The organism is Streptomyces mauvecolor (assembly GCF_039532965.1).
Taxonomy (GTDB): Bacteria; Actinomycetota; Actinomycetes; order Streptomycetales; family Streptomycetaceae; genus Streptomyces; species Streptomyces violascens.
The window spans coordinates 1-230,686 of record NZ_BAAASQ010000014.1 but is presented as its reverse complement, the minus strand read 5'-3'; the positions used below and the strand labels follow the sequence as shown (position 1 = coordinate 230,686).

Below are 230,686 nucleotides of genomic sequence, written 5' to 3'. Positions count from 1 at the left end.
ACGCCCTGGACCGGAGCGAGGTGCGGGTCGCGGTTGAGCAGCTCCAGATAGCGGGTCAGCTGCTCCACGCCGTCGATCTCGCCGCGCCGCTTGATCTCGATCGCGACGGTCCTGCCGTCACCGTCCCGACACAGGATGTCCACCGGCCCGATGGCCGTGGGGTATTCGCGGCGGATCAGGGTGTATCCCTCACCGAGGGTCTCGATCCGATCGGCGAGCAGCTCCTGGAGGTGCGCTTCCACGCCGTCCTTGATCAGGCCAGGGTCGACGCCGAGTTCGTGGGAGGAGTCGTGGATGACCTCCTCCATCGTGATGATGAGCTTCTCGCCCGCCTTGTTGATGACGGTCCAGACGCCCTCGTCGTCCCCCGAGCCCTCCTTGAGGGTGCACGGCGGAGACATCCAGTTGAGGGGCTTGTAGGCCCGGTCGTCAGCGTGGATGGAGACGCTGCCGTCCGCCTTCACGAGGATGAGACGGGGGGCGGAGGGCAGGTGGGCGGTGAGGCGGCCCGCATAGTCGACGGAGCAGCGGGCGATGACGAGACGCATGGTGGGCAACGCTACTCGACTCCCCCCGCCGAACGCGATTCGCCCAGGAGTGCACTGTTCGTTATTGGCCGGTTATGTGCCAAGTACCTGCCGCGGGCCGGACATCGCGCCTACCGTGGAAGCGGGAGGTTGTCGGCCGCGCACGCTGCGTTGTCGGGAGAGACGGCCGTCATGCTCCCTTTCCCTGCCCGTAAGGCCCCGCTCCCCGGGGTCGCGAGAGGAGAAACCATGTCGCTCGACGTCTCACCGGCCCTACTCGAACAGGCCGAGCGAGGCGAGGTCGACGAAGCCGCCTTCGTCGACTGCGTCCGGACCTCCCTGCCCTACGCGTGGGAGATGATCAGCTCTCTGGTGGCCCAGCTGAAGGTCGACGGCGGAGAGTTCGCCGACAACCAGACGCCACCGCCGGACGAGCAGGCGCGCGGCCAGCTGCTGCGTGCCCTTGCGAGTGACGCCATTCGCGGTGCGCTCCAGCGGCACTTCGGTGTCCGTCTGGCGTTCCAGAACTGCCACCGTGTCGCGGTGTTCCCTCTGGACCCCTCGTCCGATGAGCGGCTCGCCCGCTTCACCTCGATCAGGGGTCAGCTGCTCAACCAGTCCCCGCAGCTTCGGGACTGCTGACGTCTTCGCTGCCGCTCCGCGTCGCGGGAGGTGCAACTGACGCGGGGCGGTGGCTACTTGGGCCACGGTGCCCGGCATGCGCTAGCTCAGCATCGGCAGCACCTCCGCGCCGAGGCGCCGTACGTTCTCCTCCGTCGCCGCCAGGTCGCCCGAGCCCTCCACCAGGAGGGCGAAGCGGGTGATGCCCGTGCGCTCGGAGGTGGCGGCCAGGCGGTCCGCGGCCAGGCGCGGTGTGCCGACCGGGTGCAGACCGCAGAGGAGTTCGGTGTACGCCACCGGGTCGCGCATCGCGCGATGGCGGCCGTCGACCGTCACATGGGCGTCAAGCCCCTGCTTCAGCCAGCCCGGCATCGACTTGAGGAGCGTCTCCGCGGCCTCGGCGCGGCGGTCGGCGATCTGGGCGACGCCGGCCGACACATGGCCCGCCGTCGCCACCTTCTCCGCCGTGTGGCCCGCCGCCCGCGCCTCCCGGCGCCACAGCGCGACCATCTCGGCCTTCTCCTCGTCGCCGCAGTGCATCCCGAGCAGCATCGGCAGCCCGCGGTCCGCGGCCAGCTTCACGCTCTTCGGTGACGTACAGGCCACGATCACCTCGGGGCAGGCGTCGTCCGGACCGCCGTCCAGGATCTCGTCGGGGCGCGGCACGACCGGGACCTCCCGGAAGGTGAATCGTTCCCCCAGACCGGCCACGCGGGGCTCGCGCAGCCAGCGCAGGAGCAGATCGAGCGACTCCGGGAAGCCCTCCTCGTACGCCCTGAGGCCCGAGCCGAACACCTCCAGGTCGACCCAGGGCCCGCCGCGCCCGACGCCGAGCGTGAACCGCCCGCCGGAGGTGAGGTGCAGCAGGGCGGCCTGTTCGCCGAGCGCCACCGGGTGTGCGGTCGGCAGCACGGTGACCGCGGTGCCGACCCTGATCCGTTTCGTACGCCCGAGCAATAACGCCGCCAGCGTCACAGCCGACGGGCACACGCCGTACGGTACGAAGTGATGTTCGGCCAGCCACACCGAGTCAAGGCCGGATTCCTCGGCCACCTCGGCGGACCGGACCGCACGATGGAGCGTTTCTCCCTGCCCCTGGCCCGGGAACTGGGCTGCCAGTACAAAAGTTCCCACACGCATGGCCTTCTGCCTCCTTGCGGCCGACGCAGCTCTCCCCCTCTTACTGGCAAGAACGTCTGACAAGTGCCAAAGGCACGGTCTGGCGCCAACTTCTTGCGATTGTCGGCTAAGAGTCCCTCTAACGGGTGACTCTGGCACGCCCTACCCGGGCGGGTACCCGTCGTGCGTGGGCCTAGGCTGGAGAGAACCGTCCGACCCGCCCCGTGAGGTGTCTACGTGTCCCCGCGCCGCAACCGCCCCAAGGGCGGCGAGAAGCCGACCGAGTCCGAGAACCGGACGGAGGGCGGCGACCGTTTCGGGCTGCAGGGCACCGAGTTCTGGCAGGGCGAGGAGTGGTCGGTCCGGCATGTGGCGGGGGCCAGTGCCGCCGGCAAGCGGTACCGCTGCCCCGGCTGCGACCAGGAGATCCCCTCCGGCGCGCCGCACTTGGTCGCCTGGCCCGATTACGCGGGCGTCGACGAGCGCCGGCACTGGCACAAGGCCTGCTGGAACGCGAAGGACCGCCGCACCACGCGGGTGCAGCGGTCCAGGAACGCGCCTCGGTACTGAACGCCCTCGGTGGAGGGAAGAACGCCCCGATACGTCCTTATACGTCGCGGGAGTTGAGCGACAGGAACGCGCCGCCCAGGGCGACCGCGGTGACCCCCGTGATGATCCACAGCGGGTCCCAGCCGGTCGGCCCGGAGTTCGAGATCGATTCCCCGTAGAAGGCGCTCAGCTGGCTCGGGATCGAGTACTCCAGGAGGAAGTTCCGCACGCCCTCCAGGGACGGGGTGAACATGAACAGGGCGAGCACCAGCGGGAGCAGCACCAGCCCGATCATGATCGTGATCGAGCCCGCGGAGTGCCGGATGAGCGCGCCCACCGCGAGAGACAGCAGCCCGAGCATCGCGACGTAGAGGCCGACGCCGACGGTGGCGCGCAGCCACTCGCCGCCGCTCGGCGTCGCCGCGTCCGGCAGCAGGGCGCTCTGGATTGCCCCGACCAGCGTCGTCATGGCCGTCACGATCACGAACGCGAGCAGGAAGAAGACGACCGACTTGGCGGCCAGGATCCGGCCCCGGCTCGGGCAGGCCGTCAGGGTCGTACGGATCATGCCGGTGCCGTACTCGGACGCGATGGTCAGCACGCCGAGGGTGATCACGCAGATCGTGCCGAGCAGCACTCCGTAGAAGCCGAGCAGCAGGACCGAGTTGTCGCCCATGTGCGCGTCGCTGGACCGCACGACGATGCCGGTGAGCAGCCCGAGGCCGAGGAGGAGCACGATCAGCACGCCCAGTGTCCACATGGTGGAACGCACCGACCGGATCTTGGTCCATTCGGAGGCGAGCGCGTCACCGAAGGTGGCCCGCCGCACGGCGATCGGCGAGGTGTAGGTGCCGAGCGGCCCGCCCGGCGCCTGCTGGGGGTGCGGCTGCTGCTGGTAGGGGGTGGTCATCGGGCGTCCTCGGGCTTGGTCGGGGCGGCAGGCGCGGCCGGGGCCTGCGGAACCGGGGGAGCGGCGGGCGGCTGGGGCGGGGGTGCCTGCTGGACGGGTGCCTGCTGGGCCGGCTGCTGCTGCGCCGGGGCCTGCTGGGGCGCGGCCGCGTACGGGTTCTGGCCGGGCGGCGGCGGGGCGTACCAGCCCTGCTGCGGCACCTCGGGGATGACCGGCGGCGGGGCGTACCCGGGTGGCATGGCCGGCTGCAGGCCCGCCTTCTGATCGGCCGTGGAGCGGTAGTCGACCACGCTCTGCGTCATCCGCATGTACGCCTCCTCCAGCGAGGCCTGGTGCGGGGACAGCTCCCACAGGCGGACGTCCGCCTCATGGGCGACGTCGCTGATGCGGGGCAGGGCGAGGCCGGTCACGCGCAGCGCGCCGTCCGGCTCGGGCAGCACCTGGCCGCCCGCCTCGGTCAGCGCGGAGGTCAGCTTCTCGCGCTGGGCGGGGTCCGTGCCGGGGGTGCGCACCCGGGCGAAGTCGGCGGAGTTGTGCGAGATGAAGTCGGTGATCCGCATGTCCGCGAGCAGCTGGCCGCGGCCGATCACGATGAGGTGGTCCGCGGTCAGCGCCATCTCGCTCATCAGGTGCGAGGACACGAACACGGTGCGGCCCTCGGCGGCGAGCTGCTTCATCAGGTTGCGCACCCAGAGGATGCCCTCGGGGTCGAGGCCGTTGACCGGCTCGTCGAAGAGCAGCACCTGCGGGTCGCCGAGCAGGGCCGCCGCGATGCCGAGCCGCTGGCCCATGCCGAGCGAGAACCCCTTGGATCGGCGCTTCGCGACCTCCTGGAGGCCGACCACGCCGAGCACCTCGTCGACCCGGCGGGCTGGGATGCCGGAGAGCTGGGCGAGCGAGAGCAGGTGGTTGCGGGCGCTGCGGCCCCCGTGCACCGCCTTCGCGTCGAGCAGTGCGCCGACCTGGCGCGGGGCGTTCGGGAGGTTGCGGAAGGGGTGGCCGCCGATGGTCACATGGCCGGCGGTCGGCTGGTCCAGGCCGAGGATCATGCGCATGGTCGTGGACTTGCCGGAGCCGTTGGGCCCCAGGAATCCGGTGACCGCGCCGGGTCGCACCTGAAAGGAAAGGTTGTGCACGGCCGTCTTGGCGCCGTAGCGCTTCGTCAGGCCGACTGCCTCGATCATTCTCCAGCCCCATCGACGGTTTGGGTCGTCGGGGCGGTGTCCGGCCTGCGGCCGGCATGCCCCCGTATGAGTGAGGAGCTTATCCAGGCCTTGACGGTTCCGGCTAAGTCGTCGCGTCTGCGCAGGCCGGTCACGCGTCCCGTTCGCGCAGGACGAGATAGCCGCCGGCCAGTGCCGCGATCACCCACAGCACCATGATGCCCAGGCCGCCCCAGGGCCCGTACGGCGCCGGATCGCTGTTCATCGCGTCCGGGACCACCTGCATGATCTTCGAGCCGGCCTGGTCGGGGAAGTAGCGGGCCACGTTCTTGGCGCCCGGCACGGCCGAGAGGATCTGCGAGATCAGGAAGAAGAACGGCATCAGGATGCCGAGCGACAGCATCGAGCTGCGCAGCATCGTGGCGACGCCCATCGAGAACAGCGCGATCAGCGCCATGTAGAGCCCGGCGCCGACGACCGCCCGCAGCACATTGGGCTCGTCGATCGTCGTCCGGTGCGGCCCGAGCAGCGCCTGGCCGAGGAAGAACGACAGGAAGCTGGTCGCCATGCCCACGACCAGTGCCAGCATCGTCGCCACGGTCAGCTTGGCGAACAGGAAGGTGCCCCGGCGGGGCACGGCCGCCAGCGAGGAGCGGATCATGCCCGAGCTGTACTCGGTGCCGACCACCAGGACGCCGAAGACGACCATCGCCAGCTGACCGAGGATCATCCCGGAGAAGCTGATGAACGTCGGGTCGAAGGTCAGCTTCTCGGCCGGCTTGAGGTCGTCGAACTGCGACTTCATCAGCGCGCACAGCGCGGCGCTGATGGCGACCGTGACGATCAGCGCGCAGGCCAGCGTCCAGGTCGTCGACGAGACCGTACGGATCTTGGTCCACTCGGACTTGAGGACCGCGGGTACCGATGCCATGCCTCAGACCCCCCGGCCCTGATCGCGCGCGACCCAGTTCGGCGCCCGCCGCCCGGCGCCCCGGTCGGGTGGCGGGGGCCCGCCGGGCGTGGTGGCGCCATGTGCGTGGTACTCCACCGAACCCGCCGTCATCTGCATGAACGCCTCTTCGAGGGAGGCCTGCTGGCTCGACAGTTCATGCAGGACGAGCTGGTGCCGGGCGGCTAGTTCGCCGAGCGCCTGGATCCTGCCGTTGTCGATTTCGATGGCTCCGTCGCCGGTCTGGAGGAAGGGGACGCTGTTCTGGTTCAGCACGTCGAGGAGGCGTTCCCACTGCGGTGAACGCAGTCTGACGAAACTCCGCGAGTTCTGCCGGATGAAATCGGCCATCGATGTATCGGCGAGCAGTCGGCCCTGCCCGATAACGATCAAGTGATCTGCGGTGAGCGCCATTTCGCTCATCAGGTGAGACGAAACGAAGATCGTTCTCCCTTCGCCCGCGAGCTGCTTCATGAGATTGCGGATCCAGTGAATTCCCTCGGGGTCCAGACCATTGACGGGTTCGTCGAACATCAGGATCTCGGGATCACCGAGCAGCGCGGAGGCGATTCCCAGGCGCTGACCCATACCCAGTGAGAAGCCCTTCGCCTTCTTCTTCGCCACCGCGGAGAGCCCGACCGTGTCGAGCACCTCCGAGACCCGCGCGGCCGGAATCCGGTTGGACTCGGCAAGGCACAGCAGGTTGTTGTACGCCGTGCGGCCGCCGTGCATCGCCTTGGCATCCAGCAGCGCCCCGATGTACTTCAGCGGCTCGGCCAGCTCCCGGTAGTGTCTGCCGTCGATGCGTACGGTCCCACTGGTCGGATTGTCCAGATCGAGCAGCATGCGCATGGTCGTCGACTTGCCGGCCCCGTTGGGCCCCAGGAATCCGGTCACCACACCGGGTCTGACCTGGAAGGACAGGTGATCGACGGCGACCTTGCTGCCATAGCGCTTGGTGAGGCCCTCTAGCTCGATCATGCGACCACGCTAAAGGTGCGCAAAGCCCCCTGCCACCGGAGTGGCAGGGGGCTTCACGACCCTCGACCGCAGCCCACGGGGGAAGGGCTGCGGGGACTAGCGGGACTGCTGCGCCGGGACGCCGCGCGAGACGGGCTCGTCGTCGACCGGGGAGCCGGCGGCGGCCACGGCCGCACCGGTCAGCGTCGCCAGCATCTCGCGGACGTTGGTCAGCTGCGCGTTGATCGAGTCGCGGCGGTTGGTGAGCGCCGCCAGCTCGCGCTCGGATTCCGAACGGATCCGGTCCGCCTTGGCGTTGGCGTCGGCCACGATGTCCTCGGCCTGGCGCTGGGCGGTCTCCACCGTCTGGCGCGCCCGACGCTCCGCGTCCGTACGCAGCTTCTCGGCCTCCAGGCGGAGCTGCTCCGCGCGGTGCTCGATCTCCGCGAGGCGCTTCTCGGCCTTGGCCTGACGCGACGCCAGGTCGCGCTCGGACTGCTCGCGGCGCTTGGCGAGGTTCGTCTCGAAGTCCGCGGCGGCCTGGGCGGCCTTGGCGCGGGTCTCCTCGAAGAGCGCGTCCGCCTCCTCGCGCTTGGACTGCGCGTCCTTCTGCGCCTCGGAACGGAGCTGAGAGGCGTCACCCTTCGCCTTCTCGACGATCCGTACGCCCTCGTCCTCGGCCTTCGCCTTGCGCTCGGAGGCGAACGACTCGGCGTCGTTGCGCACCTGCTGGGCGGCCGACTCGGCGAGCTCACGGTGCTGTTCGGCGGCCCGGCGGGCCTCCTCGCGCAGGTCCTTCGCCTCTTCCTCGGCGAGCCGCAGGATCTTTTCGACACGCGCACCCAGACCCGCGTACGACGGCTCCGCGTCGTTCACCTGGGCCTGGGCGTTCTGCGTTTCGAGGTGGAGCTCCTCGATGCGCTTTTCCAGAGAAGTGATCCGTGCCAGAGCACTGTCACGGTCGGCGACGAGCTTGGTAATGCGGTCATCCACCTGACCGCGGTCGTAACCACGCCGCACGAGCTCGAAGCCGAAGGGGGAGGAAGTGTCGCTCATGGGGTTCCTGTCGAATGAGACCGGTGAGGTGATAGGGGGAATCCTAGGGGCCCAAGCGGCGTGTCATCGAGCGGATGCCCGTTTGATCTGGAGAATGTCCAGCCTTTTGAGTGGCTACCCCTCGGAGGACTTGCCACTCGAACGTGTTGCTCCAGCAGCGGCACCCGCCTTCACACCTGCGGAGGAACCGCCGCCCGAGGCGGACTTGCCGCCCCCGCCCGGCGCCTCGAACGACTCCAGAGCCTCAAGTACATCCTGGACGCGGGAGATCTCGGCATTGATGTCCGCGCGCCGCCGTACCAGGACGTCGAGTTCGCGCTTGCCCTCCTCAACCGTGCGGCGCGCCTCGGCGGCCGCCTCGTCCCGCAGCGCGGTGGCCTCGCGGATCAGCTCCGCCTTCTTGGTCTCGGCCTCCTTGAGCAGCGCCTCCGCCTTCTTCACGGCGGCGATACGCACCTTGCCCGCCTCGGAGTTGGCGTCGGAGACCAGCTCCTTGGCCTTGGCCTCCGCCTCGGCGGCCTGCTCGGTGGCGGCCTTCACCAGCTTGTCGACGCGCTCGCCCGCCGACTTCATCTGCTCGGCGCTCTCGCGGCGGGCCCGCTCGTGCAACTCCTCGATCTCCGCCTCGGTGCGCGAACGCACCTCTTCGGTGCGCTCCCTTATGGCGGTCGCGTCCGCGCGCGCACCGGCGAGCAGCTCGTCGGCGTCCGTACGGGCCTTCTCCACCAGGGAGTTGCCCTCGACCGTCGACTCCGCGACGATCCGCTCGGCCTCCTTGCGGGCCGCGCCGACCATCGTGTCGGCCTGCTCCTCGGCCTCGGTGGCGGCGCGCAGCGCCTCCTCCTGGGCCTTGTTGATGAGCTGGTCGGCCTGCTCGGCCGCGTCCGCACGCCGCTTGGCCGCGGCCGTGCGAGCCTCGTCGAGCAGCCGGTCCGCCTCCTCGCGGGCCTCGGTACGCGTCTTCTCCGCGGCCTCCTCGGTACGGGCCTTGTTCTTCTCGGCCTCGGCCCGGATCCGCTCGGCGGCCTGCTGGGCGGAGCCCACCGTGTCGGCGGCCTCGGCGCGCAGGCGCTCGGCCTCGCCGCTCGCCTCCGCGATGAGCTGGTCGGCCTGGGCGGCCGCGTCCGCGCGCCGCTTGTCGGCGGCCCGGCGCGCCTCGTCGAGGACCCGGTCGGCCTCGGCGCGGGCCTCGTTTATGGTCTGCTCGGCCTCGGCACTGGCCGCGCCCAGCGTGGAACCCGCGTCCGCGCGCGCCTCGGTGGTGACCAACTCGGCATACGCGTTCGCCTCGTTGGTGGTGCGCTCGGCGTCCGCCTCGGCCTTGCTGGTGACGCGCTCGGCCTGCTCGCGGGCGGCCGTCGTGACCTGCTCGGCCTCGGTGAGGGCCGCGGAGGTGACCCGGTCGGCCTCCTCGCGGGCCTCGGCGCGCAGCGCGTCGGCCTCGGCCTGGCCCTCGACCCGCACCTGCTGGGCCTCGGTGGTGAGGCGCTCGGCCTCGGCGGTCGACTCGGCGGCGAGCCGCTCGGCCTCCGCCGTCGCCTCGGTGACCAGGCGGTCGGCCTGGCTCGCGGCGTCGGAGCGGATGCGGTTGGCGTCCTCGCGGGCCTCGGCCCGCGTGCGGGCCGCGTCCTGCTCGGAGGAGGCGAGCGCGTCGGAGGCCTCGGTGCGCATGCGCTGCGCGTACTCGGAGGCGTCCGAACGGGCCTTCTCCGCCTCGGCCATGGCGTCCGCGACGGTCCGCTCGGCCAGCGCCTTGGCCGCCTCGGTCTCCTCCTGGGCACGGGCCCGGACCCGGCTCGCGTCCTCGCCCGCGCGCTCCCGCTCGGCGTGCGCGTCGGCGCGGACCCGGTCCGCCTCCTCCTGCGCCTCGGTCGTCGTGCGCTCCGCCGCGTGCTCGGCCGCGCTGCGCAGACCGGCGATCTCCTGCTCGGCCTCCTCGCGGAGCCCGGACACCGAATCCCGTACGTCCTTGGCGGTCTGCTCGGCCGCCGACACCAGCTCCGTGGCGCGCCGGTCGGCCTCCTCGCCGAGCCGCTGCGCCTCGGCCTGCGCCTCCTCGACCCGCTTGCGGGCGGAGGCGAGCAGGTCCTCGCTCTGCTCGCGGGCCTGGGCGCGCTCCGAATCTGCTTCCGCGCGCGCCGAGTTGAGCGTTTCTTCGGCCTCGCGGCGGCGCCGGGCGGACTCCTCCTGGGCGGCGGCCAGCGCCTCGGCGGCCTCGGCGCCGACGCGCTCGGCGGCTGCCGCGGCCTCCGCGCGCACCCGGTCGGCGGTCTCCTGCGCCTCGGACTTGAGCCGCTCCGCCTCCGCGGACGCCTCGGCGCGCAGCCGGGACGCCGCGTTCTCCGCCTCGGAACGGGCGGTCGACGCGTCGGACGCGGCCTCGGTGCGCAGCCGCTCGGCCTCCTGCTCGGCCTGCGCCTGGAGCGTACGGATGCGCTCGGCGGCCTCGGTGCGGATCCGCTCGGTCTCCTCGGCGGCCTCGCGCCGGATCCGCTCGCCCTCGGCGCGGGCGTCGGTGAGGGCCTGCTCGGCGGCGGCGTGACGCTGCTCGGCCTCGGTGTGCAGCCGGGTCAGTTCCTCGGCGGCCTCGGCCTGACGGGCCGCTATGGCCCGCTCGGTCTCCGCGCGGAGCTCGACTGCCGCCTGCTCGGCGCCCGTTGTGGTCTGCTCGGCCTGCTCCTCGGCCTCCGCGCGCATCCGCTCGGCCTCGGCGCGGGTGCGCTCAAGGGTCTCCTCGGCCTGCTTGCGCAGCGTGTTGGCCCGCTCGACCGCTTCATTGCGTACGCGCTCGGACTCGTTGCCCGCGGTCGTCCGCAGCTCGTCGGCGTCGGCCTTCGCCTTGGCGAGGAGCTCCTCGGCGGTCTTGGCCGCCTCCTCGATCTGCTGGACGGCCTCGCGCCGCGCCTCGCCCCGGATGCGCTCGCCCTCGGCGACCGCCTCGGCGCGGAGCTGCTCGGCCTCGCCGCGCAGCCGGCGGGCCTCCTCCTGGAGCTCGACCGTCTTGGCCCGGTACTCCTTGGTGTCGTCCTTGGCCGCGCCCTTGAGCTCGTCGGCCTGCTCGGCCGCCTCGCCGCGCAGCCGCTCCGCCTCGGCCTCCGCCTCGTGGCGAATCCGCTCGGCCTCCTCGGACGCCTTGCGGGTTGTCTCCCGGGCGTCCTCGGACGCCTTGGTCAGCACCTCCTCGGCCGTACGCGCGGCCTTGGCGAGCTGGGCCGCGGTGTCCTCGGCGGCGCTGGTGCGCGCCGACTCGGCGGCCTCCGTGCGCAGCCGCTCGGCCTCCGCCTTCGCGTCCTCCAGCGCCTGCTCGGCCTCGGCCTTGAGGGTCTCGGACTCCTTGGTGGCCTCCGCGACGAGCCGGGCGATCTCGGTCTTCGCGGTCCTGGTGCGCTGCTCGTTGGCGGACTCGGCGCTCGCGAGCTGCTTGGCCGCGGCCTCCTTGGCCTCGGTGACGGCCCGTTCGGCCTCGGTGCGCGCCTCGCGCAGCGCGGCCTCGGCCTCCTGCATCCGCTGCTCCGCGGCCCGGCTCAGCTCGGCCGCCTGCTGGCGCGCCTGGTCGGCCTCGGCGGTGGTGGTCGTACGCAGCTGCTCGGCGTGGGAGGTGGCCTCCTGGGCCTGCGTGGAGGCCGCGTTCAGGAGCCGCTCGGCGTCCTTGCGGGCGCGCAGCAGCGTGGCCTCGGCCTCGGCGCGGGCCGACTCGGCCTCGGCGCCGAGCCGTTGGCGGGCCTCCTCGGCGATGCGCGTCGCCTCGGCGCGGGCCGCGGCGAGCGACTGCTCGGCCTCGGCGCGGGACTCTTCCATGAGCCGGCGGGCCTGCGACTCGGTGCGGGCGCGCAGCTGTTCGGCCCACGCCACGTTCTCGTTGACGTGCGACTCGACGGTGGCCCGGCGCTCGGCCAGCTCCTGGTCCAGGCGCTGGCGGCGGTTGACGGCCTCGGCGTGCAGCTCGGCCTGGAGGCGCGCCTGGTGCTCGGCGTGCTCCTGGAGGATCCGCTGGGTCTGGGCACGGGCGTCGCGCAGCTCGCGCTCGGCGTCGGTGCGCAGTTGCTCGGCCTGCATCTGGGCGTTGCGGAGCAGCTGTTCGGCCTGGTAGCCGACGTTCGCCGTGTCGTAGGCGGGACGGGTCGCGAGATTGCGGCGCGCCTCGTGGAGCTTGGCGCGCAGCACTTCGACCTGGTAGCCGAGATCCTCGGCGTGCTGAACGGCCTTCTCCCGCTCGGTCTTCAGCCGCTCCATCTCGGCCTCGAACCGCGAGAGGTGGTCGTCAGGCCGGTGGCTCTGGCTCTCCTGGCGTTCGTAGCCCCGCACTGCGCGGTCCCATCCGTCCCCTGGTCGCGAACACTGCCCGTACGAGCGCCGTCCGACCGCGAGTAACAGCGGACGGGCCCCCGGTGAATGGTGTCAGATCAAAACAGGGGCGTGGGTCCCAGGCCCCGACCCGACCCCGGCCCGGAACCGCCCACTGTACCGGGCCGAGTATCCGGAGGTCCGGCCTCCACCGTGCGGGCTCAGTGGGCGGTGGTGCCTTCCGGGGCGGAAGTGACGAGTTCGGTGAGCACGCCGTGGCAGTCCTTGGGGTGCAGGAAGGTGATAGACGAGCCCATCGAACCGATGCGCGGCTGGTCGTACAGGACCCGTACGCCCTTGCCGCGGATGGCCTCGGAGTCGGCGGCGACGTCCCCGGTGCCGAAGGCGATGTGGTGGACGCCCTCCCCGTTCTTGGCCAGCCACTTGCCGACCGCGGAGTCCTCGCGGGTCGGCTCCAGGAGCTGGAGGTAGGAGGCCCCGCCGTCGGAGGTCTCGTTGATCTTGAGCATGGCCTCGCGCACGCCCTGTTCCTCGTTGACCTCGGTGTGGAACACCTCGAATCCGTAGGTGGCACGGTAGAACTCGACGGTCTTGTCGAGGTCGAAACAGGCGATCCCGATGTGGTCGATTCGCGTCAGCATGGGTCCAGTGCAGCGCCCGCAGGGGTGGTTACGCAACGTGCGCGCGATCACACCGGCTGCCCGGTGACGTGGGGCAGTACCGCTCAGTACATTCGAAGTGCACCTTCGTGACTGGGGGTATCCCCCCAGACCCCCTCTCGTTCACCCTCACCTCCCAAGGGGCCGTGCCTCATGTCTGGAACGACCGGTACCACCTCAGTGATCGTCGCGGGCGCCCGTACGCCCATGGGCCGACTGCTCGGCTCCCTCAAGTCCTTCTCCGGCGCCGACCTCGGGGGGTTCGCCATCAAGGCGGCCCTGGACCGGGCCGGCATCGGCGGCGACCAGGTGCAGTACGTGATCATGGGCCAGGTGCTCCAGGCCGGGGCCGGTCAGATCCCCGCGCGCCAGGCGGCCGTCAAGGCCGGCATCCCGATGAACGTCCCCGCGCTCACCATCAACAAGGTGTGCCTGTCGGGTCTGGACGCGATCGCGCTGGCCGACCAGCTGATCCGCGCCGGTGAGTTCGACATCGTGGTCGCCGGCGGCCAGGAGTCGATGACCAACGCCCCGCACCTGCTGCCCAAGTCCCGCGAGGGCTACAAGTACGGCGCGATCGAGATGCTCGACGCGATGGCGTACGACGGTCTCACCGACTCCTTCGAGAACATCCCCATGGGCGAGTCCACGGAGAAGCACAACACCCGGCTGGGCATCGCCCGCCCCGAGCAGGACGCGATCGCGGCGGCCTCGCACCAGCGCGCCGCGGCCGCCCAGAAGAACGGCATCTTCGAGGCCGAGATCACCCCGGTCGAGATTCCGCAGCGCAAGGGCGACCCGGTCCTGTTCGCCAAGGACGAGGGCGTGCGCGCCGACACCACCGTCGAGTCCCTCGGCAAGCTGCGCCCCGCCTTCGCCAAGGACGGCACGATCACGGCCGGCACCTCCTCGCAGATCTCGGACGGCGCGGCCGCGGTCGTCGTCATGTCCAAGGCCAAGGCGGAGGAGCTGGGCCTGGAGTGGATCGCCGAGATCGGCGCCCACGGCAACGTGGCGGGCCCCGACAACTCGCTCCAGTCGCAGCCCTCGAACGCGATCAGGCACGCGGTCGGCAAGGAGGGGATCACGGTCGAGGACCTCGACCTGATCGAGATCAACGAGGCCTTCGCCGCGGTCGCCGTGCAGTCAATGAAGGACCTCGGAGTTTCGCCGGAAAAGGTGAATGTCAACGGCGGCGCGATCGCCCTGGGGCACCCGATCGGCATGTCCGGCGCCCGCGTCGTGCTGCACCTCGCCCTCGAACTGAAGCGTCGCGGCGGCGGCGTCGGCGCGGCGGCCCTGTGCGGCGGCGGCGGTCAGGGCGACGCGCTGATCGTTCGCGTCCCGGGCAAGTAACACCCGCGAGCAACTCCCTGATCCCTGCGGTGCGTACGCGACTGAACGGAGCGGCAATGGTGGACGTCCCCGAACTGGTGGCCCAGGCCCGGGAAGGCCGGCCCAGGGCCGTCGCCCGGCTGATCTCGCTGGTCGAGGGGGCGTCCCCGCAGCTGCGCGAGGTCATGGCGGCCCTTGCCCCGCTCGCGGGCAACGCGTACGTCGTGGGGCTCACGGGCTCGCCCGGTGTCGGCAAGTCGACGTCCACCTCGGCGCTCGTCACCGCGTACCGCAGGGCCGGCAAGCGGGTCGGCGTGCTCGCCGTCGACCCGTCCTCGCCCTTCTCGGGCGGGGCCCTGCTCGGGGACCGGGTGCGGATGTCCGAGCACGCCTCCGACCCGGGCGTCTACATCCGCTCGATGGCGACCCGGGGCCACCTGGGCGGCCTGGCGTGGGCCGCGCCGCAGGCGATCCGGGTGCTGGACGCGGCGGGCTGCGAGGTGATCCTGGTCGAGACGGTGGGCGTCGGCCAGTCCGAGGTCGAGATCGCCTCGCAGGCCGACACCTCGGTGGTGCTGCTCGCGCCCGGCATGGGCGACGGCATCCAGGCGGCCAAGGCCGGAATCCTGGAGATCGGCGACCTGTACGTCGTCAACAAGGCGGACCGGGACGGCGCGGACGCGACGGCCCGCGAGCTCAACCACATGCTGGGACTCGGCGAATCACGCGGCCCGGGGGACTGGCGCCCGCCCATCGTCAAGACGGTGGCGGCACGCGGCGAGGGCATCGACGAGGTCGTGGAGGCCCTGGAGAAGCACCACGCGTGGATGGCCGAGCACGGCGTCCTCGCCGAACGGCGCCGGGCCCGCGCGGCCCGCGAGGTCGAGACCATCGCGGTCACCGCCCTGCGCGAGCGCATCGGCTCCCTGCACGGCGACCGCCGCCTGGACACGCTGGCGCAGCGCATCGTGGACGGCGAACTCGACCCGTACGCGGCGGCCGACGAGCTGGTGGCCGGGCTGACCGGAGCCTAGGCGGGCCGGAACCCGGGTCCGACCAGGTCCGGGGTCTGACCGGATCCCAAGGTCTGACTGTGCGTCAGATCTTGCCGCGGTGGCCCCGCAGGTGCTCCGCGATCGGGGCGAGTGACTCGCGTAGATCCGCGAGCGCCTCGCCCGACAGCAGATCGATGAAGTGGCGCCGCACGGAGGCCACATGGTGGGGGGCGACCTTCTCCATGGTCTCCGTGCCGTGCTCGGTCAGGACGGCGAACAGGCCGCGCCGGTCCGACTCGCAGTTCTCGCGCCGGACCAGGCCCGCGTTCTCCATGCGGGTGATCTGGTGCGAGAGACGGCTCTTGGACTGGAGGGTGGCGGCCGCGAGGTCGCTCATCCGCATCCGCCTGTCGGCCGACTCCGAGAGGTTCACCAGGATCTCGTAGTCGTTGTTGGTCAGGCCGAACGGCTGGAGATCCTTCTCCATCTGGTACGTCAGCATCCTGTTGACGTCCAGATAGGTGCGCCAGGCGCACTGCTCGTCGTCGCTCAGCCAGTTCGTGGCCGTCTCGGTCTCCATATGTGGATTCTACCTAAGAAGTTGAATTCTGAACCAAGTGTGGGAGTGTGACGCCCGGCACGTGATGCGATCGCGCCACTCGCGCGGGCCCCGCCGAGCCCCGAAGGGCTCACGCGTTCGACGTCACACTCCGCAGACTACCGCTCACAGGCCGAAGCGACGCTGGAGGTCCCCCAGCTGGCCGGGAAGACGCGGTCCCGCGCCCTGCTGGCCGTGCCCGCCCTGGCCGCCGCCGGGTACCCCGGGCTCGTTGGTGACCTGCCCGGTCGCCTGCTCCGCCATGAGCACCTCGGTGGACTGGAGCAGTACCGTACCGGCCCCCACGAACTCGAACTGGTGCTCCTCGCCGGACGTTCCGCCGAGCCCGGTGAGTGACCGGATTCCGCCCAGGATGCCCGTCATGTAGCCGTGGTCGTAGTGGTGGCAGGGCGAAGGGCAGTCCGCCCAGCCGACAAGCGCCTGCGGGTCAACCCGGATCGGCGGCTCCATGAAGACGACCGGGCCGTTGGACGCGGCCACGAACTTGCCCGTGCCGATCAGCGTCAGGAACCCCGGCACGATCGACTGCTTGAGCGCTAGCGAGGGCTCGTACGCGAGGAGGTTGCCCGACCGGATCGTGAGGTTGCCCTCGTCCAGGTCGTAGCTGTTCACGTCGAAGGCGCGGTCCGCGAGCAGCATTTTGCCGCTGCCGTTGGCCACCACCCAGTCGCTGGCGTGCAGCGGAGAGTGGAAGCTCGTACGAAGCAGCCGGTCGAGCCGGCCGTGGCCGATGCCGTTGAACTCGATCTGCCCGTAGTAGGCGATCATCTTGCCCTTCTGCAGGAACCACTGGCTCGACTTGAGCTCCACGCAGAAGGTGTACTTGTTGACGTTGTCGTCGGTCGGCAGCGAGTAGGGATCGAAGATCACCGGGGCGGTCACAGCTTCTCCTCCGAGGCCTGCACGTACACCGAGCCATTGCCGGACAGTTCGAGCTGGAAGGCCTCGCCGGAGCCCCGGCCCACCATGTCGCGCCAGCCGAGCGCGGTCGAGAGCTTGTTGCGTACGTCGCCGTGGTGGGCCACATAGGCCTGCGGGTCGACGTGCACCGGGCGCTGCGGGGTGATCGGCAGCTCGATCACGCCGCCGTGCGCCATCACGGCGACGGCCCCGTGGCCCTTGAGCGTGGTGGTGAACAGGCCCTGGCCGGTCACCTGGCCGCGCACCATGCCCATGACCCCGCCCTGCGAGCCCATGAACATCGTGCCCTGCTGGAGGGTGCCGTCGAAGGCGAGCAGCCGGTCCGCCTCCACGTACAGGGTGTCGCCCTGGAGGTTGATGACCTGGATGTGGTGGCCGCCGTGGCCGAACATCACCGTGCCGCTGCCCTCCACCGTCATCAGCGGGGTCGCCTCGTTGGCGACCCGGCGGCCGATCATCGACATGATGCCGCCCTGGCCGCCCTGGATGTTGGGCGTGAAGGACACCTCGCCCTTGTAGGCGAGCATCGCGCCGCGCTGGCTGAACATTTTCTGGCCGGGGCTCACCGTCGCCTCGACCATCTTCGAGTTGATCTCGCGGAAGGGCATCAGACGTCCCCGCCGATCGTGTTGCGCTCGCTGGGCTGCACGTACACCAGGCCCTCGCCCTCGAACCGGATCTGGAAGGCCTCGCCCGAGCCCTCGCCCAGGAAGGTGCGGAAGGTCACCCCGGACTGGAAGCGCTGCTGGAGATTGCCCTGGTGCGCGATGTACGCCCCCGGGTCGACGGACAGCGGGTACTGGGCGCTGACCCTGAGAACCACGGCCGGTCCGTCCGACATGATCGCGGCCTGGCCGTGGCCCTCGATCGTCGTGGTGAACAGGCCGTTGCCCTGGCTCGCGCCGCGCAGGCCGGTGAATGTGGTGCCGGTCCGCAGTCCGGCATCGGTGGCGAGCAGGTTGCTCGCCTCGACGAAGAGCTTGTCGCCGGTCAGGCTCACTAGGTTGATCTCGCTCGCGCGGTCGGCGAAGTAGCACGTGCCGTGCCCCTTCACCTCCATCACGGTCATCTGTTCGCCGGTGAGGCGGCGGGTCACCATGCCGCGCAGACCCTCACCGCCGCCGGACATCTTCTTGAACGCCATCTGGCCGTCGTAGGCGACCATCGAGCCGTTCTTCGCTTTGACGGCGTCGCCTGTCATGTCGACGGCGAGCACTTTGCTGCCCTGGAGTCGGAACGTTGCCACGGGCCGACGTTAGCGGGCCGGGGACCCGCCCCGACAGGGGCAAGGGCGCGATGTCAGAATGGGGATCGTTTGTGCATGCATTCACAAAGATCACGCCAAACGATCACTGCCGCCCGCTCCCTCCCAGCGAAGGTGCCCCACACGTGGACATCAAGACAGCCTCCGCCCTGCACCGCCTCCGACTGATCTCGCTCCCCGAGGCCATCTCGTTCCCGATCCTGCTGGTGTGCTCCGTGCTCAAGCGCACCACCTCGTTCGACGGGGTCATGGTCATGGGCATGGTCCACGGCATCCTGTTCACGCTGTACGTGCTCTTCTGGCTGGACGCCTGGAACCGCACCAAGTGGTCCGCGAAGACCGGCGCGCTCTACTTCGTGCTCGCCGTGCTGCCCTTCGGCGGCTTCTTCGCCGAGCGCAAGATCCGCCGCGAGCTGGACGATGCGGTGATCGCGACCCGGGCCCGCAAGGAAGGCGTGGTCAACGCATGATCGTCGCCTTCTCGGTCAGCCCGCTCGGCGTCGGCGAGGACGTGGGGGAGTACGTGGCCGACGCGGTGCGCGTGGTCCGCGAGTCCGGCCTGCCCAACCGTACCGACGCGATGTTCACCAGCATCGAGGGCGAGTGGGACGAGGTCATGGACGTCGTCAAGCGCGCCGTCGCCGCCGTCGAGGCCCGCTCGAACCGGGTCTCGCTCGTACTCAAGGCGGACATCCGCCCCGGTGTCACGGACGGCCTGACGTCCAAGGTCGAGACGGTGGAGCGCCATCTGTCCGAGTAACCGGCCTTCAGCGAAGAGCCCCCGGCCACCGCGGCCGGGGGCTTTCGCGTATCTCCGGGCCGCACCTACCGCGCGCGAAAGCGGTTCAATCCAGAACCGCTCACTCGGAGTAACTCCAGTCGACACGCCGGGCATTCTCCACTTTTGTGGGGATATAACCCAGTTCGTGACCCTGCTCGACGATCAGCTGGAGGGCACCGTGCGCCCGGAGGGCTACGCCTACGACACCTACAGCCGACTGGCCGGACCGCTCACGGAGCCGGGCGCCAAGCCCTACCAGGTGCAATACCGCAGCCTGCTCTCCCGGGAGCCGCACCGCATACGCGCCGTCCTGCTGATGGCCCTGGCGCCGATACTCACCGGCCTGCTGCTCGTCTACCTCGTCTGGCCCACCCACTGGGTAGAACGCGAGGGCGGCGACCGCTGGCTCGTCGGCCTCGACATCGCGATGTTGGTCTCGATCGGCCTGATCGAGCTCTTCATGGTCACCAATGTCGCCTCCGTCGCCCACGCCACGATGGTCGCCCGCGACCCCGTCCCCGTCACCGCCGAATACGGCACGCGGGTCGCCTTCCTCACCACGTACGTGCCCGGCAAGGAACCCATATCCATGGTGCGTAACACCCTGGAGGCGGCCGTCCGGCTCACGCACACCGGGCCGCTCGACATCTGGCTCCTGGACGAGGGCGACGACGAACAGGCCAGGGCCCTGTGCGCCGAACTGGGCGTGCGCCACTTCTCCCGCAAGGGCGTCCCCGAGTGGAACCGCAAGAAGGGCGCCCACAAGGCCCGCACCAAGCACGGCAACTACAACGCGTGGATCGCGATGCACGGCCGCGACTACGACTTCTTCGCCTCCGTCGACACCGACCACGCCCCGCTCCCCAACTTCCTGGAGCGGATGATGGGTTACTTCCGCGACCCCGACGTCGCCTTCGTCGTCGGGCCGCAGGTGTACGGGAACTACACCTCACCGGTCACCAAGGCCGCCGAATCCCAGCAGTTCCTCTTCCACGCGCTGATCCAGCGGGCCGGCAACCGCTACCGGGCGCCCATGTTCGTCGGCACCAACAACGTCGTACGGATCGCGGCCCTGCGGCAGATCGGCGGCCTGTACGACTCGATCACCGAGGACATGGCCACCGGCTTCGAACTGCACCGGCACAAGAACCCGAGGACCGGCCGCCACTGGCGCTCCGTGTACACCCCGGACGTGCTGGCCGTCGGCGAGGGCCCGGCCTCCTGGACCGACTTCTTCACCCAGCAGATGCGCTGGTCGCGCGGCACCTACGAGACGCTGTTCAAGCAGTACTGGAAGGCGCCCTTCAGCATGCCGCCCGGCCGGCTGCTCTCGTACACCCTGATGCTCGTCTACTACCCGATGACGGCCGTCAACTGGCTTCTGGGGATCGTCAGTTGCCTGCTGTTCCTGTGGTTCGGGGCGTCCGGCACCCAGGTCAGCGCCTCGGTCTGGCTGATGCTCTACAGCGACGCGGCGGCCCTCCAGATCGGGCTCTACCTCTGGAACCGGCGACACAACGTCTCGCCCCACGAACCCGAGGGCTCGGGCGGGCTCGCCGGGATGGGGATGTCCGCGCTCTCGGCGCCCATCTACCTCAAGTCGCTCGGCTCGGCCGTCCTGCGCACCCCCGGCCGGTTCGTCGTCACGCCCAAGGGCGGCCAGGCCAGCCCCGACCGGCTGTGGACCTTCCGCATCCACCTGTTCTGGGCGGCCGTCCTGGCCTGCTCGCTGATCGCCTCCGTGCACTACCGCCACACCCACGCCGCCATGCGCACCTGGGCCCTGCTCGCTCTGTGCATCGCGCTGGCCCCGGCGGCGATCTGGGCCTGGACGACGCGGCGCGAGCGCGCGGTGGCCCGCAGCGCGGCCGCGGTCGCCACCCGGAAGAAGAAGGCCACGGGCGAGGCGGAACCCGCCGTGGCCACGACGACCGGAGGGAACTGAGCCATGGCCCACCGGCCCTCGAAGCGGACGAGGAAGACGCTGCTCGGCGGCGGCGCCGTCGTGCTCCTCGCCGGTCTCAACGCTCCCGCCGCGCTCTCCTTCGCCACCGAGCAGTACCACGCATGGGAGATAGCCCAGCCCGACTACATGGCGCGGTACGGCGCCTGGCACGGCGTCGACATCCCCAAGGAGTACCGCACCAACGCCATTCACGCGGCGCTGCTGCACACCGGCAAGGTGCTGATCATCGCGGGCTCGGGCAACAAGCAGGACCACTTCGACGCCGGCACCTTCGACACCGTGCTGTGGAACCCGAAGGACAACTCCTTCAAGAAGATCCCCACCCCCGAGGACTTCTTCTGCGGCGGCCACGCCCAACTCCCCGACGGCAAGCTCCTGGTGGCCGGCGGAACCGCCCGCTACGAGCTCCTGGACGGCGAGGTCAAGCGGGCCGGCGGCGGCATGCGGATCAAGAACGAGAGCCCGGACAAGACCGTCACCGTCAAGAAGGGCACCAAGTTCCGTTCGCCGTCGGGAGTCGAGTACATATCGAAGTTCACCGTCACGGTGCCGCGCGCCAAGCGCGAGTTCGAGGTCTCGTACTACGACACCGGGCAGATGAAGCCCTGGGGGACCAAGACCACCGCCGGCGAGGCGCGGGTCTTCGTCGAGGCGGTCGCCGAGGGCCCCCAGTCGGTCGCCACCGACCGGGCGCAGTACGAGATCGTGGGCCTGACCGGCAAGGACGCCGACAACCTGTACGGGATCGCCGAGAAGATCACCCTGGACAAGCAGGACTTCCAGGGGATCAGGGCGGCGTACGAATTCGACCCCAGGGCCGAGAAGTACATCCCGGTCACCCCGATGAAGGAGGCCCGCTGGTACCCGACGCTCACCACGCTCCAGGACGGCCGGGTGCTCGCCGTCTCCGGGCTCGACGACGTGGGCGCCATCCTCGCGGGCGACAACGAGATCTACGACCCGAAGACCAAGCAGTGGTCCAAGGGCCCCTTCCGCTACTTCCCGACCTACCCCTCGCTGTTCCTGACCAAGAGCGGCAAGCTCTTCTACTCAGGCGCCAACGCCGGGTACGGGCCCGCCGACAAGGGGCGCGAGCCCGGCCTGTGGGACGTCGAGAAGAACACCTTCACCAAGATCGGCGGTCTGAGCGCCACCGACCAGCTGGAGACGGCCAGTTCACTCCTGCTGCCCCCCGCGCAGGACCAGCGCTTCATGCTGCTCGGCGGCGGCGGGGTCGGCGAGTCCAAGAAGGCGACGCCGCGCACCGCCGTGGTGGACCTCAAGCAGCAGAACCCCCTCTTCAGGTCCGGTCCCGAACTCCCGCAGGGCACCCGCTACCTGAACAGCGTGATCATGCCGGACGACTCGGTGTTCACGACCGGCGGCTCCTCGGACTACCGCGGCCGGGGCGGCTCCAACATCTTCAAGGCCCAGTTCTACGACCCCAGGGAGAACGCGTTCCGCGAGGCGGCCGACCCCATCATCGGCCGCAACTACCACTCCGAGGCGCTGCTGCTGCCCGACGGCCGGGTCGCCACCTTCGGCTCCGACTCGCTCTTCGGCGACAAGGACAACACCAAACTCGGCAAATTCGAGCAGCGCATGGAGGTCTACACCCCGCCCTACCTCTACCGCGACAAGGACAGGCGCCCCGCCCTCGGCGACGGCCCCGAGGCCGTGGCGGGCGACGGCCGGGCGACCTTCAGGACGGACCACCCCGAGCGCGTCGTCAAGGCCCGGCTGATGCGGCCGAGCGCGGTCACCCACACCACGGACGTCGAGCAGCGCTCGATCGAACTCGGCCTGACCAAGGACAGGAACTCGGTCACGATCACCGTCCCGAAGGACCGGGCGCTGGTCCCGCCCGGCTGGTACATGGTCTTCGTGACCGACCAGGAGGGCACGCCGTCCGAGGCGAAGTGGATACGCGTGGACTGAGCGCCCTATACCTGGCGGTTCGTCAGAATCGGGCGCGTTTGGCGAGCCCGAGGGCGTACTCCGGCCACCAGGTCCCGGCGGACGGTCCGCCGCGGCAGGGCCCGTCCGAGTCGCCCGGCCGCTTGATCCACAAGAAGGCGTCGACGAGCGGATCCCCGGTACTGACCGACGGCGGAGTTCCCAGGGACCGGCCCGGGGGATTGCACCAGGCCTGGTCGCGGTCGCCGGGCAGAGGGCCCTCGCCGTTGCGGCTGGTGTCCATGACGAAGTGCTTGCCGTCGAGCGCCTGGGACACCTTCATCCCGTACGCCCGCACCGTCGCGTCGGTCTGGAAGTTGGAGACGTTCAGCGCGAACCCGTCGGCCTTCTCGATGCCGGCCCGCCGCAGCGGCTCGATGAGGGTGTAGGGGTCCGGGATCCACGCGGGATTCCCGGCATCGAGATAGACCTTGGTGTTGGGCAGTTTCTTCAGATGCTCGACGGCCTCGTTGAGGAGCTGATACCGCTCGGCGTGATGGTCGGGCGTCGTGCACCCGTCGACCATGTGGGCGACCGCGTCCGGCTCCAGGACGACGACCGCCGGGGCCGGGCCGATGGCCTCGGCGAACATCCCGTACCAGGCGCGATAGCCGTCGACCCCGTTCGCCCCGCCCGCCGAGTACTTGCCGCAGTCGCGGTGCGGAATGTTGTACGCCACGAACAGCGCGGTCCGCTTCTCCTTGGCGGCGCCCTCCACGGCCTTGCGGATGCCGGGCTGCGGGTTGTCCCCCGACGGCCAGGTGGCCACCGGCCGCTCCGCGATCCGCCGGAGCGCCTGGGCGTCGGAGGTGCGCCCCTGCACCTGCCAGATCCTCACCTGCCGGGCCGCGTCGCTCTCCGGGTCCACCCAGAAGGGAGAGCCCGGCGTGGGCGCGGGGGCGGCCTCGGCCTGGGTGCGGGCCTGGGCCGCGGGAGCCTCGTCCGCGCCGTCGGCGGAGCAGCCGGCGCCGCCGGCGAGCAGGGCCGCGGCGAGCAGGATTCTGTACGAGAGGGTTCTGTACCGGGACATCGTTCCCCTGGGGGTGACAAGGGTCTGGACGGGACCGTCTGCACGGCTGCATGATCCATACGATCTACAGTTAACCGGGCAATAGTGACATAGCGGTCACTCTGGGTGCGGGACCGCCATGCCGGGCGGCCGGTACCGAACTTCGAGACGGGGCTGACCGGCATGTGACCAGTGGGTAAGGTCGACGGGTGCCCAAGCCGCTCAGCCTTCCCTTCGATCCCATCGCCCGAGCCGACGAACTCTGGCAGCAGCGCTGGGGCCCCGTGCCCTCGATGGGGGCGATCACCTCGATCATGCGGGCGCACCAGATCCTGCTCTCGGAGGTCGACGCGGTGGTGAAGCCCTACGGGCTGACCTTCGCGCGGTACGAGGCGCTGGTGCTGCTGACCTTCTCCAAGGAGGGGGAGCTGCCGATGTCGAAAATCGGCGAGCGCCTGATGGTCCACCCGACCTCGGTCACCAACACGGTGGACCGCCTCGTGAAGTCGGGCCTCGTGGACAAGCGCCCCAACCCGAACGACGGCCGCGGCACGCTGGCGTCCATCACGGGCAAGGGCCGCGAGGTGGTGGAGCAGGCCACGCGCGACCTGATGGCGATGGAGTTCGGCCTCGGCGTCTACGACGCGGAGGAATGCGCCGAAATCTTCGCGATGCTGCGCCCCCTGCGAGTGGCGGCCAACGACTTCGAGGAGTAGCTCCTCACCCCGCCCCTTCCCGCTGTGCCACTCTGCGGCTCGGGGGAGTTCGAGGACGAGCGCCCTTGAGGTGCGAGCGGGGTCTGGGGCGGAGCCCCAGGGTGCGGGACCCGGGGGAAGATCGCCCCGTGTGTCCGGTTACGCTCGACCGCATGAAAAAGAGCGTGCTGACCCGCTACCGAGTGATGGCGTACGTCACCGGCGTGCTACTGGTCCTGCTGACCCTCGGCGTGATCGCCAAGTACATCCTCGACATGAACGGCGCCGCGGACTTCACGAAGGTCGTCGGCATCGCCCACGGCTGGCTGTACGTGATCTACCTCGTCTTCGCCTTCGACCTGGGCTCCAAGGCGAAGTGGCCGGTCGGCAAGCAGCTGTGGGTGCTGATCGCCGGCACGATCCCCACCGCCGCCTTCTTCGTCGAGCGCAAGGTCTCCAAGGAACTGGAGTCCAAGGTCGCGGGCGGCGTCCCCGCGGGCGCCCGCGCCTGACGGCAGAGCCCGGCCCACCGCCGCGTGAGCAACTGCGCGGCGGTCGGCCATCGACATTTACTAGGACGTCCAAGTAAATTTGAGTCATGGACGCTGACGCCATCGAAGAAGGCCGCCGTCGCTGGCAGGCCCGTTACGACAAGGCCCGCAAGCGCGACGCGGACTTCACCACGCTCTCCGGGGATCCCGTGGACCCGGCGTACGGGCCCCGGCCCGGCGACACCTACGACGGGTTCGAGCGGATCGGCTGGCCCGGGGAGTACCCCTTCACCCGTGGCCTGTACCCGACCGGATACCGGGGGCGTACGTGGACGATCCGGCAGTTCGCCGGGTTCGGCAACGCCGAGCAGACCAATGAGCGCTACAAGATGATCCTGGCCGCCGGCGGCGGCGGGCTGAGCGTCGCCTTCGACATGCCCACCCTCATGGGCCGCGACTCCGACGACCCCCGCTCGCTCGGCGAGGTCGGCCACTGCGGCGTCGCCATCGACTCGGCCGCCGACATGGAGGTCCTGTTCAAGGACATCCCGCTCGGCGACGTCACGACATCCATGACGATCAGCGGGCCCGCGGTGCCCGCCTTCTGTATGTACCTGGTCGCCGCCGAGCGGCAGGGCGTGGACCCGGCGGTGCTCAACGGCACGCTCCAGACGGACATCTTCAAGGAGTACATCGCGCAGAAGGAGTGGCTCTTCCAGCCCGAGCCCCATCTGCGCCTCATCGGCGACCTGATGGAGCACTGCGCGCAGGGCATCCCCGCGTACAAGCCGCTCTCGGTCTCCGGCTACCACATCCGCGAGGCGGGGGCGACGGCCGCGCAGGAGCTGGCGTACACCCTGGCCGACGGCTTCGGCTACGTGGAACTGGGCCTCAGCCGAGGCCTGGACGTGGACGTCTTCGCCCCGGGCCTGTCCTTCTTCTTCGACGCGCACGTGGACTTCTTCGAGGAGATCGCCAAGTTCCGTGCGGCGCGCCGCATCTGGGCCCGCTGGATGAAGGAGGTGTACGGCGCGAAGTCGGACAAGGCGCAGTGGCTGCGCTTCCACACCCAGACCGCCGGGGTCTCGCTGACCGCGCAGCAGCCGTACAACAATGTCGTACGCACCGCCGTGGAGGCCCTCGCGGCCGTGCTCGGCGGCACCAACTCGCTGCACACCAACGCCCTTGACGAGACCCTCGCGCTGCCCAGCGAGCAGGCCGCCGAGATCGCGCTGCGCACGCAGCAGGTGCTGATGGAGGAGACCGGCGTCGCGAACGTCGCCGACCCGCTGGGCGGCTCCTGGTACGTGGAGCAGCTCACCGACCGCATCGAGGCGGACGCGGAGAAGATCTTCGAGCAGATAAGGGAGCGGGGCCTGCGGGCGCACCCCGACGGGCAGCACCCGATCGGCCCGATCACCTCCGGCATCCTGCGCGGCATCGAGGACGGCTGGTTCACCGGGGAGATCGCGGAGTCGGCCTTCCGCTACCAGCAGTCCCTGGAGAAGGGCGACAAGCGGGTGGTGGGCGTCAACTGCCACCACGGTTCGGTCACCGGTGACCTGGAGATTCTGCGGGTCAGCCATGAGGTGGAGCGCGAGCAGGTACGGGTCCTGGCCGACCGCAAGTCGCGCCGCGACGACGGGGCGGTGCGGGCCGCGCTGGACGCGATGCTGGCCGCGGCCCGTGACGGCTCCAACATGATCGTGCCGATGCTGGACGCGGTGCGGGCGGAGGCGACCCTGGGTGAGATCTGCGGGGTCCTCCGCGACGAGTGGGGCACGTACACGGAGCCCCCGGGCTTCTGAACCCCGGCCTTCCCGAAACCCGCCAGGGGTGAGGTTCGGCTGCGGACCGCGCGTGGCTGGTCGCGCAGTTCCCCGCGCCCCTGGCGGCGTCGGGTGCGGGCATACCCAGCCCGTCATGGGGGTCCCCCCTGGCCGTTAAGGCCTTGGGGGAGTTTGAGGACGAGCGCCCTCAAGGCGCGAACGGGGTCTGGGGCGGAGCCCCAGGAAACGCGGCTTCACTCTCACTCCAACCCCCGGAGGGTCTCGGGAAGGGGTGGAGTGGGGCATCTCGGGGTCTGGGGCGGAGCCCCAGCAGTTAGGCGGGCTGGCCGCCCCCGCCCCCGCCCCCGCCCCCAAGCGTCAGCCGGAACAGGGCTCCGCCGCCCGGGGCCTGATGAGCCGTCAGGTCGGCGCCATGGGCCCGCGCGATCTGGCGGGCCATCGCCAGGCCGAGCCCCGACCCCGGCAACGCCCGCGCCTGCTCCGCCCGGTAGAACCGGTCGAAGACATGAGGGAGATCGGCCGGTGCGATACCCGGCCCATGGTCCCGTACCGTCAACTCCCCCGCCAGCAGCACCACTTCCACCGGCGCACCCGGCGGACTGAACTTCGCCGCGTTGTCCAGAAGGTTGGAGATGAGCCGGGCAAGCCGGGCCGGTACCCCCGGCAGCGTCGCCGACGCGTCGGACAGGTCCAGTTGGAAGGGCGTCGCCGGCCAGTGCGTCCGGGCCGTGTCCACCGTGTGCGCGAGCAGCGGGGCCAGCCGGACCTCCTCCAGGAGCGGCGTGGGCTCCTGGTCCCTGGCCAGGTCGATGAGGTCGTTGACCAGGACGGACACCTCTCGGATCTGGCGGCCGAGGGCGGCCGAGGCCCGGTCCCGCTGGGCCGGGGTCAGGCGGTCGGCCCGGGCGAGGAGCTCGGCGTTCGTGCGGAGCGCCGTCAGGGGCGTGCGCAGTTCGTGGGACGCGTCCGCGACCAGGCGGCGCTGGGCCGTCACGGACTGCTCCAGCTCGCCCAGCATCGTGTTGAAGGACGCCGCGAGCCGGGTCACCTCGTCCTCCTTGTCCGACGGGCCGGGCGGCAGCTCGATGCGGTGGCTCGGGTCGCGGGTGGCCGCGATGTGCTCGGCCGTCGCGGTGAGCCGGGCCACGGGGGCCAGACCCGTGCGGGACACCCAGTAGCCGAGCGCGGCCGCGAGCAGCACGCCCGCCGCCCCCACCCCGCTCAGGAGCCCGGCCGCCTGGCCCACCCCCTTGCGTACCGCGTCCGAACGCAGCGCCACCTGCAGCGCCTTGTCGCCGCCGAAGGGCGTGGTGAGCATCCGGGCGGGTTTGCCGTCGGCCAGCGTGATGTTGGTGAAGTACCCGTTGCGGGCCCCGGAGGCGACCGCCCGCACGGGCGGGCTCACCGGCAGGAGGTAGGGGCGGGAGGGATCCTTGGCCGGGTCGGCAGGGACGACCTGGGCGCAGGCCGGGGCGGACAGGAACCGGCACTCGCCCGCGAGCACGCCTGGTGCGGTGTCCCGGTGCTGCTGGATGGTGAGGGTCGCCGACTGGGTCAGGTTCAGGTCGAGCTGGTGGTAGAGCTCGTAGCGGATCACGAAGAACGCGGCGGTGCACACCCCGACCGCGACCAGCGCGACCGCGGCGGACGCGGCCATCGCGAGCCGGGTGCGCAGCGGGCGGTGGCGGCGCCAGCGGGCGCCCAGGCGCCGCCGGGAACTCACGAGGCGTCCAGGCGGTAGCCGACGCCGTGCACGGTGTGGACGAGCCTGGACTCGCCCTCCGCCTCCAGTTTGCGGCGCAGGTAGCCCACGTACACAGCAAGGGAGTTGGAGTCCGGGCCGAAGTCGCGGCCCCAGACGAGCTCGTGGATCAGCTCCCTCGGAAGGACCTGCCCCGGGTTGCGCATCAGGAGTTCGAGCAGGGCGAACTCGGTACGCGTGAAGTCGATCGGGCGCTCGCCCCGGCGGGCGGTGTGCGCGACCGGGTCCACCACCAGATCCGCGTACCGCAGCTCCTGCTGCTCGGCGGGGTCGGGCGCCGCCCGGCGCAGCAACGCCCGTACCCGGGCGACGAGTTCGTCCAGGGCGAAGGGCTTGACCAGGTAGTCGTCCGCGCCCGCCTCCAGGCCGTCCACCCGCTCGCTCACCGAATCCAGCGCGGTGAGGACCAGGACCGGGGTGCGGTCGCCCATCGCGCGCAGCTGGCGGCACACCCCGAGGCCGTCGAGGACCGGCATCATCACGTCCAGGACGATCGCGTCCGGCCGCCAGGCGGCAACCTCGGAGAGCGCCGCGAGCCCGTCCGGGGCGCCCTTCACCTCGTACCCCTCCACCGCGAGGCCGTCCTCGACGGCCGCCCGTACCTCCGGCTCGTCGTCGACGACGAGAATTCTGACCGCGCGCGTGGTGCTCATGGGCAAAGCCTGCCAAACGCGGCTCTTAGAACCCTCTTAGGGCGCCCCGTGAACCTCGGTGCCATGCGCACACCATTGTCAGTAGTGATCGGGGCGGGCGGGACCGGCGGGCACATCTACCCCGGACTCGCACTCGCCGAGGCACTGCGGCGGGCCGTCCCCGACGCGGTGATCTCCTTCGTCGGCACGACCCGGGGCCTGGAGGGCAAGCTCATACCGGGCGCCGGCTACCACCTGCACACCGTCGACATGATCCCCTTCGACCCCTCGCTCGGCGCCAAGCGGTATCTGCTGCCCGCCGCGCTGCTGAAGTCGGGCGCGCAGTGCCGGGCCATCCTCAAGACCCAGCGCGCCCAGGTCGCCGTCGGCATGGGCGGCTACCCGAGCGCGCCGGTCATCGTCGGCGCGCGGATGGCCGGGCTGCCCAGCCTCATCCACGAGTCCAACGCGGTGCCGGGCCGGGCCAACCAGTTCGCGGCCCGCCTCACCTCCAACATCGCGGTCGCCTTCGACCGCAGCCGCGCCCACCTCGCGGGCGGCCAGGACGCCATCACCACCGGCATGCCCATCGCCGCCTCGCTCGCCTCCCTCGACCGCACGGCGCTGCGCACCGAGGCCCGGCGGGCGCTCGGGGTGCCGCCCGGGGCGCGGCTCGTCCTCGTCAACGGCGGCAGCCTGGGCGCGGCCCGGCTCACCGCGGCGGCGATCGGCCTGGCCGGACGCTGGCGGGAGCGGGCCGACGTCCACCTCCTCATCAAGACGGGACCGGCCCAACTGGAGGACACCCAGCGGCAGTTGGCCCACCTTCCGGGCGCGCGGGCGGTGCCCTACCTCGACCGGATGGACCTCGCGTACGCGGCCGCCGACCTCGTCGTGTGCCGGGCCGGCTCGGCGACCGTCGCCGAACTCGCCGCGACCGGGGTGCCCGCCGTCCTCGTGCCCTACCCGCACGCGCCGGGCGACCACCAGACCCACAACGCGCGGGTCCTCTCCGACGCGGGCGCGGGCCTGCTCGTGCCGGACGCCGAGACCACCGCCTTCCGCCTGGCCGCCCTCATCGAACCCCTCCTGGCCGACCCGGCCCGGCTCGCCGCGATGAGCGGCGCCGCCGACCCCGGCAACCACGCCCGGGCCGCCGACCTGCTGGCCGCCAGGGTCCTCGAACTCGCCTCCTACCCCACCTCGTACACCAGGGAGTACGCAGCATGAGCACCATCACCGCATGGCAGAACCGCACCGTTCTCGTCACCGGCGCCGAGGGCTTCATCGGCTCGACGCTCGTCGACCTGCTCGTCGGACTCGGCGCGAACGTGCGGGCGTTCGTGCACTACAAGCCGTACGCCGAGAAGGGCTTCCTCGCCCACCTCATCGGCCACCCCCAGGTGGAGATGGTCTCCGGGGACGTCCGCGACGCGGGCCGGGTCTCGGACGCGGTCGCCGGCTGCGACACCGTCTTCCACCTCGCCGCGCTCATCGGCATCCCGTACAGCTACGACTCCCCGGGCGCCTACGTCCAGACGAACGTCGTCGGCACCGAGAACATCGCCGAGGCCTGCCGCCGCCACTCGGTGCGCCGCCTCGTCCACACCTCCACCAGCGAGGTGTACGGCACCGCCCTGACCGCCCCGATCAGCGAGCAGCACCCGCTCCAGCCGCAGTCGCCGTACTCGGCGTCCAAGATCGGCGCCGACATGATGGCGCTGTCGCACTGGCACGCCTTCGAGCTGCCGGTGACCGTGGTGCGCCCCTTCAACACCTACGGCCCGCGCCAGTCCGCCCGCGCCGTGATCCCGACCATCCTGGCCCAACTGCACGCGGGCGCCCGGGAGATCAAGCTCGGCTCGCTGACGCCGACCCGCGACTTCACGTACGTCACCGACACCGCGCGGGGCTTCCTCGCGGTCGCCGAGTGCGACCGGGCGCTCGGCGAGGTCGTGAACCTGGGCACGGGCCGCGAGATAGCGATCGGCGACCTCGCCGAGGCGCTCATCGCCGCGTCGGGCCGCGAGGCCTCGGTCGTCGTCGACCCGGCGCGCCTTCGCCCGTCGGGCAGCGAGGTGGAGCGACTGCTTTCCGACAACACGCGGGCCCGCGAGTGGGCGGGCTGGGAGCCGGAAGTGAGCCTGGAGGAAGGCCTGAAGCAGACGTCGAGCTGGGTCGAGGAGAACCTGGCCCTGTTCGCGCCGACGCGCTATCAGGTCTGAGCCTCAGGCGAGCCACGGCGTGTGGGTGAGGTCCCACACAACCCAGGCCATCAGGCCGAAGAAGAACAGCAGGACGCAGACCAGGCAACAGGCCACCTCATGCCCCGGTTCGCGCTCCTGGTAGACGCCGTCACGCTCGTCGGGCCATCCCGGTGTCCGTCCCATCCCGTGAGCCTCGCAGGCGAGGGGTACGGGGCGGACCCGGCGGGGTCACGGTCCGGCCACGCCCCTTCGCCCTCAGGCCGTCGCGGCAAGACCCGAGCAGATCAGCAGGGTGAAGTCGCGGGCCCACTCCTCGTCCACCGGTTCCGCGCTGACCAGTGCGCGGTGGACGACCGCGCCCGCCACCACGTCGAAGATGAGGTCGGTGTGGCGGGCGGAGACGGCCGGGTCGGCCTCGTAGGGGAGTTCGCCGCGGGCCTGGGCGCGTTCGCGGCCGACCAGAACCAGCCGCTTCTGGCGGTCCACGATGGCCGAGCGGATCCGCCCGCGCAGCGCGTCGTCCCGGGTGGATTCGGCCACCACGGCCATCAGCGCGGTCTTCGTCTCGGGGCGCTCCAGGAGGGCCGCGAACTGGAGGACGACGCCCTCCACATCGGCCACAAGGCTGCCCAGGTCCGGGAGTTCGAGCTCGTCGAAGAGGACCGCGACCGCGTCCACGACGAGCTCGTTCTTGCCCGCCCAGCGGCGGTAGAGCGTCGTCTTGGCGACCCCGGCCCGCGTCGCCACGTCCCCCATCGTGAGCTTCGACCAGCCGAGGTCGACCAGCGCCTCCCGGGTCGCCAGCAGGATCGCGGCGTCGGCCTCGGCGCTGCGAGGCCGACCCGTACGACCCGTGCAGGACGGTCTCGCGGCTCGGGATGAAGAAGGCATGACGGCGACCATACCGGCCGGTAGCAATCACGCCAGAGGTCATGCGGTGTGCGCGAGATCACCCCGCGCGCCGGGGCCGCACCAGTTACGCTACGGCTCGTAGCGAAAGCCATGAGCGGCCTTCCGCGACAACCACATGTCACACGGCGCCGGGGTGGGGACCCAGGTGCCATCAGGAATGATCCGCGGTCCGTCCGTGAGCCTCGCAATCCGGCGGGAGGCATCGGATGGGCCCCGGATCCTGCCACCGGATCACCACGCACCGTCGCGGAAGGGGGAGGATGTACGCATGCAGCCTAGGAACATGTCCATGAGCGGCGTCGTCGACCTCGCCGCGGTGAAGGCGGCCGGTGAGGCCAAGAGCAAGGCGGAGCAGGCGCGAGCCGAGGCAGCCCGCCAGGGCGGGGTCCCGGCGGTCGCGCCGTCCGCCCTCGTCATCGATGTCGACGAGGCCTCCTTCGAACGCGATGTCCTGACGCGCTCCTCCGAGGTGCCGGTCGTCATCGACTTCTGGGCCGAGTGGTGCGAGCCCTGCAAGCAGCTCGGCCCGCTGTTGGAGCGTCTCGCCGTCGAGTACAACGGCCGCTTCCTCCTTGCCAAGATCGACGTCGACGCCAACCAGATGCTGATGCAGCAGTTCGGGATCCAGGGGATCCCGGCCGTCTTCGCGGTCGTCGCCGGCCAGGCGCTGCCCCTCTTCCAGGGCGCGGCCCCCGAGGCCCAGATCCGCGAGACCCTCGACCAGCTGGTGCAGGTCGCCGAGGAGCGCTTCGGCCTGACCGGCATCGAGGTCGACCCGAACGCGGCGGCGGCCCCCGCGGCCGAGGCGCAGGCCCCCGCGGGCCCGTACGACGCGCTGCTCGAAGCCGCCGTGCGGGCCCTCGACTCGGGCGATCTGGCCGGCGCGGTCCAGGCGTACCGGAACGTCCTGAGCGACGACCCGCGCAACCCGGAGGCCAAGCTCGGCCTGGCCCAGGCCGAACTGCTCCGGCGCGTGCAGTCGCTCGACCCCCAGCAGGTCCGCAAGGACGCCGCCGAGAAGCCCGCCGACGTGGCGGCGCAGATCGCGGCGGCCGACCTCGATCTGGTCGGCGGTCATGTCGAGGACGCCTTCGGGCGGCTCGTCGAGACCGTGCGGCGCACGTTCGGTGACGACCGCGACGCGGCCCGGGTCCGGCTCCTCGAACTCTTCGAGGTGATCGGAGGGGACGACCCGCGCGTCACGGCGGCGCGAACCGCGCTGGCGAGGGTGCTCTTCTGACGCACCGATGGATGCCTCCGGGCGTTCACCGACCTGTCACCTAATGAGTGCCGAGCGCGGTACGCGACGGACGATTTGGCGACAGAGAGACAAGGGGCGACCGCGTTTTACCAAAACTTGGTAAACGCGGTCGCTGTTACTTGCAGTAAGTTGAGCCGCTTCTTACGTCCGCATTTCAGCGGCGATTTCCCCTTCTGTCCGGTCACTCGGCGGCACCCTGCGTGCCTGCGCGATGCCGACCGGTCGCGCTTCGGTTATCCGGCCGTTACTGGCTAGTAATGACCCCCCTTGTGCCCCGGCCCCGAATGCACCACGATCGGCCACGCTCGGTCCAATAACGCACCAGCCCGACAGCCACTCGGCGCTGCCGCCCATTTGGGTCCCCACCGGGCCGGCCGGTGGCAGTGGCACCGGTCGTGGACAGGGGGGTCTCTGCTCTCCGGCAGGGCCTGTCCAGCAGGTTGCGCGAACGCGTGGCCAGTGGTTGTCGCTCGGGGGTGATCGCCGGTGTCGGACGAAGTGCGCGAGTCGTACGCGGTCGACCTCCCGTGCGCTCCCCTTCCCGAGGACGTAGCACTTCTCCCATCCCGTGACAGCCCTTGAGGGTCCGTCCCGGAGATGTACGTCCGAGAAGGAGGAAAGTCATGGAGTCCCAAGTACGTGGCGGGACCAGATGGAAGCGGTTCGCGCTGGTCATGGTGCCGAGCGTGGCCGCCACGGCCGCGATAGGCGTCGGCCTGGCACAGGGTGCGCTCGCCGCGTCGTTCAGCGTGTCCGGCCAGGAGTTCAAGGTCCGCGCGGACAAGCTCGTCGGTCACAACCTGATCCAGTACGGATCGATCGCGACCGGCAAGGACCTGAAGGGCAATGACGCCGCGCACCCCGTCGTGGTGTCCGGCTTCAGTGACGCGACGATCAGCAACATGTGCCAGTCGGTCGTCACCCCGGACGTGCCGTTCTTCGGCAGCATCACGCTGCAGCTGAACGCCGGTACGCAGGCCGACAAGCCCGTCGAGGCGACGAACCTCTACCTCGATGTCGCCGAGCTCGACACCGACGCCGAGTTCAAGAACATCGACATCGGCGTGGCCGCCGGAGACCCGTCCAACAAGACGGGCATCCAGCCGAACGCCAAGCCCCAGGTGAACCCGTACGGATTCGCGCAGCGCGCGGAAACCGCGACGCTCACGGGCGTGAAGCAGAAGGCGTGGGCGACCACCGCCGGCACCTTCAAGCTCAGCGGTCTGAGCCTGCGGCTCTACCAGGGCAGCAAGGAGTGCTACTAAGCACTCCGCCTGACGGCCGGGGGTGCCCCACGCACTCCCCGGCCGCCGGGACCCTCTCCTTTTTCACAGCAACAGCGGTTCCAGGGAGCTGTTTTCCATGAGCGCCGAGACCACGGGTTCCCGCGACTTCCGATACTGGCGGCTCCGTTTCCGGGCCTGGCGGGGCAGCCGCCCGTTCTGGGCGGGCCTGTTCACCATGGCGGGCGGCGTGCCGATCGCGTACTTCCCGTACGCCAACATGCACCTCGGCAACATCACGCTGGCCATGTCCACGACCGCCGGTGCGGGCTCGCTGATCATCGGCGTGCTGCTGGTCACGCTCGGTCTCACGATGTGGTTCCACAGTGTGGTGCGGACGTTCGCGGGTGTCGCGGCCATTCTGCTCGCGCTGATCTCCCTGCCCGTGGCCAATATCGGCGGCTTTGTCATCGGCTTCCTGCTCGCGATGCTCGGCGGTGCGCTCTCCGTGGCGTGGGTGCCCAGCAAGGCCAAGGGGCGGGCCGTGCCGGCCGCCGGTGCGGCGCCCGAGGGCCCCGCGCCCTCCGCGGGCGACGAGACCGTGCCCGGCCCGAGTGAAGCACAGCCGGGAACCGCCGCGACCGGTACGACAGTTGACGCCAACGGCGGGAGGAACAGTGCGGGGTGACGAGACGCAGCTGGACTCGACCGGAGGCGGCGACCCGCGGGAAAGAAGAGGGCCGCGCCACGCGGCCCCGAGGAAGTCGCTCCTGACCAAGTGGCAGATGCCCGCGGGCAAGGCGATGGCGCTCGCCGCCATGCCCACGGCCGTCCTGGTCGGCATGAGCCTCACGCCCAAGCTCGCGATGGCCGACGACAAGACGAACATCCCGTTCGCCCCCGGCCCCTGTGTGACCCGCTCGGACAGCCCCTCGGGCTCGCCGAGCCCGTCCAGCAGCGCGTCGGGCAAGGCGTCGCCGAGCCCGTCGGCGTCGTCGAAGCCGGACGGGTCGAAGCCGGACGACGAGGCGTCGAAGCCGAAGACGCCCACGCCGACGGCATCGGGTTCGGCCTCGGACACCGTCGACAAGCTCCTGAAGCCGGCCCAGCCCGCCACCAAGCCGTCCACGGCCGACGCTCCGGCGAAGTCCGCCGTGACCCCGCCGCCCGCCCAGACGACCAACCCGCTGGACCCGCTGGGCCTGGGTGACGCGCTCAAGGGTCTGTTCGGCATTCACAGCACGCCGAGCCCGACGCCCACGCAGAGCACGTCGACGGCGGCGCCCGCGCCGAAGCCCTCGGCGAGCACGGCCGCGCCCAAGCCGTCGACGAAGGCGTCCAAGCCCGCCACCACCGGGACCAAGCCGGCCGACAAGCCGGTCGACAAGACGGCGGACGCGATCAAGAAGGCGGCCGACGAGGCGGGCCAGAAGGTCGCCGAACTCCCGGACGCGGCAAAGGGGTTGGACCCCAAGAAGGACACCGCGATCCCCGACGGCGCCAAGCCCCCCTTCCCGTGCCCGACCGCCGACCCGAAGGCGCTCGCCGCGGCCAAGCAGGACAGCGGCGTCCCGACGCTGCCGACCCAGCCCTGGATCCTCAAGAGCTCGATGCTCACCCTGAGCGGTCTGAACTACGAGGGCATCGTCGAGGTCAAGGCCGGCGACACCACCAAGAAGGTCCTCAAGTTCACGGCCTCCTCCGTGGACATCAAGGACCTGGACCAGCAGGTCTACGGGCCCGAGGTGGGCGGCTCGCCCACCACCGCCCACGTCGTGGCCCGCTCCGGCTCGACCTCGACGATCCGCAACGGCACGGTGACGATGTACACGGAGGAGCTGAAGGGCAACCTCTTCGGCCTCATCCCGATCACCTTCAGCCCGGCCACCCCGCCGCCGCTGAACGTCCCGTTCGCCTTCTTCACCAATGTGACGGTCCGCCAGGCAGGCCAGTTCGGCGGCACCCTGACCGTCCCGGGCCTCCACAACTACGTCACGAACGGCAACCCGTCGTAGCCCTGGCCACCCCACATACCCATCCGGGAGCCGCAGTTGAGCCGTGGCCCGCACCCCTTGGGGGCGCGGGCCACGGCTGTGTCATCGTTCGCCCAGCCGGTCCATTGCCTCCACGTGGAGATTGATTGGGGTTCCCTTTACCTCTCGCTCCTAGGGTCGGGAAGGTTCGGGCGGGCAGCGGGGAAAGCGGGGAGTGCCGATGGGCGACGACGGCAAGGTTCTGGACATCAAGATCGCGGATGTGAAACTCACCGCGCCGGTCTTCCATGAGCAGGCCACGAACCTGAGCACGGCGCTGACCAACCTCGTTCACGCCCTGGACGGATTCGGCGCGCCGTGGGGCGACGACGACCAGGGCAAGGCGTTCCACGACGCGTACGCGCCCCAACAGAAGGTCATCGAGCGGGCGGCGGGCACCCTGGTGCTGGGCCTGGTCAGCATCCATGAGGCGATGGTCGACATGTCCGACGGACACGTGGACAACGACCAGTTGATCGCAGGGATCTTCACGAAGATCAAGAAGCCGGTCGACGCCACGGACGGCGATGATTCCGAGTGAGTGTCGAGGACGAGGCCAAGAAGATCCTGCTCAAGCTGGGGATGTGGTGGCCGGACGCCAATTCCGGCACCCTGCGGCACGCCGCCGACGCCTGGCGCACCTTCGCCGACGCGGTCGACGACGTACGGACGCCTGTGAACAACGCGGCGTCCGCTCTCATCCACAACAACAAGGGTGAGGCGATCGATGCGTTTGAGATCTTCTGGGGTCGGTACGCCAAGGACGGCAACGCGGGGTGGCTGAGCGACCTCGCCAAGTCGGCTCGCAAGATGGCGGAGGCGCTGGACGCGTTCGCCGACGCCGTCGATCACGCCATCCACAAGCTCTGGATTCAGATCGGGATCGATGCGGCCGTGATCGCGGGCGGCGTCGCCGTGGCCTTCCTCACTGCGGGCCTGGCCTCGGGGGCAGCGGCCGCTGCCGCCGATGCCATCATCGAACTCGGCAGCACTCTTGGTGTCGCGGTCTCCGCCACCGTCGCCGAAATCGCGGCAGGGACCCTGGTGGCCGCCGCCTTCGGTGGAATCGAATCGGTCACCGTCGACCTCGCGGTCGCCCAGCCCCTGAAGATCGCCACGGGCCAGCAGAAGGGACTGAGCCTGGACGAGATCAACCAGGCCGCCAAGGATGGCACGGTCTACGGCGGCGCGCTCGGCGCGGGCAGCGGCGTCCTGAAGGCCGGAGTCGAGGGAGCCTTCAGCAACCCCACCCCCTTCATGCTGCGCCCGCCTTCACTCCGTCCCGACCTGGTCGAACTGGGGCCCGCAGCCCGGCAGGCAGACCGCACCCCGTGCGTCGGCGAGCCCATCGACGTCGCCACCGGCGCGATGCTGATGACCCAGACCGACCTGAGCCTGCCCGGCGCGCTGCCCCTTGTCTTCACTCGCACCCACCTGTCCTCGTACCGAGCGGGTACGTGCTTCGGCCCGACGTGGATATCAAGCCTCGATGAGTGCCTTCAGATCGACGGCGAGGGAGTGGTGTTCGCCGCCGCCGACGGTATGCGCCTGGTGTACCCGGTGCCGAAGGCGGCCGAGCCCGTGCTGCCGGCCAAGGGCGCCCGCTGGCCGCTGGAATGGGACGGCAAGCCCGACGGTGTCATGACGGTGACCGACCCCGACACAGGGGTGGTCCGCAGCTTCGGCACACCGCTGCCCACCGACACCTTCGGAGTCTTCCGGCTGCCGGTGGACAGCTGGGAAGACCGTAACGGCGCGCGCATCGACATCGAACGCTCCGGGGAGGGCATACCCGTCGGCCTGCGCCACGGCGGAGGCTACTACCTCGCCGTGGACACGCGTGGTCGCCGCATCACGGCCCTGCGCCTCTTGGACGAAGCGCCGTCCGCCTACGAGGTACGGGACGTGCTGTCGGATGCCGGAACGGTGGTGATGACCTACGGCTACGACGAGGGGGGCAACCTCACCGAGGTAATCAACTCTTCGGGCGAGCCGCTGAAGTACGCGTACGACGACCAAGGCCGGATCACCAAATGGACGGATCGCAACGGGACTTGGTTCTCGTACGTCTACGACCAACGCGGCCGAGTCGTGCGCACCGAGGGTGTTGACGGCATTCTGTCGGGCTCGCTGACGTACGACGAGACTGCCCGTACCACGACCTACACGGACTCTTTGGGCCGCCGCTCGACCCACCGCTACAACGCGGAGGGCCTGGTCGTCGAGGAGACCAGCCCGCTCGGCCACACCACCCGCACCGACTGGGACGAGCGCGGCGACAAGCCGCTGACGATCACGGACGCGCTGGGACGGACCACGCGTTACGTCTACGACGAGTCCGGCGCCCTCATCGGACTCACCCTGCCCGACCGGTCTGTCGCGCAGGCCTCCTACAACGCCTACGGAAAGCCGGTCGAGGTCGTCGACCCAGGGGGCGCCACTTGGCGCCACACGTATGACACCGCCGGAAACCTGCTCACGACGACGGACCCGCTCGGCGCCGAAACCCGTTGCACCTACGACGAGTCCGGGCATCTGGTCGCCGTGACCGATGCCCTTGGCCACACCCGGACGGTCATACCGAACGCGGCCGGACTCCCGCTGTCGGTGACCGACGAGCTGGGCCACACTACAGCCGTGCGCCGTGACGCCTGGGGCCGGGTCGTGGAGGCTACCGACCCGATGGGCCACGTGGTCCGAATGGGCTGGACGGTCGAGGGCAAGCCGGAGTGGTACGAACACGCCGACGGCAGCCGGGAGTCGTGGACGTGGGACGGCGAAGGCAACCTCCTCACCCACACCGACGCAGTGGGTAACCTGACCAGCCACGAGGTGGGCCCCTTCGACGTACCGGCTACCCGCACCGACCCCGACGGCACGACCTACGCCTTCGCCTACGACACCGAGCTCCGCCTGACCGAAGTGACGAACCCGCAGGGCCTGACCTGGTCGTACACCTATGACGAGGCGGGTCGGCTGGTCGCCGAGAGGGATTTCAACGGCCGCAGCTTGTCCTACGCGCACGATGCGGCGGGAGCCCTGGTGTCCCGCACGAACGGGGCGGGGGAGGCGCTGCGGTTCAGCCGGGACGCGATGGGACGCGTCACGGAGCAGCGGTCGGACGCGGGCGAGGTGACCTCGTACGAGTACGACGCGACGGGTGAGCTCGTCCGCGCGGTCAACGCGGACGCCGATGTAGTCACCCGGCGCGATGCGCTCGGCCGTGAACTCACCGAGACCGTCAACGGCCGAACGACGGCTTTCGCATATGACCCGCTGGGGCGGCGGGTCCGCCGAGTCACCCCCTCGGGCTTGGTGTCCGAGTGGACCTACGATGCCGCTGGACGCCCCGCGCAACTGCACTCGAAGCACGGCGAGTTGTCTTTTGCTTACGACCCCTCGGGACGCGAGAACGAACGCCGCATAGGCGGCGATGTGGTCCTCCACCAGACCTGGGATGCGACCGACCGGCTCACAGTCCAGTCGCTGCAGACGGGAGGCGTCGAGGCCGACCGTCTCCTCCAACACCGTGCGTACACCTACCGTGCGGACGGCTACCTGACCGAGATCCGCGAACTCACCGCGGGAACCCGGAAGCTCGACGTGGACGCCATGGGGCGAGTCACAGGCGTCCGGGCCCATGGATGGGCCGAGACGTACGCGTACGACACGATGGGCAACCTGTCGCACGCAACAGCTCCCGCCCACGAGTCCGCCGGCGGCCGTGAGTTCGACGGCACCCTCATACGCCGGGCCGGCCGCACGACGTACGAGCATGACGCACAGGGCCGCCTGATCCGCAGGACCCGCAAGCTCCTCAACGGACAGCAGCGGACCTGGACGTACGCCTGGAACGCCGAGGACCGCATGACGGAGGCCTTCACGCCCGGCGGCGCACGTTGGCGGTACATGTACGACCCTCTCGGACGCCGCATCTCGAAGCACCGGGTGGCAGAGGACGGCTCGACCGTCGAGCGCACGCAGTTCGCCTGGGACGACACTCGGCTCGCCGAACAGAGCACGCCCGACGGCAGGTTCACCACCTGGGACTATGAGCCGGGCACTCACCGCCCTCTCACCCAGACCGACCACAAGCCGACAGTCCGAGAGGCAGGAGTGTCCTTTCTCTCGACGCTGGCCGATGACTCGTCGGTGGGCTGTGCGACCCGATTCCACGCGATCATTACCGACGCTGTCGGCACTCCGGCTGAATTGGTGTCGCCTGAGGGTGGGCTGTCCTGGCAGCGCCGCACGAGTGTGTGGGGAACGCATATTCCGTCTCCTGCGGATGCGGCTGAGATCGACTGCCCCCTGCGCTTTCCCGGGCAGTTCGACGACCCTGAAACGGGCCTGAGCTACAACTATTTCAGGTATTACGACCCCGAAACCGCTCGGTACGCCAGCCCGGATCCGCTCGGTTTGGAGCCGGCCCCCAATCACCATGCCTATGTGGCGGACCCGCTCGGTTGGAGCGACCCGCTCGGACTTGCTGCACGGGGTCCGAAGGATCCTCTGGACCTCGGGGCGGGATACCGCGGCCGGTTGGACATGTGGCAGGAGGGCACGAAGGGAACTGATTTCGAAGTCCACGTATACGATAAATCGGGTCGCGAGGTCGGTATTTTCGGCAGCGACGGATGGTTCAACAAGCACGGTACGACGGCGGCAGATGTCCAGGTGCCGGCCAGTGTGGAGAATGCGCTCAAGGGGCGAGCCATCGACACTCTGAGAAAGACCGGTCGAATCGGGCCGAAGGGCACCGAGGACATCAGTGGAGATAAATGGCAGAGGCCTCGCCTCGCAGCAGAAGGATGCAAATGAAATTCGTGAAGGCTGATTGGGATCCCGAACTGAATGGTTTCTTTCTGGATTCGACTGCCTACTTGGCCGAGTTGCCCCGGATCCAGGAGGAGTTGCCTCCAGGTGCCAGGGCGTTCGCGTCCGACGCCGGGCACTACAGCATGGGGAGCAGCCGTTGTGTGAAGGATCTGGAACTGGCTGGCATCCATGTGGCGACGGACAAGAGCGGCACGCTCACCCTCGAATTCACCGGCAATCAGTGGAAGCATGAAGCGGGTCTTAGTATTCGGTACGCGAAGGTTTCTCACTTCTCGATCGACTACGAGCATTCGGTCGACTGGATGCAGGCGGATACTGTCCTGCTCGATGAAATCCTCCCGGACAATGGCGGATGTATCCATGAAATCGCATTGACCGATGCGGCGATCACTGTCCGATGTGAGGATTTGGACGCTGTTTGGGGTGCCGACGGCGACAGGGGGGCGTCGTGATCCAGGGAGCCACCCTTTCCCTGGGGGGAAACGGGTCGTCGTCCGTGGGCATCGGGATTCTTGTGGTCGGCGGGATCGCCGCGCTGTGGTGTGGGGTGAGTTGGGCGTTCAATGTACGAGGGATTACGGTGCGGCGGGCCGAGGAAATTCGGCAGCGGCATGCCGTGCAGCTTGGCGGGGTGTCCTCGGGGACGATGTGGGCCCGGCCTTGGTATCACCGCCTCCTCGGTGCTGTCCTCGCCGTTGCCGGGTTGGTCCTCGTGATTGCCGGTTATGCGCTGTGGCACCTCGGTTGAGGATGCGTGCCCATAGAAGGCCGTGACGGCGGCAGTTTGTTCCTGACCCCATCCGGGGACGGCAAGCGGCCACCCGACCCTCGGCCGGGCCCAATTCCTCGCGGGAGCCGAAGCCTCCCGGCACTCCAAGTTGGGAACCTTCGGCGGGGTGGCCGGGGATCCGGAGGGGGAGACACGCGGGAGCAGGAACGGGTGGTGTCCGGGACCGCGCTCGATGCCGTGCTCGCGCGCAGGCTCCAGCTCGGCGACCCCGGCGGGCACATGCGGCGGGCGCTCGCTCCCTTCCCCGTGCCCGAGGCGGTCGCGTACGTGCTCGACCGGTACTTCGTCGAGGGCGGGATCGCCTCCGGCGAGCGGATGCGGGCCACGGCCCGGCTGCGGGCCGACCGGGACGAGATCGCCGAACTCCTCGCTGTGCTCGGCAAGTTCGTCGAGGCCTGGCTCGCCAAGGAGCGGCACGACGGGCCCGTCGGGGTCAACTGCCTCGCGAAGATCCCGCTCGCCACCTCGCCCGCCCTGTTCGGCGCGATCCTCGACGGGGTCGACCACGTCCTGGTCGGCGCCGGGATCCCCGGGCAGATCCCCGCCCTCGCCTCGCGACTCGCCCGCGCGGAGCCCGTCACCACCCTGGTCGGTGTGGGGAGGGGGACGAGGAAGCGCTTCCGTATACCTGCGATCCGCGGAGTGGGCTCTGGCCCAACTGCCTGATCAGGCGAGCCAGTTGAGGCGACCTGATGTGCTTGCCATCGTCTCGCTGCCCGTCCCCACGTCCTACCTCGTACGGGATCCGGTGACCCGGCCCGACGGGTTCGTCATCGAGACGCACCGGGCCGGCGGGCACAGTGCCCCGCCGCGCGGGAAGCTCTCGCCGGATGCGGGGGGCGAGCCCGTGTACGGGCAGCCCAGGTCGCGGTCCTCGGCATTCCGTTCTGGGTGCCGGTACCCCGGCTCAGATCACCGCGCCGGTCTGGGACTTCGCCTTCTTGCGGCGGGTCAGTACGAGGACGCCCGCGCCGCCCGCCACGACCACCGCCGCGCCGATGCCGGTCCAGCCGAGCGTGCCCAGGCCCGAGTCGGACGAGCCGGCCGCGGCGCCCGTCGCGGCGCCTGCCTTGCCGTCGCCTGAGGCGGGCGGCGCGGCCGGGTCGAGGGTGCCGACCGGGGTGGCCCTGCCGACCGCGGTGAAGCCCCAGTCCAGCAGCTGGCGCATCTCGGTGTAGACCTTGTCGCGCTTGTTCTCCTGGGGGTTCATCACCGTCACCACCAGCGTGTGGCCGTCCCGCTGGGCCGCCTCGGCCAGGGTGTTGCCCGCGTTCGTGGTGTAGCCGTTCTTGCCGCCGATCAGACCGGGGTACTTGGAGACGCCCTCGATGCCGGACAGCAGGCGGTTGGTGTTGGAGATCCCGAACGGCTTGCCCTTGGTGTTGGGGCCGCCGGGGAACTCGGCCGAGGCCGTGCCGCAGTACTCCTTGAAGTCCTTGTTCTTCAGGCCCGAGCGCAGGAACAGGGCCAGGTCGTACGCCGAGGACACCTGGCCGGGCGCGTCGTAGCCGTCCGGGCTCAGTACGTGGGTGTCCTTGGCGCCGAGGCTCTCGGCCTTCTTCTGCATGTCGGCGACGGTCTTGTCGACGCCGCCGTTCATCGCCGCGAGCACGTGCACCGCGTCGTTGCCCGAGCGCAGGAACACCCCGCGCCACAGATCGGGCGCCTTGTACGTCTGGCCGGGCACGATGCCGACCGCGCTGCTGCCGTCGCCCATGCCCTTGAGGTCCTCGTCGCCGACCTTGCGGCTCGCGTCGTGCGGAACGCCGGGCAGCACGGTGTCCGCGAAGAGCATCTTCAGGGTGCTGGCCGGGGGGAGCGGCCAGTGCGCGTTCCGCGCCGCGAGCACCTGGCCGGTGTCGGCGTCCGCCACGACCCAGGAGAGCGCGGAGAGTCCCGGGGGCAAGGCCGGTGCGCCCGCGCCCACTTGATCGCCGGGCTTGCCCAACTGCGCGCCGCCCGCCTGCGACATGCCCGCAGGCGGCTCCTTCTTCGCCTCGCCGCCGGGTGCCCCCGGCGTCGCCGACTTGGGCGGCTTCGCGGGGTGACCGCTCGCCACGGCCGGGCCGACGGCGGTGCCCGCGGTGACCGCGGTGGCGGTGAGCGCCACGAGTGCGCGTCGGACCTGCGGCGATATGGGAAGACGCATGAATGTGAACGTACCCCAGGAGGTGTCACGGAATTGACTCGTCCGCCCGTGGAATTTGCCACGCCTTGTTCATGGAACGGACAAGCGTGCCATCCCGTCCGGTCCCCGGATGCGCCGGAGGGCGGCACCCGTACGCAACGGGATGCCGCCCTCCGAGGACGTACGGCCGACGGCTATTCCTTCTCGCCGCCGCCCAGGTGGTGCACCCGGACCATGTTGGTGGTGCCGGGGATGCCGGGGGGCGAACCGGCCGTGATGACCATGGTGTCGCCCTCGTTGTAGCGGTTGAGCTTGAGCAGCTCGGCGTCGACCAGGTCGACCATCGCGTCGGTGTTGTCCACGTGCGGGACGACGAAGGACTCGACGCCCCAGCTCAGCGCCAGCTGGTTGCGGGTGCTGGCGTCCGTGGTGAAGGCCAGGATCGGCTGGGCCGCGCGGTAGCGGGACAGACGGCGGGCCGTGTCGCCGGACTTGGTGAACGCGACCAGCGCCTTGCCGTTGAGGAAGTCCGCGATCTCGCAGGCGGCTCGGGCCACCGAACCGCCCTGCGTGCGCGGCTTCTTGCCCGGCACCAGCGGCTGGAGGCCCTTGGACAGGAGCTCCTCCTCGGCCGCCTCGACGATCTTCGACATCGTCTTGACCGTCTCGATCGGGTACGCGCCGACCGAGGACTCGGCGGACAGCATGACCGCGTCCGCGCCGTCCAGGATCGCGTTGGCGACGTCGGACGCCTCGGCGCGGGTCGGCCGCGAGTTGGTGATCATCGACTCCATCATCTGGGTCGCGACGATCACCGGCTTGGCGTTGCGGCGGCACAGCTCCACGAGGCGCTTCTGCACCATCGGGACCTTCTCCAGGGGGTACTCGACCGCGAGGTCGCCACGGGCCACCATCACACCGTCGAAGGCGGCGACGACGCCTTCCATGTTGGCGACCGCCTGCGGCTTCTCGACCTTGGCGATGACCGGCACGCGGCGGCCGACCTCGTCCATGACCTTGTGGACGTCCTTGACGTCGTCGGCGTCGCGCACGAAGGAGAGCGCGACCAGGTCGCAGCCCATCCGCAGGGCGAACCGCAGGTCCTCGATGTCCTTCTCGGACAGCGCCGGGACGTTGACCGCCGCACCGGGCAGGTTGATGCCCTTGTGGTCGGAGATGACACCGCCCTCGATGACGATGGTCTTCACCCGGGGGCCGTCGACCGCGACGACCTTGAGCTCGACGTTGCCGTCGTTGATCAGGATCGGGTCGCCCTTGGCGACGTCGCCCGGCAGGCCCTTGTAGGTGGTGCCGCAGATCGACTTGTCGCCCGGGACGTCCTCGGCGGTGATGGTGAACTCGTCACCCCGGACCAATTCGACCGGACCCTCGGCGAACTTCGCGAGGCGGATCTTGGGGCCCTGGAGGTCGGCGAGCACGCCCACCGCGCGGCCCGTCTCCTCGGCGGCCTTGCGGACCCGGTCGTAACGGGCCTGGTGCTCGGCCTGGGAGCCGTGGCTGAAGTTGAAGCGGGCCACGCTCATGCCGGCCTCGATCAGAGCGACGAGCTGCTCGTGAGAGTCGACGGCGGGGCCCAGTGTGCAGACGATTTTGGAACGGCGCATAAGGCGGATCCTATCGGTTTGTTTCGCTAGGGAATATTCCGTCTGGTGGAATGTACAAATGGGCGGGATGACGCTCAGGTGTCGTCCAGGCAAACCGGAAATCCGCTCAGGAATTCAGCGCCGGCGTCACCAGGTCATACGTCTGCCGGGCGATTTCCAGCTCCTCGTCCGTCGGCACCACGGCCACCGCGACCCGGGCGTACTCGGGTGAGATCAGCCGCGGGCTTTCGGAGCGTACGGCGTTGAGCTCGCCGTCCACCGCCAGGCCCAGCTCCTCCAGACCGGTGACCGCGGCCTCGCGGACCGGGGCGGCGTTCTCGCCGACACCCGCCGTGAACGCGATCGCGTCGACCTTGCCGAGCACGGCGTAATAGGCGCCTATGTACTTCTTCAGCCGGTGAATGTAGATGTCGAAGGCGAGTTGTGCCTTCTCGTCGCCCTCGTCGCAGCGGCGGCGGATCTCCCGCATGTCATTGTCGCCGCACAGGCCCACCAGGCCGCTCTTCTTGTTGAGCAGCGCATCGACGTCGTCCACCGACATTCCGGCATTGCGCACGAGATGGAAGGTGACCGCCGGGTCGATGTCACCGGACCGGGTGCCCATGACCAGGCCTTCGAGGGGGGTGAGCCCCATCGAGGTGTCGACGCACCGGCCGCCGCGGACCGCGGACGCGGAGGCGCCGTTGCCCAGGTGCAGCACGATCACGTTCACGTCCTCGGGCGCCTTGCCGAGCAACTTCGCCGTCTCGCGCGACACATACGCGTGCGAGGTGCCGTGGAAGCCGTAGCGGCGGATGCGGTGTTCGTCCGCCGTCGCCACGTCGATCGCGTACCGGGCCGCGGACTCCGGCATCGTCGTGTGGAAGGCGGTGTCGAAGACGGCGACCTGCGGCAGGTCCGGGCGAAGCGCCTGCGCGGTACGGATGCCGGTGATGTTCGCCGGGTTGTGCAGCGGGGCCACCGGCACCAGGCGCTCGATCTCCGCGAGCACCTCGTCCGTGATCACGGTCGGCGCGCTGAACTTCAGCCCGCCGTGCACCACGCGGTGGCCGATGGCCGCCAACTCCGGGGAATCCAGGCCAAGGCCGTCCGCCGCCAGCTCCGCGGCGACCGCCTTGAGCGCGGCCGCGTGATCGGCGATCGGGCCGTTCTGCTCACGTGAGGCCCCGCCCGTGGCCAGCGGGGTGTGCTTCAGCCGCGAGGTCTGCTCGCCGATCCGCTCGACCAGGCCGACGGCCAGGCGCGAGGAGTCGGCCATGTCGAGGAGCTGGTACTTCACCGACGAGGACCCGGAGTTGAGCACGAGGACGCGGGTGCCCTGGTTGGCGGTGGTCATGCGGAGGCCTCCTGCCCCTGCGCCTGGGCCTGGATGGCCGTGATGGCGACGGTGTTGACGATGTCCTGGACGAGGGCGCCGCGCGACAGGTCGTTGACCGGCTTGCGCAGACCCTGGAGCACCGGGCCCACGGCCACGGCGCCGGCCGAGCGCTGCACGGCCTTGTAGGTGTTGTTGCCGGTGTTGAGGTCCGGGAAGATCAGCACGGTGGCCTGCCCGGCCACCTCCGACTCCGGCAGCTTGGTCGCGGCGACCGACGGCTCCACGGCCGCGTCGTACTGGATCGGGCCCTCGATCTTCAGCTCGGGCTGCGCCTCGCGCACCAGCTTGGTCGCCTCGCGCACCTTGTCCACGTCGGCGCCCGAGCCCGAGGTGCCCGTCGAGTACGACAGCATCGCGATCCGCGGGTCCACCCCGAACTGCTCGGCGGTGGCGGCCGCCTGCACCGCGATGTCCGCGAGCTGCTCGGCGTTCGGGTCCGGGTTGACCGCGCAGTCGCCGTACACGAGCACCTTGTCGGCGAGGCACATGAAGAAGACGGACGAGACGATCGAGGCGTCCGGCTTCGCCCTCCCGTCTCCCGCCACCGCCCTGCCTGACGCGCTACGCGCGGCTGTTCTTGTCTTGATGATCTCGAAGGCGGGGCGGATGGTCGCGGCGGTGGAGTGCACCGAGCCCGACACCATGCCGTCGGCCAGGCCCTCCTGGACCATCAGCGTGCCGAAGTAGTTCACGTCCGCGACCACGTCGTACGCCAGCTCCACGGTGACGCCCTTGTGGGCGCGCAGCTGGGCGTAGCGCTCGGCGAAGCCCTGGCGCAGCTCGGAGGTCGCCGGGTCGATGATCTGGCACTTGCCGATGTCGATGCCGAGGTCGGCGGCCTTCTTGCGGATCGCCTCGATGTCGCCGAGCAGGGTCAGCTCGCACACGTCCCGGCGAAGGAGTACGTCGGCCGCGCGCAGCACCCGGTCCTCGCTGCCCTCGGGCAGCACGACCCGGCGGCGGTTCGAGCGGGCCTGCTCCAGGAGCTCGTGCTCGAACATCATCGGGGTGACCCGGCCGCTGCGGGCCACCGAGACCCGGCGCAGCAGATCGGCGGTGTCCACGTGCCGCTCGAAGAGGCCGAGCGCGGTCTCCGCCTTGCGGGGGGTCGCCGCGTTCAACTTCCCTTCCAGGGCGAAGAGTTCCTGCGCGGTGGGGAAGGATCCGTGGCTGACCGCGACCACCGGGGTGCCCGGCGCGAGCCGGTCGGCGAGCGTCAGGATCGCCTCGCCGGGCCGCTCGTCGAGGGTGAGGAGCACGCCCGCGATGGGCGGCGTACCGGCGCTGTGCGCGGCCAGCGAGCCGACGACCAGGTCCGCGCGGTCGCCCGGGGTCACGACCAGGCAGCCCGGGGTCAGCGCGTTGAGGAAGTTCGGCAGCATGGCGCCGCCGAAGACGAAGTCGAGGGCGTCGCGCGCGAGCCCGGAGTCGTCGCCGAGCAGCACCGTGCCGTCCAGGGCCGCGGCGATCTGGGCGACGGTCGGCGCCGAGAGCGCGGGCTCGTCCGGCAGCACGTAGCAGGGCACGGGAAGGCGGGCCTTCAGGCGCTCCTCGATCTCGTGGCGGTCGGCCGGGGCGACCCGGTTCACCACCATCGCGAGCACGTCGCAGCCGAGCCCGTCGTAGGCCCGGTGGGCGTTGCGGGCCTCGGCCCGTACGGACTCGGCGGTCTGGCCCTTGCCGCCGACCACCGGTATCACGGAGGCGCCGAACTCGTTGGCGAGCCGGGCGTTGAGCGCCAGCTCGTCGGGGAGCTGGGTGTCCGCGAAGTCGGTGCCGAGGACCAGGACGACCTCGTAGTCGCGGGCCACCTTGTGGAAGCGGTCGACGAGCCGCGAGACGAGTTCGTCGGTACCCTGCTCCGCCTGGAGCGCGGACGCCTCGTGGTAGTCCATGCCGTACACCGTGGCCGCGTCCTGCGCCAGCCGGTAGCGGGCGCGGAGCAGGTCGAACAGGCGGTCCGGTCCGTCGTGGACGAGGGGGCGGAAGACGCCCACCCGGTCCACCTGACGGGTCAGGAGCTCCATGACTCCCAGCTCGATGACCTGGCGGCCGTCACCCCGGTCGATCCCGGTCACGTACACGCTGCGCGTCACGCGTGCTCTCCTGTTCTGCGTTGCAGGAAATTGTCCATATAGGGCGGTCTTGCCCCCTTGACAATACCTCTGCGGATGGATAGGGCGCCCGCCGGACGAAAGGCCTGGCGGGAGGGTCGGAAGACCCTCCGGTCCATCATGGTCGGAGTAGCTGGATGGGCGGGTGGCCCATGGTGCGTGGGACAATCTGAATTGCTCACGTTACGGGGGATTCGGGCGTGACATCCCTGAACCAGCGAAGCAGGAGATTCACCACGATGCGCATCGGAGTTCTCACCGCAGGCGGCGACTGCCCCGGCCTGAACGCAGTGATCCGGTCGGTCGTGCACCGAGCCGTGGTCGGCCACGGCGACGAAGTCATCGGTTTCGAGGACGGGTTCAAGGGTCTGCTCGACGGTCACTTCCGCCCGCTCGACCTCAACGCGGTGAGCGGCATCCTGGCCCGCGGTGGCACCATTCTCGGCTCGGCCCGCCTGGAGCGGGACCGGCTGCGCGAAGCGTCCGAGAACTGCGCCGAGTTGGCGAAGCGTTACGGCATCGACGCGCTCATCCCGATCGGCGGCGAGGGCACGCTGACCGCGGCCCGCCTGCTGTCCGACGCGGGGATGCCCGTCGTCGGCGTGCCCAAGACCATCGACAACGACATCTCCGCCACCGACCGCACCTTCGGCTTCGACACCGCCGTGGGTGTGGCGACCGAGGCCATCGACCGCCTCAAGACCACCGCCGAATCCCACCAGCGCGTCATGGTGGTCGAGGTCATGGGCCGGCACGCGGGCTGGATCGCCCTGGAGTCCGGCATGGCCGGCGGCGCCCACGGCATCTGCCTGCCCGAGCGGCTCTTCGAGGTCGACGACCTGGTCAAGATGGTCGAGGAGCGCTTCGCGCGGGGCAAGAAGTTCGCCGTCATCTGCGTCGCCGAGGGCGCGCACCCCGCCGAGGGCTCGATGCCGTACGAGAAGGGCGAGATCGACCAGTACGGCCACGAGCGCTTCGCCGGCATCGGCAACCGGCTCGCCGTCGAGCTGGAGCGACGCCTGGGCAAGGAGGCCCGCCCGGTCATCCTCGGCCACGTCCAGCGCGGTGGTGTGCCGACCGCGTACGACCGCGTGCTCGCTACGCGGTTCGGCTGGCATGCGGTGGAGGCGGTGCACCGCGGTGACTTCGGCAACATGACGGCTCTGCGGGGTACGGACATCGTCATGGCCCCGCTGGCCCATGCCGTGACCACGCTCAAGACGGTCCCGGACAACCGGATGTACGAGGCCGAGTCGGTCTTCTGACCCCGCTCGGGCCGGGGGACCTAAGCCCTTGATTGCCGGGGCCGAAGGCCCCCGGGCCCCCTTGGTGCGAGACCCTCGCTGTCCTTTCGAGTGCGGTCCGGTGGGGCTGTTTGCGCAGTTCCCCGCGCCCCCACCGGACCCGCAGCCGGAGGCGAGGGGCTCTCAGCTGTGGGCGAGTTCCCAGAAGCGGTCCACGATGCGGTCGAGGAAGGCTCGGCCCGCGTCGCCCGTGTCACTGTCCGAGCCCCAGTTCAGCGTGCTCACCATCTTTTCCTGGTACTCCGCGTGCAACGCGCCCAGCACCTGCTCAAGATGCTGCTTGGAGAGCGGCAGCAGCTTCGCCGTCGGCTTGACGTACGCCTGCCAGCGCGTGGTGACCGCGCTGCGCAGGAGCTCCGAGAGGTCCGCGTTCTGGCCGGTGGCCGTCACGTAGTCGCGCAGGGGCAGCTGGAGCAGATCGGCAAGCGCCGCGGACTGGCGCTCGTTGCCGCGCCAGCGCCCCGCGTCCTCCATGCGCCGGTACGCCGCGGCGTCGAGCCCGACGCGGCGGGCCATGTCGTCGATGGACAGCCCGCGCGCGAGGCGGTGCTCGCGCAGGGTCGAGGCGGCCGACATGAGGTCGCCGGGGGAGCACCACAGGACGCCGGCGAGCGCGGTCAGCTCCCGCGCCTCGGGCGCCGCGAGCCCCCGTTCCCACGCCATCACGGTGTCCGGGGAGATCACGAGGCCGTACTGGGCGCGCATGCCGTAGGCGACGTGGCCGGGGGCCATGCCCAGGGCTTCCCGCAGTCGGCGGGCCGCGAGGGCATTGAAGGGTGGGGTGGGGTGCACGCGCACACCGTAGGACGGTAAGTGACATCTGCCTACGGTGTGTTCCACCAAAGAAGGTGAATTGTAGGAAAGTACGGTTTTGGTGGCGTCCGGGTTACTTAAGGGTTGGGTAAGCGTGTGCTCGGCAACGCTAACCCTTCACCGCGCCGGCCAGCGCGAAACCTCCTCCGAGCCGCCGCGCGATCAGGACGTACAGCAGCAGCACCGGCGTCGAGTACAGGATCGAGAAGGCGGCGAGCTGGCCGTAGACCACCGAGCCGTAGTTCCCGAAGAACGTGAAGATGGAGACCGAGGCCGGGAGCCGGTCGGGGGAGAGCAGCAGCATGAAGGGGACGAAGAAGTTCCCCCACAGCATGATGAAGGTGTAGATCGTCACGACGGTCACGCCGGGACCCATCAGCGGCAGCACCACCCGCGCCAGCGTCTGCGGCATCGACGCCCCGTCCGTCCAGGCGGCCTCCTCCAGGGCGATCGGCACCCCGTCCATGAAGTTCTTCATCAGCCAGATGGCGAACGGGAGCTGGGAGGTGGCGAGGAAGAGCGCCGTGCCGTACATCGTGTCGATGAGGTTCACCTGCACGAAGAGCCCGTACACCGGAACCATGATCGCCGTGATCGGCAGGCACGTCGTGAACAGGATGGTCAGGAGGTACGGGCGGGCGAGCCGCGAGCGGTAGCGCGAGAGCGGGTACGCCGCGAGTGCCGCGCACGCGACCGTGAGCACCGTGGAACTCCCGCACAGCAGAAGGCTGTTGAGCATCGGCGTGAAGGTGATGTCCGGGGTCAGGACGGCCGAGAAATTGTCCAGGGTGGCCGGGCCCGGGACCCGTACGCGCAGATCGGCCTGGGTGTCGACGGAGGCGAGCAGCAGCCAGAGCAGCGGCACCGCGAAGGCCGCCGCCAGTGCGAGCAGGGCCGCGTCCGCGGCGAGCCGCTGCCGGGTCCGCCGGCGCACCCGGCCCGTCCTTGTGCGTCCACCCTCGTCAGCTCCCGCCCCCGTACGCCCACCCCCATCAGCCCCCGCCCTCATACGTCCACCTTCATCAGCCGCAGGTAGACCACCGAGAACAGCGAGCCCACCAGGAGCAGGAGCAGGGCGACCGCCGTGCCGTAGCCGATCAGGCTCTTCAGGAACGCCTGGTCGTACATGAACACGGGCAGCGTCTGGCTGCGGTCGCCCGGGCCGCCGCGGGTCATCGCCCAGATCAGGCCGAACACGGAGAGGGTCTGGAGGGTGTTGAGCATGAGGTTGGTGCCGATCGAGCGGCGGATCATCGGCAGCGTGATGTGCCAGAACCGGCGCGCCCCGCTCGCCCCGTCGACCTCCGCGGCCTCCTCGATGTCCTGCGGGATCTCGGCGAGCGCGGCCGAGTAGATCAGCATCGAGAACGCGGTGCCGCGCCACACGTTCGCGAACGACACCGCGAGGACCGGCAGCGTGAACAGCCAGTTCTGGGTGGGCAGATGGAGCCAGTCGAGGATCGCGTTCAGCGTGCCCTCGCGCCGGAAGAAGGCGTACAGGAGGAAGGCCGCCACGATCTCCGGCAGCACCCAGGCAGTGATCACCAGCGCCCCGGTGACCGTCCGTACCGGGCGCGAGGCCCGCCGCATCAGCGCGGCGAGCGCCAGGCCCAGCGTGTTCTGGCCGACCAGGGAGGACAGGACGGTGAAGACGAGGGTGAGCCAGACCGCGTTGCGGAACGCGGGGTCGGCGAACGCCCGCCGGAAGTTCGCGAAGCCGACGAAGTCGACCGCCGACGAGCCGGTCAGCTGCATGTCCGTGAACGCGATGTACACGCAGTAGCCGATCGGCCCCGCCAGGAACAGCAGCAGGAGCAGGGTCGCGGGCGCGATCGGCAGCCAGCGCACCGCACGGGTCCGCCGCCTGCCCGCAGCGGCCGGGGCGCTCGACCGGCTCACCGCGCAATCGACCTGAGCTGATCGTCGTACGCCTTCGCGGCCGAGGCCGCCGAGCCGCCGGTCGTCACCGACTCCATCGCCTCGCCGATCGCCGTCGACACCTGCGGATAGACGGGCAGCGCGGGTCGGTAGTGCGTGAACGGGACCAGGCCCGTGAAGAAGGTGATGCCGGGCATGGACTTCAGATAGGTCGGGTCGGCCGCGACGTCCTTGCGGACGGCGATCTGGGCGTCCGCCACGTCCCACTTCACCGCGTTCTCCTTCGTCTGCATCGTCTTGACGAAGTCGAAGGCGAGGCCGGGGTTGCCCGCCTTCGCCGGGATCGCCCAGGTCCAGCCGCCCGACATGGAGACCTTGCCCGGCGCCTGGCCGTTCTGCGTCGGCATCGGCGCCTGGCCCAGAACGGTCGACCAGGCGGGCCACTCCTTGGGGCCCTTGTTGATCCAGTTCTGGCCCAGCCAGGAGCCGTCGAGGGCGATCGCCAGCTTGCCGTTCGGCATCCAGTCCGTCGCCAGGTGCGTGCCCACATTGGGGTCGAGGGCGTCCGAGGGATCGGGGCCGAGCTTCTCCGCGTACACCGTCCGTACGAAGCCGAGGGCGTCCTCGAAGCCCTGCGAGCCCGACACCCACTTCTTGCCCGCCGGGTCGTACAGGGGGTTCTCGCCGGTCCCGTAAAGCAGCATCTCGAAGCCCTGCATGGCCGCCGCCTCGCCGGCCGCCTTGCCCGTGTAGACGTTGAGCGGGATGACGCCGGGGACCCTCTGCTTTACGGTGCGTGCCGCGTCGAGGACCTCCGCCCAGTTCTTGGGCTGCCAGTTCGCCGGCAGGCCCGCCTTCGCGAAGATCTCCTTGTTGAACCACAGGCCCCGGGTGTCCGTGCCGTCCGGCACCCCGTACGTCTTGCCGTCCTCGGCCCGGGCCGCCGCCTTCGCGGTGTCGACGAACTGGCCCCACATGTCCCACTGGGACAGGTAGTCGTCGAGCGGGCGCAGATAGCCCGCGCCGATGTCGGAGTTGATGCGGAACGTGTCCTCGTACACCAGGTCAGGGGCGGTCTTCGGGGAGCGCATCATCTGCTGGACCTTGGCCGCGTAGTCGTTGTCGGCGGCCTGGATCGGCACCAGCTTGACCTTCTTGCCGGGGTGCGCCTGCTCGAACTGCTTCTTGACGTCCTCCAGGAACGCGTCCTTGAAGCGGATCTTGTTGTCGGTGGAGCGGTTGTACGCGATCTGCACGGTGTTCGCGTCGCTGCCCGAGCCGCTGCCGCAACCGGCGAGCGCTCCGGCGGCGAGGGCGGCGGCGAGGATCAGGGAGAGCCGGTGTCGGGTTCTGGATGCGGAGTCTGTGGCGGGGGCGGTGGGGCGCACGGGCACGACCTCCTCTGGCCAGGCGTGCGGCCATGGCCACGGCCGCACTTGGCTGCCCGGTGAACGTAAGGGCGCCCGCGGACAAGGTCAACCCCGCGTCCGCCCCCGCCCGACAGCCTTGTCAACTGCCGTGACCCGACGAGGAGTTGAGCCAGCGGTACTGCAGCTCGGGGCGGCCGATCTGCCCGTACTGCGGGGTGCGCTCGGCGCGGCCGGTGGTGACCAGGTGCTCCAGGTAGCGGCGTGCGGTGATCCGCGAGATGCCGACCGCCAGGCCGGTCTCCGCCGCCGTCACTCCCTCGGGCGCCTCGCGCAGGGTCCGCGTGACGGCCTGGAGGGTGGGCGCGCTCAGGCCCTTGGGGAGGGTGGACGGCTGCGGGGCGCGCAGCGCGGCGAGCGCCCGGTCGACCTCCTCCTGCCCGCTCGCCTCCCCGGCCGTCGCGCGGAACTCGGCGTACCGCACGAGCCGGTCGCGCAGCGTGGGGAACGTGAACGGCTTCAGTACGTACTGGACGACCCCGAGCGAGACGCCCTCGCGCACCATCGTCAGATCCCGGGCCGAGGTCACCGCGACGACATCGGCGCTGTGCCCGGCCGCCCTCAGCGACCGTACGAGCTGGAGGCCGTGGCCGTCCGGCAGGTACAGATCGAGCAGCAGCAGGTCCACCTCGGTCCGCTCCAGGGCGCGCAGCGCCTCGGCCCGCGAGTGCGCCACCGCGACCGCGGTGAAGCCCGGCACCCGGCCGACATAGAGCCGGTGCGCCTCGGCGGCGACGGGATCGTCCTCGACGACCAGCACCCTGATCATGCGCGCACTCCCTGCTCTATGGGCAGCCGTACGGTGAACTCGGCGCCTCCGTAAGGACCTTGGGCCAGCGCGATGGTGCCGCTGTGCCGGGCCGCCGTGAGCCGCACGAGCGCGAGGCCGAGGCCGCGCCCCGGACTCTTCGTCGACCACCCCCGCTCGAACACGGCCTCGGCGGCGGCCGGGTCGATGCCGGGCCCGCTGTCCGCGACCCGCACCAGGAGCTGCCCGTCCTCGGTGGTGAGCGTGACGGCGACCTCGGCGGCGGCGCTGCCCTGCGCCGCGTCCACCGCGTTGTCGAGCAGGTTGCCGAGGACGGTGACCAGGTCGCGGGCGGGCAGCGTGGCCGGCAGGAGGCCGTCGCCGATGGCGCTGCCCTCGGTGAGGACCAGCTCCACGCCGTGCTCGTTGGCCTGCGCCGCCTTGCCGAGCAGCAGCGCCGCCAGGACCGGCTCGCCGACCGCCGTGACCACCTGGTCGGTGAGTGCCTGGGCGAGCTCCAGCTCGGCGGTCGCGAACTCGACGGCGTCCTCGACGCGGCCCAGCTCGATGAGTGAGACCACCGTGTGCAGCCGGTTCGCGGCCTCGTGGGCCTGCGCCCGCAGGGCCTGGGTGAAACCGCGCTCGGAGTCCAACTCGCCCGAGAGTGCCTGGAGTTCGGTGTGGTCGCGCAGGGTCACCACGGTGCCGCGCCGTCCTCCCGAGGACACCGGCTGGGTGTTGAGGACCACGATCCGGTCGGCCGTCATGTGCACCTCGTCCACCCTCGGCTCCGGGGCGAGCAGCGCCCCGGCGAGCGATGCGGGCAGGCCGAGCCCGGCCACCGGGCGGCCCACCGCGTCCTCGCCGAGCCCGAGCAGCTCGCGCCCGCCGTCGTTGATCAGCGCGATCCGCCGCTCGCCGTCGAGCATGAGCAGCCCCTCGCGCACGGCGTGCAAAGTGGCCTGGTGGTAGTCGTGCATGCGGCTCAGCTCGGCGGCGTTCATGCCGTGCGTGTGGCGGCGCAGGCGCGCGTTGATCACGTATGTGCCGAGGCCGCCGAGCGCGAGCGCGCCGCACGCCATGACGACCAGCGCCACCAGCTGCTTCTGCACCTGCTCGCTGATCCGGTCGACGGTGATGCCCGCGCTGACGAGCGCGGTGATCCGGCCATGATCATTCGGGTCGGTGACCGGCGCCACGACCCGCACGGAAAGCCCGAGCACCCCCATGTGCGTCTCGGTGAACGTCTTCCCGCGCAGCGCCGGAGCGGTGTCGCCGAGGTACTTCTTGCCGATCTCGCCCGGTACGGGATGCGTCCAGCGGGTCCCGTCCGGGGCCATGACCACGACGAAGTCCACGCCGGTCGTGGTGCGCAGCGTCTCCGCGTACGGCTGGAGGGCGGGCGTGGGGTTCTTGGCGCGGGCCGCCTCGACGACCGCGGGGGACGCGGCGACGGAGGTCGCGGTCGCGATCGCCTGACGCCGCGCGGTCTCCTCGGCCTGGTGCCGGTCGGTGACGTACGAGAAGAGCGCGCACCCCGCCACGATCGCGGCGACCAGGACCACCTGCATGGCGAAGAGCTGGCCGGCGAGGGAGCGGGGTCCTGGGAGACGCATCCGGTAAGTGTGCTGGCTGGATCTGCATGAACGAAATGCACGCAAGGGTGACCGGCGTCACAGTGTGCTGGATAGTCGCGGGGATCGCTGAATCGGCCATCGGGACATGGCCGCAGCCGCAGCTGCTATCTAGGAGGACCCCCGTGGCAGAGCCAGCCGCCCGCCGGGAACGCACCCACTATCTCTACCTGGCCGTGATCGGCGCGGTAGTGCTCGGCATCGTCGTGGGCTTCGCGGCGCCGGGGGTCGCCGTCGAGCTGAAGCCGATCGGCACCGGGTTCGTGAACCTGATCAAGATGATGATCTCGCCCATCATCTTCTGCACGATCGTGCTCGGCGTCGGCTCGGTACGGAAGGCGGCCAAGGTGGGTGCGGTGGGCGGCCTCGCCCTCGGCTACTTCCTGGTCATGTCGACGGTGGCGCTCGCCATCGGCCTCCTGGTCGGCAACATCCTGGAGCCCGGCTCCGGTCTGCACCTGACCGAGGCGGCGCGGCACGCGGGAGCCAAGCAGGCCGCGGGCGCCAGCGAGTCGACCGCGGACTTCCTGCTCGGGATCATCCCGAAGACCATGGTGTCCGCCTTCACCGAGGGCCAAGTGCTGCAGACTCTCCTGATCGCCCTGCTCGCGGGCTTCGCCCTCCAGGCGCTCGGCTCGGCGGGACAGCCCGTACTGCGCGGCATCGAACACATCCAGCGCCTCGTCTTCCGCATCCTGGCGATGATCATGTGGGTCGCGCCCGTCGGCGCGTTCGGCGCGATCGCGGGGGTGGTCGGCGAGACCGGCCTGGACGCCCTGAAGGCCCTGGCGGTCATCATGATCGGCTTCTACGTCACCTGCGCCCTGTTCGTGTTCCTGGTGCTTGGCGCGATCCTGAAGCTGATGACCGGCGTGAACATCTTCAGCCTCCTGAAGTACCTGGCCAGGGAGTTCCTGCTGATCCTCTCCACGTCCTCCTCGGAGTCGGCGCTGCCGCGGCTCATCGCGAAGATGGAGCACCTGGGAGTCAGCCGCTCGGTGGCCGGCATCACGGTGCCGACGGGCTACTCGTTCAACCTGGACGGCACCGCCATCTACCTGACGATGTCCTCGCTGTTCATCGCGAACGCGATGGGCAAGCCGCTGGGCGCGAGCGAGCAGATCTCGCTGCTCCTCTTCATGATCATCGCCTCGAAGGGTGCGGCGGGTGTCACGGGGGCGGGCCTCGCCACGCTGGCGGGCGGCCTCCAGTCGCACCGCCCCGAACTGGTCGACGGAGTGGGCCTGATCGTCGGCATCGACCGCTTCATGAGCGAGGCGCGGGCCCTGACCAACTTCGCGGGCAACGCGGTGGCGTGTGTCCTTGTCGGCACGTGGACGAAGGAGATCGACAAGGCCCGGGTCGGAGAGGTCCTGGCGGGCCGGCTGCCGTTCGACGAGCGGATGCTGACGGCGGGGGATGAGCCTGTGCCGGAGCAGCGCGAGGAGGGCAAGTCGCCTTCGCCGGTGGCCGGTTGAGAAGGGCGCCCGCCTACTTGAGAATGTTCACCGCGCGAGCGACCACGAGCACCACGGTCAGCAGCGAAACGGCCGACTGCAGCATCATCAGCATCTTGGCCCACCGGTTGAGCGGCATGACGTCGGTCGGGCTGAACGCGGTGGCGTTGGTGAACGACAGGTACAGGTAGTCCGGGAAGGCCGGTTCCCAGTGGGGCGGGGCCAGTTCGGGGCTCTGCATCTGCGGGAAGAGGAAGTCGGGGAAGGTGCGGGTCGCCTGCATCCGGGCGACCGGACCGCCTCGGTCCCACTCCCAGTACCAGAGCGCGAACACGATCACATTGGTCAGCCAGATGCCGCCGCCCGTCACCAGCAGGGCGGCGGCATCGGCGCCTTCCTGCCCCCGCACGAGCCCGACGACGAGCCGCACCGCGGACCACCCGTTGGCGGCACTGATGCACGCGATCAGCACGAGCCCGGCAAGCCGGTAGAGCCGTGAGGCGCGCTCGATGCGTACGGGGTTGCCCGCGATCAGGGCGACCATGAGCGCGATCTCCAGGGCGGGCAGCAGCCATTCGGGATGGATGCTCAGCCGCGCGGGCAGCGCCCATTGCAGTCCGACGGCGGTGAGCACGGCGAGGGTCGAGGCCCACCGGGTCTCGCCCTGGGTGACCCGCAGCCAGGCGGGCAGCGGCCGGTGCTCGGGGTGGTGTTCGGGCTCGTCGTGGGGTGCGTGTGTCACGGGGGCCATGCTGCCGGGCCGGGGCGGGTGTCGCACGCGCCGGGGTCGGCCCGGACCGGGATCAGCCGATCCGGCTCTCGTAGCGCAGGCGCTGCAACCGGGCGGGCATCGTCATCAGGTCGAACTGGATGGCCCGGTCGTACGAGTCCATGGTGGTGCGGGCGATCCGCAGGACCGGTTCGGTGGGGCCGAGCCGCAGAGCCTCCCGTGTGCCGCCGTCGGGCAGTTCGGCGGAGACGTCCTCGCGCACCCGGACGCCCCGATGGCCGAGCTCGCGGAGCAGCGTCACCGCGCCGCCGGGGATCTTGCCGACCTCGGCCAGGCGTGTACCCCGGGCGATTTCCACGGGGTAGTACGTGTCGGTCGACTCGCAGGGCAGCTCGTCGATGTACATCACCCGGCGCCGCACCACGACCGCGGCCCCCTCGGCCAGACCGAAGACGTCCGCGACCTCGCCGGGCGCGGCCACCTCCCCGGCCCGGACGATGCGCTGCCGCCCGGTGCCGCCGCGGGCCGCGGCCTCGCTGCGCCAGGCGTCGGCTGCGGAGGTGTCCTGCGGAGCCAGATACGGCATCGAGGTGCTGACCCACTTGCCGATGCCCATGGCTTTCTCCTATGGATGACTGCGGTCTACGTGTCGGTGGCGTTGCCGCTGTCTACGGTAGGGCGACTGCTTCCGTGGGCCGGACCGGACGGGAGGCCCCGCTCCCCGAGCCCCGGCGGCCGCGTGCTCCGAAGGGCGGCGACGGCGGGCTGAACGCCGGACGTCCGGGCCGCCATGAGGCGGCCCGGACGGGGTGGGTGTGCGCACAGCGAGAGGGAATCAGCTGCCGAGGTTTTTCACTGCTTCGTAGTACGTCCACGCCGTCGCGTTGCACGACGTCTTCTTCGCGCCGCTGTACGCGGCGCAGACGCGCTTCAGGTCCTCGTACAGGGCGCTGTCGATACGGGCCTTGTTGGCGGGGAACTGGCCCGCCGCCTTGTAGTTGCGGTGACCGAAGTCATGGCGTGCACATGACAGCTTAAAAGGGAAGCCGAAGGGGTTGTCGGGGGAATCCGAGCAGTAGTCCGTCGACCAGTCGAAGCCGTACGCGGACCAGCGGGACTGGTCGTTGCGGGCGGCCTGGAAGGCGTCCGAGCTGGTCGCGCTGGTCTGTGTGAAGGAGGCGAGCACCTGCGCCTTGTCGGCCGGGGCGGCCTGGGCCGGGGCGGCGGCCAGGGCGGCGAGCGTGAGCGCCGCGGCGGCGGTCATGCTCAGAGTGGTACGACGGCGCATTCTGAACCTCCGTGAGGGGAGCGGCAATTGACCTGCCGTCACTCTGACCTCACGGGCTACGCGGGCGCTACAGATTCAGTGGAGCCTGAAAGACGGTGGAGCGGTGCGGCCGCTCGCCCTCGTCGACACCGACGCCGCAGCCGGAAAACGCCCGCTGCCCCATGCCCTTCCCGGGCCGGGGCCGCCCCTTCGAGGGGGCGTGGTCACCGCCTGAGCGCCGCCGCCACTACCTCCGCCGTGCGTCCCGCCGGGACCCCCGCCGAGAGCAGCAGGGTCGTCGCCGCCGAGCGGCCCGCTTCCGAGGCGGGCAGGGCGCCCTCGTTGACCGCCTCCATCAGCCCGAACAGGGACTGCTCGTGCACATAGGCAAGGGCGGCCGGGGGGAGGGGGGAGGTGAACACGCCTTCACGCAGGCCCAGTTGGAGCAGGTCCACGCACTCCTTGCGCACCGGGGCCAGGCGCTGCTTGATGCCCGCCATCGTGACGCTGCGCTGGGCAAGGGCCACCAGGAGCCGGTAGCGGTCGGCGATCGCCCACACCGCGAGGGTGGCCCGGGCCAGCGCCTCGGCCGGGTCGGTGACGCCCTCGCGGCCCTCGCGGTGCGCGTCCGCGACGGTCTCCGCCGCCTCGTCCACCAGTGCCGCGATCAGCGCGTCCCGGCTGGGGAAGTGCCCGTACACCGTGCGCCGTACGACACCGGCCGCCCGGGCGATCTGGTCCATCGACGCGTCCGGGTCACGGACCAGCTCGGCGAAGGCCACCTCCATGATGCGGCGGCGGTTCGCGTCGGCGCGGCCCCCGGAGGGGGCGGCAGGGGTAGTGGTCACGCCCCCATTTTGCACAGCGGCGTGCAGCGGCGTAAATTGCACACCAGTGTGTAGTTGCACAGCAGTGTGCAAGTAGATCTGCCCCTGTGGGGCCCGGGGGGACACCAGACCTCCCGGGGAAGCAAGACCGAGGAAGGGTGAGACGTCGTGGGTCTCGTCATCAAGGAGCCCGTCGAGAAGATGGGGGCGCCCTACCGGCGGCGCTGGTGGGCGCTGCTCGTGCTCTGCCTCAGCCTGCTGATCATCGTGATGGCGAACACCGCCCTCACCGTGGCCGCGCCCGACATGACCAAGGACCTCGGGCTCAGCAGCTCCGACCTCCAGTGGGTCATCGACGGCTACACCGTCCCGTACGCCGCGCTGATGCTGCTGCTCGGCGCGATCGGCGACAAGTACAGCCGGCGCGGCGCGCTCGTGCTCGGACTGCTCGTCTTCGCGGGCGCGTCCGTGGCCGGATCGCTCGTGGACAGCTCCACCGGCGTCATCGCGTCCCGCGCCGTCATGGGTGTCGGTGCCGCGCTGATCATGCCGGCGACGCTGTCGCTGCTCGCCTCGACGTTCCCGCGCGCGGAGCGCGCCAAGGCGATTCTGCTGTGGACCGCGACCGCCGGTATTGCCATCGCTGCCGGTCCGCTGGTCGCCGGGGCGCTTCTGGAGAACCACGGCTGGGCCTCCACGTTCCTGATCAACGTGCCGATCGCGCTGCTCGCGGTCGTGGGCGCGTTCGTCCTCGTACCGCCGTCGAAGGCCGCCCACCACGACCGCATCGACTACGTCGGCGGGCTGCTCTCCGTCGTCTCCGTCGGCGCGCTCGTCTACATGATCATCCAGGGCCCGCACTTCGGCTGGGACGCCAAGGCGATATCCGGCGCCGTCGTCGCCGGGCTCGGCTTCGTGCTCTTCGTGCTGTGGGAGCTGCGCCACCCGCGGCCCGTCCTGGACGTACGCCGCTTCGCGCACCGCATGTTCTCCGGCTCGCTGCTCGCCGTCGCGCTCTTCTTCCTCGCGGTGTTCGGCGCCTTCTACTACCTCACCCAGCACCTCCAGTTCGTGCTCGGCTACACCCCCCTGGAGACCGGCATCCGCATGCTGCCGCTGGCCGGCGCGGTCTTCGTGGGCTCCGCGCTCACCGGGTTCCTCACCCCGCGGCTCGGCATGAAGGTCACGGTCACCGCCGGCATGGTCGCCGGAACCGTCGCCCTCGCGCTGCTCACCCGGGTCGACGCCGGTTCCGGGTACGGCGACTTCCTCGCCCCGCTGATCATCCTCGGTGTCGCCATCGGGCTCGCCCTGTCGCCCTGCACCGACGCGATCATGGGCGCCTTCCCGGAGGCCGAGCTCGGTGTCGGCGGCGCCGTCAACGACACCTCGCTCGAACTCGGCGGATCCCTCGGCATCGCCATCCTCGGCTCGGTGCTCGCGAGCTCGTACTCCTCGCACCTCGCGGACGCGACCGCCGGCTCCAAGCTGCCCGCCTCCGCCCTCGCCACCGCGCAGGACTCGGTGGGCGCCGGATACGCCGTCGCCCAGGGCATCGGCGAACAGGCCAAGCAGCTCGGCGCCCAGGCCCTGCACGCCACAACCCCGCAGCAGGCCGCCCAGCTGAAGGCCCAGGCCGAGCAACTCGGCGCGGGTGCCCAGCAGATGAGCCACGCGGTCGGCTCCGCCTTCTCCGACGCGGTCGCCCACACCAGCCTCATCGGCGCGGTGATCCTGGGCGTGGGAACCGTCCTGGTCGCCTTCCTGCTGCCGCGCCGCGGCAAGGGCGACGCCCAGCAGGACGGCGAGGCTGCGCAGCAGCAGGAGCGCGAGGCCCTGTCGGTCTGACCGCTCAGGGCAGCAGCGCCAGCTCCTCCCCGGTCAGTACGAGATCGGCCGCCCCCGCCGAATCCCGTATCGACGCGGGGCGGCTGGCCCCCGGGATCGGGATCAGCGTCGGCGACAGCGTCAACAGCCAGGCCAGCGCCACCTGTTGAGGGCTGACGCCCCGCGCTTCGGCCACCGTATGGAACGCCGACCGGGCCTCCGGACCGCCCGGACCGTCAAGGGCGCTGCGCGAGATCCCGCCCAGCGGGCTCCACGGCAGATAGGCGAGCCCGAGCTCGGCGCAGAGCCGCAGCTCGGGCTCGCCGTCGCGTACGGCGGGCGAGTAGCGGTTCTGTACGGAGACGAGCAGGTCGCCCAGAATCGACCGAGCCTCCCGGATCTGGCCGGTGTCCGCGTTCGAGATGCCGACCGCGCGGACCTTGCCCTCCTCGGCCAACTCCCGCAGTGCGCCCAGGGATTCGGCGAACGGGACGTCCGGGTCCGGCTTGTGCAGCTGGAAGAGGCCGAGCGCCTCGACGCCGAGCCGCTTCAGCGAGCCCTCGGCGGCCCGCCGCAGATGCCCCGGGTCGCCGTTCACCGTCCAGCCGCCGTCGCCGGTGCGACCCCGGCCGCCCTTGGTCGCGACCAGGACGTGGTCGGTGGCCCCGCCGTACGAGGCCAGGGCGCGGGCGACGAGGAGCTCGTTGTGGCCCGGCTCGCCGCCGGGCGCGTAGTAGGAGTCGGCGGTGTCGATGAGCGTGACGCCCGCGTCGAGGGCGGCGTGCACGGTGGCGACGGCCCGCGCCCCGTCGGGCCGCCCCTCGATCGACAGCGGCATCGCGCCGTAGCCGACCGCGCCGACCTCGTACGGTCCAAGTGTGCGTGTCCGCATGTCAGTTGGCTCCCATGGTCTCGGCCACCGCGCGCGGCAGCCAGCTCTCGGTGTGCGAGAAAGCGAAGCCGAGCGACTCGGCTCGGGCGGTGTCCATTCCGTACGAGCGGGCGAAGGAGAACGGCGAGACCGCGCCGACCTCCACCGGCCGGTACCGCACGGCCCGGTGGTCGCCGCCCAGTGCGGCCGCGACCGCCGCCACGATGTCCTCGGTGGTCAGCGGCCCGTGCGAGGCGGCGTTCACGGGCCCGGTGAAGTCCTGCCGGGTCACCCAGAACAGGAACTCCGCGATCTCCTCGACGTCGATGTACGTCGCCGGACGGTTCGTCGCCGGCACCGCGACCGGCTCGCCGCTGCGGATCCGGTCCGCGTAGTGGGCGAGCCGCCCGGTGAAGTCGTCGGCTCCGCCCAGCACATGCGCCACCCGCACCGCGACGTACGGGAAGTCCGGGCCCGCGGCGAACACCGCCTCGGCCTGCCGCTTGCCCTCGCCGTAGTGCTCGGCGACGAACTCCGGCTCATGCCAGGGGAGTTGGGGCGTCACGATGACCGTGGCGGGGTCCAGGACATCCTCGCCGACCGGATCCGCGGAGTCCTCGTACTCGTACACCTCGACCGTCGACGTCATGACGTAGCGCGCGGTGCGGCCGGTGAAGACGCGGCGGGCGATCGCCGCCTGGCGCGGGGTGTAGCAGACCTGGTCGACCACCACGTCGAAGGTGCGCCCGCCGAGCGCGGCCGCAAGGGACGCTTCGTCGTCGCGGTCGGCGATCAACTGGAGTGCGCCCGGTGGGGGTGGCGCCGAGCCCCGGTTCAGGACCGTCACCCGGTCGCCGGCCGAGAGCAGCCGCGCGATGAGCCGCTTCCCGAAGTAGCGGTTGCCCCCGATGACCAGTACCTCGCGCATGTCCTCAAGCTCCTTCCCACCTGCGGTTTTCCCGGGTACCAGTGTTACGTTGACGGCCCGGGGACTGAAGGGGGAAACATGGGAGATCTCGCGGCCGTACCGAAAGAACCACGGCATTCGCGCGCCGTCGCCAACGATTCGTCAGGGGGCTTCGATCAGGTCGACCGGCAGCTCCTCGAAGTGGTCCAGCGGGAGGGCCGGATCAAGCTCAGCGAGCTGGGCCGACGGGTCCGGCTGAGCCCGGCCGCGGTCACCGAGCGGCTGCGCAGGCTGGAGGCGAGCGGGGCGATCACCGGGTACGGGGCGCGGGTCGACCCGGCCCGGCTCGGCTACGGCATCCAGGCCTTCATCCGGGTCAGCCCGCACGGCGGCTACAACCTCAAGCACCCCAGGACCCTGGAGCTGATGGAGCGGCCCGAGGTCATCGAGGTGCACCACGTGGTCGGGGAGGACTGCTGGATCATCAAGGTCGCCGTCGCCGACACGATCCACCTGGAGCAGATCCTGGAGCAGACCTCCGCCCTCGGCCGCACGACCACGTCGATCGTCCTTTCGTCACCGGTGGGCGGCCGCGAGGGCAAGCCGCTGCTGCCACCGGTACGGGACTGAGCCGCCCCGGGAGGACCGGCCCTCGGTACGGGGCCGAGTCGCCCCCGGCTCCTCGTTGCTCCCCTTGCCTTGACGCCGACGTCAAGGCTTACGTTCGTTGTCATGCGCATCGGCGAACTTGCGGCACGGGCGGGCACGACGACCCGCACGCTCCGGTACTACGAGTCGCGCGGCCTGCTCGCCGCGCGGCGCACCGACAACGGCTACCGGTCGTACGACGAGGCCGACCTGCGGCTGCTCCAGCAGATCAGAACCCTCCAGGACTTCGGGTTCGAGCTGGAGGAGACCCGTCCGTTCGTGGACTGCCTGCGGGCCGGCCATCCGGCGGGGGACACCTGTCCGGCGTCGCTCGCGGTGTACCGCCGCAAGCTGGCCGAGCTCGACGCGCTGATCGGCGAGCTCGGTGCCGTGCGCGCGCAGGTCGGCGCGGAGCTGGCGCGGGCCGAGGTGATGGCGGCGGCGGAGACTCCGGGCGGTCCGGAGCCGCGCTGCGAGTTGAGCGCGGACAAGGCGATCGAAGGGACGATGTCATGATCAAGGCGGAAGGTGTGGACGAGGTCACGGACGAGACCTTCGCCGACGCGGTGATGGGGGCCGCGCTTCCGGTTCTGGTGGAGTTCACGGCGGACTGGTGCCCGCCGTGCCGGCAGATCGCCCCCGTGCTGAGTGCGCTGGCGGCCGAGGAGGCGGACCGGCTGAAGATCGTCCAGCTCGATGTGGACACGAACCCGGAGACGACGACGAAGTACGGAGTCCTGTCGATGCCCACGCTCATGGTCTTCGTCGACGGGGAGCCGGTGAAGTCGATGGTGGGCGCGCGGCCCAAGCGGCGGCTGCTGCAGGAGCTCGAAGACGTGATCTGACGCGCGCCGACGCCGACGACGTGGTCAAAGAAAATGCCCCGGGTGAATTGACACCCGGGGCATTTCCTTGCGTATATTAGGTGTTTCGCGATTTCGCATAATGAAGTCACGAAGAAGCCTTATGGAAGCACTGTATCGCGTCAGGAGTGGAATTGTCAACCGAGGAATTTCGGAAGGAACAGCAATTCATCACCGACCTCTACGCCCGACTCGACGAGCTGCGGGACCAGGCCGAGGTCGCGGTGCAGTCGGCGTTGTCGCAGGTCGGTACGGGTCTTCAGGCCCGGCTCGAACGGGATGTGATGGTCGCCGAGCAGTCCGGGCTGCTCGGCGCGCTCAACGCGGGCGAGAACGGGCTGTGCTTCGGGAGGCTGGATTTCCAGGACGGCAGGGCGCATCACGTCGGACGTATCGGAATCCGCAGGAATGACCGGGAGCGCACTCCGCTGGTGATCGACTGGCGCGCCGAAGTGGCCCGCCCGTTCTACCTCGCCACCGGGCATTCACCGATGGGATTGCGGCGCAGGCGGCACATCACCACCGAGGGCCGCACCGTCACCGCGCTGCACGACGAACTCCTGGACCTGACGGACGCGGAGCGCACCGGGCACGAGGGCGCCAACGCCGACGAGGTGCTGCTCGCCGCCCTTGACGCCGCCCGCACCGGCCGGATGCACGACATCGTGCAGACCATCCAGGCCGAGCAGGACCGCATCATCCGGGCCCCGCACCGCGGGGTGCTCGTCGTCGAGGGCGGCCCCGGCACCGGCAAGACCGTGGTCGCGCTGCACCGGGCGGCGTATCTCCTGTACGAATACCGGGAGTTGCTCGCCCGGAGGGCCGTGCTCATCGTGGGGCCCAACCCGGCCTTCCTCGGCTACATCGGCGACGTGCTGCCCTCGCTCGGCGAGACCGGGGTGCTCCTGTCGACGATGTCCGAGCTGTTCCCCGGCGTCCACGCGACCGGCACCGACACCCCCGAGGCGGCCGAGGTCAAGGGCCGCGCCGCCATGGCCGAGGTGCTCGCCGCGGCCGTACGCGACCGCCAGACCGTGCCCGAGTGGGCCATCGAGATCGAGCACGAGGGATACGGCACGATCCAGCTCGACCGGGCGATGGCCGAGGACGCGAGGTGGCGGGCGCGCGAGAGCGGGCTTCCGCACAACCTGGCGCGGCCGCACTTCGCGTTCCACATCATCGACGCGCTCACGGCGCAACTGGTCGAGCGGATCGGCGCGGACCCGTTCGGTGGCCCGAACCTGCTCGGCCCCGACGACGCGGCCCAGATGGGCAAGGAGATCGCGACGAGCCGCGAGGTGCACGCGGCGATAGAGGAGCTGTGGCCGAAACTGACGCCGCAGGATTTCGTGGCGGACTTCCTCCGCGACCCGTCCCATCTCCCGGACGCGGATGCCAAGTTGATCCGGCGGGAGGGCGGCGAGTGGACACCGGGTGATGTGCCGCTGCTCGACGAGGCGGCCGAAATCCTGGGCGAGGACGACAGCGCGGCGCGAGCCGCCGCCGAGGCCGAGCGCCAGGAGCGGATCGCCTACGCGCAGGGCGTGCTCGACCTCTCGGCGGGCTCGGAGTCGTACGAGTTCGAGGACGAGGAGTCCGAGGTGCTCGCGGCGCACAACATCATCGACGCCGAGCGGATGGCGGAGCGGCACGAGGAGGCCGACCACCGCAGTGCGGCCGAGCGGGCCGCGGCGGACCGCACGTGGGCGTTCGGCCACATCATCGTCGACGAGGCGCAGGAGCTGTCGGCGATGGCCTGGCGGCTGCTGATGCGACGCTGCCCGATCCGTTCGATGACGCTGGTCGGCGACCCGGCGCAGACCGCGGACGCGGCAGGCGTGGGCTCGTGGGAGCGGATCCTCTCGCCGTACGTCGCGGAGGGGAACTGGGAGCACGTACGGCTCGGCGTCAACTACCGCACCCCGTCCGAGATCATGGCGGTCGCGGCCGAGGTGCTGCGGGACGCCGACCCCTCCTTCGTCCCGCCGAGCTCCGTCCGCTCCACCGGGGTACGCCCCTGGGCCCGGCGCGTCACCCCCGACGCGCTGGCCCCGGCGGTGGCGGAGGCCGTGTCGTCCTCCCGGGGCACGGGCCGCCTGGCGGTCATCGCCCCGGCCCCGCTGCATGCCGCACTCCGCGAAGCCCTGCCCGACGCGCCCTTCGGCCCCGTCCCCGACCTGACGAGCGAGGTCGTCCTCCTGGACCCCCGCCAGGCGAAGGGCCTGGAGTTCGACGCGGTGCTGGTCGTGGAGCCGGGGGAGTACGGCCTGAGCGACCTGTATGTCGCACTGACCCGGGCGACGCAGCGGCTGGGAGTGCTGCACACGGGCGAACTGCCGTACGCACTCCGCGTGTTGGAGCCCTAGCCGGAAAAATGCCCCGCCGCTCCGAAGGCCTGGAGCGGCGGGGCTCAGTGCGCGCGGGCGCGGCTAGGCGCCGGCACGCTTGGTGAACTCTATGAGCGCGGTGAAGGCCGCCACGGAGAGGGTGAGTGTCGGTCCGTCCGGGCTCTTGCTGTCCCGGACGGGAACCACGCCGTGCGAGCCGGCGAGGTTGGCGGCGACCTCGACGCACTGGCCGCCGTTGCTGCTGTAAGAGGATGTGAACCACTGAGGGGTGTTGGTCGTCACGGTGTGCCCTTTCGTGCCTCTTCGATCACGGCCACGGATGCCGCCTGCGACAGTGCTTCAGCCTGCATCTGATGGTAGGCCGTCAACAGGGGCTGTACGAACCGCATATCGCGCTCCAGACGGCCCTGTTGAGCGGACTCCGCGTACGCGACATGGGCCCGGTCCGGCAGGGTCAGCAGTGTTACAGGCAGGTCGAAGGCACGCCGTTCGCCAAGGTCGTAAGGAGCCACCTGCAATACGGTCGAGGGCAGTTCGGCGAACTCGATGAGCCTCTCCAGTTGAGCTCTCATGACGCGGGGTCCGCCCACCGTGCGCCGTACGCAGCTTTCGTCGAGCACCACGTACACCAGGGGAGCGGGAGACCGGTCCAGGGACGCCTGCCTCCGAGCCAGGAGCGACAGCCGTTCTCTGGCCTGATGTTCTGTGATCGCCCCGCGCCGCACGGCGCCCGTGGTGATGGCGGCGGCGTACTCGGGTGTCTGGAGCAGCCCCGGGATGATTCCCAACTCGAAGAGGCGCATCTCAGCCGCACGCACCTCTTGGGCGACGTACTCCGGGAACCCTTCCAGGATCGCGGTGTGCCACACGGCCCGGCCCTGTCGTTCGAGCTGATCACCGGTACCCAGCGCTTTGTCAGCGCTTGCCGCGAAGCGAGGAGTTGGCGGCCGACGATTGGTTTCGACGGCGGAAATGTGAGTTCCGGAGAACCCCATGCGCTCGCCCAACTCATCCTGTGTCCAGCCGCGTTCGTCCCGTAAGGCGCGTAGGCGCTGGCCGAAGCGCGCGCCGGGTGACCGATCGGGGTCCAACTCCCTGCGATTCACCATCGGGGCTCCCAACTCTCCGAGCAAACCACGCAAGTTGAAGACTGCCCCACTCTAGGCCACGCTCACTCCCGTCGGTAGTCGATTCGCTACGGAGGGGAGTCATCGGTGTTCACGAACCGGGGAGCTCACGAGGCGCCCAGTCCAGACGTGCTCAGGGCCGTACTGGCCGGATTGCAAGGGGGGTTGGGGCCTGGAGGGTCGCCCGTGCCGTCGCCCGAAGCGCTGCCCGTGCCGGGGTGCGACATCTGCCGGGCGGCCAGCGGCGCGCGGGCCGGTGCGCACATGACGGGGAGCCCCGTCGCCGTGCGCCAGGCGACCCACATCATCCGCGGCCACCCGCACGGCGCGGGCACCGGTCTGAATCTGGAGGCCGGGGAGCTCGCGGAGTTCACGCGGCCGCGGCCGGGGGCGGTCGATCCCGGGGCATGCGCCGAGTGCGCGCTGATCAAGCTGCTGGCCGTGGAGGTCGTCGCGGCGGACAGCCGGGTGCTGGCCGCGCGCTGGGTGGAACTCGCCTACCGCCACGCGGAGTTGGGGCATCCGTGGGACCGGCGGCTGGCGCGGGACCGAGGGGTGGGCCCGAACTCCTAGGCGGGAGGCGCGCCCGTGCTTTCGCGGGGCTGGAGGCGCGGCAGCGGGTCCTGCACCTGCCGAGCCGCACCCCCGTCCAGCAGGGCCAGCAGCTCGGACGCCGCCCGCTCTCCGAACGCGTCCGCCTTCCGTACCAGCGCGGTGAGTTGGGGGTGCAGCGTGTGGCAGATCACCGAGTCCTCCCAGGACACCACCGACACGTCCCGCGGGATGTGCAGGCCCCGCTCGGCGGCGACGCTGACCGCCGCCACCGCCATCACCTCGTTGTCGCAGATGAGGGCGGTGGGCGGGGCCGGGGCCGAGAACAGCCGCCGCGCCGCCTTCGCCCCCTGGCGGTCCGTGAAGTCCGTCGTCACCGACACCGCCTGTTCCAGGCCCAGCCGTCGCCCCGCCGCCCGCAGCGACGCGATCCTGCGGGCCGTATGGGCGAAGCCCGGCGTGCCCGCGATGTGGCCGATGCGGCGGTGGCCCAGTGCGTACAGGTGCCGGACGATCAGGTCCATCGCGCCCGAGTCGTCGGCCCAGATGTTGGAAAGCCGTGCCTGGCGCGGGAGTTGGGGCGCACCTGGGTTCCCCGGCGCCTCCATCCCGCCGATGATCACGGCCGGCAGGCCGAGTACCGCCAGGGTCTCGGGGCGCGGGTCCGACACCCGGGGGTCGACCACGATCACCCCGTCGACCCGCCGCTGCGCCCACCAGCGCCGGTACAGCTCGCACTCCGCCTGGACGTCGTCCACCATCTGGAACACCAGCGCCTGGTCGCGCGGCGCGAGGCTCGCCTGGATGCCCGAGACGAGCTGGAGGAAGAACGACTCCCCGCCCAGGCTGTCCGCCGGGCGGGCCAGGACCAGCCCGATCGCGCCCGCGTTCTCGCCGGAGAGCGCACGCGCGGCGGAGCTCGGCCGCCAGCCGAGCCGGTCCGCGACCCGTATGACCCGGCGGCGGGTCGAATCGGACACCCCGGGGCGGTTGTTGAGCGCGAAGGAGACCGCGCTGGTGGAGACGCCGGCCTCTCTGGCCACGTCTTTCATGGTCGGACGGCGGGGCGGCGGCGCATCGCTTTCGGTCTCGCTCATGGGCCGATGGTAGCCGTAGCAACGCGCAAGTAACACGGTTTAGTTGATCGCTTCTAAACCGCGTTAGTGGGCGCCAAATATTCGGGACTTTAGTCCTTTTTAGCTCTGCTGACCTGTTGGTTTAGCAAATCGGCTCACTTATTCGCCATTGACGTCCAATTAATGCGCGCTGCATGGTGTGCGGCAACGTCATCGGGACGAGGCGAAGGAGTCAGCCACTCATGTCCATTCATCGCAGTGTCGCGATCCGGACGGCCGTCGGGCTCGGCGCGGCCCTCTCGCTCACCGTGCTCACCGCGTGCGGGGGCGGCGGGAGCGGCAAGGGTTCGGCCACCGACGGGAAGGTCGAGGGCGAGATCAAGTTCCAGACCTGGAACCTCCGCGCCAACTTCAAGGACTACTTCGAAGGCGTCATCAAGGACTTCGAGAAGGCGAACCCCGGCACCAAGGTCAAGTGGGTCGACCAGCCCGCCGACAACTACGCCGACAAGCTGAGCGCCGACGCCACCGCCGGCACCCTCCCCGATGTCGTGAACCTCTCCCCGGACCTCGCCTATCCCCTCGCGAAGGTGGGCACCCTGCTCAACCTGGACAAGGACAAGGTCGCCGCCAAGTTCAGGCCCGAGTACCTGGACGGCGCCTGGCAGGGCTTCGACATGCCGGGGCTCGACGGCTCGTACGCCTTCCCCTGGTACCTCAACACCGGCCCGCTCTTCTACAACAAGACCATGTTCAAGGACGCCGGCCTCGACCCCGACAAGGCGCCGAAGACCTTCGACGAACTCTTCGCGGACGCCGCCCAGTTGGCGAAGAAGGGCAAGGCCACCCTCGCTCAGCCGCCGACCGTCGAGGACTTCGGGCGCTACGGCGTCGACATCATGAGCAAGGACGGGGCGAAGTTCACCTTCAACGACGCCAAGGGCGTCGAGTTCCTGACCAAGTACCAGGAGATGTTCAAGGAGGGCGGGCTGCACAAGCAGGCGCTGACGCTCACCGCCGAGACGGCCGGGCAGAAGTTCCTTCAGCAGGAGGTCGCCATGAACCCGGGCAGCGCCCACGACCTGGAGACCTTCAAGAAGAACGCCCCGACGCTCTACGACAGCCTCGGCATCACCGACGTACCGACCAACACCGGCAAGCAGAACATGTACCTGCAGGGTCTCTCGGTCAACTCGCAGAGCAAGAACGCCGCGACCGCCCTCGCCTTCGCGCACTTCGTCACCGACCAGAAGAACCAGGAGGACTTCGGCCACAGGGTCGCCGTCTTCCCCAGCACCAAGGGCTCGCTCGAAAAGGACTACTGGACCAGGGCCGACAGTACGGAGGAGGGCAAGATCCGGGTCGCCTCGGCCAGGATGCTGCCGACCGCCGTCAACTACACGCCGGTGCTGTTCAGCGACGAGATGAAGACGATCCTGCGCAACGAGATCGCCAAGTGCCTCCAGGGCAAGGAGTCCCCGAAGGAGGCCCTGGACAGCGCGGCGAACCAGATGACCAAGCTGATCCAGCAGAAGTGACCCGGCGGACCGAGACAATGAACCACTCCTCGGTGCCGGCGACGAGCACCTCCCCACGGACCCGGCGGTGCACGGCATGAGCACCTCGACCACCACCGTCGCCGCGAAGGGGGCCGCGGGCCGCCCGCGCACCGCCGCCCCCGGCCGGCGCGCGGGCCGCACCACGGCCCGTACCCACAAGGCCTTCAGCCCCTGGCTGTTCCTGGCGCCCGGGCTCCTGATCACCCTCGCCTTCAACCTCTACCCGTTCCTCGCCACGGTGTGGAAGTCGTTCACCGACGCGCGCACCCTGACCACCGGCAGCTTCGTCGGCTTCGACAACTTCACGGCGCTCGTCCACGACGACCAGTTCTGGGTCGCCCTGCGCAACAGCGCGCTGTACGTGGTCCTGGTCGTGCCCTGCCTGGTCTTCCTGCCGCTGCTGCTCGCGCTCCTCGTGCAGCGGCACATCCCCGGCATCGCCTTCTTCCGGTCCGCGTACTACACGCCGGTCGTGGCGTCCGTCGTGGTCGTCGCCCTGATGTGGGTGTGGATGCTGGACGACCGCGGCTTCATCAACGGCGTCCTGCGCATGGTGGGCGTCGACCCGGTGCCGTTCCTGTCCAACGAGTGGCTGCTGCTGCTCAGTTCCATGGCCCTGACCGTGTGGAAGGGCCTCGGCTACTACATGATCATTTATTTGGCCGCGCTCGCGAACGTACCCAGGGAACTGCACGAGGCCGCCGAGGTCGACGGGGCCGGGCCGATCCGCCGCTTCCTCTCCATCACCATGCCCTCCGTGCGCTCCACGATGGTCCTGGTCGGCGCGCTCTCCTCGGTCTCCGCCTTCAAGGTCTTCACCGAGGTCTTCATGATCGCGGGACCGACCGGCGGCCCCGGCGGCGCCGACACCACCCTCGTCATGCTCATCCAGCGGGCCGGCACCGGCCTCCAGGGCCGCACCGGCTACGCCTCCGCCATGTCGATCGTGCTCTTCCTGCTGACCCTGGTCCTGATGCTCCTCGTCCTGCGGGCCGACCGTAAGGACAAGGACTGATGGCCGACCGGAAGGACACTCACTGATGGCCGCCGTCGCCCAAGCCCCCGCACCCGCCGATTCCCGCACCGCCGCCGGACCCCGCCGCACCCGCGCCCCCCGCTGGCGCACGGCCCTGCGGTACGCGGCCCTCGTCATCGTGCTGCTGATCATGATCGGGCCGTTCCTCTGGCAGCTGTCCACCTCGCTCAAGGGCACCACCGAGGACATCTACACCTCGCCGCCCCGGCTGCTGCCCGAGCACCCCACCTTCGCCAACTACCGGGGCGTCGCGGACATCATCCCGGTCTGGGACTTCATCCTGAACTCCGTGAAGGTGGCGCTCAGCAACGTCCTGACCAACGTGGTCGGCGCCGCGATGGCCGGGTACGCGCTCTCCCGGCTCCGCTTCAAGGGCCGCGGCGCCGCCGGGATCGTCTTCGTACTCGCCCTCCTGGTGCCGATGGAAGCGATCATGCTGGCCCAGTTCGCGACGATGCGCTCGCTCGAACTCAACAACACCCTGGTCGCCGTGGTGCTGCCCGGCTGCATCGGCGCGATGAACGTGCTGCTCATGCGCAACGCCTTCGACAACATCCCGTACGAGATCGAAGAGGCGGCCGTCGTCGACGGCGCCAATGTGTGGCAGCGCTTCACCCGGATCGCGCTGCCCGCCGTGAAGGGAACGCTCGCGGTCGTCGCGATCTTCTCCTTCATGGGCGCCTGGGACGACTTCCTGTGGCCGCTGATCGTGCTCTCCGACTCCGACCACTTCACGCTGACCGTCGGCCTGAACTTCCTGCACGGCACGTTCTCCAACAACCAGCGCGTCGTCGCGGCGGGCACCATCATCGCCGTCGCCCCGCTGATCGTGATGTTCGCCTGCCTCCAGCGGTTCTTCTTCCGCGGGGTCGGCGAGGGCGCGGTCAAGGGCTGAACCCTTCGGTATGCCGACAACTCCCTTTCCGTAGAACTACCTTGGAGCTCACCCCATGGCAGCCCCGCGCTTCGGCGTCAACTACACGCCCAGCCAAGGCTGGTTCCACCACTGGCTCGACTACGACCCGGACGCGGTGCGGGCCGACCTCGACTCGATCGCCGCGCTCGGCCTCGACCACGTACGGGTCTTCCCGCTCTGGCCCTACTTCCAGCCCAACCGCACCCTGATCAGGCCCCGCGCCGTCGAGCACCTGGTCGACCTCGCGGACGCCGCCGCCGAACGCGGCCTGGACGTCAACGTCGACGGCCTGCAAGGGCACCTGTCGAGTTTCGACTTCCTGCCCGCCTGGACCCGCACCTGGCACCGCCGCAACCTGTTCACCGACCCCGAGGTCGCCGACGGGCAGGCTGCCTACCTGCGCACTCTGGCCGCGGCGCTGGCCGACCGGGCCAACTTCATCGGCATGACGCTGGGCAACGAGGTCAATCAGTTCTCCGCGGGCCCGCACCCCGATCCCGACCGGGCCACCCGGGCCGAGGTCGACGTCTGGCTGGAGCGGATGCTGGCGGCCTGCGAAGAGGGGGCGCCCGGAAAGCTTCATCTGCATGCCGAGTACGACGCGTGCTGGTACCAGGACGACATGCCGTTCACCCCGGCCCAGGCGGCCCGGCGCGGCGCGCTGACCGCCGTGCACTCCTGGGTCTTCAACGGCACCGCGCAACGGCACGGCCGGATCTCCGTACCGACCGAGCACCACGCCGCCTACCTCGTCGAGCTGTCCAAGGCGTGGGCGGACGACCCGCACCGCCCGGTCTGGCTCCAGGAGGTCGGCGCCCCCGCCCCGCTCGTGCCGCCCGTGCACGCCGCAGCCTTCACCGAGGCCACGGTCGAGAACGCCCTGGACTGCCCCGACCTGTGGGGCATCACCTGGTGGTGCTCCCACGACGTCTCGCGCGACCTCGCCGACTTTCCCGAACTCGAATACGGCCTCGGCCTGTTGACCAACGACCGGCGTCCCAAGGACACCGCCCAGGTCCTGGCCCGGACCGCCGCCGCCTTCCGTGACGGCGTACGCACCTACGCCCCCGCACCCCGTACGGCGGCGCTCGTGGTCCCCGGCGACCCGGCCGCCCGCTCGGTGTGCGCCCCCGGCGGCGCCGTCTTCGAGGCGTTCTTCCGGCTCACCGCCGACGGCGCCCGCCCCACCACCGTCCTCGCCACCCGGGCCGACGACAAGGCGCACCTCGCCGCGCGCGGCATCACCGAAGTCGTCACCCCCGACCAGGTCCGGTAACGCTCCCGCCAGGAGGCACCCCGTGAACCCTCACCCCACCAGACGCGCCGTGGTTCTGGCCGGCGCGGCAGCAGCCCTCGCCCCGGCACTGCCCGCCTACGCCTCAACTCCGTCGAACGACAAGCCGGTTCAGCCGTACGCCTCCTACTGGTACCCCGATTCGCTGCCGTCCGGCAGCCCCGGCGAGGGCATCACATGGCGCAGCCTGAAGTCCTGGCGGAAGTCCACCGACGCCGACCTGGCGTTCAACGCGGCCACCGTCCCGCTCGCCCGGCGCTTCACCCCCACCCCGGCGAACCCGACCGCCCGCGCGGGCGAGGCCCGTATCCAGTCCCTGGTCTCCTTCGGCCCCACCGCGTCCAACCCCTCGCAGGGCGCGCCCACCGCCGACTACTACGCGCTGACGCACTGGGCGTACATCGACGAGCTGGTCTTCTGGGGCGGCTCGTCGGGCGAGGGCCTGATCCTCGCGCCGAACGCGCCGGTGGTGGACGCCGCCCACCGGCACGGCGTACGCGTCCTGGGCAATGTCTTCCTGCCTCCGGCCGCGTACGGCGGGCAGCTCCAGTGGACGCGCGACCTGGTTCAGAAGGACGCCTCGGGCCGCTACCCGCTGGCCGACCGGCTTGTCGCGGTGGCTGCCGCGTACGGCTTCGACGGGTGGTTCATCAACGCCGAGACCGACGGCGGGAACACCGCGCTCGCCACCGACATGCTCGGCTTCGTGAAGGAGCTCAAGGCGCTCGGCTCGGCCAGGGGGCAGCGCGTCACCTGGTACGACGCGATGACCGCGAACGGCTCGGTGAGCTGGCAGGGCGCGCTGAACAGCCGAAACCAGGCGTTCTTCGAGGCCGCCGACACCCTGTTCCTGGACTTCCGCTGGACGGCCGGAACCCTGGCGTCGTCCGGCGCGAGGGCCGAGCAACTTGTCCGCAGCCGCTACGCGTTGTGGGCCGGAGTGGACGTGGAGTCCAACGGCTGGGACTCGCCGGTGGACTGGGACGCGATCGTCCCGGCGGCGGGGCGGCATGTCGTGTCGTACGGCTTCTACCGCCCGGAGTGGACCCGCGGCCACCTCCCCGCGAACCGCACTCCCGGCGACTTCCACGCGGCGGACGACCGCTTCTGGACCGGCTCGTCGCTCGACCCGTCGCGCCCCGAAGCCGGGTCCGACTGGCGTGCTCCGGCCGTGGCGGTGGCCGACCGTTCGACGGTGGGCGCACTGCCCTTCGCCACGACCTTCAACACGGGCCACGGACTGCGCTGGTACGAGTCCGGCAAGGTGACGTCGCCCGCCGAGTGGAACCATCTCGGCCTCCAGGACCGGCTGCCGTCCCGGCGCTGGGTCACCCGCACATCCGGCCAACACCCCACCGTCGCCTTCGACTTCGCGGACGCGTGGCGCGGCGGCAGCAGCGTGCTCGTCTCGGGAAGTCCGGGCGCGCCGGTCACCCTGGACCTGTACGCGACGCGCCTGCCGCTGTCGAAACGTACGGTCGTGGAACTCACCCACCGGGCCGACGCGGACGTCACCGTCGAGCTGGCCGTGGCGACCGCCGAACCGGCGAAGCCGGGCGCCCCTCACCCGTACCGCTACCTACCGGCCGGCACGCTGAAGGCGGGCGGATGGACCACGACCCGCCTGCACCTGACCGGCGTGTCCGGCACGGCGAGGGCGATAGGGGTACGTCTTGCGGCGCCCGGTGCGCTGGCCTACCGACTCGGCGCGCTCGCCGTGCACGATGGTCCTCAAGTACCCGTATCTCCCAGGGAGTTGAAGGTGACCGCAGGGTCGGACGGCATGCGTTTCACCTGGCTCGCCGCGCCCGGCCCGCTACGTCACTACGAACTGCACCGGCTCCTCCCCGACGGCACCCGGCGCTTCCTCGGCGGCACGTGTCAGAGCGCCTACTACGTGCCGGGCCTGGTGCGCGAGCAGGGCGAGAAGGCGGCGCGCTTCGAGGTGCGGGCGGTGGGCGAGCTGTACGCCGCGTCCGGCCCGGCCCCGGCCGTCCACACCTGGTAGACCCATCCCACCCCGAAACGGAGTCCCCTCATGCATGACGACCGCGGCCTGGTCGAAGCCCGCCTCAAGCGCGTTCTGGACGAGCGCATCCGCCCCGCCGTGTACCCGGAGTCGGTGCCGCTCGATGTCGCCGTCTGGAACGCGCCGGGTGAGCCCGTGCCGGTGGAGGAGGGCCTGGCCGCTCCGGTGACGCCGGTCGCGGTCGGCGACATGTGGGGGCCGGCCTGGGGGACCAGCTGGTTCCGGGTGACCGGGACCGTACCGCGGGAGTGGGCGGGCAGGTCGGTGGAGGCGATCCTGGACCTCGGCTTCGACGAGAACATGCCGGGCTTCCAGTGCGAGGGCCTGGTCTACCGCCCCGACGGCACCCCGGTGAAGGGCCTCAACCCGCGCAACCAGTGGGTGCGCGTCGGAGCCCCGGTGGACGGCGGCGAAGAGGTGCGCCTGCACATCGAGGCGGCCTCGAACCCGGTGCTGCTCGACTACCACCCCTTCCTGCCGACGCAGCTGGGCGACATCGAGACGTCGCACCGGGACCCGCTCTACAAGCTGACCCGGATGGACCTCGCGGTCTTCGACGAGACGGTGTGGCGGCTGGTCATCGACCTGGAGGTGCTCGGCGAGCTGATGGAGGAGCTGCCCGTCGAGTCGGCGCGGCGCTGGGACATCCTGCGCGCGGTGGACCGGGCGCTGGACACCCTCGACCTCCAGGACGTGAACGGCACGGCGGGGGCGGCCCGTTCGGAGTTGACCGGGGTCCTGTCCTCTCCCGCCGAGCCGTCGGCGCACCGGATCAGCGCGGTGGGCCATGCGCACATCGACTCGGCGTGGCTGTGGCCGTTGCGCGAGACGGTACGCAAGGTGGCGCGTACGACGTCCAACATGACGGCCCTCCTCGACGACGAGCCCGAGTTCATCTTCTCGATGTCGCAGGCCCAGCAGTGGGCGTGGATCAAGGAGCACCGGCCGGAGGTGTGGGCGAAGGTGGTCAAGGCGGTGGCGGACGGCCGGTTCGTCCCGGCGGGCGGCATGTGGGTGGAGGCGGACACGAACATGCCGGGTTCGGAGGCGATGGCCCGGCAGTTCGTGCACGGAAAGCGATTCTTCATCGACGAGTTCGGCGTCGAGAACGACGAGGCATGGCTGCCCGACACCTTCGGGTTCGCGGCCGGACTGCCGCAGATCATCAAGGCGGCGGGCTCGAAGTGGCTCCTCACCCAGAAGATCTCCTGGTCGCAGACCAACAAGTTCCCGCACCACACCTTCCAGTGGGAGGGCATCGACGGCACCCGGATCTTCACCCACTTCCCGCCGGTCGACACGTACAACTGCGCCATGAAGGGCAGCGAGATCGCCCACGCGGCCAAGAACTTCAAGGACAAGGGGGTGGCCAGGCACTCGCTCGCGCCGACGGGCTGGGGCGACGGGGGCGGCGGCACCACCCGCGAGATGATCGCGAAGGCGGCGAGGCTGAGGAGCCTGGAGGGCAGCGCGCAGGTGGTCTGGGAGACCCCGGCGGAGTTCTTCGAGAAGGCGGAGGCGGAGTACGCGAACCCGCCCGTGTGGGTGGGCGAGCTGTACCTGGAACTGCACCGGGCGACCCTGACGAGCCAGGCGAAGACGAAGCAGGGCAACCGCAGGAGCGAGCATCTGCTGCGCGAGGCCGAGCTGTGGTCGGCGACGGCGGCGGTGCGGTCCGGGGAATTCACCTATCCCTACGCGGACTTGGAACGCATCTGGAAGACGGTACTGCTGCACCAGTTCCACGACATCCTGCCGGGGTCGTCGATCGCGTGGGTGCACAGGGAGGCGGAGAAGACGTACGCGGCGGTGGCCGCGGAACTGACGGCGATCACCGAAAGGGCCCAGCGCGCATTGGCGGGCGAGGGCGCGGAGCCCCTGGTCTTCAACGCGGCCCCGCATGCACGGCATGGGGTGGCGGCGGGCGGGGCGTCCAGCCCGGTCGCAGACGCCCCTTCCGAACGGTCCGCCCGCCCGGGCGGCGGCTTCGTGCTGTCCAACGGTCTGCTCCGAGTGGAGATCGACGAGCGGGGTCTGCTGGTCTCGGCGTACGACATGCTCGCCGGCCGGGAGGCGATCGCGCCGGACAGCCCGGCGAACCTGCTGCAGATCCACCCGGACTTCCCGAACATGTGGGACGCGTGGGACGTGGACGCGTTCTACCGCAACACGGTGACGGATCTGGTGGAGGCGGAGGAGGTGGCGCCGGGGGAGGAGGGCGCGTCGGTGCGGGTGGTGAGGACGTTCGGTTCGTCGAGGGTCACCCAGACCCTGACCCTGGCACCGGGCTCCGCCCGCCTGGACATCGACACAGAGGTGGACTGGCACGAGACGGAGAAGTTCCTGAAGCTGGCGTTCCCGCTGGATGTGCACGCGGAGCGGTACGCGTCGGAGACGCAGTTCGGCCACTTCTACCGGGCGACGCACACCAACACGAGCTGGGAGGCGGCGAAGTTCGAGGCGTGCAACCACCGCTTCGTCCACCTGGAGGAGCCGGGCTGGGGTGTGGCCGTGGTGACGGATGCGACGTACGGCCACGATGTGACGCGCACGGTGCGCGCCGGTGACTCGGGCACGACGACGACCCTGCGGGTCTCGCTGCTGCGGGCACCGCGCTTCCCGGACCCGGAAACCGACCAGGGCCTGCACCGCTTCCGCCATGCGCTGGTACCGGGCGCGACGATCGGGGACGCGGTGAGGGAGGGGTACGGGGTGAACCTCCCGGAGCGCACCCTGCCCGGCGCGGGCCCGGTCGAGCCCCTGGTGGTGGTCGACAACGACGCGGTCGTGGTGACGGCGGTGAAGCTGGCGGACGACGGGAGCGGGGACGTGGTGGTCCGCTTCCACGAGGCGTACGGGGGCCGCGCGAGGGCGAGTCTGACGCTGGGCTTCTCGACGGAGGGCGTGGTGGCAACGGACCTCCTCGAACGCCCGCTGGCGGAGCCGGAGCCGACGGAGGGACTGGTGGAGGTGACCCTGCGGCCGTTCGAACTGCGGACGCTGCGTTTCAAGCGGTCGTAGCGGGCGCGGACCGCCCGGCGGCGGGCTCGGGCCCGCCGCCGGGCTCGGGCCCGCCGCCGGGGGGGGCTATCGGGTCTGGCTGGGCTCGGCGAGCAGGTCGTCGACGAGCTGGAGCCGGGTCTCGGGGAACCGCTCGGCGATGGCGTCGCTCATCATGGCGGCCCCCTCAGGATCAGGCATCGCACACCGCTCACGGCTCGCGGCATCGGGCCAGCGCGCGTACGCGACCCACGTACCGTCGTCCGCCCGGTGGAGCCGCGACCCATAACTCCCGCACCGCGCGTGGATCGCCTCGGTCACCCGGTGCCAGCCGTCGGCGAACTGCTGCTCCTTGTCCGGCTTGATGCTCCATCGGTAGATCACGGCGAACATCTCTGGCTTCCCCCTCGTTCGTTCGTGGCCGGTTCGGGTGAACAGTAAATGATGTTGCTCGGGCGGCCCCGACCGCCTGTGAGCCGGGCGACCGACTTCGCGGTCTGACGGCCGCCCCCTCACGACCCCGCCCCTGCCGCGAACGGCCGGGCGGGGTTCGTCATGGGAGCCCGGGCCCCCGCCCTCAGACCCCCCGCAACCAAACCGTCCCCAACGGCGGCAGCGTCAAGCAGAGAGACACCGGCCGGCCATGTGACGGCACCGGCTCCGGCTTCAGGGGGTCCGGGTTGCCCACCCCGCTGCCGCCGTACCGCAGCTCGTCCGTGTTGAGGACCTCCCCCCACGTTCCCACCGACTCCGGCACCCCGAGGCGGTACTCCGCGCGCACCACCGGGGAGAAGTTGGACACCGAGAGCAGAGGGGTGCCCGCCGCGTCGTGGCGGAGGAAGGCGAAGACGTTGTCCTCCGCCGCGTCGCCCGCCACCCACGTGAAGCCCGACGGGTCCGTGTCCCGCTCCCACAGGGACGGTTCCGCCGCGTACACCGCGTTCAGGTCGCGGACCAGGTCGCGTACGCCCCTGTGGTCCGATTCCGCGCTGTACGACGGGTCCAGGAGCCACCAGTCCGGGCCGTGGCCCTCCGACCACTCCGCTCCCTGGGCGAACTCCTGGCCCATGAAGAGGAGCTGCTTGCCGGGGTGGGCCCACATGAAGCCCAGGTAGGCGCGGTGGGTGGCGCGCTGCTGCCACCAGTCGCCGGGCATCTTCGAGACCAGGGCGCGCTTGCCGTGGACCACCTCGTCGTGCGAGATCGGCAGTACGTAGTTCTCGCTGTACGCGTACACCATCGAGAACGTCATCTCGCTGTGGTGGTACTTGCGGTGCACCGGCTCGTGCTGGACGTAGCCCAGCGAATCGTGCATCCAGCCCATGTTCCACTTCAGACCGAAGCCCAGGCCCCCGTGATCGGTGGGCCGCGTCACGCCGTCCCACGCCGTGGATTCCTCCGCGACGGTCACGACGCCGGGGCAGCGCCGGTACACCGTCGCGTTCATCTCCTGGAGGAAGGCGACCGCGTCCAGGTTCTCCCGGCCGCCGTGCTCGTTGGGGGTCCACTCGCCGTGCTCGCGGGAGTAGTCCAGGTACAGCATCGAGGCCACCGCGTCCACGCGGAGGCCGTCCACGTGGAACTCCTCGCACCAGTACGTCGCGTTGGCGACCAGGAAGTTGCGGACCTCCTTGCGGCCGTAGTCGAATTCGAGGGTGCCCCAGTCGGGGTGCTCGGCGCGGGCCGGGTCCTCGTGCTCGTAGAGCGTCCGGCCGTCGAACTCCGCGAGCGCCCAGTCGTCCTTCGGGAAGTGCGCCGGCACCCAGTCCACCAGCACCCCGATGCCCGCCTCGTGCAGCGCGTCGATGAGGAAGCGGAAGTCGTCCGGGGTGCCCATGCGCGACGTCGGGGCGTAGAAGCCTGTCACCTGGTAGCCCCACGAGCCGCCGAAGGGGTGCTCCGCCACGGGCAGGAACTCCACGTGGGTGAAGCCCAAGTCCTTTACGTAGGCGGGTAGTTGGTCCGCCAGTTGACGATACGTCAGGCGTGGGCGCCAGGATGCCAGGTGGACCTCGTACACCGAGAACGGGGCCTCGTGCACCGGGCGCTCGGCCCGCCGGGCCATCCAGTCCGCGTCCCGCCACACGTGGTGCGACTCGGTGACGATCGAGGCGTTGGCCGGGGGCACCTCGGTGCGCCGGGCCATCGGGTCGGCGCGCACGGTGTGGCTGCCGTCCGGGCGCATGATGTCGAACTTGTAGAGGGCCCCGTCTCCCACCCCGGGCAGGAACAGCTCCCACACCCCGGTCGAGCCGAGCGAGCGCATGGGGTGCGCGGTGCCGTCCCAGTAGGTGAAGTCGCCCGTGACCCTGACCCCTTGCGCGTTCGGCGCCCACACCGTGAAGCGGGTGCCGGTCACGCCCTGATGGGCCATCGGGCGGGCGCCGAGCGCCGTCCACAGCTCCTCGTGCCGGCCCTCGCCGATCAGATGCAGGTCGAGGTCGCCGAGCGAGGGCAGGAAGCGGTACGGGTCCTGCACCTCGATCTCGGTGTCCTCGTAGGTGACGAGCAGGGTGTAGTCCGGGATGTCACGCAGCGGAAGGACCCCGGAGAACAGCCCGTCGCCGTCGTCGTGCAGCTCGGCCCGCAGCCCCTTGCCGAGCACCGTCACCGCCTGCGCGTACGGGCGCAGGGCCCGGAACGCCACCCCGCCGCGCACCGGATGCGCGCCGAGCAGGGCGTGCGGATCGTGGTGCCCGCCCGCGAGCAGGCGCCCCCGGTCGGCGGCGGCCAGGGCGGGCGCGGGCCGGACGCCGCGCCTCGCGGCCCGGCGCGGCGCGGGCGGCGCTTTGGCCGGCTTCGCCGCCGGGGCCGGCTCGATGGTGCGCGGGGCGGATTCGGAGGAGCTGCGGGCGGGGCGGGGGGTCACGGGGTCTGCCTCCTCAAGGGGCGTCATGTGCAGGCGAGTTCACAGCTTCAGTCCCTGGCCAGGCGGCGGATGGCCGCCATCGGCACGGGCAGCCAGTCGGGGCGGTGCCGGGCCTCGTAGAGCACCTCGTACACCGCCTTGTCGGTCTCGTACGCGCGCAGCAGCTCGGGCGACTCGCGCGGGTCCGAGCCGGAGCATGCCGCATAGCCCGCGCAGTAGGCGGCCCGGCAGTCCGCGGCCCAGCGCGGGTTCGGCGGGCGCGCCGAGCAGGACGCGTAGTCGAACGAGCGCAGCATGCCCGCGACATCGCGGACCGGGGGCTGTGGGCGGCGGCGCTCGGCGAGCGGGCGGGCCGGCTCTCCCTCGAAGTCGATCACCGACCAGGGCCCGTCCGCGGGGCACAGGGCCTGACCCAGGTGCAGATCGCCGTGGACGCGCTGGGCCGTGCCCGCCGAGTCGAGGGCTGCGACCGCCTCGAACGCGGCCCGCAGGCCCGGAACGTACGGTGCGAGCGCGGGCACCGCCTGGGCGGTGGCGTCCAGGCGCTCGGCCATCGCGGCGGCGATCAGCGCCGTCTGCGGGCGGCCGAGGGTGACCGGGGTGAACGCGTCGGCGAGGGCGAGGTGCACCTCGGCGGTGGCCCGCCCGAGTTCGTACGCCTCCCGTGTGAAGGCGCGACCCGCCGCGAGCGAGGCGAGCGCCAGGGTCCAGCCGTCGTCGGCGCCGCGCAGGAACGGCTGGAGCACGCCGAGCGTCGCGTCCTGGGGCTGGGAGGTGCGGAACCAGGCCGCCGGGGCGGGCACCCGCGCACAGCCCTGGCGGGCCAGCGCCCACGGCAGTTCCAGGTCGGGATTGACACCCGGCTGCACCCGGCGGAACACCTTCAGGATGAACGTATCTCCGTACACCAGCGAGGAGTTGGACTGCTCGACGCCGAGCAGGCGCGGTGCCAGACCCGGCGGAACCTTCACCTCCGGGTCGAGTTCGAAGGACAGCGGGCCCACCGTGCCCGGGGTGCGCAGGCGCTCCAGGAGCAGGGCCGCGGACTGCGGGTCCTGGAGGGCGTCGTACACGGTGTGCCCGGCCAGCGGGCCCTTGTCCGCCCGGCCGATCAGGGCGGGGGCGAGCCGGGGCGGCAACTGGTCGCGCACCCCGATCAGGAGCTGGTAGCAGTCGGCGGGCACCGGCGCGGCGTCGGCGGGGAGCGGCAGCGGGGCGTGTTCGGTGCGCACCAGCAGGTGCAGGAAGCCGGGCAGCAGCTCGGTCGCGGTGAGCAGGACGAAGTCCGTGACGGGCCGCCCCTTGCCGGCGAACCAGCGCTGCCGGGGCAGCCATTCGTGCAGGAGCGGGGCGAGCGAGGTCAGCAGCCGGGCGAGTGGGAGGCCGGTGGAACGGGGCGGTGCGGCCTTCGGCATGACGGCGCATCCTTTCCCCGGGCACACATCGAGTTGCGCAGAGTGTCCCGGATTGCAACAGAAGCTGTCCGGCGGCGCGCGGGGTTCGGGGTTCAGAGTGCCCCGGGCGGAGCGGCCAAAACCGCTCCGCCCGGGGCTACGGGTCAAGTGACGGCGGGGTCCTTCCGCAGCCGGAACCAGTAGAAGCCGTGGCCGGCCAGGGTGAGCAGATACGGCCACTCGCCGATCGCCGGGAAGCGCACCCCGCCGATCAGCTCCACCGGATGCATCCCGTTGAACGCCCTCAGATCGAGCTCGGTGGGCTGCGGGAAGCGCGAGAAGTTGTGCACGCACAGCACCAGGTCGTCGCCGGACTCGCGCAGGAAGGCGAGGACGGCCGGGTTCGACGACATCAGCTCGGTGTACGAGCCGAGCCCGAAGGCGTGGTTCTGCTTGCGGATCTCGATCATCCGCCGGGTCCAGTGCAGGAGCGAGGACGGCGAGGCCATGGCCGCCTCGACGTTCGTCACCTGGTAGCCGTAGACCGGATCCATGATCGTGGGCAGATAGAGCCGGCCCGGGTCGCAGGAGGAGAAGCCCGCGTTGCGGTCCGGGGTCCACTGCATCGGGGTGCGCACCGCGTCGCGGTCGCCGAGCCAGATGTTGTCGCCCATGCCGATCTCGTCGCCGTAGTACAGGATCGGCGAGCCGGGCAGCGAGAGCAGCAGCGCGGTGAACAGCTCGATCTGGTTGCGGTCGTTGTCGAGCAGCGGGGCGAGCCGGCGCCGGATGCCGATGTTGGCGCGCATCCGGGGATCCTTGGCGTACTCGGCGTACATGTAGTCGCGCTCTTCGTCCGTGACCATTTCGAGGGTGAGCTCGTCGTGGTTGCGCAGGAAGATGCCCCACTGGGCGTTGCGCGGGATGGCCGGGGTCTTGGCCAGGATTTCCGAGACCGGGTAGCGGGACTCGCGGCGCACCGCCATGAAGATGCGCGGCATCACCGGGAAGTGGAAGGCCATGTGGCACTCGTCGCCGCCCTTGGCGAAGTCGCCGAAGTAGTCGACGACGTCCTCGGGCCACTGGTTGGCCTCGGCGAGCAGCACCGTGTCGGGATAGCTCGCGTCGATCTCGGCCCGTACCCGCTTGAGGAACTCATGCGTTGCCGGAAGGTTTTCGCAGTTGGTTCCCTCCTGCTGGTACAGGTAGGGCACCGCGTCGAGGCGGAACCCGTCGATGCCGAGGTCGAGCCAGAAGCGCAGGGCGGAGACGATCTCCTCCTGCACGGCCGGGTTCTCGTAGTTGAGGTCCGGCTGGTGGGAGAAGAAGCGGTGCCAGTAGTACTGCTTGCGGACCGGGTCGAAGGTCCAGTTCGACGTCTCGGTGTCGACGAAGATGATCCGGGCGTCCTGGAACTGCTTGTCGTCGTCGGCCCAGACGTAGTAGTCGCCGTAGGGGCCCTGCGGGTCCTTGCGCGACTCCTGGAACCACGGATGCTGGTCGCTGGTGTGGTTCATGACAAAGTCGATGATCACGCGCATGCCGCGCTGGTGGGCGGCGTCCACGAATTCCACGAAGTCGGCGAGATCGCCGAACTCGGGCAGGACCGCGGTGTAGTCCGAGACGTCATAGCCGCCGTCACGCAGCGGGGATTTGAAGAACGGCGGCAGCCAGAGGCAGTCGACGCCCAGCCATTGGAGATAGTCCAGCTTGGCGGTGATGCCCTTGAGATCCCCGACGCCGTCGCCGTTGCTGTCCTGGAAGGACCGCACGAGCACCTCGTAGAACACCGCTCGCTTGAACCACTCGGGGTCGCGGTCCTTGGCGGGGGTGTCCTCGAAGGTGTCGTGGACGGGCTCGTTGACGATCATGGTGTGGGTGACCCTCCGATCGGCGGGGACGGTCGCAGGACCAGGATGTGCGCGGGTGCCCGGCCCGGCTCCAGACGCACGTAGTTGGCCCTGCCCCAGTGATAGGTCTCACCGGTGAGCTCGTCGCGCACCGGGAAGGACTCGTCCCATGCGAGGCCGAGTTCCGGCATGTCCAACGAGACCGTGGCCTCCTGGGTGTGGTGGGGGTCGAGGTTGGCGACCACTAGTACGGTGTTCGGCCCCGCGCGCTTGCTGTACGCGATCAGCGCGTCGTTGCCGGTGTCGTGGAAGTGGACCGAGCGCAGCTGACGCAGCGCCGGGTGGCGGCGCCTGATGCGGTTCAGCGAGGTGATGAGCGGGGCGATGGAGCGGCCCTCGCGCTCGGCCGACTCCCAGTCACGGGGCCTCAGTTGGTACTTCTCGGAGTTCAGGTACTCCTCGCTCCCGGGCTTGGCCGGGGTGTTCTCGCACAGTTCGTATCCGGCGTAGACGCCCCAGGTGGGGGAGAGCGTCGCGGCGAGCACGGCCCGCACCTCGAAGGCGGGACGGCCGCCCTCCTGGAGGTAGCCGTGCAGGATGTCCGGGGTGTTCACGAAGAAATTGGGCCGCATGTAGGGCGCGGTCTCGCTCGCCAGCTCGGTGACGTATTCCGTGAGTTCGTGCCGGGTGTTGCGCCATGTGAAGTAGGTGTACGACTGCTGGAAGCCGATCTTGGCGAGGGTGCGCATCATCGCGGGCCGGGTGAACGCCTCGGCCAGGAAGATCACGTCAGGGTCGGTGCCGTTGATCTCGGCGATGACCTTCTCCCAGAAGACCACCGGCTTGGTGTGCGGATTGTCGACCCGGAAGATCCGTACGCCGTGCCCCATCCAGAACCGCAGCAGCCGCACCGTCTCCTCGATGAGGCCCGGCATGTCCTGCTCGAAGGAGATCGGGTAGATGTCCTGGTACTTCTTCGGCGGGTTCTCGGCGTACGCGATCGTGCCGTCCACCCGGTGGTGGAACCACTCGGGGTGTTTGTCGACCCACGGGTGGTCGGGGGAGCACTGGAGGGCGAAGTCGAGGGCCACCTCCAGGCGCAGGTCGCGGGCGGTGGCCACGAAGTCGTCGAAGTCGTCGAGGGTGCCGAGGTCGGGGTGGACGGCGTCGTGCCCGCCGTCGGCCGAGCCGATCGCCCAGGGCACACCGACGTCCTGATGCCCGGCCTTCAGACTGTTGTTGGGGCCCTTGCGGTGCGTGGAGCCAATGGGATGGATGGGCGGCAGATAGACGACGTCGAAGCCCATCGCGGCGACCGCGGGAAGCCGCTCGGCCGCGGTGCGGAAGGTGCCGGACACCGGCGGGCCGCCCTGGGGGACCACCGCCCCCTCCGAGCGCGGGAACAGCTCGTACCAGGACCCGAACAGGGCGCGCTCGCGCTCGACGAGCAGGGGCATGGGCGCCGAGGAGGTGACGAGCTCGCGCAGCGGGTGCGCCGCGAGGGCGGCCACCGCGGCCGGGGCGAGGGCGGCCGCGAGCCGTTTCCTCGGCGTACGGCTCGTGTCGCGCAGGGCGTCCACCGCGGCGAGCACCGCCTCGCGGCCCTTGGCCTTGGGCACCCCGGCCGCGGCCCGCTCGTACAGCGCGGCGCCCTCCGCGAGGACGAGCTCGGTGTCCTGGCGGGCCGGGATCTTGATGGCGGCGTGGTGGCGCCAGGTCGCGACCGGATCGCTCCAGGCCTCGACGGTGTACGTCCAGCGGCCCTCGGCGGCCGGGGTGATCTCGGCGCCCCAGCGGTCGGTGCCGGGGGCGAGCTCTCGCATCGGGGTCCAGGGGCCCGGCCTTCCTCCCGGGTCTCTCAGGACGACATTGGCGGCGACGGCGTCATGGCCCTCGCGGAAGACGGTGGCGGTGACCTGGAAGCTCTCCCCTGCCACCGCCTTCGCGGGCCTTGTGCCGCACTCGACGGCAGGGTGTACGTCGAGCACGGGGATGCGGCCGATTGACGGGTTCGGGTTCACGGGCTCACCTGCGGGTGATTGGTAGGGTTTGCCGCGTTTGCGGGAATCTGTCCTTTTTATCTGCTCCGTTGACGGCTGACCGGCTGCGGGCATGGCCGCTCCTGTCCGCGTTCACTCGAATGGCGTGCGGGAGAGACTGCGGGAATGCGTTACCGGGGGAGCCTTCCACGGCGTACGGGTGGGCATTCCGGCAGTTTGTTAACTACCTGCGCGTAACGGTTCAGACAAGGAAAGCGCCGCGGCTTTCGTCGGCAACGGCCCAAACTTTGCCTACCCGTAGGTCATGTGATGCTCCGTCAGGCAGTGGTCGAAATCGGTGGGCCCGGGCCGCGAGGCGCTGTGGTTGACGAGGGCGCACCGGCACTACCTTCGGGTGTGAAGGAGGGGCGCACATCGCGGTGTGCCCACCCCGGTACGTAGGTCCCCTGCAAAGGTGGAAGCGTGAAGGCAATCCGTCGATTCACCGTGCGCCCTGTCCTGCCCGACGCCCTCCGGCCGCTCAGCGACCTCGCGCGCAATCTGCGCTGGTCCTGGCACACCGAGACCAGAGAACTCTTCCAGTCCGTGGACCCCGACGGCTGGCGGGAGGCGGGTGAGGACCCGGTGCGGCTGCTCGGCGCCGTCAGCGCCGCCCGCCTCGACTCGCTCGCCCAGGACCGCCGCTTCCTGCGCAGACTCACCGCCGCCGCCGACGACCTCGACGACTATCTGCACGGCCGCCGCTGGTACCAGGAGCAGAGCGGCGAACTCCCCTGCGCCATCGGCTACTTCTCTCCCGAATTCGGCATCACCGCGGCCCTGCCGCAGTACTCCGGCGGCCTCGGCATCCTCGCCGGCGACCACCTCAAATCCGCCAGCGACCTCGGCGTGCCGCTCATCGGCGTCGGCCTGCTCTACCGGCACGGCTACTTCCGCCAGTCGCTCTCGCGCGAGGGCTGGCAGCAGGAGCACTACCCCCTGCTCGACCCCAATGAGCTGCCCGTCTCGCTGCTGCGCGAGGAGGACGGCACCCCGGCCAGGGTCTCCCTCGCGCTGCCCGGCGGCCGCGCCCTGCACGCCACCATCTGGCAGGCCCGGGTCGGCCGGGTGCCGCTGCTCATGCTCGACTCGGACGTCGAGGAGAACGCACCCGGCGAACGCGACGTCACCGACCGGCTCTACGGCGGCGGCAGCGAGCACCGGCTGCTCCAGGAGATGCTGCTCGGCATCGGCGGGGTGCGCGCGGTGCGGACGTACTGCCGGCTCACCGGGCACCCCGCGCCCGAGGTGTTCCACACCAACGAGGGCCACGCCGGCTTCCTCGGGCTCGAACGCATCCGTGAGCTCGCGGGCGAAGGGCTGGAATTCGACGCCGCGCTCGAATCGGTGCGGTCCGGGACCGTGTTCACCACCCACACCCCGGTGCCGGCCGGAATCGACCGGTTCGACCGCGAGCTGGTCGCCCGCCACCTCGGCGACGACGGCGAGCTGCCCGGGGTGCCCGTCGAGCAGATCCTCCAGCTCGGCATGGAGACCTACCCCGGCGGCGAGCCCAACCTCTTCAACATGGCCGTCATGGGCCTTCGGCTCGCGCAGCGCGCCAACGGGGTCTCGACCCTGCACGGCGCGGTCAGCCGCGAGATGTTCGCGGGCCTGTGGCCGGGGTTCGACGCGCAGGAGGTGCCGATCACCTCCGTCACCAACGGCGTGCACGCCCCGACCTGGGTCGCGCCCGAGGTCTTCCGGCTCGGCGCCCGCCAGATCGGCGCGGGCCGCACCGAGGACGCGCTGACCGTCGGCGGCTCCGAGCGCTGGGACGCGGTCGCCGACATCCCGGACTCCGAGATCTGGGAGCTGCGCAGGGAACTGCGCGAACAGCTCGTCGTCGAGGCCCGCGAGCGGCTGCGGGCCTCCTGGCGCCAGCGCGGCGCGGGCTCGGCCGAGCTCGGCTGGATCGACGGGGTGCTGAACCCCGACGTGCTCACCATCGGCTTCGCCCGGCGCGTCCCCTCGTACAAGCGGCTCACGCTGATGCTGCGCGACCGGGACCGTCTGATGGAGCTGCTGCTGCATCCGACGCGGCCGGTGCAGATCGTCGTCGCCGGAAAGGCGCATCCCGCGGACGACGGCGGCAAGCGGCTCGTGCAGGAGTTGGTGAAGTTCGCCGACGACCCGAGGGTGCGGCACCGGATCGTGTTCCTGCCCGACTACGGCATGGGCATGGCGAAGAAGCTCTACCCGGGCTGCGACGTATGGCTCAACAACCCGCTGCGGCCCCTGGAGGCCTGCGGGACGAGTGGCATGAAGGCGGCCCTCAACGGCTGCCTCAACCTGTCCGTCCTGGACGGCTGGTGGGACGAGTGGTTCGAGCCCGACTTCGGCTGGGCCATCCCGACCGCCGACGGCGCGTCCACCGACGAGGACCGGCGCGACGAGCTGGAGGCCAACGCGCTGTACGACCTCATCGAGGACCGGGTCGCCCCGCGCTTCTACGACCGGGGCCCGGCGGGGCTGCCCGACCGCTGGATCGAAATGGTCCGCCAGACCCTCACCACCCTGGGCCCCAAGGTGCTCGCCGGGCGGATGGTGCGCGAGTACGTGACCCGTCTGTACGCGCCCGCCGCCGCGGCCCACCGGGCCCTGGATCCCGCCACGGCAAGGGAGCTGGCGCACTGGAAGGGGCGGGTGCGGGGCGCCTGGCCGCGGGTCGCGGTCGACCACGTCGAGGCCCTGGCCCCGGCGGCAGCGGCCCCCAACGGCACCGCGGAGCTCGGCTCCACCCTCGCGCTGCGGGTCCGCGTCGCACTCGGCGAGCTCGGGCCCGACGACGTCGACGTGCAGGCGGTGGCAGGCCGGGTGGACGCGGCCGACACCATCGCGGACGCGGCGACCTTCCCGCTGAAACCGGCGGGCGGCCCGGACCTGGAGGGCCGCTGGATGTACGAGGGCCCCCTCGCGCTCGACCGCACGGGCCCGTTCGGCTACACGGTCCGTGTGCTGCCCGCCCACCGCCACCTGGCCACCCACGCGGAGCTCGGCCTGATGGCGGGCCCGACGGAGGCGACCGGGGAGGGCGCGGGCGTGCTCATGCGCTGAGCCGCGTATCCCTGCGTGTCCCAAAGTGTCCCTGCGGACATGGGCGGTGCCCGGAGCCTCGTGGGCTCCGGGCACCTTCACTTTCCGGCCAGCCGCCTGGTCAGAAGGTGAGCTTCCAGAGGATGAACCTCACCGGTTCCGGCGGGAGTTCAGAAGGAGAGCTTGAAGTCGGTGATGGTGCCGACGTCCTGCCGCGCCTTGTCCTGGACCTTCAGCTTCCACACGCCGTTCGCCGCGACGCTGGAGGCGTTCACGGTGTACGTCTTGTCGAGGTTCCGCGTCGAGTCCGAGGAAGAGCTCTGCAGACGGAACGAGGTGCCGTTCGGGGCCACCAGGTCGATCTGGAGGTCACCGATGTAGGTGTGGGTGATCTTCACGCCGACCTTGAGGGCGGACGGCGCGTTGCCGGTGATGCCCGAGACGGTGACCGGGTCGGTGACCGCAGCGCCCGGGTAGTCCGGGATGGCCACGCTCGCGGTGGACTCGAAGACCTTGCCGCCGGGGTCGCCGCCGCCGGCGCGGGCGCCGACGTTGATGGCCGCCCAGGCGTTGGTGATGTTGGTGACCTCGGCGCTGTTCGCGCCGTACAGCTCGGTCGCCGCGGCGATGGTGCCCGCGCGGGCGCCCGCGTAGTCCGTGCTGGAGTTGAACTTCGTGGTCAGCGCCTTGTACCAGATGAGCTGGGCCTTGTCGCGGCCGATGCCGGTGACCGGCAGGCCGTCGGAGGTCGGCGAGTCGTAGCTCACGCCGTTGATGACCTTGGCGCCGCTGCCCTCGGAGGCCAGGTAGAACCAGTGGTTCGCGGGGCCCGAGGAGTAGTGGACGTCGAGGTTGCCGACGCCGGAGTACCAGCTGTCCGCGGAGCCGCCGTCCTTGCTCGGCTTGTCCATGTAGCGCAGCGGGGTGCCGTCACCGTTGATGTTGATCTTCTCGCCGATGAGGTAGTCACCCGGGTCCGAGGCGTTGTTCGCGTAGAACTCCACCGACGTGCCCATGATGTCGGAGGTGGCCTCGTTGAGGCCGCCCGACTCGTCGGCGTAGTTCAGGCCCGCGGTGGCGGCGGTGACGCCGTGCGTCATCTCGTGGCCGGCCACGTCCAGCGAGGTCAGCGGGTCGTTGTTGCCCGAGCCGTCGCCGTACGTCATGCAGAAGCAGCTGTCGTCCCAGAACGCGTTCACGTAGGCGTTGCCGTAGTGGACGCGGGAGTACGCGCCGACGCCGTCGCCGCGGATGCCGCTGCGGCCGAAGACGTTCTTGTAGAAGTCCCAGGTCTCGCCGGCGCCGTAGGCGGCGTCCGCACCCGCCGTCGCGGCGTTGGAGTTGGTGCCGTCGCCCCAGGTGTCGTTGGTCTGGGTGAACAGCGAGCCCGTACCGGACGAACCGTGGTTCAGGTTGTACGTCTTGTGCCCGCCGCGCCCGGCGTCGGTCAGGGTGTAGTTCGACCCGGACTGCGAGGTGCCGAGCGTGACCTGGCCGCTGTAGTGGGTGTTGCCGACACCCGTCTCGATGCCCTGCCACTGGTGCAGCTTGGCGCCCGTCTTGGCGTCCGTGATGACGTGCAGCTGGTTCGGGGTGCCGTCGTCCTGCAGCCCGCCCACGACCGTCTCGTACGCGAGGGTCGGCGCGCCCTTGACCATCCAGATGACCTTGCGGGCGCTGTCGGCCTTGTCCGCCTTCGAGCCGGCGGCCTTGGCGGCCTTGACGGCCAGGCCCTCGGCGGTGGCCGGGGCGTTGGCGGGGGCAGCGGTGGATATGCCCTTCAGAGCCGCGTTGTTCGCCTTGAGGACGTCCTTGGTCTTGCCGGCCGCGGTGTCGACCATCAGGTCGCCGCCGAGGACGGGCAGACCGTCGTAGGTGCGCTCGTAGCGGGTGTGCGTGGTGCCGTCCTGGTCCTTGGACACATCGTGGACGACGAGCTTCTCCTGCGCGCTGAGCCCGAGTTCCTTGGCCGTGGCCGCCGTGGTGGCCGTGGCCTGGCGTATGAGCTCGGCGCGCTGGGAGGGGCTGAGGCTTGCGGGCAGGGCGCCCGGGTTGCGTACCGCCTGGGCCTTGAGGGCCGCGGTGGCCGCGGAGTCGTCGGGGCGTGCGCTGGCGCTACCTGCCTGGACGCCGACACTGAGCATGGCGGCTGCGGCGATCAGGGCGCCGGTGGCGGTGGCACGACGACGGTGCGTGGATCTCACGCGAACTCCTTCTGCGAGGGGGTTCCGGTCGACTGGGTGGGGTCGGCCGGGCAGAGCTGTGCGGAGCGAGTGCGGCAACAAAGTGTTGTGCGTGAAAACTTTGTGCGTGGAACGGGGAGAGAGTGCCAGCAGATGAGAACTAATGTCAGGAGCGCGTCAACAAGTTGGCCGAAAAACGTCCGTTGTCCGAAGGTCGCCGTTCGTTAACCGGACGTTTCGGCAATGATGACGGCGATGCCGTCGAGGAGTCGGTCGAGCCCGAAACCAAAGAGCGAGTCCAAGTCCAGCTCGAACGGTTCGTGTTCGAAGATGGAGGTCAGGACGGGGTAGCCGCCGCCCGACACGATGGCCGCAAACCGCCCCCCGTTCCGGTCCATCCATTCGTCGTTGGAGACGCCGGTGTCCTGGAGCGCGTGCCCCTCCAGCTCCATGGCCACGCCCAGACCCTGGACGAAGGCGATCAGGGTCAGATGCGCGTGCATGACCTGGTGCACACCCAGGCTGGTGCCGCGCAGGGCCCGCAGGATCCACTCCGTGTACTTCATCGCCTCGGGCATGGGATCGGGCCGGATGAACGACGCCATCGCCCGTGCCATCCACGGGTGCCTGCGGTAAGCCGCCCACAACTGCCGTGCCGCGTGCGCGAGTTGGGCCCGCCAGTCCCCGACCGGCCGCCCCGGGTGCGCCTCCTTGAACCCCACGTCCGTCATCAGCCGTACGAGCTCGCCCTTGTTCGGCACGTGCCGGTACAGCGCCATCGTGGACGTCCCGAGGTCGCCGGCCACCCGCCGCATCGAGAGCCCGGCCAGGCCCTCGGCGTCCGCGATCCGGACGGCGGTGGCCACCACGGCCTCGCGGCTCAAAGGCGCCGCTTCGTCCTGGGCGCGCGCCGGGCGCGCCTCGGCGACCACCGTGCCGACCCCCGGCACCGCCCGCACCAGGCCCTCGCGCGCGAGGGCGGCGAGCGCCTTGGTCGCGGTCGCCATCGCGACCCCCGACTCGCGCACGATGGCCCGCGTGGACGGCACCCGGTCGCCGGGCACGAGCTCCCCGGAAGCGATGCGGCGCCGGATGCCGGCGGCGATGGCGAGGTAGGGCGGCTGCTCGGTCACGGCGGGCAGTGTACTAGTGCGCAGGACGGCGTAATGCCCAGTGAATACAAGGGAGTTCCGGGGGTGCACTAGCCCGCCGATGGCGCCGTACGCGCGAGGCTGTTTCGCTACCCGGCATGGACACTACGACCGGCCCCCTCGCGGGCCGTACGGACCCGGCCGCGCGGCGCGCCGGGCGCAGGGAATGGACGGCGCTCGCCGTCCTCATGCTGCCGCTGCTCCTCGTCTCGATGGACGTCTCCGTCCTCTACTTCGCCATCCCCTTCATCAGCGAGGACCTGGCGCCCAGTTCCACCCAGCAGCTGTGGATCCTCGACATGTACGGCTTCGTGCTCGCGGGGCTGCTCATCACGATGGGCGCGCTGGGTGACCGCATCGGCCGCCGCAGGCTGGTGCTCGCCGGAGCGGGCGTGTTCGGCCTCGCCTCGGTGGCGGCCGCCTATGCCGACTCGCCCCAACTTCTCATCGCGGTAAGGGCGTTGCTCGGTGTCGGCGGCGCGGCGCTCATGCCCTCCACGCTCGCCCTGATCCGCAACCTCTTCCACGACGAGAAGCAGCGCGCCACGGCGGTCACCGCCTGGACCGGCGTCATGACGGCCGGCATCTCCTTCGGCCCGGTCGTCAGCGGGGCCCTGCTCGAACGCTTCTGGTGGGGCTCGGTGTTCCTCATCAACCTGCCCGCGATGCTTCTGCTGCTGATCCTGGCGCCGCTGCTGCTGCCGGAGGTGAAACAGCCGTCGTCCGGCCGCTTCGACTGGCCGAGCGCGGTGCTGTCCCTGGCCGGGCTGCTCCCCGTGATCCAGGGGGTCAAGGAACTGGCCCGCGATGGGGTTGAGTTGCCACCCATCCTGATGATCATGGCCGGATCTGGCCTCCTGTACGTGTTCATCCGGCGCCAGTCGAGGCTCGCCCATCCCCTGGTCGACCTGGAACTGCTGAGGAGGCGCAGCTACGGCGGCGCGGTGCTCGCCAATCTCTTCGCCATCGCGGCGACCATCGGCATGGCGGTGTTCCTCACCCAGTACCTCCAGTCGGTACTGGGCAAGAGCCCGTTCGAGGCGGCGCTGTGGAGTCTGGTCCCGGCGACCGGGGCATTCGTGGGGGCGCCGGCGGGGGCGGTGCTGGCCCGGCGCTTCGACCGGGGGACGGTCATGGCGTGCGGGTTCGGGGTCTCCGCGTGCGGCTTCGGGGCCCTGGCATGGGTGCGTACGGACTCACCGCTCTGGTTCACCCTCGCCGCCTGCGCCGTCTACACCTCGGGCCTGGTGGCGGCCATGGCCCTGGCCAACGAACTCGCCCTGGGCGCGGCCCCGCCCGAGCGGGCCGGGTCCGCGGCGGCCGTCCTGGAATCCGGGCAGGAGCTGGGCGGCGCGCTGGGGATGGCGGTCCTCGGCTCGGTGGGGGCCACGGTCTACCGCCACGGCATGGCGGACGCGCCGGCCGCGGCGCGCGAGACGCTGGGCGGGGCGGTGGCGAGCGTCCACGGGGATGCTCTGGACGCGGCCTTCACGGCGTTCACGCGGGGCCTGGACTACGCGGCGCTGGGCGCGGCCCTGCTGATGGCGGGCGCGGCGGCCCTGGCCCTGACGCTGCTGAGGGCTCGGCGGGGCGGGGGTTCTGCTCCCTCGGGGAGGTGAGGGTGGGGGTGGGTGCTTTGGCTGCGGCCCGGCCGGTCGGCGCCGGCCGGGCCGCAGGCGAACGCATCCGCTCCCTCAGGCCCGCGGGTCGATCCACAGCGACGTCGCCACCGCGCAGAGGTCGCCCGAAGCCGAGGCCAGGGCCACGCCCATGTGGTGTTTGCGGCCTTCCTCGGAGCGTATCCAGGCGTACGAGATGAGCTGCTCGCCGACCTTCACCGGGCGGAGCAGGGTCGCCGTGAGGGAGGCCGTCACCGCGCCGGGGCGCTGGGTGCCGAGGAGGCGGCCCGCCGCGTTGCCCGGGCAGTCGAGTGCGCCCCACACCAGGGCGGGAGGCAACAGGCCCTCCGGGTCGGCGAGCTGGGGACCGGGGGCCCAGGCCGTGGCCACCAGATCGCGGCCCGGGACCCGCCCGCAGTGCTGGCGCAGGCCCGTGTCGGGCGTGCGGTCCAGGCCGCAGCCGAAGCAGTCGACGCTGCCGGACGGGGGCGCGGCCCGGTAGGCGTCGCCGGCCGCGGACGCCTCGGCCCATGACGGCGCCCCGGGCGCCTCGACGCTCTGCTCGGCCGGGACGGCGAGAGCAAGCACCACCTCCCGGGAGGTCAGCTCGGCGCCGCCGTCCGCCGTCTCGGCGAGCCGCACCGGCACACCCGTCGGCACAGGCCGCCGGAAGTCCACCCGTACCGTCTTGGCCGCCGCCCGCCCGGCGAGCACGCCCGCCACATAGCCGCCGAAGGCCACCCCCGGATACCCCTGGAGGTGGGCCGGAACCGTGATCGTCTCCATCGCTGTCATGCTGGCCACCTCATCACACCGCGAGGAGCGACACCCATGACCGACCACCGCATAGGACCGCCCCACTTCGGCAGCGAGCGCGAGATGCTGCGCGCCTTCCTCGACTACCACCGGGCGACGCTGGCCATGAAGTGCGAGGGACTCGGCGACGAGGAACTGCGCAGCCGGTCGATGCCGCCGTCCACGCTCTCGCTGCTCGGCCTCGTACGGCACATGGCCGAGGTCGAACGGACCTGGTTCCGGCGGGTCTTCGAGGACCAGGACATCCCGATGGTGTGGTCGGACAAGATCGACTTTCAGGCGGCGTACGACGCGAGCGGGTCCACCAGGGCCGAGGCGTTCGGCGCCTGGGAGGCCGAGGTCGAGCACTCCCGGCGGATCGAGCGCGAGGCCGAGTCCCTCGACCTCGCGGGCCACCAGCCGCGCTGGGGCGAGGACGTGTCGCTGCGCATGGTGATGCTGCACCTGATCCACGAGTACGCCCGCCACAACGGCCACGCCGACCTCCTGCGCGAGGGCGTCGACGGAACCGTGGGGGCCTGAAGGCCGGGCTCAGCGCCAGGGGATGTTCCGCCAGGGGCTGGCCTCGTGCTCGGTCAGGATCCGGTGCGCGTCGACGTTCTGCTGGTAGTAGCGGCCGTACGACTCCTCGTCGAAGCGCAGCACCCGGCCGAGTGCGTACCCCGCGGAGAAGTCCTCCCACGAGCGGTACGCCGACCTGCTGAGCGCGCCCGCGTGCACGATCGCCTGCTCCGCCTCGTGCGGGGTGCAGAACCGGGCCGAGAGCCCCCAGCGTGCCAGGTTCACGGCCCGCCCGTAGTCGTAGGCGACGGTGGTGGTGACCCGGCCGTCCGGCGCGAGCAGCCCGTCCGCGCGGAACCGGGCCTCGTACCGGACGATGCGCCGCACCAGCTCCTCGATGTCCTTGACGGCGCCATGGCCGACGCCGATGTCCTGGGCGTGCCCGGCGGCCGTCTCGCGCCACAGATCGACGGGCGGCGCCTCGTCGAGACCGGCCCGCAGCTCCTCGCGCACGCGGAGTACGAAGTCGGGCTCGGCCGGGCTGTTGCGCGCGTCGAGCAGGAAGTCCAACTGCCGCTGCCAGCCCGCCCGGTCGGTGATGTCCCAGGACTCGCGGAGCACCCGCAGCTGCCGGGTGTACTCCTGGTAGACGGAGCCCACCTCGTTCCACGGCACGTCGTTGCCGACCGCCAGGTGCGCGCCGCAGGCGAGGCCGTACGCGAGCGGTCCGCGCAGCGCGCCGTGCCGCAGGCCGATCAGCCTCTCGGGGCGCTCGGCCTCCTCGTGGAGCCTGCGCCACAGGGCCAGGTGGTCGGCGGCGGCGGGCAGGAACAGCTGGGCCGGGGTACCCGCGTTGACCGCGAGCAGCGTCTTCCCGTCCAGGAGGCCCGAGTCGGCGATCCACTGGAGCGAGACGCCGTGGAACACCCAGTCCGGATGCCACGGCGGCAGCATCCCCCGGGTCAGCACCGGCTTGCACAGCCAGCCCGACGCGTCCCGGTAGGAGGGCCAGCGGATCAGGTCGGGCCGCGCGTCGACCTCGGCCTTGGGCGCGGCGATGTAGAGCTCCTCGCGGGCGAGCACCCGCAACTGGGCCATCACGTCGCCGCGCAGCCCCGCCGAGTGCAGCAGCCACTCCGTCTCCGTAGGCGCCGCCCAGTTGGTACCCGTCCCCGTTGCCACGCCCCGATCCTACGAACTCCCTTCCGGCCGTTACGCGGCAGGTACCGGGAAACCCGCAGGTCGGGGCGTGATCCTCAGGCCAGGCTGTCCCGCCAGGCGCGGTGCAGGTCGGCGAAGCGGCCGGTGCCCGCGATCAGGTCGGCGGGGGAGCCGTCCTCGACCACGCGGCCCTGTTCCATCACCAGGACCCGGTCCGCGATCTCGACCGTGGACAGCCGGTGCGCGATCACCACCGCCGTACGCCCGTTGAGGACGGTGTGCATGGCGCGCTGCACCGCCCGCTCGCCCGGGATGTCGAGCGAACTGGTCGCCTCGTCGAGGATCAGCACGGCGGGGTCGGCGAGCAACGCCCGTGCGAAGGCCACCAGTTGGCGCTGCCCGGCCGAGATGCGGCCGCCCCGCTTGCGTACGTCGGTGTCGTAGCCGTCGGGCAGGCCCGCGATGAAGTCGTGCGCGCCGATCGCCTTCGCGGCCTGCTCGATCTCGTCCCGGGTGGCGTCCGGTCGGCCGATCGCGATGTTCTCGGCGACGGTGCCGGAGAACAGGAACGCCTCCTGGGTGACCATGACGACCCCGCGCCGCAGATCCCGTACGGACAGCTCGCGCAGATCCGTGCCGTCGAGCAGGACGCGGCCCGCCGTCGGATCGTAGAAGCGGGCCAGGAGCTTGGCGAGGGTGGACTTGCCCGCGCCCGTCGATCCGACCACGGCGACGGTCTGGCCCGCCGGGATGGTCAGGTCGAAGCGGGGCAGCACCTCGCCGCCGGTCCGGTAGCCGAAGCCGACCTGCTCGAACTCGACGCGGCGGCCCGGGAGTCCGGCCGCGCGCTCCGGCAGCGCGGTCGGCTGCGCGGGCTCCGGGACGGACGGGGTCTGGGCCAGCAGCCCGGCGACCTTCTCCAGGGAGGCCGCGGCCGACTGGTAGGAGTTGAGGAACATGCCGAGCCGGTCGATCGGGTCGTACAGGCGGCGCAGATACAGCACCGCGGCCGCGAGCACACCCAGCTCCAGGCCGCCGTCCGCGACCCGGGTCGCACCCCACAGCACCATCGCCGCGACCGCCGTGTTGGCGACCAGCCGGGAGCCGACCACGTAGCGCGCCATCTCCAGCATCGCGTCGCCGTTCGTCCGCTGGTGACGGCGGTTCAGCTCCTGGAACTCGGCGTCGTTGGCCCGCTCGCGCCGGAAGGCCTGCACCGGCCGAATACCGTTCAGGGTCTCCGCGAACTTGACGATCACCGCGGCGATCGCGGTGGACCTGGCGGTGAACACGGCTCCCGCCCGGCGCTGGTAGAGCCGGATCAGGAAGTGCAGCGGAACGTAGGAGGCGACCGCGAGCGCGCCGATGCCCCAGTCCAGCCACAGCAGCATCGCGCAGATGTAGACCGAGGAGAGGATCACCCCGATCAGCTCCTGCAGGCCCTCGCTGAGCAGCTCCCGCAGCGACTCGACGTCCGTGGTGGACCGCGAGATCAGCCGTCCCGAGGTGTACCGCTCGTGGAAGTCCACGCTCAGCGCCTGCGCGTGCCGGAAGATCCGCCCGCGCAGATCGAGCAGCACGTCCTGGTTGACCCGGGCGGAGGTCTGGATGAACGCGTACTGGAAGAACCCGGAGGCCAGCGCGGACACCAGATACCCGACGCCCACCGCGATCAGCGGCCCGTAGTCGTGCGCGCGGAACGCCGGTACGCCCCGGTCGATGGCGTACGCGACGAGCAGCGGGCCCGCCTGAGCCGCGGCCTGCTGCACGACGAGCATCAGCGTCGCGATCACCACGCGCCTGCGCAGCGGCCGCAGCAGGGCCCTGAGCAGCGCGCCGGTCGCCCCCGGCGGCGCGGGCAACTCGTCGCGGTCGAAGGGATCGCCGGCAGCGGGTGCCTCGTCCTCCCCGGTGGCGGTCTCCTCCCCGACAGTCGTCGTCATCGCCCGTCCTCCCCCTTGCCGTCATGACGTTCTTCGGCGCCCGACATCAGCCAGGCGTATTCGGCGTTGCCGCGCAGCAGCTCCTGGTGCGTACCGACGGCGCTGATCCGTCCGCCCGACAGCAGGGCGACCCGGTCGGCGAGCATCACGGTGGACGGGCGGTGCGCGACCACCAGCGCCGTGGTGTCCTGCAGCACCCGTCGCAGCGCCGCCTCGACCAGCGCCTCGGTGTGTACGTCCAGGGCCGACAGCGGGTCGTCGAGGATCAGGAACCTCGGCCTCCCCACGACCGCCCGAGCCAGCGCGAGCCGCTGCCGCTGCCCGCCGGACAGGCTGAGCCCCTGCTCCCCGACCTGCGTGTCCACGCCCTGCGGCAGCCGCCGTACGAACTGGGCCTGCGCGATGTCCAGCGCCCGCTCCAGATCGTCCGGACTCCCGCCGCCCATCAGGACGTTGTCCCCCACGGAGGCCGAGAAGAGGGTGGGCTCCTCGAACGCGACGGAGACCAGACCGCGCAGCCGCTCCCGCGGCATGAGCGTGATGTCCTCACCGTCGAGAGTGATCCGCCCCCCACTGGCCTCGTGCAGCCGCGGCACGAGCGCGGTGAGCGTGGTCTTCCCTGACCCGGTCCCCCCGACAAGGGCCATGGTCTCGCCGGCCCGTATGTGCAGATCGATCCGGGAGAGGACCGGTGGGGTTCCGGGGGCCGCGTCGGGATAGCGGAACACGACCTCCTCGAAACGGATGCCGAGGTGGTCCGGGGCCAGAGCCTCCGGCGCACGGTCCGCGGACGAAAGAGGAACGGGGTCCGGGGCGCAGAGGGGGCCGGGGGAGGCGGCGCCCTCGGCCTCCTCCTCCGCGTCCATGGCCTCGAAGAACCGCACCGTCGCCGTCGCGGACTCCTGGCTCATCGCCAGCAGGAACCCGATCGACTCCACCGGCCACCGCAGGGCCAGCGCCGTGGACAGGAACGCCACCAGCGTTCCCGCCGACAGCTCCCCGTCGGCCACCTGCACCGTGCCGAGCACCAGCGCCGCGCCGATGGCGAGTTCGGGAATCGTGGTGATCAGGCCCCAGAGCCCGGCGAGCAGCCGCGCCTTGGCGAGCTCGGTGCCGCGCAGCCGACGGGAGAGTTCACGGAAGGCCAGCGCCTGACTGCGGTGCTGCCCGAACCCCTTGATGATCCGGATGCCGAGCACGCTCTCCTCGACCACCGTCGTCAGGTCGCCCACCTGGTCCTGCGCCCGCCGGGCGACCAGCGAGTACCGGGTCTCGAAGACCGAGCAGAGGGCCACCAGCGGGATCACCGGGACCAGCAGCACGAGCCCGAGGCTCCACTGCTGCGACAGCAGGATCGCGAACCCGGCCAGGATCGTCACCCCGTTGACGACGAGGAACGTCAGCGGGAAGGCCAGGAACATCCGCAGCAGCATGAGATCCGTGGTGCCGCGCGACAGGAGCTGGCCCGATGCCCACCGGTCGTGGAAGGAGACCGGAAGCCGCTGCACATGCCGGTACAGATCGGCCCGCATGTCCGCCTCGACGCTCGCCAGCGGCCGCGCCACCAGCCACCGCCGGAACCCGAACAGCGCCGCCTCCGCCACCCCGAGCAGCAGCAGGTACAGCGCGCCGAGCCACACCCCGCCGGGGTCGTGGTCGGCCACCGGCCCGTCGACGATCCACTTCAGTACGAGCGGGATCACCAGACCGAGACAGGAGGCGACGATCGCCACAAATGCCGCACTGAACAAGCGAGTTCGTACGGGGCGTACATACGGCCAGAGCCTCAGGAGCGAGCGCGTGGCCGACGGGTCCTTGGTAGCTGCATGTGTATCGGGCATCGTTGCCGAGCCTACGGACGGCCACTGACAGTGCCCACCGAGTTTCGGACGGGCCTCACTGGTCCGCTGGTCCTAGGACCGGTCGGGCGGCTCAGGGGGAGCCGTTCCGGGAGCGGGCGCGCAGGAGGTCGTACCGCCGATCAACCGATCGGTTGATGCGGGGTCGAGCGCGATGGGCGATGTGGCGGACCCCCGACGAACGGGATTCTCAAGGCATGCCAATCATCGAAGTCACCGGAGTGCGCAAGACATACGGCCGCAGGCCCGCCGTCGACGGCGTCAGCTTTGCCGTCGAAGAAGGCGAGATCTTCGGCATCCTCGGCCCCAACGGAGCCGGCAAGACCACCACCGTCGAGTGCATCGAGGGGCTCCGCGTCCCGGACGCCGGGGTGATCCGGGTGGCCGGCCACGACCCGGTCGCCGACCACGACGAGGTGACCCGCATCCTCGGCGCCCAGCTCCAGGAGAGCGAGCTCCAGCCCAAGCTCACCGTCCGCGAGTCCCTTGAGCTGTACGCCGCCTTCTACCCGGACCCGGCCGACTGGCGCCCGCTCGCCGAACGCCTCGGCCTCGGCGAGAAGCTGGACACCCGCTTCGCCAAGCTGTCCGGCGGACAGAAGCAGCGCCTGTTCATCGCGCTCGCCCTCATCGGCAACCCGCGCGTCGTGGTGCTCGACGAGCTCACCACCGGCCTCGACCCGCGCGCCCGCCGCGACACCTGGGCGCTGATCGAGGACGTGCGCCGCAGCGGAGTGACCGTCCTGCTGGTCACCCACTTCATGGAGGAGGCCCAGCGCCTCTGCGACCGGGTCGCCGTGATCGACAAGGGGCGGATCGCCGCCCTGGACACCCCCTCCGGACTGATCCGGCGGGCGGCCGGCTCCACCGTCATCTCCTTCACCCCCTCCGCCCCGCTCGACGACTTCGCCCTCACCGAGCTGCCGCAGGCCGCCGCCGTGGAGGAGAAGCACGGCCGGGTGACCATCCATGGCACCGACGAGACCGTCAACGCCGTGATCACCCTGCTCGCCCGGCACCACATCACCGCCCACCAACTCCGCGTCTCCGAGGCGACCCTCGACGACGCGTTCCTGGATCTGACGGAGGCCTCGGCATGACCACCACCCTCACCCCGCCGCGCCCGGCCCGGGCCGCCCGCACCTCCCGTACGGCCGCCGTCGCCGTACTGAAGACCGAGACCAGGCTGTTCCGGCGCGAGCCCGCCGGACTCTTCTGGATCATGGTGTTCCCGACCGTCCTGCTTGTCGTGCTCGGCTCGATCCCCGGCTTCCGCGACCCCGACAAGGCGCTCGGCGGCATCCGCTTCGTCGACGCCTACGTCCCCGTCGCCGTACTCCTCTCCATGATCATGGCGGGCCTCCAGGCCATGCCGCCGGTCATCACCGGATACCGCGAGCGCGGCATCCTGCGCCGCATGTCGGCCACCCCCGTCCGCCCGTCCGCCCTGCTCGGCGCCCAGATGGGGCTGCACGGCGTGGCCGCCCTGATCTCCGCCGTCCTCTCCCTCACGGTGGGCCGCCTCGCCTTCCACGTGGCGCTGCCGCACCAGCTCTTCGGATACGCCCTCGCCCTGCTGCTCGCCGTCCTGAGCGCGCTCGCCCTCGGCGCCCTGGTCTCCGCCCTCTCCCGTACCTCGAAGGTCGCCAACGCCATCGGCTCGGCGGTGTTCTTCCCGATGATGTTCAGCGCGGGTGTCTGGCTGCCCGTCCAGGCCATGCCCGACACGCTGGGCCGCATCGTCGAACTGCTGCCCTTCGGCGCCGCCGCCCAGGCCCTCAACGAGGCCGCGGCCGGCAGCTGGCCCGGCTGGGACCACCTCGGCATCCTCGCCCTGTGGACCGTGCTCCTCTCGGCGGCCGCGACCCGCTGGTTCCGGTGGGAATGACAGCCGTGTCCTTCTGGGGCGCTTGCGGCGACGGCCTCGGCGTGGACGAGACTGGGGCCATGAGCGACGGGGCGAGCACGACGAAGCCGGATCTGGTGGAGGAGCGCTGGGAGGCGTTCCACCGCTGGGGCCCCTATGGACTCCTCTTCATCGGCTGCCTCGCCGCCGCGGCCACCGCCGACCTGCTGATGAGCACCGCCGACCGCTGGGCCACCGCCGCCCTGGTCGGCGGCGCCCTGCTGCTCCAGCTCTGCTGGGGCCATCTGCGTCGCACCCGGCCGGGACCGAGCTTCGCGGGCGCCGTCTACTACTTCGTGCGCTGGGCCTTCGCCTTCGCGCTCACCTGGCTCAACCCGTTCTTCGCGTTCTTCGCCGTCGTCGGCTACTTCGGCGCCCAGGCGGTGCTGCCCCGGCGCCTGGTGAGGGTCGGCCTGTTCGCGACCGCGGTGATCATGGCCGGCTCCCAGTCCGGCGGCCTTCCGCCCAAGGGCTCCATGGGGTGGGTGGTGTTCGGCGCCGTCCTCGCCATCAACTGCGTACTCCTCACCGTGTTCAGCCATCTCGCCGCCCAGGAGGACGAGCGGGCCCGGGTGCAGATCGCGACCATCGACGAGCTGGAGACCACCAACGCCCGGCTCCAGCAGGCCCTCGACGAGAACGCCGCCCTGCACGCCCAACTCCTGCTCCAGGCAAGGGAAGCGGGCGTCGCCGACGAACGCCGCAGGCTCGCCGCCGAGATCCACGACACCATCGCCCAGGGCCTGGCCGGCATCATCGCCCAGCTCCAGGTGGTCACCAGCAGCACCGACCCCGACCTCGTGCGCGAGCACCTCGCCAGCGCCCAGTCGCTCGCCCGGCACAGCCTCGGCGAGGCCCGCCGCTCGGTGCAGAACCTCAGCCCCCTCGACCTCGAACACGACGCCCTGCACAAGGCGTTGAAGAAGACCGTCGCCGCATGGGGCACCCGGCACGGGATCCGCGCCGACTGCACCGTGACCGGCACCGCCGTACAGCTCCACGACGAGATCGAGGCCACCCTGCTCCGCATCGCCCAGGAGGCCCTCGCCAACGCGAGCCGCCACGCCCACGCCTCCCGTGTCGGCGTCACCCTCTCCTTCATGGGCGACGAGGTCTCCCTCGACGTCCGCGACGACGGCCGGGGCTTCGATCCGCTGAGCCTGCCGGCCCGCTCCGGCACCGGCGGCTTCGGCCTCGACGGCATGCGCGCCCGGGCCGAACGCATCGCCGGCACGGTCACCGTGGAAACGGAGCCCGGCCATGGCACCGCGGTCTGTGCCCGCGTACCGTTGGTCCCCCATGACCACTGATGCCACCATCACCCTCCTGATCTGCGACGACCACCCCGTAGTGCGGGACGGTCTGCGCGGCATGTTCGCCTCGGCCGACGGCTTCGAGGTCCTCGGCGAAGCCTCCGACGGAGTCGAGGGCGTCGACCTCGCCGAGCAACTCGACCCGGACGTCGTCCTGATGGACCTGCGGATGCCCGGTGGCGGGGGAGTGGCCGCGATCGCGGAACTCACCCGGCGCGGGCTGCGCTCCAAGGTCCTCGTCCTCACCACGTACGACACCGACTCGGACACCCTCCCCGCGATCGAGGCGGGCGCCACCGGCTACCTCCTCAAGGACGCCCCGCGCGAGGAGCTGTTCACCGCCGTGCGGGCCGCTGCCGCAGGCCGCACGGTGCTCTCCCCGGCGGTCGCCTCCCGCCTGGTCACGGCGGTCCGCACGCCCGCCGTCCCCGCCGGTGAACCCCTCTCGGGCCGTGAGCGCGAAGTCCTCGCCCTCGTCTCCAAGGGCACCTCCAACCGGGAGATCGCGCGGGCCCTGTTCATCAGCGAGGCCACGGTGAAGACCCATCTGACGCACATCTACGGCAAGTTGGGCGTCAAGGACCGGGCCGCCGCGGTGGCGGTGGCGTACGACCGGAAGATCCTCGGCTGACCGGAGCCTCTCGCGCCGCCCCCGCCGGAGCCCTCACCAGACCCCGGGTATCAGCCGGGGTCTGGTGGCCGCGTATTCCGTGTACGCGGTGCCCAGTGCCTCGGAGAGGAGCTTCTCCTCCACGTGGATGCGGTAGCCGAGCGCCAGGGCGCCGCCCGCCGCGAACACCAGGAGCGCCGCCGCGTTGTCGTACGTCACCCCGAGGGCGAGCCCGGCCAGCGCGATGCCGCTGTACGCGGGATGGCGCACCCAGCGGTACGGGCCGGAGCGCACCACCTGGTGGTCCCGCTGGACGTGGACCGTGCCACGGAAGAAGCGGCCCAGGGCGACGATGGCCCAAAGCCGCAGGGCTATCCCGGCCCAAGCGACGATCAGCACCGCCAGGCGGGCCCCCGTCGAGGCCGTCGAATAGTCCAGAGCGGGAGTGGCGCGGGCGACCGGACGGGCCGCCCAGCCTGCCGCGCCCAGCGCCACGACGAAGAGCAGCAGGCTGCGCCACTCGGTGCGCTCGGTGGGCGCGCTGCTCATCAACTGGCGTACCTGGAGGGCCAGTTCGCAGGCCAGCCACGCATACAGGGTGATCCGCAGAGTCAGCTCGATGTCGTTGTACATGCCGCACCACTCCCTCGTCGCCCGCCGATGGCTCCGGCACGTTCGACGATCGCACCCGGGGCGGGTGGAGCGGATCGGCCCGCGGGTGGACCGCCGGGTGGAGATTTCGACCGCCGCCCACCGGGCCGTCTCCACCCTGTCTCCACCCGCCCCGGCCCCTCCGCCCGGCAGGACCCGCCCTACCCCGCCACCTTCAGCACAAGGACCGACCGGGCCGGCAGCGTCACCGTCTCGCCGCCCCGGTGCACCCGCCCCGGCGCCTCGGCCTGTTCCTCCTCCGAGGTGTCCACGACCAGCTCGTACGAGGCGGCCCACGGCGGCCCCGGCAGCACGCAGCCCTCAGGGCGGTCCGCCGAGTGCAGCAGGATCAGGAAGCTGTCGTCGGTCACCGGCGCACCCCGCGCGTCGCGCCCCGGGATGTCGCGGCCGGACAGGTACAGGCCCAGCGTCGCGGTGGGGGCGTACCAGTCCTGCTCCGTCATCTCCTCGCCCCGCGCGGTGAACCACGCCAGGTCCCGCAGCCCGTCCGCGCCCTGCGCCCGGCCGGAGAAGAAGGCGCGGCGGCGCAGCACCGGATGGCGGTGCCTCAGCTCGACGAGCCGGGTGGCCAGTTCGAGCAGCCCGCGCGGTCCGGGCTTCTCCAGGAGCGACCAGTCGACCCAGCTCACCTCGCCGTCCTGGCAGTACGCGTTGTTGTTGCCGCCCTGGGTGCGGCCCATCTCGTCGCCCGCGACCAGCATCGGCACGCCTGTCGACACCAGGAGCGTGGTCAGCAGGTTCCGCAGCTGGCGTCGCCGCAGCGCGTTGATCCGGGGGTCGTCGGTCTCGCCCTCCACCCCGCAGTTCCAGGCCCGGTTGTCGTTGGTGCCGTCCCGGTTGCCCTCCCCGTTCGCCTCGTTGTGCTTGCGCTCGTACGACACCAGGTCGCGCAGCGTGAAACCGTCGTGCGCGGTCACGAAGTTGATCGAGGCGTACGGGCGCCGGCCGCCCCAGGCGTACAGGTCGCTGGAGCCCGAGAGGCGGTAGCCGAGGTCGCGCACGTCCGGCAGCGCGCCCCGCCAGAAGTCGCGTACGGCGTCGCGGTAGCGGTCGTTCCACTCGGTCCACAGCGGCGGGAAGGAGCCCACCTGGTAGCCGCCGTTGCCCACGTCCCACGGTTCGGCGATCAGTTTCACGCGGCGCAGCACCGGGTCCTGGGCGATCACCGCGAGAAAGGGCGACAGCATGTCGACGTCGTGCATCGAGCGGGCCAGGGCCGCGGCCAGGTCGAACCGGAAGCCGTCCACGCCCATCTCGGTCACCCAGTAGCGCAGCGAGTCCGTGATCAGGCGCAGGACATGGGGCTGGACCACATGGAGGGTGTTGCCGCAGCCCGTGTAGTCGGCATACCGGCGGGCGTCGGACTGGAGGCGGTAGTAGCCGCGGTTGTCGATGCCGCGCAGGGACAGCGTCGGCCCCAGTTCCCCGGCCTCCGCCGTGTGGTTGTAGACCACGTCGAGGATGACCTCGATGCCGGCCGCGTGCAGGGCCCGCACCATCCGCTTGAACTCGCCGACCTGCTGTCCCGCGGTCCCGGTCGCCGAGTAGCCGGCGTGCGGGGCGAAGTACCCGATCGAGTTGTAGCCCCAGTAGTTCCGAAGGCCGCGCCGCAGCAGATGGTCCTCGTGCGCGAACTGGTGCACCGGAAGCAGTTCGACCGCCGTCACGCCGAGCCGCACCAGATGGCCGATCGCCGCCGGGTGCGCGAGCCCCGCGTACGTGCCGCGCAGCGGCTCGGGGATCTCCGGGTGCAGCCGGGTGAAGCCGCGTACGTGCAGCTCGTAGATGACCGAGTCGGACCAGGGCGTCTTGGGGCGGCGGTCGTCCGCCCAGTCGTCGTCGTCCTGCACCACCACGCCCTTGGGGACGTGCGGCGCCGAGTCGCGGTCGTCGCGCACGGTGTCGGCGACCTGCTGCTGCGGCCAGTCCCGGACGTGCCCGTACACCTCGGGAGGCAGCACGAAGTCGCCGTCCACGGCCCGCGCGTACGGGTCGAGCAGCAGCTTCGCCGGGTTCCAGCGGGCCCCCGTCCACGGGTCCCAGCGCCCGTGCACCCGGAACCCGTAGCGCTGCCCGGGGCGTACGCCCGGCACGAAGCCGTGCCAGATCTCATGGGTCAGTTCGGTCAGCGCGAGCCGGGTCTCGGTGCCCGCCGCGTCGAACAGGCACAGCTCGACCGACTCGGCGCCGCCCGCCCACAGCGCGAAATTGGTGCCCGCGACGCCGTCGGGGCCGACCCGGAAGCGGGCGCCGAGCGGGGTCGGCGAGCCAGGCCAGACAGGGGGGCGCAGGGCCCCCGGTTCACCCCGGTGGCCGTTCACGACGGGGTGAAGGGGGCGTTGCCCCTCCGTGCCGGGCGCACCGCCCACGGCACCCCGCACTGCCCTCTGCTCGGCTGCGCTCGACACCTGACGGCCTCCCGCGGCTCGGCGCAGGGCAGCACGCGGCGTCCCGGCCGCGGCTCCCCTTGCGTGTCCCTGCACCTGTTCTTCCCGCAACAGCCCTCGTACTCACGTTTCCCCCGGCGGGGGGCGGTCGTTGGGCGGGGCGTGAGAGACGTACTGAAGCGGGCAGGGGCGGGCACGGCCGCCGCCCTGGCATGGGCAGGACTGACGGCGGTCCTGGTGACCGCGCTGACCGGGTGCTCGGGCGGCACCCTGGACATCGGCGACATCGGGGGCAAGCCGTTGACGCCGAAGGAGGCCATTCTGGTGACTCCGGACGACGGGGCCAAGGCGGTCACGGCGGACCAGAAGGTGGAGGTGCGGGTGCCGGCCGGGCGCCTGGAGCGGGTCAAGATGATGAAGACGGAGGACGCGCAGCCCGAGGAGGTGCCGGGGAAGGTCTCCGCGGACGGGATGACGTGGACGCCGAGCGGCGGTGCGCTCCAGCTGGCCGCGCTGTACACGGTGGACACGGTGGCGCTCGACGGCCACGGCCACCGCCAGGCCCGCCACACCACCTTCACGACGTTCGTCCCGGAGCACCGGTTCATCGGCTACTTCAAGCCCGAGAACCGCTCCACGGTGGGCGTCGGCATGATCGTGTCGTTCAACTTCAACCAGGCGATCAAGGACCGGGCGGCCGTCGAGCGCGCCATCAGGATCACCTCGCAGCCTCCGGTGGAGGTGCGGGGCCACTGGTTCGGCAAGGACCGGATCGACTTCCGGCCCGAGAGGTACTGGGCGCCCGGCACCAAGGTCACCATCGACATGAAGCTGCGCGACGTGGTCGCGGCGCCCGGCGTCTACGGCATCCAGGACAAGACGGTCGCCTTCACCGTCGGGCGCGACCAGGAATCCCTCGTGGACGCAGAGGCACACACCATGGAGGTGCGGCGCGGCGGCGAACTCGTCTCCACCCTGCCGATCTCCGCGGGGTCGCCGAAGAACACCACGTACAACGGGAAGATGGTCGTCACGGAGATGTACGACGTGACGCGGATGAACAGTCAGACCGTCGGCTTCGGGGGCGAGTACGACATTCCCGACGTTCCGCACGCCATCCGGCTGACCAACACCGGCACCTTCCTGCACGGCAACTACTGGGCCCCGTCCAGGACCTTCGGCAATTCCAACACCAGCCACGGATGCGTCGGTCTGCGCGACGTGAAGGGCGGCAGCTCGGACACCCCGGCGGGCTGGTTCTTCGACCGCACCCTCATCGGCGACATCGTCGAGGTCGTCAACTCCCACGACCACCAGGTCGCTCCCGACAACGGGCTCAGTGGCTGGAACCTGGACTGGGCGAAGTGGAAGGCGGGCTCCGCGATCTCCTGAATTCCCCTCACCCCTCGAACGCACGGCCCCTGACCGTTCCCGGTTAACCCACCGGGAACGGTTTCTGTGTTTCACCTGAGAGTTCCAGGACAAGTTGGCACTGAATGGTGACATAGGAGGGGAGGTCGGGGCCCGTCCGGTGTGATTATCTATCGCCGTGCGTGCGCGAGGACGTGCGCGGGGGTGAGTGAGTACGGGCGGTGGCGGGGCCACGCCGTGCGAGGGGAGAAAAAGTCTTGAACGGGCAGCCTATTTCGGGGGCGTCGGCCGCGGCCGGACGGCGCGGTCGCCAGGGCAGCGCACTGCTGGCCCTCCTCTTCGGGGCGATGCTGCTCCTCGTCACCGCCTGTGGCGGGGGCGACGGTTCCAGCTCGAAGGCCAAGGCGGGCGGCGGAAGCGCCGCCGAGGACACCAAGGCCTCCGAGGCCGTGGTCACCATCGTGCCGGCGGACAACGCCAAGGACGTGGCCACCAGCGGCGCGCTGAAGATATCCGCCGACAAGGGCAGGCTGTCCGCCGTCACGGTGGCCGACAGCAAGGGCAACGCGGTCGCCGGGAAGATATCCGCGGACGGCCTCGGCTGGGCCCCGGACCAGCACCTCGCCTCCGCGACGCAGTACAAGGTCCACGCGGTCGCCAAGGACGACAAGGGTCGCGAGTCCGCCAAGGACACCACCTTCACCACCCTCGTGCCGACCAACACCTTCGTCGGCCAGTACGTGCCCGAGGACGGTTCCACCGTCGGCGTCGGCATGCCGGTCTCCGTCAACTTCAGCCGCGGCATCACCAACCCGGACGCGGTCGAGAAGGCGATCACCGTGACGGCCGAGCCGTCCGTCCCGGTCGAGGGCCACTGGTTCGGCAACGACCGGCTCGACTTCCGTCCCGAGAAGTACTGGGCGCCCGGCACCAAGGTCACCGTCAAGTTCAACCTCGACGGCGTCGAGGGCCGTCCCGGCGTCTACGGCAAGCAGACCCGCACCATCCACTTCACCATCGGCCGCTCGCAGGTCTCCACCGTGGACGCGGGCGCCCACACCATGAAGGTGGAGCGCGACGGCAAGCCCCTGAAGACCATCCCGATCAGCGCGGGCTCCCCGGCGAACACCACGTACAACGGGCAGATGGTCATCAGTGAGAAGTACGAGGTGACCCGGATGAACGGCGCCACCGTCGGCTTCGGCGGCGAGTACGACATCAAGGACGTGCCGCACGCGATGCGCCTGTCGAGCTCCGGCACCTTCATCCACGGCAACTACTGGGGCGACCCGTCGGTGTTCGGCTCGGCCAACACCAGCCACGGCTGCGTCGGCCTGCGGGACGCGCGCGGTGCGGGCGACCCGTCCACGCCGGCCGCCTGGTTCTACAACAACTCCCTGATCGGCGACGTGGTCGTCGTGAAGAACTCCAAGGACAAGGTCATCCAGCCCGACAACGGCCTCAACGGCTGGAACCTCTCCTGGGCGGACTGGACCAAGTAGCCCGGCAGGGCAACTGCGCAACGGACCCGGTGCTGTGAGGCTGTGAATTCGGGGGGCCGGCCCCCCAAACCTCCCACGCGCCGGGTCCGTTGTCGTTAGTGACCGTTAACCTGCCTCCATGACTGTGAACCTCGAAGTTTCCGAAGGCGTCGGCACCATCCGCCTGGACCGCCCCCCGATGAACGCCCTCGACATCGCGAGCCAGGACAGGCTGCGCGAGCTCGCCGAGGAGGCGGCCCGGCGCGCGGACGTGCGGGCTGTGGTCCTGTACGGCGGCGAGAAGCTGTTCGCGGCGGGCGCGGACATCAAGGAAATGCAGGCCATGGACCACGCGGCGATGGTCGTGCGCGGCCGGGCGCTGCAGGACTGCTTCACCGCCGTCGCCAAGATCCCCAAGCCGGTCGTCGCGGCCGTCACCGGCTACGCGCTCGGCGGCGGCTGCGAGTTGGCGCTGTGTGCCGACTTCCGCATCGCCGGTGACAACGCGAAGCTCGGCCAGCCCGAGATCCTGCTCGGCCTCATCCCCGGCGCCGGTGGCACCCAGCGCCTCGCGCGCCTGGTGGGTCCGTCCAAGGCCAAGGACCTCATCTTCACCGGCCGCCAGGTGAAGGCGGACGAGGCGCTCGCCATGGGCCTGGTCGACCAGGTGGTGCCGGCCGCCGAGGTGTACGAGCGGGCCGTCGCCTGGGCCGCGCGGCTCGCGCAGGGCCCGGCCATCGCACTGCGCGCGGCCAAGGAGTCCATCGACGCGGGTCTGGAGACGGACATCGACACCGGCCTGGCCGTCGAACGCAACTGGTTCGCGGGCCTGTTCGCGACCGAGGACCGCGAGCGGGGGATGCGCAGCTTCGTCGAGGAGGGCCCGGGCAAGGCCAAGTTCCTCTGAGAGCAGGGGAGTTGAGGGGGGCGGGGTCAACCGCGGCTGTACATGTGAGGGCAGTGTGTACACCCTGTGGGGGGATTAGCACAGCCTTAAGCGCACCTTAAGGAAAACCCCTCCGGAACGCTTGGTGATCAAGCGAATGCATCACGTCATCGCAGGTCAGAGTGGATGCATTGCGCCATCGACTGCCCCCGTCATATGCCAGAACGGGCCTCCGGAACCTCAGGTTCCGGAGGCCCGATTCCTTCGGAACGGCCCCGGAGGCCGCCCCGGGCCGCCATGATGGTGCCATGGCGGGGCTGGAGGGTGTGGAACAACCGGCGCAGCGCGTGAGTGCGACCGCGGCACGGTGGATGCCGTCCGCCGACGACGAAGTGGCGCTGAAGGCGCTGGAGTTGTTCGGGAATCCGACGGAGGAGGAAGTCCGGCTGCCCTCACGTCCGGAGTCGGCCGCCACGGCCCGCCGGATCACGCAGTCCGTGGTGCTGCGCCAGTGGGCGCTCTCGCCGACGCTCGCCGAGCACGCGGTGCTCCTCGTCTCCGAACTCGTCGGCAACGCGGTACGGCACACCGGGGCCCGCGTCTTCGGGCTGCGCATGCTGCGCCGCCGGGGCTGGATCCGGATCGAGGTCCGCGACCCCTCGCGCGGGCTGCCCTGCCTGATGCCGGTGCACGAGCTCGACATCAGCGGCCGGGGCCTCTTCCTCGTCGACAAGCTCTCCGACCGCTGGGGCGTGGACCTGCTGCCGCGCGGCAAGACCACCTGGTTCGAGATGCGGGTCGCGGACCGCTGAGTCACCGAAGGCCTCGCTGCATCACAGAAGCCCCCTGGCTGCCGGATGCGGCGCCGCGGGGGCTTCTGTGGAGCGCCGTGGATCTGGGGGGGTGTGATCCACGGCGACTGAAGACGACCTGGCCCGGGTCAATGGGGGTCGTGGCTCCGACTATGACAGATGGGCGGCCCATCATCAAAAGTCCCTAGTCGGACATAGCGCCACTAACTATGACAGTTTAGCTGTGAATCGTAGGTGAGCTTGAGCACGCACCTTCTAAAGCATGAATAACTATCGAAGGCGATGAGTGAATCAGCGACTTGGACACCTTCGATCGGCTTCGGTCGGGCGCGACCCGCAGAGGTCCTGAAATGGGTCAATCGTTACCAACCGCCCCTCGCCCCACTTAAATGTCCATGTGCCGAATCCATCACCCCATGCGGTCGACCGCCGCAGCGCCCTGCGGGCCGGGGCGGGCGCGGCCATCGTGGGGGCGTTCACGGCAGGCTGTTCGGAGGACAAGGCCGGCGAGCAGCCGGCCGACTCGCCGAAGCCCCAGCCGTCCGCCTCCGCGGCGGTCGCCGCCCCCGCCCGCCCCGAAGCTCCCCGCCCCGCACCGGCCCCCCGCGCCTTTCCGGGGCAGCCGGTCCAGATCAGCAGCGGACCCCGGGCCCGCCCGCAGGTCGCGCTCACCTTCCACGGCCAGGGTGATCCCAAGATCGCCACGACTCTGCTCGGCGAGGCCGAGAAGGCCGGTGCCAGAATCACCGTCCTCGCCGTCGGCAGCTGGCTCGACGAGCAGCCCGCGATGGCCCGCCGCATCCTCGACGGAGGCCACGAGCTGGGCAACCACACCCAGCGTCACATCGACATCGGCGCCCTGGACGAGACGGAGGCGTACGCCGAGATCACCGGCTGCGCGGACCGGCTGCGCCGGCTCACCGGCTCCATCGGGACGTGGTTCAGGCCCTCCCGTGCCCAGTACGCGACACCGCTCGTTCAGAGACTGGCCCGGAAGGCGGGGTACCCGCACGTCCTGTCGTACGACGTCGACTCGCTCGACTTCACCTCGCCCGGCGCCTCGGCCGTGACCCGCAACGTCACCGGGCAGATCCGCAACGGATCGGTGGTGAGCCTGCACTTCGGCTATGCGGACACGGTCGCCGCGCTGCCCGCCCTACTCGCCGAACTGGAACGCCGCCGACTGCGCGCGGTCACGACCACGGAGCTGCTGACCTGATGCCGACCGCAACGAAGGCCGTAACGAAGAGGATCACCGCGCTGCTCTCGGCAGCCCTGCTCGCGGCGCTGGCCGGCTGCGGATCGGGTGCCGACCACAAGGACGAGGCGATCGGCACCAAGGCGGCGGTCCCGCCCCCGGTCGTCAAGAAGGCCGTGCCGCAGGGGCTGCCCGGGATGCCGCCCGTCCTGGACCCGAAGGACGCCTACGCCGCGGACCGGCCGAACGCCCTCCAGCCGGCCGTCAAGAACTTCCTGCCGCGCGTGTACGTGCCCAACACCAACTCCAACACGGTGTCCGTGATCGACCCGGCCACGTACAAGGTCATCGAGACGATTCCGGTCGGCCACCAGCCGCAGCACGTCGTGCCGTCCTGGGACATGAAGACGCTCTGGGTCAACAACGACCTCGGCGACTCGCTCACCGCCATCGACCCGGCGACCGGCAGGACCGGGCGCACCGTCCAGGTCTCGGACCCGTACAACCTCTACTTCACGCCGAACGGCAAGTACGCCGTCGTGATGGCCTCGAAGGACCGCGAGCTCGTCTTCCGCGACCCGGTCACCATGAACCGGGTCAAGACCGTCCCGGTGACCTGTGCGGGCGTCAACCACGCCGACTTCTCCATCGACGGGCGGTATTTCATCGTCTCCTGCGAGTTCTCCGGAGAGCTGCTCAAGGTCGACACGGAGAAGATGGAGGTCATCGCCCACCAGAAGCTGCCCTTCGACGGGGCGATGCCGCAGGACGTGAAGATGTCCCCGGACGGCAAGACCTTCTACATCGCCGACATGATGGCGCACGGCATGTGGGTCCTGGACGGCGACAGGTTCACCACGCCGACCCTGCTGCCCACCGGCAAGGGCTGCCACGGCCTCTACATCAGCCGCGACTCCAAGGAGATGTACATCTCCAACCGCGGCGAGGGCACCATCTCCATCTTCGACTTCACCAAGAACAAGCTCACCAAGAAATGGGAGCTGCCGGACGGCGGCAGCCCCGACATGGGCGGCGTCTCCGCCGACGGCAAGGTGCTCTGGCTGTCCGGCCGCTACAACTCCGAGGTGTACGCCATCGACACCGCCACCGGCAAGGAGCTGGCCCGCATCCCGGTCGGCTCGGGCCCGCACGGCCTCGCCGTCTATCCGCAGCCCGGCCGGTACTCGCTCGGCCACACCGGCATCTTCCGCTGAGCACGAGCACGAGCACGAGCGGGGGCGGTGCCCCGGGGTCCGCCGGCCCCGGGGCACCGCCGTGTCACCACAGCGCGGGCAGCCGCTCCGGCAGGCGCTTGATGAAGCCCGTACGCCACACCAGGTGTTCGGCCGGCACCGCGAGGCGCAGCCCCGGCATCCGGTCCACCAGGACCGAGAGCGCCGTCTCGGCGTGCAGCCGGCCGAGCCCCGTGGCCGGGCAGGAGTGCCGCCCGGCGCCGAAGGACAGATGCGGGTTGTGTTCCCGGCCGAGATCGAGGCGCTGGGGGTCGGTGAAGACCTCCGGGTCGAAGTTGGCGCCCTCGACCAGGACGAGCACCAACTCGCCCTTGCGGACGAGGACGTCACCCACCTGTACGTCCTCCAGGGCGAGCCGGGGCAGCCCGTCGCCGATCGACAGGTTCCAGCGCAGGAGCTCGTCCACGGCCCGGCCCATGCGCTCGGGATGCTCGCGCAGGTAGCCGATCAGCTCGGGGTGCTGGAGCAGGGCCAGGATTGCGAGGGTCAGGAACGCGGAGGTGGAGACCGCGCCCGTGCCGAACAGGGACACCGCGACCGCGGCCAGCATCTCGTCGGTGAGGTGCGCGGACTCCGGGTCCTCGCGCAGCGCCGCGAGCCGGCCGAGCAGGCTGTCGGGGTCCAGGCCGGGCGCGTCGAGGCGCTCCACCATGTAGCCGAGGTCCTTGTACCAGTTGAGCCCGGCGCCCTCGAAGGTGTGCGCGCCGGTCATGTAGGCGGTGTCCAGACCCGACATGAGCCGGCGCCAGTCCGCGAAGGGCACCCCGGTCACCTGGCAGTGCAGCGCCGCCGAGAAGGGGTCGGCGAACCCCGCCCGGAGGTCGGCCGGCGGGCCCTCGGCGAGCAGTGCGTCGATGAACTCGCCTGCCCGCAGCCGGAGTTGATCGGCGAGCCCGTCGGCGCCCGGGTCGAGGGACTTCATCACGGCGGTGCACAGGCCGGGGGTCTGGATGTCGCCCATGTTGTTGACGACCTCGGGCGGGATCGTCGGCGCGTACTGCCGCGGCACCCCGGGGTTCGCGGTGTCCCTGAGGCTGAACCGCGCGTCCTCCAGGACCTGTTTCGCCAGCGCGTGACTGCTCACCAGCCAGGCGTGGTCGCCGGTGAGCGTGCGCACCCGGGCCACCGGCTGCTTCTCGCGCAGCCAGGCGCACTCCTCGGGGAGCACGTCGCCGCGGCGCGAGAGCGGGAAGTCGAGTACGGGCTCGGAGGTCATGCGGCGACTCCTTCCGGGCGCACCACGGCGTAGGCCTGATCGCGGGAGGCGCGCGAGCCGCCGCCCTTCGTGGAGAGGGTGTCGTGGCAACTTCGCAGGAAGGGCCGCACGGTGAATGCTTCAGTTGTGATGGTCACAGCTGTAACGCCCCAGCGCCGCTAGTCCCTGGGTGCCCTGTGCTCCCGGTGTGGCGGCGACAGCATGAAGTTATCCACCAGGTGCGGAGAGTGAGGAAGCGGCGACGTGAAGTTGGCGCGAACTTCTCTTTGTGGGGCGGAAAACCGCCCTTTTGACGGTTCGAACAGCCAGCGCCGTGAGCCGCCCGCTCAGTGTGCGACGAGCAGCGCCTCCGAGCCGACCGGCCGGAAACCCGCAGCCTGGAAGGTGCGTACGCTGCGCGCGTTGCCCGGCGACTGCTGCGCCCAGAGCACCGGTTCGGGCACCAGGTGACGTGCGGCCAGGGCGAGTTGGACACCGAGACCCAGGCCGCGCGCGGACTCGTCGACCTCGACAGCGGCCTCCCAGCGTCCCGCGACACCCCGGCCGAGTATCAGGACGCCGCCGTCCGCCGCCCAGACCCGTACGTCGTCCCGGTACTTCAGGGCCCGCTCCACCCTCGGGTGCTCCGGGTCCTCGATCTCGGTCAGCGCCAGCGGCGGCCCGCCCGGCAGGGCGGGGGCGCAGGTCAGCAGGTCGACGCAGTTCATCGAGCGGCCGGTGCGGGCCATCAGGGCGGCCAGGAACCCGGGGTTCATGGACGCGCCGAGCGGGTCGGCGTCCGTCGCGGCCAGCGTGGCCCGGAGCCAGTCCTCGTCCTCGTCCAGGAAGATCACCGAGTGCGCGGTGAACGCCAGCACACCCGCGTCGCGCGGCCCCGGCTGCGCCACCACTGTCGTACCGCCGTCGGGCGGCGGGAACCGCCCCGCCGCCGCGGCCGCCAGAATGTCGCCGAGCGTGCCATCCATGAGATTCCCCGTTCCTTTCCGTCCAGAGGCCTTGAGTCTCCACCCACTGGAAACCGGACACTCGACTACATGATCGACGACGGCCCGGAAACCTTCACCATCGGGCAGCTCGCCCGCCGTACCGGACTGCCCGTGCGCACCATCCGGTACTGGTCCGACACCGGCGCCCTGCCGCCCGTCGGCCGCTCCCACGGCGGCTACCGGCTGTACGACGCCGGGTGCGTGGCCCGCCTCGAGCTGGTGCGCACCCTGCGCGAACTGGGGCTCTCCCTGGACGACGTACGCCGTGTGCTCGCCCGTGAGGTCACGGTCGCCGAGGTCGCCGCGGCCCATGTGGCGGCGCTCGACGCCCAGATCCGGGCGCTCCGGGTCAGCCGGGCCGTTCTGTCGACCATCGCCCGACGGCAGTCCGACACCCAGGAGACGACCCTCATGAACAAGCTGGCCAGGCTCTCCGCGCGCGAGCGCAAGCAGATCATCGACGACTTCACCGACGAGGTGTTCGCCGGCCTCGGCGACACCAACCCGCACTTCCACGCCCGGGTCCGCGGGGTGGCCGCCGAACTGCCCGACGACCCCACCCCGCTCCAGGTCGACGCCTGGATCGAGCTGGCCGAACTCGTCGAGGACGAGGCCTTCCGGGCGCTGATGCGGCGGGTCGCCGAGACCAACTCCGCGAGCTTCCGGGAGCGTTCGCGCGAACCAGCGGCCTACCTCGCCTTCGCGAAGAAGGTCGCCCTGCTCGCGGGCGGGGCCCAGGAGCGCGGGGTGGCCCCCGAAAGCCCCGAGGCCGACGCCCTCCTCACCGAGCTCCTCGGCGCGGGCGCGGACCGGGCCACCCTCCTGGAGCGGGTCGGCGTCGGCCCGGACCTGCGCGTCGAGCGCTATTTCCAGCTGCTCGCCGTCATCAACGGGTACGAGCAGCCGCCGAGCGCGGCCGCCGCCTTCCAATGGCTGGCCGCCGCACTGCGCGCCCACGTCGGCAGCTAATCTGACCCGCGTCAGAAACGCATCAAGCAGTAGGCACCAACAAAGGGGTGGACCCAGTGGCGGACATCGAAGAGGCGCGCAAGGCGTTCGCGAAGCTCGACATCGACGGCGACGGACGCGTCACCGCGAGCGAGTACAAGGCGGTCATGGCGCAGCTGGGCGACTTCCACGTCACCGAGACGGTGGCCCAGGCCATCATCAAGGCCAAGGACGCCAACGGCGACGGCAAGCTCTCCTTCGAGGAGTTCTGGGCCTCGCTGAACAAGTGACGCCGATCGGCCCCGGTGGCGTACTCCCGCTCGCGCGGTACGCCGTCGGGGCCGGCCCGGAATAACTCCCCGGGCCCGCAAGTTCACGGAGCGTGCCAACGCGGCACCATCTCCGGAAGGCCAGCTCATGAAGATCGGCATCATCGGCGCGGGCAACATCGGCGGCAACCTGACCCGCCGCCTCACCGCGCTCGGCCACGAGGTTTTTGTCGCCAACTCCCGCGGCCCGCACACCCTTTCCGCCCTCGCCGAGGAGACCGGCGCGACCCCGGTCACCGTCGCCGAGGCCGCCAAGGGCGCACAGGTCGTCGTGGTCACCATCCCGCTCAAGCGCGTCCCCGAGCTGCCCAAGGGCTTCCTCGACGGCGCGGCCGACGGCCTCGCCGTCATCGACACCGGGAACTACTACCCGAAGGAGCGCGACGGCCGGATCGACGCGATCGAGGACGGCCTGACCGAGAGCCGCTGGACCGAGCAGCACATCGGCCACCCGGTGATCAAGGCCTTCAACGGCACGTACGCACAGGATCTGCTCGAGCGGCCGCGACCGCAGGGCGACCCCGAGCGGATCGCCCTGCCGGTGGCCGGCGACGACGCGGCCGCCAAGCAACTGGTCCGCGAGCTCGTCGACGAGCTGGGCTTCGACACCGTGGACGCGGGCGGCATCGACGACTCCTGGCGCCAGCAGCCCGCGACCCCGGTCTACGGACTGCGGGGCAACGTCGCGGAGGTCACCGAGGCCCTGGCGGCGGCGCCCAGGGAGCGCCCGGCCGCCCACAGCTTCTAGGCGCTCGGCTTGTAGAAACTCAGCACTCGATGATGTTGACGGCGAGGCCGCCGCGGGCCGTCTCCTTGTACTTGACGCTCATGTCGGCCCCCGTCTCCTTCATCGTCTTGATGACCTTGTCCAGGGACACCTTGTGGCTGCCGTCGCCGCGCATCGCCATCTTGGCGGCGGTGACGGCCTTCACGGCGGCCATGCCGTTGCGCTCGATGCACGGGATCTGGACCAGGCCGCCGACCGGGTCGCAGGTCAGACCCAGGTTGTGCTCCATGCCGATCTCGGCCGCGTTCTCGACCTGCTCGGGGGTGCCGCCGAGAACCTCGGCGAGCGCGCCCGCCGCCATCGAGCAGGCGGAGCCGACCTCGCCCTGGCAGCCGACCTCGGCGCCGGAGATCGAGGCGTTCTCCTTGAACAGCATGCCGATCGCACCGGCGGCCAGCAGGAAGCGGACGATGCCGTCCTCGTCCGCGCCGGGCACGAAGTTCATGTAGTAGTGCAGGACCGCCGGGATGATGCCCGCGGCGCCGTTGGTGGGCGCGGTCACGACCCGGCCGCCCGCCGCGTTCTCCTCGTTGACGGCCATCGCGTACAGCGTCGCCCACTCCATGGCGTGCGCCTCGGGGTTGCCCTCGGCGCGCAGCTGGCGGGCGGTGGTGGCGGCGCGGCGGCGGACCTTGAGGCCGCCGGGCAGGATGCCCTCGCGGGACATGCCGCGCGAGACGCAGGCCTGCATGACCCGCCAGATGTCGAGGAGCCCGGAGCGGATCTCGTCCTCGGTGCGCCAGGCCTTCTCGTTCTCCAGCATCAGCGCGGAGATCGAAAGACCGGTGTCCTGGGCGAGCCGCAGCAGCTCGTCGCCGGTGCGGAAGGGGTGCTTGAGGACGGTGTCGTCCGGCACGATCGGGTTCTCGCCCGCGACAGCGTCCTCGTCGACCACGAAGCCGCCGCCGACCGAGTAGTACGTCTTCTCCAGGATGAGCGCGCCGTCGATGTCGTACGCGAAGACCGTCATGCCGTTGGCGTGGTACGGGAGTGCCTTGCGGCGGTGCAGGATCAGGTCGTCGTCGTAGGCGAAGTCGATCTCGTGCATGCCGAGCACATTGAGCCGCCCCGAGTCCTTGATCCGCTCCACCTGGTCGTCGGCGGTCTCGACGTCGACCGTGCGCGGGGAGGCGCCCTCCAGGCCGAGCAGCACCGCCTTCGGGGTGCCGTGGCCGTGGCCGGTGGCGCCGAGCGAGCCGTACAGCTCGGCCCGTATCCGCACGGTGTGGGCGATCAGGCCCTCGTTCTTCAGGCGCGCGGCGAACATCCGGGCAGCCCGCATCGGGCCGACGGTGTGGGAGCTGGACGGGCCGATGCCGATCGAGAACAGGTCGAAGACCGAGATGGCCACGGGGGACTCCTTGAGGGGTTGGTAGACGCCGTTGTCTGCCGGGTGGTGCAGAGCAAAGCTGGCACAGCATGGGATGGGGCACCGCGCTCACTACCAGTGTGCGCGNTGGGGCACCGCGCTCACTACCAGTGTGCGCGGTGCCCCGGAGCTTCGTCCCGAAATGAACCGGGAACTAAAGCGTACGAAACTACTTCAGGCCGGGGTACAGCGGGTGCTTCGCGGCCAGAGCGGACACCCGGGCAGCCAGGGCGTCCTTGTCGAAGTCCGGCTTCAGGGCCTCGGCGATGATGTCGGCGACCTCGCGGAAGTCGTCGTCACCGAAGCCGCGGGTGGCGAGCGCCGGGGTGCCGATCCGCAGACCCGAGGTGACCATCGGCGGCCGCGGGTCGTTCGGGATGGCGTTCCGGTTGACCGTGATGCCGACCTCGTGGAGGCGGTCCTCGGCCTGCTGGCCGTCCAGCTCCGAGTTGCGCAGGTCCACCAGGACCAGGTGCACATCGGTGCCGCCGGTCAGGACGTCGACGCCGACGGCCTTCACGTCGTCCTGGACCAGGCGCTCGGCCAGGATCCGGGCGCCGTCCAGGGTGCGCTGCTGGCGCTCCTTGAACTCCGGCGATGCCGCGACCTTGAACGAGACCGCCTTGGCCGCGATCACGTGCTCCAGGGGGCCGCCCTGCTGGCCCGGGAAGACCGCCGAGTTGATCTTCTTGGCGAGCTCCTGCGTCGACAGGATGACACCGCCGCGCGGACCGCCGAGGGTCTTGTGCGTGGTGGTGGTCACGACGTGGGCGTGCGGCACCGGGTTGGGGTGCAGACCCGCGGCGACCAGGCCCGCGAAGTGGGCCATGTCGACCATCAGGTACGCGCCGACCTCGTCCGCGATGCGGCGGAAGGCGGCGAAGTCCAGCTGGCGCGGGTAGGCGGACCAGCCGGCCACGATCAGCTGCGGCTTCGACTCCTTGGCCAGGCGCTCGACCTCGGCCATGTCGACCTCGCCGGTCTCGTCGACGTGGTACGGGACCACGTTGTAGAGCTTGCCGGAGAAGTTGATCTTCATGCCGTGGGTCAGGTGGCCGCCGTGGGCCAGGTTCAGACCCATGATCGTGTCGCCCGGCTTGAGCAGCGCGAACATCGCGGCCGCGTTGGCCTGGGCGCCCGAGTGCGGCTGCACGTTGGCGGCCTCGGCGCCGAAGAGCGCCTTGATGCGGTCGATCGCGATCTGCTCGACCACGTCGACGTGCTCACAGCCGCCGTAGTAACGGCGGCCCGGGTAGCCCTCGGCGTACTTGTTGGTGAGGACCGAGCCCTGGGCCTCCATGACGGCGACCGGAGCGAAGTTCTCCGACGCGATCATTTCGAGGGTGGACTGCTGACGGTGGAGCTCGGCGTCGACGGCGGCGGCGACGTCCGGGTCCAGCTCATGGAGGGGCTGGTTCAGAAGCGACATCAGACGATCCCTGTATCCCTGTGGTCTAGGTGTCAGCTGGCGAAGTCGGTGTACTCGTCGGCGGAGAGCAGGTCGCCCGGCTCGTCCGTGACCTTCACCTTGAACAGCCAGCCGCCTTCGAACGGAGCGGAGTTCACCAGGGCCGGGTCGTCCACGACGTCCTGGTTGGCGGCGACGACCTCGCCGGTGACCGGGGAGTACAGGTCGCTGACCGACTTGGTGGACTCCAGTTCGCCGCAGGTCTCGCCCGCGGTCACCGTGTCACCCACCTCCGGAAGCTGTACGTACACGACGTCACCGAGCGCGTTGGCCGCGTGCTCCGTGATGCCGACCGTCGAGACGCCGTCCTCGGCGTTCGACAGCCACTCGTGCTCCTTGCTGTAGCGCAGCTGCTGCGGGTTGCTCATGACCTGAATTCTCCTGTACGCGGGGGAGTGCTGGTGACGGGGTCTCGAAGAGTGTCTCGGACAGCGAGACGAGAAGGGTGGTACCGCAGGGAGGCGGGTGTCACTTCTCGCGCTTGTAGAAGGGCAGCGCGACGACCTCGTACGCCTCGTGCGTCCCGCGGATGTCGATGCCGACGCCGGCGGTGCCGGGCGCGGCGTGCGCGGCGTCCACGTACGCGATGGCGATCGGCTTGCCGAGCGTCGGAGACGGGGCGCCCGAGGTGACCTCGCCGATGACCTCGCCGTCCGCCACCACGGAGAACCCGGCGCGGGGCACCCGGCGGCCCTCGGCGATCAGTCCGACCAGCTTGCGCGGCGGGTTCGCGGCGGCCTTCTCGGCGGCGGCCTCCAGAGCCGTACGGCCCACGAAGTCGCCGTCCTTCTCGAACTTCACGACCCGGCCGAGCCCGGCGTCGAAGGGGGTGAGCGCGGTGGTCAGCTCGTGCCCGTACAGCGGCATGCCCGCCTCAAGGCGCAGCGTGTCGCGGCAGGACAGGCCGCACGGCACGAGGCCCGCGTCCTGCCCTGCGTCGGTCAGCGCGCGCCACAGCTGCTCGGCGTGCTCAGGGGCGACGAACAGCTCGAAGCCGTCCTCGCCGGTGTAGCCGGTGCGGGCGATCAGCGCGGGCACACCGGCGACGGTGCCGGGCAGGCCCGCGTAGTACTTCAGGCCGTCCAGGTCGGCGTCCGTGACGGACTTCAGGATGCCGGGGGACTCGGGGCCCTGCACGGCGATCAGCGCGTACGCGTCGCGGTCGTCGCGGACCTCGGCGTCGAAGCCGGCAGCGCGCTCGGTGATCGCGTCGAGCACGATCTGCGCGTTGCCCGCGTTCGCGACGACCATGTATTCCGTCTCACCCAGGCGGTAGACGATCAGGTCGTCGACGATGCCGCCGTCCTCCTGGCAGATCATCGTGTACCGGGCGCGGCCGGGGCCGATGGTGGCGATGTTGCCGACCAGGGCGTAGTTCAGCGCCTTCATGGCCTCGGGGCCGGTGACGGTGATCTCGCCCATGTGGGACAGGTCGAAGAGCCCGGCGCGGGTCCGTACGGCGTTGTGCTCGTCGCGCTCGCTCCCGTACCGCAGCGGCATGTCCCAGCCCGCGAAGTCGGTCATCGTGGCGCCCAGCGAACGATGCAGGGCATCGAGGGCGGTGAGGCGGGGGGCGTTGCTCATGGATGTGGCTCCAAGGTCCCGGGGCATGTCGGTCGAGGACATCCTCCCCATCTGTCATCGGAACCTGAGAGGTTCACCGGCACGCGCTGCGCGTCACGGCTTGCACCTTGGGTGGGGCCGCCCGGCAGAGGACGGCCCGCTTTTCAGATCTGCCTCGTCCGCGCGGTACGGGGCCTGAGAGATTCAAGGGAGGAACTTGCTCCTTCGGCGCCCCAGCTCACAGCTGCTGAGGACTCTCCCGCGCGGATTCGAACGGCCGGTATGCAGTTGGCGCGCACATCATTGCACGCATCCCGGAAGCGGCATATCACTGGTGACCTATTACCGTCTCTTTACACTTCGTGGGCAGGGGTCGCGGGACCCGAACAGGGGGGAGTGCCATGACGGTTGGACGGAACACGGACCGGGTGCGGGAGGCGGCCGCGCCGGTGCGCCACGAGCGGCCGGTCGGCGAGGCGGTGCGGGACCTGCGCGGGCGCCCCGAGCACACCCCGGCGGAGCTGCTCTTCGACGCGGGCGACGTCGTGGTGGTGTCGGGCCTGCCCGGCAGCGGCAAGACGACACTGATGCGCCGCACCGTCACGGACCGCCGCATCGACTCCCAGGACACCCGCCTCGCTTGGCAGCGCCGTCTTCCCGGGATTCCGTACGCCCTGTACCGCCCGCTGACCCGGACCGCGCACTTCGCCAGGACCTGGTGGGCCCTTCGCTCGGGCGACAGCCTCGTCGTGCACGACTGCGGTACGCAGGCATGGGTGCGGCACTGGCTGGGCCGCGGAGCCCGGCGCAGGGGCCGGGCGCTGCGGCTCGTCGTGCTCGACGTGCCGCCCGGCGTCGCCCTGGAGGGCCAGGCGATCCGCGGCCGCTGGGTGTCGAAGTACGCCTTCGCCCGGCACCGCGGCGCGGCCCGCCGCCTCATAGCCCAGGTGGAAGCCGGACGGCTGCCGACCGGCTGCGCCGGCGCCGTCCTGCTCGACCGCGCGTCGGCGACGGTGCTGCGCCGGATCGGCTTCTCCGCATAGCACCCCCGACGCACAGCACCCCCGACAGCGCGCCCCGGCGCGCGCCGGGCCCTTTCCCGGCACCCTTTCCCCCGGCCGCGTGCTCGGCGCTAGGGTCGTGGGGCACGACAGCAGTCGGGGGAGAAGGACGGCACATGAACTTTCCGGAGCAGGCGTTCGCGCACCCGCACGGCGGCGGAGGCTGGCCGGGCAACGAGCTCGAAGAGGCGCTGGCGGCCGCGCTCGGCCATGCCGACGCGGGGCCCCGCCTCATAGAGGTGCTCGGCCGCAGCGTCGTCTGGGTGCCGCTGCCCAACGGCGGCAGCCAGGAGAGCGCCGACCTCGACCTGCCCACCATGCAGCTCGACGGCGCCCCCTACGTCCCCGTCTACAGCTCCGAGCAGCAGTTCCTGCAGTGTGTCGGCTCCCACATGTCGTTCGCGGTGGCGCCCGCCGTCGAGTTCGCCCGCGGGCTTCCGCCGCAGCTCGGCGTCGTGGTCAACCCCGAGGGCGCGGTCGGGATGCCGCTGCCGCCGCCGGCCGTGGCCGAGCTGTGCCGTACCGGGCGTACCGCGCTCGACGGACCGGCGTCCGGCGCCCGGGTACGCCTCTTCGAGCCGGACTGGCAGGACGACCCGGTGGACTTCCTGAGCGCGGCCTCCGAGGAGTTCGAGGCGACCGGTGTGGTGCTCAGCGCCCGCCGCGCGCTCGCCTCCATCGAGGGCGAGTCGCCCACGCTCTTCATCGGCGTGGAGTTCTCCACCTGGGACGGAGCGGGCAGGGGCGCCCCCATGGAGGCGCTGGGCCGCGCACTCGGCCGGGTTCCGGTCGGCTGGCCGGTCAACCTGGTCCTGCTCGATGTGACCCAGGATCCGGTCGCCACCTGGATGCGCGAGCGGGTGCGACCGTTCTACGCGCGGGCCCAGTAGCAACCGCCGGGTACGCCGCGACAGGTCCCCGCCGGGTCGCGGCGGTGTCTGTACGGCGGCTTAACCTGGTTTCATGACCCTTGCACCCCCGCAGCCGCACGCGTGTGCCCGGGGCTGCGGGGCGGCGCAGGCGTCGGCACGGTGGATCGAAGAGGGGCGGGACCCAGGGTGAGCGCGTCAGGCACCGCGGCGGCCGGGCAGGTCGAGCACATGCTGCGCCAGGTGACGCCCGGGCGCTACGACGTGTACGAGGCGCTGCTCCACGCCCTCGCCGACCCCGCGTCCGGCCGGCTCTGGATGCTGCTGTGGAACGGCAGGCCGGGCTCCCCGGACGCGCAGTACGGAAACATGGAGGTCGACGGCGTCGCGTACGCCCCCTGTGTCACCTCCGCGCAGGAGCTCTCCGCCAGCGGCTGGAATCGGGCACACGAAGTGACCGGCGCCCTCGAAGTCGCCCGCGCCCTCTATCCCGACCGGTACGGGATCTGGCTCAATCCGCACGCCCCCGGCGGCGGCGTCGGCATCCCCTGGACGGATCTGCGGCGGATCGCCACGGGCCTGGACCGGATGCCCGCCGGGCCGCTCAGGCTCTCCGAGCCGGCCGTCGAGATCCCGCAGTTCTACGCCCTGCTCGCGCAGAACGCACACCGCACCCCGGCGGTCCGCGCGCTGCGTCGCGCCTGGGTGCAGCCCGCGCTCGGCACGCCGTATCTCGCGATCGGGCTCGACCTCTACAACACGAGCCCGCAGTCGGTCGACGCGGTGCGGGCGATGATGCAGCAGTCCGTCGCCGCCGTGCCGGACGGGCTCGCGGTGTCCACGGTCGCGATGTCCGACGAGTACGACCCGGTCGGCATGTGGCTGAAAGCCAACGCCCGGCCGTTCTACGACCGCGAGGCGCACGCCGCCCCGGCCCCCGGGATCTCCGGCTACGGCTACCCGCCGGCCGCCCCGCGCACGTACTGAATCCGTCCGTAGCCGGCGCACCAACCGGGACAGACCGCGGCAACCTCCCCCGCATGTAAGGGGAATGTCCGTTCTGATGGGGCGAAGACCGCAATAGCCCCGGGCGCCACATGCGCCCCAACTTCCCCATGTCCGCCCCTGGTTCACACGCGTCCGGATAACGGAAACCCCCTTTCCGCATCACGTTTACGCATACATTCGCCGTCAGGTCTGGCGGGTGATCGCGAGGCCATTGAAGACTCCCGGCATGCAGGGCCGTTCGGGCCCTTGTGCGAGCAGCTCGACCCGCTGCTTGGTGTCGCCCCCCGCTCGCACTGCTGATGGGAACGCGCCGCTACAGCGGCAAGTGCGGGCCGGTCACCGCCGGTTGAGAGGGGTCCTTGCCACGATGACGGCACCATTGCACGACACACCCGCCGACGCGGACCCGACCGCGGACATCAGTGTCACGCCCAGCGGCGAGACCAGAGCGGTCGAGGGACGGTCGCTCGGCCGTATCGCCTGGAACCGGCTGAAGAAGGACAAGCTCGCCCTCACCGGTGGCATCGTTGTCGTGTTCCTGGTCCTCGTCGCGATCTTCGCGCCACTGATCGTCGACGCCTTCGGGCATCCGCCGGACGACTTCCACGAGGACCAGATCGACCCGCTGCTCTCGACTCCGATCGGCAGCTGGGGTGGCATCAACTCGCACTTCCTGCTGGGAGTTGAGCCGGTCAACGGCCGCGACGTGTTCAGCCGGATCGTCTACGGCGCGCGGATCTCGCTGCTCGTGGGCTTCCTCGCGGCCGTCTTCGCGGTGCTCGTCGGCACCGTGCTCGGCGTGATCGCCGGCTACTTCGGCGGCTGGCTCGACGCGATCATCAGCCGCGTGATGGACATGCTGCTCTCCTTCCCGCAGCTGCTCTTCATCATCGCGCTGATCTCCGTGGTCCCCTCCCAGCTCTTCGGGCTCAGCGGCACCGGGGTCCGGCTGCTCGTGATGATCCTGGTCATCGGCTTCTTCGGCTGGCCGTACGTCGGACGCATCGTGCGCGGCCAGACGCTGTCGCTGCGCGAGCGCGAGTACGTCGAGGCGGCTCGCAGCCTCGGCGCGGGGCGCGGCTACATCCTGTTCAAGGAGCTGCTGCCCAACCTGATCGCGCCGATCACCGTCTACATGACGCTGATGATCCCGACGAACATCCTCACCGAGGCGGCGCTCAGCTTCCTGGGGGCGGGCGTCAAACCGCCCACGGCCTCCTGGGGGCAGATGCTGTCGACGGCGATCGCGACCTATCAGTCCGATCCGATGTTCATGATCATCCCGGGTCTGGCGATCTTCATCACCGTGATGGCGTTCAACCTCTTCGGCGACGGCGTCCGCGACGCCTTCGACCCGAAGGGCACCCGCTGATGCGGGAATTCGAAGACTCCGGCCCGGCGCACCGCACGGGCCGCGACACCCAAGACGCCCACTACGGAGGAAGCGAGATCGTGACAACCCCAGGTTCATCAAGGCGAAAGACGGTCGCCGGCGCGGCCATCGTCGTTGCGGCTCTGCTGTCCACCGCGGCCTGCGGCGGGGGCGGCGGCAGCACCGGCAAGGGCAAGGGCCCCGGCTTCAACGCCGCCAACAGCAAGCTCGCGAACGCGTCCACGAAGAAGGGCGGCGAGCTCAAGTTCGTCGGCACCCAGGACGCGGACTCGTGGGACCCGCAGCGCGGTTACTACGGCTTCATGTGGGACTACGCGCGCTACTACACGCGCACGCTGATCACCTACAAGCCCGCACCGGGCAAGGAGAGCGAGACGCTCGTCCCGGACATCGCGACCGGTCTCGCGGACGTCTCGGCGGACAAGAAGACGTACACGTACCACCTGAAGGACGGCGTCAAGTGGGAGGACGGCAAGCCCGTCACCTCCAAGGACGTCAAGTACGGCATCGAGCGCATCTGGGCGCAGGACGTCATCTCCGGCGGCCCCGTCTACCTGAAGGACGTCCTCGACCCCAAGGGCGACTACAAGGGTCCCTACAAGGACACCTCGGCCGACAAGCTCGGCCTGTCGGCGATCGAGACGCCGGACGACAAGACCATCGTCTTCAAGCTGCCGGCGCCCAACGTCGACTTCCAGCAGATGCTGGCCATGCCGTCGGGCTCGCCGGTCCGCCAGGACAAGGACACCCAGTCGAAGTACGGCCTGAAGCCGTTCTCGCTCGGCCCGTACAAGTGGGAGTCCTACGAGCCGAACAAGTCCATGGTCCTGGTCCGCAACCCCAACTGGGACCAGAAGACGGACGACGTCCGCAAGGCCCTGCCGGACAAGATCAGCCTCACCCTGCTGACCAGCGCCGACGACATGGACAGCCGTCTCATCAACGGTGACTACGACGTCGACCTCAACGGCACCGGCCTCAGCCCGGCCGGCCGCACCAAGGCGCTCCAGCAGTACAAGGGCAACGTCGACAACCCGGACACCGGCTACATCCGTTACGCGGTCTTCCCGCAGACGGTGGCGCCGATGGACAACGAGCACTGCCGCAAGGCCGTCATCTACGGTTCCGACCACAAGTCGCTGCAGACCGCCCGCGGCGGCCCGCAGGCCGGCGGCGACATCGCCACCAACATGCTGCCGCCCATCATCAGCGGCTCGGACCCGAAGTACGACCCGTACGGCGTGACGCAGAACGACGGTGCGGCGAACGCCGCCAAGGCCAAGGAAGAGCTCGCGGCCTGCGGCAAGCCCGGCGGCTTCTCGACCACCATCGCGGTCCGCAACAACAAGCCGTCCGAGGTCGCCACCGCCCAGTCGATGCAGGCCGCGCTGGCCAAGGTCAACATCAAGGCCGACATCGACCAGTACGACGGCTCGCAGACGACCGGCATCATCGGCAACCCCGAGGTCGTCAAGAAGAAGAACTACGGAATCATCATCATGGGCTGGGGCCCGGACTTCGCGTCCGGCCAGGGCTTCCTGCTCCCGCTGGTCGACTCCAAGTTCATCCTGTCGAACGGCAACAACAACTACTCGATGCTGAAGGACCCGGCCATCGACACCCTCTTCGACCAGGCCATCGCGGCCAACACCCCCGAAGAGGCCGCCGGGCTCTACAAGCAGATCAACCAGAAGGTCTCCGAGCACGCCGTCTACCTGCCGTTCGTCTTCGAGAAGAACGTCAAGTGGCGCAGCTCCCGGCTCACGAACGTCTACACGACGACCAACAACAACGGTTTCTACGACTACGCCTCGCTCGGCGTCGAGAAGTGACCGTCGTCCAATCGCTCCGCCGGCGCACCCGCCGCTAGGCACGAAGGGCAGGTGAAGGCCGTCGTGTGACGGGTCGGGGGTACCGCAATCCGGTGCCCCCGGCCCGCCGCCGGGCCGAGAGCAGTGCTCGCATATCTCATCAGGCGGCTGTTCGCCGCCATCGTGATGCTGCTGATCGTCATGCTGGTGACGTTCGGCATCTTCTTCCTGATCCCCAAGTGGACGGGCGTCGACCCGGCCACGATGTACGTCGGCAAGCAGTCCGACTCCGCCGCGCTCGAAGCGGTCCGCGAGAAGCTGGGTCTCGGCGACCCGATCTTCGTGCAGCTCTTCGACTTCGTGAAGGGCATCCTGGCCGGCCGCGACTACACCGGCGGCGGCTCGACGATCCACTGCGACGCGCCGTGCTTCGGCTACTCCTTCCGCAACGAGCAGGCCATCTGGCCGGTGCTCAAGGAGCGCTTCCCGGTCACGCTGTCGCTGGTCATCGGCGCGGCCATCCTGTGGGTCGTCTTCGGCGTGCTCACCGGTGTGGTCTCGGCCCTCAAGCGCGGCTCGCTGTGGGACCGGTTCTCCATGACCGTGGCCCTGGCCGGCGTCTCGCTGCCGATCTACTTCACCGGTCTGCTCTCGCTGGCGATCTTCACCTACGGCCTGCACTGGATCGACGGTCAGTACGTACCCTTCAGCGACTCACCGGGCGGGTGGTTCAGCGGCCTGATCCTGCCCTGGATCACGCTCGCCTTCCTCCAGGCGGCGATGTACGCCCGCCTCACCAGAGCGACCATGCTCGAAGTGATGGGCGAGGACTACGTCAGAACCGCCCGGGCCAAGGGCCTGAGCGAACCGGCCGTCATCGGCAAGCACGCCATGCGCTCCACCATGGCGCCGATCCTGACGGTGCTCGGCATGGACATCGGCGCCCTCATCGGCGGCGCCATCCTCACCGAGACCACTTACAGCATCCCGGGCCTGGGCCAGGCGGTGCTCCGCGCGATCGGCGAGCGCGACCTTCCGGTGATCCTCGGCGTCACGCTGATCACCTCGGCGGCGGTGATCTTCGCGAACCTCGTCGTGGACCTCCTGTACGCCGTGATCGACCCCCGAGTGAGGCTCGCATGACCGACCTGAACAAGACCGGCGCCGCGGTCGGCGAGCCGGTCGCGGGTGAGCGCCCCTCGGACGCGTTCCTCGACGTACGCGACCTGAAGGTCCACTTCCCGACCGACGACGGCCTGGTCAAGTCCGTCGACGGGCTCAGCTTCTCCCTTGAGAAGGGCAAGACCCTCGGCATCGTGGGCGAGTCCGGCTCCGGCAAGTCCGTCACCTCGATGGGCATCATGGGCCTGCACACGGCCGGCCAGTACGGCAAGCGCAAGGCGCAGATCTCCGGCGAAATCTGGCTCAACGGCAAGGAGTTGCTCTCCGCCGACCCCGATGACGTACGCAAGCTGCGCGGCCGCGACATGGCGATGATCTTCCAGGACCCGCTGTCCGCGCTGCACCCGTACTTCACCATCGGCAAGCAGATCATCGAGGCGTACCGGGTCCACCACGACGTCGACAAGAAGACGGCGCGCACCCGGGCGATCGAGATGCTCGACCGGGTCGGCATCCCCCAGCCCGACAAGCGCGTCGACTCCTACCCGCACGAGTTCTCGGGCGGCATGCGCCAGCGCGCGATGATCGCGATGTCCCTGGTGAACAACCCCGACCTGCTGATCGCGGACGAGCCGACGACCGCCCTGGACGTCACCGTCCAGGCGCAGATCCTGGACCTGATCCGGGATCTGCAGAAGGAGTTCGGCTCCGCGGTCATCATCATCACCCACGACCTGGGCGTGGTCGCCGAGCTCGCCGACGACATCCTGGTGATGTACGGCGGCCGGTGCGTGGAGCGCGGGCCCGCCGAGAAGGTCTTCTACGAGCCCCGCCACCCCTACACCTGGGGCCTGCTCGGCTCGATGCCGCGCATCGACCGGGAGGAGACCGAGCGTCTCATCCCGGTGAAGGGCTCCCCGCCGTCCCTGATCAACATCCCGTCGGGCTGCGCCTTCAACCCGCGCTGCCCGTATGCCGATGTGCCCAAGGACAACATCACCCGGACCGTACGCCCCGAGCTGGCCGACGGCGGCAGCGGCCACTGGACCGCCTGCCACATGACGCCGGACGAGCGGGAGCGCATCTGGACCGAAGAGATTGCGCCCAAGCTGTGAGCGAGGACAAAGGCGTGACGGACAACGACGTGACGATTCCCGCGCAGAGCAAGAGCGCGGTCCTGACCAAGGAGGCGGCTCCCGGTGAGGTGCTGCTCAAGGTCAGCGGCCTGCAGAAGCACTTCCCAATCCGCAGCGGTCTGCTGAAGCGGCAGACCGGCTCGGTCAAGGCTGTCGACGGCATCGACTTCGACGTGCGCTCCGGCGAGACGCTGGGCGTGGTCGGCGAGTCCGGCTGCGGCAAGTCGACGATGGGCCGACTGATCACGCGGCTGCTCGAACCGACCGGCGGCACGGTCGAGTTCGAGGGCCGGGACATCACCCACCTCGGGGTGCGCGGCATGCGGCCGATGCGCCGCGACGTCCAGATGATCTTCCAGGACCCGTACTCCTCGCTGAACCCGCGGCACACGGTGGGCGGCATCATCTCCGCCCCCTTCAAGCTGCAGGGCGTCACCCCGGAGGGCGGGATCAAGAAGGAGGTCCAGCGCCTGCTCTCGGTCGTGGGCCTCAACCCCGAGCACTACAACCGGTATCCGCACGAGTTCTCCGGCGGCCAGCGCCAGCGCATCGGCATCGCCCGCGCGCTCGCGCTCAACCCGAAGCTGGTCGTCGCGGACGAGCCGGTCTCGGCGCTCGACGTGTCCATCCAGGCGCAGGTGGTCAATCTCCTCGACGACCTGCAGCAGGAGCTCGGCCTCACGTACGTGATCATCGCGCACGACCTGTCGGTCATCCGGCACGTGTCGGACCGGATCGCGGTCATGTACCTCGGCAAGATCGTCGAGTTGGCCGACCGCAAGTCGCTGTACGCGGCGCCGATGCACCCGTACACCAAGGCGCTGATGTCCGCGGTGCCGGTGCCCGACCCCAAGCGGCGCGGCATGAAGAGCGAGCGGATCCTGCTGAAGGGCGACGTCCCCTCGCCGATCTCGCCGCCGAGCGGCTGCCGGTTCCACACCCGGTGCTGGAAGGCGACGGAGGTCTGCAAGACGCAGGAGCCGGTACTCGTGGAGCTCAAGCCCGGCCAGCAGGTGGCCTGCCACCACCCGGAGAACGCGCCGGACCAGGCGCCGGGCGAGGCGGTGCTTCCCGAGGCCAGGGAGTCGATCGAGGTCGTGACGATCGGCGAGACGGTGACGGCGGAGGCGCCTGCCGCCTCCGAGGCGGCCGAGGAGCCTGCCGTGGCAGAGGCGGCTGAGGCGGCAGAGACGTCCGAGGCGTCCGAGGCGTCCGAGGCGGCAACGGCATCCGAGGCGTCCTCCGAGGCGACGAGTGGCGAGGGTGAATCCGGACCGGACGGCACCGTTCAGGAGTCAACCGACAAGTAGGGCATGACAGTTCGGCAAAGTCATGTTCATGCCGAAGCGGGAGAGTGCAGAGTCTGCGTGTCCGTACCAACGGCATGCGTACGAAGGGCAGACTCATGGCACTCTCCCGTTCAGCACGTCGTACCTCCTCCCGGCTGCTCGCCCTCGCCACCGCGGTGGCCGCCGGGTTGACCATCGCCGCCGCGCCCGCCGCCTCACCCGGCGCCCCGGGCATCGGTGATCCGTACTTCCCCAATCTGGGCAACGGTGGTTTCGACGCCCTCCATTACGACCTCGGGGTGAGCTACAACCCCGATTCCGGGCGCCTGGACGGGCGCACCACCCTGACCGCCCGGGCCACCCAGAACCTCTCCAGCTTCGACCTCGACCTCCAGAAGCTCACCGTCGACTCGATCCGGGTGAACGGCAAGCCCGCCGACTTCAGCAGAACCGGCGACGAGATCGTCATCACGCCGCGCCACCGGCTGCGCAAGGGCGAGGAGTTCGAGGTGACGGTCGCCTACGGCGGGGTACCGCAGGCGCTGAACGGCCCCATCGTCTTCGGTTCCGACTACGGGTGGATGAAGACCAAGGACGGCGTGTTCGTGGCGTGCGAGCCGAACGCCGCCTCCACCTGGTTCCCGTCCAGCGACCACCCCGGCGACAAGGCGACGTACGACATCCGTATCGACGCGCCCAAGGGTCTGACGGGCGTGTCCAACGGGCGCCTGGTGGACTCCCACGACAAGGGCGGCCGTTCGTACTTCCACTGGCGCGAGACCAAGCCGATGGCTACGTATCTGGCGACCGCGTCCATAGGCAAGTTCGACGTGAAGACCGGCAAGACGCCTGCGGGCACGCCCATTTACGTCGCCATCGACCCGGTCCTGGCCAACCAGAACAAGGTCGACGTGTACGCGGTGACAGCCGAGGCCACCGACTACTGGTCCAAGCTGTTCGGCCCGTACCCGTTCGAGGAGACGGGCGCGGTCGTCGACGACATGCCCGAGGCCGGGTTCTCGCTGGAGACCCAGTCCAAGCCGAGCTATTCGGCGGTACGTTCCGAGTCGACCATCGTCCACGAGCTCGCCCACCAGTGGTTCGGCGACTCGGTGTCGGTCGCGCACTGGGACGACATCTGGCTCAACGAGGGCTTCGCGACGTACGCGCAGTGGCTGTGGGCCGAACACCGCGGGACGGCGACGGCTCACCAGTCCTTCCTCAACACCTACAACTCGATCCCGGCGTCCTCGGACTTCTGGAAGATCGAGGTGGCCGACCCGCAGCGCGACACGATGTTCGCCTCCGCGGTCTACCAGCGCGGCGCGATGATGCTTCAGGAACTGCGCGAACGCATCGGTGACCAGGCCTTCTTCAAGCTCCTCCCGGCCTGGACGAAGCTGCACCGCTACCAGAACGCCGACACCGAGGACTTCATCGACCTGGCCGAGCACATCTCGGGCCAGTCGCTCGACGGCCTGTTCCAGAAGTGGATCTACGACACCGGCAAGCCCGCGCTCTAGGCCCGGCGTGTGCTCGGGGGCACCTCCGCATGAGTAAAAATGCGGGGTGCTTCACGAACTGTTCAGTCCCTCCGTCCAGCATGCGCTGGACCTCGTCGGAATCTTCGTCTTCGCGATCTCCGGCGCCCTGCTCGCCGTGCGCAAGAACTTCGACGTGTTCGGCATCGCGGTGCTCGCCGAGGTCACCGCACTGGGCGGAGGGCTGTTCCGCGACCTCATCATCGGAGCGGTCCCGCCGGCCGCCTTCTCGGACCTCGGGTACTTCGTGACCCCGCTGCTGGCCGCGGTGCTCGTCTTCTTCCTCCACCCCGAGGTGGAGCGAACCCAGACCGCGGTCAACGTCTTCGACGCGGCGGGCCTCGGCCTCTTCTGCGTGACGGGCACGACCAAGGCGTACGACTACGGGCTCGGCCTCACCTCCTCGGCGGCCCTGGGCCTCGCGACGGCGGTGGGCGGCGGCGTACTGCGCGACGTGCTGGCCAACGAGGTCCCCTCGCTGCTCCGCTGGGACCGCGACCTGTACGCGGTCCCCGCGATCGTCGGCTCCACCATGATCGTGCTCTTCATCCGCTTCGACCTCCTGAACGCGACGACGAGCGGCCTGGCCGTGGTCACGGCGTTCCTGCTCCGCATTGCGGCCCTGAAGTACCACTGGCGGGCACCGCGGGCCTGGAACCGGCGGAGTTCCACGCTGGAGGAGGCGTGAGCGCTCTGAGGGGTCGGGCCGGGGTCGCGCTCGGCCGGGCAGAAAAAGCTACCGCTCAGTAATTTATCGGTGTACGGTGCTGCGCATGGCACAGGCATCGTCACAGGTATTCCCCGCCGCGATCGGGGACAGCGAGTTCGACCGCGACACCGCCGTCACCCTGCGCGAAGCAGGGGTCTATGACGCGGAACTCTCTGCGGGCTGGACCATCATCCACGCCGTCAACGGCGGCTATCTGCTCGCCCTGCTCGGCCGTGCGCTCGGCGACGCCCTGCCGCACCCGGACCCGTTCACGGTCTCCGCGCACTACCTCACGCCGTCCGTGCCCGGGCCCGCGGTCGTCCGCACCCAGGTGGTGCGCACCGGCCGCACCCTCTCCACCGGCCAGGCCTCGCTCTTCCAGTACGACGAGAGCGGCGCGGAGGTCGAACGCATCCGGGTCCTCGCCTCGTACGGGGACCTCTCCGCGCTGAGCGGCGACGTGCGCACCACGGCCAAGCCGCCCGCGATCCCGCCGCTCTCGCACTGCATCGGCGCGACGGACGCCCCCGACGGCAGCCGGCCGCCCATCCCCGGCAGCTCCGCGATCACCGACCGGCTGATGCTCAAGCTCGACCCGACCACGCTCGGCTGGGCGGTGGGCGCGCCCTCCGGCAAGGGTGAGATGCGGGCGTGGTTCGGGCTCGCCGACGGGCGCGACGCCGACCCCATCTCGCTGCTGCTCACCGTCGACGCGCTGCCGCCGACCTCCTTCGAGCTGGGCCTGAAGGGCTGGACCCCGACGGTCGAGCTCACCACGCACATCCGCTGCCGTCCGGCGCCGGGGCCGCTGCGGGTGTCCATCACCACGCGGAACCTGGCAGGGGGATTCCTGGAGGAGGACGCGGAGGTCTGGGACTCGGCGGACCGGCTGGTCGCCCAGTCCCGGCAACTGGCGCGAGCGCCACGGGACTGAGGGGGACGGGTTTGCCCACCCCGCCGGCCCCGTGGCGGGCGCTGGGCAGACTGAGCCCCTGGGGCTCCGCCCCAGACCCCCGGGGGGCTTCGCCCCCAGACCCCCACAAGCGCCCTGCCCCTCCGCACCCTGACCCTCGCGGAAGCCCCGCCCCTGAGCCGTCAGTGGCATCTCGCAGTACCGGCCCGAGGGGGAGCGGGCTCCGCCCTTGCCCCCTCCGCGGGCTCCGCCCCCGCCCCCTCTCGGGGGCTCCAGGCCCCGGCTCCCTCGCTTCTCGCGGGATGGCTTCGGCTCGGGGGCTGTTCGGGGTCTCGGAGCTGGGTCCGCCCTTCCCGGTGTCGAATCCCAGCCCCTCCGGCGGCATTTGAGGAGCGGGGTCGGGGGCGGCGACCCCAGTAGCACCCATCCGGGCGCGGCCGAGGGTGGCATCAACCCCCGGAGGGTCTCGGGAAGGGGTGGGGTGGGGGACTCCAGGGGGGCCGGGGCGGAACCCCTAGTCCAGCCAGTGCCGGCGGCCCAGCGTCACCAGGCGGAGCTGCGCGCGGGCGGTCGTGAGGATCGACTCCTCGTCGGACTCGTCGCCCTCCAGCAGAGCCGACGCCGTCATCACCATGTGATCGACGTACACCCCCGCCAGCATCCGCAGATCCGCCGAAGTCCACCCCGCCGACTGCGGATCCGCGCCGAGCGCCTCGGCCACCTCGTCGGCGAAGCGCCGCAGCTGGACGCCGATGGCCTCGCGGACCGGGGCCACCCCGCCGTGCCGTTCGCGGGCGATGAAGCGGACGTGCGCCGGGTGCGTGCGTACCTGCGCGGCGATCAGGGCCACCGCCCGGTGGATGCGTTCCTCGCTCGCCCCGGTCGTCACGATCGCCGCCCGGATCGTGTCGTGGAGGCTGCCCAGCGCCTGCTCGACCAGGGCCACCCCGAGGTCGGCCGTGTCCGTGAAGTGGCGGTAGAACGCGGCCGGCGCGACTCCCACGGCCCGGGTGACCTCGCGGAGCCCGAGGCTGCTCAGGCTCTGGTGCTCCAGGAGCTGGAGCGCCGAGTCCATGAGGGCCTGCCGGGTCTTCTGCTTCTGGGCCTGCCGGATTCCGAGAGTGTGGCTCATACCACTCAGTAAACAGCTGTTTGCTGAAGTTGGGAAGACTAGACTCAGTAGTCAGTGAACAGTCGTACTCCCAAGGGTCGTTGGGGGCCGTCCGGTCCCGTCGCCCCGCCGCACACAGAAAGGGATCTCATGCTTTTCCTCGTCGCAGCCCTCCTCCTGCTGGGGGTCGTGCTGGGCTCAGCGGCGCACCTTCCGCTCCCGGTCACCCTCGCCGTCGCCGGCGTCATAGGCGTCTGGCTCATCGTCTTCGCCGCCCGCGAACGCCTCTCGCACCGGAAGGGCTGACCAATGGAACTCGCAGCGATCCGACGCCGCACACTTCCCCAAGCTCCCAAGGGGCAGGGGGGACCCCCGTCCCGTGACGCCGACGGGATGGCCATCGCGGCCTTCGTTCTCGGCCTGCTCGGGCTGCTCGTCATGAACCTCGTCCTCGGCCCCATCGCCATCGTCCTGGCCTCGCTCTCCCTCCTGTACGGGACCAAGCGCCGCGGCCGCGCCCTGCTCGGGCTCGCCCTGGGCGTGGCCGACCTCGCGGTCCTGCTCAGCCTGGTCCTCGCCGACCACACCGTCTCCTGGGGCCTCGGCGGCTGAACCCCGCCTGGGCCCTGGCCGGAACTGCGGCACGGCCCGCCCGGCGCGGCTCGTAGAATCGGGCCCACCATGGCTTACCTCGACCACGCCGCGACCACTCCGATGCTCCCGGAGGCGGTCCAGGCGATGACCGCCCAGCTGACCGCCACCGGCAACGCGTCCTCGCTGCACGCCGCCGGACGGCGGGCCCGCCGCACCGCCGAGGAGGCCCGCGAGGAACTCGCCGAAGCGCTCGGCGCCCGCCCCAGCGAAGTCGTCTTCACGGCGGGCGGCACCGAGGCCGACAACCTCGCCGTCAAGGGCCTGTACTGGGCCCGCGGGGACGCCGACCCGCGCCGCGTACGCGTGCTCGCCAGCCCCGTCGAGCACCACGCCGTGCTCGACGCGGTGCACTGGCTCGCCGACCACGAGGGCGCCACCGTCGAGTACCTGCCCGTCGACTCGTACGGGCGGGTGCATCCCGACGCCCTGCGCGAGGCCATCGAGCGCAACCCCGACGACGTCGCACTGGTGACGGTCATGTGGGCCAACAACGAGATCGGCACCGTTCTGCCGGTCGGTGAACTGGCCGCGGTGGCGCGGGAGTTCGGCATCCCGATGCACGCGGACGCCGTCCAGGCCTTCGGTCAGCTCGACGTGGAATTCGCCGCGTCCGGACTGGCCGCCATGACCGTATCCGGACACAAGATCGGCGGCCCGTACGGCATCGGCGCCCTGCTGCTCGGCCGCGAATACACCCCCGTCCCCGTGCTGCACGGCGGTGGCCAGGAGCGGCACGTGCGCTCCGGCACCCTCGACGTCCCCGCCATCGCCTCCTTCGCGGTCGCCGGGCGGCTCGCCGCCGAACGGCGCGGCGCGTTCGCCCGGGACGTCGGAGGGCTGCGCGACCGGCTCGTCGAGGCCGTCCGCAAGGCCGTGCCCGACGCGATCCTCGGTGGCGACCCGAACCCGGCGGGGCGCCTGCCCGCCAACGCCCACTTCACCTTCCCCGGCTGCGAGGGCGACTCCCTCCTCCTGCTGCTCGACGCGCAGGGCATCGAATGCTCCACCGGCTCCGCCTGCACCGCCGGCGTCGCCCAGCCCAGCCATGTGCTGCTCGCCACCGGCACCGACCCCGACCTGGCCCGAGGCACCCTGCGCTTCTCGCTGGGCCACACCTCCACCGAGGCCGATGTCGAAGCGGTCGCCGACGCGATCGGACCCGCGGTCGAACGGGCCCGCACGGCAGGGCTCGTCTGAGCCGCCGCCCCCGGAACGCGGCCGCCCCCGCTGCTCAGGCCCGGCCGGCCGCCCCGACCAGCGCGATGTAGCGCGGCCAGTCCCAGTGCGGACCGGGGTCGGTGTGATCGGTGCCGGGCACCTCCACGTGCCCGACGATGTGCGTCCGGTCGACGGCTATGCGATAGCGGGCGCAGATCGCGGCCGTAAGGCGTGCCGACGACGCGTACATGGCATCGGTGAAGGACGACGCCTCCTCGACGAAGCCCTCGTGCTCTATCCCGACGCTGCGCTCGTTGTACTTCCGGTTTCCCGAGTGGAAGGCCACGTCCATCTCCCGCACCGTCTGCGCGATGTGCCCGTCCTTGCGCACCACGTAATGGGCGGCGGCCTTGTTCTCCGGGTCCTCGAACGTCCTCAGGGCGCTGTCGAAACTGCCCTGCACGACATGGATCACCACCCGGTCCACCCCGTAGTCGTCCGGCCGGTCGGCCATCCGCCAGTTCGCCGACGACGCTGCCACCCACTGGGCGCCCGCGTAGTCGATCGCCCCGGCCTTGCGCGGCTTGTGCGGCCTCGCCTGCGGCGCGTTCAGGTATCCGATCGTCCCGAGCGCCACCACCGCGCCCCCGATCAGCAGCCCCCTGCGGCTGGTCGCCATATGCCCCGCCCCCGTCCCTCCCGTACCGCCCACCGCTTTCCGTGAGGCCCCGCCGCACCCCTCGGGGCCCTGGGAAACCCCGGATCCGTCCCCTCTGAGATCCACAACGGATACTCCCGCGCCCCGGGTTCCCGATCCCACGTACCCTTACGAGTGCTATGACTCAGACTTCGCCGCAGCCCTCGCCGATGACCTCCCCGCGCCCCCTGCGCGTACTCGCCGCCATGTCCGGCGGCGTGGACTCCGCCGTCGCGGCCGCCCGGGCCGCCGAAGCGGGCCACGACGTCACCGGCGTGCACCTGGCGCTCTCCGCGAACCCGCAGTCCTTCCGCACCGGGGCCCGCGGCTGCTGCACCATCGAGGACTCCCGGGACGCCCGCCGCGCCGCGGACGTCATCGGCATCCCGTTCTACGTCTGGGACCTGGCGGAACGCTTCCGCGAGGACGTCGTCGAGGACTTCATCGCCGAGTACGAGGCCGGCCGCACCCCCAACCCGTGCCTGCGCTGCAACGAGAAGATCAAGTTCGCGGCGCTGCTCGACAAGGCCCTCGCGCTCGGCTTCGACGCCGTGTGCACCGGCCACTACGCGACCGTCGTCCTCAACGAGGACGGCACCCGCGAGCTGCACCGCGCCTCCGACATGGCCAAGGACCAGTCGTACGTCCTCGGCGTGCTCGACGAGCGCCAGCTCGCCCACGCGATGTTCCCGCTCGGCGACACCCTCACCACCAAGGACGAGATCCGCGCCGAGGCCGAGCGCCGGGGCCTGGCGGTCGCCAAGAAGCCCGACAGTCACGACATCTGCTTCATCGCCGACGGCGACACCCAGGGCTTCCTCGCCGACCGCCTCGGCAAGGCGGAGGGCGACATCGTCGACGAGTCCGGCGCGAAGATCGGCAGCCACGAGGGCGCCTTCGGCTTCACCATCGGCCAGCGCAAGGGCCTGCGCATCGGCCACCCGGCCGCCGACGGCAAGCCCCGCTACGTCCTCGACATCTCCCCGGTGAACAACACGGTCACCGTGGGCCCGGTCGAGGCCCTCGACGTCACCGCCCTCGGCGCGATCAAGCCCCGCTGGTGCGGCACCGCCCCCGTGGGCCCCGGCACGTACACCGCGCAGCTGCGCGCCCATGGCGGCGAGACCGAGGTGACCGCCGAGCTCGTCGACGGCGTCCTGAACGTGACGTTCACCGAGCCGGTCCGCGGCGTCGCTCCCGGCCAGGCGATCGTCCTGTACGACGGCACGCGCGTGGTGGGCTCGGCGACCATCGCGACGACCGAGCGGGCCGCGGCGCGCGTCTAGAGGCGCCCGGCTTTGAAGCGGGCGTCCAAGAAGGCGCCCGCTTCAAAGAAGCCCACCCCTAAATGAGGGTCATCCCTGGACGACCCGCAGCACGAGCTTGCCCTTGGTGCGGCCCCGCTCGCCGTATTCGTGCGCCTTGGCCGCGTCCGCGAGTTCAAACACCGAGTCGATCTCGGCACGCAGCCGGCCCTCCTCGACCAGCGCCGCGATCGCCCGCATGCCCGCGTAGTCCGCCTCCACCAGGGTGAAGCCCGCCCGGACGCCCAGGTCGGCCGCCTCCGTGAGCAGCCCGTCCTCGTCCGCGGACGCGATCGAGACCAGGACGCCGCCACGGCGCAGCACCTTCAGGGAACGGTTGCCGTACGCGTCGCCGATGGGGTCGAGGACGACGTCCACGTCCCGCACCGCCTCGGTGAAGTCGACCGCGGTGTAGTCGATCACTTCGTCCGCGCCCAGGCCCCGGACGAAGTCGTGCTTGGCGGCGCTCGCCGTGCCGATGACGTACGCGCCGTGCGCCTTGGCGATCTGCACCGCGAGGTGGCCGACGCCGCCCGCCGCCGCGTGGATCAACACCCTCTGTCCGGCGGTCAGCCGAGCCGTCTCGATCAGCGACTGGTACGCGGTGAGCGAGGCCAGCGGCAGCGCAGCGGCCTGGATGTGGTCGATCCCGGCGGGCTTGCGCGTGAAGTGCCGGGCCGGGGCGGTGACGTACTCCGCGTACCCGCCCGCCTGGTGCGGGAAGCGCGGCATGCCGAACACCTCGTCGCCGGGCCGGTACAGGGTGACGCCGAAGCCCACCGCCTCGACCGTGCCGGAGACGTCCCAGCCGAGGATCGGCGGCGTGCCCATCACCGCGAGACCGCCGCTCGCGCGGACCTTCCAGTCGGCGGGGTTGACGCCGGCCGCGTGCACCCGCACCAGGATCTCGGCCGGGCCCGGTTCGGGCCGCTCGGTCTCGATCTCGGCGAGCACTTCGGGGCCGCCCCAGCTGAGGGGGCTGATGGCGCGCATGGTCTGGGACATGTCTGATCCTTTTCGGGGTGTTTCCGCTGGTGGGAGCACCAGCCTGCACCCAGGGCGGGCATCGTGGTGCTGGCCGTTTGGCCATGATGTGACAGAATCTGGCCATGACTGCACGACGGAAAGTCCACCAGGTGGCGGTGCTCGCACTCGACGGGGTGGTCTCCTTCGAGCTGGGCATCCCGTCCCGGATCTTCGACAGCGCACAGGGGCCGGACGGTGAGCGGCTGTACGAGGTGACCGTGTGCACCGCCGACGGGCGGCCGGTGCGCACCGAGGCAGGGTTCTCGGTCGCGGTCGACCACGGCCCCGAGGCGCTCGCCGCGGCCGACACCGTGGTGATCCCGCCCACCCACGACCTCGGTGCGATGGCCGAGGGCGGCCCGTTGCCCGAGCCGCTGGCCCGCGCCTTCGAGCGGATCCGGCCCGGCACCCGCATGGTGTCCATCTGCACGGCGTCCTACGTCCTGGCCGCCGCCGGGCTGCTCGACGGGCGGCCCGCCACCACGCACTGGTGCGACGCCGCCGCCTTCGCGCGCACCTTCCCGCGCATCGAGGTGGACCCGGGCGTCCTGTTCGTCGACGACGGCGACGTGCTGACCTCGGCCGGCGCCGCCGCCGGTATCGACCTGTGCCTGCACCTCGTACGCCGCGACCACGGCAGCGCGGTCGCCAACCGGGCCGCCCGGCACTGCGTCGTCCCGCCGTACCGCGACGGCGGGCAGGCCCAGTACATCGAGCGCCCGGTCCCGGAGCCGACCCTCGCCAGCACCGCGGCCACCCGTGAGTGGGCCCTCGGCCGGCTCCAGGAACCGCTCTCGCTGGGAGAGATGGCCGCCCATGCGCGGATGAGCCTGCGCACGTTCACACGCCGCTTCCGTGAGGAGGCGGGCATGACACCCGGCAACTGGCTGACCTCCCAGCGCCTCGAACTGGCCCGCCAGCTCCTGGAGTCCAGCGACCTCCCGGTGGACCTGGTCGCCCACCGGGCCGGCTTCGGCACGGCCAACTCGCTGCGCCAGCACATGCGTTCCGTCCTGGGCGTCTCCCCGGTCGCCTACCGGCGCACGTTCCAGGTCGCCGCGCGGACCTGAGCCGGGACCGGACTACTCGCTGACCGTCTCCACTTCGTAGAAGCACAGGTGGTCCTTGATCTCGGCCACGTCCGGCTTCGGGTCGGGGTAGTACCAGACCAGGTCGGCCGCCTCGGGCAGCGACCAATAGGAGGCCGTGCCCTTGAACGGGCAGTACGTGTGGGTGTCCGACGGGGTCAGCAGGTCGGTGCGGACGTCCTCGGGCGGGAGGTAGTAGCGGACGGGGAGGCCGGTCTCGCGCAGCAGCAGCGGACGGCTGCTCTCGGCGAGCACCTGCCCGTCGCGAACGACCCGCACGTGCTCGGTGCCCCGCTCGATGGTGATGCGATGTCCAGTCGTCATAAGAGGTGCAGCGCTCGCCGGACGGTTCTTCTTCCCCGCCGCCCTTTCGTATTGTTGCCGTATGAACATTTGCGTCTTCCTCTCCGCGGCCGACCTCGACGAGCGCTACACCCGCCCCGCGAAGGAGTTCGCCGAGCTGCTGGGCAAGGGCGGGCACACCCTGGTGTGGGGCGGCTCCGAGAGCGGACTCATGAAGGTCGTCGCCGACGGGGTGCAGCAGGCGGGCGGGAAACTCGTCGGCGTCTCGGTCGACTTCCTCGCGGAAAAGGCCCGCAAGAACGCCGACGAGATGGTCATCGCCAAGGACCTCGCCGAGCGCAAGGCCCTGCTGCTCGCGAAGTCGGACGCCGTCGTGATCATGGTGGGCGGCACCGGCACCCTGGACGAGGCCACCGAGATCCTGGAGCTGAAGAAGCACGGGAAGACCACCAAGCCCGTCGTCCTGCTGAACACCGCGGGCTTCTACGACGGCCTCAAGGAGCAGTTCCGCCGGATGGAGGACGAGGGCTTCCTGCCCGTGCCCCTCACCGAGCTGGTCTTCTTCGCCGAGGACGGCGTAGCCGCGCTCGCCTACCTGGAAGAGTCCCTCGGCATCCAGTAGGTCGATGGCCCGTTCACCGAGCTGGCCTGCGCCGAGGACGGCGTCGCCGCGCTCGCCTGCCTGGAAGCTGTGACATCAGCCGCTCCCGTGGCGGGCCTCGGCATCCAGTAGGGCGATGGCCCATTCACCGAGCTGGCCTGCGCCGAGGACGGGGTTGCCGCGCTCGCCTGCCTGGAAGCTGTGACATCAGCCGCTCCCGCGGCGGGCCTCGGCATCCAGCAGGGTGAGGACCAGTGGGACCATGGCAGGCATGGCTACTCATCTGATCACCGGGGCCGGTTCCGGCATCGGCGCGGCCGTCGCGCGCCGGCTGCACGAGCGCGGCGACGAGCTCATCCTGCTCGCGCGCGACGCCGGACGCGCCAAGGAGCTCGCCGCCCGCCACCCGGGCGCCCGCACCCTCGTCGGCGACCTCGCCGACCCCGACCGCCTCTCCTGGGCCTTCGACAAGCAGCCGATGCCCGAGCAGCTCGACTCGCTGCTGCACATCGCGGGCATCGTCGACCTCGGCCCCGTCGGCGAGCTGCGCCCCAGGACCTGGCACCAGCAGCTCAACGTCAACCTGATCGCGCCCGCCGAGATCACCCGCCACCTGCTGCCCCAACTCCGCGCCTCGCGCGGCCACGTGGTGTTCGTGAACTCCGGCGCCGGCCTCAACGCGCATGCCGAATGGGGCGCGTACGCCGCCTCCAAGCACGGCCTCAAGGCGCTCGCCGACTCCCTGCGCCACGAGGAGCACGCCAATGGCGTCCGCGTGACCTCGGTCTACCCGGGCCGCACCGCGAGCCCCATGCAGGCCAAGGTGCACTCGCAGGAGGGCAAGGAGTACGACCCGTCGCGCTTCATCGACCCCGAGTCGGTGGCCACCACCATCGTGATGGCCATCGACCTGCCGGCCGACGCCGAGGTCAACGACCTCACCGTGCGCCCCGGCAAGTAGCCGGGACCGGGCGCCGCCCCCGGTTGCGTACGCTTCCGGGGTGAGCGAACAGAGCAATTTCCCCTGGGGGCCCGCCACCGGCGTCGGCTCGATGCCGGGCGGCGACGCGCGGGAGACCGCCAGGACCGTCACCGGATCGCTGATCGGGGCCGACGGGGCGAGCGGCGACTTCCCCCACCTCGCGGAGCTGCCCGCGCGCGGGCCCGGCGCCGACATGATCGGGCGGACCATCGGGCTCCTCGTCGAGATGTACGGACATGTGGAGCCCAGCGGCTGGCGCGTCAGCGACCGGCCCGGCCGGGACACCCGGCGGGCCAGGTCCTGGCTCGGGGAGGACCTCGACGCCCTGGAGGAGTTCACCCAGGAATACACCGGGCCGCTGAAGGTGCAGGCCGTCGGGCCGTGGACGCTGGCCGCCGCCCTGGAGCTGCGCAACGGCGAGCTCTCGCTCGGCGACCCCGGCGCCTGCCGCGACCTGGCCGGATCGCTCGCCGAGGGCCTGCGCGACCACCTCGCCGACGTACGCCGCCGGGTCCCCGGCGCCCAGCTCGTGCTCCAGCTGGACGAGCCCTCCCTCACCTCCGTGCTGCGCGGGCAGATCCGTACCGCCAGCGGATACCGCACCCACCGGGCCGTCGACCGGCAGGTCGTGGAGGCCGCACTGCGGGACGTCGTCGCCGTGCACGACGGCCCCGTCGTCGTCCACTCCTGCGCGCCCGACGTCCCGTTCGCCCTGCTGCGGCGGGCCGGCGCCGCCGGGGTGTCGTTCGATTTCTCGCTGCTCACCGAGCGTGATGACGAGCAGATCGGCGAAGCCGCCGAGAGCGGCATCAAGCTCTTCGCCGGAGTGGTGCCGGGCACCGACGGCCCATTGTCAGACCCTGCCGGTAGCGTCATGGGTGTCAGGACGCTGTGGCGCAGGCTGGGGCTGAATCCGGGGACTCTGAGCGAGTCCGTGGTGATCACACCGGCATGCGGTATGGCGGGTGCGTCCCCGGCCTATGCCCGGGCCGTGCTCGCCCACTGCGTCCGGGCGGCGAGATCGCTCGCGGACAACCCTGAGTGACGGGGAAGACGGGAAACGGGAGGACATGACGGTGGCTGGCGAACAGAACGCAGCGGTGCCCGCGGAGGCACGGGAGAAGCACGCGCTCCTCGCCGAGCAGATCGAGGCGCACCGCTTCCGGTACTACGTGAAGGACCAACCGGTCATCAGCGACGGGGACTTCGACAAGCTGCTCCGCTCGCTCGAAGCCCTGGAGGACGAGCACCCCGAGCTGCGCACACCCGACTCGCCGACCCAGAAGGTGGCGGGCGCCTACGAGACGGACTTCGCGTCGGTCGAGCACCGCGAGCGGATGCTGTCCCTGGACAACGCCTTCGACGACGAGGAACTGGCGGCCTGGGCCGAGCGCATGGCCAAGGACGTGGGCACCGCCGACTACCACTACCTGTGCGAGCTGAAGGTCGACGGCCTCGCCGTGAACCTGACGTACGAGCACGGCCGGCTGACCCGCGCCGCCACCCGCGGCGACGGCCGCACCGGCGAGGACATCACGCCCAACGTGCGCACCATCGCCGACATCCCGGACCGCCTCAAGGGCGACCGCGTCCCGGAGCTCGTCGAGATCCGGGGCGAGGTCTACTTCCCGATGGAAGCCTTCGAGGGCCTGAACGCGCGCCTGGTCGAAGCGGGCGACAAGCCGTTCGCCAACCCGCGCAACGCGGCCGCCGGTTCGCTGCGCCAGAAGGACCCCAAGGTCACCGCCACCAGACCGCTGCACATGGTGGTGCACGGCATCGGCGCCCGCGCGGGCTTCGACATCGACCGCCTCTCGCAGGCATACGACCTGCTGCGCGAATGGGGTCTGCCGACCGCCCAGCACAACAAGGTCGTCAAGTCCCTCGAAGAAGTACGGCAGTTCATCGCCTACATGGGCGAGAACCGGCACTCGGTGGTGGAGCACGAGATCGACGGCGTCGTCGTCAAGCTCGACGAGATCCCCCTCCAGGGCCGCCTCGGCTCCACCGCGCGCGCCCCGCGCTGGGCCATCGCCTGGAAGTACGCGCCCGAAGAGGTCAACACCAAGCTCGTCAACATCCGCGTGGGCGTGGGCCGCACCGGCCGCGTCACCCCCTACGCCCAGGTCGAGCCCGTCACCGTGGCCGGCTCCGAGGTCGAGTTCGCCACCCTCCACAACCAGGACGTCGTCAAGGCCAAGGGCGTCCTCATCGGCGACACCGTGGTGCTGCGCAAGGCCGGGGACGTCATTCCGGAGATCCTCGGCCCCGTCGCCGACCTGAGGGATGGCAGCGAGTACCCCTTCGAGATGCCCGCCGAGTGCCCGGAATGCGGGACCGCGCTGCGTCCGATGAAGGAGGGCGACATCGACCTTCGCTGCCCCAACGCCCAGTCCTGTCCCGCCCAGTTGAGGGAGCGGCTGTTCTACCTGGGCGGCCGCAAGAGCCTCGACATCGAGAACTTCGGATACGTCGCGGCCGCCGCCCTCACCAAGCCCCTGGAGCCGGCCACCCCGCCGCTCCTCGACGAGGGCGATCTCTTCGACCTCACCATGGATCAGCTCCTGCCCATCAAGGCGTACGTCCTCGATCAGGACAGCGGACTGCCCAAGCGCGACCCCAAGACCGGCGAGGAGAAGATCGCGCTCGTCTTCGCCAACATGAACGGCGAGCCGCGCAAGAACGCCGTCTCGATGCTGGAGAACATCGCGGCCGCCAAGGAGCGCCCGCTCGCCCGCATCCTCACCGGGCTCTCCATCCGCCACGTCGGCCCGGTCGCCGCCGAGGCGCTGGCCCGCGAATTCCGCTCCATCGACCGCATCGAGCAGGCCACCGAGGAGGAACTCGCCGCGGTCGAGGGCGTCGGCGGCATCATCGCGGCCTCCCTCAAGCAGTGGTTCGCCGAGGAGTGGCACCAGGAGATCCTGCGCAAGTGGAAGGCCGCCGGCGTCCGCATGGAGGACGAGAACACCGGCGAGGACGAGGGGCCGCGCCCGCTGGAGGGCCTCACCGTCGTCGTGACCGGAACTCTTGAGCGGCACACCAGAGATGGCGCGAAAGAGGCGCTGCAGAGCCGCGGAGCCAAGGTCACCGGTTCCGTTTCCAAGAAGACCTCGTTCGTCGTCGTCGGCGACAGCCCGGGTTCCAAATACGACAAGGCGATGCAGCTGAAGGTTCCGGTTCTGGACGAGGACGGCTTCGCCGTTCTGCTGGAACAAGGGCCCGACGCGGCAAGAGAAGCCGCGATGCCCAACGCCCCAGAGGGGGAATGAGACACAAAGGAGGGTAGTAACAGGGGGCCTGGAGGCTGCGCGGAGTCACCCGTTCGGCGCATAGCAGACCGATGCGGGTGGCTGGGTCGCATTCGGGCAAGAGCTGTAGACCGCTGCCCGACAGAGCCTTCTGCGGCCTACTGTTGAGATGTGCGCCTGTCGTGCACGGCTGAGGGCCTCTGCTGGTGGAGCGGTTGGGGTTCAGCACCAGTCGTGGTGGCATGACATCGGGGCCATCGCGTGCACGGGCACTGCCGGCTGTGAGAGGGACGGGAATGAAACCGACCGAGAGCACCGCCCCGGCCGTGAGGCTGCGCGGGTTCACGGGATTTTCGTCCAGACTGACGGCCGTTGTCACAGGCCTCGCGGGCGTGGTCCTCGCCATCGGCTTCTACCGGGCGGTCCAGCACGGCGACGCGCTGTTCCCGGGCGGGACGACGGGCTGGTCGCTCGCCGTCCTCACCGGCATCATCGTCGGCCATCTCGTCGCGCTCGGCCGTGAGCGCTGGTGGGGCGGCACCGGTTCGGGCGCCGCCCTCACCATCGCCGTGCTGCTCCTGTACGGCTGGCTGCCGGCCGCGCTGGTCAGCCTGGCCGTGGTGGTCCTGGTCGGCGCCGCGCGGCGCAACCGCTGGCGCCAGGGCGTGCTGCACGGCGCGGTGGACATCCTCGGCATAGGAGCCGCGGGCCTGGTCCTGGCCGCGTTCGGTGTGGCCCCGGGCGTGGCACAGCCGTGGTGGCCCACCCAGTGGAGCATCGCCACCGCCCCCGAAATCGTGCTCGCGGCCGGTACGTATCTGCTGCTCACCAGGATGCTGCTCTGGTACGCGCTGGCGCCCCGCGGCGGCGGGCTGCCCACTGTCGCCCGTACGGCCCTGCTCAGGCAGGGTCTGGTGGCCGTCGCGCTGCTCGGGATCGCCCCGCTGATCTGCGTCGTCGCCATGTCGGTGCCCGTGCTGCTGCCGCTGTTCGCGGTGCCGCTCGTCGCCCTCGACTCGACGCTCTGGATCGCCCGGGCCCGCGCCGAGGAGCAACTGCGCGACACGCTCACCGGCCTCCCCAACCGCCAGTGGCTCCTGGAGCGCACCTGGTCGGCCCTGGAGGCGGCGGAGAGCAGCGGCACCCGCTCAGCCCTCGTACTGATCGACCTCGACCGCTTCCGGTCGGTGAACGACACCCTCGGGCACCTCGCCGGAGACCGCCTCCTCCTCCAGATAGCCGAACGGCTCAGGGCGGCTCTGCCGCGGGGCGCGGAGGCGGCCAGGCTGGGCGGCGACGAGTTCGCCGTGCTCCTGCCCGTCTGCGACTCCGCGACCAGCGCCATGCGGACAGCCCGCGGCCTCGTCGCCGAGCTGTCCTCGCCGCTCGACCTGGACGGGCTGACCCTCGTCCTGGAGGCCAGCGCGGGCGTCGCGCTCTTCCCCGACCACGCGCTGGACGCCGAGGGGCTGCTCCGCCGGGCCGACGTCGCGATGTACCAGGCCAAGCGGGACCGTACGGGCGTCGAGGTCTACGAGTCCAAGCGGGACTCCAACACCCCTGACCGACTCGGCCTGTTGGGCGATCTGCGGCGCGCGCTCGATGCCGGGGACGTGGAGCTGCACTACCAGCCGAAGGTCCAGTTCGACGGCCAGGTGGCGGGACTTGAGGCGCTGGTGCGCTGGGTGCACCCCGAGCGCGGGCGGGTCTCTCCGGACGAGTTCATCGCGATCGCCGAGTCCAGCGGGCTGATGCCGCACCTCACCGAGTACGTCCTGGAGACCGCGCTCGCCCAGGTGGCGCGGTGGCGGGCCCAGGGTCTCAAGGTCCCGGTCGCCGTCAATGTGTCCCCGCGCGACGTCCACACGCCCGGCTTCGCGGGGGCCGTCGCCGCCCGCCTCGCCCGGCACGGCGTCCCGGCCGGTGCGCTCCAGCTGGAAATAACGGAACACGTTCTCCTGGAGGACCCGCAGCGGGCCGCCGACACCCTGGCCGGGCTGACCGGGCACGGCGTGAAGATGTCCCTCGACGACTTCGGTACGGGGTACTCCTCGCTCGTGCATCTGCGGCGGCTGCCGGTCAGCGAGTTGAAGATCGACCGGTCTTTCGTGGCCCGGCTCGCCATCGACAACGAGGACGCGGAGATTGTGCGCTGCACCGTCGATCTCGCGCACTCGCTGGGGCTGTTGGTGGTCGCGGAGGGTGTCGAGGACGACGAGACGTGGGAGCGGTTGCGGGATCTGGGGTGTGATGCGGTGCAGGGGTGGCTGGTGGCTGCGGCGATGCCGCCCGCTGAGGCTACGGCCTGGCTGCTTGCCCGGGGGGACTCCGGGTGGCATCGGCCCGCCGAGATCGCGGCGGCTGCGGCGGCTGCGCGGGCGGAGGCGGAGGCGCAGGGCTCCGGCCAGCCCGTCCAGTGACCCGGCTCCCATCCCTGGGGCTCCGCCCCAGACCCCGTTTCGCGCGTGAAGGGTGTTCGTCCTCAAACTCCCCCAAGGCCTCAAGGGCCAGGGGGACCCCCATGACGGGCTGAAGACGCCGCTGCCACCCAGAACCGATGCCGCGAGGGACGCCCCGGCCAGGGGCGCGAGGAACTGCGCCGCCAGCCACGCATGGCCCGCAAATGAACGCGGCCTTCAGGGGCGCGGGGAACTGCGCGAGCAACCGTCCGCGGTCCGCGGGTGAAGGCGGGGTTGGGGTGCGGGGAACTGCGAGAGTAGCGCCCACGGTTCGCGGGTGAAGGCGGGGTTGGGGGCGCAGGGAGCTGCGCGGGCGGGGTGCTCCCTGCGCGCCCGGGGTCGCGCTAGGCCCCGTGGACCGTGCCCGCGTACCGTTGGGCAAAGCGCGTTCCGCTCGATGCCGTCACCGTAACGTCGTAACTTCCCTCCCGCACCGGCCAGTTGAGCGAGGAACGGCCGCCCGCCGGGACCCACACCACGCGCGAAGCGCGGTCGTCCGCCACGGTGAACGAGACCTCCGACGGGCCCTCGTTGCGGAGGCGGAGGTCCAGGGTCCGGCCGTGCAGGGTCGCGGTCGCCGAGGGGAGTGGGGCCGGGGTGTCGTGGTGGGTGAGCGTGCCCGAGAAGCGGCGTACGAAGCCGTCGGCGCCGTGGACCGTGAAGTCGTAGCGCCCGTCGGTTTCCGAGGTCTCCCAGATGTATGTTTTCGACGCGCCCGGGGCGACCGTGAACGGGGTGCCGGTGAAGGGCTTCACCGCGTTCGGCAGCACCGTGAAGTGGAAGGCGGCCTTCCCGTGGTTGGCCAGGGTGCAGGTGACCCGGCCCGTCGTGCGGTTCACCGTGACGTCGGCCCAGGGGCGGTACGGCAGGGGGCGGTGCGGGCGGGTGCCCGGCTCCTGGGTGGGCATCGACTGGCCGCCGTTCGGGGGCAGTTTGACCGCGGGCAGGGCATTGCCCGCGTCCGCCTTCGCCATCAGGGCCACCGTGTCCGGGAGCTTCGGGATCGAATAGTCCGGCTTCGTGAAGTCGAAGCAGGTCGTCAGGTCGCCGCACACCGCCCGGCGCCAGTCCGAGATGTTCGGCTCGCGCACCCCCGTGACCAGCTCCAGGAAGCGGAGCACCGAAGTGTGGTCGAAGACCTGGGAGTTGACGTAGCCTCCGCGTGACCACGGGGAGATCGCCCACAGCGGTACGCGGTTGCCGAGGCCTATCGGGCGGCCCGCCGCGAACTCGTCCGGCGTGCCCGGCTCGGGGGACGGCGGCAGTACGTGGTCGAAGTAGCCGTCGTTCTCGTCGTACATCACCAGGAAGACCGTGTGCTTCCACACCTCCGGGTTCGAGAACAGCGACTGGAGCGCCTGGTCGACCCAGTGCGCGCCGTAGTCGGGCCCCGCCGAGGGGTGCTCGCTGAACAGATACGGCGCCACCAGCCAGGACACCGTCGGCAGCGTGCCGTCCTTGCAGTCCTTGTCGAAGGCCGCGGGGTCGAACTTGGTCATCGCGTTGACGTAACGCGCGTCGTCCTTCGCGAAGTTGTGGAACTGCTTGAAGTACGAGAGCGCGTTGTCGTCGTAGTCGCCGTACCGGTCGTCCTTGGACGGGTTGTGGTACACCCGCCAGCTGACCTCGGCCGCCTCCAGACGCTCGGCATACGTCGTCCAGTCCGCGACCGGGTTGTCGGTGACCGGGGTGTTGTCCGTCCAGGGCCCGGTCGTGCCGTCCTTGCCGGGGCCGCAGGTGCCCGTCCACAGGTAGAGGCGGTTGGGGTCGGTGGGGCCCGCCTGCGAACAGAAGTAGCCGTCGCAGAGGGTGAACGCGTCGGCGAGGGCGTACTGGTAGGGGATGTCCTCGCGGGTGAAGTAGCCCATGGTGCGCTCGCCCTTGGCGGCCACCCACTTGTTCATCGCGCCGCCGTTGATCGCGGTGTGGCCGGTGCCCCAGTCGTGCGGGAGGCCGCCCGCGTTCTGGGCGTTGTACTTCGTCGTGTCCATCCGGAACGGCAGCGTGAAGCCGTCCGAGCGGCCCGCGTCGGGCTGACGGAAGACGGAGTCGCCGTTCGGGAACGTCAGCGCCTGGCGGTCGTCGAAGCCCCGGACGCCACTGAGGGCGCCGAAGTAGTGGTCGAAGCTGCGGTTCTCCTGCATCAGGACGACGACGTGCTTGACGTCCTCGATGCTGCCCTTCGGGCGCGGGGCCGCGGTGGCGGGTTCGGGCAGGCCGACGGCGGCAGCGGCGGCGGTCGCGGCGGACGCGCCCACGAAGGCGCGACGGCTGAGCGGAGTCATGACGGAGGAGTCCTTCGGGTCAGGATCGATCGGCTGCGGGACGGGGCGTGGACCCGGCGGGCGGAGAAGGGACGCGCCTCGGGCCCAGCGCGAGGTGGTTCGGCGCACGGTGGAACGGGACGCGCCGAGGGCGCGGCGGAGGAGGAACGGCACATACCGCGGGCTCAGCGCAAGGTGGCTCGGCGGAAGGCGGAAGGGGCGTGTGGCGGCTCAGCGCACCGTGAAGGTGACCGCCGGCGCCGCGTGGTCCGACGGCCAGCCGTTCCCCGCGGTGTCCGGCACCGGCTTCGGCCAGCCCGTGACCAGCGCGTACGCGGCCTCCACGTGCAGCGGCCCGGCGTACTGGATCTGGTCGATACGGTCCTGCGGCTCCCCGGGCCGCACCGGCGACCACGTCGTGCCGGGCTCGCGGGACGGGTTCGGGTGGGCCTCGCGGAAGGCGTCGTGCAGGCCGGACGCGCCGAGCGCCACCGTCACCGGCCAGCGCACCTTGGTGGCCCGGTCCAGGTGGGAGGGCGAGGCGAGCCCGGCCGCAAGGACGACCGGAGTGTTCCGCGCGGCCAGGTCGCCCTTCATCGCGGCGAGCAGCGCGGTCGCCTGCCGGTACCGCGCGCTCGCGAGCTCGGCCGCCTCGACCTCGGCGGGGGTGCGCCCGTCCCGCAGCGCATAGGGCCCGTACGCGGCCTCGTCCAACTGGGCCGTCCAGAGCCGCAGCCGCCGCCCGCCCGGGAGTTGGAGGGTCGCGGCCGCCGTGCCGGGCAGCGGCGAGGCCGTGTCCGCGAGCGGGAAGCGGCTGACGATGCCGGCGCCGGCCGTGGTGTCATAGGCATGCCATCCCAGCGCGTCGGCCAGGGGCTTGGCCGAGGTGCCGCCCGTCTCCTGGAGCGCGAGCACGTCGAGGCCCTGCCCGAGGACGAGGCGCAGCAGCTTCTCCGGTACGCCGTCGATGTGCGCGCCCGCGTCCCAGAGGTTCAGCGAGGCGATCGTCGGACGCGGCCGCGCCCCGGCGGCGCGCACCGGCACCTGGACGGTGACGACGTCGCTCGTGCCCGCACTGTCCTTGACCGCGACCGTGATCCGGCCCGGGTGCGCGCCCGGCCGCGCGGGCGCCGTTCCGGTCACCGTGCCGTCGGCGCCGACGCCCAGCCAGGAGTCGCCGGACAGCCGCCGGAAGGACGGGGTTCCGGAGGGGTTGCCCGCGGGCCGCACCCACAGCGGGCCGAGCGGAACCGACACGGGTGACCCGGCCGCGTACTCCCCGGTCGTGAAGGAGTCGACCACGGCGTGCGGCGGCACCACCTGCGGCTTCGCGGTGATGGTGATCGGCGGGGTCTGCGCGAGGATCCCGTAGCCGTCCTTGGCCAGGAGGTAGGCGGTGTACACGCCTTCGCCGAGGCCCGAGGTGTCGAGCGTGAGGTCTCCGGAGGCGGCCGCGACGTACGACCAGACCAGCGAGGAGCCGGTGCCGGGCTTGCGGTCGCCGTCGTAGACGCCGATCCAGTTCTTGGGATCGGGGGCGTCGGTGGTCCAGTGGAAGGCGAGCTTGTCGCCCTCGCGGGGGCCGGCCGGCGCGACGAGCCGGAGCGTACTGAGGGGGGACACGGCGGGTCTGGTCCTCTCTGTGGACGACGTGGTGAGGCGAGTTGGCTGGACAACTTCGCCAAGTCAGCCAGTCGTCCGCACACGCGATGTGAACGGAGCATGACCAGATGTGGGAGATCCCCGGACGGGCCGGGAAGAGCCCGGCGACGGGGGACGGGGGCGGTGACCGAGGGTGAGCGGGTAATCCGTTTCGTGGTGAGGGTGCCGCGCCCCATAGGATTGGGCCCAAACCACAATCACTCACCCCTGAGGATCGCTGCATGCCTGGCATTACGCGCGAGGAGGTCGCCCACCTCGCCCGGCTGGCGCGTCTGGAGCTGAAGGGCGAAGAGCTCGACCACTTCGCCGGACAGCTTGACGACATCATCGGCGCGGTCGCCCGCGTCTCCGAGGTCGCCGACCAAGACGTACCCCCGACCTCCCACCCGCTGCCGCTGACCAATGTCATGCGCGCGGACGAGGTCCGTCCGTCGCTCACCCCCGCGCAGGCGCTCTCCGGCGCCCCGGCCCAGGAGCAGCAGCGTTTCAAGGTGCCGCAGATCCTGGGGGAGGACTAATCACATGACGGACATCATCAAGCTCACCGCCGCCGAGATCGCCTCGAAGATCGCGTCCGGCGAGCTCACCGCCGTCGAGGTCACCGAGGCCCACCTGGCCCGCATCGAGGCCGTGGACGAGAAGGTCCACGCCTTCCTGCACGTCGACCGCGAGGGCGCGCTCGCGCAGGCCCGCGCCGTCGACGCCAAGCGCGCGGCCGGCGAGAAGCTCGGCCCGCTGGCCGGCGTGCCCCTGGCGCTGAAGGACATCTTCACCACCGAGGGCATCCCGACCACCGTCGGCTCGAAGATCCTCGAAGGCTGGATCCCGCCGTACGACGCGACGCTCACCAAGCGCCTCAAGGACGCCGACGTCGTCATCCTCGGCAAGACCAACATGGACGAGTTCGCCATGGGGTCCTCCACCGAGAACAGCGCGTACGGGCCGACCGGCAACCCGTGGGACCTGACCCGCATCCCGGGCGGCTCCGGCGGCGGTTCGAGTGCCGCGCTCGCCTCCTACGAGGCCCCGCTCGCCATCGGCACGGACACCGGCGGCTCGATCCGCCAGCCCGCCGCCGTCACCGGCACCGTCGGCGTCAAGCCGACCTACGGCGCGGTCTCCCGCTACGGCATGGTCGCCTTCTCGTCCTCCCTCGACCAGGGCGGGCCCTGCGCCCGTACGGTCCTGGACGCGGCGCTCCTGCACGAGGTCATCGCCGGACACGACCCGCTCGACTCGACGTCCATCGACGCGCCGGTCCCGCCGGTCGTCGAGGCCGCGAAGAACGGTACCGTCGCCGGGATGCGCGTCGGCGTCGTCAAGCAGTTCTCCGGCGAGGGCTACCAGGCCGGTGTCGTCCAGCGCTTCAACGAGTCCGTCGAGCTGCTCAAGTCGCTCGGCGCCGAAATCGTCGAGCTGGACTGCCCGTCCTTCGACCTGGCGCTCTCCGCGTACTACCTGATCGCGCCGTCCGAGTGCTCCTCGAACCTGGCCCGCTTCGACGCCATGCGCTACGGCCTGCGGGTCGGCGACGACGGCACGAAGTCCGCCGAGGACGTCACCGCGCTCACCCGCGAGGCCGGCTTCGGCGACGAGGTCAAGCGCCGCGTCATCCTCGGTACGTACGCGCTGAGCTCCGGCTACTACGACGCGTACTACGGCTCGGCCCAGAAGGTCCGCACGCTCATCACGCGCGACTTCGAGAAGGCCTTCGAGCAGGTCGACGTGATCGTCTCGCCGACCACGCCCACCACCGCCTTCCCGATCGGCGAGCGCGCCGACGACCCGATGGCGATGTACCTCGCCGACCTGTGCACCATCCCGACCAACATGGCGGGCAACGCCGCCATGTCGCTGCCCTGCGGCCTCGCGCCGGAGGACGGCCTTCCGGTCGGGCTGCAGATCATCGCCCCCGCCATGAAGGACGACCGCCTGTACAAGGTGGGCGCCGCTGTCGAGGCCGCCTTCGTGGAAAAGTGGGGTCACCCGCTGCTTGAGGAGGCTCCGTCGCTGTGAGTGCACTGACCAAGGCCAAGGGTTTCAAGAAGTCCAAGGCCGGCACGTACCTGTCCATGGGCACCACCGCCTTCGGCGCGATCAGCGTGGCGAAGCAGGTCAAGAAGGCCCGCCTGGAGCACGACACGCTGAAGCTCGTCGACGCGATCGTCTCCGCCGCCGCCATCGCCACCGGTATCGCCCTGCTGTACCGCGAGCTGAAGCGCCTCGGCGACGACGACGTCCTGCTGGGCTGAGAGGGAAAGTTTCACCGTGACTAGCGAACTCCTGTCGTACGAGGACGCGTTGGCGTCGTACGACCCCGTCATGGGCCTCGAGGTCCATGTCGAACTCGGCACCAGGACCAAGATGTTCTGCGGCTGCTCCACCGAGCTGGGCGCCGAGCCCAACTCGCAGACCTGCCCCACCTGCCTCGGCCTGCCCGGATCGCTCCCGGTCGTCAACGCGATCGGCGTCGAGTCGGCCGTCAAGATCGGTCTCGCGCTGAACTGCGAGATCGCCGAGTGGTGCCGTTTCGCCCGGAAGAACTACTTCTATCCGGACATGCCGAAGAACTTCCAGACCTCGCAGTACGACGAGCCGATCGCCTTCAGCGGCTACCTGGACGTCCAGCTGGAGGACGGCGAGATCTTCCGCGTGGAGATCGAGCGCGCCCACATGGAGGAGGACACCGGCAAGTCCACGCACGTCGGTGGCGCGACGGGCCGCATCCACGGCGCCTCGCACTCGCTCCTGGACTACAACCGGGCCGGTATCCCGCTCATCGAGATCGTCACCAAGCCGATCGAGGGCGCGGGCGAGCGGGCCCCCGAGGTCGCCAAGGCGTACGTGGCCGAGCTGCGCGAGGTCATCAAGGCGCTCGGCGTCTCCGAGGCCCGGATGGACAAGGGCCAGATGCGCTGCGACGTGAACCTGTCGCTGCGCCCGCACGGCGTCGACAAGTTCGGCACGCGTTCGGAGACCAAGAACGTGAACTCGCTGCGTTCCGTGGAGCGGGCGGCCCGCTTCGAGATCCAGCGGCACGCGGCCGTGCTGTCCTCGGGCGGCACCATCGTGCAGGAGACCCGTCACTTCCACGAGGACGACGGCTCCACCACCTCGGGGCGCATCAAGGACAACGCCGAGGACTACCGCTACTTCCCCGAGCCGGACCTGGTGCCGGTGGCTCCCGCGCGCGCGTGGGTCGAGGAACTGCGTTCCGGGCTCCCCGAGATGCCCCGGGTGCGGCGCAACCGGCTCCGCGAGGAGTGGGGCGTCAGCGAGCACGACATGCAGTCGATGCTGAACGCGGGCGCGGTCGACCCGATCGTCGCGACGATCGAGGCGGGGGCGGACGCTGCGGGTGCCCGTAAGTGGTGGATGGGCGAGCTGGCCCGTAACGCCAACGAGCAGGGTGTCGCCCTCGACGAGCTGCCCGTCACGCCGGCCCAGGTCGCGCGGGTCGTGGCGCTGGTCTCCGAGGGTTCCCTCAACGACAAGCTGGCTCGCCAGGTCATCGAGGGTGTCCTCGCGGGTGAGGGCGACCCGGACGCGGTCGTCGAGAAGCGCGGTCTGAAGGTTGTCTCGGACGAGGGGGCGCTGGGCTCCGCCGTGGACGAGGCGATCGCTTCCAACGCGGCGATCGCGGACAAGATCCGGGGTGGCAAGGTTGCGGCGGTTGGCGCGCTGGTCGGGGCGGTCATGAAGACCACGCGTGGTCAGGCCGACGCGGCGCGCGTCAAGGAGCTGATCCTGGAGCGGCTGGGCGTCGAGGGCTAGCCCTCACGTCCACGCCCCTGAAGGGCGGCCCACCCCGGTAATGCGCCCGGGGCGGGCCGCCCTTTGCTTTTCCCCACCCCGCCTCTTCCCGCTGTGACACCCGTTCGCGCCTTGAGGGCGTTCGTCCTCAAACTCCCCCAAGGCCTCAAGGGCAGGGACACCCGGCCAAGGCCGACGTTGCCAGGGGCGCGGGGCCCCAGGAGGGGGAAGGGGGTTGGACTTTCGGCAGGGGGTCTTGGACGTTCATCGGGGGGCCGGGGGTGGGCCTTCTGGGGGACACCCGGGGTCACTACCGTTCCCCCCGACGCACCTCACCACGTACAACCCGGGAGGACCACTTGGCCACGGACATCTCACGGCGCCGCCTGCTCGCACTCGGCGGCGGCGCGCTCGGCGCATCCGCGGCCGGGTCGCTGCTGCCGCCCTCGCTGCAGTCGGCGATGGCCGCCGGGCCGCCCGCCGGTGGGCTGAGCGCGGTCAAGCACGTCGTGATCCTCATGCAGGAGAACCGGTCCTTCGACCACTACTTCGGCACCCTGAGAGGTGTTCGCGGGTTCGGTGACCGCAATGCCCTTCAACTGCCCAGTGGGCGAACCGTGTTCGAGCAGCCCGGGCCGCTCGGCAGCACCGTCCTCCCCTTCCCCGTGCGCGGCGCCGCCGCCACCCAGCACAAGGACCTCCAGTACATAGGTGCCCTCGACCACTCCTGGAGCGGCGGTGCCAAGGCCTGGAACGGCGGCTGGATGGACAACTGGGTCTCCGCCAAGACCTCGGCGACCATGGCCTACTACGACCGCCAGGACATCCCGCTGCACTACGAGCTCGCCGACACTTTCACCGTCTGCGACGCGTACCACTCCTCCATCCACAGCTCCACCAGCCCCAATCGCAATCATCTGTGGAGTGGGAAGACCGGGTTCGAGGCCAATGGGCAGCGGGCTGTCGGCAATGATGCCTATGACGAGGGGACCCATCCCGGGTACGGCTGGGGCACCTACGCCGAGCGGCTCGAAAAGGCCGGGCGCAGCTGGAAGACGTACACCGAGTGGGAGAACTTCACCGACAACCAGATCGAGTTCTTCACCACCTTCAAAGCCATCGCGCGAAAGGCGCTCGCCAAGACCGGCGGGCACACCTTCATGGAGTCCTTCTACTCCGTTGTACGGGATGCCACTGACAACGCCGAGCGCGCGAGGCTTCTGGGGCTGCTCGACCAGGGTGTCGCCACGCTCACCAAGGCCGAACGCAGCCTGTTCGAGCGGGGGTTGAGGCGGGTTCCCACCGGAACGCTCGCCGACGCCTTCGGCAAGGACGTTGCCGCCGGCACCCTGCCCGAGGTCTCCTACCTGGTGCCCTCCGCGCTCGACTCCGAGCACCCCAGCGTCTCCTCGCCCGTGCACAGCGCCACCATCGTCTACAAGGTGCTCGACGCGCTCGGCAAGCACCCCGACGTCTGGCGGCACACCGTCGTGCTCATCAACTACGACGAGAACGACGGCTTCTTCGACCACGTCCCGCCGCCCGTCGCCCCGCCCGAGGTGGCCGACGAGCAGTGGGAGGGCAAGCCCACCGGGCTCGGCGTGCGGGTGCCGCTGCTCGTCGTCTCGCCGTGGAGCGTGGGCGGCTACGTCTGCTCCGAGGTCTTCGACCACACCTCCGTGATCCGCTTCCTGGAACAGTGGACCGGGGTGCGCGAGCCCAACATCAGCACATGGCGGCGCACCGTCACCGGAGACCTCACCTCCGCCTTCGACTTCAAGCGGGGCAGGCCGCAGCCCGCCGTGACCCACCCCGGCCCCATCCCGCCGCTGAGCGGACGCTGGCGCCCCGAGCCGCCCGCCCAGCAGCGCATGCCCGTCCAGGAAGAGGGCACCCGGCCCGCCCGGCCGCTGCCGTACCAGCCGGACGCCTACGCCCGGGTCGCCGAGGGCGCCCTCCAGGTGCAGCTCAGCAACAACGGCCGGGCCAGCGCGCACTTCGCGCTCTACCCGTACGCCAAGGAGTTCGCCGCGCCGCAGCACAAGGACGTAAGGGGCAAGGCGCAATGGAGCGTGCCCCTTACCGCTGGGGCGAACGGCGCCTATAGGTTCACGATTACCGGGCCAAACGGCTTCCGGCGGGAATTCGAGGGCGCCGGGGCCGCGGACGCCGCCGAGGTGACCACGTACCTCGACCACAACGACCGCGACGTCCACCTGACGCTCCGCAACCGCGGCGAGAGGCCCGTCACCTTCGTCGTGCGGCCGCTCGGTTACGCCGACGAGGCCGATCTGCGGGACTGGAAGCGGACCGTCACGGTCAAGCCGGGGCGCAGCCGCACCGTGGTGCACTCCGCCGCCGACGCGCACGGCTGGTACGACCTCGAAGTGACCGCGGACGGCGGCGGCTCGTTCCGCAGGCGCCTGACGGGCCACATCGAGAACGGCCGCCCGAGCGTCTCCGGCTGACCGCGACCGGTGGTCATCCGGGGGAGGCACCCTGGGTGGTCGTCGTGGGCTGCGGCGACGAGTCGTCGTTGCAGCCCGCGAGCCCGGCCATCGAGAGAAGCGCCGCGAGTGCCGCCACCATCACCAGGCGCCGGCGTTGGGTTGACTTCATGTCAGCTTCCTGTCGCGAGGATCGTCGCCGAATTGCGCAGTGTGGCGTCCATCTGCTTCTTGACCTTGGCCAGGTCCTCGGCGTGGGACTCGATGTATCGGTTCTCGTAGGCGGTGAGGACCGCGTACCAGATGCCGACGACATTGGTCTGCTGTTTGCAGGCGACATCCGCGCGGGCCGTCGCGATCTCCGTCGGACTCGGCTGGGGGGCGTGCCACGTCGGGTCGTTCACGGCGTCGTCGGGGCTCTTGTACGTGTACCCCTTGCCTTTCATGCACGTACTCCAGGCAGCGAACGCGTCCTGGACCCGGCTGTCCGACTTCGATTGCTGGTACGGGCCCATCATGACGTTCGCGGCGTCCAAGATCCCCACTCCCGGTGCGCCGCCCTTGGTCAACTCGGCTTCCACCACGGCATTGCAGCCGCCTTTGGGGACGGAATGGCCATTGATGTCCGGGCCTTTGTAGGTGCCGGTGAAGACCGACTTCTCGACCGGGGTCGGATCGGGACCCGTGCCGGATTTCTTTCCGCCCTGGGAGCCGTCCTTGGAATGATCGTCGGGCGAGTGGTATCCGTACTGCGAGGCGCGGTTCTCGTCGATGATCAGAAACAGCGTGTCGAGTTTCTGGCCGACGGGTGCCGGGTCGATCACATCGCTGCCGTGCCAGTCGATTCCGTATTGCGTCATGCAGCGCCGGGCCAGGACGCGCTGGGCATTGAGCGTGTCCAGATACTGCTGCTGATTGAGGGTGTACGCGTCCAGCGGCAGCGGCTTGATCTGCGAGGCATCGGTGATCTTGGGAATGGCGCCGGTCTTCGGCTGCTCCGCTTTCTGCGAGGAGCTCGAACAGCCCGCGGTGAGCAGCAGCGTCACGGCCGCCGCCACCGCGAGGGCCGGGCCCGATACCCTGGGGACCCTGGCCGGCGTCGCCGCGCCCGGGCGCCCTCCCTGTGGAACTCGCGCGTCCATGGCCACCTTTCAGACTTCGTGCCCGCAGGGCTTGGGGTGCGGAGCAGCCGGTTCGCCGGCCGGCCGCCGCCGCGGACCGTGCCCTGGTCCGCGGCGGCAGCCGAGTGGGGTCCGGTCAGCTCCACTCGATGGAGCTGGCGCGGTCGTTCATCGCGTCCCCGACATAGCTGGAGTCGCCGACGAAGCCGTAGGTCGAGCCCCAGCGGTTGCTGTTCTCGTACAGCTTGGTCCAGCAGTTCGCATAGCTGTGGAACGAGGAGATGACATCGTTCCAGCCACCTGGCATGGAGTTGACGTAGAAGTCCACGTCCGAGGAGGTCGCGGTGCAGGTGCCGCCGGTCACGGTGTACGTCGCGCCCTGGTAGTTGGCGTTGACGAACTCGATGCCGATGACGGTGGCGGCTGGGCCGAGCGTGGTGGCGGCCGGGGCGCTCGCGGCCGATGCGGGAGTGGCGAGGCCGGTCAGGGCGGCGACTGCGACGCCGGCGACGGCCAACGCGTATCTGGATCTCACAACGAATCTCCTTCAGTTTCCTGAGAAATGACGTGAGGCCGAGCTTTCGTGCTCATGTGGTGCACGGTTCCGGCCGGAGACCGCTGTGTCCCGGGATGTCTCCAGGGCAGGAGAACCGTAAGTGGTGCGGTTCGTCCGGTCAATGGAGGCTTTGCGGACTCTGAGCCTCCATGGACTCAAAGGAACGACAGGGGCGGCGGATACGGGGAAATCATGGCCGGATTCTGCGAAGGGCCGCACGACGGTCGACACGCGGAGTGCGGAATTCCCGGACAGGGAAGCCCAGTTGAAAAGGCCCGGAAAAGATCGTGTACTTGTGGGTGTCCCTCGTGCCGCGCGTTCACGACAGCCGTGATTCGGCCACACTGGTCTTCGGGCACCCCGGAAATTCCCCCTTGACGCGGCCGGTCCCGCACATCAAGCTGGCGCCCGATCCCGCAAGCGGACCGGGCGGCTACCTGGCAGGCGGACCGAATGGCAGACAGTTCCACGCCCGAATCGGGTATTCCGACTGCCCTGGACGCCGATAGGCCGGACAAGGACGCCGGGCCGCCGCCGGGTGTGCCCGCACCGCGTTCCGCGGAACCTCAACTTCCGCCCGCGGCATCCGCTCTGATCAGGCGTCAGCGCATCCTCCTGATCGTCACCGCGGGCGCCGCGCTGCTGTCCGTCGGCGGACTCGTCGCCTCGGTCTTCGTCCGTTCCCCCGCCCAGGACGCCGCCGGGCGCCGGGCCCCCGACCCCACCGTGCTCACCTCCCCGGTGCAGCAGCGCGTCCTGACCAAGTCGGTGATCCTGCGCGGCACCGTCACCGCGGGCGGCAGCGTCAACTTCACGCCCGTACAGGGCCAGTCCCAAGGGGCGGCGGCCGGTGCGCTGCTCCTGACCGGGATCCGTAAGAAGGCCGGCAGCGCGGTGGCGCCGGGCGACGTCCTGGTCGAGGTCTCCGGGCGGCCCGTCATCGCGCTGTCCGGGCCGGTGCCCGCCTACCGGGACCTCAAGCCGGGCGACACCGGCAAGGACGTCGGCGAACTCCAGGACGCCCTTCGCCGCCTCGGGTACGCCGACAGCGACCCGGCGGGCACCTTCGGGCCGCGCACCAAGTCCGCCGTAGCCGCGCTCTACGCCGACCGCGGCTACGACCCGCCCAACACCGGCGGCCCGCACGGCGCCTCGGACCAGCAGCAGCTCACCGCGGCCCGCCAGGCCGTCACCACCGCGCAGCGCGCCGTCGCCGCGGCCCGCGCGACCCGCGACGGCGCGAAGGGGGCGGCCGCGATCTCGGCCGCCACCACCCAACTCGGGTACGCGGAACAGGACCTGGCGACCGCGCAGAAGACCCTCGACGACCTCGTCGCGCACACCGGGGTCATGCTCCCGCTCGCCGAGTTCACCTTCGTACCCGCCTTCCCCGCCCGGCTCTCCGCCGTCAACGGAGCCGTCGGCTCGGCCGTCGCCGCCCCGCTGCTCACCATCGACTCGGGGCGGCCCGTGGTGACGACCGTCCTCACCCAGGACCAGAAGTCGTCGCTGCGCGAGGGCATGAAGGTCCAGCTCTCCGCCGAAGTGCTCGGCCAGGAGGCCAAGGGCGCCATCACCGCGCTCGGCGCATACACCACCGGATCCTCCAACTCGGGCCAGCACAACGGCAGTTCGGGCAGTGGCGGGCAGAACGGATCGTCCGGAGGCGGCCAGAACGGCGGAGGCGACACCCCGCAGGCCCGGGCCGGCTACCCGCTGACCGTCACCCCGGACACCGAACTCCCCGCGCCGTGGCTCGGCCTCGACGTGCGCGTGACCGTGACCGCCGCGTCCAGCAACGGGCCGGTCCTCGTCGTGCCCGCCACCGCCGTGAGCGCGGGCGCCGACGGCCGCACCTCGGTGTCCGTTCGCGCCGCCTCGGGCGCCCAGAGCCGCATACCGGTCACCGCGGGCATGGACGCCGACGGGTACGTGGCCGTGACGGCCGCCCCGGGCTTCCGGCTCGCGGCGGGAGACGCGGTGGTGGTGGGCCAGTGAGGAAGTGGCGGAGGCGAGTGGGGGCTGCGGGGGAGGGCCCGGACGGCCCGGAGGCGGAGGTGGCAGGACCGGCCGAGGGCGCCGCCGTGCCCGCCCGAGAGGCCCGGGGCGCGGCCCCAGTCACCCCCGTGCCCACCGGCACCCCCGCTGTCATCGACCTCGTCGCCGCCGCCCGCACCTACCCCGGGCCGCCCCCCGTGCACGCCCTGCGGCCCACCGACCTCACCGTCCGCCGCGCCGAGTACATCGCCGTGGTCGGGCCCTCCGGGTCCGGGAAGTCGACGCTGCTCAATGTGATCGGGCTCGTCGACCGGCCCACCGGCGGGCACTACCGGCTCGACGGCATCGACACCGGCGCTCTGCCCGAGGCCGACCGCACCGCCCTGCGCGGGCACCGCATCGGGCTTGTCTTCCAGGCCTTCCACCTGCTGCCGTACCGCACCGCCACCGAGAACGTCATGCTCGCCCAGGTCTACCTCGGCACCCCGCGCGCCCGGCGGCGTACCGACGCGGTGGACGCGCTGCTCGCCGTCGGCCTCGGGCACCGGCTCGACGCGCTGCCCTCCGCCATGTCCGGCGGCGAGCGCCAGCGCGTGGCCATCGCCCGCGCGCTCGTCAACCGGCCCAGCCTGCTGCTCTGCGACGAGCCCACCGGCAACCTGGACTCCGCGTCGGCGGGGCGGGTCATGAACACGCTCGACGCCCTCAACGACACGGGCATCACCCTCGTCGTCATCACCCATGATCCGGCCGTCGCCGCCCGCGCGCGGCGCACCATCACCATCCGCGACGGTCAACTCACCGAGGACAGCGGTCAGTTGCGCGTAGGGAGCCCGGCGTGAGCAGGCCCGCCCGGCGCCCGCGGCACCCGGGCATCCCCCGTACCCGCATGGTCCTCAGGGACCTCGCGGCCGAATCCGTGGCGGGCATCCTGCAACGCCCCGCCCGCACCGCGCTGACCGTCCTCGGCACGCTGCTCGGCGTCGGCGCGTTCGTGGCCATCCTCGGGCTCACGGCCACCGCCCGCGGCCAGATCAGCTCGGACTTCACGGTGCTCGCCGCCACCCAGGTCACGGTGAAGGACGTCGGCGCGCCCGACCCGGCACAGCAGACCGGCGCCGCCACCCGATACGACTTCCCCGACGACGCCGACCAGCGCGCCGAGCGGCTGAACGGCGCCGTCCACGCGGGCACGTACTGGCAGGTGTTCAAGACCCCGCCCGCCGTCTCCACCCGCTCGGGACCGGCCACCGCGGCGGCCGCGGACTCGCAGGGCGCGGAGGGACTCACGGTGTACGCGGCGAGCCCGGGGCTGCTCCAGGCCGTCGGGCCCACGCTCGGCAGCGGCACCCTCTACAACACCTTCCACGACAGCAGGCGCATGCACGTCGCCGTGATCGGCTCGGCCGTCGCCCGCCGCCTCGGCATCAGCAATCTGGCGGCCCAGCCCGCCGTCTTCGTCAACGGCACCCCGTACACCGTCGTCGGCATCCTGCAGAACGTCGAGCGGCTGCCCAACCTGCTGCTCTCGGTGGTGATCCCCGACCGCACGGCCCGCGCCGACTACGGCGACCCGGCGCCCGACTACGCGGCCACCATGCTCATCCAGACCCGGGTCGGCGCCGCCCGGCTCATCGCGCAGCAGGCCCCGCTCGCGCTGCGGCCGGACCGCCCCGACCACCTCCAGGCCGTGCCGCCGCCCGCGCCGCACGCGCTCCAGGACAGCGTCACCGGCAGCCTCGACTCGCTGTTCCTGCTGCTCGCGGGCATCACCCTGGTCATCGGCACCGTCGGCATCGCCAACACCACCCTGGTCTCCGTCCTGGAACGCACCGGCGAGATCGGGCTGCGCCGCTCGCTGGGTGCGCGGCCCCGGCACATCGCCGCCCAGTTCCTCACCGAGTCCGCGGTGCTCGGCACCCTCGGCGGGCTGCTCGGCACCGCCGTCAGCATCGTGGTCACCCTGTCGGTGGCCCTCGCCCACAACTGGACGGCCATCCTCGACCCCTGGACGACGTTGCCCGCCCCGCTGATCGGCACCCTGACCGGTCTGCTCGCCGGCGCCTACCCCGCGCTGCGCGCCGCCCGGATCGAACCCGCGGAGGCCCTTCGGCGTTGAGTCCGGGTCCTTTTACCCCCATGGGGGGAGGGGCCCTGTGAGGAAGGCCACGAAAGGGGCAAACGATCTCTATTGACTGCGAGAGTGGCTGACGCGCATCCTGCGCACCGCCGTTCTTTGCGGGCTGTTCCCGGTCAAAGAGCCACAAAATCATCCGGGAGCACTCTGTTGGCCGCCCTCGCGCGCTGGTGTGTCAGGCACCGCCTCGTCGCCGTACTGCTCTGGCTCCTCGCGCTCGGCGCCACCACGGCCGCCGCGGCCGTCGCCGGTTCCGCCTACTCGAACGACTACGAGGCCCCCGGCACCGAGTCCGGCCGCGCGAGCACCCTGCTCGACGCCGCCTTCCACGGCCGGGGCGGCGACACCGACTCGATCGTCTGGCACACCGCGTCCGGCTCGGTCCGCGACAGCGGCGTACGGCAGAAGATGCAGCACACGCTCGCGCAGGTCGCGAAGCTCCCCGGCGTCGCCTCCGTGGCCGGCCCGTACGGGGCAGAGGGCGCGGCCCGGATCAGCGCCGACGGACGCACCGCGTACGCGACGGTCACCTTCGACGAGCAGGCCGACGACATCCCCAAGGCGCAGGCCAAGGCCGTCGTCGACACGGCGGGGGCCGCCGCCTCCGACTCCCTCGACGTCGAACTCGGCGGCAGCGCGGTCGCCCTCACCGAAGCGCCGTCCGCGCACCTCAGCGAGGTCGTCGGCGTGGCCGTCGCGGCCGTCGTGCTGTTCCTCGCGTTCGGCTCGTTCGCCGCCAGCCTGCTCCCGATCGCCACCGCCCTGGTCGGCGTCGGCACCGCGTACGCGGGCATCGCACTGCTCGGCCACGTCATGACCGTCGCCGACTTCGCGCCCATGCTGGGCATGCTCATCGGGCTCGGCGTCGGCATCGACTACGCCCTGTTCATCGTCACCAGACACCGGCGCGGACTGCGCCAAGGCATGAGCGTCGAGGAAGCGGCCCGCACGGCCGTCGTCACCACCGGGCGAGCCGTCGTCTTCGCGGGCGCGACCGTCTGCATCGCCCTGCTCGGCATGCTCATCCTGCGCCTGAGCTTCCTGGGCGGCGTCGCCGTCGCCGCCTCACTCACCGTCGTCCTGACCGTCGCCGCCTCCGTCACGCTGCTGCCCGCGCTGCTCTCGTTCATCGGGATGCGGGCGCTCGGCCGCCGCGAGCGGCGCAGGCTCGCCGACCACGGGCCGCGGCCCGAGCTGCCCACCGGGTTCGCCGCCCGCTGGGCCGGCTTCGTGGAGCGCCACCCCAAGCTGCTCGGCGTGATCGCCACCGTGGTCATGCTGGTGCTCGCGCTGCCCGCGCTCTCGCTCCACCTCGGCACGTCCGACCAGGGCAACAACCCCGCCAAGACGACCACACGCCAGGCCTACGACCTCCTCGCCGAGGGCTTCGGGCCCGGCGTGAACGGGCCGCTCACCGTCGTCGCCGAGCTCGAAGGCCCCGGCGACCGGCTCGCCGTGGAGCGGCTGCCCGACGTGCTGCGCGCCACCGGAGGCGTCGCCTCGGTGAGCCCGGTGACGTACAACGGCAGCGGCAGCACCGCCGTCCTGACCGTCGTACCGGACTCGGCACCGCAGTCGCAGCGCACCAGCGACCTCGTCGACCGGCTGCGGCACGAGGTGCTCCCGGCCGCCGAGCGGGGCAGCTCGCTCCGGGTGTACGTGGGCGGCGTGACCGCGAGCTACGACGACTTCGCGGCGGTCATCGTCGGCAAACTCCCGCTGTTCGTCGGCGTGGTGATCGCGCTCGGCTGCGTGCTGCTGCTGCTCGCCTTCCGCTCGGTCGGGATCCCGCTCAAGGCGGCCGCGATGAACGTGGCAGCGGTGGCCTCCGCGTTCGGCATCGTCGTCGCGGTCTTCCAGTGGGGCTGGGGCAGTGAACTCATGGGGCTCGGCCGGTCGGGCCCGATCGAACCGTTCCTGCCGGTGATCATGGTCTCGGTCCTCTTCGGCCTGTCCATGGACTACCAGGTGTTCCTGGTCAGCCGCATGTACGAGGAGTGGCTGGAGACCCGCGACAACCGGCGGGCGGTCCGGGTCGGCCTCGCCGAGACCAGCCGGGTGATCAACTCGGCTGCCGTGATCATGATTTCGGTCTTCCTCGCGTTCGTGCTCAGCGGCGACCGCGTGATCGCCATGTTCGGCATCGCGCTCGCGGCGGCCGTCGCCCTGGACGCGTTCGTCCTGCGCACCCTCCTGGTCCCCGCCCTCATGCACCTGCTCGGCGGGGCCAACTGGTGGCTGCCCGGCTGGCTCGACCGGCGGCTTCCCCGGATCAGCATCGAAGCCCCCGAATGCCGCCGTGCGAAGATCCCGGAGCAGCCGGAGGACCGGGCCGACCAACTCGTGCCCTAGCAGTTACGCAGTCACTCAGATGGAGGAGCGGGGATGTTCGCAGTATCGCTGGGGGACGACGGGGCGGAGCTGCGCCCTCTGGAGCCCTGGCAGGCCGAGGAGTTCCTCGCCCACATGGACCGGGGCCGTGAGTACATCGGCACCCACATCGCCCTGCCGGACTTCGCGACCGACCTCGCCTCCGCGCGCGCCTTCCTCCAGGGATACGCGGACAAGACGGCCGCCGACGCCGGGCGCATCTACGGCATCTGGCTCGACGACACGCTGGTCGGCGCCGTCATCTTCCGGACCTTCGAGCCGGCGCAGGGCAACTGCGAGGTCGGCTGCTGGCTGGAGGAGTCGGCGGTCGGGCGAGGCCTGATCACCCGGGCCATCACGATGCTCATCGACTGGGCCGTGGACGTACGCGGGATGCACCGCGTCGAGTGGGTGGCGTCCGCCGAGAACACCGCGAGCACCAACGTCGCCAGGCGGCTCGGCATGACCAGGGACGGGGTGCTCCGCGAGAGCTACCTCTACCGAGGGGTGCGGCACGACAGCGAGATCTGGGCGGTCCTCGCGGACGAGTGGCGGGCGGCGCGGGTGGGGCGCTGAGGCGGGCGCGGGGCTCGCGCCGCGGCACGCGGGCCGTTGAAGGTGCGGGAGTTGAGGACGGTGCGGGGCGGACACCGGTGAGCGTACGGGCCGCGCGTTAAGGAAGCTCTCAGCGGGCTCTCAGAAACGGCACCTAGCGTGCCCGGCATGAACGCCACCCCCGCCACGACGAAGACCGACGCCGAGACCGAGCCCAGGACGGACGCCGAGACCGAGGCCACGTCCGCCACCGGGGGCGAGACCGTCGAAGGAGCCCCCGAGGCCACCCGGGCCACCGACGTTTCCGACACGCAGGACCCCGAGAAGGCCGCACCCGAAGACGGCCTCGACGACGAGGACGACGCCGACGAGCCCGACGACGAGCCGGCCCCCCGGCCGGCCTTCGGCACGGGAGCCGCGGCCGTCGTCGCCAGTGCGCTCGGCGCCGTGTCGCTCAGCGGCACCTGGATGGGCAAGACGCTCTCCGAACGGGCCACCCTGGTAGGCCAGATCAAGACCTCCCAGAACGGCACCGCCGCCCAGCAGATCCAGGAGATCTACGGCAACTCCTGGCACACCACCGCCCTGGTCAACGGCGTCTTCGCGCTGCTCGCCCTGGTCGTCGGCGCCTTCGTGCTCGCCCGCCCCGCCTTCGGGACGCCGGGCCGCGCCGAGCAGCCGGTGTGGGTCAAGGCCGTCGCCCTCGCCGGAGTCGTCCTCGGCGTGATCGGCCTGCTGATCTCCGCGGGCATGTACCTCGACCTGTTCGCGGCCCTGCCCAGCACCAAGGGCTGAGGTTTCGCAGGGCGCGCCTAAGGCGCCCGCCACCCCGCCTTAGACGGATCGGTCCGGTATCCGGGACACCACCGGCCCGTCTAAGGCAGGACCTCCTCACAGATGCGGCACTCGCCCGATGCGGGAGGGGCCCCTGGGAGACGAGAGTTGAGACATCGCAAGGGACCGGAACAACACCGGGACCGGGCGAAGCAACCTCAACCGAGTCAACCCAGGAGTACCGAGATGTTCGAGTACGAGATGCACAAGGTCCACGAGGCCGAACTCCTTCGCCGCGCCGACCAGGAGCGCCTGGCCGGCCGGGCCCGCCGGGGCGGGCGCCGCTTCGGCCGCCGCGATGGCGACAACGGGCCGGAGGGGCGGGTGAGTTCACCGCGGAACCGGTTCGTACGGGCCGCCTGAGCCCCGGCCGCCCGCGATGACGACCACCCCGACCCGCCCCGCCACCACCGCCCGGACGCCGTCCCCGGCCGTGGCCCCGACCTCCTCCGGGGCCGCCTCCCCAGCCGGGGACGGACCGTCCGGCCCCGCGTTGTCAGACGCCTGTGCGATGCTCGGCAGCGTGGAGACCAGGTCAGTCAGCCCCGTGTTCGTCGGCCGCGCCGGCGAACTGGCGGTATTGAACGAAGCACTCGCCCGCGCCGCGGCCGGCGGAGAGCCGCAGGCGCTGCTCGTCGGCGGCGAGGCCGGCGTCGGCAAGAGCCGGCTCGTCGAGGAGTTCACCGACGCCGCCCGCGCGGCCGGCGCGGTGATCGCGATCGGCGGCTGCGTCGAAGTCGGCGCCGACGGGCTGCCCTTCGCCCCCTTCTCGGCCGCGCTGCGCGCCCTGCAACGCCGGCTGCCCGACGAGCTCGCCGCCGCGGCCGACGGCCAGGAGGAGGAGCTGGCCCTGCTCCTGCCCGAGCTCGCCAGGACGGGCCGCCCCACCTCGCGCGAGGACGGCACCGCCCGCCTCTTCGAGCTCACCGTACGGATGCTGGAGCGGATCGCCGCCGAGCGCACCGTCGTCCTCGTCCTCGAAGACCTGCACTGGGCGGACGCCTCCACCCGCCATCTGCTCGCCTATCTCTTCCGCACCCTGCGCAGCGGCCGGCTCGTCGTCGTCGCCACCTACCGCGCCGACGACATCCACCGCCGCCACCCCCTGCGTCCGCTGCTCGCCGAGCTCGACCGGCTGCGCAGCGTGCGGCGCATCGAGCTGCCCCGCTTCACCCGGTCCGAGGTCCACCACCAGCTGACCGGCATCCTCGCCGCCGAGCCGGAACAGCGCCTGGCGGACGAGGTGTTCGAGCGCTCCGACGGCAACGCCTTCTTCGTCGAGGAACTCGTCGTCGGCCGCGACCCCAACGACACCTGCCCCGACCTCAGCGACTCGCTGCGCGACCTCCTGCTGGTCCGCGTCGAGGGCCTGCCGGAGGACGCCCAGCGGGTGGTGCGGATCGCCGCCGAGGGTGGCTCCACCGTCGAATACCCGCTGCTGGCGGCCGTCGCCCGGCTCCCCGAGGACAAGCTCATCGAGGCCCTGCGCGCCGCCGTCGGCGCGAACATCCTGCTGCCCGCGTGGGACGGCGACGGCTACCGCTTCCGCCACTCCCTGGTCCGCGAGGCCGTCAGCGACGACCTGCTGCCCGGCGAGTGCTCGCGCCTCAACCGCCGCTACGCCGAAGCTCTGGAGGCCGACCCCTCGCTGGTGCGGCCCGACGAGCGGACCACCCGGCTCGCCACTTACTGGTACCACGCGCACGACGCCGCCAAGGCGCTGCCCGTGGTCCTTGACGCGGCCGTCGAGGCCCGCCGCCGGCACGCCTATGCCGAGCAACTCAAGCTCCTGTCACGGGCGATGGAGCTGTGGGACGCCGTCCCCCAGGAAATCCGCGCCGGGCTGCGGCCCCTGGACCACGCGGGCTCCTACCCGGCCTGCGGCTGCGCCCCCGAGACTCCCGCCTCCCTGCGCTACCTCGACCTGCTCGCCGAATCCGTCGAGGCGGCCCGGCTGTGCGGCGAGCGCGAACGCGCCCTGAAACTCGCCAAGAAGGCGCTCCGGCTCATCGAGGCCGAAAGCGACCAGCCCTCCGGGGGCGACCCGCTGCGCGCCGCCTGGTTCTGGATCCAGCTCTCCCGCCTGATGCAGAGCCTGGGGCGCGGCGATGGCTGGGCCGAGATCACCACCGCCCAGGAGCTGGTGCGCGGGCTCGCGCCCTCCGCCGTGCACGCCGAGGTCCTCGCCACCGCGGCCGGCTGGCGCATGCTGCACAAGCCCGGCGCCGAGTCGCTCGCCGCGGCCGAACAGGCCGTGGAATACGCCCAGTTGGTGAAGACGGAGGAGATCGAGCTCAACGTCAAGCTCACCCTCGGCAGCCTCCTGCTCGACTCCGGCTCGGTGGAGGAAGGCCTCGCCACGATGCGTACGGTGATCGACCGCTCCCTTGAGCTGGGCCTCGTCGGCGAGGCGACCCGCGGCCATGTGAACCTCTGCTCCGGCCTGGAAGGCGTCGGCCGCTCGGCGGACGCCGTGCGCCTGGCCGACGACGGGGTGCGCCTCGCCCAGAAGTACGGCCTCCTCGACAACGAGGCCTGGGTGCAGGCCAACCGCGCCGAGTCCCTGTTCAACCTCGGCCGCTGGCAGGAGACGGCCGAGTGCGTCGAGCGGGTCCAACGGATCGCGGTGAGCACCAAGCCGCTCGGCAACGCCCTCATGCGCCGCGCCGATCTCGCCCTGCTCCGGGGCGAGCTGGACGCTGCCGTGGCCGCCCTCGCCGAGGCCCACGCGGCCTTCGGCAAGTACGACCCGATGGCCCAGCACGCCATCCCGCTCGCCCGGATCGGGCTGGGCATCGCGGCCGCCCAGGGCCGCATCGACGAGGCCCGCGACGAACTGGCCCGCACCGCCGAACCGGGCTTCCCGCCCGGCACCCAGCGCTACGCCTGGCCGCTGCTCGCCGCGGCCGCCTCCATGGAGGCCGACGTACGGGGCCTCCCCTCGGCCGGGCCCGGCCGGGCCGCCGCCCTCGACCTGATCCGTACCGCGGCCAAACGGCTCCCGACCCGTGTCCCCGTGTGCCAGGCGCTCGCCCTGGTCGTCGCCGCCGAACTGGACCGAGCCGAGGGCCGCGACCGGGCCGCCGCCTGGGAAGCGGCCGCCCAAGCCCTCAGGCCCCTCGAACGGCCCCACGACCTGGCCCTGGTCTGCCACCGCTGGGCCGCGGCCCTCCTCGCCGAGGGCGGCGACCGCGAGACGATCGCCGCGCTGCTCCGCCAGGCCCACGCCGAGTCCGTACGCCTGGGCGCCCGCCCGCTGCGCGAACAGCTGGAGCTCCTGGCCCGCCGGGCCCGCATCTCGCCGACCGCCCCGGACCCGGTGGAGGCCGACGACCAGGCGGAGCCGGCGGAGGCGCTCGGCCTGACCAGCCGCGAACAGGACGTCCTGCGCCTGGTCGCGGCCGGCCACAGCAACCGCCAGATCGCCGAGGAGCTCTACATATCCCCGAAGACGGCGAGCGTGCACGTCTCCAACATCCTTGCCAAGCTGGGGGTTTCCGGCCGGGGCGAGGCGGCGGCCCTGGCCCACCGCCTCAACCTGTTCACCCAGGAGCCGGCCCGGGGCTGACGGCGGCTACGTGACGTCCAGCTCCAGAATGCGGTCGTCGCCCGGCTTCGGCCTGCCGCGCGAGTCGGTGTTGTTCGTGAGCAGCCACAGCTTGCCGCTGCCCGCGGCCGGCAGGACGGTGCGCAGCCGCCCGTACTGGCCGGTCAGGAAGGCCTCGGGCTCGGCGAGCGGCTTGGTGCCGTCCAGCGGGACGCGCCACAGCCGCTCGCCCTTCAGCGAGGCGATCCACACGGAGCCGTCCGCGAACGCGATCCCGCTGGGCGAGGCCTGAGAGGTCTTCCACTGGGCGACGGGATCGACGTACCCCGGCTTGTTCCCCGTGCCCTCCACCACGGGCCAGCCGTAGTTCTTGCCGGGCTCGATGAGGTTGAGCTCGTCCCAGGTGTCCTGGCCGAACTCCGCGGCCCACAGCCGGTTCTCGGCGTCCCAGGCCAGGCCCTGCACATTGCGGTGCCCGTAGGAGTAGACGAGCGAGTCCGCCTCCGGATTGCCGTACGCGGGCTGCCCGTCGGGCGTCATCCGCAGGATCTTCCCGCCGAGCGACTTCTTGTCCTGCGCGAGCCCCCGCTCGCCGGTCTCGCCGGTCCCCGCGTACAGCATCCGGTCGGGGCCGAACGCGATCCGCCCGCCGTTGTGGTTGTTGCCCTTGGGGATCCCGCGCAGGATGGTGTCCGGCGCCCCCAGCTGCTGGCCTTCCGGCCGCTGCGGGTCGTAGATCATCCGGGCGATGCGGTTGTCGGACTCGGTGGTGAAGTACGCGTAGAGGAGATGGTCCGAGGCGTACGAGGGCGACAGGGCGAGCCCGAGCAGCCCGCCCTCGCCCTGGTGGTCGACGCCGGGCACGCTGCCCACGGCGGTCTTCTTGCCGGTCGCCGCGTCGACCAGCAGGACCGAGCCGTCGTCACGGGAGCCGACGAGGAGCCCGCCCTCGGGCAGCGGCGCGATGCCCCAGGGCGACTTCAGATCCTCCGTGACGGTCCTGGCGACCTTCACCGAGCCCTCGGCGGGCGGGAGTCGGGCGTGCGACGTCGCCGACGGGGACGCCTTGGGGCCGGACGGGGCACTCTGGCCCTGCGGCCCCGTGTCCGGGGAGGAGCAGCCCGCCGCGAGCACGAGCGCGGCTGCGGCCAGGACGGTGGCCACGGTGGTTCGTCGCACGGTTGGGGTTCCCTTCGACGGGGTCGATGCGCTGGGTTCATTCTGCGGGCGGCGACCCCGGCCGGGATGTCCAACTCCCGGCCTCAGGTGCCCGGGTGGCCCTCACCGCGCAGGGGCGGCGGCGCTTCAGTCCCGGGCCGGCGGCAGCGCGGCCAGTTCCGCCAGGTCCCGCGGGGTCAGGGACAGGCCCGCCGCGCGCGCGTTCTCGCGCACCCACTCCTCCCGCTTGGCCCCCGGCACGGGTATCACCTGGTGCCCGAGCCGCAGCAGCCAGGCCAGCGCCACCTGTCCCGGCGTCGCCCCGTGCCGCGCGGCGACCCGGCGCAGGCCCGCCACCACGGGCTGGTTGGCCGCCATCATCTCCGCCGTGAAGCGGGGGTGGCGGGCCCGGATGTCGTCGGGTTCGAACCCCTGGCCCGGGGTGAGCGTGCCCGTCAGGAACCCGTTGCCGAGCGGCATCGCGGCGAGCAGGCCGACGCCCCGCGTCGTGCACCATGGCAGCAGCGTGTCCAGCGCCTCCCGCGACCAGAAGGACAGCTCCGCCTGCACGGCCGCGACCGGGAACACCTGCTGGACCCGGTCGAGCAGCCGCACCGTCTCCTCGTACCGGCCCACGTGCAGCCCGTGCACCCCGGCCACCGGCGCGGTCCGGCGCACCGCCCGCGCACCCATGGCACTGAGCCCGAGCGCCCGTACCTTCCCCGCCGTCACGAGCTCCGCCATCGCCCCCCAGGTCTCCTCGACGGGGACCTCCGGGTCGGCGCGGTGCAGCAGATAGAGGTCGATGACGTCGGTCTGGAGGCGGCGCAGCGAGGCGTCGCAGGCCCGGCGCACGTACCCGGGGCGGCCGTTGGCGACCACGTGCTGGTCGACGCCCACGAGCAGCCCGCACTTGGTGGCGACGAACGCCTCGTCACGGCGCTCCTTCAGGACCCGTCCGATGAGCAGCTCGTTGGTGAACGGGCCGTACATGTCGGCGGTGTCAAGAAGGTTCGCGCCGGTGTCGAGGGCTGCGTGAACCGCCCGCAGCGAGCGCTCCAGGTCCTGCTGCGAGCGGGTGTAGCCCCAGCTCATCGGCATGCAGCCGAGTCCGATCGCACCCGCCCGCAGGGCCCCCGCCCCGATTGTCCTGCGCTCCACCTGGCCGGATCCCTCCCTCGTCGCTCCCCAAACTAACCTCTGGCCCCCGGAGCCCTTCGCATAGCCTCCTGACCATGACCGCAGACGTATGGATCCCCTTCGACCCGGCCGATGTCCCGGGCCTGCCCGCCTCCCTCGACTACCGGTTCTGGGACGGCGGCCCCGACTTCCCGGCCGACCCCGCCGACTGCGCCTTCTACGTGGTCCCGTACATGAAGCCGTCCGAGACCGCGATCCGCCCGCTCGCCGCCATGACCGGCATCCGGGTCGTACAGACGCTGACCGCCGGCATCGACCACGTACAGCCCGGCATCGGCCTGCTGCCGCCCGGTGTACGCCTGTGCAACGCGCGTGGCGTCCACGAGGCGTCCACGGCCGAGCTGACCCTCGCTCTCGTGCTCGCCTCGCTGCGCGGGATTCCCGGTTTCGTCCGGGGACAGGAGAGGCAGGAATGGCGGGCGGGGTTCTATCCCGCGCTGGCCGACAAGTCCGTGCTGATCGTGGGGTACGGGTCGATCGGGGCCGCCATCGAAGACCGGCTCGCACCCTTTGAGTGCGCGCGGGTGGCGCGCGTCGCGCGCTCATGGCGCACAACGGAGCGCGGTGAAGTGCACGCATTGACAGATCTGCCCGCACTGCTCCCGGAAGCGGACGTCGTCATCGTCTCCACGCCGCTGACCGAGCAGACGTCGGGCCTGGTGGACGCCGAGTTCCTGGCCCGCATGAAGGACGGTGCGCTCCTGGTGAACGTCTCGCGCGGACCCGTGGTGGACACCAAGGCGCTGCTTGCCGAAGTGGAGTCGGGGCGCATCCACGCGGCACTGGATGTCACCGATCCCGAACCGTTGCCCAAGGGACACCCGCTGTGGCACGCGCCGAATGTTCTCATCAGTCCCCATGTGGGCGGTTCGAGCTCCGCGTTCCTGCCCCGCGCCAGGCGCTTGCTCGCTGCTCAGCTCACCCGCTTCGTGGCCGAAGAACCGCTCGCCAACGTCGTTCTGACGACGGATCAGTAACTCTCCGCAGCTGTTCGGGTGCACCCGGTGCCTACATGACTCCAGGCTGTCACTGAGCGTATAAGGGCTATGTCCCTGAGTGACGAGACTGGTGTATCGTCCCGACCGGGGGCCGGCGCCGTGCGTCTACGGCGCGGGGGAGCGATCACTGCGAGGGGGGCGACGGGCGATGCACGGCCAATGGACGAACGATCCGACGCGGTGGAGCCGCCTGCGGCAGCCCCGCCGCGCGCATCGCGCAACAATGCACCGCGGTGGAGCGGCGAGCGCCGAGGCGACCAACGGCACAGCGGCGAACGGCACAACGACGAACGGCGCCCAGGAGCACGGCTCATGGCGCGGCGATACCGGCGCCCGGCCCCGGCCGGCCGGTACCCCGAGGCGGGCCCGCTGGCGAGGAGCCGTCCGGTGAGCGCCCCCGGAGCGGTCCTGACCCGGCCGCCCATGACCGGAGGCGGCGGGTCCGGCATGGCCTCCCAGCTGGTGCTCGCAGTGGTGTGCGCCGGATATGCCACCGGCGCATTCCTGGGCTGGGGTTCCGAGGAACTCGCCCTGATCATGGGCGACTTCGGCCTCTCCGGTGCGGCCCTGATCGCCGCGGTCTCGTGCTTCCGCTACGCGCGGAGCGGCGCGACGGAGAGCGAGAACAGCTTTCGCCCGGCCTGGCTGCTCTTCTCCTTCTCCTCCGCCATGGCCGCCTGCGGCAACGGTGTCTGGGGCTGGTACGAGGTGGTGCTCCAGCGCGGGGTGCCCACCCCCTCGCCCGCCGACTTCTTCTTCCTCTGCTTCGCGCCGCCCGCCATCGTGGGCCTGCTCGTGCTCGCCAAACGCCCCGTCACCAAGGCGGGCTGGGTCTGCCTCGCACTGGACTCCTGGCTCATCGGGGGCTCCCTGCTCACCCTGTCCTGGAGCCTCGCGCTCGCGCGCACGGCCCACGAGGGCGAAGGTGAGGGCGTCGCCCACGCCACCCTCACGCTCGCCTATCCGCTGCTCGACATCGTCCTGGTCAGCATGGTGCTCGCGCTGCACTTCCGGCGCTCGTCGGCCAACCGGTCCGCGGTGAACACCGCGATCGCGGCGCTCGCCCTGACCGTGCTGTGCGACGCCCTGTTCACCTCGCCGCTGCTGCGCGAGCACTACCGCTCCGGGCAGCTCCTGGACGCGGGCTGGTTCGCCGGCTCCCTGCTGCTCGCATACGCCCCGTGGGGTGCCCGCAGGACGTCCGCCCCGCAGCCCCGGCCGCCGATGGCCGCCCCGCAGGGCGCCCGCCCGGCGGCCGGCCGCGTGCGCCCGAACGCCCTGCCGTTGACGCGGCCGCTCGCCAGCTCGCTGGCCGCGCTCACGCCGTACCTCGCGGCCGCGGTGTGCACCCTGGGGATCCTGTACAACGTCATCGAAGGGCACCGGGTCGACCGGATGGTCGTCCTCACCGGCTGCACGGTCGTGCTCGCCCTGGTGGTCCGCCAGGGAATCATGCTGCTCGACAATATCGCGCTCACCCATGAACTGGCCCAGAAGGAGAACCACTTCCGCTCCCTGGTGCAGGGCTCCAGCGACGTCATCATGATCGCTGCCCCCACCGGAATGCTGCGGTACGTCAGCCCCGCCGCCGCCGGCGTCTACGGGCGGGACGCGGAGGAGCTGGTGGGCTCCGAGCTGGCCTCGCTCATCCACCCAGAGGACCTGGGCCGGGTGGTGCACGAGGTGCGCCGGTTTCTGGCGGCGCCGCCCGCCGAGGAGCCCACGACGCGGATCGAATGCCGCTTCAAGTCGGGGACCGGCGAGTGGCTCAACGTGGAGTCGACCGTCAACCGCCATCAGGGCGGGCTCATTCTCAACAGCCGCGACGTGACCGAACGGGTGCGCCTGCAGGCGCAGTTGGAGCACAACGCCGAGCACGACCCGCTCACCGACCTGCCCAACCGGGCCCTGTTCACCAAGCGGGTGCGCAAGGCGCTCGGCGGGCGGCGCAACTCCGACCCCGGCACCGCCGTGCTCTTCATCGACCTCGACGGCTTCAAGCAGGTCAACGACACCATCGGCCACCAGGCCGGCGACGAACTCCTCATCCAGGCCGCCCGCAGACTCCAGGACTCGGTCCGGGCCGGCGACACCGCGGCCCGGCTCGGCGGCGACGAGTTCGCAGCCCTCATCCTGGGCGACGGCACCCGCGACCGCTCGGCCCGTGAGTACCACGTCAGGGAAATCGCCGACAGACTGCGCCTCACCCTCTCGCAGCCCTACCAGATCGACGGCAACGATGTCCGGGTCGCCGCCTCCATCGGTGTCGCCTTCGCCGAGCCCGGCGTCGGCGCGGGGGAGCTGCTGCGCAACGCCGACCTCGCGATGTACCGGGCCAAGAAGGGCGGCAAGAACCGGGTCGAGCTGTACGCCCCGCAGATGCAGGCCGAGGTCGTCCGCAAGTCGGAGCTCGCGGCCCGGATGCGTACCGCGCTGAACGAGGGCGAATTCGCGGTCCTGCACCAACCGGTCGTCGACCTCACCACCGGCGAGGTCTCCGCGGTCGCAGCCCAGGCCAGGTGGAGATCGGCCCAGGGCATCCTGTTCACCCCGGCCGAATTCCTACGGGTCGCCGACGAGAGCGAGCGTGCCGCCGAGCTCGGCCGCTGGCTGCTCGAAGAGGCCGTGGAGCTCGCCGCCGAACGGATGCGGGCCGGCCACGACGCACCCGTCTCGGTACGCCTCTCGGCCCGCCGCCTGCTCGACAAGTCGATGCCGCTCGGCTCCCTCGAAGCCCTCCTGACCAGGCACGGGCTGCCCTCGGGCGCCCTGATCATCGAGCTCGCCGACAGCGACCCCAGGATCTCCTTCGACGAGCTGGAGCGGCGCCTGGTGGGCCTGCGCAGACTCGGCGTACGGATCGCGCTCGACGGGTTCGGCAGCGGCTACGCGGCGATCAACGCGCTGCGCCGGCTCCCCATCGACCTGCTGAAACTGGACAGGGGCCTTGTCGAGGGCGTCGTCGAATCGGCCCGCCTTCACAAGATCACCGCGGGCCTGCTCCGGATCGCCTGCGATCTCGGCATGCAGTCGGTGGCCGACGGCGTAGATGTACCCGAACAGGTCTTGGCGCTGCGCGCCATGGGGTGTACGCATGGTCAGGGCATGGCGTTCTCCGGGCCGCTCGACGAGTACCGGCTGCGGCGCGCCCTGGTGCGCGGCGAATACCCGGTGCCCGGCGGGGCCGCGCTCCCCGTGCTCAGTGGCCGGAGCCGGCCCCTGTTGAGCTCAAATAATGAGACGCCCGTCCCACCTACTTGACACCACCTGCGCGCCGGGGGGAGGGTCAATGCCATGCGCACCCGAATTCTCGTACTTGGAAAGCGCGTCGGCTGAAGCGGAGCCCCAGCAGGCTCCGCAGACCGCACCCGACGCGCTCCCCTCGCTTGCCTCACGGCACGAGGGGTTTTTTGTTGCACTGGCACCCCTCAAGCACTACCGCGATCTCGACTAAACCACCGCAAAAACCCTCAGCTTCGAGAAGAGAATGCCGATGACCGAGCAGGCCACCGGGGCCCACCATCCGCAGCCGCGGCCCCGTAACGGCGGACACCAGTCCGCGACCGTTGAGCACGTCACGGGCGCGAAGTCCCTCATCCGTTCTCTCGAGGAAGTCGGGGCGGAGGTCGTGTTCGGGATCCCCGGCGGCGCCATCCTCCCGGCGTACGACCCGATGATGGACTCCACCCGGGTCCGTCACGTCCTGGTCCGCCACGAGCAGGGCGCGGGCCACGCCGCCACCGGGTACGCCCAGGCCACCGGCAAGGTCGGCGTGTGCATGGCGACCTCCGGGCCGGGCGCGACCAACCTGGTCACCCCGATCGCCGACGCCCACATGGACTCGGTGCCGCTGGTCGCGATCACCGGCCAGGTCTCCTCCAAGGCGATCGGCACGGACGCCTTCCAGGAGGCGGACATCGTCGGCATCACCATGCCGATCACCAAGCACAACTTCCTGGTGACCAAGGCCGAGGACATCCCGCGGACGATCGCCGAGGCGTTCCACATCGCCTCGACCGGCCGCCCGGGCCCGGTCCTGGTCGACATCGCCAAGGACGCCCTCCAGGCGCAGACCACGTTCTCGTGGCCGCCCACGACCGACCTGCCGGGCTACCGGCCGGTCACCAAGCCGCACGCGAAGCAGATCCGCGAGGCCGCCAAGCTGATCGTGGCGGCCAAGCGCCCGGTCCTGTACGTCGGCGGCGGTGTCCTGAAGGCCGGCGCGACCGCCGAGCTGAAGGTCCTCGCGGAGCTCACCGGAGCGCCCGTCACCACCACCCTGATGGCGCTCGGCGCCTTCCCCGACAGCCACCCGCTGCACGTGGGAATGCCCGGCATGCACGGTGCGGTCACCGCCGTCACCGCTCTGCAGAAGTCGGACCTGCTCATCGCACTCGGCACCCGCTTCGACGACCGTGTCACCGGCAAGCTGGACAGCTTCGCGCCGTTCGCCAAGGTCATCCACGCGGACATCGACCCGGCCGAGATCGGCAAGAACCGCGAGGTCGACGTCCCGATCGTCGGGGACGCCCGCGAGGTCATCGCCGACCTGGTCCAGGCCGTCCAGGCCGAGTACTCCGAGGGCCACAAGGGCGACTACACCGCCTGGTGGAAGGACCTCAACCGCTGGCGCGAGACGTACCCGCTGGGCTACGACGAGCCGAACGACGGCACGCTGTCCCCGCAGCGCGTCATCCAGCGCATCGGCGAGCTCGCGGACGCGGACACCATCTACGCGGCCGGTGTCGGCCAGCACCAGATGTGGGCCGCGCACTTCGTGAACTACGAACTGCCCGCCACCTGGCTGAACTCGGGCGGCGCCGGAACCATGGGCTACGCGGTCCCCGCCGCGATGGGTGCCAAGGCCGGCCAGCCGGACCGCATGGTCTGGGCGATCGACGGCGACGGCTGCTTCCAGATGACCAATCAGGAACTGACGACCTGTGCGCTGAACAACATCCCGATCAAGGTCGCCATCATCAACAACGGCGCCCTCGGCATGGTCCGCCAGTGGCAGACGCTGTTCTACAACCAGCGCTACTCCAACACGGTCCTGCACTCCGGCCCGGAGGACGGCATCGCCGAGGAGGGCCGGCCCAGCGGCGGCACCCGCGTCCCCGACTTCGTCAAGCTGTCGGAGGCGATGGGCTGTTACGCGATCCGCTGCGAGCGCCCCGAGGACCTGGACAAGGCGATCCAGGAGGCCAACTCGATCAACGACCGCCCGGTCGTGATCGACTTCATCGTCCACGAGGACGCCCAGGTGTGGCCGATGGTCGCCGCCGGGACCTCCAACGACGAGGTCATGGCCGCCCGCGGAGTCCGCCCCGACTTCGGCGACAACGAAGACGACTGAGAGCTGTAGGAAGAGGTAAGAGGCTCATGTCCACCAAGCACACGCTCTCGGTCCTGGTCGAGAACACCCCCGGCATCCTCGCCCGGATCGCCGCCCTGTTCTCCCGCCGTGGCTTCAACATCGACTCGCTCGCGGTCGGTGTCACCGAACACCCCGACATCTCCCGCATCACCATCGTGGTCAATGTCGAGGACCTGCCCCTGGAGCAGGTGACCAAGCAGCTCAACAAGCTCGTCAACGTCCTGAAGATCGTCGAACTCGAGCCCGGCGCTGCGATCCAGCGCGAGCTCGTCCTGGTGAAGGTGCGTGCCGACAACGAAACGCGCTCCCAGATCGTCGAGATCGTCCAGCTGTTCCGCGCCAAGACCGTCGACGTCTCCCCGGAGGCCGTGACCATCGAGGCGACCGGCGGCGCGGACAAGCTGGAGGCGATGCTGAAGATGCTGGAGCAGTTCGGCATCAAGGAACTCGTCCAGTCCGGCACGATCGCCATAGGGCGCGGCGCCCGGTCCATCACGGACCGCTCGCTGCGCGCCCTGGACCGCAGCGCCTGAGGCCCCCGATACGGGCTCTGACCCGCCCGTATCGCGGACCCACCCCTTCCTTACTCACCCCCACCGATACGGTGGACGCAACACCAGCACACCAAGGAGATATCCCAGTGGCCGAGCTGTTCTACGACGACGATGCCGACCTGTCCATCATCCAGGGCCGCAAGGTCGCGGTGATCGGTTACGGCAGCCAGGGCCACGCCCACGCGCTGTCGCTCCGTGACTCGGGTGTCGACGTCCGCGTCGGTCTGCACGAGGGCTCCAAGTCCAAGGCGAAGGCCGAGGAGCAGGGCCTGCGCGTGGTGACGCCGTCCGAGGCGGCGGCCGAGGCCGACGTCATCATGATCCTGGTCCCGGACCCGATCCAGGCCCAGGTCTACGAGGAGTCCATCAAGGACAACCTGAAGGACGGCGACGCGCTGTTCTTCGGCCACGGCCTGAACATCCGCTTCGGCTTCATCAAGCCCCCGGCGAACGTGACCGTCGCGATGGTCGCCCCGAAGGGCCCGGGCCACCTGGTGCGCCGTCAGTACGAGGAGGGCCGCGGCGTTCCGTGCATCGTGGCCGTCGAGCAGGACCCCCAGGGCAACGGCCTGGCGCTGGCCCTGTCGTACGCCAAGGGCATCGGCGGCACCCGTGCCGGCGTCATCAAGACGACGTTCACCGAGGAGACCGAGACCGACCTGTTCGGTGAGCAGGCCGTCCTCTGCGGTGGCACGGCCGCGCTGGTCAAGGCCGGTTTCGAGACGCTGACCGAGGCCGGCTACCAGCCGGAGATCGCGTACTTCGAGTGCCTCCACGAGCTGAAGCTGATCGTGGACCTCATGTACGAGGGCGGCCTGGAGAAGATGCGCTGGTCGATCTCGGAGACCGCCGAGTGGGGCGACTACGTCACCGGCCCCCGCATCATCACCGCCGACACCAAGGCCGAGATGAAGAAGGTCCTCGCCGAGATCCAGGACGGCACGTTCGCCAAGAACTGGATGGACGAGTACCACGGCGGTCTGAAGAAGTACAACGAGTACAAGACCCAGGACTCCGAGCACCTCCTGGAGACCACCGGCAAGGAGCTGCGCAAGCTCATGAGCTGGGTGCAGAACGACGAGGCGTAAGCCTGATGTCAGCGGGGCCGGGCACGGTATCGGTGTCCGGCCCCGCTGGCTACCGCACGACCATGGACAACCAGTCCAACCCCCATCGGGTGATCCTGCCTTCGCGGCGGAAAACCCCCGGGGGCGCAGCACTACACTGCTCAGCAACACCAACGCGTCAGGCCCACAGCGTCGTGCGTCTTCCACGCGGCTAGCCCCTCCACCGCCTGCGGCCGTCGGGACGGCCGTCCGCAAAGGATTCAGTGAGGACCCACGTGAGCTCGAAACCTGTCGTACTCATCGCTGAAGAGCTGTCGCCCGCCACCGTCGACGCCCTCGGGCCGGACTTCGAGATCCGGCACTGCAACGGTGCCGACCGCGCGGAGCTGCTGCCCGCCATCGCCGGTGTCGACGCGATCCTGATCCGCTCGGCGACCAAGGTCGACGCCGAGGCGATCGCCGCCGCCAAGAAGCTGAAGGTCGTCGCCCGCGCCGGGGTCGGCCTCGACAACGTCGACGTGTCGGCCGCCACCAAGGCCGGCGTGATGGTCGTGAACGCACCGACCTCCAACATCGTCACCGCCGCCGAGCTCGCCTGCGGCCTCCTCGTCGCCACCGCGCGCAACATCCCGCAGGCCAACACCGCGCTCAAGAACGGCGAGTGGAAGCGGAACAAGTACACCGGCGTCGAGCTGAGCGAGAAGACCCTCGGCGTCGTCGGCCTCGGCCGCATCGGCGTCCTGGTCGCGCAGCGCATGTCGGCCTTCGGCATGAAGATCGTCGCGTACGACCCCTATGTGCAGCCCGCGCGCGCCGCCCAGATGGGCGTCAAGCTCCTCACCCTCGACGAGCTGCTCGAAGTCTCCGACTTCATCACCGTGCACCTGCCCAAGACCCCCGAGACGCTCGGCCTGATCGGTGACGAGGCGCTGCACAAGGTGCAGCCGCACGTGCGGATCGTGAACGCGGCGCGCGGCGGCATCGTGGACGAGGCCGCGCTGTACTCCGCCCTCAAGGAGGGCCGGGTCGCGGGCGCCGGTCTGGACGTGTACGCGAAGGAGCCCTGCACGGACTCCCCGCTCTTCGAGCTCGACCAGGTCGTCTGCACCCCGCACCTGGGCGCCTCCACCGACGAGGCCCAGGAGAAGGCCGGCATCGCCGTCGCCAAGTCCGTACGCCTCGCGCTCGCGGGCGAGCTCGTGCCGGACGCGGTCAACGTCCAGGGCGGCGTGATCGCCGAGGACGTCAAGCCCGGCCTGCCGCTCGCCGAGCGCCTCGGCCGCATCTTCACCGCGCTCGCGGGAGAGGTCGCGGTCCGCCTCGACGTCGAGGTGTACGGCGAACTCACCCAGCACGACGTCAAGGTGCTCGAACTCAGCGCGCTCAAGGGCGTGTTCGAGGACGTGGTGGACGAGACGGTCTCCTACGTCAACGCGCCCCTGTTCGCGCAGGAGCGAGGCGTCGAGGTCCGCCTCACCACGTCCAGCGAGTCGCCCAACCACCGCAACGTGGTGACCGTGCGCGGCACCCTGTCGGACGGCGAGGAGGTCTCGGTGTCCGGCACCCTGGCCGGCCCCAAGCACCTCCAGAAGGTCGTCGCGATCGGCGAGTTCGACGTGGACCTGGCGCTCGCGGACCACATGATCGTGCTGCGTTACGAGGACCGTCCGGGCATCGTCGGCGCCGTCGGCCGGGTGCTCGGCGAGGCCGGGCTCAACATCGCCGGCATGCAGGTCTCCCGCGCGGAGGAGGGCGGCGACGCGCTCGCCGTGCTGACCGTGGACGACACCATCCCGCAGAACGTGCTGACCGAGGTCGCCGAGGAGATCGGCGCCAACTCGGCCCGCTCGGTGAACCTGACCGACTGACCCGCACCGGTCCCGCGGCCCCGTACCCGGTCCGCAGCATCCGACTTAGACGTTTGTCTTAGACGGATGTCTGTATACCGGGTACGCTGCTGTCATGGGACACCGTGAGGATCTGCTCGAAGGCGCCAAGCGCTGCCTGCTGGAAAAGGGCTACGCCCGCACCACCGCCCGCGACATCGTCGCCGAGTCCGGCACCAACCTGGCCTCCATCGGCTACCACTACGGCTCCAAGGAGGCCCTGCTCAACCTGGCCTTCCTGGGGCTGACCGAGGAGTGGGGCGACGCGGTCGCCGCGAGCCGGGAGAAGGGCGCCGCGATCGGGGACCTGCCCCCGCTGGAACGGTTCGAGCGGGGCTGGGAGGGCGTGATCGACTCGTACGAGCAGAGCCGCGCGGTCTGGAAGCTCCAGATGGAGATCGTCTCCCGGATCGACAGCGACCCCGAGCTCCAGAAGGCCCTCGCCGGGCCGCAGCTGGAGGGGCGCAAGGGCCTCGCGGAGGGTTTCCTCGGCATCGACGAGAACGCCGACCCCGAGCGGGCGCGGCTCGCCGGAACCTTTTATCAGGCGCTGCTCGCCGGGGTGATGGTCCAGTGGATGGTCGACCCGGAGACGGCCCCCTCGGCGAAGGACCTGACCGAGGGCCTGAAGATCATGATGGGGCTCGACGGGGACGAAGGCCGCAGCTGACGGTCACATCCCGTTGCGCGTACGGCAGTCGAGGGTCACAGCCGCGCCGCCTTCAACGCCATGTGCAGGAGCAGCCGGTCCTCGCCCTGGTCCAGGTCGAGGCCGGTGAGGTGCTCGACGCGGGACAGGCGGTAGTAGAGCGTCTGGCGGTGGATGCCCAGGGCCGCCGCCGCGCGCCCCGCCTGGCCCGCGTGGTCGAGGAACACCTCGGCGGTGCGGGCGAGTTCGCGGTGGGCCGGAGTCAACAGGGCCCGCACCGCCGGGTCCTGGTCCCGTGCGGCGGGCAGCGCGGTCAGTGTGCGGTACGGGCCGATGTCCGACCACTGGGCGACCGGGCCGAGCCGGGGTTCCGCAAGTGCCGCACGCACGGCGGAGGTTGCCTCGTGGTGGGCGAGAGCGAGCTCGGCGAGACCGCGGCGGGCCACCGCCACCCCCGCCGCCGCACCGTTCCCGGCATCCCCGCGCAGCCGCTGAGCCGCGGTCCTGGCCGGCGCGAGCGCGTCCGCCGACCGCAGCCGCACCAGGGCGGCGAGCCCCAGCGCCCCGCTCGCCCCGGCGGACGGCCACGGCACCGTGCACACCGCCGCGGCCCCCGGCACCGTACGGGCCGAAGGGGCGTCCTCGCCCGGCCACGGGGCCACGCACACCAGCGCGTGCAGGCCCTCCGCGTCCGGGCCGAGCGCCGCCTGGAGCGCGGCCGTCGCCGTGTCGCGCTGCCAGCCGCGCTCCGCGGTCAGCGCCGCCCGGAACTCGCGCGACAGGTCGGCGCCGGCCTGCGCCTCGTCGGCGAGCAGCACGCCGATCCTGGCCGCCACCTCCATGGCCGCGGCCAGCTTGTCCTCGGCCGGTCCCGGCTCGGCGTCGAGCAGCCAGACGTATCCGAGGGCGACGCCCCGGTGGCGGACCGGAAGGCAGATGCGGCTGCGGAAGACCCCCGCGTCGGGGGCCGCCGGGATGCGGACGGGGCTGGTGGCACGGGTGATGCCGAAGCCCTCGAACCAGGCGCGGACGGCGGGCGTCGACTTCCTGGTCAGGATCGAACGGGTGCGGACGGGGTCCATCGCGAGGTCGTCCTCGGAGTCGTGCGCACCGAAGGCGATCAGCCCGAAATCCCGGTTCTCCAGCGTCGCGGGGGCGCCGAGCAGCGCCGAGATTTCATCGACCAGATCCTGGTAGTCGCCCTTCACAAGAGCCATTCTCGCTCATCCCGGGACGCGCTTCAGACATGTGTATGAGATCTGGACCACGGATGCGTGACAGCTGTCGATGGCAGAGGATCGGGGAGATCCTTAGGTTTCACGGTGGTTCTCCGTGCCGATACCGGTTCGCCCCAAAGACGTCGATCGTCCTGAAGGCCCTGGTCGCGGCCCTCGTCTAGTTCTTTCCGTGGAGGTGCCCCGTGCTGGGTCCCGTGATCCTCGCCGCGTCGCGCAGCGACAAGATGCGCAAGCTCGTTTCGGCCGCCCCGGTGACCAGGCCCGTGGTGAACCGTTTCATCCCCGGCGAGACCGTCGACCAGGTCGTCCCGATCGTCGAGGAGACCGTCGGCAAGGGCCTGGAGCTCACCCTCGACGTGGTCGGCGAGGACATCACCACCCCCGAGCAGGCCGCCCACGCGCGCGACGCCTACCTCGAACTCATCGAGCGCCTCAAGGACCTCGGCCACGGCACCAAGGCCGAGATGTCGGTGAAGCTCTCCATGTTCGGCCAGTCCCTGGACGGCGGCCACGAGCTGGCCCTCGCCAACGTCCGCCCGGTCGTCGAGGCCGCCGCCGCGATCGGCACCACGGTCACCCTGGACGCCGAGGACCACACCACCCTCGACTCGATGTTCGCCATCCACGAGGAGCTGCGGAAGGACTTCCCGCAGACCGGCTGCGTCATCCAGGCCTACCTCTTCCGCACCGAGGCCGACGCCCGCCGCCTCGCCGCGAACGGCAGCCGCGTGCGTATCGTGAAGGGCGCCTACAAGGAGCCCGCCGAGGTCGCCTACCAGGACAAGAGCGAGATCGACAAGGCGTACGTCCGTATCCTGAAGATCCTGATGGAGGGCGAGGGCTACCCGATGATCGGGTCCCACGACCCGCGCCTGATAGCCATCGGCCAGGAGCTCGCCCGGCGCGCAGGGCGCAAGCTGGACGAGTACGAGTTCCAGATGCTGTACGGGATCCGCAGCGAGGAGCACCTGCGGCTCGCCGCCGAGGGCCACCGGATGCGCGTCTACACGGCGTACGGCACCGACTGGTACGGCTACTTCATGCGCCGCCTCGCGGAGAAGCCGGCCAACCTGCTGTTCTTCGTCCGCTCGATGATCACCAAGAACTAGATTTCGGACGGGGCCCCGAGCCCCTGCTCGCCCGCACACCCCTCACAAAGGAGTCAAGGAACTCATGGACGCTGTGACCCAGGTCCCCGCCCCGGTCAACGAGCCGGTGCACGGCTACGCCCCTGGTTCCCCGGAGCGCGCCCGTCTGGAAGCCAAGCTCAAGGAACTGGCGGAGAACCCCGTCGACCTGCCGATGACCATCAACGGTGAGAAGCGGATGGGCGGTGGCGAGCGCTTCGACGTCGTGCAGCCGCACAACCACCGCGCCGTCATCGGAACCTACGCCAACGCCACCGAGCAGGACGCCCAGGACGCCGTCGACGCCGCGCTCGCCGCCGCCCCGGCCTGGCGCGCGATGTCCTTCGACGACCGCGCCGCGATCATCCTGCGCGCCGCCGAGCTGCTCGCCGGCCCCTGGCGCGAGACGCTGGCCGCCTCCACGATGCTCGGCCAGTCGAAGACCGCCCAGCAGGCCGAGATCGACACCCCGTGCGAGCTCGTCGACTTCTGGCGCTTCAACGTCCACTACGCCCGCAACCTGCTCGCCGAGCAGCCCCCGGCGAACTCCCCGGGCGTGTGGAACCGCATGGACCACCGCCCGCTGGAAGGCTTCGTCTACGCGATCACGCCGTTCAACTTCACGGCCATCGCGGGCAACCTGCCGACCGCCCCGGCCCTGATGGGCAACGTCGTCGTGTGGAAGCCGTCCCCGACGCAGACCCACGCCGCTGTGCTGCTCATGCAGCTCCTGGAGGAGGCGGGCCTGCCCAAGGGCGTCATCAACCTCGTCACCGGTGACGGCCTGGCCGTCTCCGAGGTCGCCCTGAACCACCGCGACCTGGCGGGCATCCACTTCACGGGTTCGACCAAGACCTTCCAGCACCTGTGGAAGACCGTCGGCACGAACATCGAGAAGTACCGCACCTACCCGCGCCTGGTCGGCGAGACGGGCGGCAAGGACTTCGTCGTCGCGCACCCCAGCGCCGACCGCGCCGTCCTGAAGACCGCGCTGACCCGCGGCTCCTTCGAGTTCCAGGGCCAGAAGTGCTCCGCGTCCTCGCGTGCGTACATCCCGGCCTCGATCTGGAACGACGGCTTCAAGGAGGAGTTCGCGGCCGAGGTCGACGGCATCTCCATGGGTGACGTCACCGACCTGTCGAACTTCATCGGCGCCGTCATCGACGAGCGCTCGTTCGCCAAGAACAAGGCCGCGATCGACCGCGCGAAGGCCGATGCCTCCTGCACGATCGTCGCGGGCGGCAGCTACGACGACTCGGTGGGCTACTTCGTCCGCCCGACCGTCATCGAGTGCACCGACCCGGCGAACGAGGTCTTCACGACCGAGTACTTCGGCCCGATCCTGGCGATCCACGTCTACGACGACGCCAAGTACGACGAGATGCTGGAGCAGATGGAGTCGGCCTCCGACTACGCCCTGACCGGCGCCGTCATCTCCAACGACCGCGCCGCGGCCGCCCACACGATGGAGAAGCTCCGCTACGCGGCGGGCAACTTCTACATCAACGACAAGTCGACCGGCGCCGTCGTCGGCCAGCAGCCCTTCGGCGGCGGCCGCGCCTCCGGCACCAACGACAAGGCGGGTGCCCCGCAGAACCTGATGCGCTGGACGCTGACCCGCGCCATCAAGGAGACGCTGGTCCCGCCGACCGACTACACGTACCCCCACATGGGCTGACGCCGTAGTCGCACCGAACCCCGCCCCCGTCCTTGGTCCCCCAACCGAGGACGGGGGCGGTTTCCATGCCGGGTCCGGGCGGGGCTCAGACCTCGACCAGCACCTGGTCGAGGGACTTGCGGACCAGGTCGGGGACCTCGCAGTCGTCGGCGGGGTAGCCGATCGGGATGACGGCGAAGGCCTTCTCGTTCGCGGGGCGTTCCAGGACCTCTGACAGGAAGCGCATCGGGCTCGGGGTGTGGACGAGGGCCGCGAGGCCGCACTGGTGGAGGGCGGAGAGCAGCATGCCCACCGCGATGCCGACCGACTCGTCGACATAGTAGTGCTTGTGCTTGGTGCCGTCCTCGGCCAGCCAATAGCGCTGCTGGAAGACGACGAGCAGGGCCGGGGCGTCGGTGAGGTGGGTCTTCACCGCGTCCGTGCCGATCGGCCGCAGCGCCGCGAGCCATTCCTCGCCGAGCCGCCCGTCGTAGGAGATCCGCTCCTCCTCCTCGGCCGCCTCGCGGATCCTGCGCCGTACGTCCGCGTCCTTGACCAGGACGAACGTCCACGGCTGCTGGTGCGCGCCGGACGGCGCGGTCGCGGCGCAGGCGACCGCGTCACGGACGGCCTGCTCGGGAATGGGGTCGGGCGAGAAGCGGCGCACGGTGCGGCGCTCGTCCATGCGCGCCCGCAACTCGGCGGCCCGCGCCAGGGTCTCGGTGCCGGCCATCCGGTCCGGCCGGTAGGGAACGGGCCGGTACGGCTCGCCGTGGATCGGGGTCCAGTGGTGCTCGGTGGGTGTGGGCATGGGGGGAGTCTGGTGGCGGGGTGTGGTCTGGTCCAAGTGGCTTGGCGAATAGGTGACTTGAAAGGCTCAGGGAGTGGCCGGGCGGCGGAAGGTGCGGCGGTACGCGGCCGGGGTGGTGCGCAGGGCCTGGTGGAAGCGGCGGCGCAGATTGGTCGCCGAGGAGAGCCCGGTGCGGGCGGCGACCGCCTCGACGGACAGGTCGGTCTCTTCGAGCAGCGCCTGCGCGGCCGTGATTCGCCGAGCGAGCAGCCACTGGCCGGGACCGGTGCCCAACTGGTCGGCGAAGCGGCGGGCCAGGGTGCGCGGGGAGACCCCGGCGCGGGCCGCGAGGGTGGCCACCGACAGCGGCTCGGCGAGGCGTTCGGCGGCCCAGTCAAGCAGCGGAGCCAGCGAGTCGGGCACGCCGGGCGGCGGGGTCGCCGCGTACTGGAGCTGGCCGCCCTCGCGGTGCGGGGGCATCACCATGTGGCGGGCGATCCGGTTGGCGTGCGCGGCGCCGAAGTCCTTGCGGACCAGGTGCAGGCAGAGGTCGATCGCGGCGCCGCTGCCCGCACTGGTGGCGACGTCGCCGTGGTCGACGTACAGCACGTCGCTGTCCACGACGACGCCGGGGAAGCGTTCGGCCAGCTCGGTGGCGAGGCGCCAGTGCGTGGCGGCCCGGCGCCCGTCGAGCAGCCCGGCCTCGGCCAGGATGAACGCGCCCGAGCAGAGCGAGACGATCCGGGCGCCGTCGCGGTGGGCGGCCCGCAGCACGGCGAGAGTGGCGGGGGAGACGGGGCCGGGGTTCTGCTTGCCCGGCAGCACGATGGTGTCGGCACGGCGGAGCGAGTCCAGACCGTGCTCGATGTGCATCGCGTACCCGGCCTGGGTGGCCACCGGCCCCGGGCGCTCGGTGGCCACCCAGAAGTCGTAGTGGGCGGGAGTGCTTGCGCCTCGGCCGCCGAAGACCTCGGCGGCGATGCCGAGTTCGAAGGTGGACTGGGGCGGGTGGACGAGGGCGGCGATGCGGCGGGGCGTTCCGGGTGGGGGCGTGGGCATGGCAGGAAAGTACCTGATGGTGTCAGATCTGACACTGGGCGGGTGTGATCGGCGCCGCGGATGATCGACCCATGAGCGAATTGAGCGAATTGAAGGAACGGGAACCCCGGGTTCAGGCGGTGGACGTGGCAGAGGTCGTGACGCGGGAGGTGGCCCCGGGCATCACCTCCCGCCGCCTGCTCCCCACGGACCACGCACGGGGCTGGCTGATCGACTTCGCGCCGGGCAGCGAGTGGCCGGAGGTCGATGTGCACACGGAGGAGGAGCGGTACTACGTCATCAGCGGCGAAGTCATCGACGTGGGGCGGGTGTTCGGGGCGGGGTCGTACGTCGTCTTCGACGCGGGCACGTCGCATCGGCCGCGGTCGGTCGTGGGGGCGCGGATGCTGGGGATCAGTGTTCGGGTTGGGGGCGATGCGGATGCGGGTTGTTCCTGATCTCTGCCGCCGCGTCGTACGCCTTGCCGTGCCCCGGAGCCTCGCGCGCCTGCTTCAGCTCGCTCGCCAGGGCGGTGCACACCCCGCAGTTGGGCACAGGCTCACAGCTGTACAGGTAGTCATCAACGAACCCGGCCGGTCCGATCGCAGGGCGCGGGTTGGTCCGTGGGTTGTTCGTCGCCATCACGGTGTCCTCTCGCCCGTGTGACGAAGGACGCCAGAACGCGGGGGAGTTGGCGAGGGGGACAGAGCGGTCCCCGCCCGGTGGGGTTACGCGGGCCCTGGGAGAATGGTGCGCATGGATGTGATGCGACGCACGGTGCACACCTGTGAGTTGAGCCCCGCCGAACTCGCCGGGATCCGCGGCCTCCTCGACACCGCCTTCGGCGGGGACTTCAGCGACGAGGACTGGGACCACGGGCTCGGCGGCCTGCACGCCCTCGTCCACCACGACGGCGAACTCGCCGCCCACGGCAGCGTCGTCATGCGGCGGGTGCTGCATGCCGGGCGCTCGTACCGCATCGGGTACGTCGAAGCCGTCGCCGTCCGCGCGGACCTGCGGCGGCGCGGGCTCGGCGGGCTGGTCATGGCCGACCTGGAGCGGGTGATCCAGGGGGCGTACGCCTTCGGGGCGCTGTCGGCGAGCGAGGCGGGCGCCCCGCTGTACCGGGCGCGGGGCTGGCAGGCGTGGGAGGGCCCCATCGAGGTGCTCGCGCCGGACGGAGTGATGCGGCTTCCGGACGAGGAGGGCAGCACGTATGTGTGGGGTCAAATCCCCGCTGCTGCCCTCCCGTTGACCTTCGACTGGCGGGACGGGGACGTGCTCTAGCGCTCCCCGGGGGTGGGGACAGCCACCTCCGCGCCCCGCACCGCGAGCGTCACCCGCTGATCGAAGCCGCCCCCGTCTCGATGTGACCCATGTACCGGCGCGACCACGTCGCGTCCGAGTCGGCCGTGATCGTGAAGTCGTACCAGCCGTTCTGGTACGCCACCGCGTTGAAGAAGTCCTCGGTCGAGCCGCCCGCCGGGACGTTGTACGTCCACGTGCCGGTCCGGTACTGGTTCGAGGTGATGGTGAACTTCACGGTGGAGGCGGAGGAGTTGGTCATCTTGAACCAGACCGCCATCTTGCCCGTGCCGGTCTCCACCGCGTAGCGCGACGCCACCTCGATCGACTTGCCCGGCTTCGTCGCGTCGCCGACGAAACGACGCTGGAAGCGGTTCGGGCCGACCATGGTGAAGTCGTACTTGCCCGCGCCCGCACCCGTACCGATCTGGAAGAAGTCGGTGGCCGTGCCGCCCGGGTCGACCGTGTACTGCCACGGCGTGGTGTCGCGGTAGGCGTTCGGATGCAGGGAGAAGTGGGCGGCGCTGGTGGCGGGGGAGCCCTGGTTGGCCATGGAGAACCAGGCCACGATCTGCCCGGCGGCCTTGAACTCGAACCGGTCGAGGTTGCCGTTCGGCTGGTACGGCAGCGCGCGGGCCGGACGGGTGCCGGACTCCTGCGTGGGCAGCGCGTTGTTCTGCGGGGCGGGGTTGGGCAGCGGGGCGCACGTGCTGATGCCGATCACCTTGGTGGCCGGGAGCCCGGACGGTATGCCGTACACCGGCGAGGAGAAGTCGAAGACGCCCGTCAGGTCACCGGTGACCCTGCGGCGCCAGGGGCTGATGTTCGGGCAGGTGGCCGGGGTGCCGAGGGCTGCCGTCCACTTCTCCATGAAGCGCAGCACCGAGGTGTGGTCGAAGACCTCGGAGGAGACCCAGCCGCCGCGCGTCCAGGGCGACATGACGAGCATCGGCACCCGGAAGCCGAGACCGTAGGGGACGCCGTTCAGGAACTCGCCCGCGGTGCCGGCGGGCGGCGACGGCGGGGGCACGTGGTCGAAGAAGCCGTCGTTCTCGTCGTAGTTGAGGAACAGGACGGTCGAGTCGAAGACGTCGGGGGCCGCGGCGAGCGCGCGGTAGACCAGGTCGACGAAGTGCGCGCCGTCGCCGGGCGGGGCGTAGGGGTGTTCGGAGAAGGCCTGGTTGGCGACCACCCAGGACACCTGGGGGAGGGTCCCGGCGAGCGCGTCCGCCTTGATCGCGGCGGCGATGTCGTCGGGGGTGGAGCCGGTGGCCGCCGGCACGGAGCCCATGCCGCGGTCGTGCAGCGGGTCGCCGGCGGGCGCGGAGGTGAACTTCGAGAAGTACGCGAGCCCGTTGTCGCCGTAGTTGTCGTTGGCGTTCTGGTACACCTTCCAGCTGACCCCGGCGCGCTGGAGGGCCTCGGCGTACGTCTCCCAGGTCAGGCCCGATTCGTCGCCGCCGTCGTAGCTGGAGCCGTCGACCTTGCCGCTCCACAGGAAGGTGCGGTTCGGCCCGGTGGCGCTGAGGGTCGCGCTGAAGTACGCGTCACAGATCGTGTAGTTGTCGGCCAGCGCGTAGTGGAACGGGATGTCGCCCCGGTCGAGGTGGCCGAGCGAGCGCACATTGCCGACGCCCGACACCCAGCTGTCCATCCGGCCCTTGTTCCACGCGGCGTGCTGCGAGGTCCAGCTGTGCGGGAGGTCGCCGTTGCACTGGGCGAGGGTCTCGCCGTCGGCTCCGCCCGAGGCCGGGGTCGAGCTGAGCTTCCACGGGTACTGGCGGCCGAGGCCGTTCGGCTGGTTGAAGACGGACTGCCCGCCCGAGAGCAGGATGCCGCTCTTGTCGCCGAAGCCCCGGACGCCCTTGAGGCGGCCGAAGTAGTGGTCGAAGCTGCGGTTCTCCTGCATCAGGATCACCACGTGCTTGACGTCCTTGATGGTGCCGGTCGCCGAGGCGGCCGCCGTGCTCGTGACCGCCGTACCGACGGCCTCGGCCGCCCCCGAGGGCAGCACGGCACCGGCCGCCACGCCCGCGCCGAGTGCCACGAATCCTCTACGACTGATCGGTGTCATCCGCCCGCCTCTTCGGTCGCATGTGCCCCAGCGGCACATCGAGCGCAAGAGTGGCGCCAGCCAATGGTCTGAAGCTAGACCTCTACAGGGAGAGATTTATGAACACTCGGTCAACGGCGGGGTTCTTAAGGTTCGATGAGCTATCACATGGATGATCCCGCAAGGGGGCCTCGCCCGGACCGCCCTCAGCGGCTCTCGACGCCCCTCGCGATGTCCCGCTTCACCCCGAGCCAGCCGAGCAGCACGCCCACGGGGGCCGCGACCAGCATGCCGAAGTAGACGGCGGGCCGGTTGAAGTCGAACAGGCCGAAGCCGTTGCCGAGCATCAGCAGCGTCATCGAGACGACGAACACCGCCATCAGCCCCCAGAACTTGGCGCTCAAGAACACATGCCGGGCCGGCGGTGCCGGGGCCGCGGTCAGTTCGGCGGCCGGGCCCGCGCTCGCGGCGGCCGGGCGCTTGAAGTACGTCATGTGCAGCCAGCGGCCGCACGGCTCCCACCCCTCCGGTTCGAGCTCGGCGAGCAGCGCATCGCGGCCCTTCGCGCCGTGTGCGGTCTCGCGGCGGTACTCCCAGCGCATCGCGGCGTCCGGCCTGCGGCACACGAAGCGGCCGACGAAGTCGATTCCCTCGACCTCCCAGCCCTCGGCTCCGTACTGGTTGAGGAGCAGCCGGTCGGTGTAGATGTCGGCGGTCCACTTCCAGGTCTCGGCCCCGGCCTCGGGCCGCTCGGCGGTACGCCCCCGGGCGAGCCGGTCCGCGAAGACGTCCGGCGCGCCGAACTCCTCGCGGGCGTCGGCCGATCCGGACTCCGCGAGGTAGCACGTCAGGTCGGCGACGGTCGCCGAGACCACCTGCTCCGGCATCCCGCCTGCCGCGAGCAGCCGGCCGAGCTCGGCGAAGTATTCGGTGTTCACGCTGGTCCCCCTGGAACGGTACGGGTGAGCATGGTCGTGACGGCCGCGTGGAACTCGCGCCAGGACGCGCCCTGTTCGGCGAGCGCCCGGCGTCCATCGTCGGTCAGCCGGTAGTAGCGGCGGCCCGGCCCGCGCTCGGCGGCCCTGAACTCGCCGACGGCCAGGCCGGCTTCCTCCAGGCGGTTGAGTACGGGGTAGAGCGTCCCGCCCTTGATCTCGCCGAGCCCGGCGGCGGTGAGCGCCTTGGAGATCTCGTACCCGTAGCTCTCACCCCCGGTGAGACAGGACAGGACGAGGAGGTCGAGGACGCCCTTGAGCCAGCTGGATCTGCGGTCTGCGGCCATGCGTGTATTCCACCACCACCTAGGTAGGAATGCAATCTAGGTCGGGGTGCTGGGTGTGAGGGGTGCCATGCATGGGCGGGTGCCGCGCGTGAGGGGTGCCGTGTGCAGGGCTGTCGCGCGCACGGGGTGCCGTGGTGGAGGTGCCCTGCACGGCGTGCGTGGTCAGTCGGCCACGCGGATGAGGAGCTTCCCCGTGTTGGCGCCGCTCAGCATTCCGATGAACCCGTCGAGGATTCCCTCGAACCCGTCCACCACCGTCTCGTCCGACGCCACCCGCCCGGACCGCAGGTGCGGGACCAGGAAGTCCTCCAACTCGCCTTGTACGTCACGGTAGTTGCGGACCAGTACGCCCTCCAGGCGCAGGCTCTTGCCGACCACGTCGTAGAGGTTGCGGGGAGCTGCGGGCGGCTCGGCGAGGGTGTTGTACTGGGCCACCGCGCCCACCCAGGCGATCCGGCCGTGGTCGCGCAGGCCCGCGATCGCGCCCTCCAGGTGACTGCCGCCCACGTTCTCGACCACCGCGTCCACCCCGTCCGGGGCCGCCTCGGCGAGCAGGTCGCCGACCGGGCCCTCGTGGTAGTCGAAGGCGGCGTCGTAACCAACCGTCCCCGTAAGGTAGTCGACCTTTTCCTGAGACCCCGCGCTGCCGATGATCCGGCCCGCGCCGAGCAGCCGCGCGATGCGACCGGTGGCGGTGCCGACGCCCCCGGCGGCCGCCGTGACGAACAGGTCCTCGCCGGGCTCGAGGCGCAGGGTCCGGGTGAGCGCCACATAGGCGGTGAGCCCGGTGCCGCCGAGGATGCCGAGGTGGGCGGAGAGCGGGACACCGTCGTACGCCTTGATCTTGCGCACCCCGTCGACGCCCAGGGTGACCAGGGCGTGGGTGCGCCAGCCCGCACGGTGGAAGACGAGGTCGCCCGCCGCGAGGCCGGGATCGCGCGAGGCGAGAACCCGGCCGAGCGCGCGGCCCTCCAGCGGTGTGCCCAGCGGGCCCTCGTCCATCACCTCGCGGTGGTACGGGTCGACGGAGAGGTAGAGGTTCTCGACGAGCGCGGTGCCGGGGGCGGGGTCGGGGACCTGGGCCCGGACCAGCTCGAAGTCGGCCTGAGTGGGGAGCCCGTCGGGTCGGGCGGTCTGCTGAACGGTGATCGAAGTCGTCATGGCCCAGGACGGTAGAAAGGAATGCGCGGGCCCGGCAGGGGGTTGCGCCGATGGAACCGAGTGATCCATCAACTCTGCTCATACGTACAGGTGGGAGCCCTCCATGCCCAGCGATCTCGCCCCGCACGAACTACGCGTCCTGGTGGCCGTGGAGCGCGAGCGCGGCTTCTCCGCCGCCGCCGAGAAGCTCGGCATGACCCAGTCCGCCGTCTCGCACTCGGTGCGCTCCAGCGAGGCCAAGATAGGTGCCGTCCTCTTCGAGAGGGGCAGGCGTGGCGCGACCCCGACGCCCGCCGGGAGCCGGGCCGTCGCCCACGCCCGGCGGGTGCTGCGGCTCCTCGACACCCTGGCGGCCGAGGCGCGCGGGGCGGCGCCCGACCCTGCCGACGACACCGTCGCGGGGCCACTGCGGATCGCCGCGTTCCGCAGTGCCGCACTCCGGCTGCTGCCCGCCGCGCTGGAACGGCTCACCGCCCGGCACCCCGGGATCGTGCCGGAGGTCAGCCTGGTGCGAGAGGTCGGCGCGGGGACGGCCGGGGAGGTGGCGGCGGGGCGCGCCGACCTCGGCATCGCCACGATCGGGACCACCTCGCCGATCCCGCCCGGGCTCGTCGGCGACGTACTCCTGGAGGAGGGGTACGCGCTGGTGCACCCGGCCGGGCATGCCGCGCCGCGCTCGCTTCCGCTGGTCGACTGGACCGAGAACTGCACGTCGTACACCCGGCGTTGGTGGGCCGAGCAGGAGTGGATCCCGGCCGCCACGGTCCGCGCCGAGGATGACGGAGCGGTGCTCTCGATGGTGAGCAGTGGTTTCGGAATGGCGATCATGCCGGAGCTGTCCCTCGTCGGAGCACCGCCCACCATCGAGATCACCGATCTCGGTCCGGAGCGCCCGACGCGCTCCGTCGGCTACGTGACCACCCCCGAACTCGCCGGAACGGTCGCCGTACGCGGCCTGATCAGGGAGTTGAGGGCGCTGCGTCCCCAGCCGGCCGGGGCCCGCCCGCTCGGCTGACCCCCGCCACTATGTCCGCGAGCGCCCCCCGCAGCCACCGGTGCGCCGGATCCGCGTCCACTCTGATGTGCCAGGCCTGCACGAACGGGTTGGCCGGCAGGTCGAGCGGAATGTCGAGGATCGCCAGCGGCATCGCCCGGGCAGCCTCCACCGCGAACTGCAGCGGCACCAGCGCGAGCGCGTCCGAGCGGAGCGCGAAGAAGCAGGCCGCCGAGTAAGTCGGCGCAGTGGCGAGCACGTCGCGGACCAGGCCGAGTCCGGCGAGCCGCTCGTCGACCACACTGCGCACCCGGCCGCGCCGGGTGACCGTGATGTGGGGGAGCGCGGCGAACCGTTCGGGGGTCAACCGCTCGGCGGCATAGGGCCCGTCGGCGCGCACCACGGCCGCATACGCGTACTCGCCCAGCGGGCTGCTGCGGATGTCGTGCGGCAGATCGCCCATCTGCCCCACCTCCAGATCGATCCGGTCCCGCAGGTCGGCCGGGTCCTCGTCGCCCTCGGGGAGCATCCGCAGCCGTACCCCGGGCGCCTCGCGCATCACCCGCTCGGTCAGCGCCGAGCCGAAGATGACGGCCACCCCGTCGTTGGCCCGGATGGTGAACTCCCTTTGCAGAGTGGCCAGTTCGAGATCGGGCGGCGGCCTGAGCGCGGCCAGTGCGGCCGCCAGCGCCGCCTCCACGTGCGGCTGGAGCTCCCTCGCGCGCGGTGTCAGCGTCAGGCCACGCCCCGACGGTACGAGCAGTTCGTCGCCCACCACCCGGCGCAGCCGCCCCAGGGTGCGGCTCATCGCGGAAGGCGAGATCCGCATCTCGGAGGCGGCCCCTGCCACGCTCCCGGCCCGCAGCAGGGCATCGAGCGAGGGCAGCAGATTCATGTCCGGCAGCTGTTGCATGCGCCGAGTATGACTGAATGATGCACAGTACGCACGCCTCATCTGATCAATCGGACCTTGTGTGCAGCAATGGGCGCGGCCAGGCTGTACGACATGCTCGAACCCAGACAGCGCGCCACCGCCCTGCTCGTCGCCGGCTGCTTCTTCATGGAGATGCTCGACGGCACCATCGTGGCCACCGCCGCCCCGCAGATGGCGGCCTCCCTGCACACCACGCCCTCCTCCGTCGGCCTGGTGATCACCGCGTATCTGCTGACCCTCGCCGTGCTCATACCGCTCAGCGGCTGGCTCACCGCCCGCTACGGCGCCCGGCGGATCTTCCTCGGCGCCATCGTCCTGTTCACCCTCGCCTCGGCGGGCTGCGCGGCCAGTGGAAGCCTCGGCCTCCTCATAGCCATGCGGGTCCTGCAAGGAGCGGGCGGCGCGATGATGGTGCCGGTCGGCCGGCTCCTGGTGCTCAACGGGGCCCAGAAGACCGACATCCCGAAGATCATGGCGTACATCGTGTGGCCGGGCCTGATGGCACCCGTCGTCGCCCCGCTGCTCGGCGGGCTGCTCACCACGTACGCAAGCTGGCACTGGATGTTCCTGGTCAACCTGCCGCTCGGCGTGGCCGCGTTCGCCGTCGCCCGGCGCCTGGTGGCGGCCGGCCCCACCGCGACCCCGCCGCCGCTCGACGTGCCCGGCGTGCTGCTCAGCTGCACCGGGCTCGCCGCCCTCACCTGGGCCGCCCACCTGGTCGCCGACACCGGCAGCGGCTGGCCGGTGGTCGCCTCCGTCGCCGCGCTCGCGGTCCTCGCGCTCGGCGCGGCCGGACGTCATCTGCTGCGCACCGCCCACCCGTTGGTGCATCTGCGCACCCTGGACGTGGCGTCGTTCCGGGCCTCCGTGACCGGCGGATCGCTCTTCTGGATCGTGGTCGGCGCCATGCCGTTCCTGCTGCCCCTGCTCTTCCAGGAGGTGTTCGGCTGGAGCGCGGTGAAGTCCGGCGCCGTGGTGCTCTTCGTGTTCGTCGGCAACATCGGGATCAAGCCCGCGACGACGTACCTCCTCAACCGCTTCGGCTTCCGCCCGCTGCTGATCGTCTCCACCGCCGGGCTCGCCGCGACCGTCGCCGGCTGTGCGCTGCTCACCGGCGCGACCCCCGTCGCCGTGACCGCCGTGCTCGTCATGCTCAGCGGGGCCACCCGCTCGCTCGGCCTGACCTGCTACTCCACCATCGCGTTCAGCGATGTGGCCCCCGAGCGGCTGCGTGACGCCAACGCCCTGTCCGCGACCGCCACCCAGCTCGCGGCCGGGCTCGGAGTCGCCGTCGCGACGGTCGCGCTGCGCCTGGGCGGGGCCTTCGCCGGCACCCCCTCCGGCGCCTATGCGGTGGCGTTCTGCCTGCTCGGCGCGGTCGGCCTGGCCCCCATGGCCGGCGCGCTGCGGCTGCACCGGGGCGCGGGGGACGCGGTGCGTACGACGCTCGCGCGGCCGTCCGGCCGGGCCTCGTAGAGAGGGGCCCGTCTCAGATAGTAGGAAGTCCGAGTAATTGTGGAGACAGACTCCAGCGCAAGGCTTAGCTTTGTAGAAGCCGAACGTCTCGCTGATCCAGCGAATGGCGGTCGTGAGCGCAGTGCCCCTTGGCAGGCAACCCCTGCGGCAGCGCTCCCCGCCCCTTCCGGCACCTCACTGCATCCGCCGGGGCCTGCCCCGGACCTCCCAGCAGAGGAGTCGAATCCCCATGGTCAAGCAGCCCGCCCGCCGAGTCCGTCACTCTTCGCGCAGCAGCGAGTCCGACCGCAAGAACGCCGCCGCCGCCCTCCAGCGTGCGCTGGACCGCAGGGACAACGGCGGCGCCACCGGGCACTGAGGCCCCTCGGCAAAGGCGACTAACGTCCGCGCTGGATCTCGAAGTGGTCGATGCGCTCGCCCGTCTCGGCGAGCGCGCTGACCTTCATCCTCGGGTGGCGGCCGGCCTCGACCTCCACCGCGAGGAACGAGTAGTTGGTGTAGCGCACGCGCGACCACTCCACGGTCTCGGTGACCTTCGCGCCGCCCTTGGCCCAGTGGTAGGTGTCCACGCTGTCGCGGTCCGCGACATGCCCCTCGTACGAGTCGGGCACCGGGAAGCTGTACAGCGAACGGCCCGCCGCGCCGGCCGTGACGTACACGATGCCGTCGCGGGTCGGGTCGGTGCGCTCGCCGATCGCGACCTTGCGGCCCACCTTGTTGCCCTTGATGGCGTCGGTGCGCTCGTACACGTGGTTGTGCCCGTTGATCACCAGGTCCACCTGGTGCTTCTCGAACAATGGCACCCACACGTCCCGCACGCCCCCCTCCGAGGCGTGCGAGCTGGTCGTCGAGAACGCGCAGTGGTGGAAGAAGACCACGATGAAGTCGACCGCGCGGTTGGCGCGCAGCTCACTGAGCCGCTTGTCCAGCCACTGGGTCTGCTTGCCGCCGCTGATGCCGAAGTTGGCGGGGATCTCGTACGAGACGTCGTTCGCGTCCAGCGCCACCACGCCCACGTTGCCGTGCACGAACGAGTAGACGCCGGGCTGGTTCACCGGGTCCGGGCCGTTGGCCGGCAGCGACCAGCGGGCGTTCTGACCGCCGTAGCCCTGCGGCGAGTACCAGGCCTCCATGTCGTGGTTGCCGGTCGTCACCATCCACGGCACGGTCTTGGCGACCGACTCGGTCTGCGCCAGGAACTGGTCCCAAGTGCGCGCGTCGTACTGGTCCGAGGACTGGCCCGAGCCCGACGGGTCGGCGTAGCAGATGTCGCCCGCGTGCAGGTGGAAGGCCGGGTTCTGGCCCAGGATCACCTGGTCGTTGCCCAGCGCGTGATAGCTGACGCCCTGGTCGCCGAAGGCCGTGAACGTGAAGTTCTCGGAGTGCGCCGGAGCGGTGGTGAAGGTGCCGAGCGTGCCGAGGTTGCGGCGGTCCGCCGGGTCGAAGCCGTCGTGGCCGACGCCGTAGTAGTACGTCTGGCCCGGCCGCAGCCGGTCGAGGCCCGCGTGCACGTAGAACTGCTCGGCCGCCGCGATCTTCCCGCCGTTCAGGGCGGGCGTCGTCAGGTGGCGCACCTCGGCGTCGATCTTCCGGCTCAGCGACCACGGGCTCGTGCCGATGCGGATGTAGGGCTTCTTCACCGCGAACGGGACCTGCCAGGAGACCCGCATCTGCGTCTTGGGGTCGGCGCCGTACGCGAGGTGCCGGCCGAACGGCGCGGCCAGTGAACCGTCCACGCCCGTACGGGAGGTGGAGGTGAGTGCGGTGGGAGCCGCGTACGCGGGCGAGGCCGCCCCGGCCGTCGCGACGCCGGCCCCGGCGACCGCGGCGGTCGCCACGGTGGTGCGCAGCACCCCGCGACGGGTCAGCCTGCTGCGCAGGTACTCGTGCTGCTCGGCCATGCTCATGCGCGCGGCGAGCCGGTCGGGGATGCCGAATCTCGGGATGTCCATGGCGGAAACGTCCTCCTTCGAGTCGACGCGAATTTCGCCGGGAGGTGAACGCCGGACATACGCCCGGACACGCGTTTTCGCGGAAGATCTCCGCCTGTCCATACTCTGGACATCGGGTGTCAATGGCTGGGACGGCGAGTAGGGTTCCCCCATGTCGGCAAGTTCTCGCAGCATCAATCTCGCAGTGATCCCCGGTGACGGCATCGGCCAGGAGGTCGTGGCCCAGGGCCTGAAGGTCCTCCGTGCCGTCCTTCCGCAGGATGTGAAGCTGGAGACCAGGGAGTTCGACTTCGGCGCCCGGCGTTACCACGCCACCGGTGAGACCCTCACCGACGCCGACGTCGAGGCCCTCAAGCAGCACGACGCGATCCTGCTCGGCGCGATCGGAGACCCCTCGGTCCCGTCCGGCGTCCTGGAGCGCGGCTTCCTGCTGAAGCTCCGCTTCCTCTTCGACCACTACGTCAACCTCCGCCCCAGCAGGCTGCTCCCCGGCGTCGCCACCCCGCTCGCCGGCCAGCCCGAGATCGACTTCATCGTCGTGCGCGAGGGCACCGAGGGCCCGTACACCGGCAACGGCGGCTCGATCCGTACCGGCACGCCGCACGAGGTGGCCACCGAGGTCTCGGTCAACACCGCCTACGGCGTCGAGCGCGTGGTCCGGGACGCCTTCGCCCGCGCCCAGGCCCGCCCGCGCAAGAAGCTGACCCTGGTCCACAAGAACAACGTCCTGGCCTACGCCGGGCACCTGTGGACCAACATCTTCAACAAGGTGGCCAAGGAGTTCCCCGACGTCACCACCGACTACCTGCACGTGGACGCGGCGACGATCTTCCTCGTCACCGACCCGGCGCGGTTCGACGTGATCGTCACCGACAACCTCTTCGGCGACATCATCACCGACCTCGCCGCGGCCGTCTCGGGCGGCATCGGCGTCGCGGCCTCGGGCAACATCAACCCGAGCGGCGCGTTCCCGTCGATGTTCGAGCCGGTGCACGGCTCCGCCCCGGACATCGCGGGCCAGGGCAAGGCCGACCCCTCGGCCACGATCCTCTCGGTCGCCCTGCTGCTGCGCCACCTCGGATACGAGGCCGAGGCGGCCCGCATCGAGGCCGCCGTCTCCGAGGACCTCGCGGCCCGCGGCGACTCGGTCCGCACCACGGACGAGATCGGCGACGCGCTCGCCGTACGGGTAGCCGGCTGACCCCGCGGCACAGCTACGCAACAGCCGCCGGGTCGCATTTCGCACCCGGCGGCTTTTCGCATGCGGCCACCGGGTGACACCATCAACCCCGGACCGCACATCACACCGTTGTGTCCAAGGCCCCGCCAAGAGCGATAATCGGACGTGGGCCGCGACATGCGGAGCAGCTCGGACGTCCAGGCAGCAGCAGCGGCGTGAGCGCGGTCCGTCACTATCCACCGGTGAAGGACACAGCACTCATGACGACGCCCACGATCGAGCTCAAGCCCACCTCGCATCCGCTGTCCGACGCGGAGCGCGAGGCGATTCTGGCCAGCCCCGGTTTCGGCCGCCACTTCACCGACAACATGGTGACGGTCCGCTGGACCGAGGGCCGTGGCTGGCACGACGCCCAGCTCGTGCCGTACGCCCCGCTGTCCATGGACCCGGCCAACATGACGCTGCACTACGCGCAGACGATCTTCGAGGGCCTCAAGGCGTACCGCCAGCCCGACGGCACGGTCGCCACGTTCCGGCCCGAGGCCAACGCCGAGCGCTTCCAGTCCTCGGCCCGCCGCATCGCGATGCCCGAGGTGCCCGTCGACCTCTTCATCGCGGCCTGCGACGCGCTGATCCAGCAGGACAAGGCGTGGGTCCCGGCCACCGGCGAGGCCTCCCTCTACCTGCGTCCCTTCATGATCGCGACCGAGGTCGGGCTCGGCGTGAAGCCGGCCAACGAGTACCTGTTCATCGTGATCGCCTCCCCGGCCGGCGCCTACTTCCCGGGCGGCGTGAAGCCCGTCTCGGTGTGGCTGTCCGAGGAGTACGTCCGTGCCGTCAAGGGCGGCACCGGCGCGGCCAAGACCGGCGGCAACTACGCGGCCTCCCTGGTCGCCCAGGCCGAGGCCGCCCAGCACGGCTGCGACCAGGTCGTCTGGCTCGACGCGGTCGAGCACCGCTGGATCGAGGAAATGGGCGGCATGAACCTGTACTTCGTGTACGGCCAGGAAAATGGAACGCAGAAGATCGTCACCCCCGAGCTGACCGGCTCGCTGCTGCCCGGCATCACCCGCGACTCCCTCCTGAAGATCGCCCGCGATCTCGGGTACGAGGCCGTCGAGGGGCGGATCTCCACGGAGGACTGGAAGCGGGACAACGAGAACGGCTCGCTCACCGAGGTCTTTGCCTGCGGCACGGCGGCGGTCATCACCCCCGTCGGCTCGGTGAAGTCCGCCCGGGCCAACTGGACGCAGGGTGACGGTGAGCCCGGCGAGGTCACGATGAAGCTCCGCAAGGCGCTGCTCGACCTTCAGACGGGGCAGTCCGCGGACCCGCACGGCTGGATGCACCAACTCGGCTAGGGCCGGTAGCCGGTCGACTGCGGGCCCGCCGTGGCTGGTCGCGCAGTTCCCCGCGCCCCTGGGGGATGCCTGCTCAGCTCCGCCTAGCTCTCCAACAGGGCCGCCTCGGACTCGGTGTCCGCGGCGGCCCTTTCGGTTGCGCGGGAGCGGGCGGTCAGTGCCATGTACGCCAAACCGCCCACCACCCCCGACAGCAGGAAGCTGCAGTCCACTCCGCCCGTCCAGCTCAGGAGCGGGCCCTGGTAGTTGGGAAGGGAGACCGCGAGGAGGCCCGTGGCCGCGCCCAGGGCCCAGGACGTCACGGCGCGGAGGTTCCAGCCTGCGCGGTACCAGTAAATGCCGCCCCGCGAGCGGCGGTTGAAGACCTGGAGGGCGTCCGCGTCGTACACGCCCCGGCAGCGCGCGAAGCCGATCAGGGTGATCACTGCCCAGGGTGTGCCGATCGCCGTGAGCAGCAGGACGAACGAGGTCATCGCGGCCTGCGCGTCCCACGCGAAGTGGCCCGCGAACACACACACCGTGGCGACGCCCGCCACCGCGAACGTCGCCCGGGTCCGCGAGGCGCGCGGCAGGATCGCGTCCAGGTCGAGGCCCATCGAATAGAGCATCAGACCCGCGTTGCCCACCGAGCCCGCCGAGGCGGCGAGCAGGAGCGGCACCAGGTACCAGCCGGGGGCGGCCGCCACCAGCGGGCCCGCGTAGTCGGTGGCCGCGCGGGCCGCGTACGCCGTGAACGTACCGAAGAGCTGGGGCACCAGGAGGCCCGCCGTCAGGCCGAGCCAGGTCGCGTGCAGGACGCGGCGCGGGCGGTGCCGGGCCGGCGAGATGTAGCGCGTGTAGTCGCCGAGCAGCGTGATGAACGCGATCGGTCCGCTGAGCCCCGCCGCGACGAGCGCGAGCAGCCAGGTCGGCCAGAACGAGCCCAGCAGATAGCCGCCCGCGTCCGGCAGTGCCGAGGTGGTGAAGTGCGGTGCGTAGGCGACGACTCCGAGGATCAGCAGCGCCGTCATGCCCACGGCCAGGATGCGCGACAGGCGAAGCAGTACCCGGTAGCCGTACACCGCGCCGATGACGGTGGCCGCGGCGAGCAGCGCGTACACGATGCCGTACGAGATCCCGCCGGTCGGCAGGCCGAACAGGCGGTGCAGGACACCCGTCATCGCGTCCCCGCCGATCCACACGGTCAGCGCGGTGTAGCCGAGCGAGAGCAGCAGGCCCACCACCGAGCCCACCAGCCGTCCGCGTACGCCGAATTGGGCGCCGGACGACGTGGACAGGTTCGTGGCCGTACGCAGGGAGACGAGCGCGAGCGGGGCCGTCAGGAGGGTGCCGAGCACCGTGCCCGCGATCACCGCGCTGACCGAGGCCCACCAGCCGAGGCCGAAGGAGACCGGCAGCCAGCCGAAGACGATCACCCCGAGGCACAGGTTCGAGCCGAGCAGGATCGACACGAGGTCGCGCGGCCCGCTGGTGCGTTCCGCTTCCGGGACCGTATCGACTCCGCGCTGTTCTATGGGCATGCCGGCGCCTCTCGCTCTCGGGGGTTTGAGTGGCGCTCAATGTGACTCATGCCAAGCGGTGCCGTCAATGCTTCCACTCTGTGAAATCTCTGGTTAGAGTGGCGTTCAAACAGGAGGTGTGATGGCGTGCGACTGACCCCGACGGAGCGTGACCGGCTGCTGCTGTTCGGCGCCGCGGAACTGGCCAGGGCCCGCAGGGCCCGCGGGCTCCGCTTGAACGTGCCCGAGGCGACCGCCCTGATCGCGGACACCGTCTGCGAGGCGGCCCGCGACGGCCGGCGGCTCGCCGAGGCCATCGAGGCGGCCCGAGCCGTGCTCGGCCCCGACGACGTGCTGCCCGGCGTGTCCGACGTGGTCACCGAGGTCCACGTCGAGGCCGTCTTCGACGACGGCTCCCGGCTCGCGGTGGTGTCCGACCCCATCGGCGGCACGGCGGGCGACGGCGCCCCGGGCGCCCTGCTGCCCGGCGACGGCTACCCGGAGGCGGCCCCCGAGGTCCGGCTCGCCGTGACCAACACCGCTTCGGTGCCGGTCAGCGTCACCTCGCACTTCCACTTCTTCGAGGCCAACCCGCGGCTCGACTTCGACCGCGCGGCCGCCTACGGCATGCGGCTGTGCGTACCCGCCGGGTCCTCGGTGCGGTTCGGGCCCGGCGAGAGCGAGGAGGTCGGCCTCGTCCCGATCGGCGGCGACCGCGTCGCCATCGGCTTCGCGGGCCTGGTCGACGGTCCGCTCGACGCGCCCGGCGCGAAGGAAGAGGCCCTGCGCAGAGCCGCCGCCTGCGGCTACCTGGGAACCGACGCGCGCGAGGGAGACAAGTGATGGACCCGTACGAGTACGCCTCCGTGCACGGCCCCCGCACCGGCGACCGGATCCGGCTCGGGGACTCGGGCCTGACCGTGCGGGTCGAGTCCGACTCGCAGGCCCCCGGCGACGAGTTCCTGGCCGGCTTCGGCAAGACCGCCCGCGACGGGCTGCACCTGAGGGCCGCGGCCGTCCGCGAGACCTGTGACGTCGTGATCAGCAACGTCGTCGTGATCGACGCGGTGCAGGGCATCCGCAAGGTGTCCATCGGCATCCGTGAGGGCCGGATCTGCTCGATCGGGCGGGCCGGGAATCCCGACACCCTCGACGGCGTGGATGTCGTGGTCGGCACCGGCACCTCGATCGTGTCCGGCGAGGGGCTCATCGCCACCGCCGGAGCCGTCGACCCCCACGTCCACCTGCTGTCCCCGCGCATCATGGAGGCCTCGCTCGCCTCCGGTGTCACCACGATCATCGGCCAGGAGTTCGGCCCGGTCTGGGGTGTCGGCGTCAACTCGCCCTGGGCGCTGCGGGGCGCCTTCGCCGCCTTCGACGCGTGGCCGGTCAACATCGGCTTCCTGGGCCGGGGTTCGTCCTCGAACGGCGCCCCGCTGGTGGAGGCGCTCGCCGAGGGCGGTGCCTGCGGGTTCAAGGTCCACGAGGACATGGGCGCCCACACCCGCGCGCTCGACACCGCGCTGCGCGTCGCGGAGGAACACGACGTCCAGGTCGCCCTGCACAGCGACGGGCTGAACGAGTGCCTCACCGTCGAGGACACCCTGAAGGTGCTCGAAGGCCGCACCATCCACGCCTTCCACATCGAGGGCTGCGGCGGCGGTCACGTACCCAACGTGCTGAAGATGGCGGGCGTCCCGAACGTCATCGGGTCCTCGACCAACCCCACTCTCCCCTTCGGGCGGGACGCGGTCGCCGAGCACTACGGCATGATCGTCTCGGTCCACGACCTCAAGACCGACCTGCCGGGCGACGCCGCGATGGCCCGCGACCGCATCCGCGCCGGGACGATGGGCGCCGAGGACGTGCTCCACGACCTGGGCGCGATCGGCATCACCTCCTCCGACGCGCAGGGCATGGGCCGCGCGGGCGAGACCGTACGCCGCACCTTCGCCATGGCCGGGAAGATGAAGGCCGAGCTCGGTCCCCTGGAGGGCGACGGGCCCGGCGACGACAACGCGCGCGTCCTGCGCTACATGGCGAAGCTGACCATCAACCCGGCCATCGCGCACGGCGTCTCGCACGAGATCGGCTCCATCGAGGTCGGCAAAATGGCCGACATCGTGCTGTGGCGCCCGGCCTACTTCGGCGCCAAGCCGCAGATGGTCCTCAAGTCCGGCTTCCCCGCCTGGGGCGTCACCGGCGATCCCAACGCGGCCACCGACACCTGCGAACCGCTGGTGCTCGGCCCGCTGTTCGGCGCCCACGGCGGCACTCCCGCCGAGCTGTCCGTCGCGTTCGTGGCGAAGGCCGCCGTCGACCAGGGCGGCGACCAGCTGCCGACCCGCCGCCGCCGGGTCGCGGTGCGCGGCACGCGCGGCATCGGCCCCGCCGACCTGCTGCTCAACTCCCGTACCGGAGCCGTCGGCGTGGACGGCCGCACCGGGCTCGTCACCCTCGACGGCGACCCGCTGCGCTCCGAACCGGCCGACTCCGTCTCCCTCAACCGCCTCTACTTCCTGTAAGGACCACCCTGATGTCTGCTGCCGCCGACGGCTTCCGCATGCCCGCCGAGTGGACCCCGCACGAGCGGACCTGGATGGCATGGCCGGGCCCCAACGTGACGTTCCCGAACGACGCCGAGCTCGCCGAGTCCCGCGCCGCCTGGGCCTCGGTCGCCCGCGCGGTACGCCGCTTCGAGCCGGTCACCATGGTCGTCGGCCCGGGCCAGGCCGACAGCGCCCGCGCCCTGCTCGGCCCCGACATCGAGCTCGTCGAGCGCGAACTCGACGACGCCTGGATGCGGGACATCGGCCCCACCTTCCTCACCGACGGCAAGGGCCGACTGGCCGCCGTGGACTGGACGTTCAACGGCTGGGGCGCCCAGGACTGGGCGACCTGGGAGCACGACGCGAAGATCGGCGCCCACGTCTCCGACCTCGCCGGGGCGCGTACGTACGCCTCGCGCCTGGTCAACGAGGGCGGCGCGATCCACGTCGACGGCGAGGGCACGGTGCTGCTCACCGAGACCGTGCAGCTCGGCCCCGAGCGCAACCCGCACTGGTCCCGCGAGGAGGTCGAGACCGAGATCCACGCCATGCTCGGCACCCGCAAGGCCATCTGGCTGCGCCGCGGTCTGACCGCCGACTACCCGCCGCACGGCTACGGCACCCTCGGCCACGTCGACATCGTCGCCGCGTTCGCCCGGCCCGGCGTCGTGGTCGCCCACACCCAGCCCGACCCGGCCCACCCCGACCACGAGCTCTGCAAGGAGAACGTGGCGCTGCTCCGCTCGCAGACCGACGCCCGCGGCCGCTCCCTCGAAGTCGTCGAGATCCCCGCGCCGACCGTCCTCAAGGACGACCACGGCTGGGTCGACTACTCGTACATCAACCACTACCTCTGCAACGGCGGGGTGGTCCTGTGCGCCTTCGACGACCCGCGCGACGAGAACGCGGCCGGCATCTTCCGCCGCCTGTTCCCCGAGCGCACGGTGACCCTCGTCGACGCCCGGACGATCTTCGCGGGCGGCGGCGGCATCCACTGCATCACCCAGCAGCAGCCCAAGGTGTGACCGCGCGGAGACCCGGCGCGGTCATCGGGTAGAACTGGTCGGGTGATGAGTCCCGCCGCCCGCCGCCGCAATACCGCCCCACCTCGCGAGGAGGTGCTCGTCGCCGCCATGGCCACGATCGCCGAACGCGGACTCGACGGGCTCACCATGGCCGGGCTCGGCCGCGAGGTCGGCATGTCCAGCGGGCACCTCCTCTACTACTTCCGCTCCAAGGACGAGCTGCTGCTCCAGACCCTGGAGTGGAGCGAGGGCCGGCTCGGCGAGGAGCGCCGCGGCCTGCTCGCGCGGCCCGGCACGGCCCGCGAACGCCTCGACGCCTACATCGACCTGTACGTCCCCGACGGGCCGCGCGATCCGCACTGGATCCTGTGGCTGGAGGTCTGGAACCGCTCGCAGAACGCCGACCACGCCGCCCGTGCCCGCCAGGCCGCCATCGAGGGCGCCTGGCACCGCGACCTGGTCGCGATAGTCGCCGAGGGCGTCTCGCGCGGCGAGTTCCGCCGGGTGGACGCCGACCGCTTCGCGGCCCGCCTGCGCGCCCTGCTCGACGGGTTCAGCGTGCACGTCGCCGTCGGCCTGCCCGGCACCGGGCGGCCCCAAGTCCTCGACCACGTAAGGGAGTTCGTGGACGAGTCGCTGATGCGGGGAACGCAACGCACGTAAGTAGGCCCGATCGTTGCGCCCGCACGCCTTGTCGGCCGCGCGGGCCTGCGCCAAGGTCAGCGTCCATGGGACGAGAGCACTGGAAGAAGATCTGGGTCGGTTCGGCCGGCAACATGGTCGAGTGGTTCGACTGGTTCGTGTACGCCACGTTCGCCGTGTACTTCGCGGACGCGTTCTTCCCGAAGGGCAATGAGACCGCCAACCTCATGAACACCATGGGGATCTTCGCGGTCGGCTTCTTCATGCGGCCGGTCGGCGGCTGGCTGCTCGGCCGGATCGGCGACCGCAAGGGCCGCAAGGCGGCGCTCACCCTGACCGTCACCCTCATGTCGGCGTCCGCGATCCTGATCGCGGTCGCGCCGACGTATGCGGTCGCCGGATACGGGGGAGTGGCCGTCCTCCTGGTCGCCCGGCTCCTGCAGGGCCTCTCGGTCGGCGGCGAGTACGCGGCCAGCGCGACCTACCTCACCGAGGCCTCCGACCCGAAGAAGCGCGGCTTCGCCTCCAGTTTCCAGTACGTGTCGATGACCGCGGGCCAGCTCCTCGGGCTCGGCCTCCAGATCGTCATGCAGCGCAACCTCTCGGACGCGGCCCTGCACAGCTGGGGCTGGCGCGTCCCCTTCATCGTCGGCGCGCTCGGCGCCGCCGTCGTCTTCTACCTGCGCCGCTCCATGCTGGAGACCGAGGTGTACGCGGACTCGGGCGCCGCCCACGACGCGGACCGGGGCACCCTGAAGGCGCTGTGGGCGCACAAGCGCGAGGCGCTGCTCGTCATGGCGCTCACCATGGGCGGCACGGTCGCCTACTACACGTACACGACGTATCTGACGAAGTTCCTGTCCAAGAGCGCGGGCATGGACAAGTCGACCGCCTCGCTCGTCAGCTTCTGCGCGCTGTTCGTGTTCATGTGCATCCAGCCGCTGGCGGGCGCGCTCTCCGACCGGATCGGGCGCCGCCCGCTCCTGATCACCTTCGCCGTCGGCTCGACCTTCCTGACCGTGCCGATCATGACCATGCTCAGGCACGCGGGCACCTTCTGGCCCGCCTTGGGCCTCGCCCTGCTCGCCCTGGTCGTCGTCACCGGCTACACCTCGATCAACGCGTGCGTGAAGGCCGAGCTCTTCCCGACCGGTATCCGCGCGCTCGGCGTCGCCCTGCCGTACGCGATCGCGAACGCGCTGTTCGGCGGGACGGCCGAATACGTGGCGCTCTGGTTCAAGCAGGCGGGCATCGAGTCCGGCTTCTACTGGTACGTGGCGGGATGTGCTGCGGTGTCCCTGGTCGTCTACCTGACCATGCGGGAGACCCGCGATATCGATCTCAACCGGGTCAAAGACGAACCCCGGCGGACGCAAGCGGAACCGGTTCCTTCGAATTAGTGCAGGTCGGGGGCGCCCGGATGGTGAGACCCCACCTCCGGGTGCCGGACCCGTATGGCAGACTGCGAGCGTGCTCGCTTCCCGCATGATTATGGACAGCAGCGCGCCGGTCCGCAGTGATCGCTGAACCGTGGCACAACCCGCGGCAGCGGCCATCGTGCCCCAGACCCGCGCGCAGACCTCTCGCACCCGCGAGGGGTCTTTTCGTTTACCGGCCCCACCACGGCCGGGGCGAGGAGCGCGGCGACGGGGGCAAGTGGAGCCATGAGTTCGGAGCCACTCACCCGACAGGAGTCAGATCAGCATGACGACCAACGAGGCGAACGAAGCCGCCGAGGAGAGTCTGCTCGCCGGCCTTCGGGTCGACGACAGTTTCCATGTCTTCGACACGACGCTGCGCGACGGCGCCCAGCGCGAGGGCATCAACCTCACCGTCGCGGACAAGCTGACGATCGCCCGGCACCTGGACGAGTTCGGCGTGGGCTTCATCGAGGGCGGCTGGCCCGGCGCCAACCCCCGCGACACGGAGTTCTTCGCCCGCGCGCAGCAGGAGATCAGCTTCCAGAACGCGCAGCTCGTGGCCTTCGGCGCGACCCGCCGCGCGGGCGGCAGGGCCGCCGAGGACCCGCAGGTGCGGGCCCTGCTTGAGTCCGGCGCCCCGGTGATCACGCTGGTCGCCAAGTCGCACGACCGGCACGTCGAGCTGGCCCTGCGCACCACCCTGGACGAGAACCTGGAGATGGTCCGCGACACGGTGACCCACCTGCGCGAGCAGGGCCGCCGGGTCTTCGTGGACTGCGAGCACTTCTTCGACGGCTACAAGGCGAACCCGGAGTACGCCAAGGCCGTCGTACGGGCCGCCAGTGAGTCCGGCGCCGACGTCGTCATCCTGTGCGACACCAACGGCGGCATGCTCCCCGCCCAGATCCACGCCGTCGTCGCCACCGTGCTCGCCGACACCGGCGCCCGGCTCGGCATCCACGCCCAGGACGACACGGGATGCGCGGTCGCGAACACCCTGGCGGCCGTCGACGCGGGCGCCACCCACGTCCAGTGCACCGCCAACGGCTACGGCGAGCGCGTCGGAAACGCCAACCTGTTCCCGGTCGTGGCCGCACTGGAGATCAAGTACGGCAAGACCGTGCTGCCCAAGGGCGCGCTCGCCGAGATGACCCGGATCTCGCACGCCATCGCCGAGGTGGTCAACCTCGCGCCCTCCACGCACCAGCCGTACGTCGGTGTCTCCGCCTTCGCCCACAAGGCGGGCCTGCACGCCTCCGCGATCAAGGTCGACCCGGACCTGTACCAGCACATCGACCCCTCCCTGGTCGGCAACCACATCCGGATGCTGGTCTCCGACATGGCGGGCCGCGCCTCCATCGAGCTCAAGGGCAAGGAACTCGGCGTCGACCTCGGCGACGACCGCGCGGTCGTCGCCCGCGTCGTGGAGCGGGTCAAGGCGCGCGAGCTCCAGGGCTACACCTACGAGGCCGCCGACGCCTCGTTCGAGCTGCTCCTGCGTGACGAGGTCGAGGGGGGTCCGCGCAACTACTTCCGCATCGAGTCGTACCGGGCGATCATCGAGACCCTCAAGGACGGAACGCACGCCAACGGCGCCACCGTGAAGTTCTGGGTCGGCGACGAGCGCATCATCGTCACCGCCGAGGGCAACGGCCCGGTCAACGCGATGGACTCGGCGCTGCTCCAGGGCCTTGAGCGGTTCTACCCGCAGGTCGCCAAGTTCGAGCTGGTCGACTACAAGGTCCGCACCCTGGAGGGCAAGCACGGCACCGCCTCCACCACCCGCGTCCTGATCACCACCACGGACGGCACGGGCGAGTGGACGACGGTCGGCGCCGCCCCCAACGTCATCGCCGCGTCCTGGGAGGCGCTCCAGGACGCCTACACCTACGGCCTGCTCCGGGCCGGGACCCAGCCGCCGCAGTAGGCACGCGACCCGGGGGGACGGGGCCCGTACCCCCGGGATGTGTCCACTGTGGAGCACGTCGACCCACGACCGCTCCACCCCGTATGTCCGTTTCCGCGCGGCCTCGGGTAGCGTCGGGGCCATGAGGCTCAGGGTTTTGACCGCACTCTCCGGCGCAGCACTCGCCGTACTGACCACGGCGGGCCCCGCCATGGCCGCCACCGGCGCGTCCGACGTGGCCGACCAGCTCAAGAAGAGCCCGGTCTACGTGGATCCCGGAGCCGCGGGCCAGCTCAGTCCGGCCCAGGCCGACGCGCTGGCCAAGAAGATCAAGGACGCGGACAAGCCGCTGTTCGTGGCGGTCCTGCCGAACAGCTCCGCGTTCCCCAAGGACTCGATCCTGCAGAACCTGCGCACGGACACCGGAGTCACCGGCCTGTACGCGATCCGGCTCGGCGACGCCTTCACCTCCGGCGCCGACCGCAAGGTCCTGTCGAACCAGGCCGTCAAGAACCTGAACAGCGCCGTGCGCGCCCCCGGCACCAACACCGACGCCGCCACCCAGCTCAACGCTTTCGTCGACAAGGCGCTCCCGCAGATGAAGGGCCACGCCCCCGCCTCGTGGGGCGGCGGCTCGGGCTCCGGCGGGGGCGGGGTCGACACCGGCGCACTCGTCGGCGTGGGCGCGGTGATCGTCGCGGGCGGCGCCGGCGCGTACGCGCTGGTCCGCCGCAGCCGAAGGAAGAAGGCCGAGGAGGAGCGGGCCGCTCTCCAGCGCCTCCAGGTCGTCGTCGACGAGGACATCACCGCGTTCGGCGAGGAGCTCGATCGGCTCGACTTCCACCCCGCCGAGGCCGGCGCCGACGACGCGATGCGCGCCGACTACGAGCGTGCCCTCGACTCCTACGAGACCTCCAAGACGCTGATGGCGAAGGCCGAGCGGCCCGCCGATGTGACGGGTGTGACGCAGGCCCTGGAGGACGGACGGTTCTCGCTCGCCACCCTCGCCGCCCGCCGCGAGCACAAGCCGCTGCCCGAGCGGCGCGCCCCCTGCTTCTTCGACCCGCGCCACGGCCCCTCCGTCGAGGACGCCGACTGGACCCCGGCCGGCGGCGCCCCGCGCCAGGTCCCGGTCTGCCAGGCCGACGCGACCCGGCTGCGCGACGGCCAGGACCCGATGGTCCGCGAGGTCGACACCGACCAGGGCCGCCGCCCGTACTACGACGCGGGCCCGGCCTACGGACCCTGGGCGGGCGGCTACTTCGGCGGCGGCATGCTGCCGGGCCTCCTGATGGGCACCATGCTCGGCTCGATGCTGTCGAGCCCGGCGTACGCGGCCGACTACGGCGCCGGGTCCTACGACGCGGGCTCCGGCTTCGACGGCGGCGATGTGTCGGGCGCCGACTTCAACTCCTCGGACTTCGGCGGCGGCTGGGGCGACGGGGGCGGCGGCGACGGCGGAGGCTTCGGCGGCGGGGACTGGTAACCCTGCCTGACCTGCCGCTCAGCTGTTGACCCGTCCCGTTCCAGCGGGTGATAGTTGCGAGCCGCACATCCAGGGTTGGGGACACATTGCAAGCCGGGCACAAAGACGTCATGGCGGCCTGCGCCGACGCGGAGGCGCTGCTGCGGGCAGGCCGCACCAGCGAGGCCCGCAAGGCCGCGCGGGCCGCGCTGTACACGGACGGGCCCGACCCCTGCCTGTACGCGGTACTCGGCCGCGCGCACGCCGCCGAGGGCGGTCCCGAGCACGCCGACCGGGCCGAAGCCGTCTTCCGCGAGGGCCTCGACACCTTCCCCGACGACCCGGTTCTGCTCGCGGCGTACGCTGCCGCGTTCAGCCCTCAACTCGCCCGGAATCAGGGTGAGTCGGAGCCGTCGGCGCGGGTGCAGCGGCACGACGCCCGCCTCGTGCTCGCCGTCGTGGGGCACCCGGCCGGCGCCGCCCAGCAGGCGTGGGCCCAGACCCAGGCGCACCCCGCCGACGACCGGGTCGCCGTCCTCGCCGAGACCCTCACCGCGCTCGCCCGGCCGGGCCGGGCCCCGCTGAGGCTCCTGGTACGGGCGCCGCTGACGGCCGGGTCCGCGTGCTGGGTGTGGTTCGCGGGCTGTCTGCTCGCCGTGGCCGCCCTGCACCTGCCCGTGGGGGCGGCGGTGGCCGCGTTGGCCGGCCCTGTGCTGTTCCCGCTGCTGTACGGAGTGCTGCGCGGGGCCCGCCGCCGGGCGCTCGGCCGCACTCCGGCCGCGCTCGCGGTGCCGTCCCCCTACGACGCATTTCCCACGCTGCCGCAGGTCCCGCCGTACACGACCCGCGAAAAGGCGACCGCGGCCGTGGTCCTCGGCCTGGTCGCCCTCGCGCTCGTGTCGTTCGTGTCCTACTTGCCGCGCCGGTAGCTGCTGCCGTCGCGGGTGCGGCTGAGGTGGCCGCCGATCACCAGATGGCGCCGCAGCGCCGAGAAGTCGTCGTGCACGGTGAGCAGCGCGTCGTTCACCTCGCGCTCGCTGTAGTCCCGGTCGCGCTCGAAGAGCGTCTCGGACAGGTGGAGGAGCACCTGCTCGCGGCGGGCGGTCTTGCGGGGGATCGCGGTCAGGCGGCCCCCCGGGAAGAGGGCGGTGACTGCTCGGGGGCCGGTGGCCGCGTTCTCGGACATGCGGGGCAGCCTCTCTCACCCGGGCTTTCGCGGGCAACGTATTTGCGGCGAGGGCCCCGGCGGGTGTCAGGCGGACTTGATCGCGGAGATGTCGAAGGTCAGCTTCACCTTGTCGCTGACCATGACGCCACCGGTCTCCAGGGCCGCGTTCCAGGTCAGGCCCCAGTCGGAGCGCAGGATGTCGGCGCCGCCCTCGAAGCCGATGCGCTGGTTGCCGTAGGGGTCGGTGGCCGAGCCGTTGAACTCCAGGTCGATGGCGAGCGGCCGGGTGACGTCCTTGATCGTCAGGTCGCCGGTGATCCGGTACTTGTCGCCACCGAGCGCCTTGGCCCCGGTCGAGCGGAAGCTCATCACCGGGAACCGCTCGGCGTCGAAGAAGTCGCCGCCGCGCAGGTGGCCGTCGCGGTCCGCGATGCCGGTGTCGATGCTGGCGATCTTGACGTCGATGGAGGCGGAGGAGGCGGCCGGGTTCTCGCCGTCGAGGGTCAGGGTGCCCTCGTGCTCGGTGAACGAGCCCCGGACGTTGGTGACCATGGCGTGCCGCACGGTGAAGCCGATGCTGCTGTGCGCCGGGTCGATCGTGTACGTGCCGCTCAGCGCGGCCAGCGCCGGGTCGACCTCGACGGGGGCCGCGCTGTCGAGGGTGGCGGTGCTGCTGTTCCTACGGCCGAAAAGACCCATGACCTGCTCCTTGGGGACGCGCCGCGGCCTTGCGCCGAAGCGGTTTAAGTTTCAACGAGATTCACTGTAGGGCGATTCCGTTCGGTTTTCAACTACTTCACTCGTTCGGGGGTGCGGCGCTCGGCGGGGCCGGGCGTAGAGGGCCTGTCGGCCTTGGGCGCGGGGAGGCAGCCGAGGGCCGGGGGCGGCTCTCGGTGCGGGATGCGGCGGGGCCGGCCGGGGAGGGCCCGGCGGCTTCAGATGCGGGGTGGCAGCGGGGCCGGGCCCAGGGTGGTCGTGCCCGGGGCGGCGCGGTGGCCGAGGCCGGTGCGGTAGGCGTCCAGGGCCGCTTCGATGCGGCCGGCGCGGCGCAGCAGGTCGCCGAGCAGGCGGCACAGGTCGGCCATGTCGCCGCTCGCGCCGCTGCGCTCAAGGAGCCCGAGCGCGGTGACGTAATGCTCCTCCGCCGGCTCCGTCTCGCCCCGCTCCTCGCAGATCAGGCCGAGCAGCCGGTGCGCGCCGCCCGCGTGCACCGCGCCGTGCTGGTCGCCGAGCTCGGTGAGCGGGGTGAGGAGTTCCATCGCCTCCGCGTGCCGCCCGAGGCGCCGCAGCACGTCCGCCAGCTCCACCTCGACCTGCGCGGTGAACAGCACGGCCCGCTTGGCCGCGAGCATGTCCCGCGCGGTACGCAACTCCCGCTCCGCGGAATCGAGTTCGCCCTCCTGGGCGTATACGTAGCCGCGCATCCAGTGGCAGTGCGCCAGATCCGTACGCAGCCGCAGCTGGCGGTAGATCGACTGGGCCTTGGCGAGCGAGGCGTCCGCGTCGGCCAGGCGCCCTTCCGCGAGGAACGTCCGCGCGACCTGGCGGTGCATGCCGGCGACCAGCGCCGGGTCCGAGACCTGCGGGGCGAGTGCGAGGGCCAGCTCGGCGGCGCGTGCCGCGCGGGCCTGGGCGCCCATGTCCAGATAGGGGCCGATGACCGCCGCGTACAGGAGGACCAGTGCCTCGGGGTCGGCGAGCCCGCTGGTGCCGAGCTCGTCGATGGCCGACTCCAGGAGGTAGCAGGCATAGCGCAGCTCGCCCGCCAGGATGTGGGCGACGGCCCGGCCCCGCACCGCCCGTGCCCGGCGCGGCAGCGGCTCGGCGGCCAGGATCTGCTCGCACGCCTCGAAGTGGCGTACGGCGTCCTCGAGTTCACCGGTTTCCAGCGCGCAGTCGCCGAGCCCGAGCAGTGCCTCGGCGCGCTCCTCGTCGAGGCCGTGCAGCTCGGCCTCGGTGAGCAGTTGGCGGTAGCGGACGGCCGCCTCGTCGGCCTCGCCGGTCGCCAGCGCCCGCTGGGCGTCGGTGAGACCGAGCCGCAGCTCGGTGACGAGGCGGGCCGGGCGGCCCGTGGCGAGTTCCTCGTACGTCGTGCCGAGCCGCCCGGCGAGATGGCGCAGGGCCGCTTCGGAGGGGCGGACCTTCCCGGACTCCAGGGTCGAGACATAGGCGGGCGTATAGGCGGGTTCCGCCAACTGGCGCTGTGTCAGGCCCAGTTGAGCGCGCAGTCGCTGAACTCGGCGGCCGATCACGGCAGGTTCATCCATGGCGTCCCCTCGGCCCCAGGGCATTGCGCACGCCCCGTGCGCCCCCTAATTTAAGCAGGCCGTTCAACGCATTTACCCGACTGCTTAACTTCCGTTACAGAGGGAGTACTTCATGCGCCCACCCCTGCGCAGAGGCATCGTGACGGCCGCGCTCGCCGCCACCGCCGTCATGGCCGCGCTCGCCGCCGGACCCGGCACCGCGGCCGCCGCCGACCCACCGCCGCCGCACCCGAAGGTCCAGGTCGAGATACCCGGCCCCGAAGCCGCCTCGGGGCAGACCCTCGCGGGCTCCGGCCACACCCTCGTCCCCGTCAACGGGCAGGGCAGACCCGCGCCGCACCTCTCGGCACCCTCGGCCGCCGCCGACGGCGAGGTCAGCAAGATGATCGACAACGGCTCGACCGCGGACCGCCTCGACATCGTCATCGTGGGCGACGGCTACACGGCCGGCCAGCTGGACCAGTTCCACGCCGACGCCAAGGAGAAGTGGGGCGAGATCACCGGCGTCGAGCCGTACACCACGTACCAGAACCTCTTCAACGTCTGGACGGTGGACGCGGTCTCCGCCCAGAGCGGCGTCTCCGGCGACCCGGCGCAGGGCGACGTGAAGGACACCGCGCTCGGCTCGTACTTCTGGTGCGACGGCATCGAGCGGCTGCTCTGCATCGACCAGAACAAGGTCGACTCCTACGTGGCGAAGGCGCCCCAGGCCGACCTGGTGATCGTCCTCGCCAACAGCGCCAAGTACGGCGGGGCCGGCTACAACGAGCCGTCCAAGACGCTCGGTTACGAGGGCATATCCACCGCGTCCGCCGGGAACGCCAAGTCCGGCCAGGTCGCCATCCACGAGACCGGGCACTCGCTCGGCAAGCTGGCCGACGAGTACTTCTACCCGGACACCCCGGGCTACGAGCACTACTCGGGCCCCGAGGCCGACCAGTCCAACATCTCCGTCCTGACGGCTGATCAGATGTCGGCGGACCGTACCAAGTGGTACCGCTGGCTCGGCGAGACGTCGCCGGACGGGGGGACGGTCGGTGCGTACGAGGGTGGCGGGTACTACGTCACCGGCCTGAACCGGCCCACCGACGGCTCGATCATGCGCATCCTGGGCAAGCCGTTCAATCTGCCGGGCGTGGAGGCGATGATCGCGGGCTTCTACCGCCACGCGTCGATCGCGACGCCGGCGACGTCGACGGCGCGCACGCTGCGGTCCTCCGACACGGCGCGGGTGGTCGTGCCGCGCCTTGCGGGCGCCCGGCAGCTGACGGTCCGCTGGTACCTGGACGGGCGGGAGCTGCGGCGGTACGAGGGCCGTACAGCTGTGCCGGTACGGGGGCTCGACCTTGGGCGGGGCGCGCACGACCTGACGGTACGGGTGGTGGACCGGACTTCCTCGGTCCGTGACCCCGGGATCGCGGCGGGGCTGCGGGGCGCGGTCACCTGGACGGCCCGCCGCTGACTCTGGGGGCGGGGGGTGCGCCTGGGGCTCCGCCCCAGACCCCGATGGCCCCTCCCCGCCCCTCCCCGCTGGGACACTCTGCGGCTCCGCCGCGTGGCCTCCGGGGGTGAAAGGACTCCTGGGGCTCCGCCCCAGACCCCGTTTCGCGCCTGAAGGGCGCTCGTCCTCAAACGCCGGACAGGCTGAAGCGGGCCGCCCCGGGCCAGGACCGCCCCTGCCGGGGGAGCGACCAAGGAGCGCTGGGCGCCCTACAGGGGCGCGGGGAACTGCGCGAGCAACCACGCACGGTCCGCGGTGGAGACGTGGTTTGGGGGCGTGGGGAACTGCGCGCCCAGCCATGACGTGTCCGCCGCCGAAGGGTCGGAGGTCGAGCTCGAAGGCTGGGGGTGGCCGTATCGCATGCCGCCAGGGGCGCGGGGAACTGCGCGAGCAACCACGCACGGTCCGAGGGCAAAAGCGGGTCAGGGGCGCGGGGAACTGCGCGACCAGCTGCCCGCGGTCCGCAGGCGATCGGCAACCCATCCAGCCCCTGCGGCGTTTGAGCAGCCGGGGTTCGGGGGCGGAGCCCCCGAGGCTCTGGCTACGCGCTCGATGCCCGGATCTTCAGGTCCGGCAGGATCGACACATGGTGCCTGGCCCGCGCAGGGTCACCGACGCGCAGGGCCAGAAGATCCACCGCCGCCACCCCCACCGCCCGCTTCGGCGGAGCCACCGCCGTAAGCGGGATGTCCGCCAGCGCAGCGACCTCGTCGTCGTACGCCACGATCGCGAGGTCGCCCGGCACGGACAGGCCGCGGGCCCGCAGCCGGGGGAGCAGCACGATCGCATCGTGGTCGTTGTGGACCAGGACTGCGTCGAGCAGTCCGGCACCGACCGCCGCCACAAAGTCGTCGAGTTGGGTGTCGCGGCGCACCGGGTCGGTCTCCGGGGCCGTGATGGTGAAACGCAGCGCATCCGGTGCCGGGAGCCCCTGCGACGCGAGGCCGGCCTCGTAGCCCTCCTCCACCGGCGCGCTGTGCGGGCTGTCCGCGCGCAGGAGCAGCCCGATCCGCTCGCGGCCGGCCCCCGCGAGATGGCGTACGGCGAGCCGGGCCCCGTACGCGTGGTCGGTCACCACCCGCTCCGCGCCCGGCACGTCGTCCCCGGACCGCCGCTCCACCAGCGCGAACGGCACGCCGAGCGCCGCCAGCCAGTCCTGGTCGCCGGCCGGGCCGCACGGGGCGATGAGCAGTCCGTCGATCCCGTGCCCGATCAACTGCCGTACCTGCGCCCGCTCTTCGCCCGGCCGGTACTGCGAGATGCCGAGCACGAGCCGGATGCCCCGCGCGGCGGCCGCCTCCCTGGCCCCCTTGATGACCTCGGGGTAGTAGTAGTCGGCCGCGGGCACGACGAGGCCGAAGACAAGACCCGGGCCGGGCGGGGCGGACGGCGAAGACGACGAGGCCGGCGCCGTCTCGGGAAGCAGCGCCCCGCCGTGCACCCGGGCCACCAGACCGCGCTCGGCGAGCGCCTCCACGTCCCGCCGCACGGTCACCGCGGAGACCTTCAACTCCTCGGCGAAGTCGGTCACCCGGAGCGAGCCCCGCTCGCGCAGCCGCCGCAGTATCGCCCGGTGCCTGTCCTCGGCGTGCACGTGGGTCCGCCCCTCCCCGCCGACTCCCGCCGACCGTCGTCAACCGCTGACCAGGAGCGTAACCGCCGTTGGATCGTTCGTGCACGATTCTGTGCGAACGATCAATTTCCTTGATGAATGTGCGAAGTATTGCGCGTTCTTTCGATGTCATGAGAGAAACCGCTCAATCGCACCTCGTTCACCCCGGGCTCCCGCCCGCCTGCCACCTCGCCAGTCCCGGGCCTCGCGCCCACCCCGTGCTCCTCCTCGTTCGCCCACGCTCCGGAGGTTCCGTCACCATGCCATCCGCCCAGGGCAGTTCACGCCGTACCTTCCTCGCCGCATCCGGTACCGGCGCCGCCGCCGTCGCGCTCGGTCTGACGCTGCCCGCCCAGCAGGCCGCTGCGTCCCAACTCGCCCCGGCAGCAGACGAGTTCGACGCCCTGCGCCTGAGGTGGCGCGAGCTCGCGCTCGGCTCCGGGTTCGACGCGACCGCCGAGCCGTACGCCACCAAGCTCGTCGCGCTGGGCACTTCGGCCCGTACCGCACTCGCGACCATGGCTCCCGCGCCCGGCTCGCTCTGGCCCGACCAGCCGCTGACCGCCCCCGCCACCGGCTCCGCCAACATGAGCACCAGCTACGGACGGCTCAACACCATGGCGCAGGCCTGGGCCCAGCCCGGCACCGGTTCCACCGGCGACGCCACGCTGATCGCCGCCGTCGGCAGGGGCCTCGACCACCTCTACACCCAGATCTACAACGAGAACACCAAGCCGTTCGGCAACTGGTGGGACTGGCAGATCGGCAGCTCCCGGCTGCTCATGGACACCGCCGTCATCGCCTACGACACCCTCACCGCCGACCGGCTCGGCCACTACACCGCCGCCATCGACCACTTCGTGCCGGACAGCGCGGTCGCCGTCTACAGCGGCACCTCCACCGGCGCCAACCGCACCGACCTGTGCCGCGTGCTCGCCACCCGCGGAGTGCTCGGCAAAAACGCCGCGAAGATCGCCCTGGCCCGCGACGCCCTCTCGCCCGTCTTCCCGTACGTCACCACGGGAGACGGCCTGTACGCCGACGGATCGTTCATCCAGCACACCTGGATCGCCTACACCGGCTCGTACGGCGAGGTCCAGATCGACGGCCTGTCCCGGCTCTTCGCGCTGCTCGCCGGCTCCAGCTGGGCGGTCACCGACCCCAACCGGCAGATCATCCTCGACTCCGTCGAACGCAGCTACGCGCCGCTCATCCACGACGGCCTGATGGTGGACTGTGTCAATGGCCGCGCCATCTCCCGCCAGACCACCGACGACCAGCTCATGGGCCGCACGATCATGGCCCACATCGCCATGCTGGCGCTCGGCGCGTCACCCGCCGAACGCGACCGCTGGCGCGCGCTGATCAAGGGCTGGGCCGACCGGGCCCAGACCACCCCCGTCCTCGCCGACCAGCGCCTCTCCGTCGCCAACCTCGCCCTGCTGCGGGCCGCCGTCGACGCGGCGCCCACCGCGGCTCCCGCCCCGGCCGGCCCGCACCTGTTCCCCGCCATGGACCGCGCGGTCCACCGCGGCTCCCGCTTCGCCGCCTCGCTGAGCATGTCCTCCAACCGGATCGCGTACTACGAGAACGGCAACGGCGAGAACCTGCGCGGCTGGCACACCGGCTCCGGGATGCTCGCCTGGTGGGGCGACGGCTTCGCGGGCGACCAATACAGCGACGGCTTCTGGCCCACTGCCGACCCGTACCGCATGCCCGGCACCACCGTCTCGCGCAAGCCGCTCGCCGACGGCGAAGGCGGCGCATGGGGCGCGGCCAGACCCGCCGTGACCTGGGTCGGCGGCGCCAGTGACGGTACGTACGCGGCCGTCGGCCAGCATCTCAAGGGGCTCTCCTCCACCCTGACCGCCCGCAAGTCGTGGTTCTTCGTGGGCGACGAGATCGTGTGCCTCGGTGCCGGGATCACCGCCGCCGACGGGATGCCCGTCGAGTCGGTCGTCGACCACCGCAACCTCGGTGCCACCGGCACCAACGCCCTCACCGTCGACGGCCGCCGCCTGCCCACCACCCTCGGCCGGCACGACACCTTCCCCCGGGCCCGCTGGGCGCACCTCGCCGGCCACGGCGGCTACGTCTTCCCCGGCGGGGCCGCCGTCCAGACCCTGCGCGAGGAGCGCACCGGCACCTGGAAGGCCATCAACACCGGCGGCACCGCCGACCCGGTCACCCGCCGCTACCTCACCCTCTGGTTCGCCCACGGCACCGACCCCGCCGACGCCACGTACGCCTACGTCCTGCTGCCCGGAGCCCGCCAACTGGAGACCGCGGTCCGCGCCGCCGACCGCGACAAGGTGCGCGTCCTCGCCAACTCGGCCTCCGTCCAAGCCATTTCGTCCCACCGGCTCGGCCTGCTCGCCGCGAACTTCTGGACGGCGGGCGCGGCCGGCGGCCTGACCGTGGACGGCCCGGCGAGCGTCCTGGTCCGTAGTGCCCGCCGTACGGCGACGCTGTCGCTCGCCGCTCCCGAGCGCACCGGAGCTCCGGTCGAGCTGAGCTGGGACCGGCCGGTACGCTCGGTGGCCTCGCGGGACCCGAGGGTGGAGGTACTCGCCACCGGCCGGTCGCTGCGGCTCCGCATCACCCCGGACACCGCCTGCGGCACGGTCCGTACGGACGTCGTTCTCGGCTGACACGGCGCTGACACCGCTGACACCGGGCTGATGGCGCGCTGACACGACGCGGCGCCGTTGTCGGCGGTCGTTGTCGGAACCCTACAGAGGACAGGGTCCCTGAGCTGTCGAGTCGGGCGTTTGGTGCAGGTCTACTGTCAGCCTCCACTAGGAAAGCGGTCCGGAGACTGTGCGGAGTCGACGGAGGAAATCCTTGGTCGCTTTCGTAGGGTCGATACATGACCGTTGTGGACGAGACCCCGGGCGAGCCGAGCGACACGCGTGGACGCGTGGCGGAACTTCACGCCCTGCGTGAGGAGGCCCGTCGTGGGCCGAGTGAGCGTGCGACCGAGGCGCAGCACGCGAAGGGCAAGCTGACTGCGCGTGAGCGGATCGACCTGCTGCTGGACGCGGACTCGTTTCACGAGGTGGAGCAGTTGCGCCGGCATCGTGCGGTGGGTTTCGGTCTGGAGGCGAAGAAGCCGTACACCGATGGTGTGGTGACTGGTTGGGGCACGGTGGAGGGCCGGACGGTCTTCGTGTACGCCCATGACTTCCGGATCTTCGGCGGCGCTCTGGGTGAGGCGCATGCGACGAAGATCCACAAGATCATGGACATGGCGATCGCGGCGGGGGCGCCTTTGGTGTCGCTGAACGACGGCGCGGGCGCCCGTATCCAGGAGGGTGTCAGCGCGCTGGCGGGCTATGGCGGCATCTTCCAGCGGAACACGAAGGCGTCGGGGGTGATCCCGCAGATCAGCGTGATGCTGGGTCCGTGTGCGGGTGGCGCTGCCTACAGTCCGGCGCTGACGGACTTCGTGTTCATGGTGCGGGAGACCTCGCAGATGTTCATCACGGGTCCGGATGTGGTGCGGGCGGTGACGGGTGAGGAGATCACCCAGAACGGCCTCGGTGGCGCGGATGTGCATGCGGAGACCTCTGGCGTCGCGCATTTCGCGTACGACGACGAGGAGACGTGCCTGGCCGAGGTCCGCTACCTGATCTCGATGCTGCCGTCGAACAACCGGGAGAACCCGCCGGTCCACCCGAGCGACGACCCGGCCGACCGGCGCTCCGAGGCCCTTCTCGACCTCGTCCCCGCCGACGGGAACCGGCCGTATGACATGCACAAGGTGATCGAGGAGCTCGTCGACGACGGGGACTTCCTGGAGGTTC

194 protein-coding genes and 1 riboswitch (1 of these 195 cut by a window edge) are annotated in these 230,686 nt (G+C 70.9%); of the genes, 113 read left to right on the top strand and 81 right to left on the bottom strand.

What is annotated here, in order from left to right; all coding sequences use genetic code 11:
- On the bottom strand, positions 1 to 548 hold the 5' portion of the coding sequence (nucS, locus tag ABD346_RS20660; protein ID WP_344376706.1) for an endonuclease NucS. Its footprint begins 124 nt before the window's first position; only the first 548 of its 672 coding nucleotides appear in the window; its start codon is at positions 546 to 548; its stop codon lies off the left edge, out of view.
- 228 nt (positions 549 to 776) lie between these two features.
- On the opposite strand from nucS, the gene ABD346_RS20655 reads away from it, so the two are divergent.
- Positions 777 to 1,169 (top strand): SCO5389 family protein, encoded by a 393-nt coding sequence (locus ABD346_RS20655; protein ID WP_344376705.1) that lies wholly within the window; start codon positions 777 to 779, stop codon positions 1,167 to 1,169.
- Positions 1,170 to 1,250: 81 nt separating this feature from the next.
- Here ABD346_RS20655 and ABD346_RS20650 read toward each other — a convergent pair whose 3' ends face one another.
- Positions 1,251 to 2,288, bottom strand: a complete 1,038-nt coding sequence (locus tag ABD346_RS20650; RefSeq protein WP_344376704.1) for an LLM class flavin-dependent oxidoreductase — start codon at positions 2,286 to 2,288, stop codon at positions 1,251 to 1,253.
- 216 nt (positions 2,289 to 2,504) lie between these two features.
- Between ABD346_RS20650 and ABD346_RS20645 the strand changes: the two genes are divergently transcribed.
- Complete coding sequence (locus ABD346_RS20645; RefSeq protein WP_344376702.1) at positions 2,505 to 2,837, top strand: ATP/GTP-binding protein; 333 nt, start codon at positions 2,505 to 2,507, stop codon at positions 2,835 to 2,837.
- Positions 2,838 to 2,874: 37 nt separating this feature from the next.
- On the opposite strand, the gene ABD346_RS20640 is transcribed toward ABD346_RS20645, so the two are convergent.
- From ABD346_RS20640 to mce, 7 genes are all read right to left on the bottom strand, one after another.
- Complete coding sequence (locus ABD346_RS20640; protein WP_344376701.1) at positions 2,875 to 3,726, bottom strand: ABC transporter permease; 852 nt, start codon at positions 3,724 to 3,726, stop codon at positions 2,875 to 2,877.
- Positions 3,723 to 4,910 (bottom strand): ABC transporter ATP-binding protein, encoded by a 1,188-nt coding sequence (locus tag ABD346_RS20635; protein WP_344376700.1) that lies wholly within the window; start codon positions 4,908 to 4,910, stop codon positions 3,723 to 3,725. The genes ABD346_RS20640 and ABD346_RS20635 overlap by 4 nt, the downstream gene beginning before the upstream one ends.
- Before the next feature lie 130 nt (positions 4,911 to 5,040).
- On the bottom strand, positions 5,041 to 5,820 hold the full coding sequence (locus ABD346_RS20630) for an ABC transporter permease (protein WP_344376699.1): 780 nt from the start codon (positions 5,818 to 5,820) through the stop codon (positions 5,041 to 5,043).
- 3 nt (positions 5,821 to 5,823) lie between these two features.
- Positions 5,824 to 6,819: an ABC transporter ATP-binding protein gene (locus tag ABD346_RS20625; RefSeq protein ID WP_344376698.1), complete on the bottom strand. Its 996-nt coding sequence runs from the start codon at positions 6,817 to 6,819 to the stop codon at positions 5,824 to 5,826.
- Positions 6,820 to 6,915: 96 nt separating this feature from the next.
- Positions 6,916 to 7,854: a coiled-coil domain-containing protein gene (locus tag ABD346_RS20620; RefSeq protein ID WP_114038199.1), complete on the bottom strand. Its 939-nt coding sequence runs from the start codon at positions 7,852 to 7,854 to the stop codon at positions 6,916 to 6,918.
- A 114-nt stretch (positions 7,855 to 7,968) separates the two neighbouring features.
- The gene (scy, locus tag ABD346_RS20615; protein WP_344376697.1) at positions 7,969 to 12,159 is read right to left on the bottom strand and encodes a polarized growth protein Scy; all 4,191 of its coding nucleotides are present in this window, start codon (positions 12,157 to 12,159) and stop codon (positions 7,969 to 7,971) included.
- 200 nt (positions 12,160 to 12,359) lie between these two features.
- Complete coding sequence (gene mce / locus ABD346_RS20610) at positions 12,360 to 12,800, bottom strand: methylmalonyl-CoA epimerase (RefSeq protein WP_344376696.1); 441 nt, start codon at positions 12,798 to 12,800, stop codon at positions 12,360 to 12,362.
- Positions 12,801 to 12,971: 171 nt separating this feature from the next.
- On the opposite strand from mce, the gene ABD346_RS20605 reads away from it, so the two are divergent.
- A complete protein-coding gene (locus ABD346_RS20605) occupies positions 12,972 to 14,174 on the top strand; it encodes an acetyl-CoA C-acetyltransferase (RefSeq protein WP_344376695.1) in 1,203 nt (400 codons plus the stop codon).
- A 56-nt stretch (positions 14,175 to 14,230) separates the two neighbouring features.
- On the top strand, positions 14,231 to 15,187 hold the full coding sequence (gene meaB / locus ABD346_RS20600; RefSeq protein WP_114038203.1) for a methylmalonyl Co-A mutase-associated GTPase MeaB: 957 nt from the start codon (positions 14,231 to 14,233) through the stop codon (positions 15,185 to 15,187).
- A gap of 64 nt (positions 15,188 to 15,251) precedes the next feature.
- On the opposite strand, the gene ABD346_RS20595 is transcribed toward meaB, so the two are convergent.
- The 4 genes from ABD346_RS20595 to ABD346_RS20580 all read right to left on the bottom strand — a co-directional run bounded on the left by ABD346_RS20595 (position 15,252) and on the right by ABD346_RS20580 (position 17,934).
- The gene (locus ABD346_RS20595) at positions 15,252 to 15,728 is read right to left on the bottom strand and encodes a MarR family winged helix-turn-helix transcriptional regulator (protein ID WP_344376694.1); all 477 of its coding nucleotides are present in this window, start codon (positions 15,726 to 15,728) and stop codon (positions 15,252 to 15,254) included.
- Positions 15,729 to 15,872: 144 nt separating this feature from the next.
- The gene (locus ABD346_RS20590; RefSeq protein WP_344376693.1) at positions 15,873 to 16,649 is read right to left on the bottom strand and encodes an AIM24 family protein; all 777 of its coding nucleotides are present in this window, start codon (positions 16,647 to 16,649) and stop codon (positions 15,873 to 15,875) included.
- The gene (locus ABD346_RS20585; RefSeq protein WP_344376691.1) at positions 16,646 to 17,296 is read right to left on the bottom strand and encodes an AIM24 family protein; all 651 of its coding nucleotides are present in this window, start codon (positions 17,294 to 17,296) and stop codon (positions 16,646 to 16,648) included. The genes ABD346_RS20590 and ABD346_RS20585 overlap by 4 nt, the downstream gene beginning before the upstream one ends.
- Positions 17,296 to 17,934, bottom strand: coding sequence for an AIM24 family protein (locus ABD346_RS20580; RefSeq protein WP_344376690.1), 639 nt, complete (start codon positions 17,932 to 17,934; stop codon positions 17,296 to 17,298). The genes ABD346_RS20585 and ABD346_RS20580 overlap by 1 nt, the downstream gene beginning before the upstream one ends.
- A 143-nt stretch (positions 17,935 to 18,077) precedes the next feature.
- Between ABD346_RS20580 and ABD346_RS20575 the strand changes: the two genes are divergently transcribed.
- From ABD346_RS20575 to glxA, 4 genes are all read left to right on the top strand, one after another.
- A complete protein-coding gene (locus tag ABD346_RS20575; protein WP_344376689.1) occupies positions 18,078 to 18,422 on the top strand; it encodes a DUF3817 domain-containing protein in 345 nt (114 codons plus the stop codon).
- The gene (locus tag ABD346_RS20570) at positions 18,419 to 18,712 is read left to right on the top strand and encodes an MTH1187 family thiamine-binding protein (protein WP_189963740.1); all 294 of its coding nucleotides are present in this window, start codon (positions 18,419 to 18,421) and stop codon (positions 18,710 to 18,712) included. Before ABD346_RS20575 ends, ABD346_RS20570 begins: the two co-directional genes overlap by 4 nt.
- Positions 18,713 to 18,911: 199 nt before the next feature.
- Positions 18,912 to 20,678, top strand: coding sequence for a glycosyltransferase family 2 protein (locus ABD346_RS20565; protein ID WP_344376752.1), 1,767 nt, complete (start codon positions 18,912 to 18,914; stop codon positions 20,676 to 20,678).
- 3 nt (positions 20,679 to 20,681) lie between these two features.
- Positions 20,682 to 22,637 carry a radical copper oxidase GlxA gene (gene glxA / locus ABD346_RS20560; protein ID WP_344376688.1) on the top strand — a complete coding sequence of 652 codons (1,956 nt, stop codon included), beginning with the start codon at positions 20,682 to 20,684 and terminating at the stop codon, positions 22,635 to 22,637.
- 22 nt (positions 22,638 to 22,659) lie between these two features.
- On the opposite strand, the gene ABD346_RS20555 is transcribed toward glxA, so the two are convergent.
- Positions 22,660 to 23,685, bottom strand: coding sequence for a glycoside hydrolase family 6 protein (locus tag ABD346_RS20555; RefSeq protein WP_344376687.1), 1,026 nt, complete (start codon positions 23,683 to 23,685; stop codon positions 22,660 to 22,662).
- A 188-nt stretch (positions 23,686 to 23,873) separates the two neighbouring features.
- On the opposite strand from ABD346_RS20555, the gene ABD346_RS20550 reads away from it, so the two are divergent.
- From ABD346_RS20550 to icmA, 3 genes are all read left to right on the top strand, one after another.
- Positions 23,874 to 24,380, top strand: coding sequence for a MarR family winged helix-turn-helix transcriptional regulator (locus ABD346_RS20550; RefSeq protein WP_344376686.1), 507 nt, complete (start codon positions 23,874 to 23,876; stop codon positions 24,378 to 24,380).
- Between the two features lie 152 nt (positions 24,381 to 24,532).
- Positions 24,533 to 24,871, top strand: coding sequence for a DUF3817 domain-containing protein (locus ABD346_RS20545; RefSeq protein ID WP_344376685.1), 339 nt, complete (start codon positions 24,533 to 24,535; stop codon positions 24,869 to 24,871).
- 86 nt (positions 24,872 to 24,957) lie between these two features.
- Positions 24,958 to 26,658: a coenzyme B12-dependent isobutyryl-CoA mutase large subunit gene (icmA, locus tag ABD346_RS20540; RefSeq protein WP_344376684.1), complete on the top strand. Its 1,701-nt coding sequence runs from the start codon at positions 24,958 to 24,960 to the stop codon at positions 26,656 to 26,658.
- A gap of 295 nt (positions 26,659 to 26,953) precedes the next feature.
- Here the strand turns inward: icmA and ABD346_RS20535 are convergent, their stop codons facing one another.
- Both ABD346_RS20535 and ABD346_RS20530 read right to left on the bottom strand, forming a co-directional pair.
- Positions 26,954 to 28,363: a sensor histidine kinase gene (locus ABD346_RS20535; protein ID WP_344376683.1), complete on the bottom strand. Its 1,410-nt coding sequence runs from the start codon at positions 28,361 to 28,363 to the stop codon at positions 26,954 to 26,956.
- The gene (locus ABD346_RS20530) at positions 28,360 to 29,055 is read right to left on the bottom strand and encodes a response regulator transcription factor (RefSeq protein ID WP_344376681.1); all 696 of its coding nucleotides are present in this window, start codon (positions 29,053 to 29,055) and stop codon (positions 28,360 to 28,362) included. Before ABD346_RS20530 ends, ABD346_RS20535 begins: the two co-directional genes overlap by 4 nt.
- Before the next feature lie 63 nt (positions 29,056 to 29,118).
- Between ABD346_RS20530 and murG the strand changes: the two genes are divergently transcribed.
- Together murG and ABD346_RS20520 are read left to right on the top strand one after the other, a co-directional pair.
- Positions 29,119 to 30,264, top strand: a complete 1,146-nt coding sequence (gene murG / locus ABD346_RS20525) for an undecaprenyldiphospho-muramoylpentapeptide beta-N-acetylglucosaminyltransferase (protein WP_344376680.1) — start codon at positions 29,119 to 29,121, stop codon at positions 30,262 to 30,264.
- Entirely contained in the window at positions 30,261 to 31,259 is a 999-nt protein-coding gene (locus ABD346_RS20520; RefSeq protein WP_344376679.1) for a GDP-mannose 4,6-dehydratase, read from the top strand. The genes murG and ABD346_RS20520 overlap by 4 nt, the downstream gene beginning before the upstream one ends.
- Positions 31,260 to 31,262: 3 nt before the next feature.
- On the opposite strand, the gene ABD346_RS20515 is transcribed toward ABD346_RS20520, so the two are convergent.
- Entirely contained in the window at positions 31,263 to 31,424 is a 162-nt protein-coding gene (locus ABD346_RS20515) for a hypothetical protein (RefSeq protein ID WP_344376678.1), read from the bottom strand.
- A gap of 72 nt (positions 31,425 to 31,496) precedes the next feature.
- A complete protein-coding gene (locus ABD346_RS20510) occupies positions 31,497 to 32,132 on the bottom strand; it encodes a TetR/AcrR family transcriptional regulator (protein ID WP_344376677.1) in 636 nt (211 codons plus the stop codon).
- A gap of 289 nt (positions 32,133 to 32,421) precedes the next feature.
- Between ABD346_RS20510 and ABD346_RS20505 the strand changes: the two genes are divergently transcribed.
- The 9 genes from ABD346_RS20505 to ABD346_RS20465 all read left to right on the top strand — a co-directional run bounded on the left by ABD346_RS20505 (position 32,422) and on the right by ABD346_RS20465 (position 42,965).
- Positions 32,422 to 33,393, top strand: coding sequence for a tetratricopeptide repeat protein (locus ABD346_RS20505; protein ID WP_344376676.1), 972 nt, complete (start codon positions 32,422 to 32,424; stop codon positions 33,391 to 33,393).
- A 644-nt stretch (positions 33,394 to 34,037) separates the two neighbouring features.
- Positions 34,038 to 34,679 (top strand): DUF6230 family protein, encoded by a 642-nt coding sequence (locus tag ABD346_RS20500; RefSeq protein ID WP_344376675.1) that lies wholly within the window; start codon positions 34,038 to 34,040, stop codon positions 34,677 to 34,679.
- Positions 34,680 to 34,776: 97 nt separating this feature from the next.
- Positions 34,777 to 35,325, top strand: coding sequence for a DUF6114 domain-containing protein (locus ABD346_RS20495; protein WP_344376674.1), 549 nt, complete (start codon positions 34,777 to 34,779; stop codon positions 35,323 to 35,325).
- Positions 35,315 to 36,652 carry a hypothetical protein gene (locus ABD346_RS20490; RefSeq protein ID WP_344376673.1) on the top strand — a complete coding sequence of 446 codons (1,338 nt, stop codon included), beginning with the start codon at positions 35,315 to 35,317 and terminating at the stop codon, positions 36,650 to 36,652. The genes ABD346_RS20495 and ABD346_RS20490 overlap by 11 nt, the downstream gene beginning before the upstream one ends.
- Positions 36,653 to 36,851: 199 nt before the next feature.
- Complete coding sequence (locus tag ABD346_RS20485) at positions 36,852 to 37,211, top strand: hypothetical protein (protein WP_344376672.1); 360 nt, start codon at positions 36,852 to 36,854, stop codon at positions 37,209 to 37,211.
- The gene (locus ABD346_RS20480; protein WP_344376671.1) at positions 37,208 to 41,491 is read left to right on the top strand and encodes a DUF6531 domain-containing protein; all 4,284 of its coding nucleotides are present in this window, start codon (positions 37,208 to 37,210) and stop codon (positions 41,489 to 41,491) included. Before ABD346_RS20485 ends, ABD346_RS20480 begins: the two co-directional genes overlap by 4 nt.
- Positions 41,488 to 41,961 carry a hypothetical protein gene (locus ABD346_RS20475; RefSeq protein WP_344376670.1) on the top strand — a complete coding sequence of 158 codons (474 nt, stop codon included), beginning with the start codon at positions 41,488 to 41,490 and terminating at the stop codon, positions 41,959 to 41,961. Before ABD346_RS20480 ends, ABD346_RS20475 begins: the two co-directional genes overlap by 4 nt.
- A complete protein-coding gene (locus ABD346_RS20470) occupies positions 41,958 to 42,257 on the top strand; it encodes a hypothetical protein (RefSeq protein ID WP_344376669.1) in 300 nt (99 codons plus the stop codon). Before ABD346_RS20475 ends, ABD346_RS20470 begins: the two co-directional genes overlap by 4 nt.
- Before the next feature lie 195 nt (positions 42,258 to 42,452).
- Positions 42,453 to 42,965 (top strand): hypothetical protein, encoded by a 513-nt coding sequence (locus ABD346_RS20465; protein ID WP_344376668.1) that lies wholly within the window; start codon positions 42,453 to 42,455, stop codon positions 42,963 to 42,965.
- A 241-nt stretch (positions 42,966 to 43,206) separates the two neighbouring features.
- Here the strand turns inward: ABD346_RS20465 and ABD346_RS20460 are convergent, their stop codons facing one another.
- The 4 genes from ABD346_RS20460 to pta form a co-directional block, all read right to left on the bottom strand.
- Positions 43,207 to 44,448, bottom strand: coding sequence for a D-alanyl-D-alanine carboxypeptidase family protein (locus ABD346_RS20460; RefSeq protein WP_344376667.1), 1,242 nt, complete (start codon positions 44,446 to 44,448; stop codon positions 43,207 to 43,209).
- 173 nt (positions 44,449 to 44,621) lie between these two features.
- Positions 44,622 to 46,052: a pyruvate kinase gene (pyk, locus tag ABD346_RS20455; protein WP_344376666.1), complete on the bottom strand. Its 1,431-nt coding sequence runs from the start codon at positions 46,050 to 46,052 to the stop codon at positions 44,622 to 44,624.
- A 106-nt stretch (positions 46,053 to 46,158) separates the two neighbouring features.
- The gene (locus tag ABD346_RS20450; protein ID WP_344376665.1) at positions 46,159 to 47,388 is read right to left on the bottom strand and encodes an acetate kinase; all 1,230 of its coding nucleotides are present in this window, start codon (positions 47,386 to 47,388) and stop codon (positions 46,159 to 46,161) included.
- A complete protein-coding gene (gene pta, locus ABD346_RS20445; RefSeq protein ID WP_344376664.1) occupies positions 47,385 to 49,526 on the bottom strand; it encodes a phosphate acetyltransferase in 2,142 nt (713 codons plus the stop codon). The genes ABD346_RS20450 and pta overlap by 4 nt, the downstream gene beginning before the upstream one ends.
- A gap of 257 nt (positions 49,527 to 49,783) precedes the next feature.
- On the opposite strand from pta, the gene ABD346_RS20440 reads away from it, so the two are divergent.
- Positions 49,784 to 50,809: an ATP-dependent 6-phosphofructokinase gene (locus tag ABD346_RS20440; protein WP_344376662.1), complete on the top strand. Its 1,026-nt coding sequence runs from the start codon at positions 49,784 to 49,786 to the stop codon at positions 50,807 to 50,809.
- Positions 50,810 to 50,971: 162 nt separating this feature from the next.
- Here ABD346_RS20440 and ABD346_RS20435 read toward each other — a convergent pair whose 3' ends face one another.
- The 6 genes from ABD346_RS20435 to ABD346_RS20410 all read right to left on the bottom strand — a co-directional run bounded on the left by ABD346_RS20435 (position 50,972) and on the right by ABD346_RS20410 (position 57,330).
- A complete protein-coding gene (locus tag ABD346_RS20435) occupies positions 50,972 to 51,640 on the bottom strand; it encodes a helix-turn-helix domain-containing protein (protein ID WP_381229109.1) in 669 nt (222 codons plus the stop codon).
- Between the two features lie 130 nt (positions 51,641 to 51,770).
- Positions 51,771 to 52,670, bottom strand: coding sequence for a carbohydrate ABC transporter permease (locus tag ABD346_RS20430; RefSeq protein ID WP_381229112.1), 900 nt, complete (start codon positions 52,668 to 52,670; stop codon positions 51,771 to 51,773).
- On the bottom strand, positions 52,667 to 53,560 hold the full coding sequence (locus ABD346_RS20425; protein ID WP_344376659.1) for a carbohydrate ABC transporter permease: 894 nt from the start codon (positions 53,558 to 53,560) through the stop codon (positions 52,667 to 52,669). The genes ABD346_RS20430 and ABD346_RS20425 overlap by 4 nt, the downstream gene beginning before the upstream one ends.
- Positions 53,557 to 54,933, bottom strand: coding sequence for an extracellular solute-binding protein (locus ABD346_RS20420; RefSeq protein ID WP_381229115.1), 1,377 nt, complete (start codon positions 54,931 to 54,933; stop codon positions 53,557 to 53,559). The genes ABD346_RS20425 and ABD346_RS20420 overlap by 4 nt, the downstream gene beginning before the upstream one ends.
- A gap of 115 nt (positions 54,934 to 55,048) precedes the next feature.
- The gene (locus tag ABD346_RS20415) at positions 55,049 to 55,735 is read right to left on the bottom strand and encodes a response regulator (RefSeq protein ID WP_344376656.1); all 687 of its coding nucleotides are present in this window, start codon (positions 55,733 to 55,735) and stop codon (positions 55,049 to 55,051) included.
- On the bottom strand, positions 55,732 to 57,330 hold the full coding sequence (locus ABD346_RS20410) for a sensor histidine kinase (RefSeq protein WP_344376655.1): 1,599 nt from the start codon (positions 57,328 to 57,330) through the stop codon (positions 55,732 to 55,734). Before ABD346_RS20410 ends, ABD346_RS20415 begins: the two co-directional genes overlap by 4 nt.
- Positions 57,331 to 57,473: 143 nt before the next feature.
- Between ABD346_RS20410 and ABD346_RS20405 the strand changes: the two genes are divergently transcribed.
- Positions 57,474 to 58,826: a cation:dicarboxylate symporter family transporter gene (locus ABD346_RS20405; protein ID WP_344376653.1), complete on the top strand. Its 1,353-nt coding sequence runs from the start codon at positions 57,474 to 57,476 to the stop codon at positions 58,824 to 58,826.
- A 13-nt stretch (positions 58,827 to 58,839) separates the two neighbouring features.
- Here ABD346_RS20405 and ABD346_RS20400 read toward each other — a convergent pair whose 3' ends face one another.
- The 4 genes from ABD346_RS20400 to ABD346_RS20385 all read right to left on the bottom strand — a co-directional run bounded on the left by ABD346_RS20400 (position 58,840) and on the right by ABD346_RS20385 (position 61,590).
- Positions 58,840 to 59,547: a hypothetical protein gene (locus ABD346_RS20400; protein ID WP_344376652.1), complete on the bottom strand. Its 708-nt coding sequence runs from the start codon at positions 59,545 to 59,547 to the stop codon at positions 58,840 to 58,842.
- Between the two features lie 61 nt (positions 59,548 to 59,608).
- Positions 59,609 to 60,151, bottom strand: a complete 543-nt coding sequence (locus ABD346_RS20395; protein WP_344376649.1) for a GntR family transcriptional regulator — start codon at positions 60,149 to 60,151, stop codon at positions 59,609 to 59,611.
- 219 nt (positions 60,152 to 60,370) lie between these two features.
- Positions 60,371 to 60,823 (bottom strand): phospholipase, encoded by a 453-nt coding sequence (locus tag ABD346_RS20390; protein ID WP_344376648.1) that lies wholly within the window; start codon positions 60,821 to 60,823, stop codon positions 60,371 to 60,373.
- A gap of 203 nt (positions 60,824 to 61,026) precedes the next feature.
- Positions 61,027 to 61,590 (bottom strand): TetR/AcrR family transcriptional regulator, encoded by a 564-nt coding sequence (locus tag ABD346_RS20385; RefSeq protein WP_344376751.1) that lies wholly within the window; start codon positions 61,588 to 61,590, stop codon positions 61,027 to 61,029.
- A 207-nt stretch (positions 61,591 to 61,797) separates the two neighbouring features.
- Between ABD346_RS20385 and ABD346_RS20380 the strand changes: the two genes are divergently transcribed.
- Positions 61,798 to 63,477 carry an MFS transporter gene (locus ABD346_RS20380; protein WP_344376647.1) on the top strand — a complete coding sequence of 560 codons (1,680 nt, stop codon included), beginning with the start codon at positions 61,798 to 61,800 and terminating at the stop codon, positions 63,475 to 63,477.
- A 4-nt stretch (positions 63,478 to 63,481) separates the two neighbouring features.
- Here the strand turns inward: ABD346_RS20380 and ABD346_RS20375 are convergent, their stop codons facing one another.
- Both ABD346_RS20375 and ABD346_RS20370 read right to left on the bottom strand, forming a co-directional pair.
- The gene (locus tag ABD346_RS20375; RefSeq protein WP_344376646.1) at positions 63,482 to 64,348 is read right to left on the bottom strand and encodes an aldo/keto reductase; all 867 of its coding nucleotides are present in this window, start codon (positions 64,346 to 64,348) and stop codon (positions 63,482 to 63,484) included.
- A gap of 1 nt (position 64,349) precedes the next feature.
- Complete coding sequence (locus ABD346_RS20370; protein ID WP_344376645.1) at positions 64,350 to 65,255, bottom strand: NAD-dependent epimerase/dehydratase family protein; 906 nt, start codon at positions 65,253 to 65,255, stop codon at positions 64,350 to 64,352.
- A gap of 78 nt (positions 65,256 to 65,333) precedes the next feature.
- On the opposite strand from ABD346_RS20370, the gene ABD346_RS20365 reads away from it, so the two are divergent.
- The 4 genes from ABD346_RS20365 to ABD346_RS20350 all read left to right on the top strand — a co-directional run bounded on the left by ABD346_RS20365 (position 65,334) and on the right by ABD346_RS20350 (position 69,111).
- Positions 65,334 to 65,864 carry an Lrp/AsnC family transcriptional regulator gene (locus tag ABD346_RS20365; RefSeq protein ID WP_344376643.1) on the top strand — a complete coding sequence of 177 codons (531 nt, stop codon included), beginning with the start codon at positions 65,334 to 65,336 and terminating at the stop codon, positions 65,862 to 65,864.
- Between the two features lie 102 nt (positions 65,865 to 65,966).
- A complete protein-coding gene (locus tag ABD346_RS20360; RefSeq protein WP_344376642.1) occupies positions 65,967 to 66,398 on the top strand; it encodes a MerR family transcriptional regulator in 432 nt (143 codons plus the stop codon).
- On the top strand, positions 66,395 to 66,727 hold the full coding sequence (trxA, locus tag ABD346_RS20355) for a thioredoxin (RefSeq protein WP_344376639.1): 333 nt from the start codon (positions 66,395 to 66,397) through the stop codon (positions 66,725 to 66,727). Before ABD346_RS20360 ends, trxA begins: the two co-directional genes overlap by 4 nt.
- 152 nt (positions 66,728 to 66,879) lie before the next feature.
- Positions 66,880 to 69,111, top strand: coding sequence for a HelD family protein (locus tag ABD346_RS20350; RefSeq protein ID WP_344376638.1), 2,232 nt, complete (start codon positions 66,880 to 66,882; stop codon positions 69,109 to 69,111).
- A 63-nt stretch (positions 69,112 to 69,174) separates the two neighbouring features.
- Here ABD346_RS20350 and ABD346_RS20345 read toward each other — a convergent pair whose 3' ends face one another.
- Together ABD346_RS20345 and ABD346_RS20340 are read right to left on the bottom strand one after the other, a co-directional pair.
- On the bottom strand, positions 69,175 to 69,375 hold the full coding sequence (locus tag ABD346_RS20345) for a DUF397 domain-containing protein (protein WP_344376636.1): 201 nt from the start codon (positions 69,373 to 69,375) through the stop codon (positions 69,175 to 69,177).
- Positions 69,372 to 70,202, bottom strand: a complete 831-nt coding sequence (locus tag ABD346_RS20340) for a helix-turn-helix domain-containing protein (RefSeq protein ID WP_344376635.1) — start codon at positions 70,200 to 70,202, stop codon at positions 69,372 to 69,374. Before ABD346_RS20340 ends, ABD346_RS20345 begins: the two co-directional genes overlap by 4 nt.
- 204 nt (positions 70,203 to 70,406) lie before the next feature.
- On the opposite strand from ABD346_RS20340, the gene ABD346_RS20335 reads away from it, so the two are divergent.
- The gene (locus tag ABD346_RS20335; RefSeq protein WP_344376632.1) at positions 70,407 to 70,793 is read left to right on the top strand and encodes a hypothetical protein; all 387 of its coding nucleotides are present in this window, start codon (positions 70,407 to 70,409) and stop codon (positions 70,791 to 70,793) included.
- On the opposite strand, the gene ABD346_RS20330 is transcribed toward ABD346_RS20335, so the two are convergent.
- Positions 70,790 to 71,869: a LacI family DNA-binding transcriptional regulator gene (locus ABD346_RS20330; protein WP_344376630.1), complete on the bottom strand. Its 1,080-nt coding sequence runs from the start codon at positions 71,867 to 71,869 to the stop codon at positions 70,790 to 70,792. The genes ABD346_RS20335 and ABD346_RS20330 overlap by 4 nt on opposite strands.
- 221 nt (positions 71,870 to 72,090) lie before the next feature.
- On the opposite strand from ABD346_RS20330, the gene ABD346_RS20325 reads away from it, so the two are divergent.
- From ABD346_RS20325 to ABD346_RS20300, 6 genes are all read left to right on the top strand, one after another.
- Positions 72,091 to 73,386: an ABC transporter substrate-binding protein gene (locus tag ABD346_RS20325; RefSeq protein ID WP_344376629.1), complete on the top strand. Its 1,296-nt coding sequence runs from the start codon at positions 72,091 to 72,093 to the stop codon at positions 73,384 to 73,386.
- Between the two features lie 76 nt (positions 73,387 to 73,462).
- Positions 73,463 to 74,422, top strand: a complete 960-nt coding sequence (locus ABD346_RS20320; protein WP_344376628.1) for a carbohydrate ABC transporter permease — start codon at positions 73,463 to 73,465, stop codon at positions 74,420 to 74,422.
- 25 nt (positions 74,423 to 74,447) lie between these two features.
- A complete protein-coding gene (locus ABD346_RS20315; RefSeq protein ID WP_344376627.1) occupies positions 74,448 to 75,338 on the top strand; it encodes a carbohydrate ABC transporter permease in 891 nt (296 codons plus the stop codon).
- A gap of 55 nt (positions 75,339 to 75,393) precedes the next feature.
- Positions 75,394 to 76,635, top strand: coding sequence for a glycoside hydrolase 5 family protein (locus ABD346_RS20310; protein WP_344376626.1), 1,242 nt, complete (start codon positions 75,394 to 75,396; stop codon positions 76,633 to 76,635).
- Positions 76,636 to 76,657: 22 nt separating this feature from the next.
- Positions 76,658 to 78,661 (top strand): endo-beta-N-acetylglucosaminidase, encoded by a 2,004-nt coding sequence (locus tag ABD346_RS20305; RefSeq protein ID WP_344376624.1) that lies wholly within the window; start codon positions 76,658 to 76,660, stop codon positions 78,659 to 78,661.
- A gap of 30 nt (positions 78,662 to 78,691) precedes the next feature.
- Entirely contained in the window at positions 78,692 to 81,703 is a 3,012-nt protein-coding gene (locus ABD346_RS20300) for an alpha-mannosidase (RefSeq protein ID WP_344376622.1), read from the top strand.
- A gap of 66 nt (positions 81,704 to 81,769) precedes the next feature.
- Here ABD346_RS20300 and ABD346_RS20295 read toward each other — a convergent pair whose 3' ends face one another.
- From ABD346_RS20295 to ABD346_RS20275, 5 genes are all read right to left on the bottom strand, one after another.
- On the bottom strand, positions 81,770 to 82,075 hold the full coding sequence (locus ABD346_RS20295; protein WP_344376621.1) for a putative quinol monooxygenase: 306 nt from the start codon (positions 82,073 to 82,075) through the stop codon (positions 81,770 to 81,772).
- Positions 82,076 to 82,259: 184 nt separating this feature from the next.
- On the bottom strand, positions 82,260 to 84,578 hold the full coding sequence (gene glgB, locus ABD346_RS20290) for a 1,4-alpha-glucan branching enzyme (RefSeq protein ID WP_425583006.1): 2,319 nt from the start codon (positions 84,576 to 84,578) through the stop codon (positions 82,260 to 82,262).
- A gap of 20 nt (positions 84,579 to 84,598) precedes the next feature.
- Entirely contained in the window at positions 84,599 to 85,966 is a 1,368-nt protein-coding gene (locus tag ABD346_RS20285) for a maltokinase N-terminal cap-like domain-containing protein (protein WP_344376619.1), read from the bottom strand.
- 143 nt (positions 85,967 to 86,109) lie between these two features.
- Entirely contained in the window at positions 86,110 to 87,816 is a 1,707-nt protein-coding gene (gene treS, locus ABD346_RS20280) for a maltose alpha-D-glucosyltransferase (RefSeq protein ID WP_344376617.1), read from the bottom strand.
- Positions 87,813 to 89,909: an alpha-1,4-glucan--maltose-1-phosphate maltosyltransferase gene (locus ABD346_RS20275; RefSeq protein WP_344376616.1), complete on the bottom strand. Its 2,097-nt coding sequence runs from the start codon at positions 89,907 to 89,909 to the stop codon at positions 87,813 to 87,815. Before ABD346_RS20275 ends, treS begins: the two co-directional genes overlap by 4 nt.
- A 348-nt stretch (positions 89,910 to 90,257) precedes the next feature.
- Here ABD346_RS20275 and glgP point away from each other — a divergent pair, with 348 nt between their 5' ends.
- Positions 90,258 to 92,891, top strand: coding sequence for an alpha-glucan family phosphorylase (gene glgP / locus ABD346_RS20270; protein WP_344376615.1), 2,634 nt, complete (start codon positions 90,258 to 90,260; stop codon positions 92,889 to 92,891).
- Between the two features lie 149 nt (positions 92,892 to 93,040).
- On the opposite strand, the gene ABD346_RS20265 is transcribed toward glgP, so the two are convergent.
- Both ABD346_RS20265 and ABD346_RS20260 read right to left on the bottom strand, forming a co-directional pair.
- A complete protein-coding gene (locus ABD346_RS20265) occupies positions 93,041 to 95,074 on the bottom strand; it encodes a M4 family metallopeptidase (protein ID WP_344376613.1) in 2,034 nt (677 codons plus the stop codon).
- Positions 95,075 to 95,277: 203 nt separating this feature from the next.
- Complete coding sequence (locus ABD346_RS20260; RefSeq protein WP_344376612.1) at positions 95,278 to 96,186, bottom strand: TetR/AcrR family transcriptional regulator C-terminal domain-containing protein; 909 nt, start codon at positions 96,184 to 96,186, stop codon at positions 95,278 to 95,280.
- 116 nt (positions 96,187 to 96,302) lie between these two features.
- On the opposite strand from ABD346_RS20260, the gene ABD346_RS20255 reads away from it, so the two are divergent.
- On the top strand, positions 96,303 to 97,823 hold the full coding sequence (locus ABD346_RS20255; protein ID WP_344376610.1) for an MFS transporter: 1,521 nt from the start codon (positions 96,303 to 96,305) through the stop codon (positions 97,821 to 97,823).
- 75 nt (positions 97,824 to 97,898) lie between these two features.
- Here ABD346_RS20255 and ABD346_RS20250 read toward each other — a convergent pair whose 3' ends face one another.
- A complete protein-coding gene (locus ABD346_RS20250; protein ID WP_344376609.1) occupies positions 97,899 to 98,618 on the bottom strand; it encodes a PaaI family thioesterase in 720 nt (239 codons plus the stop codon).
- Positions 98,619 to 98,654: 36 nt separating this feature from the next.
- Here ABD346_RS20250 and ABD346_RS20245 point away from each other — a divergent pair, with 36 nt between their 5' ends.
- A complete protein-coding gene (locus tag ABD346_RS20245; protein WP_344376608.1) occupies positions 98,655 to 99,161 on the top strand; it encodes a DinB family protein in 507 nt (168 codons plus the stop codon).
- A gap of 9 nt (positions 99,162 to 99,170) precedes the next feature.
- Here ABD346_RS20245 and ABD346_RS20240 read toward each other — a convergent pair whose 3' ends face one another.
- The 3 genes from ABD346_RS20240 to ABD346_RS20230 all read right to left on the bottom strand — a co-directional run bounded on the left by ABD346_RS20240 (position 99,171) and on the right by ABD346_RS20230 (position 104,085).
- Positions 99,171 to 100,322 carry a DUF1266 domain-containing protein gene (locus ABD346_RS20240; protein ID WP_344376607.1) on the bottom strand — a complete coding sequence of 384 codons (1,152 nt, stop codon included), beginning with the start codon at positions 100,320 to 100,322 and terminating at the stop codon, positions 99,171 to 99,173.
- 74 nt (positions 100,323 to 100,396) lie between these two features.
- Positions 100,397 to 102,244 carry an ABC transporter ATP-binding protein gene (locus tag ABD346_RS20235; protein ID WP_344376605.1) on the bottom strand — a complete coding sequence of 616 codons (1,848 nt, stop codon included), beginning with the start codon at positions 102,242 to 102,244 and terminating at the stop codon, positions 100,397 to 100,399.
- Positions 102,241 to 104,085 carry an ABC transporter ATP-binding protein gene (locus ABD346_RS20230; RefSeq protein WP_344376604.1) on the bottom strand — a complete coding sequence of 615 codons (1,845 nt, stop codon included), beginning with the start codon at positions 104,083 to 104,085 and terminating at the stop codon, positions 102,241 to 102,243. Before ABD346_RS20230 ends, ABD346_RS20235 begins: the two co-directional genes overlap by 4 nt.
- A gap of 215 nt (positions 104,086 to 104,300) precedes the next feature.
- Between ABD346_RS20230 and ABD346_RS20225 the strand changes: the two genes are divergently transcribed.
- The 4 genes from ABD346_RS20225 to ABD346_RS20210 are packed head-to-tail and all read left to right on the top strand — an operon-like array spanning position 104,301 to position 107,953.
- Complete coding sequence (locus ABD346_RS20225) at positions 104,301 to 105,203, top strand: ABC transporter ATP-binding protein (protein WP_344376603.1); 903 nt, start codon at positions 104,301 to 104,303, stop codon at positions 105,201 to 105,203.
- Positions 105,200 to 105,991 carry an ABC transporter permease gene (locus tag ABD346_RS20220; RefSeq protein ID WP_344376601.1) on the top strand — a complete coding sequence of 264 codons (792 nt, stop codon included), beginning with the start codon at positions 105,200 to 105,202 and terminating at the stop codon, positions 105,989 to 105,991. Before ABD346_RS20225 ends, ABD346_RS20220 begins: the two co-directional genes overlap by 4 nt.
- A 59-nt stretch (positions 105,992 to 106,050) precedes the next feature.
- On the top strand, positions 106,051 to 107,319 hold the full coding sequence (locus ABD346_RS20215) for a sensor histidine kinase (RefSeq protein WP_344376600.1): 1,269 nt from the start codon (positions 106,051 to 106,053) through the stop codon (positions 107,317 to 107,319).
- Positions 107,309 to 107,953, top strand: coding sequence for a response regulator (locus ABD346_RS20210; protein WP_344376598.1), 645 nt, complete (start codon positions 107,309 to 107,311; stop codon positions 107,951 to 107,953). Before ABD346_RS20215 ends, ABD346_RS20210 begins: the two co-directional genes overlap by 11 nt.
- A 33-nt stretch (positions 107,954 to 107,986) precedes the next feature.
- Here the strand turns inward: ABD346_RS20210 and ABD346_RS20205 are convergent, their stop codons facing one another.
- Both ABD346_RS20205 and glgX read right to left on the bottom strand, forming a co-directional pair.
- Positions 107,987 to 108,565 (bottom strand): methyltransferase family protein, encoded by a 579-nt coding sequence (locus ABD346_RS20205; RefSeq protein ID WP_344376597.1) that lies wholly within the window; start codon positions 108,563 to 108,565, stop codon positions 107,987 to 107,989.
- A gap of 179 nt (positions 108,566 to 108,744) precedes the next feature.
- Positions 108,745 to 111,012, bottom strand: a complete 2,268-nt coding sequence (glgX, locus tag ABD346_RS20200; protein ID WP_381229147.1) for a glycogen debranching protein GlgX — start codon at positions 111,010 to 111,012, stop codon at positions 108,745 to 108,747.
- A 141-nt stretch (positions 111,013 to 111,153) separates the two neighbouring features.
- Here glgX and ABD346_RS20195 point away from each other — a divergent pair, with 141 nt between their 5' ends.
- The 6 genes from ABD346_RS20195 to ABD346_RS20170 all read left to right on the top strand — a co-directional run bounded on the left by ABD346_RS20195 (position 111,154) and on the right by ABD346_RS20170 (position 117,953).
- Complete coding sequence (locus ABD346_RS20195) at positions 111,154 to 112,383, top strand: L,D-transpeptidase (protein ID WP_344376594.1); 1,230 nt, start codon at positions 111,154 to 111,156, stop codon at positions 112,381 to 112,383.
- A gap of 236 nt (positions 112,384 to 112,619) precedes the next feature.
- Positions 112,620 to 113,864: a L,D-transpeptidase gene (locus ABD346_RS20190; protein WP_344376592.1), complete on the top strand. Its 1,245-nt coding sequence runs from the start codon at positions 112,620 to 112,622 to the stop codon at positions 113,862 to 113,864.
- A gap of 118 nt (positions 113,865 to 113,982) precedes the next feature.
- A complete protein-coding gene (locus tag ABD346_RS20185) occupies positions 113,983 to 114,750 on the top strand; it encodes an enoyl-CoA hydratase/isomerase family protein (RefSeq protein WP_344376591.1) in 768 nt (255 codons plus the stop codon).
- A gap of 287 nt (positions 114,751 to 115,037) precedes the next feature.
- Positions 115,038 to 115,541 carry an ATP-binding protein gene (locus ABD346_RS20180; RefSeq protein ID WP_053726204.1) on the top strand — a complete coding sequence of 168 codons (504 nt, stop codon included), beginning with the start codon at positions 115,038 to 115,040 and terminating at the stop codon, positions 115,539 to 115,541.
- A 397-nt stretch (positions 115,542 to 115,938) separates the two neighbouring features.
- Entirely contained in the window at positions 115,939 to 116,760 is an 822-nt protein-coding gene (locus ABD346_RS20175) for a polysaccharide deacetylase family protein (RefSeq protein WP_344376589.1), read from the top strand.
- Entirely contained in the window at positions 116,760 to 117,953 is a 1,194-nt protein-coding gene (locus tag ABD346_RS20170; protein WP_344376588.1) for a YncE family protein, read from the top strand. The genes ABD346_RS20175 and ABD346_RS20170 overlap by 1 nt, the downstream gene beginning before the upstream one ends.
- A gap of 64 nt (positions 117,954 to 118,017) precedes the next feature.
- On the opposite strand, the gene ABD346_RS20165 is transcribed toward ABD346_RS20170, so the two are convergent.
- Both ABD346_RS20165 and ABD346_RS20160 read right to left on the bottom strand, forming a co-directional pair.
- Positions 118,018 to 119,208 (bottom strand): cytochrome P450, encoded by a 1,191-nt coding sequence (locus tag ABD346_RS20165; RefSeq protein WP_344376586.1) that lies wholly within the window; start codon positions 119,206 to 119,208, stop codon positions 118,018 to 118,020.
- Between the two features lie 326 nt (positions 119,209 to 119,534).
- Positions 119,535 to 120,173, bottom strand: coding sequence for a GNAT family protein (locus tag ABD346_RS20160; protein ID WP_344376585.1), 639 nt, complete (start codon positions 120,171 to 120,173; stop codon positions 119,535 to 119,537).
- 69 nt (positions 120,174 to 120,242) lie between these two features.
- Here ABD346_RS20160 and ABD346_RS20155 point away from each other — a divergent pair, with 69 nt between their 5' ends.
- The 3 genes from ABD346_RS20155 (at position 120,243) to ABD346_RS20145 (ending at position 122,219) form a co-directional block, all read left to right on the top strand.
- Positions 120,243 to 121,163, top strand: a complete 921-nt coding sequence (locus ABD346_RS20155; protein WP_344376583.1) for a helix-turn-helix domain-containing protein — start codon at positions 120,243 to 120,245, stop codon at positions 121,161 to 121,163.
- A gap of 56 nt (positions 121,164 to 121,219) precedes the next feature.
- Positions 121,220 to 121,432, top strand: a complete 213-nt coding sequence (locus tag ABD346_RS20150; protein ID WP_053726211.1) for an EF-hand domain-containing protein — start codon at positions 121,220 to 121,222, stop codon at positions 121,430 to 121,432.
- A 61-nt stretch (positions 121,433 to 121,493) separates the two neighbouring features.
- Positions 121,494 to 122,219 carry an NADPH-dependent F420 reductase gene (locus ABD346_RS20145; protein WP_344376749.1) on the top strand — a complete coding sequence of 242 codons (726 nt, stop codon included), beginning with the start codon at positions 121,494 to 121,496 and terminating at the stop codon, positions 122,217 to 122,219.
- 19 nt (positions 122,220 to 122,238) lie between these two features.
- Here ABD346_RS20145 and ABD346_RS20140 read toward each other — a convergent pair whose 3' ends face one another.
- The 4 genes from ABD346_RS20140 to gcvT form a co-directional block, all read right to left on the bottom strand.
- Positions 122,239 to 123,609: an L-serine ammonia-lyase gene (locus tag ABD346_RS20140; RefSeq protein WP_189963872.1), complete on the bottom strand. Its 1,371-nt coding sequence runs from the start codon at positions 123,607 to 123,609 to the stop codon at positions 122,239 to 122,241.
- Positions 123,610 to 123,796: 187 nt separating this feature from the next.
- Positions 123,797 to 125,056 (bottom strand): serine hydroxymethyltransferase, encoded by a 1,260-nt coding sequence (glyA, locus tag ABD346_RS20135; RefSeq protein WP_189963874.1) that lies wholly within the window; start codon positions 125,054 to 125,056, stop codon positions 123,797 to 123,799.
- 32 nt (positions 125,057 to 125,088) lie between these two features.
- Positions 125,089 to 125,463 (bottom strand): glycine cleavage system protein GcvH, encoded by a 375-nt coding sequence (gcvH, locus tag ABD346_RS20130; protein WP_344376580.1) that lies wholly within the window; start codon positions 125,461 to 125,463, stop codon positions 125,089 to 125,091.
- A gap of 100 nt (positions 125,464 to 125,563) precedes the next feature.
- Entirely contained in the window at positions 125,564 to 126,679 is a 1,116-nt protein-coding gene (gcvT, locus tag ABD346_RS20125; protein ID WP_344376578.1) for a glycine cleavage system aminomethyltransferase GcvT, read from the bottom strand.
- 153 nt (positions 126,680 to 126,832) lie between these two features.
- Positions 126,833 to 126,930: riboswitch (glycine riboswitch) on the bottom strand.
- A gap of 129 nt (positions 126,931 to 127,059) precedes the next feature.
- Here gcvT and ABD346_RS20120 point away from each other — a divergent pair.
- The 11 genes from ABD346_RS20120 to ABD346_RS20070 all read left to right on the top strand — a co-directional run bounded on the left by ABD346_RS20120 (position 127,060) and on the right by ABD346_RS20070 (position 139,531).
- Entirely contained in the window at positions 127,060 to 127,701 is a 642-nt protein-coding gene (locus ABD346_RS20120) for an AAA family ATPase (protein WP_344376576.1), read from the top strand.
- A gap of 134 nt (positions 127,702 to 127,835) precedes the next feature.
- A complete protein-coding gene (locus ABD346_RS20115; RefSeq protein WP_344376575.1) occupies positions 127,836 to 128,609 on the top strand; it encodes an enhanced serine sensitivity protein SseB in 774 nt (257 codons plus the stop codon).
- Between the two features lie 168 nt (positions 128,610 to 128,777).
- Positions 128,778 to 129,575, top strand: a complete 798-nt coding sequence (locus ABD346_RS20110; RefSeq protein WP_344376573.1) for an enhanced serine sensitivity protein SseB C-terminal domain-containing protein — start codon at positions 128,778 to 128,780, stop codon at positions 129,573 to 129,575.
- Positions 129,576 to 129,963: 388 nt separating this feature from the next.
- Positions 129,964 to 130,968 (top strand): ABC transporter permease, encoded by a 1,005-nt coding sequence (locus ABD346_RS20105; RefSeq protein ID WP_344376571.1) that lies wholly within the window; start codon positions 129,964 to 129,966, stop codon positions 130,966 to 130,968.
- A gap of 80 nt (positions 130,969 to 131,048) precedes the next feature.
- Positions 131,049 to 132,821: an ABC transporter substrate-binding protein gene (locus ABD346_RS20100; protein WP_344376570.1), complete on the top strand. Its 1,773-nt coding sequence runs from the start codon at positions 131,049 to 131,051 to the stop codon at positions 132,819 to 132,821.
- A 123-nt stretch (positions 132,822 to 132,944) separates the two neighbouring features.
- Positions 132,945 to 133,943: an ABC transporter permease gene (locus ABD346_RS20095; RefSeq protein WP_344376568.1), complete on the top strand. Its 999-nt coding sequence runs from the start codon at positions 132,945 to 132,947 to the stop codon at positions 133,941 to 133,943.
- Complete coding sequence (locus tag ABD346_RS20090; protein WP_344376567.1) at positions 133,940 to 135,037, top strand: ABC transporter ATP-binding protein; 1,098 nt, start codon at positions 133,940 to 133,942, stop codon at positions 135,035 to 135,037. The genes ABD346_RS20095 and ABD346_RS20090 overlap by 4 nt, the downstream gene beginning before the upstream one ends.
- Before the next feature lie 29 nt (positions 135,038 to 135,066).
- Positions 135,067 to 136,368, top strand: a complete 1,302-nt coding sequence (locus ABD346_RS20085) for an ABC transporter ATP-binding protein (RefSeq protein WP_381229290.1) — start codon at positions 135,067 to 135,069, stop codon at positions 136,366 to 136,368.
- A 95-nt stretch (positions 136,369 to 136,463) separates the two neighbouring features.
- Positions 136,464 to 137,870: a M1 family metallopeptidase gene (locus ABD346_RS20080; protein ID WP_344376563.1), complete on the top strand. Its 1,407-nt coding sequence runs from the start codon at positions 136,464 to 136,466 to the stop codon at positions 137,868 to 137,870.
- A gap of 46 nt (positions 137,871 to 137,916) precedes the next feature.
- A complete protein-coding gene (locus tag ABD346_RS20075; protein ID WP_344376562.1) occupies positions 137,917 to 138,576 on the top strand; it encodes a trimeric intracellular cation channel family protein in 660 nt (219 codons plus the stop codon).
- Between the two features lie 85 nt (positions 138,577 to 138,661).
- Positions 138,662 to 139,531: a thioesterase family protein gene (locus ABD346_RS20070; RefSeq protein ID WP_344376560.1), complete on the top strand. Its 870-nt coding sequence runs from the start codon at positions 138,662 to 138,664 to the stop codon at positions 139,529 to 139,531.
- A 493-nt stretch (positions 139,532 to 140,024) separates the two neighbouring features.
- On the opposite strand, the gene ABD346_RS20065 is transcribed toward ABD346_RS20070, so the two are convergent.
- Positions 140,025 to 140,642: a TetR family transcriptional regulator gene (locus ABD346_RS20065; protein WP_344376558.1), complete on the bottom strand. Its 618-nt coding sequence runs from the start codon at positions 140,640 to 140,642 to the stop codon at positions 140,025 to 140,027.
- A gap of 129 nt (positions 140,643 to 140,771) precedes the next feature.
- On the opposite strand from ABD346_RS20065, the gene ABD346_RS20060 reads away from it, so the two are divergent.
- The 3 genes from ABD346_RS20060 (at position 140,772) to ABD346_RS20050 (ending at position 142,472) form a co-directional block, all read left to right on the top strand.
- Complete coding sequence (locus tag ABD346_RS20060) at positions 140,772 to 140,927, top strand: hypothetical protein (RefSeq protein ID WP_189963903.1); 156 nt, start codon at positions 140,772 to 140,774, stop codon at positions 140,925 to 140,927.
- Positions 140,928 to 140,930: 3 nt separating this feature from the next.
- Complete coding sequence (locus ABD346_RS20055; RefSeq protein WP_381229165.1) at positions 140,931 to 141,233, top strand: DUF4190 domain-containing protein; 303 nt, start codon at positions 140,931 to 140,933, stop codon at positions 141,231 to 141,233.
- Positions 141,234 to 141,302: 69 nt separating this feature from the next.
- Positions 141,303 to 142,472 (top strand): cysteine desulfurase family protein, encoded by a 1,170-nt coding sequence (locus ABD346_RS20050; RefSeq protein ID WP_344376554.1) that lies wholly within the window; start codon positions 141,303 to 141,305, stop codon positions 142,470 to 142,472.
- 34 nt (positions 142,473 to 142,506) lie between these two features.
- Here the strand turns inward: ABD346_RS20050 and ABD346_RS20045 are convergent, their stop codons facing one another.
- Positions 142,507 to 143,112, bottom strand: a complete 606-nt coding sequence (locus ABD346_RS20045; protein WP_344376552.1) for an N-acetylmuramoyl-L-alanine amidase — start codon at positions 143,110 to 143,112, stop codon at positions 142,507 to 142,509.
- A gap of 158 nt (positions 143,113 to 143,270) precedes the next feature.
- On the opposite strand from ABD346_RS20045, the gene mnmA reads away from it, so the two are divergent.
- Complete coding sequence (gene mnmA / locus ABD346_RS20040) at positions 143,271 to 144,416, top strand: tRNA 2-thiouridine(34) synthase MnmA (protein ID WP_344376551.1); 1,146 nt, start codon at positions 143,271 to 143,273, stop codon at positions 144,414 to 144,416.
- Between the two features lie 69 nt (positions 144,417 to 144,485).
- Here mnmA and ABD346_RS20035 read toward each other — a convergent pair whose 3' ends face one another.
- The gene (locus ABD346_RS20035) at positions 144,486 to 145,439 is read right to left on the bottom strand and encodes an NADP-dependent oxidoreductase (protein WP_344376549.1); all 954 of its coding nucleotides are present in this window, start codon (positions 145,437 to 145,439) and stop codon (positions 144,486 to 144,488) included.
- A gap of 104 nt (positions 145,440 to 145,543) precedes the next feature.
- Here ABD346_RS20035 and ABD346_RS20030 point away from each other — a divergent pair, with 104 nt between their 5' ends.
- Positions 145,544 to 146,530 (top strand): GlxA family transcriptional regulator, encoded by a 987-nt coding sequence (locus ABD346_RS20030; RefSeq protein WP_344376548.1) that lies wholly within the window; start codon positions 145,544 to 145,546, stop codon positions 146,528 to 146,530.
- 12 nt (positions 146,531 to 146,542) lie between these two features.
- On the opposite strand, the gene ABD346_RS20025 is transcribed toward ABD346_RS20030, so the two are convergent.
- Positions 146,543 to 146,872 (bottom strand): DUF427 domain-containing protein, encoded by a 330-nt coding sequence (locus tag ABD346_RS20025; RefSeq protein ID WP_344376546.1) that lies wholly within the window; start codon positions 146,870 to 146,872, stop codon positions 146,543 to 146,545.
- Between the two features lie 61 nt (positions 146,873 to 146,933).
- Between ABD346_RS20025 and ABD346_RS20020 the strand changes: the two genes are divergently transcribed.
- From ABD346_RS20020 to ABD346_RS20000, 5 genes are all read left to right on the top strand, one after another.
- On the top strand, positions 146,934 to 147,473 hold the full coding sequence (locus ABD346_RS20020) for an LOG family protein (RefSeq protein ID WP_344376545.1): 540 nt from the start codon (positions 146,934 to 146,936) through the stop codon (positions 147,471 to 147,473).
- Positions 147,474 to 147,723: 250 nt separating this feature from the next.
- Positions 147,724 to 148,413: an SDR family oxidoreductase gene (locus ABD346_RS20015; protein WP_344376544.1), complete on the top strand. Its 690-nt coding sequence runs from the start codon at positions 147,724 to 147,726 to the stop codon at positions 148,411 to 148,413.
- Positions 148,414 to 148,504: 91 nt separating this feature from the next.
- Positions 148,505 to 149,479 carry a methionine synthase gene (locus ABD346_RS20010; RefSeq protein ID WP_344376748.1) on the top strand — a complete coding sequence of 325 codons (975 nt, stop codon included), beginning with the start codon at positions 148,505 to 148,507 and terminating at the stop codon, positions 149,477 to 149,479.
- 25 nt (positions 149,480 to 149,504) lie between these two features.
- Positions 149,505 to 151,706 (top strand): NAD-dependent DNA ligase LigA, encoded by a 2,202-nt coding sequence (gene ligA / locus ABD346_RS20005; protein ID WP_381229174.1) that lies wholly within the window; start codon positions 149,505 to 149,507, stop codon positions 151,704 to 151,706.
- 275 nt (positions 151,707 to 151,981) lie between these two features.
- Positions 151,982 to 154,105 (top strand): putative bifunctional diguanylate cyclase/phosphodiesterase, encoded by a 2,124-nt coding sequence (locus tag ABD346_RS20000; protein ID WP_344376542.1) that lies wholly within the window; start codon positions 151,982 to 151,984, stop codon positions 154,103 to 154,105.
- A 383-nt stretch (positions 154,106 to 154,488) separates the two neighbouring features.
- On the opposite strand, the gene ABD346_RS19995 is transcribed toward ABD346_RS20000, so the two are convergent.
- The gene (locus ABD346_RS19995) at positions 154,489 to 156,429 is read right to left on the bottom strand and encodes a phosphocholine-specific phospholipase C (protein ID WP_344376540.1); all 1,941 of its coding nucleotides are present in this window, start codon (positions 156,427 to 156,429) and stop codon (positions 154,489 to 154,491) included.
- Between the two features lie 210 nt (positions 156,430 to 156,639).
- Positions 156,640 to 158,031 (bottom strand): exonuclease/endonuclease/phosphatase family protein, encoded by a 1,392-nt coding sequence (locus ABD346_RS19990; protein WP_344376538.1) that lies wholly within the window; start codon positions 158,029 to 158,031, stop codon positions 156,640 to 156,642.
- A gap of 260 nt (positions 158,032 to 158,291) precedes the next feature.
- Here ABD346_RS19990 and gatC point away from each other — a divergent pair, with 260 nt between their 5' ends.
- From gatC to ABD346_RS19965, 5 genes are all read left to right on the top strand, one after another.
- Entirely contained in the window at positions 158,292 to 158,588 is a 297-nt protein-coding gene (gatC, locus tag ABD346_RS19985) for an Asp-tRNA(Asn)/Glu-tRNA(Gln) amidotransferase subunit GatC (protein WP_003966094.1), read from the top strand.
- Positions 158,589 to 158,592: 4 nt separating this feature from the next.
- Positions 158,593 to 160,086 carry an Asp-tRNA(Asn)/Glu-tRNA(Gln) amidotransferase subunit GatA gene (gene gatA, locus ABD346_RS19980; RefSeq protein WP_344376536.1) on the top strand — a complete coding sequence of 498 codons (1,494 nt, stop codon included), beginning with the start codon at positions 158,593 to 158,595 and terminating at the stop codon, positions 160,084 to 160,086.
- Positions 160,083 to 160,322: a hypothetical protein gene (locus ABD346_RS19975; RefSeq protein WP_189963931.1), complete on the top strand. Its 240-nt coding sequence runs from the start codon at positions 160,083 to 160,085 to the stop codon at positions 160,320 to 160,322. The genes gatA and ABD346_RS19975 overlap by 4 nt, the downstream gene beginning before the upstream one ends.
- A 16-nt stretch (positions 160,323 to 160,338) precedes the next feature.
- Positions 160,339 to 161,844 (top strand): Asp-tRNA(Asn)/Glu-tRNA(Gln) amidotransferase subunit GatB, encoded by a 1,506-nt coding sequence (gene gatB / locus ABD346_RS19970; protein ID WP_344376534.1) that lies wholly within the window; start codon positions 160,339 to 160,341, stop codon positions 161,842 to 161,844.
- Positions 161,845 to 162,182: 338 nt separating this feature from the next.
- Positions 162,183 to 164,291, top strand: a complete 2,109-nt coding sequence (locus ABD346_RS19965; protein ID WP_344376532.1) for a phosphocholine-specific phospholipase C — start codon at positions 162,183 to 162,185, stop codon at positions 164,289 to 164,291.
- 13 nt (positions 164,292 to 164,304) lie between these two features.
- Here the strand turns inward: ABD346_RS19965 and ABD346_RS19960 are convergent, their stop codons facing one another.
- The 3 genes from ABD346_RS19960 to ABD346_RS19950 all read right to left on the bottom strand — a co-directional run bounded on the left by ABD346_RS19960 (position 164,305) and on the right by ABD346_RS19950 (position 165,926).
- Entirely contained in the window at positions 164,305 to 164,442 is a 138-nt protein-coding gene (locus tag ABD346_RS19960; RefSeq protein WP_344376531.1) for a hypothetical protein, read from the bottom strand.
- 1 nt (position 164,443) lies between these two features.
- Complete coding sequence (locus ABD346_RS19955) at positions 164,444 to 165,316, bottom strand: hypothetical protein (protein WP_344376529.1); 873 nt, start codon at positions 165,314 to 165,316, stop codon at positions 164,444 to 164,446.
- A 211-nt stretch (positions 165,317 to 165,527) separates the two neighbouring features.
- Positions 165,528 to 165,926, bottom strand: coding sequence for a hypothetical protein (locus ABD346_RS19950; protein ID WP_344376527.1), 399 nt, complete (start codon positions 165,924 to 165,926; stop codon positions 165,528 to 165,530).
- Positions 165,927 to 166,400: 474 nt separating this feature from the next.
- Here ABD346_RS19950 and ABD346_RS19945 point away from each other — a divergent pair, with 474 nt between their 5' ends.
- The 8 genes from ABD346_RS19945 to ABD346_RS19910 all read left to right on the top strand — a co-directional run bounded on the left by ABD346_RS19945 (position 166,401) and on the right by ABD346_RS19910 (position 177,409).
- Positions 166,401 to 167,945, top strand: coding sequence for a peptidoglycan-binding protein (locus tag ABD346_RS19945; RefSeq protein WP_344376525.1), 1,545 nt, complete (start codon positions 166,401 to 166,403; stop codon positions 167,943 to 167,945).
- A 59-nt stretch (positions 167,946 to 168,004) separates the two neighbouring features.
- Positions 168,005 to 168,787, top strand: coding sequence for an ABC transporter ATP-binding protein (locus tag ABD346_RS19940; protein WP_381229185.1), 783 nt, complete (start codon positions 168,005 to 168,007; stop codon positions 168,785 to 168,787).
- Positions 168,788 to 168,834: 47 nt separating this feature from the next.
- Positions 168,835 to 170,064, top strand: coding sequence for an ABC transporter permease (locus ABD346_RS19935; RefSeq protein ID WP_381229292.1), 1,230 nt, complete (start codon positions 168,835 to 168,837; stop codon positions 170,062 to 170,064).
- Between the two features lie 168 nt (positions 170,065 to 170,232).
- The gene (locus tag ABD346_RS19930) at positions 170,233 to 172,434 is read left to right on the top strand and encodes an MMPL family transporter (RefSeq protein WP_344376522.1); all 2,202 of its coding nucleotides are present in this window, start codon (positions 170,233 to 170,235) and stop codon (positions 172,432 to 172,434) included.
- Positions 172,435 to 172,467: 33 nt separating this feature from the next.
- Positions 172,468 to 173,028 carry a GNAT family N-acetyltransferase gene (locus ABD346_RS19925; RefSeq protein ID WP_344376521.1) on the top strand — a complete coding sequence of 187 codons (561 nt, stop codon included), beginning with the start codon at positions 172,468 to 172,470 and terminating at the stop codon, positions 173,026 to 173,028.
- Between the two features lie 147 nt (positions 173,029 to 173,175).
- Positions 173,176 to 173,802, top strand: coding sequence for a hypothetical protein (locus ABD346_RS19920; protein ID WP_344376519.1), 627 nt, complete (start codon positions 173,176 to 173,178; stop codon positions 173,800 to 173,802).
- Between the two features lie 225 nt (positions 173,803 to 174,027).
- Entirely contained in the window at positions 174,028 to 174,204 is a 177-nt protein-coding gene (locus tag ABD346_RS19915) for a hypothetical protein (protein WP_344376518.1), read from the top strand.
- Positions 174,205 to 174,352: 148 nt separating this feature from the next.
- Positions 174,353 to 177,409, top strand: a complete 3,057-nt coding sequence (locus tag ABD346_RS19910; RefSeq protein ID WP_344376745.1) for a helix-turn-helix transcriptional regulator — start codon at positions 174,353 to 174,355, stop codon at positions 177,407 to 177,409.
- A gap of 6 nt (positions 177,410 to 177,415) precedes the next feature.
- On the opposite strand, the gene ABD346_RS19905 is transcribed toward ABD346_RS19910, so the two are convergent.
- Positions 177,416 to 178,567, bottom strand: coding sequence for a PQQ-dependent sugar dehydrogenase (locus ABD346_RS19905; protein ID WP_344376516.1), 1,152 nt, complete (start codon positions 178,565 to 178,567; stop codon positions 177,416 to 177,418).
- Between the two features lie 126 nt (positions 178,568 to 178,693).
- The gene (locus ABD346_RS19900; RefSeq protein ID WP_344376514.1) at positions 178,694 to 179,707 is read right to left on the bottom strand and encodes an aldo/keto reductase; all 1,014 of its coding nucleotides are present in this window, start codon (positions 179,705 to 179,707) and stop codon (positions 178,694 to 178,696) included.
- 74 nt (positions 179,708 to 179,781) lie between these two features.
- Between ABD346_RS19900 and ABD346_RS19895 the strand changes: the two genes are divergently transcribed.
- From ABD346_RS19895 to ABD346_RS19865, 7 genes are all read left to right on the top strand, one after another.
- Entirely contained in the window at positions 179,782 to 180,723 is a 942-nt protein-coding gene (locus ABD346_RS19895) for a 2-hydroxyacid dehydrogenase (protein ID WP_344376513.1), read from the top strand.
- 408 nt (positions 180,724 to 181,131) lie between these two features.
- On the top strand, positions 181,132 to 184,005 hold the full coding sequence (locus tag ABD346_RS19890; protein ID WP_344376512.1) for a putative bifunctional diguanylate cyclase/phosphodiesterase: 2,874 nt from the start codon (positions 181,132 to 181,134) through the stop codon (positions 184,003 to 184,005).
- A gap of 226 nt (positions 184,006 to 184,231) precedes the next feature.
- On the top strand, positions 184,232 to 186,100 hold the full coding sequence (locus tag ABD346_RS19885) for an acetolactate synthase large subunit (RefSeq protein ID WP_344376509.1): 1,869 nt from the start codon (positions 184,232 to 184,234) through the stop codon (positions 186,098 to 186,100).
- Between the two features lie 26 nt (positions 186,101 to 186,126).
- Positions 186,127 to 186,654 carry an acetolactate synthase small subunit gene (gene ilvN / locus ABD346_RS19880; RefSeq protein WP_053726090.1) on the top strand — a complete coding sequence of 176 codons (528 nt, stop codon included), beginning with the start codon at positions 186,127 to 186,129 and terminating at the stop codon, positions 186,652 to 186,654.
- 107 nt (positions 186,655 to 186,761) lie between these two features.
- A complete protein-coding gene (gene ilvC, locus ABD346_RS19875) occupies positions 186,762 to 187,763 on the top strand; it encodes a ketol-acid reductoisomerase (protein ID WP_100577585.1) in 1,002 nt (333 codons plus the stop codon).
- Between the two features lie 254 nt (positions 187,764 to 188,017).
- Complete coding sequence (gene serA, locus ABD346_RS19870; RefSeq protein ID WP_344376506.1) at positions 188,018 to 189,610, top strand: phosphoglycerate dehydrogenase; 1,593 nt, start codon at positions 188,018 to 188,020, stop codon at positions 189,608 to 189,610.
- A gap of 94 nt (positions 189,611 to 189,704) precedes the next feature.
- Complete coding sequence (locus ABD346_RS19865) at positions 189,705 to 190,298, top strand: TetR/AcrR family transcriptional regulator (RefSeq protein WP_344376505.1); 594 nt, start codon at positions 189,705 to 189,707, stop codon at positions 190,296 to 190,298.
- A gap of 35 nt (positions 190,299 to 190,333) precedes the next feature.
- Here ABD346_RS19865 and ABD346_RS19860 read toward each other — a convergent pair whose 3' ends face one another.
- The gene (locus tag ABD346_RS19860) at positions 190,334 to 191,494 is read right to left on the bottom strand and encodes a PucR family transcriptional regulator (RefSeq protein WP_344376503.1); all 1,161 of its coding nucleotides are present in this window, start codon (positions 191,492 to 191,494) and stop codon (positions 190,334 to 190,336) included.
- Positions 191,495 to 191,697: 203 nt separating this feature from the next.
- Here ABD346_RS19860 and ABD346_RS19855 point away from each other — a divergent pair, with 203 nt between their 5' ends.
- Together ABD346_RS19855 and pruA are read left to right on the top strand one after the other, a co-directional pair.
- On the top strand, positions 191,698 to 192,624 hold the full coding sequence (locus ABD346_RS19855) for a proline dehydrogenase family protein (RefSeq protein ID WP_344376502.1): 927 nt from the start codon (positions 191,698 to 191,700) through the stop codon (positions 192,622 to 192,624).
- 64 nt (positions 192,625 to 192,688) lie between these two features.
- Positions 192,689 to 194,320, top strand: coding sequence for an L-glutamate gamma-semialdehyde dehydrogenase (gene pruA, locus ABD346_RS19850; RefSeq protein WP_344376501.1), 1,632 nt, complete (start codon positions 192,689 to 192,691; stop codon positions 194,318 to 194,320).
- Positions 194,321 to 194,405: 85 nt separating this feature from the next.
- On the opposite strand, the gene ABD346_RS19845 is transcribed toward pruA, so the two are convergent.
- The gene (locus ABD346_RS19845) at positions 194,406 to 195,110 is read right to left on the bottom strand and encodes a nitroreductase family protein (protein WP_344376500.1); all 705 of its coding nucleotides are present in this window, start codon (positions 195,108 to 195,110) and stop codon (positions 194,406 to 194,408) included.
- A gap of 66 nt (positions 195,111 to 195,176) precedes the next feature.
- Positions 195,177 to 196,148: a GlxA family transcriptional regulator gene (locus ABD346_RS19840; RefSeq protein ID WP_344376498.1), complete on the bottom strand. Its 972-nt coding sequence runs from the start codon at positions 196,146 to 196,148 to the stop codon at positions 195,177 to 195,179.
- Positions 196,149 to 196,219: 71 nt separating this feature from the next.
- Between ABD346_RS19840 and ABD346_RS19835 the strand changes: the two genes are divergently transcribed.
- Positions 196,220 to 196,585, top strand: a complete 366-nt coding sequence (locus tag ABD346_RS19835; RefSeq protein ID WP_344376496.1) for a cupin domain-containing protein — start codon at positions 196,220 to 196,222, stop codon at positions 196,583 to 196,585.
- Positions 196,586 to 196,874: 289 nt separating this feature from the next.
- On the top strand, positions 196,875 to 197,414 hold the full coding sequence (locus tag ABD346_RS19830) for a GNAT family N-acetyltransferase (protein ID WP_381229203.1): 540 nt from the start codon (positions 196,875 to 196,877) through the stop codon (positions 197,412 to 197,414).
- Positions 197,415 to 197,463: 49 nt separating this feature from the next.
- On the opposite strand, the gene ABD346_RS19825 is transcribed toward ABD346_RS19830, so the two are convergent.
- The 4 genes from ABD346_RS19825 to ABD346_RS19810 all read right to left on the bottom strand — a co-directional run bounded on the left by ABD346_RS19825 (position 197,464) and on the right by ABD346_RS19810 (position 201,928).
- Positions 197,464 to 199,506 (bottom strand): phosphocholine-specific phospholipase C, encoded by a 2,043-nt coding sequence (locus ABD346_RS19825; RefSeq protein ID WP_344376493.1) that lies wholly within the window; start codon positions 199,504 to 199,506, stop codon positions 197,464 to 197,466.
- A gap of 185 nt (positions 199,507 to 199,691) precedes the next feature.
- Positions 199,692 to 200,423, bottom strand: a complete 732-nt coding sequence (locus ABD346_RS19820) for a hypothetical protein (RefSeq protein ID WP_344376492.1) — start codon at positions 200,421 to 200,423, stop codon at positions 199,692 to 199,694.
- A complete protein-coding gene (locus tag ABD346_RS19815; protein ID WP_344376491.1) occupies positions 200,420 to 200,767 on the bottom strand; it encodes a PadR family transcriptional regulator in 348 nt (115 codons plus the stop codon). The genes ABD346_RS19820 and ABD346_RS19815 overlap by 4 nt, the downstream gene beginning before the upstream one ends.
- A gap of 162 nt (positions 200,768 to 200,929) precedes the next feature.
- Positions 200,930 to 201,928: an NADP-dependent oxidoreductase gene (locus ABD346_RS19810; protein ID WP_344376489.1), complete on the bottom strand. Its 999-nt coding sequence runs from the start codon at positions 201,926 to 201,928 to the stop codon at positions 200,930 to 200,932.
- A 103-nt stretch (positions 201,929 to 202,031) separates the two neighbouring features.
- On the opposite strand from ABD346_RS19810, the gene ABD346_RS19805 reads away from it, so the two are divergent.
- Entirely contained in the window at positions 202,032 to 202,943 is a 912-nt protein-coding gene (locus ABD346_RS19805) for a LysR family transcriptional regulator (RefSeq protein WP_344376488.1), read from the top strand.
- Here ABD346_RS19805 and ABD346_RS19800 read toward each other — a convergent pair.
- Complete coding sequence (locus ABD346_RS19800) at positions 202,888 to 203,835, bottom strand: LysR family transcriptional regulator (RefSeq protein ID WP_344376486.1); 948 nt, start codon at positions 203,833 to 203,835, stop codon at positions 202,888 to 202,890. The two genes, ABD346_RS19805 and ABD346_RS19800, sit on opposite strands and share 56 nt — an antisense overlap.
- A 93-nt stretch (positions 203,836 to 203,928) precedes the next feature.
- Between ABD346_RS19800 and ABD346_RS19795 the strand changes: the two genes are divergently transcribed.
- Positions 203,929 to 205,332, top strand: coding sequence for an MFS transporter (locus ABD346_RS19795; RefSeq protein ID WP_344376485.1), 1,404 nt, complete (start codon positions 203,929 to 203,931; stop codon positions 205,330 to 205,332).
- Positions 205,333 to 205,561: 229 nt separating this feature from the next.
- Entirely contained in the window at positions 205,562 to 205,690 is a 129-nt protein-coding gene (locus ABD346_RS19790; protein WP_267056578.1) for a hypothetical protein, read from the top strand.
- A 19-nt stretch (positions 205,691 to 205,709) separates the two neighbouring features.
- On the opposite strand, the gene ABD346_RS19785 is transcribed toward ABD346_RS19790, so the two are convergent.
- A complete protein-coding gene (locus ABD346_RS19785; protein WP_344376482.1) occupies positions 205,710 to 207,284 on the bottom strand; it encodes a purple acid phosphatase family protein in 1,575 nt (524 codons plus the stop codon).
- Between the two features lie 151 nt (positions 207,285 to 207,435).
- Between ABD346_RS19785 and ABD346_RS19780 the strand changes: the two genes are divergently transcribed.
- Positions 207,436 to 208,485 (top strand): 3-isopropylmalate dehydrogenase, encoded by a 1,050-nt coding sequence (locus tag ABD346_RS19780; RefSeq protein ID WP_344376480.1) that lies wholly within the window; start codon positions 207,436 to 207,438, stop codon positions 208,483 to 208,485.
- Between the two features lie 239 nt (positions 208,486 to 208,724).
- Positions 208,725 to 209,825: a branched-chain amino acid aminotransferase gene (locus tag ABD346_RS19775; protein ID WP_344376479.1), complete on the top strand. Its 1,101-nt coding sequence runs from the start codon at positions 208,725 to 208,727 to the stop codon at positions 209,823 to 209,825.
- 83 nt (positions 209,826 to 209,908) lie between these two features.
- Here ABD346_RS19775 and ABD346_RS19770 read toward each other — a convergent pair whose 3' ends face one another.
- Positions 209,909 to 211,345, bottom strand: coding sequence for a cytosine permease (locus ABD346_RS19770; protein WP_344376477.1), 1,437 nt, complete (start codon positions 211,343 to 211,345; stop codon positions 209,909 to 209,911).
- Positions 211,346 to 211,471: 126 nt separating this feature from the next.
- Here ABD346_RS19770 and ureA point away from each other — a divergent pair, with 126 nt between their 5' ends.
- From ureA to ABD346_RS19730, 8 genes are all read left to right on the top strand, one after another.
- Positions 211,472 to 212,167 (top strand): urease subunit gamma, encoded by a 696-nt coding sequence (ureA, locus tag ABD346_RS19765; protein WP_344376475.1) that lies wholly within the window; start codon positions 211,472 to 211,474, stop codon positions 212,165 to 212,167.
- Entirely contained in the window at positions 212,167 to 213,849 is a 1,683-nt protein-coding gene (locus ABD346_RS19760) for an urease subunit alpha (protein ID WP_344376474.1), read from the top strand. The genes ureA and ABD346_RS19760 overlap by 1 nt, the downstream gene beginning before the upstream one ends.
- An 11-nt stretch (positions 213,850 to 213,860) precedes the next feature.
- Positions 213,861 to 214,898, top strand: coding sequence for an agmatine deiminase family protein (locus ABD346_RS19755; RefSeq protein WP_344376472.1), 1,038 nt, complete (start codon positions 213,861 to 213,863; stop codon positions 214,896 to 214,898).
- Between the two features lie 45 nt (positions 214,899 to 214,943).
- Positions 214,944 to 215,561 (top strand): TetR/AcrR family transcriptional regulator, encoded by a 618-nt coding sequence (locus tag ABD346_RS19750; RefSeq protein ID WP_344376744.1) that lies wholly within the window; start codon positions 214,944 to 214,946, stop codon positions 215,559 to 215,561.
- Between the two features lie 65 nt (positions 215,562 to 215,626).
- Positions 215,627 to 216,940, top strand: coding sequence for an MFS transporter (locus ABD346_RS19745; RefSeq protein WP_344376471.1), 1,314 nt, complete (start codon positions 215,627 to 215,629; stop codon positions 216,938 to 216,940).
- Between the two features lie 304 nt (positions 216,941 to 217,244).
- The gene (cimA, locus tag ABD346_RS19740; protein WP_344376470.1) at positions 217,245 to 218,888 is read left to right on the top strand and encodes a citramalate synthase; all 1,644 of its coding nucleotides are present in this window, start codon (positions 217,245 to 217,247) and stop codon (positions 218,886 to 218,888) included.
- A 121-nt stretch (positions 218,889 to 219,009) separates the two neighbouring features.
- A complete protein-coding gene (locus tag ABD346_RS19735) occupies positions 219,010 to 220,353 on the top strand; it encodes a hypothetical protein (protein WP_344376468.1) in 1,344 nt (447 codons plus the stop codon).
- A gap of 110 nt (positions 220,354 to 220,463) precedes the next feature.
- Positions 220,464 to 221,261: a tetratricopeptide repeat protein gene (locus tag ABD346_RS19730; protein ID WP_344376466.1), complete on the top strand. Its 798-nt coding sequence runs from the start codon at positions 220,464 to 220,466 to the stop codon at positions 221,259 to 221,261.
- On the opposite strand, the gene ABD346_RS19725 is transcribed toward ABD346_RS19730, so the two are convergent.
- The 3 genes from ABD346_RS19725 to ABD346_RS19715 all read right to left on the bottom strand — a co-directional run bounded on the left by ABD346_RS19725 (position 221,243) and on the right by ABD346_RS19715 (position 223,767).
- Positions 221,243 to 221,518 (bottom strand): DUF2087 domain-containing protein, encoded by a 276-nt coding sequence (locus ABD346_RS19725; RefSeq protein ID WP_344376465.1) that lies wholly within the window; start codon positions 221,516 to 221,518, stop codon positions 221,243 to 221,245. The two genes, ABD346_RS19730 and ABD346_RS19725, sit on opposite strands and share 19 nt — an antisense overlap.
- Before the next feature lie 66 nt (positions 221,519 to 221,584).
- On the bottom strand, positions 221,585 to 222,199 hold the full coding sequence (locus tag ABD346_RS19720) for a YceI family protein (RefSeq protein ID WP_344376463.1): 615 nt from the start codon (positions 222,197 to 222,199) through the stop codon (positions 221,585 to 221,587).
- 236 nt (positions 222,200 to 222,435) lie between these two features.
- The gene (locus tag ABD346_RS19715; RefSeq protein ID WP_344376461.1) at positions 222,436 to 223,767 is read right to left on the bottom strand and encodes a helix-turn-helix domain-containing protein; all 1,332 of its coding nucleotides are present in this window, start codon (positions 223,765 to 223,767) and stop codon (positions 222,436 to 222,438) included.
- A 112-nt stretch (positions 223,768 to 223,879) separates the two neighbouring features.
- Here ABD346_RS19715 and ABD346_RS19710 point away from each other — a divergent pair, with 112 nt between their 5' ends.
- Entirely contained in the window at positions 223,880 to 225,229 is a 1,350-nt protein-coding gene (locus ABD346_RS19710) for a M64 family metallopeptidase (protein ID WP_344376459.1), read from the top strand.
- 580 nt (positions 225,230 to 225,809) lie between these two features.
- On the opposite strand, the gene ABD346_RS19705 is transcribed toward ABD346_RS19710, so the two are convergent.
- Positions 225,810 to 226,862 carry a substrate-binding domain-containing protein gene (locus ABD346_RS19705; protein ID WP_344376457.1) on the bottom strand — a complete coding sequence of 351 codons (1,053 nt, stop codon included), beginning with the start codon at positions 226,860 to 226,862 and terminating at the stop codon, positions 225,810 to 225,812.
- A gap of 278 nt (positions 226,863 to 227,140) precedes the next feature.
- Between ABD346_RS19705 and ABD346_RS19700 the strand changes: the two genes are divergently transcribed.
- Both ABD346_RS19700 and ABD346_RS19695 read left to right on the top strand, forming a co-directional pair.
- Entirely contained in the window at positions 227,141 to 229,531 is a 2,391-nt protein-coding gene (locus ABD346_RS19700) for a polysaccharide lyase 8 family protein (protein WP_344376456.1), read from the top strand.
- A gap of 218 nt (positions 229,532 to 229,749) precedes the next feature.
- Positions 229,750 to 230,686: acyl-CoA carboxylase subunit beta (locus ABD346_RS19695; protein WP_344376453.1), on the top strand; the 937-nt coding region annotated here is incomplete at its 3' end.

Bases quoted from the DNA above. Each gene is read 5' to 3' on its own strand.
- ABD346_RS20655 (WP_344376705.1), top strand. From the start codon at position 777: ATGTCGCTCGACGTCTCACCGGCCCTACTCGAACAGGCCGAGCGAGGC.
- ABD346_RS20650 (WP_344376704.1), bottom strand. From the start codon at position 2,288: ATGCGTGTGGGAACTTTTGTACTGGCAGCCCAGTTCCCGGGCCAGGGG.
- ABD346_RS20640 (WP_344376701.1), bottom strand. From the start codon at position 3,726: ATGACCACCCCCTACCAGCAGCAGCCGCACCCCCAGCAGGCGCCGGGC.
- ABD346_RS20635 (WP_344376700.1), bottom strand. From the start codon at position 4,910: ATGATCGAGGCAGTCGGCCTGACGAAGCGCTACGGCGCCAAGACGGCC.
- ABD346_RS20630 (WP_344376699.1), bottom strand. From the start codon at position 5,820: ATGGCATCGGTACCCGCGGTCCTCAAGTCCGAGTGGACCAAGATCCGT.
- ABD346_RS20625 (WP_344376698.1), bottom strand. From the start codon at position 6,819: ATGATCGAGCTAGAGGGCCTCACCAAGCGCTATGGCAGCAAGGTCGCC.
- ABD346_RS20620 (WP_114038199.1), bottom strand. From the start codon at position 7,854: ATGAGCGACACTTCCTCCCCCTTCGGCTTCGAGCTCGTGCGGCGTGGT.
- mce (WP_344376696.1), bottom strand. From the start codon at position 12,800: ATGCTGACGCGAATCGACCACATCGGGATCGCCTGTTTCGACCTCGAC.
- ABD346_RS20605 (WP_344376695.1), top strand. From the start codon at position 12,972: ATGTCTGGAACGACCGGTACCACCTCAGTGATCGTCGCGGGCGCCCGT.
- meaB (WP_114038203.1), top strand. From the start codon at position 14,231: ATGGTGGACGTCCCCGAACTGGTGGCCCAGGCCCGGGAAGGCCGGCCC.
- ABD346_RS20595 (WP_344376694.1), bottom strand. From the start codon at position 15,728: ATGGAGACCGAGACGGCCACGAACTGGCTGAGCGACGACGAGCAGTGC.
- ABD346_RS20585 (WP_344376691.1), bottom strand. From the start codon at position 17,296: ATGCCCTTCCGCGAGATCAACTCGAAGATGGTCGAGGCGACGGTGAGC.
- ABD346_RS20570 (WP_189963740.1), top strand. From the start codon at position 18,419: ATGATCGTCGCCTTCTCGGTCAGCCCGCTCGGCGTCGGCGAGGACGTG.
- glxA (WP_344376688.1), top strand. From the start codon at position 20,682: ATGGCCCACCGGCCCTCGAAGCGGACGAGGAAGACGCTGCTCGGCGGC.
- ABD346_RS20555 (WP_344376687.1), bottom strand. From the start codon at position 23,685: ATGTCCCGGTACAGAACCCTCTCGTACAGAATCCTGCTCGCCGCGGCC.
- ABD346_RS20545 (WP_344376685.1), top strand. From the start codon at position 24,533: ATGAAAAAGAGCGTGCTGACCCGCTACCGAGTGATGGCGTACGTCACC.
- icmA (WP_344376684.1), top strand. From the start codon at position 24,958: ATGGACGCTGACGCCATCGAAGAAGGCCGCCGTCGCTGGCAGGCCCGT.
- ABD346_RS20530 (WP_344376681.1), bottom strand. From the start codon at position 29,055: ATGAGCACCACGCGCGCGGTCAGAATTCTCGTCGTCGACGACGAGCCG.
- murG (WP_344376680.1), top strand. From the start codon at position 29,119: ATGCGCACACCATTGTCAGTAGTGATCGGGGCGGGCGGGACCGGCGGG.
- ABD346_RS20520 (WP_344376679.1), top strand. From the start codon at position 30,261: ATGAGCACCATCACCGCATGGCAGAACCGCACCGTTCTCGTCACCGGC.
- ABD346_RS20515 (WP_344376678.1), bottom strand. From the start codon at position 31,424: ATGGGACGGACACCGGGATGGCCCGACGAGCGTGACGGCGTCTACCAG.
- ABD346_RS20510 (WP_344376677.1), bottom strand. From the start codon at position 32,132: ATGCCTTCTTCATCCCGAGCCGCGAGACCGTCCTGCACGGGTCGTACG.
- ABD346_RS20505 (WP_344376676.1), top strand. From the start codon at position 32,422: ATGCAGCCTAGGAACATGTCCATGAGCGGCGTCGTCGACCTCGCCGCG.
- ABD346_RS20500 (WP_344376675.1), top strand. From the start codon at position 34,038: ATGGAGTCCCAAGTACGTGGCGGGACCAGATGGAAGCGGTTCGCGCTG.
- ABD346_RS20495 (WP_344376674.1), top strand. From the start codon at position 34,777: ATGAGCGCCGAGACCACGGGTTCCCGCGACTTCCGATACTGGCGGCTC.
- ABD346_RS20485 (WP_344376672.1), top strand. From the start codon at position 36,852: ATGGGCGACGACGGCAAGGTTCTGGACATCAAGATCGCGGATGTGAAA.
- ABD346_RS20475 (WP_344376670.1), top strand. From the start codon at position 41,488: ATGAAATTCGTGAAGGCTGATTGGGATCCCGAACTGAATGGTTTCTTT.
- ABD346_RS20460 (WP_344376667.1), bottom strand. From the start codon at position 44,448: ATGCGTCTTCCCATATCGCCGCAGGTCCGACGCGCACTCGTGGCGCTC.
- pyk (WP_344376666.1), bottom strand. From the start codon at position 46,052: ATGCGCCGTTCCAAAATCGTCTGCACACTGGGCCCCGCCGTCGACTCT.
- ABD346_RS20450 (WP_344376665.1), bottom strand. From the start codon at position 47,388: ATGACCACCGCCAACCAGGGCACCCGCGTCCTCGTGCTCAACTCCGGG.
- ABD346_RS20440 (WP_344376662.1), top strand. From the start codon at position 49,784: ATGCGCATCGGAGTTCTCACCGCAGGCGGCGACTGCCCCGGCCTGAAC.
- ABD346_RS20430 (WP_381229112.1), bottom strand. From the start codon at position 52,670: ATGAGGGCGGGGGCTGATGGGGGTGGGCGTACGGGGGCGGGAGCTGAC.
- ABD346_RS20415 (WP_344376656.1), bottom strand. From the start codon at position 55,735: ATGATCAGGGTGCTGGTCGTCGAGGACGATCCCGTCGCCGCCGAGGCG.
- ABD346_RS20410 (WP_344376655.1), bottom strand. From the start codon at position 57,330: ATGCGTCTCCCAGGACCCCGCTCCCTCGCCGGCCAGCTCTTCGCCATG.
- ABD346_RS20395 (WP_344376649.1), bottom strand. From the start codon at position 60,151: ATGGGCATCGGCAAGTGGGTCAGCACCTCGATGCCGTATCTGGCTCCG.
- ABD346_RS20390 (WP_344376648.1), bottom strand. From the start codon at position 60,823: ATGCGCCGTCGTACCACTCTGAGCATGACCGCCGCCGCGGCGCTCACG.
- ABD346_RS20385 (WP_344376751.1), bottom strand. From the start codon at position 61,590: ATGGAGGTGGCCTTCGCCGAGCTGGTCCGTGACCCGGACGCGTCGATG.
- ABD346_RS20375 (WP_344376646.1), bottom strand. From the start codon at position 64,348: ATGCGGACACGCACACTTGGACCGTACGAGGTCGGCGCGGTCGGCTAC.
- ABD346_RS20370 (WP_344376645.1), bottom strand. From the start codon at position 65,255: ATGCGCGAGGTACTGGTCATCGGGGGCAACCGCTACTTCGGGAAGCGG.
- ABD346_RS20365 (WP_344376643.1), top strand. From the start codon at position 65,334: ATGGGAGATCTCGCGGCCGTACCGAAAGAACCACGGCATTCGCGCGCC.
- ABD346_RS20360 (WP_344376642.1), top strand. From the start codon at position 65,967: ATGCGCATCGGCGAACTTGCGGCACGGGCGGGCACGACGACCCGCACG.
- trxA (WP_344376639.1), top strand. From the start codon at position 66,395: ATGATCAAGGCGGAAGGTGTGGACGAGGTCACGGACGAGACCTTCGCC.
- ABD346_RS20340 (WP_344376635.1), bottom strand. From the start codon at position 70,202: ATGGTGAATCGCAGGGAGTTGGACCCCGATCGGTCACCCGGCGCGCGC.
- ABD346_RS20330 (WP_344376630.1), bottom strand. From the start codon at position 71,869: ATGAGCGAGACCGAAAGCGATGCGCCGCCGCCCCGCCGTCCGACCATG.
- ABD346_RS20325 (WP_344376629.1), top strand. From the start codon at position 72,091: ATGTCCATTCATCGCAGTGTCGCGATCCGGACGGCCGTCGGGCTCGGC.
- ABD346_RS20320 (WP_344376628.1), top strand. From the start codon at position 73,463: ATGAGCACCTCGACCACCACCGTCGCCGCGAAGGGGGCCGCGGGCCGC.
- ABD346_RS20315 (WP_344376627.1), top strand. From the start codon at position 74,448: ATGGCCGCCGTCGCCCAAGCCCCCGCACCCGCCGATTCCCGCACCGCC.
- ABD346_RS20310 (WP_344376626.1), top strand. From the start codon at position 75,394: ATGGCAGCCCCGCGCTTCGGCGTCAACTACACGCCCAGCCAAGGCTGG.
- ABD346_RS20300 (WP_344376622.1), top strand. From the start codon at position 78,692: ATGCATGACGACCGCGGCCTGGTCGAAGCCCGCCTCAAGCGCGTTCTG.
- ABD346_RS20295 (WP_344376621.1), bottom strand. From the start codon at position 82,075: ATGTTCGCCGTGATCTACCGATGGAGCATCAAGCCGGACAAGGAGCAG.
- glgB (WP_425583006.1), bottom strand. From the start codon at position 84,578: ATGACGCCCCTTGAGGAGGCAGACCCCGTGACCCCCCGCCCCGCCCGC.
- ABD346_RS20285 (WP_344376619.1), bottom strand. From the start codon at position 85,966: ATGCCGAAGGCCGCACCGCCCCGTTCCACCGGCCTCCCACTCGCCCGG.
- treS (WP_344376617.1), bottom strand. From the start codon at position 87,816: ATGATCGTCAACGAGCCCGTCCACGACACCTTCGAGGACACCCCCGCC.
- ABD346_RS20275 (WP_344376616.1), bottom strand. From the start codon at position 89,909: ATGCCCGCAGCCGGTCAGCCGTCAACGGAGCAGATAAAAAGGACAGAT.
- ABD346_RS20255 (WP_344376610.1), top strand. From the start codon at position 96,303: ATGGACACTACGACCGGCCCCCTCGCGGGCCGTACGGACCCGGCCGCG.
- ABD346_RS20250 (WP_344376609.1), bottom strand. From the start codon at position 98,618: ATGACAGCGATGGAGACGATCACGGTTCCGGCCCACCTCCAGGGGTAT.
- ABD346_RS20245 (WP_344376608.1), top strand. From the start codon at position 98,655: ATGACCGACCACCGCATAGGACCGCCCCACTTCGGCAGCGAGCGCGAG.
- ABD346_RS20235 (WP_344376605.1), bottom strand. From the start codon at position 102,244: ATGACGACGACTGTCGGGGAGGAGACCGCCACCGGGGAGGACGAGGCA.
- ABD346_RS20230 (WP_344376604.1), bottom strand. From the start codon at position 104,085: ATGCCCGATACACATGCAGCTACCAAGGACCCGTCGGCCACGCGCTCG.
- ABD346_RS20225 (WP_344376603.1), top strand. From the start codon at position 104,301: ATGCCAATCATCGAAGTCACCGGAGTGCGCAAGACATACGGCCGCAGG.
- ABD346_RS20220 (WP_344376601.1), top strand. From the start codon at position 105,200: ATGACCACCACCCTCACCCCGCCGCGCCCGGCCCGGGCCGCCCGCACC.
- ABD346_RS20215 (WP_344376600.1), top strand. From the start codon at position 106,051: ATGAGCGACGGGGCGAGCACGACGAAGCCGGATCTGGTGGAGGAGCGC.
- ABD346_RS20210 (WP_344376598.1), top strand. From the start codon at position 107,309: ATGACCACTGATGCCACCATCACCCTCCTGATCTGCGACGACCACCCC.
- ABD346_RS20205 (WP_344376597.1), bottom strand. From the start codon at position 108,565: ATGTACAACGACATCGAGCTGACTCTGCGGATCACCCTGTATGCGTGG.
- ABD346_RS20185 (WP_344376591.1), top strand. From the start codon at position 113,983: ATGACTGTGAACCTCGAAGTTTCCGAAGGCGTCGGCACCATCCGCCTG.
- ABD346_RS20180 (WP_053726204.1), top strand. From the start codon at position 115,038: ATGGCGGGGCTGGAGGGTGTGGAACAACCGGCGCAGCGCGTGAGTGCG.
- ABD346_RS20170 (WP_344376588.1), top strand. From the start codon at position 116,760: ATGCCGACCGCAACGAAGGCCGTAACGAAGAGGATCACCGCGCTGCTC.
- ABD346_RS20165 (WP_344376586.1), bottom strand. From the start codon at position 119,208: ATGACCTCCGAGCCCGTACTCGACTTCCCGCTCTCGCGCCGCGGCGAC.
- ABD346_RS20160 (WP_344376585.1), bottom strand. From the start codon at position 120,173: ATGGATGGCACGCTCGGCGACATTCTGGCGGCCGCGGCGGCGGGGCGG.
- ABD346_RS20155 (WP_344376583.1), top strand. From the start codon at position 120,243: ATGATCGACGACGGCCCGGAAACCTTCACCATCGGGCAGCTCGCCCGC.
- glyA (WP_189963874.1), bottom strand. From the start codon at position 125,056: ATGTCGCTTCTGAACCAGCCCCTCCATGAGCTGGACCCGGACGTCGCC.
- gcvH (WP_344376580.1), bottom strand. From the start codon at position 125,463: ATGAGCAACCCGCAGCAGCTGCGCTACAGCAAGGAGCACGAGTGGCTG.
- gcvT (WP_344376578.1), bottom strand. From the start codon at position 126,679: ATGAGCAACGCCCCCCGCCTCACCGCCCTCGATGCCCTGCATCGTTCG.
- ABD346_RS20120 (WP_344376576.1), top strand. From the start codon at position 127,060: ATGACGGTTGGACGGAACACGGACCGGGTGCGGGAGGCGGCCGCGCCG.
- ABD346_RS20115 (WP_344376575.1), top strand. From the start codon at position 127,836: ATGAACTTTCCGGAGCAGGCGTTCGCGCACCCGCACGGCGGCGGAGGC.
- ABD346_RS20105 (WP_344376571.1), top strand. From the start codon at position 129,964: ATGACGGCACCATTGCACGACACACCCGCCGACGCGGACCCGACCGCG.
- ABD346_RS20090 (WP_344376567.1), top strand. From the start codon at position 133,940: ATGACCGACCTGAACAAGACCGGCGCCGCGGTCGGCGAGCCGGTCGCG.
- ABD346_RS20080 (WP_344376563.1), top strand. From the start codon at position 136,464: ATGGCACTCTCCCGTTCAGCACGTCGTACCTCCTCCCGGCTGCTCGCC.
- ABD346_RS20070 (WP_344376560.1), top strand. From the start codon at position 138,662: ATGGCACAGGCATCGTCACAGGTATTCCCCGCCGCGATCGGGGACAGC.
- ABD346_RS20065 (WP_344376558.1), bottom strand. From the start codon at position 140,642: ATGAGCCACACTCTCGGAATCCGGCAGGCCCAGAAGCAGAAGACCCGG.
- ABD346_RS20060 (WP_189963903.1), top strand. From the start codon at position 140,772: ATGCTTTTCCTCGTCGCAGCCCTCCTCCTGCTGGGGGTCGTGCTGGGC.
- ABD346_RS20055 (WP_381229165.1), top strand. From the start codon at position 140,931: ATGGAACTCGCAGCGATCCGACGCCGCACACTTCCCCAAGCTCCCAAG.
- ABD346_RS20050 (WP_344376554.1), top strand. From the start codon at position 141,303: ATGGCTTACCTCGACCACGCCGCGACCACTCCGATGCTCCCGGAGGCG.
- ABD346_RS20045 (WP_344376552.1), bottom strand. From the start codon at position 143,112: ATGGCGACCAGCCGCAGGGGGCTGCTGATCGGGGGCGCGGTGGTGGCG.
- mnmA (WP_344376551.1), top strand. From the start codon at position 143,271: ATGACTCAGACTTCGCCGCAGCCCTCGCCGATGACCTCCCCGCGCCCC.
- ABD346_RS20035 (WP_344376549.1), bottom strand. From the start codon at position 145,439: ATGTCCCAGACCATGCGCGCCATCAGCCCCCTCAGCTGGGGCGGCCCC.
- ABD346_RS20030 (WP_344376548.1), top strand. From the start codon at position 145,544: ATGACTGCACGACGGAAAGTCCACCAGGTGGCGGTGCTCGCACTCGAC.
- ABD346_RS20025 (WP_344376546.1), bottom strand. From the start codon at position 146,872: ATGACGACTGGACATCGCATCACCATCGAGCGGGGCACCGAGCACGTG.
- ABD346_RS20020 (WP_344376545.1), top strand. From the start codon at position 146,934: ATGAACATTTGCGTCTTCCTCTCCGCGGCCGACCTCGACGAGCGCTAC.
- ABD346_RS20015 (WP_344376544.1), top strand. From the start codon at position 147,724: ATGGCTACTCATCTGATCACCGGGGCCGGTTCCGGCATCGGCGCGGCC.
- ABD346_RS20010 (WP_344376748.1), top strand. From the start codon at position 148,505: ATGCCGGGCGGCGACGCGCGGGAGACCGCCAGGACCGTCACCGGATCG.
- ligA (WP_381229174.1), top strand. From the start codon at position 149,505: ATGACGGTGGCTGGCGAACAGAACGCAGCGGTGCCCGCGGAGGCACGG.
- ABD346_RS20000 (WP_344376542.1), top strand. From the start codon at position 151,982: ATGAAACCGACCGAGAGCACCGCCCCGGCCGTGAGGCTGCGCGGGTTC.
- ABD346_RS19995 (WP_344376540.1), bottom strand. From the start codon at position 156,429: ATGACTCCGCTCAGCCGTCGCGCCTTCGTGGGCGCGTCCGCCGCGACC.
- gatC (WP_003966094.1), top strand. From the start codon at position 158,292: ATGCCTGGCATTACGCGCGAGGAGGTCGCCCACCTCGCCCGGCTGGCG.
- gatA (WP_344376536.1), top strand. From the start codon at position 158,593: ATGACGGACATCATCAAGCTCACCGCCGCCGAGATCGCCTCGAAGATC.
- ABD346_RS19960 (WP_344376531.1), bottom strand. From the start codon at position 164,442: ATGAAGTCAACCCAACGCCGGCGCCTGGTGATGGTGGCGGCACTCGCG.
- ABD346_RS19945 (WP_344376525.1), top strand. From the start codon at position 166,401: ATGGCAGACAGTTCCACGCCCGAATCGGGTATTCCGACTGCCCTGGAC.
- ABD346_RS19935 (WP_381229292.1), top strand. From the start codon at position 168,835: ATGGTCCTCAGGGACCTCGCGGCCGAATCCGTGGCGGGCATCCTGCAA.
- ABD346_RS19925 (WP_344376521.1), top strand. From the start codon at position 172,468: ATGTTCGCAGTATCGCTGGGGGACGACGGGGCGGAGCTGCGCCCTCTG.
- ABD346_RS19920 (WP_344376519.1), top strand. From the start codon at position 173,176: ATGAACGCCACCCCCGCCACGACGAAGACCGACGCCGAGACCGAGCCC.
- ABD346_RS19915 (WP_344376518.1), top strand. From the start codon at position 174,028: ATGTTCGAGTACGAGATGCACAAGGTCCACGAGGCCGAACTCCTTCGC.
- ABD346_RS19910 (WP_344376745.1), top strand. From the start codon at position 174,353: ATGCTCGGCAGCGTGGAGACCAGGTCAGTCAGCCCCGTGTTCGTCGGC.
- ABD346_RS19895 (WP_344376513.1), top strand. From the start codon at position 179,782: ATGACCGCAGACGTATGGATCCCCTTCGACCCGGCCGATGTCCCGGGC.
- ABD346_RS19885 (WP_344376509.1), top strand. From the start codon at position 184,232: ATGCCGATGACCGAGCAGGCCACCGGGGCCCACCATCCGCAGCCGCGG.
- ilvN (WP_053726090.1), top strand. From the start codon at position 186,127: ATGTCCACCAAGCACACGCTCTCGGTCCTGGTCGAGAACACCCCCGGC.
- ABD346_RS19865 (WP_344376505.1), top strand. From the start codon at position 189,705: ATGGGACACCGTGAGGATCTGCTCGAAGGCGCCAAGCGCTGCCTGCTG.
- ABD346_RS19860 (WP_344376503.1), bottom strand. From the start codon at position 191,494: ATGGCTCTTGTGAAGGGCGACTACCAGGATCTGGTCGATGAAATCTCG.
- pruA (WP_344376501.1), top strand. From the start codon at position 192,689: ATGGACGCTGTGACCCAGGTCCCCGCCCCGGTCAACGAGCCGGTGCAC.
- ABD346_RS19845 (WP_344376500.1), bottom strand. From the start codon at position 195,110: ATGCCCACACCCACCGAGCACCACTGGACCCCGATCCACGGCGAGCCG.
- ABD346_RS19840 (WP_344376498.1), bottom strand. From the start codon at position 196,148: ATGCCCACGCCCCCACCCGGAACGCCCCGCCGCATCGCCGCCCTCGTC.
- ABD346_RS19835 (WP_344376496.1), top strand. From the start codon at position 196,220: ATGAGCGAATTGAGCGAATTGAAGGAACGGGAACCCCGGGTTCAGGCG.
- ABD346_RS19830 (WP_381229203.1), top strand. From the start codon at position 196,875: ATGGTGCGCATGGATGTGATGCGACGCACGGTGCACACCTGTGAGTTG.
- ABD346_RS19825 (WP_344376493.1), bottom strand. From the start codon at position 199,506: ATGACACCGATCAGTCGTAGAGGATTCGTGGCACTCGGCGCGGGCGTG.
- ABD346_RS19815 (WP_344376491.1), bottom strand. From the start codon at position 200,767: ATGGCCGCAGACCGCAGATCCAGCTGGCTCAAGGGCGTCCTCGACCTC.
- ABD346_RS19810 (WP_344376489.1), bottom strand. From the start codon at position 201,928: ATGACGACTTCGATCACCGTTCAGCAGACCGCCCGACCCGACGGGCTC.
- ABD346_RS19805 (WP_344376488.1), top strand. From the start codon at position 202,032: ATGCCCAGCGATCTCGCCCCGCACGAACTACGCGTCCTGGTGGCCGTG.
- ABD346_RS19800 (WP_344376486.1), bottom strand. From the start codon at position 203,835: ATGCAACAGCTGCCGGACATGAATCTGCTGCCCTCGCTCGATGCCCTG.
- ABD346_RS19795 (WP_344376485.1), top strand. From the start codon at position 203,929: ATGCTCGAACCCAGACAGCGCGCCACCGCCCTGCTCGTCGCCGGCTGC.
- ABD346_RS19790 (WP_267056578.1), top strand. From the start codon at position 205,562: ATGGTCAAGCAGCCCGCCCGCCGAGTCCGTCACTCTTCGCGCAGCAGC.
- ABD346_RS19785 (WP_344376482.1), bottom strand. From the start codon at position 207,284: ATGGACATCCCGAGATTCGGCATCCCCGACCGGCTCGCCGCGCGCATG.
- ABD346_RS19780 (WP_344376480.1), top strand. From the start codon at position 207,436: ATGTCGGCAAGTTCTCGCAGCATCAATCTCGCAGTGATCCCCGGTGAC.
- ABD346_RS19775 (WP_344376479.1), top strand. From the start codon at position 208,725: ATGACGACGCCCACGATCGAGCTCAAGCCCACCTCGCATCCGCTGTCC.
- ABD346_RS19770 (WP_344376477.1), bottom strand. From the start codon at position 211,345: ATGCCCATAGAACAGCGCGGAGTCGATACGGTCCCGGAAGCGGAACGC.
- ABD346_RS19760 (WP_344376474.1), top strand. From the start codon at position 212,167: ATGGACCCGTACGAGTACGCCTCCGTGCACGGCCCCCGCACCGGCGAC.
- ABD346_RS19755 (WP_344376472.1), top strand. From the start codon at position 213,861: ATGTCTGCTGCCGCCGACGGCTTCCGCATGCCCGCCGAGTGGACCCCG.
- ABD346_RS19750 (WP_344376744.1), top strand. From the start codon at position 214,944: ATGAGTCCCGCCGCCCGCCGCCGCAATACCGCCCCACCTCGCGAGGAG.
- ABD346_RS19745 (WP_344376471.1), top strand. From the start codon at position 215,627: ATGGGACGAGAGCACTGGAAGAAGATCTGGGTCGGTTCGGCCGGCAAC.
- cimA (WP_344376470.1), top strand. From the start codon at position 217,245: ATGACGACCAACGAGGCGAACGAAGCCGCCGAGGAGAGTCTGCTCGCC.
- ABD346_RS19735 (WP_344376468.1), top strand. From the start codon at position 219,010: ATGAGGCTCAGGGTTTTGACCGCACTCTCCGGCGCAGCACTCGCCGTA.
- ABD346_RS19730 (WP_344376466.1), top strand. From the start codon at position 220,464: ATGGCGGCCTGCGCCGACGCGGAGGCGCTGCTGCGGGCAGGCCGCACC.
- ABD346_RS19725 (WP_344376465.1), bottom strand. From the start codon at position 221,518: ATGTCCGAGAACGCGGCCACCGGCCCCCGAGCAGTCACCGCCCTCTTC.
- ABD346_RS19720 (WP_344376463.1), bottom strand. From the start codon at position 222,199: ATGGGTCTTTTCGGCCGTAGGAACAGCAGCACCGCCACCCTCGACAGC.
- ABD346_RS19715 (WP_344376461.1), bottom strand. From the start codon at position 223,767: ATGGATGAACCTGCCGTGATCGGCCGCCGAGTTCAGCGACTGCGCGCT.
- ABD346_RS19710 (WP_344376459.1), top strand. From the start codon at position 223,880: ATGCGCCCACCCCTGCGCAGAGGCATCGTGACGGCCGCGCTCGCCGCC.
- ABD346_RS19700 (WP_344376456.1), top strand. From the start codon at position 227,141: ATGCCATCCGCCCAGGGCAGTTCACGCCGTACCTTCCTCGCCGCATCC.